General features: G+C 69.8%; 230 protein-coding genes and 3 tRNA genes (2 of these 233 cut by a window edge). 144 read left to right on the top strand and 89 right to left on the bottom strand.

Going from position 1 to position 217,991, the window contains the following annotated elements; genetic code table 11:
- From ACSQ1L_RS03575 to radA, 5 genes are all read right to left on the bottom strand, one after another.
- A protein-coding gene (locus ACSQ1L_RS03575) for an SDR family NAD(P)-dependent oxidoreductase (RefSeq protein WP_435992007.1) crosses the window boundary here: on the bottom strand, window positions 1-500 show its 5' portion. It extends 253 nt beyond the left edge of the window; 500 of the gene's 753 nt are visible here — the first part of the coding sequence; its start codon is at window positions 498-500; its stop codon lies off the left edge, out of view.
- A 37-nt stretch (window positions 501-537) separates the two neighbouring features.
- Window positions 538-882 carry a VOC family protein gene (locus ACSQ1L_RS03570; RefSeq protein WP_435992005.1) on the bottom strand — a complete coding sequence of 115 codons (345 nt, stop codon included), beginning with the start codon at window positions 880-882 and terminating at the stop codon, window positions 538-540.
- Window positions 883-943: 61 nt separating this feature from the next.
- On the bottom strand, window positions 944-2,449 hold the full coding sequence (gene purF, locus ACSQ1L_RS03565) for an amidophosphoribosyltransferase (protein WP_435992003.1): 1,506 nt from the start codon (window positions 2,447-2,449) through the stop codon (window positions 944-946).
- A gap of 31 nt (window positions 2,450-2,480) precedes the next feature.
- The gene (locus tag ACSQ1L_RS03560) at window positions 2,481-3,074 is read right to left on the bottom strand and encodes a CvpA family protein (protein WP_435992001.1); all 594 of its coding nucleotides are present in this window, start codon (window positions 3,072-3,074) and stop codon (window positions 2,481-2,483) included.
- Window positions 3,075-3,102: 28 nt separating this feature from the next.
- On the bottom strand, window positions 3,103-4,467 hold the full coding sequence (radA, locus tag ACSQ1L_RS03555) for a DNA repair protein RadA (protein ID WP_435991999.1): 1,365 nt from the start codon (window positions 4,465-4,467) through the stop codon (window positions 3,103-3,105).
- A 79-nt stretch (window positions 4,468-4,546) separates the two neighbouring features.
- Here radA and ACSQ1L_RS03550 point away from each other — a divergent pair, with 79 nt between their 5' ends.
- Complete coding sequence (locus ACSQ1L_RS03550) at window positions 4,547-4,876, top strand: hypothetical protein (protein ID WP_435991997.1); 330 nt, start codon at window positions 4,547-4,549, stop codon at window positions 4,874-4,876.
- On the opposite strand, the gene alr is transcribed toward ACSQ1L_RS03550, so the two are convergent.
- Entirely contained in the window at window positions 4,864-5,901 is a 1,038-nt protein-coding gene (gene alr, locus ACSQ1L_RS03545; protein WP_435991995.1) for an alanine racemase, read from the bottom strand. The genes ACSQ1L_RS03550 and alr overlap by 13 nt on opposite strands.
- Before the next feature lie 111 nt (window positions 5,902-6,012).
- Here alr and ACSQ1L_RS03540 point away from each other — a divergent pair, with 111 nt between their 5' ends.
- On the top strand, window positions 6,013-6,969 hold the full coding sequence (locus ACSQ1L_RS03540; protein ID WP_435991993.1) for a hypothetical protein: 957 nt from the start codon (window positions 6,013-6,015) through the stop codon (window positions 6,967-6,969).
- 4 nt (window positions 6,970-6,973) lie between these two features.
- Here the strand turns inward: ACSQ1L_RS03540 and ACSQ1L_RS03535 are convergent, their stop codons facing one another.
- Both ACSQ1L_RS03535 and ACSQ1L_RS03530 read right to left on the bottom strand, forming a co-directional pair.
- Window positions 6,974-8,056 carry an ABC transporter ATP-binding protein gene (locus ACSQ1L_RS03535; protein WP_435991991.1) on the bottom strand — a complete coding sequence of 361 codons (1,083 nt, stop codon included), beginning with the start codon at window positions 8,054-8,056 and terminating at the stop codon, window positions 6,974-6,976.
- A 91-nt stretch (window positions 8,057-8,147) separates the two neighbouring features.
- The gene (locus ACSQ1L_RS03530) at window positions 8,148-10,286 is read right to left on the bottom strand and encodes a DEAD/DEAH box helicase (RefSeq protein WP_435991989.1); all 2,139 of its coding nucleotides are present in this window, start codon (window positions 10,284-10,286) and stop codon (window positions 8,148-8,150) included.
- A 184-nt stretch (window positions 10,287-10,470) separates the two neighbouring features.
- On the opposite strand from ACSQ1L_RS03530, the gene ACSQ1L_RS03525 reads away from it, so the two are divergent.
- Window positions 10,471-12,435 carry a pre-peptidase C-terminal domain-containing protein gene (locus ACSQ1L_RS03525; protein WP_435991987.1) on the top strand — a complete coding sequence of 655 codons (1,965 nt, stop codon included), beginning with the start codon at window positions 10,471-10,473 and terminating at the stop codon, window positions 12,433-12,435.
- 15 nt (window positions 12,436-12,450) lie between these two features.
- Here the strand turns inward: ACSQ1L_RS03525 and ACSQ1L_RS03520 are convergent.
- From ACSQ1L_RS03520 to ACSQ1L_RS03510, 3 genes are all read right to left on the bottom strand, one after another.
- Window positions 12,451-12,525: transfer RNA gene (locus ACSQ1L_RS03520), tRNA-Val, on the bottom strand.
- Between the two features lie 65 nt (window positions 12,526-12,590).
- A complete protein-coding gene (locus tag ACSQ1L_RS03515) occupies window positions 12,591-13,880 on the bottom strand; it encodes a dicarboxylate/amino acid:cation symporter (RefSeq protein ID WP_435991985.1) in 1,290 nt (429 codons plus the stop codon).
- Window positions 13,881-13,961: 81 nt separating this feature from the next.
- Window positions 13,962-14,702, bottom strand: coding sequence for an SDR family oxidoreductase (locus tag ACSQ1L_RS03510; RefSeq protein WP_435991983.1), 741 nt, complete (start codon window positions 14,700-14,702; stop codon window positions 13,962-13,964).
- A gap of 104 nt (window positions 14,703-14,806) precedes the next feature.
- On the opposite strand from ACSQ1L_RS03510, the gene ACSQ1L_RS03505 reads away from it, so the two are divergent.
- The gene (locus ACSQ1L_RS03505; protein ID WP_435991980.1) at window positions 14,807-15,211 is read left to right on the top strand and encodes a winged helix-turn-helix transcriptional regulator; all 405 of its coding nucleotides are present in this window, start codon (window positions 14,807-14,809) and stop codon (window positions 15,209-15,211) included.
- Here ACSQ1L_RS03505 and ACSQ1L_RS03500 read toward each other — a convergent pair.
- Window positions 15,181-15,897: an HAD-IA family hydrolase gene (locus tag ACSQ1L_RS03500; RefSeq protein ID WP_435991978.1), complete on the bottom strand. Its 717-nt coding sequence runs from the start codon at window positions 15,895-15,897 to the stop codon at window positions 15,181-15,183. The two genes, ACSQ1L_RS03505 and ACSQ1L_RS03500, sit on opposite strands and share 31 nt — an antisense overlap.
- A gap of 65 nt (window positions 15,898-15,962) precedes the next feature.
- On the opposite strand from ACSQ1L_RS03500, the gene glmU reads away from it, so the two are divergent.
- From glmU to ACSQ1L_RS03460, 8 genes are all read left to right on the top strand, one after another.
- A complete protein-coding gene (gene glmU / locus ACSQ1L_RS03495) occupies window positions 15,963-17,315 on the top strand; it encodes a bifunctional UDP-N-acetylglucosamine diphosphorylase/glucosamine-1-phosphate N-acetyltransferase GlmU (RefSeq protein WP_435991976.1) in 1,353 nt (450 codons plus the stop codon).
- Window positions 17,312-17,728 carry a GFA family protein gene (locus tag ACSQ1L_RS03490; RefSeq protein WP_435991974.1) on the top strand — a complete coding sequence of 139 codons (417 nt, stop codon included), beginning with the start codon at window positions 17,312-17,314 and terminating at the stop codon, window positions 17,726-17,728. The genes glmU and ACSQ1L_RS03490 overlap by 4 nt, the downstream gene beginning before the upstream one ends.
- The gene (gene rpiA / locus ACSQ1L_RS03485; RefSeq protein WP_435991972.1) at window positions 17,725-18,408 is read left to right on the top strand and encodes a ribose-5-phosphate isomerase RpiA; all 684 of its coding nucleotides are present in this window, start codon (window positions 17,725-17,727) and stop codon (window positions 18,406-18,408) included. Before ACSQ1L_RS03490 ends, rpiA begins: the two co-directional genes overlap by 4 nt.
- 25 nt (window positions 18,409-18,433) lie before the next feature.
- Window positions 18,434-19,816 carry a glutathione-disulfide reductase gene (gene gor, locus ACSQ1L_RS03480; RefSeq protein WP_435991970.1) on the top strand — a complete coding sequence of 461 codons (1,383 nt, stop codon included), beginning with the start codon at window positions 18,434-18,436 and terminating at the stop codon, window positions 19,814-19,816.
- Window positions 19,817-19,929: 113 nt separating this feature from the next.
- Window positions 19,930-20,427 carry a GAF domain-containing protein gene (locus tag ACSQ1L_RS03475; RefSeq protein ID WP_435991968.1) on the top strand — a complete coding sequence of 166 codons (498 nt, stop codon included), beginning with the start codon at window positions 19,930-19,932 and terminating at the stop codon, window positions 20,425-20,427.
- Between the two features lie 102 nt (window positions 20,428-20,529).
- Complete coding sequence (locus ACSQ1L_RS03470; RefSeq protein ID WP_435991966.1) at window positions 20,530-21,900, top strand: class II 3-deoxy-7-phosphoheptulonate synthase; 1,371 nt, start codon at window positions 20,530-20,532, stop codon at window positions 21,898-21,900.
- Entirely contained in the window at window positions 21,900-22,472 is a 573-nt protein-coding gene (locus ACSQ1L_RS03465; RefSeq protein WP_435991964.1) for a prephenate dehydratase domain-containing protein, read from the top strand. Before ACSQ1L_RS03470 ends, ACSQ1L_RS03465 begins: the two co-directional genes overlap by 1 nt.
- Window positions 22,473-22,712: 240 nt before the next feature.
- Window positions 22,713-23,483 (top strand): chorismate mutase, encoded by a 771-nt coding sequence (locus ACSQ1L_RS03460; RefSeq protein ID WP_435991962.1) that lies wholly within the window; start codon window positions 22,713-22,715, stop codon window positions 23,481-23,483.
- A gap of 65 nt (window positions 23,484-23,548) precedes the next feature.
- Here the strand turns inward: ACSQ1L_RS03460 and ACSQ1L_RS03455 are convergent, their stop codons facing one another.
- Window positions 23,549-23,665: a hypothetical protein gene (locus tag ACSQ1L_RS03455; RefSeq protein ID WP_435991960.1), complete on the bottom strand. Its 117-nt coding sequence runs from the start codon at window positions 23,663-23,665 to the stop codon at window positions 23,549-23,551.
- Window positions 23,666-24,203: 538 nt separating this feature from the next.
- On the opposite strand from ACSQ1L_RS03455, the gene dnaE reads away from it, so the two are divergent.
- The 3 genes from dnaE (at window position 24,204) to ACSQ1L_RS03440 (ending at window position 28,845) form a co-directional block, all read left to right on the top strand.
- A complete protein-coding gene (gene dnaE / locus ACSQ1L_RS03450) occupies window positions 24,204-27,674 on the top strand; it encodes a DNA polymerase III subunit alpha (RefSeq protein WP_435991959.1) in 3,471 nt (1,156 codons plus the stop codon).
- Window positions 27,674-28,030, top strand: coding sequence for a GFA family protein (locus ACSQ1L_RS03445; protein ID WP_435991957.1), 357 nt, complete (start codon window positions 27,674-27,676; stop codon window positions 28,028-28,030). The genes dnaE and ACSQ1L_RS03445 overlap by 1 nt, the downstream gene beginning before the upstream one ends.
- 89 nt (window positions 28,031-28,119) lie before the next feature.
- The gene (locus ACSQ1L_RS03440; protein WP_435991955.1) at window positions 28,120-28,845 is read left to right on the top strand and encodes a sterol desaturase family protein; all 726 of its coding nucleotides are present in this window, start codon (window positions 28,120-28,122) and stop codon (window positions 28,843-28,845) included.
- Here ACSQ1L_RS03440 and ACSQ1L_RS03435 read toward each other — a convergent pair.
- The 3 genes from ACSQ1L_RS03435 to ACSQ1L_RS03425 are packed head-to-tail and all read right to left on the bottom strand — an operon-like array spanning window position 28,826 to window position 31,897.
- Window positions 28,826-29,644, bottom strand: coding sequence for a TrmH family RNA methyltransferase (locus tag ACSQ1L_RS03435; RefSeq protein WP_435991953.1), 819 nt, complete (start codon window positions 29,642-29,644; stop codon window positions 28,826-28,828). The two genes, ACSQ1L_RS03440 and ACSQ1L_RS03435, sit on opposite strands and share 20 nt — an antisense overlap.
- On the bottom strand, window positions 29,641-30,531 hold the full coding sequence (locus tag ACSQ1L_RS03430; RefSeq protein WP_435991951.1) for a class I SAM-dependent methyltransferase: 891 nt from the start codon (window positions 30,529-30,531) through the stop codon (window positions 29,641-29,643). The genes ACSQ1L_RS03435 and ACSQ1L_RS03430 overlap by 4 nt, the downstream gene beginning before the upstream one ends.
- Window positions 30,503-31,897 (bottom strand): glycosyltransferase family 2 protein, encoded by a 1,395-nt coding sequence (locus tag ACSQ1L_RS03425; protein WP_435991949.1) that lies wholly within the window; start codon window positions 31,895-31,897, stop codon window positions 30,503-30,505. Before ACSQ1L_RS03425 ends, ACSQ1L_RS03430 begins: the two co-directional genes overlap by 29 nt.
- 193 nt (window positions 31,898-32,090) lie before the next feature.
- Here ACSQ1L_RS03425 and ACSQ1L_RS03420 point away from each other — a divergent pair, with 193 nt between their 5' ends.
- Genes ACSQ1L_RS03420 through ACSQ1L_RS03405 form a run of 4 tightly spaced genes read left to right on the top strand, consistent with a single transcriptional unit; the run spans window position 32,091 to window position 35,303 of the window.
- On the top strand, window positions 32,091-32,723 hold the full coding sequence (locus ACSQ1L_RS03420; RefSeq protein WP_435991947.1) for a TetR/AcrR family transcriptional regulator: 633 nt from the start codon (window positions 32,091-32,093) through the stop codon (window positions 32,721-32,723).
- Complete coding sequence (locus ACSQ1L_RS03415; RefSeq protein ID WP_435991945.1) at window positions 32,720-33,541, top strand: ABC transporter substrate-binding protein; 822 nt, start codon at window positions 32,720-32,722, stop codon at window positions 33,539-33,541. The genes ACSQ1L_RS03420 and ACSQ1L_RS03415 overlap by 4 nt, the downstream gene beginning before the upstream one ends.
- A complete protein-coding gene (locus ACSQ1L_RS03410) occupies window positions 33,538-34,533 on the top strand; it encodes a FecCD family ABC transporter permease (protein ID WP_435991943.1) in 996 nt (331 codons plus the stop codon). Before ACSQ1L_RS03415 ends, ACSQ1L_RS03410 begins: the two co-directional genes overlap by 4 nt.
- Entirely contained in the window at window positions 34,530-35,303 is a 774-nt protein-coding gene (locus ACSQ1L_RS03405) for an ABC transporter ATP-binding protein (protein ID WP_435991941.1), read from the top strand. Before ACSQ1L_RS03410 ends, ACSQ1L_RS03405 begins: the two co-directional genes overlap by 4 nt.
- Here the strand turns inward: ACSQ1L_RS03405 and ACSQ1L_RS03400 are convergent.
- Window positions 35,294-37,333, bottom strand: a complete 2,040-nt coding sequence (locus tag ACSQ1L_RS03400; protein WP_435991939.1) for a transglycosylase SLT domain-containing protein — start codon at window positions 37,331-37,333, stop codon at window positions 35,294-35,296. The genes ACSQ1L_RS03405 and ACSQ1L_RS03400 overlap by 10 nt on opposite strands.
- A 113-nt stretch (window positions 37,334-37,446) precedes the next feature.
- Between ACSQ1L_RS03400 and dapA the strand changes: the two genes are divergently transcribed.
- Entirely contained in the window at window positions 37,447-38,334 is an 888-nt protein-coding gene (gene dapA / locus ACSQ1L_RS03395; RefSeq protein WP_435991937.1) for a 4-hydroxy-tetrahydrodipicolinate synthase, read from the top strand.
- On the top strand, window positions 38,334-38,804 hold the full coding sequence (gene smpB, locus ACSQ1L_RS03390) for an SsrA-binding protein SmpB (RefSeq protein ID WP_435991935.1): 471 nt from the start codon (window positions 38,334-38,336) through the stop codon (window positions 38,802-38,804). Before dapA ends, smpB begins: the two co-directional genes overlap by 1 nt.
- Window positions 38,805-38,811: 7 nt before the next feature.
- On the opposite strand, the gene ACSQ1L_RS03385 is transcribed toward smpB, so the two are convergent.
- From ACSQ1L_RS03385 to ACSQ1L_RS03375, 3 genes are all read right to left on the bottom strand, one after another.
- Window positions 38,812-39,018: a hypothetical protein gene (locus tag ACSQ1L_RS03385; protein ID WP_435991933.1), complete on the bottom strand. Its 207-nt coding sequence runs from the start codon at window positions 39,016-39,018 to the stop codon at window positions 38,812-38,814.
- 131 nt (window positions 39,019-39,149) lie between these two features.
- Window positions 39,150-39,791: a uracil-DNA glycosylase gene (locus ACSQ1L_RS03380; RefSeq protein ID WP_435991931.1), complete on the bottom strand. Its 642-nt coding sequence runs from the start codon at window positions 39,789-39,791 to the stop codon at window positions 39,150-39,152.
- Entirely contained in the window at window positions 39,788-40,357 is a 570-nt protein-coding gene (locus tag ACSQ1L_RS03375) for an NYN domain-containing protein (protein ID WP_435991929.1), read from the bottom strand. Before ACSQ1L_RS03375 ends, ACSQ1L_RS03380 begins: the two co-directional genes overlap by 4 nt.
- Between ACSQ1L_RS03375 and folK the strand changes: the two genes are divergently transcribed.
- The 12 genes from folK to ACSQ1L_RS03315 all read left to right on the top strand — a co-directional run bounded on the left by folK (window position 40,356) and on the right by ACSQ1L_RS03315 (window position 50,837).
- On the top strand, window positions 40,356-40,916 hold the full coding sequence (folK, locus tag ACSQ1L_RS03370; RefSeq protein WP_435991928.1) for a 2-amino-4-hydroxy-6-hydroxymethyldihydropteridine diphosphokinase: 561 nt from the start codon (window positions 40,356-40,358) through the stop codon (window positions 40,914-40,916). The two genes, ACSQ1L_RS03375 and folK, sit on opposite strands and share 2 nt — an antisense overlap.
- A gap of 102 nt (window positions 40,917-41,018) precedes the next feature.
- On the top strand, window positions 41,019-41,423 hold the full coding sequence (locus tag ACSQ1L_RS03365; RefSeq protein WP_435991926.1) for a hypothetical protein: 405 nt from the start codon (window positions 41,019-41,021) through the stop codon (window positions 41,421-41,423).
- A 113-nt stretch (window positions 41,424-41,536) separates the two neighbouring features.
- The gene (gene rpoZ / locus ACSQ1L_RS03360) at window positions 41,537-41,896 is read left to right on the top strand and encodes a DNA-directed RNA polymerase subunit omega (protein ID WP_435991924.1); all 360 of its coding nucleotides are present in this window, start codon (window positions 41,537-41,539) and stop codon (window positions 41,894-41,896) included.
- A gap of 137 nt (window positions 41,897-42,033) precedes the next feature.
- Entirely contained in the window at window positions 42,034-44,190 is a 2,157-nt protein-coding gene (locus ACSQ1L_RS03355; protein ID WP_435991922.1) for a RelA/SpoT family protein, read from the top strand.
- Window positions 44,191-44,292: 102 nt separating this feature from the next.
- The gene (locus ACSQ1L_RS03350; RefSeq protein WP_435991920.1) at window positions 44,293-45,117 is read left to right on the top strand and encodes a TIGR00730 family Rossman fold protein; all 825 of its coding nucleotides are present in this window, start codon (window positions 44,293-44,295) and stop codon (window positions 45,115-45,117) included.
- Window positions 45,114-45,698 carry an orotate phosphoribosyltransferase gene (gene pyrE, locus ACSQ1L_RS03345; protein ID WP_435991918.1) on the top strand — a complete coding sequence of 195 codons (585 nt, stop codon included), beginning with the start codon at window positions 45,114-45,116 and terminating at the stop codon, window positions 45,696-45,698. Before ACSQ1L_RS03350 ends, pyrE begins: the two co-directional genes overlap by 4 nt.
- A 10-nt stretch (window positions 45,699-45,708) precedes the next feature.
- Window positions 45,709-46,446, top strand: coding sequence for a pyridoxine 5'-phosphate synthase (locus ACSQ1L_RS03340; protein WP_435991916.1), 738 nt, complete (start codon window positions 45,709-45,711; stop codon window positions 46,444-46,446).
- Window positions 46,443-46,844 (top strand): holo-ACP synthase, encoded by a 402-nt coding sequence (acpS, locus tag ACSQ1L_RS03335; protein ID WP_435991914.1) that lies wholly within the window; start codon window positions 46,443-46,445, stop codon window positions 46,842-46,844. The genes ACSQ1L_RS03340 and acpS overlap by 4 nt, the downstream gene beginning before the upstream one ends.
- A gap of 136 nt (window positions 46,845-46,980) precedes the next feature.
- Complete coding sequence (gene lepB, locus ACSQ1L_RS03330; RefSeq protein ID WP_435992509.1) at window positions 46,981-47,934, top strand: signal peptidase I; 954 nt, start codon at window positions 46,981-46,983, stop codon at window positions 47,932-47,934.
- The gene (rnc, locus tag ACSQ1L_RS03325) at window positions 47,934-48,650 is read left to right on the top strand and encodes a ribonuclease III (protein WP_435991912.1); all 717 of its coding nucleotides are present in this window, start codon (window positions 47,934-47,936) and stop codon (window positions 48,648-48,650) included. Before lepB ends, rnc begins: the two co-directional genes overlap by 1 nt.
- A 20-nt stretch (window positions 48,651-48,670) precedes the next feature.
- Window positions 48,671-49,606 carry a GTPase Era gene (era, locus tag ACSQ1L_RS03320; protein WP_435991910.1) on the top strand — a complete coding sequence of 312 codons (936 nt, stop codon included), beginning with the start codon at window positions 48,671-48,673 and terminating at the stop codon, window positions 49,604-49,606.
- Between the two features lie 4 nt (window positions 49,607-49,610).
- Complete coding sequence (locus ACSQ1L_RS03315; protein ID WP_435991908.1) at window positions 49,611-50,837, top strand: serine hydrolase domain-containing protein; 1,227 nt, start codon at window positions 49,611-49,613, stop codon at window positions 50,835-50,837.
- Between the two features lie 40 nt (window positions 50,838-50,877).
- On the opposite strand, the gene ACSQ1L_RS03310 is transcribed toward ACSQ1L_RS03315, so the two are convergent.
- The 11 genes from ACSQ1L_RS03310 to ACSQ1L_RS03260 form a co-directional block, all read right to left on the bottom strand.
- The gene (locus tag ACSQ1L_RS03310; protein WP_435991906.1) at window positions 50,878-51,525 is read right to left on the bottom strand and encodes a glutathione S-transferase family protein; all 648 of its coding nucleotides are present in this window, start codon (window positions 51,523-51,525) and stop codon (window positions 50,878-50,880) included.
- On the bottom strand, window positions 51,522-52,199 hold the full coding sequence (locus ACSQ1L_RS03305; protein ID WP_435991904.1) for a dihydrofolate reductase family protein: 678 nt from the start codon (window positions 52,197-52,199) through the stop codon (window positions 51,522-51,524). Before ACSQ1L_RS03305 ends, ACSQ1L_RS03310 begins: the two co-directional genes overlap by 4 nt.
- Before the next feature lie 9 nt (window positions 52,200-52,208).
- The gene (locus ACSQ1L_RS03300; protein WP_435991902.1) at window positions 52,209-53,162 is read right to left on the bottom strand and encodes an alpha/beta fold hydrolase; all 954 of its coding nucleotides are present in this window, start codon (window positions 53,160-53,162) and stop codon (window positions 52,209-52,211) included.
- An 11-nt stretch (window positions 53,163-53,173) separates the two neighbouring features.
- Entirely contained in the window at window positions 53,174-53,662 is a 489-nt protein-coding gene (locus tag ACSQ1L_RS03295) for an SRPBCC family protein (protein ID WP_435991900.1), read from the bottom strand.
- Window positions 53,659-54,066 carry a DoxX family protein gene (locus tag ACSQ1L_RS03290; protein WP_435991898.1) on the bottom strand — a complete coding sequence of 136 codons (408 nt, stop codon included), beginning with the start codon at window positions 54,064-54,066 and terminating at the stop codon, window positions 53,659-53,661. Before ACSQ1L_RS03290 ends, ACSQ1L_RS03295 begins: the two co-directional genes overlap by 4 nt.
- Window positions 54,063-54,491, bottom strand: coding sequence for a VOC family protein (locus ACSQ1L_RS03285; RefSeq protein WP_435991897.1), 429 nt, complete (start codon window positions 54,489-54,491; stop codon window positions 54,063-54,065). The genes ACSQ1L_RS03290 and ACSQ1L_RS03285 overlap by 4 nt, the downstream gene beginning before the upstream one ends.
- Window positions 54,492-54,517: 26 nt before the next feature.
- The gene (locus ACSQ1L_RS03280) at window positions 54,518-54,880 is read right to left on the bottom strand and encodes a DoxX family protein (RefSeq protein ID WP_435991895.1); all 363 of its coding nucleotides are present in this window, start codon (window positions 54,878-54,880) and stop codon (window positions 54,518-54,520) included.
- Window positions 54,877-55,356 (bottom strand): SRPBCC family protein, encoded by a 480-nt coding sequence (locus tag ACSQ1L_RS03275; RefSeq protein WP_435991893.1) that lies wholly within the window; start codon window positions 55,354-55,356, stop codon window positions 54,877-54,879. Before ACSQ1L_RS03275 ends, ACSQ1L_RS03280 begins: the two co-directional genes overlap by 4 nt.
- A gap of 41 nt (window positions 55,357-55,397) precedes the next feature.
- Entirely contained in the window at window positions 55,398-55,904 is a 507-nt protein-coding gene (locus tag ACSQ1L_RS03270) for an SRPBCC family protein (protein WP_435991891.1), read from the bottom strand.
- Window positions 55,888-56,235 (bottom strand): ArsR/SmtB family transcription factor, encoded by a 348-nt coding sequence (locus ACSQ1L_RS03265; RefSeq protein ID WP_435991888.1) that lies wholly within the window; start codon window positions 56,233-56,235, stop codon window positions 55,888-55,890. The genes ACSQ1L_RS03270 and ACSQ1L_RS03265 overlap by 17 nt, the downstream gene beginning before the upstream one ends.
- Before the next feature lie 110 nt (window positions 56,236-56,345).
- On the bottom strand, window positions 56,346-56,741 hold the full coding sequence (locus tag ACSQ1L_RS03260) for a VOC family protein (RefSeq protein ID WP_435991886.1): 396 nt from the start codon (window positions 56,739-56,741) through the stop codon (window positions 56,346-56,348).
- 47 nt (window positions 56,742-56,788) lie between these two features.
- Between ACSQ1L_RS03260 and ACSQ1L_RS03255 the strand changes: the two genes are divergently transcribed.
- Window positions 56,789-57,265 carry a nuclear transport factor 2 family protein gene (locus ACSQ1L_RS03255; RefSeq protein ID WP_435991884.1) on the top strand — a complete coding sequence of 159 codons (477 nt, stop codon included), beginning with the start codon at window positions 56,789-56,791 and terminating at the stop codon, window positions 57,263-57,265.
- A 1-nt stretch (window position 57,266) separates the two neighbouring features.
- Here ACSQ1L_RS03255 and ACSQ1L_RS03250 read toward each other — a convergent pair whose 3' ends face one another.
- Window positions 57,267-58,166 (bottom strand): hypothetical protein, encoded by a 900-nt coding sequence (locus ACSQ1L_RS03250; protein ID WP_435991882.1) that lies wholly within the window; start codon window positions 58,164-58,166, stop codon window positions 57,267-57,269.
- A 141-nt stretch (window positions 58,167-58,307) separates the two neighbouring features.
- Between ACSQ1L_RS03250 and recO the strand changes: the two genes are divergently transcribed.
- The 3 genes from recO to parC are packed head-to-tail and all read left to right on the top strand — an operon-like array spanning window position 58,308 to window position 61,628.
- Window positions 58,308-59,039: a DNA repair protein RecO gene (gene recO, locus ACSQ1L_RS03245; protein ID WP_435991881.1), complete on the top strand. Its 732-nt coding sequence runs from the start codon at window positions 58,308-58,310 to the stop codon at window positions 59,037-59,039.
- 31 nt (window positions 59,040-59,070) lie between these two features.
- Window positions 59,071-59,379, top strand: coding sequence for a hypothetical protein (locus ACSQ1L_RS03240; protein WP_435991879.1), 309 nt, complete (start codon window positions 59,071-59,073; stop codon window positions 59,377-59,379).
- Window positions 59,380-59,426: 47 nt separating this feature from the next.
- On the top strand, window positions 59,427-61,628 hold the full coding sequence (gene parC, locus ACSQ1L_RS03235) for a DNA topoisomerase IV subunit A (RefSeq protein WP_435991877.1): 2,202 nt from the start codon (window positions 59,427-59,429) through the stop codon (window positions 61,626-61,628).
- A 116-nt stretch (window positions 61,629-61,744) separates the two neighbouring features.
- On the opposite strand, the gene panC is transcribed toward parC, so the two are convergent.
- Complete coding sequence (panC, locus tag ACSQ1L_RS03230) at window positions 61,745-62,593, bottom strand: pantoate--beta-alanine ligase (RefSeq protein ID WP_435991875.1); 849 nt, start codon at window positions 62,591-62,593, stop codon at window positions 61,745-61,747.
- 94 nt (window positions 62,594-62,687) lie between these two features.
- Between panC and ACSQ1L_RS03225 the strand changes: the two genes are divergently transcribed.
- The 3 genes from ACSQ1L_RS03225 (at window position 62,688) to ACSQ1L_RS03215 (ending at window position 64,719) form a co-directional block, all read left to right on the top strand.
- Window positions 62,688-63,329, top strand: coding sequence for an SPOR domain-containing protein (locus ACSQ1L_RS03225; RefSeq protein WP_435991873.1), 642 nt, complete (start codon window positions 62,688-62,690; stop codon window positions 63,327-63,329).
- A 123-nt stretch (window positions 63,330-63,452) separates the two neighbouring features.
- On the top strand, window positions 63,453-64,292 hold the full coding sequence (locus ACSQ1L_RS03220) for a division plane positioning ATPase MipZ (RefSeq protein ID WP_435991871.1): 840 nt from the start codon (window positions 63,453-63,455) through the stop codon (window positions 64,290-64,292).
- Between the two features lie 4 nt (window positions 64,293-64,296).
- Complete coding sequence (locus tag ACSQ1L_RS03215) at window positions 64,297-64,719, top strand: molecular chaperone DnaJ (protein ID WP_435991869.1); 423 nt, start codon at window positions 64,297-64,299, stop codon at window positions 64,717-64,719.
- Here ACSQ1L_RS03215 and topA read toward each other — a convergent pair whose 3' ends face one another.
- The 7 genes from topA to ruvX all read right to left on the bottom strand — a co-directional run bounded on the left by topA (window position 64,720) and on the right by ruvX (window position 72,854).
- The gene (gene topA / locus ACSQ1L_RS03210; protein ID WP_435991867.1) at window positions 64,720-67,329 is read right to left on the bottom strand and encodes a type I DNA topoisomerase; all 2,610 of its coding nucleotides are present in this window, start codon (window positions 67,327-67,329) and stop codon (window positions 64,720-64,722) included.
- Window positions 67,330-67,422: 93 nt separating this feature from the next.
- Complete coding sequence (gene dprA, locus ACSQ1L_RS03205; protein WP_435991865.1) at window positions 67,423-68,517, bottom strand: DNA-processing protein DprA; 1,095 nt, start codon at window positions 68,515-68,517, stop codon at window positions 67,423-67,425.
- Complete coding sequence (gene plsY, locus ACSQ1L_RS03200) at window positions 68,514-69,155, bottom strand: glycerol-3-phosphate 1-O-acyltransferase PlsY (RefSeq protein ID WP_435991863.1); 642 nt, start codon at window positions 69,153-69,155, stop codon at window positions 68,514-68,516. The genes dprA and plsY overlap by 4 nt, the downstream gene beginning before the upstream one ends.
- Before the next feature lie 15 nt (window positions 69,156-69,170).
- Window positions 69,171-70,457 (bottom strand): dihydroorotase, encoded by a 1,287-nt coding sequence (gene pyrC / locus ACSQ1L_RS03195; protein ID WP_435991861.1) that lies wholly within the window; start codon window positions 70,455-70,457, stop codon window positions 69,171-69,173.
- Window positions 70,454-71,437 (bottom strand): aspartate carbamoyltransferase catalytic subunit, encoded by a 984-nt coding sequence (locus tag ACSQ1L_RS03190; protein WP_435991859.1) that lies wholly within the window; start codon window positions 71,435-71,437, stop codon window positions 70,454-70,456. The genes pyrC and ACSQ1L_RS03190 overlap by 4 nt, the downstream gene beginning before the upstream one ends.
- A gap of 23 nt (window positions 71,438-71,460) precedes the next feature.
- Window positions 71,461-72,381, bottom strand: coding sequence for an AEC family transporter (locus ACSQ1L_RS03185; RefSeq protein WP_435991857.1), 921 nt, complete (start codon window positions 72,379-72,381; stop codon window positions 71,461-71,463).
- Window positions 72,378-72,854, bottom strand: coding sequence for a Holliday junction resolvase RuvX (ruvX, locus tag ACSQ1L_RS03180; RefSeq protein ID WP_435992507.1), 477 nt, complete (start codon window positions 72,852-72,854; stop codon window positions 72,378-72,380). Before ruvX ends, ACSQ1L_RS03185 begins: the two co-directional genes overlap by 4 nt.
- 76 nt (window positions 72,855-72,930) lie before the next feature.
- On the opposite strand from ruvX, the gene ACSQ1L_RS03175 reads away from it, so the two are divergent.
- The 5 genes from ACSQ1L_RS03175 to gatB all read left to right on the top strand — a co-directional run bounded on the left by ACSQ1L_RS03175 (window position 72,931) and on the right by gatB (window position 77,188).
- Window positions 72,931-73,455, top strand: a complete 525-nt coding sequence (locus ACSQ1L_RS03175) for a hypothetical protein (RefSeq protein ID WP_435991855.1) — start codon at window positions 72,931-72,933, stop codon at window positions 73,453-73,455.
- 83 nt (window positions 73,456-73,538) lie between these two features.
- Window positions 73,539-73,826 carry an Asp-tRNA(Asn)/Glu-tRNA(Gln) amidotransferase subunit GatC gene (gene gatC / locus ACSQ1L_RS03170; RefSeq protein ID WP_435991853.1) on the top strand — a complete coding sequence of 96 codons (288 nt, stop codon included), beginning with the start codon at window positions 73,539-73,541 and terminating at the stop codon, window positions 73,824-73,826.
- Window positions 73,827-73,829: 3 nt separating this feature from the next.
- Window positions 73,830-75,308, top strand: coding sequence for an Asp-tRNA(Asn)/Glu-tRNA(Gln) amidotransferase subunit GatA (gene gatA, locus ACSQ1L_RS03165; protein WP_435991851.1), 1,479 nt, complete (start codon window positions 73,830-73,832; stop codon window positions 75,306-75,308).
- Between the two features lie 3 nt (window positions 75,309-75,311).
- On the top strand, window positions 75,312-75,701 hold the full coding sequence (locus ACSQ1L_RS03160) for an SMI1/KNR4 family protein (RefSeq protein ID WP_435991849.1): 390 nt from the start codon (window positions 75,312-75,314) through the stop codon (window positions 75,699-75,701).
- A complete protein-coding gene (gene gatB / locus ACSQ1L_RS03155) occupies window positions 75,698-77,188 on the top strand; it encodes an Asp-tRNA(Asn)/Glu-tRNA(Gln) amidotransferase subunit GatB (protein ID WP_435991847.1) in 1,491 nt (496 codons plus the stop codon). The genes ACSQ1L_RS03160 and gatB overlap by 4 nt, the downstream gene beginning before the upstream one ends.
- Window positions 77,189-77,357: 169 nt before the next feature.
- Here the strand turns inward: gatB and ACSQ1L_RS03150 are convergent, their stop codons facing one another.
- Window positions 77,358-77,798 carry an RcnB family protein gene (locus tag ACSQ1L_RS03150; protein WP_435991845.1) on the bottom strand — a complete coding sequence of 147 codons (441 nt, stop codon included), beginning with the start codon at window positions 77,796-77,798 and terminating at the stop codon, window positions 77,358-77,360.
- A 115-nt stretch (window positions 77,799-77,913) separates the two neighbouring features.
- Window positions 77,914-78,618, bottom strand: coding sequence for a chromosomal replication initiator DnaA (locus tag ACSQ1L_RS03145; RefSeq protein WP_435991843.1), 705 nt, complete (start codon window positions 78,616-78,618; stop codon window positions 77,914-77,916).
- A 477-nt stretch (window positions 78,619-79,095) separates the two neighbouring features.
- Between ACSQ1L_RS03145 and aspS the strand changes: the two genes are divergently transcribed.
- Window positions 79,096-80,877, top strand: a complete 1,782-nt coding sequence (gene aspS / locus ACSQ1L_RS03140; RefSeq protein ID WP_435991841.1) for an aspartate--tRNA ligase — start codon at window positions 79,096-79,098, stop codon at window positions 80,875-80,877.
- Between the two features lie 35 nt (window positions 80,878-80,912).
- Here aspS and ACSQ1L_RS03135 read toward each other — a convergent pair whose 3' ends face one another.
- The 3 genes from ACSQ1L_RS03135 to ACSQ1L_RS03125 all read right to left on the bottom strand — a co-directional run bounded on the left by ACSQ1L_RS03135 (window position 80,913) and on the right by ACSQ1L_RS03125 (window position 84,856).
- Window positions 80,913-81,821 carry a pentapeptide repeat-containing protein gene (locus ACSQ1L_RS03135; RefSeq protein WP_435991839.1) on the bottom strand — a complete coding sequence of 303 codons (909 nt, stop codon included), beginning with the start codon at window positions 81,819-81,821 and terminating at the stop codon, window positions 80,913-80,915.
- Window positions 81,822-81,896: 75 nt separating this feature from the next.
- Complete coding sequence (locus ACSQ1L_RS03130) at window positions 81,897-82,388, bottom strand: pentapeptide repeat-containing protein (RefSeq protein WP_435991837.1); 492 nt, start codon at window positions 82,386-82,388, stop codon at window positions 81,897-81,899.
- 65 nt (window positions 82,389-82,453) lie between these two features.
- Window positions 82,454-84,856: a TSCPD domain-containing protein gene (locus ACSQ1L_RS03125; protein WP_435991835.1), complete on the bottom strand. Its 2,403-nt coding sequence runs from the start codon at window positions 84,854-84,856 to the stop codon at window positions 82,454-82,456.
- Window positions 84,857-85,057: 201 nt separating this feature from the next.
- Between ACSQ1L_RS03125 and ACSQ1L_RS03120 the strand changes: the two genes are divergently transcribed.
- Window positions 85,058-85,450, top strand: a complete 393-nt coding sequence (locus ACSQ1L_RS03120; protein WP_435992505.1) for an NADH:ubiquinone oxidoreductase subunit NDUFA12 — start codon at window positions 85,058-85,060, stop codon at window positions 85,448-85,450.
- Complete coding sequence (locus tag ACSQ1L_RS03115; protein WP_435991833.1) at window positions 85,447-86,127, top strand: DUF2155 domain-containing protein; 681 nt, start codon at window positions 85,447-85,449, stop codon at window positions 86,125-86,127. The genes ACSQ1L_RS03120 and ACSQ1L_RS03115 overlap by 4 nt, the downstream gene beginning before the upstream one ends.
- Here ACSQ1L_RS03115 and aat read toward each other — a convergent pair.
- From aat to aroQ, 4 genes are all read right to left on the bottom strand, one after another.
- The gene (aat, locus tag ACSQ1L_RS03110) at window positions 86,094-86,699 is read right to left on the bottom strand and encodes a leucyl/phenylalanyl-tRNA--protein transferase (RefSeq protein WP_435992503.1); all 606 of its coding nucleotides are present in this window, start codon (window positions 86,697-86,699) and stop codon (window positions 86,094-86,096) included. The genes ACSQ1L_RS03115 and aat overlap by 34 nt on opposite strands.
- A 94-nt stretch (window positions 86,700-86,793) precedes the next feature.
- Entirely contained in the window at window positions 86,794-88,146 is a 1,353-nt protein-coding gene (accC, locus tag ACSQ1L_RS03105; protein WP_435991831.1) for an acetyl-CoA carboxylase biotin carboxylase subunit, read from the bottom strand.
- A 4-nt stretch (window positions 88,147-88,150) separates the two neighbouring features.
- A complete protein-coding gene (gene accB / locus ACSQ1L_RS03100) occupies window positions 88,151-88,657 on the bottom strand; it encodes an acetyl-CoA carboxylase biotin carboxyl carrier protein (RefSeq protein WP_435991829.1) in 507 nt (168 codons plus the stop codon).
- Window positions 88,658-88,676: 19 nt separating this feature from the next.
- A complete protein-coding gene (gene aroQ, locus ACSQ1L_RS03095; protein WP_435991828.1) occupies window positions 88,677-89,144 on the bottom strand; it encodes a type II 3-dehydroquinate dehydratase in 468 nt (155 codons plus the stop codon).
- Between the two features lie 101 nt (window positions 89,145-89,245).
- Here aroQ and thiS point away from each other — a divergent pair, with 101 nt between their 5' ends.
- Window positions 89,246-89,443 (top strand): sulfur carrier protein ThiS, encoded by a 198-nt coding sequence (gene thiS / locus ACSQ1L_RS03090; RefSeq protein WP_435991826.1) that lies wholly within the window; start codon window positions 89,246-89,248, stop codon window positions 89,441-89,443.
- A gap of 7 nt (window positions 89,444-89,450) precedes the next feature.
- Here thiS and ACSQ1L_RS03085 read toward each other — a convergent pair whose 3' ends face one another.
- The 3 genes from ACSQ1L_RS03085 to ACSQ1L_RS03075 all read right to left on the bottom strand — a co-directional run bounded on the left by ACSQ1L_RS03085 (window position 89,451) and on the right by ACSQ1L_RS03075 (window position 94,238).
- A complete protein-coding gene (locus tag ACSQ1L_RS03085) occupies window positions 89,451-91,004 on the bottom strand; it encodes an MFS transporter (protein ID WP_435991825.1) in 1,554 nt (517 codons plus the stop codon).
- Between the two features lie 70 nt (window positions 91,005-91,074).
- On the bottom strand, window positions 91,075-92,628 hold the full coding sequence (locus ACSQ1L_RS03080; protein ID WP_435991823.1) for a sulfatase family protein: 1,554 nt from the start codon (window positions 92,626-92,628) through the stop codon (window positions 91,075-91,077).
- 86 nt (window positions 92,629-92,714) lie between these two features.
- A complete protein-coding gene (locus ACSQ1L_RS03075) occupies window positions 92,715-94,238 on the bottom strand; it encodes an FAD-dependent oxidoreductase (RefSeq protein WP_435991821.1) in 1,524 nt (507 codons plus the stop codon).
- 144 nt (window positions 94,239-94,382) lie between these two features.
- On the opposite strand from ACSQ1L_RS03075, the gene folE reads away from it, so the two are divergent.
- The 16 genes from folE to ACSQ1L_RS02995 all read left to right on the top strand — a co-directional run bounded on the left by folE (window position 94,383) and on the right by ACSQ1L_RS02995 (window position 107,543).
- Complete coding sequence (gene folE, locus ACSQ1L_RS03070; RefSeq protein ID WP_435991819.1) at window positions 94,383-95,015, top strand: GTP cyclohydrolase I FolE; 633 nt, start codon at window positions 94,383-94,385, stop codon at window positions 95,013-95,015.
- Between the two features lie 56 nt (window positions 95,016-95,071).
- On the top strand, window positions 95,072-95,797 hold the full coding sequence (locus ACSQ1L_RS03065) for an RNA polymerase sigma factor (RefSeq protein WP_435991817.1): 726 nt from the start codon (window positions 95,072-95,074) through the stop codon (window positions 95,795-95,797).
- A 54-nt stretch (window positions 95,798-95,851) separates the two neighbouring features.
- Window positions 95,852-96,373, top strand: coding sequence for a DUF4142 domain-containing protein (locus ACSQ1L_RS03060; protein WP_435991815.1), 522 nt, complete (start codon window positions 95,852-95,854; stop codon window positions 96,371-96,373).
- Window positions 96,374-96,380: 7 nt separating this feature from the next.
- The gene (locus ACSQ1L_RS03055) at window positions 96,381-96,716 is read left to right on the top strand and encodes a cupredoxin domain-containing protein (RefSeq protein ID WP_435991813.1); all 336 of its coding nucleotides are present in this window, start codon (window positions 96,381-96,383) and stop codon (window positions 96,714-96,716) included.
- 73 nt (window positions 96,717-96,789) lie between these two features.
- Window positions 96,790-97,581 (top strand): HisA/HisF-related TIM barrel protein, encoded by a 792-nt coding sequence (locus ACSQ1L_RS03050; protein WP_435991811.1) that lies wholly within the window; start codon window positions 96,790-96,792, stop codon window positions 97,579-97,581.
- A 416-nt stretch (window positions 97,582-97,997) separates the two neighbouring features.
- Complete coding sequence (locus tag ACSQ1L_RS03045) at window positions 97,998-98,465, top strand: DUF411 domain-containing protein (protein ID WP_435991810.1); 468 nt, start codon at window positions 97,998-98,000, stop codon at window positions 98,463-98,465.
- Between the two features lie 101 nt (window positions 98,466-98,566).
- Complete coding sequence (gene serS, locus ACSQ1L_RS03040) at window positions 98,567-99,853, top strand: serine--tRNA ligase (protein WP_435991808.1); 1,287 nt, start codon at window positions 98,567-98,569, stop codon at window positions 99,851-99,853.
- Window positions 99,854-99,857: 4 nt separating this feature from the next.
- Window positions 99,858-100,232, top strand: coding sequence for a hypothetical protein (locus ACSQ1L_RS03035; RefSeq protein WP_435991807.1), 375 nt, complete (start codon window positions 99,858-99,860; stop codon window positions 100,230-100,232).
- Window positions 100,233-100,239: 7 nt separating this feature from the next.
- Window positions 100,240-101,031 carry a 5'/3'-nucleotidase SurE gene (gene surE / locus ACSQ1L_RS03030; RefSeq protein WP_435991805.1) on the top strand — a complete coding sequence of 264 codons (792 nt, stop codon included), beginning with the start codon at window positions 100,240-100,242 and terminating at the stop codon, window positions 101,029-101,031.
- On the top strand, window positions 101,028-101,672 hold the full coding sequence (locus ACSQ1L_RS03025) for a protein-L-isoaspartate(D-aspartate) O-methyltransferase (RefSeq protein ID WP_435991803.1): 645 nt from the start codon (window positions 101,028-101,030) through the stop codon (window positions 101,670-101,672). The genes surE and ACSQ1L_RS03025 overlap by 4 nt, the downstream gene beginning before the upstream one ends.
- 227 nt (window positions 101,673-101,899) lie before the next feature.
- On the top strand, window positions 101,900-102,988 hold the full coding sequence (locus tag ACSQ1L_RS03020) for a peptidoglycan DD-metalloendopeptidase family protein (RefSeq protein ID WP_435991801.1): 1,089 nt from the start codon (window positions 101,900-101,902) through the stop codon (window positions 102,986-102,988).
- Window positions 102,989-103,099: 111 nt separating this feature from the next.
- A complete protein-coding gene (yajC, locus tag ACSQ1L_RS03015; protein ID WP_435991799.1) occupies window positions 103,100-103,426 on the top strand; it encodes a preprotein translocase subunit YajC in 327 nt (108 codons plus the stop codon).
- Window positions 103,427-103,458: 32 nt separating this feature from the next.
- Window positions 103,459-105,054: a protein translocase subunit SecD gene (secD, locus tag ACSQ1L_RS03010; RefSeq protein WP_435991797.1), complete on the top strand. Its 1,596-nt coding sequence runs from the start codon at window positions 103,459-103,461 to the stop codon at window positions 105,052-105,054.
- Window positions 105,054-106,043 carry a protein translocase subunit SecF gene (secF, locus tag ACSQ1L_RS03005; protein WP_435991796.1) on the top strand — a complete coding sequence of 330 codons (990 nt, stop codon included), beginning with the start codon at window positions 105,054-105,056 and terminating at the stop codon, window positions 106,041-106,043. The genes secD and secF overlap by 1 nt, the downstream gene beginning before the upstream one ends.
- 127 nt (window positions 106,044-106,170) lie before the next feature.
- Entirely contained in the window at window positions 106,171-106,791 is a 621-nt protein-coding gene (locus tag ACSQ1L_RS03000) for a hypothetical protein (protein ID WP_435991794.1), read from the top strand.
- Window positions 106,792-106,910: 119 nt separating this feature from the next.
- The gene (locus tag ACSQ1L_RS02995) at window positions 106,911-107,543 is read left to right on the top strand and encodes a squalene/phytoene synthase family protein (RefSeq protein WP_435991792.1); all 633 of its coding nucleotides are present in this window, start codon (window positions 106,911-106,913) and stop codon (window positions 107,541-107,543) included.
- Here the strand turns inward: ACSQ1L_RS02995 and ACSQ1L_RS02990 are convergent.
- Window positions 107,514-108,155, bottom strand: coding sequence for a DUF1353 domain-containing protein (locus ACSQ1L_RS02990; protein WP_435991790.1), 642 nt, complete (start codon window positions 108,153-108,155; stop codon window positions 107,514-107,516). The two genes, ACSQ1L_RS02995 and ACSQ1L_RS02990, sit on opposite strands and share 30 nt — an antisense overlap.
- A gap of 48 nt (window positions 108,156-108,203) precedes the next feature.
- Here ACSQ1L_RS02990 and ACSQ1L_RS02985 point away from each other — a divergent pair, with 48 nt between their 5' ends.
- Complete coding sequence (locus ACSQ1L_RS02985) at window positions 108,204-110,096, top strand: ABCB family ABC transporter ATP-binding protein/permease (RefSeq protein WP_435991788.1); 1,893 nt, start codon at window positions 108,204-108,206, stop codon at window positions 110,094-110,096.
- Here ACSQ1L_RS02985 and ACSQ1L_RS02980 read toward each other — a convergent pair.
- The 4 genes from ACSQ1L_RS02980 to ACSQ1L_RS02965 all read right to left on the bottom strand — a co-directional run bounded on the left by ACSQ1L_RS02980 (window position 110,084) and on the right by ACSQ1L_RS02965 (window position 113,147).
- Window positions 110,084-110,560, bottom strand: coding sequence for a chemotaxis protein CheE (locus ACSQ1L_RS02980; protein WP_435991786.1), 477 nt, complete (start codon window positions 110,558-110,560; stop codon window positions 110,084-110,086). The genes ACSQ1L_RS02985 and ACSQ1L_RS02980 overlap by 13 nt on opposite strands.
- Window positions 110,557-111,126, bottom strand: coding sequence for a response regulator (locus tag ACSQ1L_RS02975; RefSeq protein ID WP_435991784.1), 570 nt, complete (start codon window positions 111,124-111,126; stop codon window positions 110,557-110,559). The genes ACSQ1L_RS02980 and ACSQ1L_RS02975 overlap by 4 nt, the downstream gene beginning before the upstream one ends.
- A gap of 86 nt (window positions 111,127-111,212) precedes the next feature.
- Entirely contained in the window at window positions 111,213-112,163 is a 951-nt protein-coding gene (locus ACSQ1L_RS02970) for an acetyl-CoA carboxylase carboxyltransferase subunit alpha (RefSeq protein ID WP_435991782.1), read from the bottom strand.
- A gap of 84 nt (window positions 112,164-112,247) precedes the next feature.
- Entirely contained in the window at window positions 112,248-113,147 is a 900-nt protein-coding gene (locus ACSQ1L_RS02965) for a site-specific tyrosine recombinase XerD (protein ID WP_435991781.1), read from the bottom strand.
- A gap of 113 nt (window positions 113,148-113,260) precedes the next feature.
- On the opposite strand from ACSQ1L_RS02965, the gene ACSQ1L_RS02960 reads away from it, so the two are divergent.
- Genes ACSQ1L_RS02960 through ACSQ1L_RS02950 form a run of 3 tightly spaced genes read left to right on the top strand, consistent with a single transcriptional unit; the run spans window position 113,261 to window position 115,526 of the window.
- Window positions 113,261-113,839, top strand: a complete 579-nt coding sequence (locus ACSQ1L_RS02960) for a shikimate kinase (RefSeq protein ID WP_331030519.1) — start codon at window positions 113,261-113,263, stop codon at window positions 113,837-113,839.
- Window positions 113,836-114,945: a 3-dehydroquinate synthase gene (gene aroB / locus ACSQ1L_RS02955; RefSeq protein ID WP_435991779.1), complete on the top strand. Its 1,110-nt coding sequence runs from the start codon at window positions 113,836-113,838 to the stop codon at window positions 114,943-114,945. The genes ACSQ1L_RS02960 and aroB overlap by 4 nt, the downstream gene beginning before the upstream one ends.
- Window positions 114,942-115,526 carry a GNAT family N-acetyltransferase gene (locus ACSQ1L_RS02950; protein WP_435991777.1) on the top strand — a complete coding sequence of 195 codons (585 nt, stop codon included), beginning with the start codon at window positions 114,942-114,944 and terminating at the stop codon, window positions 115,524-115,526. Before aroB ends, ACSQ1L_RS02950 begins: the two co-directional genes overlap by 4 nt.
- Here ACSQ1L_RS02950 and ACSQ1L_RS02945 read toward each other — a convergent pair.
- Both ACSQ1L_RS02945 and tadA read right to left on the bottom strand, forming a co-directional pair.
- Window positions 115,523-115,927 (bottom strand): MliC family protein, encoded by a 405-nt coding sequence (locus tag ACSQ1L_RS02945; RefSeq protein ID WP_435991775.1) that lies wholly within the window; start codon window positions 115,925-115,927, stop codon window positions 115,523-115,525. The two genes, ACSQ1L_RS02950 and ACSQ1L_RS02945, sit on opposite strands and share 4 nt — an antisense overlap.
- A 44-nt stretch (window positions 115,928-115,971) precedes the next feature.
- Window positions 115,972-116,445 (bottom strand): tRNA adenosine(34) deaminase TadA, encoded by a 474-nt coding sequence (tadA, locus tag ACSQ1L_RS02940; RefSeq protein ID WP_435991773.1) that lies wholly within the window; start codon window positions 116,443-116,445, stop codon window positions 115,972-115,974.
- On the opposite strand from tadA, the gene ACSQ1L_RS02935 reads away from it, so the two are divergent.
- The 3 genes from ACSQ1L_RS02935 to ACSQ1L_RS02925 are packed head-to-tail and all read left to right on the top strand — an operon-like array spanning window position 116,434 to window position 119,626.
- Window positions 116,434-117,960 (top strand): pseudouridine synthase, encoded by a 1,527-nt coding sequence (locus tag ACSQ1L_RS02935; RefSeq protein WP_435991771.1) that lies wholly within the window; start codon window positions 116,434-116,436, stop codon window positions 117,958-117,960. The genes tadA and ACSQ1L_RS02935 overlap by 12 nt on opposite strands.
- A 3-nt stretch (window positions 117,961-117,963) precedes the next feature.
- A complete protein-coding gene (gene rsmD / locus ACSQ1L_RS02930) occupies window positions 117,964-118,536 on the top strand; it encodes a 16S rRNA (guanine(966)-N(2))-methyltransferase RsmD (RefSeq protein ID WP_435991769.1) in 573 nt (190 codons plus the stop codon).
- A 43-nt stretch (window positions 118,537-118,579) separates the two neighbouring features.
- Window positions 118,580-119,626, top strand: coding sequence for a Kelch repeat-containing protein (locus ACSQ1L_RS02925; protein WP_435991767.1), 1,047 nt, complete (start codon window positions 118,580-118,582; stop codon window positions 119,624-119,626).
- On the opposite strand, the gene ACSQ1L_RS02920 is transcribed toward ACSQ1L_RS02925, so the two are convergent.
- The 6 genes from ACSQ1L_RS02920 to ACSQ1L_RS02895 form a co-directional block, all read right to left on the bottom strand.
- Window positions 119,623-120,093: a low molecular weight protein-tyrosine-phosphatase gene (locus tag ACSQ1L_RS02920; protein ID WP_435991765.1), complete on the bottom strand. Its 471-nt coding sequence runs from the start codon at window positions 120,091-120,093 to the stop codon at window positions 119,623-119,625. The genes ACSQ1L_RS02925 and ACSQ1L_RS02920 overlap by 4 nt on opposite strands.
- A complete protein-coding gene (mutL, locus tag ACSQ1L_RS02915; RefSeq protein WP_435991763.1) occupies window positions 120,090-121,949 on the bottom strand; it encodes a DNA mismatch repair endonuclease MutL in 1,860 nt (619 codons plus the stop codon). Before mutL ends, ACSQ1L_RS02920 begins: the two co-directional genes overlap by 4 nt.
- Window positions 121,950-122,164: 215 nt before the next feature.
- Window positions 122,165-122,695 carry a GFA family protein gene (locus ACSQ1L_RS02910; protein ID WP_435991761.1) on the bottom strand — a complete coding sequence of 177 codons (531 nt, stop codon included), beginning with the start codon at window positions 122,693-122,695 and terminating at the stop codon, window positions 122,165-122,167.
- A gap of 48 nt (window positions 122,696-122,743) precedes the next feature.
- Complete coding sequence (locus tag ACSQ1L_RS02905; protein ID WP_435991759.1) at window positions 122,744-123,550, bottom strand: thioredoxin domain-containing protein; 807 nt, start codon at window positions 123,548-123,550, stop codon at window positions 122,744-122,746.
- Between the two features lie 18 nt (window positions 123,551-123,568).
- The gene (locus ACSQ1L_RS02900; RefSeq protein WP_435991757.1) at window positions 123,569-124,978 is read right to left on the bottom strand and encodes a M48 family metalloprotease; all 1,410 of its coding nucleotides are present in this window, start codon (window positions 124,976-124,978) and stop codon (window positions 123,569-123,571) included.
- Window positions 124,979-125,039: 61 nt separating this feature from the next.
- Window positions 125,040-127,682, bottom strand: coding sequence for an Rne/Rng family ribonuclease (locus ACSQ1L_RS02895; protein WP_435991755.1), 2,643 nt, complete (start codon window positions 127,680-127,682; stop codon window positions 125,040-125,042).
- A 470-nt stretch (window positions 127,683-128,152) separates the two neighbouring features.
- On the opposite strand from ACSQ1L_RS02895, the gene ACSQ1L_RS02890 reads away from it, so the two are divergent.
- From ACSQ1L_RS02890 to prfB, 5 genes are all read left to right on the top strand, one after another.
- Window positions 128,153-129,337 (top strand): N-acetylmuramoyl-L-alanine amidase family protein, encoded by a 1,185-nt coding sequence (locus ACSQ1L_RS02890; RefSeq protein WP_435991753.1) that lies wholly within the window; start codon window positions 128,153-128,155, stop codon window positions 129,335-129,337.
- A gap of 104 nt (window positions 129,338-129,441) precedes the next feature.
- Window positions 129,442-130,395 (top strand): DUF5996 family protein, encoded by a 954-nt coding sequence (locus tag ACSQ1L_RS02885; protein WP_435991751.1) that lies wholly within the window; start codon window positions 129,442-129,444, stop codon window positions 130,393-130,395.
- A gap of 34 nt (window positions 130,396-130,429) precedes the next feature.
- Window positions 130,430-131,167: a putative quorum-sensing-regulated virulence factor gene (locus ACSQ1L_RS02880; RefSeq protein WP_435991749.1), complete on the top strand. Its 738-nt coding sequence runs from the start codon at window positions 130,430-130,432 to the stop codon at window positions 131,165-131,167.
- A 34-nt stretch (window positions 131,168-131,201) separates the two neighbouring features.
- The gene (locus ACSQ1L_RS02875; RefSeq protein WP_435991747.1) at window positions 131,202-133,622 is read left to right on the top strand and encodes a penicillin-binding protein 1A; all 2,421 of its coding nucleotides are present in this window, start codon (window positions 131,202-131,204) and stop codon (window positions 133,620-133,622) included.
- Window positions 133,623-133,740: 118 nt separating this feature from the next.
- Window positions 133,741-134,863 (top strand): peptide chain release factor 2 gene (gene prfB, locus ACSQ1L_RS02870; RefSeq protein WP_435991745.1). Its coding sequence is split into 2 segments (ribosomal slippage): window positions 133,741-133,809 and window positions 133,811-134,863, totalling 1,122 coding nucleotides; the frame shifts between segments, so codons are not numbered across the junction.
- Between the two features lie 45 nt (window positions 134,864-134,908).
- Here the strand turns inward: prfB and ACSQ1L_RS02865 are convergent.
- From ACSQ1L_RS02865 to tyrS, 4 genes are all read right to left on the bottom strand, one after another.
- Entirely contained in the window at window positions 134,909-135,472 is a 564-nt protein-coding gene (locus ACSQ1L_RS02865; protein ID WP_435991743.1) for a bactofilin family protein, read from the bottom strand.
- Window positions 135,456-136,574 (bottom strand): peptidoglycan DD-metalloendopeptidase family protein, encoded by a 1,119-nt coding sequence (locus ACSQ1L_RS02860; protein ID WP_435991741.1) that lies wholly within the window; start codon window positions 136,572-136,574, stop codon window positions 135,456-135,458. Before ACSQ1L_RS02860 ends, ACSQ1L_RS02865 begins: the two co-directional genes overlap by 17 nt.
- Before the next feature lie 232 nt (window positions 136,575-136,806).
- Entirely contained in the window at window positions 136,807-137,274 is a 468-nt protein-coding gene (locus tag ACSQ1L_RS02855; RefSeq protein WP_435991739.1) for a peroxiredoxin, read from the bottom strand.
- Window positions 137,275-137,282: 8 nt separating this feature from the next.
- Window positions 137,283-138,542: a tyrosine--tRNA ligase gene (gene tyrS, locus ACSQ1L_RS02850; RefSeq protein ID WP_435991737.1), complete on the bottom strand. Its 1,260-nt coding sequence runs from the start codon at window positions 138,540-138,542 to the stop codon at window positions 137,283-137,285.
- Window positions 138,543-138,619: 77 nt separating this feature from the next.
- Here tyrS and ACSQ1L_RS02845 point away from each other — a divergent pair, with 77 nt between their 5' ends.
- Together ACSQ1L_RS02845 and ACSQ1L_RS02840 are read left to right on the top strand one after the other, a co-directional pair.
- Window positions 138,620-139,261 carry a DOMON-like domain-containing protein gene (locus ACSQ1L_RS02845; protein ID WP_435991735.1) on the top strand — a complete coding sequence of 214 codons (642 nt, stop codon included), beginning with the start codon at window positions 138,620-138,622 and terminating at the stop codon, window positions 139,259-139,261.
- Entirely contained in the window at window positions 139,258-140,460 is a 1,203-nt protein-coding gene (locus tag ACSQ1L_RS02840) for an exo-beta-N-acetylmuramidase NamZ family protein (RefSeq protein WP_435991733.1), read from the top strand. The genes ACSQ1L_RS02845 and ACSQ1L_RS02840 overlap by 4 nt, the downstream gene beginning before the upstream one ends.
- On the opposite strand, the gene ACSQ1L_RS02835 is transcribed toward ACSQ1L_RS02840, so the two are convergent.
- Both ACSQ1L_RS02835 and ACSQ1L_RS02830 read right to left on the bottom strand, forming a co-directional pair.
- On the bottom strand, window positions 140,457-141,731 hold the full coding sequence (locus ACSQ1L_RS02835; protein WP_435991731.1) for an NAD(P)/FAD-dependent oxidoreductase: 1,275 nt from the start codon (window positions 141,729-141,731) through the stop codon (window positions 140,457-140,459). The two genes, ACSQ1L_RS02840 and ACSQ1L_RS02835, sit on opposite strands and share 4 nt — an antisense overlap.
- Window positions 141,732-141,763: 32 nt before the next feature.
- Complete coding sequence (locus tag ACSQ1L_RS02830) at window positions 141,764-142,414, bottom strand: alpha/beta hydrolase (RefSeq protein ID WP_435991729.1); 651 nt, start codon at window positions 142,412-142,414, stop codon at window positions 141,764-141,766.
- Window positions 142,415-142,575: 161 nt separating this feature from the next.
- On the opposite strand from ACSQ1L_RS02830, the gene ACSQ1L_RS02825 reads away from it, so the two are divergent.
- Genes ACSQ1L_RS02825 through ACSQ1L_RS02765 form a run of 13 tightly spaced genes read left to right on the top strand, consistent with a single transcriptional unit; the run spans window position 142,576 to window position 152,559 of the window.
- Window positions 142,576-143,049 (top strand): Rrf2 family transcriptional regulator, encoded by a 474-nt coding sequence (locus tag ACSQ1L_RS02825; RefSeq protein ID WP_435991727.1) that lies wholly within the window; start codon window positions 142,576-142,578, stop codon window positions 143,047-143,049.
- On the top strand, window positions 143,046-144,185 hold the full coding sequence (locus ACSQ1L_RS02820; protein WP_435991725.1) for a cysteine desulfurase family protein: 1,140 nt from the start codon (window positions 143,046-143,048) through the stop codon (window positions 144,183-144,185). The genes ACSQ1L_RS02825 and ACSQ1L_RS02820 overlap by 4 nt, the downstream gene beginning before the upstream one ends.
- 3 nt (window positions 144,186-144,188) lie before the next feature.
- A complete protein-coding gene (gene sufB / locus ACSQ1L_RS02815; protein WP_435991723.1) occupies window positions 144,189-145,658 on the top strand; it encodes a Fe-S cluster assembly protein SufB in 1,470 nt (489 codons plus the stop codon).
- Entirely contained in the window at window positions 145,655-145,894 is a 240-nt protein-coding gene (locus tag ACSQ1L_RS02810; protein ID WP_435991721.1) for a hypothetical protein, read from the top strand. Before sufB ends, ACSQ1L_RS02810 begins: the two co-directional genes overlap by 4 nt.
- The gene (sufC, locus tag ACSQ1L_RS02805; RefSeq protein ID WP_435991719.1) at window positions 145,894-146,643 is read left to right on the top strand and encodes a Fe-S cluster assembly ATPase SufC; all 750 of its coding nucleotides are present in this window, start codon (window positions 145,894-145,896) and stop codon (window positions 146,641-146,643) included. Before ACSQ1L_RS02810 ends, sufC begins: the two co-directional genes overlap by 1 nt.
- A complete protein-coding gene (sufD, locus tag ACSQ1L_RS02800) occupies window positions 146,640-147,668 on the top strand; it encodes a Fe-S cluster assembly protein SufD (protein WP_435991718.1) in 1,029 nt (342 codons plus the stop codon). Before sufC ends, sufD begins: the two co-directional genes overlap by 4 nt.
- Window positions 147,647-148,885, top strand: coding sequence for an aminotransferase class V-fold PLP-dependent enzyme (locus ACSQ1L_RS02795; RefSeq protein WP_435991716.1), 1,239 nt, complete (start codon window positions 147,647-147,649; stop codon window positions 148,883-148,885). The genes sufD and ACSQ1L_RS02795 overlap by 22 nt, the downstream gene beginning before the upstream one ends.
- Entirely contained in the window at window positions 148,882-149,277 is a 396-nt protein-coding gene (locus tag ACSQ1L_RS02790; RefSeq protein WP_435991714.1) for an SUF system Fe-S cluster assembly protein, read from the top strand. The genes ACSQ1L_RS02795 and ACSQ1L_RS02790 overlap by 4 nt, the downstream gene beginning before the upstream one ends.
- Window positions 149,278-149,284: 7 nt before the next feature.
- Window positions 149,285-149,683 (top strand): HesB/IscA family protein, encoded by a 399-nt coding sequence (locus ACSQ1L_RS02785; protein ID WP_435991712.1) that lies wholly within the window; start codon window positions 149,285-149,287, stop codon window positions 149,681-149,683.
- Window positions 149,683-150,684, top strand: coding sequence for a methionine ABC transporter ATP-binding protein (locus ACSQ1L_RS02780; protein ID WP_435991710.1), 1,002 nt, complete (start codon window positions 149,683-149,685; stop codon window positions 150,682-150,684). The genes ACSQ1L_RS02785 and ACSQ1L_RS02780 overlap by 1 nt, the downstream gene beginning before the upstream one ends.
- Window positions 150,684-151,349, top strand: a complete 666-nt coding sequence (locus tag ACSQ1L_RS02775) for a methionine ABC transporter permease (RefSeq protein ID WP_435991708.1) — start codon at window positions 150,684-150,686, stop codon at window positions 151,347-151,349. The genes ACSQ1L_RS02780 and ACSQ1L_RS02775 overlap by 1 nt, the downstream gene beginning before the upstream one ends.
- A gap of 22 nt (window positions 151,350-151,371) precedes the next feature.
- Window positions 151,372-152,187: a MetQ/NlpA family ABC transporter substrate-binding protein gene (locus ACSQ1L_RS02770; RefSeq protein WP_435991706.1), complete on the top strand. Its 816-nt coding sequence runs from the start codon at window positions 151,372-151,374 to the stop codon at window positions 152,185-152,187.
- Between the two features lie 3 nt (window positions 152,188-152,190).
- Window positions 152,191-152,559, top strand: a complete 369-nt coding sequence (locus tag ACSQ1L_RS02765; protein WP_435991705.1) for a TfoX/Sxy family protein — start codon at window positions 152,191-152,193, stop codon at window positions 152,557-152,559.
- Here the strand turns inward: ACSQ1L_RS02765 and ACSQ1L_RS02760 are convergent.
- The 3 genes from ACSQ1L_RS02760 to ACSQ1L_RS02750 form a co-directional block, all read right to left on the bottom strand.
- Complete coding sequence (locus ACSQ1L_RS02760) at window positions 152,549-153,334, bottom strand: lysophospholipid acyltransferase family protein (RefSeq protein ID WP_435991703.1); 786 nt, start codon at window positions 153,332-153,334, stop codon at window positions 152,549-152,551. The two genes, ACSQ1L_RS02765 and ACSQ1L_RS02760, sit on opposite strands and share 11 nt — an antisense overlap.
- A 31-nt stretch (window positions 153,335-153,365) precedes the next feature.
- Entirely contained in the window at window positions 153,366-154,421 is a 1,056-nt protein-coding gene (locus ACSQ1L_RS02755) for a diguanylate cyclase (protein WP_435991700.1), read from the bottom strand.
- 110 nt (window positions 154,422-154,531) lie between these two features.
- Window positions 154,532-156,118 (bottom strand): DEAD/DEAH box helicase, encoded by a 1,587-nt coding sequence (locus ACSQ1L_RS02750; protein ID WP_435991698.1) that lies wholly within the window; start codon window positions 156,116-156,118, stop codon window positions 154,532-154,534.
- A gap of 240 nt (window positions 156,119-156,358) precedes the next feature.
- Between ACSQ1L_RS02750 and ACSQ1L_RS02745 the strand changes: the two genes are divergently transcribed.
- Window positions 156,359-156,718 (top strand): hypothetical protein, encoded by a 360-nt coding sequence (locus tag ACSQ1L_RS02745; protein ID WP_435991696.1) that lies wholly within the window; start codon window positions 156,359-156,361, stop codon window positions 156,716-156,718.
- Window positions 156,719-156,796: 78 nt separating this feature from the next.
- On the opposite strand, the gene ACSQ1L_RS02740 is transcribed toward ACSQ1L_RS02745, so the two are convergent.
- Window positions 156,797-156,873, bottom strand: a tRNA-Asp gene (locus ACSQ1L_RS02740).
- Between the two features lie 261 nt (window positions 156,874-157,134).
- Between ACSQ1L_RS02740 and ACSQ1L_RS02735 the strand changes: the two genes are divergently transcribed.
- From ACSQ1L_RS02735 to ACSQ1L_RS02560, 36 genes are all read left to right on the top strand, one after another.
- Window positions 157,135-157,512, top strand: coding sequence for an NADH-quinone oxidoreductase subunit A (locus tag ACSQ1L_RS02735; RefSeq protein WP_331031484.1), 378 nt, complete (start codon window positions 157,135-157,137; stop codon window positions 157,510-157,512).
- Entirely contained in the window at window positions 157,482-158,126 is a 645-nt protein-coding gene (locus ACSQ1L_RS02730) for a NuoB/complex I 20 kDa subunit family protein (protein WP_435991694.1), read from the top strand. The genes ACSQ1L_RS02735 and ACSQ1L_RS02730 overlap by 31 nt, the downstream gene beginning before the upstream one ends.
- Window positions 158,127-158,149: 23 nt before the next feature.
- Window positions 158,150-158,746, top strand: a complete 597-nt coding sequence (locus ACSQ1L_RS02725; protein ID WP_435992501.1) for an NADH-quinone oxidoreductase subunit C — start codon at window positions 158,150-158,152, stop codon at window positions 158,744-158,746.
- Window positions 158,746-160,011: an NADH-quinone oxidoreductase subunit D gene (locus ACSQ1L_RS02720; RefSeq protein ID WP_435991692.1), complete on the top strand. Its 1,266-nt coding sequence runs from the start codon at window positions 158,746-158,748 to the stop codon at window positions 160,009-160,011. Before ACSQ1L_RS02725 ends, ACSQ1L_RS02720 begins: the two co-directional genes overlap by 1 nt.
- On the top strand, window positions 160,008-160,196 hold the full coding sequence (locus tag ACSQ1L_RS02715) for a hypothetical protein (protein ID WP_435991690.1): 189 nt from the start codon (window positions 160,008-160,010) through the stop codon (window positions 160,194-160,196). The genes ACSQ1L_RS02720 and ACSQ1L_RS02715 overlap by 4 nt, the downstream gene beginning before the upstream one ends.
- Window positions 160,196-160,858, top strand: a complete 663-nt coding sequence (gene nuoE, locus ACSQ1L_RS02710) for an NADH-quinone oxidoreductase subunit NuoE (protein WP_435991688.1) — start codon at window positions 160,196-160,198, stop codon at window positions 160,856-160,858. Before ACSQ1L_RS02715 ends, nuoE begins: the two co-directional genes overlap by 1 nt.
- The gene (locus ACSQ1L_RS02705; protein WP_435991686.1) at window positions 160,855-161,127 is read left to right on the top strand and encodes a hypothetical protein; all 273 of its coding nucleotides are present in this window, start codon (window positions 160,855-160,857) and stop codon (window positions 161,125-161,127) included. The genes nuoE and ACSQ1L_RS02705 overlap by 4 nt, the downstream gene beginning before the upstream one ends.
- Entirely contained in the window at window positions 161,120-161,350 is a 231-nt protein-coding gene (locus tag ACSQ1L_RS02700; RefSeq protein WP_435991684.1) for a hypothetical protein, read from the top strand. Before ACSQ1L_RS02705 ends, ACSQ1L_RS02700 begins: the two co-directional genes overlap by 8 nt.
- Window positions 161,350-162,663 (top strand): NADH-quinone oxidoreductase subunit NuoF, encoded by a 1,314-nt coding sequence (nuoF, locus tag ACSQ1L_RS02695; protein ID WP_435991682.1) that lies wholly within the window; start codon window positions 161,350-161,352, stop codon window positions 162,661-162,663. The genes ACSQ1L_RS02700 and nuoF overlap by 1 nt, the downstream gene beginning before the upstream one ends.
- A gap of 2 nt (window positions 162,664-162,665) precedes the next feature.
- A complete protein-coding gene (locus tag ACSQ1L_RS02690; RefSeq protein ID WP_435991681.1) occupies window positions 162,666-163,166 on the top strand; it encodes a hypothetical protein in 501 nt (166 codons plus the stop codon).
- Window positions 163,166-165,211 (top strand): NADH-quinone oxidoreductase subunit NuoG, encoded by a 2,046-nt coding sequence (gene nuoG, locus ACSQ1L_RS02685; protein ID WP_435991679.1) that lies wholly within the window; start codon window positions 163,166-163,168, stop codon window positions 165,209-165,211. Before ACSQ1L_RS02690 ends, nuoG begins: the two co-directional genes overlap by 1 nt.
- Before the next feature lie 6 nt (window positions 165,212-165,217).
- On the top strand, window positions 165,218-166,282 hold the full coding sequence (gene nuoH / locus ACSQ1L_RS02680; RefSeq protein WP_435991677.1) for an NADH-quinone oxidoreductase subunit NuoH: 1,065 nt from the start codon (window positions 165,218-165,220) through the stop codon (window positions 166,280-166,282).
- A complete protein-coding gene (locus tag ACSQ1L_RS02675) occupies window positions 166,279-166,503 on the top strand; it encodes a hypothetical protein (RefSeq protein ID WP_435991675.1) in 225 nt (74 codons plus the stop codon). Before nuoH ends, ACSQ1L_RS02675 begins: the two co-directional genes overlap by 4 nt.
- The gene (gene nuoI / locus ACSQ1L_RS02670) at window positions 166,503-166,994 is read left to right on the top strand and encodes an NADH-quinone oxidoreductase subunit NuoI (protein WP_435991673.1); all 492 of its coding nucleotides are present in this window, start codon (window positions 166,503-166,505) and stop codon (window positions 166,992-166,994) included. Before ACSQ1L_RS02675 ends, nuoI begins: the two co-directional genes overlap by 1 nt.
- 74 nt (window positions 166,995-167,068) lie before the next feature.
- Window positions 167,069-167,695, top strand: a complete 627-nt coding sequence (locus ACSQ1L_RS02665; RefSeq protein WP_435991671.1) for an NADH-quinone oxidoreductase subunit J — start codon at window positions 167,069-167,071, stop codon at window positions 167,693-167,695.
- Window positions 167,695-168,003, top strand: coding sequence for an NADH-quinone oxidoreductase subunit NuoK (gene nuoK, locus ACSQ1L_RS02660; RefSeq protein WP_435991669.1), 309 nt, complete (start codon window positions 167,695-167,697; stop codon window positions 168,001-168,003). Before ACSQ1L_RS02665 ends, nuoK begins: the two co-directional genes overlap by 1 nt.
- Window positions 168,004-168,005: 2 nt before the next feature.
- Complete coding sequence (nuoL, locus tag ACSQ1L_RS02655; protein ID WP_435991667.1) at window positions 168,006-170,069, top strand: NADH-quinone oxidoreductase subunit L; 2,064 nt, start codon at window positions 168,006-168,008, stop codon at window positions 170,067-170,069.
- Window positions 170,070-170,080: 11 nt separating this feature from the next.
- Entirely contained in the window at window positions 170,081-171,559 is a 1,479-nt protein-coding gene (locus tag ACSQ1L_RS02650; RefSeq protein ID WP_435992499.1) for an NADH-quinone oxidoreductase subunit M, read from the top strand.
- 7 nt (window positions 171,560-171,566) lie between these two features.
- Window positions 171,567-173,012: an NADH-quinone oxidoreductase subunit NuoN gene (nuoN, locus tag ACSQ1L_RS02645; protein ID WP_435991665.1), complete on the top strand. Its 1,446-nt coding sequence runs from the start codon at window positions 171,567-171,569 to the stop codon at window positions 173,010-173,012.
- A 7-nt stretch (window positions 173,013-173,019) separates the two neighbouring features.
- A complete protein-coding gene (locus ACSQ1L_RS02640; RefSeq protein WP_435991663.1) occupies window positions 173,020-173,769 on the top strand; it encodes a biotin--[acetyl-CoA-carboxylase] ligase in 750 nt (249 codons plus the stop codon).
- On the top strand, window positions 173,766-174,548 hold the full coding sequence (locus ACSQ1L_RS02635; RefSeq protein ID WP_435991661.1) for a type III pantothenate kinase: 783 nt from the start codon (window positions 173,766-173,768) through the stop codon (window positions 174,546-174,548). The genes ACSQ1L_RS02640 and ACSQ1L_RS02635 overlap by 4 nt, the downstream gene beginning before the upstream one ends.
- Entirely contained in the window at window positions 174,545-176,218 is a 1,674-nt protein-coding gene (locus ACSQ1L_RS02630) for a ribonuclease J (protein ID WP_435991659.1), read from the top strand. Before ACSQ1L_RS02635 ends, ACSQ1L_RS02630 begins: the two co-directional genes overlap by 4 nt.
- A 74-nt stretch (window positions 176,219-176,292) precedes the next feature.
- On the top strand, window positions 176,293-177,036 hold the full coding sequence (gene pyrH, locus ACSQ1L_RS02625; RefSeq protein ID WP_435991657.1) for a UMP kinase: 744 nt from the start codon (window positions 176,293-176,295) through the stop codon (window positions 177,034-177,036).
- Window positions 177,037-177,065: 29 nt separating this feature from the next.
- Entirely contained in the window at window positions 177,066-177,623 is a 558-nt protein-coding gene (gene frr / locus ACSQ1L_RS02620) for a ribosome recycling factor (protein ID WP_435991655.1), read from the top strand.
- Between the two features lie 32 nt (window positions 177,624-177,655).
- Window positions 177,656-178,411, top strand: coding sequence for a polyprenyl diphosphate synthase (gene uppS / locus ACSQ1L_RS02615; RefSeq protein WP_435991653.1), 756 nt, complete (start codon window positions 177,656-177,658; stop codon window positions 178,409-178,411).
- Complete coding sequence (locus ACSQ1L_RS02610) at window positions 178,411-179,226, top strand: phosphatidate cytidylyltransferase (RefSeq protein ID WP_435991651.1); 816 nt, start codon at window positions 178,411-178,413, stop codon at window positions 179,224-179,226. Before uppS ends, ACSQ1L_RS02610 begins: the two co-directional genes overlap by 1 nt.
- Complete coding sequence (gene dxr / locus ACSQ1L_RS02605) at window positions 179,223-180,419, top strand: 1-deoxy-D-xylulose-5-phosphate reductoisomerase (protein WP_435991649.1); 1,197 nt, start codon at window positions 179,223-179,225, stop codon at window positions 180,417-180,419. The genes ACSQ1L_RS02610 and dxr overlap by 4 nt, the downstream gene beginning before the upstream one ends.
- A 23-nt stretch (window positions 180,420-180,442) precedes the next feature.
- A complete protein-coding gene (locus tag ACSQ1L_RS02600) occupies window positions 180,443-181,660 on the top strand; it encodes a M50 family metallopeptidase (protein WP_435991647.1) in 1,218 nt (405 codons plus the stop codon).
- 32 nt (window positions 181,661-181,692) lie between these two features.
- Window positions 181,693-184,110 (top strand): outer membrane protein assembly factor BamA, encoded by a 2,418-nt coding sequence (bamA, locus tag ACSQ1L_RS02595; protein WP_435991646.1) that lies wholly within the window; start codon window positions 181,693-181,695, stop codon window positions 184,108-184,110.
- Between the two features lie 34 nt (window positions 184,111-184,144).
- Window positions 184,145-184,723 (top strand): OmpH family outer membrane protein, encoded by a 579-nt coding sequence (locus tag ACSQ1L_RS02590; RefSeq protein ID WP_435991644.1) that lies wholly within the window; start codon window positions 184,145-184,147, stop codon window positions 184,721-184,723.
- 1 nt (window position 184,724) lies between these two features.
- Window positions 184,725-185,756: a UDP-3-O-(3-hydroxymyristoyl)glucosamine N-acyltransferase gene (gene lpxD, locus ACSQ1L_RS02585; RefSeq protein WP_435991642.1), complete on the top strand. Its 1,032-nt coding sequence runs from the start codon at window positions 184,725-184,727 to the stop codon at window positions 185,754-185,756.
- On the top strand, window positions 185,749-186,228 hold the full coding sequence (gene fabZ / locus ACSQ1L_RS02580; protein WP_435991640.1) for a 3-hydroxyacyl-ACP dehydratase FabZ: 480 nt from the start codon (window positions 185,749-185,751) through the stop codon (window positions 186,226-186,228). Before lpxD ends, fabZ begins: the two co-directional genes overlap by 8 nt.
- Complete coding sequence (gene lpxA, locus ACSQ1L_RS02575; RefSeq protein ID WP_435991638.1) at window positions 186,225-187,010, top strand: acyl-ACP--UDP-N-acetylglucosamine O-acyltransferase; 786 nt, start codon at window positions 186,225-186,227, stop codon at window positions 187,008-187,010. The genes fabZ and lpxA overlap by 4 nt, the downstream gene beginning before the upstream one ends.
- Window positions 187,007-187,837: a UDP-2,3-diacylglucosamine diphosphatase gene (lpxI, locus tag ACSQ1L_RS02570; RefSeq protein ID WP_435991635.1), complete on the top strand. Its 831-nt coding sequence runs from the start codon at window positions 187,007-187,009 to the stop codon at window positions 187,835-187,837. The genes lpxA and lpxI overlap by 4 nt, the downstream gene beginning before the upstream one ends.
- Window positions 187,834-189,018, top strand: a complete 1,185-nt coding sequence (gene lpxB, locus ACSQ1L_RS02565; RefSeq protein ID WP_435991633.1) for a lipid-A-disaccharide synthase — start codon at window positions 187,834-187,836, stop codon at window positions 189,016-189,018. Before lpxI ends, lpxB begins: the two co-directional genes overlap by 4 nt.
- A 49-nt stretch (window positions 189,019-189,067) precedes the next feature.
- Window positions 189,068-190,576: a tryptophan halogenase family protein gene (locus ACSQ1L_RS02560; protein WP_435991631.1), complete on the top strand. Its 1,509-nt coding sequence runs from the start codon at window positions 189,068-189,070 to the stop codon at window positions 190,574-190,576.
- Window positions 190,577-190,628: 52 nt separating this feature from the next.
- Here the strand turns inward: ACSQ1L_RS02560 and gltA are convergent, their stop codons facing one another.
- Both gltA and gltX read right to left on the bottom strand, forming a co-directional pair.
- Window positions 190,629-191,930 carry a citrate synthase gene (gene gltA / locus ACSQ1L_RS02555; protein ID WP_435991629.1) on the bottom strand — a complete coding sequence of 434 codons (1,302 nt, stop codon included), beginning with the start codon at window positions 191,928-191,930 and terminating at the stop codon, window positions 190,629-190,631.
- 65 nt (window positions 191,931-191,995) lie between these two features.
- Window positions 191,996-193,420 (bottom strand): glutamate--tRNA ligase, encoded by a 1,425-nt coding sequence (gltX, locus tag ACSQ1L_RS02550; RefSeq protein WP_435991627.1) that lies wholly within the window; start codon window positions 193,418-193,420, stop codon window positions 191,996-191,998.
- Here gltX and ACSQ1L_RS02545 point away from each other — a divergent pair.
- Complete coding sequence (locus ACSQ1L_RS02545) at window positions 193,419-195,587, top strand: ComEC/Rec2 family competence protein (protein WP_435991625.1); 2,169 nt, start codon at window positions 193,419-193,421, stop codon at window positions 195,585-195,587. The genes gltX and ACSQ1L_RS02545 overlap by 2 nt on opposite strands.
- Here the strand turns inward: ACSQ1L_RS02545 and lexA are convergent.
- From lexA to ACSQ1L_RS02520, 5 genes are all read right to left on the bottom strand, one after another.
- Entirely contained in the window at window positions 195,568-196,257 is a 690-nt protein-coding gene (lexA, locus tag ACSQ1L_RS02540; RefSeq protein ID WP_435991623.1) for a transcriptional repressor LexA, read from the bottom strand. The two genes, ACSQ1L_RS02545 and lexA, sit on opposite strands and share 20 nt — an antisense overlap.
- 84 nt (window positions 196,258-196,341) lie before the next feature.
- On the bottom strand, window positions 196,342-196,836 hold the full coding sequence (locus ACSQ1L_RS02535; protein ID WP_435991621.1) for a hypothetical protein: 495 nt from the start codon (window positions 196,834-196,836) through the stop codon (window positions 196,342-196,344).
- Window positions 196,833-197,627, bottom strand: a complete 795-nt coding sequence (trpC, locus tag ACSQ1L_RS02530; protein ID WP_435991619.1) for an indole-3-glycerol phosphate synthase TrpC — start codon at window positions 197,625-197,627, stop codon at window positions 196,833-196,835. Before trpC ends, ACSQ1L_RS02535 begins: the two co-directional genes overlap by 4 nt.
- On the bottom strand, window positions 197,624-198,658 hold the full coding sequence (gene trpD, locus ACSQ1L_RS02525; protein ID WP_435991617.1) for an anthranilate phosphoribosyltransferase: 1,035 nt from the start codon (window positions 198,656-198,658) through the stop codon (window positions 197,624-197,626). The genes trpC and trpD overlap by 4 nt, the downstream gene beginning before the upstream one ends.
- Window position 198,659: 1 nt before the next feature.
- Window positions 198,660-199,250: an anthranilate synthase component II gene (locus ACSQ1L_RS02520; protein WP_435991615.1), complete on the bottom strand. Its 591-nt coding sequence runs from the start codon at window positions 199,248-199,250 to the stop codon at window positions 198,660-198,662.
- 104 nt (window positions 199,251-199,354) lie between these two features.
- Between ACSQ1L_RS02520 and ACSQ1L_RS02515 the strand changes: the two genes are divergently transcribed.
- Window positions 199,355-199,552 carry a peptidoglycan-binding protein gene (locus ACSQ1L_RS02515; RefSeq protein WP_435991613.1) on the top strand — a complete coding sequence of 66 codons (198 nt, stop codon included), beginning with the start codon at window positions 199,355-199,357 and terminating at the stop codon, window positions 199,550-199,552.
- Here ACSQ1L_RS02515 and trpE read toward each other — a convergent pair.
- Together trpE and ACSQ1L_RS02505 are read right to left on the bottom strand one after the other, a co-directional pair.
- On the bottom strand, window positions 199,528-201,045 hold the full coding sequence (trpE, locus tag ACSQ1L_RS02510; RefSeq protein ID WP_435991611.1) for an anthranilate synthase component I: 1,518 nt from the start codon (window positions 201,043-201,045) through the stop codon (window positions 199,528-199,530). The two genes, ACSQ1L_RS02515 and trpE, sit on opposite strands and share 25 nt — an antisense overlap.
- Complete coding sequence (locus ACSQ1L_RS02505) at window positions 201,042-202,946, bottom strand: peptidyl-prolyl cis-trans isomerase (RefSeq protein WP_435991609.1); 1,905 nt, start codon at window positions 202,944-202,946, stop codon at window positions 201,042-201,044. The genes trpE and ACSQ1L_RS02505 overlap by 4 nt, the downstream gene beginning before the upstream one ends.
- A 142-nt stretch (window positions 202,947-203,088) precedes the next feature.
- On the opposite strand from ACSQ1L_RS02505, the gene tpiA reads away from it, so the two are divergent.
- From tpiA to ACSQ1L_RS02490, 3 genes are all read left to right on the top strand, one after another.
- Window positions 203,089-203,841, top strand: coding sequence for a triose-phosphate isomerase (gene tpiA / locus ACSQ1L_RS02500; RefSeq protein ID WP_435991607.1), 753 nt, complete (start codon window positions 203,089-203,091; stop codon window positions 203,839-203,841).
- A gap of 90 nt (window positions 203,842-203,931) precedes the next feature.
- Window positions 203,932-204,351 (top strand): preprotein translocase subunit SecG, encoded by a 420-nt coding sequence (gene secG / locus ACSQ1L_RS02495; protein ID WP_435991605.1) that lies wholly within the window; start codon window positions 203,932-203,934, stop codon window positions 204,349-204,351.
- An 89-nt stretch (window positions 204,352-204,440) separates the two neighbouring features.
- Window positions 204,441-206,093, top strand: a complete 1,653-nt coding sequence (locus ACSQ1L_RS02490) for a CTP synthase (protein WP_435991604.1) — start codon at window positions 204,441-204,443, stop codon at window positions 206,091-206,093.
- Between the two features lie 9 nt (window positions 206,094-206,102).
- Here ACSQ1L_RS02490 and ACSQ1L_RS02485 read toward each other — a convergent pair whose 3' ends face one another.
- The 4 genes from ACSQ1L_RS02485 to ACSQ1L_RS02470 form a co-directional block, all read right to left on the bottom strand.
- The gene (locus tag ACSQ1L_RS02485) at window positions 206,103-206,681 is read right to left on the bottom strand and encodes a fasciclin domain-containing protein (RefSeq protein ID WP_435991602.1); all 579 of its coding nucleotides are present in this window, start codon (window positions 206,679-206,681) and stop codon (window positions 206,103-206,105) included.
- Window positions 206,682-206,704: 23 nt separating this feature from the next.
- Window positions 206,705-207,634, bottom strand: coding sequence for a hypothetical protein (locus tag ACSQ1L_RS02480; protein WP_435991600.1), 930 nt, complete (start codon window positions 207,632-207,634; stop codon window positions 206,705-206,707).
- A gap of 128 nt (window positions 207,635-207,762) precedes the next feature.
- Window positions 207,763-207,915, bottom strand: coding sequence for a hypothetical protein (locus ACSQ1L_RS02475; protein ID WP_435991598.1), 153 nt, complete (start codon window positions 207,913-207,915; stop codon window positions 207,763-207,765).
- A 113-nt stretch (window positions 207,916-208,028) separates the two neighbouring features.
- A tRNA-Ser gene (locus ACSQ1L_RS02470) sits at window positions 208,029-208,118 on the bottom strand.
- 69 nt (window positions 208,119-208,187) lie between these two features.
- Between ACSQ1L_RS02470 and ACSQ1L_RS02465 the strand changes: the two genes are divergently transcribed.
- The 5 genes from ACSQ1L_RS02465 to ACSQ1L_RS02445 are packed head-to-tail and all read left to right on the top strand — an operon-like array spanning window position 208,188 to window position 212,324.
- Window positions 208,188-209,087, top strand: a complete 900-nt coding sequence (locus tag ACSQ1L_RS02465; RefSeq protein ID WP_435991596.1) for a septal ring lytic transglycosylase RlpA family protein — start codon at window positions 208,188-208,190, stop codon at window positions 209,085-209,087.
- Window positions 209,088-209,126: 39 nt separating this feature from the next.
- Window positions 209,127-209,753, top strand: a complete 627-nt coding sequence (gene tmk / locus ACSQ1L_RS02460) for a dTMP kinase (RefSeq protein ID WP_435991594.1) — start codon at window positions 209,127-209,129, stop codon at window positions 209,751-209,753.
- Entirely contained in the window at window positions 209,750-210,727 is a 978-nt protein-coding gene (locus tag ACSQ1L_RS02455) for a DNA polymerase III subunit delta' (RefSeq protein WP_435991592.1), read from the top strand. The genes tmk and ACSQ1L_RS02455 overlap by 4 nt, the downstream gene beginning before the upstream one ends.
- On the top strand, window positions 210,727-211,527 hold the full coding sequence (locus ACSQ1L_RS02450; RefSeq protein ID WP_435991590.1) for a TatD family hydrolase: 801 nt from the start codon (window positions 210,727-210,729) through the stop codon (window positions 211,525-211,527). The genes ACSQ1L_RS02455 and ACSQ1L_RS02450 overlap by 1 nt, the downstream gene beginning before the upstream one ends.
- A complete protein-coding gene (locus ACSQ1L_RS02445) occupies window positions 211,524-212,324 on the top strand; it encodes an MBL fold metallo-hydrolase (protein ID WP_435991588.1) in 801 nt (266 codons plus the stop codon). The genes ACSQ1L_RS02450 and ACSQ1L_RS02445 overlap by 4 nt, the downstream gene beginning before the upstream one ends.
- Here ACSQ1L_RS02445 and hemB read toward each other — a convergent pair.
- Window positions 212,313-213,317, bottom strand: a complete 1,005-nt coding sequence (gene hemB, locus ACSQ1L_RS02440) for a porphobilinogen synthase (RefSeq protein WP_435991586.1) — start codon at window positions 213,315-213,317, stop codon at window positions 212,313-212,315. The two genes, ACSQ1L_RS02445 and hemB, sit on opposite strands and share 12 nt — an antisense overlap.
- A gap of 94 nt (window positions 213,318-213,411) precedes the next feature.
- On the opposite strand from hemB, the gene ACSQ1L_RS02435 reads away from it, so the two are divergent.
- The 5 genes from ACSQ1L_RS02435 to mmsB form a co-directional block, all read left to right on the top strand.
- The gene (locus ACSQ1L_RS02435) at window positions 213,412-214,551 is read left to right on the top strand and encodes an isobutyryl-CoA dehydrogenase (RefSeq protein ID WP_435991584.1); all 1,140 of its coding nucleotides are present in this window, start codon (window positions 213,412-213,414) and stop codon (window positions 214,549-214,551) included.
- Window positions 214,552-214,616: 65 nt separating this feature from the next.
- Complete coding sequence (locus tag ACSQ1L_RS02430; protein ID WP_435992497.1) at window positions 214,617-215,612, top strand: enoyl-CoA hydratase/isomerase family protein; 996 nt, start codon at window positions 214,617-214,619, stop codon at window positions 215,610-215,612.
- A 106-nt stretch (window positions 215,613-215,718) separates the two neighbouring features.
- Window positions 215,719-216,468 carry a class I SAM-dependent methyltransferase gene (locus tag ACSQ1L_RS02425; protein WP_435991582.1) on the top strand — a complete coding sequence of 250 codons (750 nt, stop codon included), beginning with the start codon at window positions 215,719-215,721 and terminating at the stop codon, window positions 216,466-216,468.
- A gap of 28 nt (window positions 216,469-216,496) precedes the next feature.
- The gene (locus ACSQ1L_RS02420) at window positions 216,497-217,258 is read left to right on the top strand and encodes a class I SAM-dependent methyltransferase (protein WP_435991580.1); all 762 of its coding nucleotides are present in this window, start codon (window positions 216,497-216,499) and stop codon (window positions 217,256-217,258) included.
- Between the two features lie 101 nt (window positions 217,259-217,359).
- Window positions 217,360-217,991: the 5' portion of a 3-hydroxyisobutyrate dehydrogenase gene (gene mmsB / locus ACSQ1L_RS02415; RefSeq protein ID WP_435992495.1), read on the top strand. The gene runs 292 nt beyond the window's last position; 632 of the gene's 924 nt are visible here — the first part of the coding sequence; the start codon lies at window positions 217,360-217,362; the stop codon falls past the right edge of the window.

The raw sequence follows: 217,991 nt of genomic DNA, 5'->3' as shown, positions 1-217,991 counted from the left end.
CCCGCCTTGGTCGCCGCATAGGCGCCCCAGAAGGCCTTCGGTGCGTGGGCGACGCTGGTGGTGACGTAGATCGCCCGTCCCGCTTCCGAGGCCCTCAGCAACGGCTCCAGCGAGCGGATCAGACGATAGACGGCGGTGAAATTGGTCTTCTCGACCTTGGCGAAGCCGCGCGGGTCGGCGTGGCTGACCGGCGTCAGGCCCTCGGCCCCCATGGTCGCCGCCGCCTGCACCCAGATGTCCAGGCGCCCGAAGCGCTCATGGATGGCCCCGCCCAGCCGGTCGATCGCCCCGCCGTCGACCAGATCGAACGGGATCAGGGTGGCGTGCCTGCCCGTGGCCGCAAAGACGGCGTCGTCCAGTTCCTCCAGCCCCCCCTGGGTGCGGGCCGTGGCGATGACGTGCGCGCCGGCTCTGGCCAGCGCCAGCGCCGTCTCGTAGCCGATGCCGCGCGAGGCGCCGACGACGAGGGCGATGCGATCTTTAAGGGGGAGGTCGGTCATGGCGGGCCTGATAGCGCGCCCGCCGGTCCGGCGGAAGCTAGAAGCCCGGCGCCGGGCGCCACAGGCTGAAGCTGACGCCCTGGTCGTCCTCGACCACGGCAGTCAGTCCGGATTTAGTTTCCGACGGCACGGCCGCCTTGCCGCCATGGGCCACGATCCGCTCGCACAGGGCGTCCACGTCGTCGACGCGGAAATACAGGTGGGGGAAGTCCTTGGCCCGCTCCACCTTGGTGAAGCCGAAGGGCGGATCGCTGTCGGCCACATGGGCGTAGGTCGGGTGCGACTGCGCCTCGTCGAAGGTCCAGCCGAACACGGCGCTATAGAAGGCGCGCGCCTTGTCGATATCGGTCGTGTCGATCGTGAAGTAGCCGAGCTGGATCATGGCTTCCTGCGTGAGCGAAGATCTGGGCCGGATGCTGCGCATCCGACCGATTTCGCTGACCTTAAGCGCTGACCAGCAGGGAAAGTTGCCGCGCCGCCACCTCGCGTCCGCCTTCCTCGATCTCGCGGTCGAGCAGGCGGGTCGGGTATTCGCCGGTGAAATAGTGGTCCGTGAACTGCGGGTGGCGCGGATCGCGCGGCCCGGCCTCCATGGCGTCGTACAGGCCATCCACCGACAGGAAGCCCAAAGAGTCGACCTCGAGGTGGGCCTTCATCTCCTCCAGCGTCTTGTTGGCGGCGATCAGCTGGTCCCGTTCGGGCATGTCGATGCCGTAGAAGTCCGGCCACAGGATCGGCGGCGACGCCGACCGCAGGTGGACCTCGGTCGCCCCGGCCGCCCGCACCGCACGGACCAGCTTCACGGAGGTCGTGCCGCGCACGATGGAGTCGTCGATCAGCACGACCCGCTTGCCCTCGATCACCGAGCGGTTGGGGCTGTGCTTCATGCGCACGCCCTTCTGCCGGGCGCCCTGGCTGGGCTGGATGAAGGTGCGGCCCAGGTAGTGGCTGCGGATAATGCCCATCTCGTAGGGGATGCCGCTCTCCTGGGCATAGCCCAGCGCCGCCGGCACGCCGGAGTCGGGCACCGGCACGATCACGTCGGCCTCGACCGCATGCTCGCGCGCCAGCCTCTGGCCCATGCGCTTGCGCACCTCATAGACCGACTTGCCGTTCACGACGCTGTCGGGGCGCGAGAAATAGACGTACTCGAACAGGCAGGGCCGCGCCGCGCGGGTCGGGAAGGGCTTCAGCGATTGCAGGCCGCCCTTGTCGATGACCACGACCTCGCCGTGCTCGACATCGCGCTCGAACGTCGCGCCGATGGTGTCGAGGGCGCAGGTCTCGGACGCCAGCACCCAGGCGTCGCCCAGGCGGCCGAGCACCAGCGGGCGGATGCCCAGCGGGTCGCGTGCGCCGATCATCTTGGAGCGGGTCTGGCAGACCAGCGCATAGCCGCCCTCGATCCGGCCGATGGCGTCGATGAAACGGTCGACGATCTTGGCCTTCCGGCTGCGCGCGATCAGGTGGAGGATGACTTCCGAGTCCGAGGTCGACTGGAAGATCGCCCCTTCGCCGACCAACTGGTTCCGCAGGTACAGGAAGTTGGTCAGGTTGCCGTTGTGGGCGATGGCGATGCCGCCCGAGTCGAGATCCGCGAACATCGGCTGGATGTTGCGCAGGAACGACCCGCCCGAAGTCGAATAGCGCGTGTGGCCGATGGCCGCCGATCCGGGCATCCGCTCCGACAGGTCCGCGCCGCCGAAGGCTTCGCCGACCAGGCCCATGTGCCGCTCGGTATGGAAGCGCGCCTCGTGGACGCTGGCGATGCCGCAGGCTTCCTGTCCGCGGTGCTGCAGGGCGTGAAGGCCGAGGGCGACCACCGACGAGGCGGCGTTCGGCTCCGCGCCCCAGACGCCGCACACGCCGCACTCAAGGCGCAGCTGATCGTCATCGGCGTCGCGCCAATGCTCGCGGTGAACGACGGGTTCGGCGATCGAATGGGGCATCGTCGGGGCTCCGATGACCGGGAATTTGTGACTAGGGCGCGGTGCGCGGGGAGGTAGGCCTGGATTGCGTCGGGGGCAAGGCTTCATCGTCCTTAAAGCCTCTGCTCACGGACGAACTGACCACCGGCGTCAGGGCGTCGGCGCCGCGGCCGATGCCCGGCAGCACAGTCTGGATGGCCCGGGCGGCGCCGGCGGTGACGGGATGCAGGGCGGCGTCCGTCAGCCATCGTGGCGTCTCCTCGCCCGGCATCGCGGCGACGATGACCAGATGGACCGCCCCCAGCAGCACCAGCGCCCGGCCGGCTCCGACGAAGACGCCGATGAACCGGTCGACGCCCCCGAGGTGCGGATGGGCCTGCGCCCGCCTGGACAGGGCCGAACCGAAGATGCGCACCCCAAAATAGATCAGCAGGAAGGATGCGGCGGCCGCCGCGATGGTTCCGGCCCAGTCCGGGTCGATCAGGCCGCGTCCGATCGGCGCCGTGACCGGCAGGGCCACCAGCGCGAGAAACGCCGCCAGCGCGAAACTGAACAGGGTGATGATCTCGCGCGTCCCGCCCCGCACCCACCCGGCGGCTGCGGAACCCAGGATGACCAGTGTGGCGATGACGTCGAAACCGGTCATGGGCGCTCGGGAAAGGGACGATCCATCTTCAGTAGCGGTTTTGCGAGATTCGTTCGACCGCCTCGGTCAACCGGTTCACGGAGGTCACCTTCACCCCCTTGTCCTTGACCGTGAGCGGCGGCGACAGGGCCTGGTCGAAGCCCAGCTTCTGAGCCTCCCTCAACCGCGCCTCGGCCCGGCCGACGGCGCGGATCTCGCCCGACAGGCTGATCTCGCCGAACACCACGCAGCCTTGAGGCAGAGGCGTGTCGGTGGCGGAACTGACCAGCGCCGCCGCCGCCGCCAGATCGGCCGCGGGCTCGTTGATGCGCAGGCCGCCCGCCACGTTCAGATAGACGTCCTGATCGCCGAACCCGAACCCGCAGCGAGCCTCCAGCACCGCCAGCACCATGGCCAGCCGCCCCGTGTCCCAACCCACCACCGCCCGGCGCGGCGTGCCGTAGGCCGATTTCGAGACCAGCGCCTGCACCTCGACCAGCACCGGCCGCGAGCCCTCTATGCCGGCGAACACCGCCGCCCCCGGAGCCCGGTCCTTGCCTTCGCCGAGGAACAGGGCGGACGGATTGGCCACCTCGCGCAGTCCCGCGTCGCCCATCTCGAACACGCCGATCTCGTCGGTGGCCCCGAAGCGGTTCTTGCCGGCGCGGAGGATGCGGAACGGGTATCCCCGCTCGCCCTCGAAGCTCAGCACCGCGTCGACCATGTGCTCGACCACGCGTGGGCCGGCGACCTGGCCGTCCTTGGTGACGTGCCCGACCAGCACCACCGCCACGCCCTGCGACTTGGCCAGCCGCACCATCTCGCCGGCGCAGGCCCGCACCTGGGTCACCGAGCCCGGTCCGGCCTCGTGGGCGTCCGACCACAGGGTCTGGATCGAGTCGACGATGACGATGTCGAACTTCTCACGCTTCAGCGTGCCGAGGATTTCCCTCAGCGCCGTGGCCGAGGCCAACTCGACCGGGGCCTTCTCCAGCCCCATCCGCTTCGCCCGCGCGCGGATCTGCTCGACCGCCTCCTCGCCCGAGATATAGGCCACTCGCCGCCCCGACAGCGCCGCCCGCCCGGCCACATCGAGCAGCAGGGTCGACTTGCCGACCCCCGGATCGCCGCTCAGCAGGATGGCCGAGCCTGGCACCACGCCGCCGCCGCAGACCCGGTCGAACTCGGTGACCCCGGTGACGATGCGCGGCGGTTCGGGCGTGTCGGACTGCAGCGTCTCGAACTGGACGCCGCGCGAGCGGCTGCTCGAGGCCGGCTTCAGGGCGCCGGGCGGCGCGGAGCGGCTCTCCTCGACGATCGAGTTCCACTGGCCACACGCCCCGCACTGGCCCGACCACTTGCCGTGCACCGCCCCGCAGGACTGACAAACATAGATTGCACCATCACGAGCCATGCTGTTGGCTTACAGGAGTCGGTGCGGGCGGGGCAGGGGGCCTCGAAGTCCCTACGACCGCAAATGACGTAGGGGCCGAATGTCCGAGAAAACCTTCTTCGTCCTGTTCGGCGTGACCTGGGTCGTGGCCATGGCCTACGGGCTCAGCGCATGGCGGCTGCTGGCCCGGGTCCAGCGACTGAAGGCCGAGGGAAAGGCCGGCGAGGCGCCCGATCCGCTGTCGAACCCGCTGGAAGTGTTCGGCTATTTGGGCTGGCTGGTTGGTGGCCGCTACGGCGAGCTGGACGACGAGGTCGCCGCCCGCTGGGCCGGAATCGCCCGACCGCTGTTCATCGTCGCGGCGCCGCTGGTGATCGCCGTGTTCGCCGTGGCCCTGACCCAGTCCGGCGGCTGGTCTCAGCCGAGGTAGCGTCTCAGCACCCGGGGGCCGACCGAGGTCAGCAGCTCCCAGGCCACCGTGCCGGCGGTCGCCGCCGCGTCGTCCAGCATCCGGTTCGCCCCGAACAGCTCGGCGGTGTCGCCGACGGCGACCTCCAGTCCGGTCACGTCGACGGCGCAGACGTCCATCGAGACCCGCCCGACGATCGGCTGGAGCGACCCGCCAACCCAGACAAGGCCGCGCGGGCTATAGCTGCGCAGCACCCCGTCGGCATAACCCGCCGCGACCGTCGCGATCCGGCGCGGCGCTTCGGCGATGAAGCCGCGCGAATAGCCCACGCTGTCGCCCGCGGGCACCTCGCGCACCTGCAGCACCTCGGCCGCCAGGGTCGCGACCGGCCTGATCCGCGCGTCCGGCCGCCCCTCGGGCCCGCCGCCGTACAGGCAGATGCCCGGCCGCGAGGCGTCGAAGCCGTAGTCCCGCCCGAGGAAGATTCCTCCCGAATTGGCGAACGACCGCACCGTCCCCGGATACCGCTCCGCCGCCGCCGCGAAGGCGTCCCGCTGGCGGGCGTTCATCGGCTCGGCCGGGTCGTCTGCGCAGGCGAGGTGGCTCAGCACCAGATCGAGGCCGGGAAATGGTCCGGGTGCGTCCCCGGGGCGGAAGCCGAGCCGGTTCATGCCGGTGTCGATCTGCACGCCGCAGGCGCCGCCGCCGGCCGCCGTCCACTCCGCCAGCTGTTCGCCGGTGTTGAGGACGGGCCGCAGGGCCGCGTCGCGCACGCGCCCGGCCCGGCCGGCCAGGCAGCCGTCCAGCACGTAGATCGCGGGGCCGGCCCCCAGGGCGGCGCGCAGGCGTTCGCCCTCGCGGGTCCGGGCCACGAAGAAGGTCCGCGCCCCCTCCGCCGCCAGACGCCGGGCGCAGGCCTCGGCGCCCAGGCCGTAGGCGTCGGCCTTGACCACCGGATGAACCGGGACGCCGCCGACCGCTTCCAGCGTCCGGTAGTTGGCGGCGAGCGCATTCAGATCGACGGTGAGCGTGGCCGGCGCGGTCATGCCCCATCTAGGGCCACCGTGTTGTGCGATGCAACAAGAGCCCGCCTTGTTTGACCCGCCGGGCCGTCGGGTGTCTGATGACCGCGGTTATCCGGATCGGGAGGAGAGACGATGCGGCGTTTGGCCTGGATCGGCGCGGTCACGGCGGCGATCGCCGCGAGTCTCGCCCCGCACGGCGCAGCGCTGGCGCAGGACGAGCCGGGCGGCAACGCCATGGGCGGCCCGGAAATCTCGTCCGGCCATCACCAGGGCGACCACCAGGGACCGATCGGCCCCTATCTGAGCGCCGCCGAGTTGCGCAACTGGCCGCAGGGCAGCCGCCGGCCGACCCCCGAACGGCTGGTGCGGCAGCGCACGGCCGAGATCTTCGCCGCCGCCGGCGTGCCCTGCGAGATCATCGCCGCCCACAATCCGGGCGAAACGCGCCGGCGCAAGGACATCTACGAAGTCGCCTGCCGCGAGGGGCCGGGCTATATGGTCGTCGCCGAAGAGGATCCCGCCATCCTGAACTGCCTGCACCTCGCGGCGACCGAGGAGGCGCTTCGGGCGGTCGACGCATCGCGGCCGGTGACCTCCCTGTGCCTGCTCGACCAGAACAAGGACGCCGCGGCGTCGCTGCGGCCGCTGGCGGCGAGCATAAATCCCGCCTGCGCGGTCGACCAGGCGGCCTGGATCGGCCGGGTCGGCGAGGACCAGGACCGCTACGAGATCGGTTGCGCCGGCGGGGACGGCCTGTGGCTGCAGACGCCGATCAACCGGACCGACGTGACCCGGTCGTTCTCCTGTCTCGACCTGATCGCCCTGGGCGAGGCCTGCAAATTCACCACCGGCGCCGAACAGGCGGCGACCGTGGCGTCCTGGCTGCCGGAAGGCGGGGCGGCGTGCGCCGCCGATGGGGCCCGGGTCGTCGGCGTGGCCGACGGGGCCCGCTACTACGAACTCAGCTGCGGCGCCGGTCCGGGCATGATGCTGAGGCTGACGCCGGAGGGCCGGTTCGATCAGGCCTGGCCGTGCGCCCAGGCGACCGGCATCGCCGGCGGCTGCAAACTGGCCAGGGCCGAGCCCTGACGGCCTAGCGTCGGGCGAAGGCCTCGCCGGCGGCGTCGAACAGATGGGCCTGGCCGGCCGGCACGCGCAGCTTCAGCGCCTCTCCCGCGGCGGGTCGGGCCTCGCCCGGCAGCAGCACCGTCACAGCCGCGTCGCCGGCGGTCAGATAGGCGTAGGTGGCGTGGCCCAGAGTCTCGACGAAGGTCACGGTCGCGGCGATGGAGTCGCCCCGGCCGGACACCGAGAGATGCTCCGGCCGCACGCCCAGGGTCACCGCGTCGCCGGGCGCGGCGCGGGACGCGTCGACGTCGATCCCGACACTCTCGCCCGCAGCCGTGCGCACCGTCGCGCCGCGGGCCGAGGCGGCGACGATCTCCGCCGGCAGCAGGTTCATCTTCGGGCTGCCGATGAACTCGGCCACGAACAGGTTGCGCGGCCGCTCGTACAACTCCATCGGCTTGCCGACCTGTTCGATGACGCCCGCGTTCAGCACCACGATCCGGTCGGCCAGGGTCATGGCCTCGACCTGGTCATGGGTGACGTAGACCATGGTCGTCTTCAGCCGCTCGTGCAGGCTGGCGAACTCGTAGCGCATGCGCACCCGCAGGGCGGCGTCGAGGTTGGACAGGGGCTCGTCGAACAGAAAGACCTGCGGCTCGCGTACGATAGCCCGGCCGATCGCCACGCGCTGCCGCTGTCCGCCGGACAGGGCCCTGGGCTTGCGGTCCAGGTAGTCGGTGATGTTCAGCGTCCCGGCCGCGCCGCGCACGCGGCGGTCGATCTCGGCCTTGTCCAGTTTGGCAAGTTTCAGCCCGAACGCCATGTTTTCATAGACATTCATGTGCGGGTACAGGGCGTAGGACTGGAACACCATGGCGATGCCCCGGTCCGACGGCGACAGGTCGTTGACCGGCCGTCCGCCGATGGCGATCTCGCCGCCGTCGGCCTCTTCCAGCCCGGCGATGGTGCGCAACAGGGTGGACTTGCCGCAGCCGGACGGGCCGACGAAGACCACGAACTCGCCGTCCGCGATCTCCAGGTCGATGCCCTTCAGGACCTCGGTCGCGCCGAAGCGTTTGGTCACCCCGGTCAGCCGGACGTCCGCCATGTTTCCTGCCCGCAGCTTCTTGCTTTGCGGTTACCGTAAACGGTTACAGGTCGCGATCAATCCTCAGCGGCGCAGGACCGTCGCCCCGGGGCTAGCGCGGAGCCTTGCCCTTGTAGGGCTTCGCCGGCGGCTTGCCGCGCGCGTCCTTCGGGGCCCACGGGCGGTCGCCGCCCTTGGGCTTGCCTTTCCACGGCTTGTCGCCGGCGGCGGCCGGGGCCGCCTCGGCGTCAGAGCGCGGGGTCCACGGCGTCCTGCCCTCGGCGGCGGGCTTCTTGACCCACGGCTTCTTGCCGGCCGGCGTGGGCGTGTCGGGCGTGCGCTTGACCCAGGGCTTCTTGCCCTCGGCGGCGACGGGAGCCGCGTCGTCGCGCTTCACCCACGGCTTCTTCTCACCCTGCGGACGGTCCTCGCGAGCCTTCCAGGCCGGCTTGTCGCCGTCCTCGCGTTTCACCCATGGCTTCTTCGCACCCTCGGGGCGATCTTCGCGCGGCTTCCAGGCCGGCTTGTCGCCGCCGTCTTCGCGCTTGGCCCACGGCTTCTTCTCGGGGCGGTCGCCGCCCGCGCCGGGCTTCTTGTCCCAGCGGCTGACCGGCTTCTCGGACGGGCCCGGCTTGACGGCGGGATCGATCTTGACGCCGTCTTCCAGGCCCTGGGCGATGGCGGCCTCGAATTTCGCCTTCATCTCCTGGGTGATCTCGAACTTGGTCTCGCGCTCGAAGATCTTGATCGAGCCGATGTCGCGTTTGGTCACATGACCCAGACGGCAGATCGTCGGCATCAGCCATTTCGGATCGGCGTTCTTGTCGCGGCCGATGTTGATGCGGAACCACGCCATGTCTCCGCCGCGGGCGAAGTCCGTATACGGCACGTCCGGCTGGCCCTTGTCGTTCCTGCCGGTCGCCTGCTGGCGCTTCATCCGCTCGTCGTCATAGACCTCTTCCGGCGCCGGCAGCTTCTGCTGGTACAGGCGGATCAGGGCGGCCGCGACCTGCTCGGGCGAGCTCTTCTCGAGCAGTTGCCGGCCCAGGGCGAGCGCCTCCTCATCCTCGACCGGCGCGGTCAGGACCGGATCGGCCAGCATGCGCTTGCGGTCGTTCTCGAGGATCATCTCGGCGCTCGGAGGCCCCGACCATTCCGCCGTGATCGAGGCCGACTGCAGCATCAGCTCGACCTTGCGGCGGCGCGTGTAGCTGACCAGCAGGACCGAGACGCCTTTCCTGCCCGCGCGGCCCGTGCGGCCCGAACGGTGCAGCAGGCCGGCCTTGTTGACCGGGATCTCGGCGTGGATGACCAGACCCAGATCGGGCAGGTCCAGTCCGCGCGCGGCCACGTCGGTGGCCACGCACACCCGCGCATGGCCGTCCCGCAGCGCCTGCAGCGCTTCGGATCGCTGGCTCTGGGTCAGTTCGCCGGACAGGCCGACGACCGAGAAGCCGCGTTCGCGCAGGCTCGAGGTCAGGTGCTTCACCCGCTCGCGGGTATTGGCGAACACCAGCGCACCGGGCGCCTCGAAGTAGCGCAGCACATTGACGACGGCGAGCTCGACCTCGTTCGGCGCGACGCGGATGGCCTTGTATTCGATGTCGGCGTGCGAGGCGTTGCCCGCCACCGTGTCGATGCGCAGCGCGTCCTTCTGGTAGGTCTTGGCCAGCTGCACGATGTCGCGCGCCAGCGTCGCCGAGAACAGCAGCGTCCGGCGCTCGGCCGGGGCGGCGTCGAGGATGAAGGTCAGGTCTTCCTGGAAGCCCATGTCCAGCATCTCGTCCGCTTCATCCAGCACGACGGCCTGAAGCGTCGACAGGTCCAGCGCCCCGCGCTCAACGTGGTCGCGCAGGCGGCCCGGCGTGCCGACGACGATGTGGCAGCCGCGTTCCAGCGCCCGGCGCTCGACCTTGGGATCCATGCCGCCGACGCAGGACACGATCCGGGCGCCCGTCTGGGCGTAGAGCCACTGCAGCTCGTTGGAGACCTGCAGCGCCAACTCCCGGGTCGGGGCGATGACCAGAGCCACCGGCGCGCCGAACTCGGCGAATTTCTCGGCCTCGCCCAGCAGGGTGGGGGCCAGGGCCAGCCCGAAGGCCACCGTCTTGCCGGATCCGGTCTGGGCCGAGACCAGCAGGTCGCGCCCCTGTTCGGCGTCCAGCACGGCGGCCTGTACGGGCGTGGGCTCGGCGTAGCCACGGGCGGAAAGCGCGCGGTCGAGCGCGGGATGACTGGCGGGGAAGGGCATGGAGCGGTCCGTAAGGCGCCACGGCGGCGCGCGCCAGCCCCGGGCGGGGCGGCGAAGGGGCGGGCGTATGCCTGCCGATCAAGGCGGAAGCGCGACGATCCCTTCCATTTCTGACGGCGCCGCCGACAGACGGTGACAAGCGACCATTGTTCGGTAAAGCTGCGATGCAAGAGGGGAATTCGCCATGTTCAGATCATTGCTCGCCGCCACGACGGCCCTGACCGTGCTGGCCCAGCCCGCCGCCGCCCTTCCCGCGGGGCCGACCCAGGACGGTTCGCAGGGGATTCGCCCCGGCCAGACCGTGCAGGGCGAGCTGCGGCGCGGCGACGACACCCTCGACAGCGGTGAATACAATGACACCTGGACCTTCCCGGTCCGCGCCGGGGAGACCTATGAGGTCGCCCTGTCGGCCTCGGCCTTCGATCCCTACCTGCTGGTGCGCGGCCCCGGCGGCCTCAGCGAGGACAATGACGACGATCCGGCGGCCCGCGGCTCGCGCGACAGCCGCCTGAGCTTCACCGCCCCCGCCGACGGCGAGGTCGAGATCGGAGCCACCAGTTACGAGCCCGGCGAGACCGGCGCCTACCGGCTGACGCTCGAGGCGGCCGGCGCCGGGCAGGCGCGACCGGACGCGGGCGAAACGTCCAGCGTCATCGCCGTAGGCCGAACCGTCGGCGGCAGCCTGGCGGGCGGAGACGAGCAGCTCGACTCTGGCGAGTTCATCGATTCCTGGACCCTGCGGGGCCGGCGCGGCCAGCAGCTCGATATCCGCCTGACCTCGACCGCCTTCGACCCGTATCTCATGGTCAGGGGCCCCGACGATTTTTCCAGCGACAATGACGACGACGCCGGCGTGGACGACTCGCGCGACAGCCGGCTGCTGGTCACCTTGCCCGCCGACGGCGAATACCAGATTTCCGCCACCAGCTACGAGGCCGGCGAGACCGGCGCCTACCGTCTCGCCGTCCTCGACGGCGCCGGCGTCTCGGCCCCCCGGCCGGCGTCCGAGGCGCCGTCGGCGCGCCCGGCGCGGGGCGGCGAAGTGACCCTCGGCGAGGCGGTCTCGGGCTCCTTGGCCGGCGGCGACGACACCCTGAACTCGGGCGAATACGTGGATCGCTATCGCTTCAGCGGCCAGCGTGGCCAGCGCGTCGCCGTCGACCTGACCTCCTCGGCGTTCGACGCCTACACCATGGTGATCACCCCCTCCGGCGAACAGTTCGACAACGACGACGGCGAGGACGGCACCAACAGCCGGCAGGACCTGGTTCTGCCCGAGGACGGCGACTACGAGGTGCAGGTCACCTCCTACCGTCCAGGCGAGACCGGCTCCTACCGCTTCAGCCTCGAGGCCGGCCGCGAGCCGCCCCGTCAGGCGACGGTCCCGGGCGGGCCCCGGGTGTTCGCCGTGATGGTCGGGGTCTCCGACTACAACGGAACCGCCAACAACCTGGCCTTCACCGACGAGGACGCCCGCAAACTGTCCGAGACGCTCGGCCGCGAGGGTTCCCTGAACGAGGCCAGCGTGGTCCTGACCAACGCCGAGGCCACCGTCGAGGGGGTTCGCGACGCCTTCCGGCGCGTGGCCGAGGCGGCCGGGCCGGACGACATGTTCCTGTTCTTCTTCTCGGGCCACGGCAGCCAGGAGCCGACCCCGGTCACCGGCCTCGAGCCCGACGGCAAGGCCGAAACCCTGGTGCTGGTCGACGGCGAGATTCTCGACACCGAACTGGCCGGCCTGTTCGACACCCTCGACACCCGTCTGGCGTTGCTGGTGGTCGATTCCTGCTTCTCCGGCGGCTTCGCCCGCAACGTCGTGGATCGTCCGGGGGTGATGGGGGTGTTCAGCTCCGAGGAGGACCTGACCAGCGCCGTGGCCGGCAAGTTCCAGGCCGGCGGCTACCTGTCCCACTTCGTGCGCGCCGGCATGTCGGGCGCGGCCGATGGCGACGGCGACCGCCTGGTCACCGCCGGCGAGCTGGCCACCTACCTGCGCCGCCAGTTCCGCGTGGAGGTCGAGGACGTCCAGGCCACCACCCAGGACGGCCAGCGCAACTACCAGAACCTCGTCATCGATCGCGGCGGCGTCCAGGTCGACGACGTCATCGTCCGCCTGCCGGTGACCACGATGGCTTCGGCGGGGCAGTGACTGAGGGGAGAGAAATGGTGGATGCGACAGGGATTGAACCTGTGACCCCCTCGGTGTGAACGAGGTGCTCTCCCGCTGAGCTACGCATCCATCAATCGGGGAGGCGGGGACATAGCCCGGTCGCCCCACCCTTGCAAGACGTCACGGGCACGACGTCAGATGCCCGCCGCCTGCACAGCCTCCGGCGTCTCCGCGTCCGGGTCGCCGGGCAGCCAGGCGACGTGGCCGTTGTAGATGTCCTCGTCGAGGATGCCCTCTTCCCTGGCCACCAGCACAGGGACCAGCATCTGGCCTGTCACATTGGTCGCGGTGCGCATCATGTCGATGATCCGGTCGATGGCGATGATGTAGCCGATGCCTTCCAGCGGCAGGCCGGCGGTCGACAGGGTCAGGGTCAGCATGACGATCGAGGTGCCGGGCACGCCGGCGGTGCCCAGCGATCCCAGCACCGCCGTCAGCCCGATCAGCACATACTGGGTCAGGGTCAGGTCGATGCCGAAATACTGGGCGATGAAGATGGCCGCGATGGCCGGATAGATGGCCCCGCAGCCGTCCATCTTGACGTTGGCGCCCAGCGGCACCGCGAAGGCGGCGTAGGCCTGGGGCACGCCCAGCCGCTCGACCGTCTGGCGCAGGGTGACCGGCAGCGTCCCCAGCGACGACGAGGTCGCGAAGGCCGTCTGCTGGGCGGCGAAGGCCCCGCGGAAGAAGCTGCGCACCTTCAGCCCGTGCAGCTTCAGCAGGCCCGAATAGACGATCAGGATGTGGAACAGGCAGGCGGCGTAAATGGCGAAGATGAACTTGCCCAGCGGCAGCAGCGCCTCCCAGCCATAGCCGCCGACCACCGAACCGATCAGGCCGAACACCCCGAACGGAGTCAGCTGGATGACCCAGCGGGTGATGCGGAAGATCACCGACGCGCCTTCGTCGACCAGCCGCCGCACCCCCTGCGCCCGGTCCCCCAGCGCCACCAGCGCGCCGCCGACCAGGGCCGAGAAGAAGAGGATCTGCAGCACCTTGCCCTCGCTCAGGGCGGCGAAGGGATTGGTCGGGACGATGCCGATCAGCACGTCCAGCGGCGTCGGGATCTCGCGCTCGCGCACCTCGCCCAGCGGCAGGTTCTCGAGGCCGAGGCCGGGATTGATCAGGTGGCCGAAGGCGAAGCCGACCAGCACCGCCAGCAGGGAGGTGACGGCGAACCAGACCAGCGTCCGCACCCCCAGCCGCACGGCCCCGACGCCTTCGCCCAGTTTGGCGATCGAGGAGGCGATGGTGAACAGCACCAGCGGCGCCACCACCATGCGGATCAGGTTCAGATAGACGTCGCCGATCGGCTGCAGCCAGACCTCGGCCTGCTCGCGCAGGATCAGCCCGGCGAGGATGCCGAGCGCGAAGCCCGCGGCGGTGCGCTGCCACAGCGGTATCGCGAAGAAGCGTCGGAACATGGACAGGGCTCTCGGCGGCAGGCTGCGGTATGTGTTGGCTCGTTCCCCGAACCGCAACCGCGCCGCCGACAGATTATGCGGTCAGTGCGCCCCGTTCAGCGTCCGGAACACCGCGTCATAGTCGCCCCGCGCCTCCGCTCCGCTCAGGAACTTCACCCGTTCGACGAGGATCTCGTCCGCCCCGCCGGCCTCGAACAGGGCCAGGCTTTCCGCGGTGAAGTCGGCCAGCGGCATGGAGTTCGGGTTTTCGGCGTGGCCCGGCACAAGGTCCGTCGCCACCGCCGGCGGAGCCCATTCGATGACCTCGATCGAGGTGTCCCTCAGCTGGTGGCGCAGCGACTGGCTCCATGAATGGATCGCCGCCTTGGTGGCCGAATAGGTCGGCGTCGTCGTCAACGGCACGAAGGCCAGGCCCGAGGACACCGTCACCACCGTCGCCGCCGCCGCCTTGCGCTTCAGATGCGGCAGCAGCGCCGCCGTCAGCCGGATCGGCCCCAGCAGGTTGATGGCGATGGTCTGCTCGGCGATGGCCAGGTCGATCTTGTCCTCGGCCACCATGATCCCGGCGTTGTTGATGACGACGTTCAGGTCAGGGTGCGTCTCGACCACGCGCGCGGCGAACGCCTCGATGGCGGCGGGGTCCGCCACGTCCAGCGTCTCGAAGGCCATGCCGGGATTGGCGGCGGCGACCGCTTCCAGCGGCTCGCGGCGCCGGCCGGCGATGATCACCTTCGCCCCGCGGGCGTGCAGGGCCTCGGCCATGGCCTTGCCGATGCCGGTGCCGCCGCCGGTGATCAGGATGGTGTCGTTGCGGGTGTCCATGGGGTGTCTCCTTGGCTGGAAATCCGATGGGCGATCATCTATACCCGACACTTACGATCAGAAAGTAGGCACCGAAACGTGCTGTAGTTACCGGAAAGAGAGCTATGGCTGACGCAGGCGTTCACGCCCATCCCCACCCCGACGCCCCGCCCCTCGACCCGCGTGTCGAGGCGCTGGTCAACGAGGTCATCGGCCGGGTGGCCGACAAATGGACCATGATCGTGCTCGAGGTGCTGACCGAGCACGGCGAGCTCCGCTTCACCCGCATTGGTCAGCTCGCAGGCGGCGTCAGCCAGAAGATGCTGACCCAGACCCTGCGCCAGATGGAGCGCGACGGCCTCGTCGTCCGCACCGTCCACCCCGTCATCCCGCCGAAGGTCGAATACCGCCTCACCGACATGGGCCACAGCCTCAGCGAGGCCTTCTGCGGCGTCTGGACCTGGGCCGAGGCCCACCTCGACCGCATCGAGGCGGCCCGTCAGGCGTTCGACGCGCGCCGCAACGCCTGACCACCCCCGACCAGCCGCTCGATGGCCGCCGGTAGCGCGTCGAAATGCTCGATCAGGGCGTCGGCGCCGAGCTCGGCCGCCGGCGTCAGGGTGTAGCCGAAGGTGGTCAGGATGCAGGCCACGCCCGTGGCCCGCGCCGCGTCCAGGTCGGTGATGCTGTCGCCGACCATGATCGCCCGGGCCGGATCGCCGCCGGCCTGCAGCACCGCCTCGCGGATATGGGCCGCGTCCGGCTTTCGCGCCGATACCGACTTCGGCCCGCAGATCGCGGCGAAGCGGTCCTCCAGCCCGATCGCGCGGAACAGGGCCACGGCGAGATCGGTCGGCTTGTTGGTCGCCACGCACAGGATCGCGCCCCGGGCCGCCAGCCCGTCCAGCGCCTCGATCGCGCCCGGGTAGGCGGTGCTCTCGTCGGCGATATGGGCCATGTAATCGACGAGGAAGGCCTCCAGCAGGGCCGGGGAGGCGGCCTCGTCCCATGCCATGCCTGCCGCCGTGAAGCCCTGTTTGAGCAGCGCCACCGCGCCATGGCCGATGTAATTGCGCGCGATCTCCAGCGGCAGCGCCGGCAGGTCGTGCTGGACCAGCAGCCGGTTCAGAGTACCGACGATGTCCGGCGCCGTCTCGACCAGCGTCCCGTCGAGGTCGAAGGCGATGGTCCAGCCTTCCAGATCGCGTTCCGCCATCGTTCACTCCCGCCGGCCGCCCCGATGGGCTAGACCCGGGCAACGCCTAGCCGCCGGACCGATTCATGACCAGCTCTCCGCATCCTCGCGCCGCCATCATCCTCGCCGCCGGCCAGGGCACGCGGATGAAGTCGCCCCTGCCCAAGGTGCTGCACCCGGTCGGCGGCCGCGCCATGCTGGACCACGCCATCGACGCCGCCGAGGCGCTGGGTTGCGAGCGCATCGTGGTGGTGGTCGGCGCCCACTCGCCGGAGGTCCGCGCCCATGTCGAGAAGCGCCTCGGCGAGGACGCCATCGCCGTGCAGGACCCGCCGCTCGGCACCGGCCACGCCGTCCGCGCCGCCGAGGCCGTGCTCGGCGACTTCGTCGGCCAGGTGGTCATCACCTACGGCGACGTGCCCCTGCTCACCGCCGCCGACATCGAGCCGGTCTTCGCCGCCCACGACGGCGTCACCGTCATCGGCTTCGAGGCCCGCGACCCCGCCGCCTATGGTCGCCTTGTCATGGACGGCGATCAGCTGGCCGCCATCACCGAGGCCAAGGAGGCCTCGCCCGAAGTCCTCGCCCTGACCGCCTGCAACTCCGGCGTCATGGCCGCCCCGGTCGGCCTGCTGTTCGATCTGCTGCGCGAGGTGCGCAACGACAACGCCAAGGGCGAATACTATCTGACCGACGTGGTCGAGCTGGCCCGCCGGCGCGGCGCCCCGACCCGAGCCGTCTTCGCCGCCGAGGACGCCGTCATGGGCGTCAACGCCCAGGCTGAACTGGCCCAGGCCGAGGCCCTGTTCCAGAAGGTCCAGCGCGAGACCTTCCTCGCCGCCGGCGTCACCATGCCGGCCCCCGAGACCGTCCATTTCTCGTACGACACCGAGGTCGGCGGCGGCACGACCATCGAGCCCTATGTCGTCTTCGGTCCGGGCGCGAAGATCGCCGCCGGCGCCCGCATCCGCGCTTTCAGCCACGTGGAGGGCGCGACGGTCGCGGCCGGCGCCGAGGTCGGCCCCTACGCCCGCCTGCGCCCTGGCGCCGATCTGGGCGAGGGGGCCAAGGTCGGCAACTTCGTCGAGGTGAAGAACGTCCGCATGGGCAAGGGCGCCAAGGCCAACCACCTGGCCTACCTTGGCGACGGCGAGGTGGGGGCGAGGGCGAACATCGGCGCGGGCGTGATCTTCTGCAATTACGACGGCTTCTTCAAACATCATACGACAGTGGGTGAGGCGGCCTTCGTCGGGTCCAACAGCTCGCTGGTCGCCCCGGTGGCCATCGGTGCGGGCGCCATGGTCGGCTCGGGCTCGGTGATCACCAGGGACGTCGAACCCGGCGACCTCGCGCTCGGCCGCGGCCAGCAGACGGCGAAAACCGGCTGGGCCGCGCGGTTTATGGAGACCATGCGGGCGAAGAAGGCGGGCCGATCATGACCGAACAGACCGCGACCGGCGGCTGCCTGTGCGGCACCGTGCGCTACCGCGCCTCCGGCCCGCCCAGCGCCCTGTCGCTGTGCCATTGCGCCTCGTGCCGCCGGGCCGCCGGCGCGCCGTCGCTGGCCTGGGTCATCTTCCCGGAGGACAAGGTCGAGATCACCTCGGGCGCGATCGCGGAATTCGAATCCTCGCCCGGCGTCACGCGCGGCTTCTGCGCCCGCTGCGGAACCTCCCTGACCTATGCCCGCGCCAACCGACCGGGCCTGTTCGATGTCACCACCGCCTCACTCGACAATCCCGACGCCTTCAGCCCGACAAAGGAAATCTGGACCGAAGAGCGCCTGTCCTGGGTGACTCCGCACCCGACCCTTCCCCAGTTCGATCAATTCAGCACCCGGCCGACCTCATGAGCGATCACCAGAAACGTCTCGCCGGCGAAGCCGCCGCCCTCCGCGTCGAGGCGGGCATGACCGTTGGCCTCGGCACCGGCTCGACCGCCGCCTGGTTCGTCAAGGCGCTGGCCGCCCGCAACCTGTCCGGTCTGCGCTGCGTCCCCACCTCCGAGGCCACTGCCGAACTGGCCCGCGAGCTCGGCCTGCCGCTCTCCACCCTGGAGGATTCGCCCCGCATCGACCTGACCGTCGACGGCGCCGACGAAGTCGGACCCGGCCTGGCCCTGATCAAGGGCGGCGGCGCGGCCCTGCTGCGCGAGAAGTTGGTCTGGGAGGCCTCGGCCCGCTGCCTGGTCATCGCCGACACCGCCAAGGTGGTGAAGACCCTCGGGGCCTTCGCCCTGCCGATCGAGGTCGTCGCCTTCGGCCACAAGACCACCGCCAACCGCATCGCCGACGTGCTCGCCGACCACGACATCGCCCTGCCGGCCCGGGTGCGAAACGCCGAGCGCGGCCTCGTCCGCACCGACGGCGGCAACCTGATCTATGACGCCAAATGCGGCGCCATCCACGACCCGGTCCGGCTGGCCGACGATCTGAAGCTGATCACCGGCGTGGTCGAGCACGGCCTGTTCCTCGATCTGGCGGACGAGGCGATCATCGGCTTGGATTCCGGGGTGGACGTCCTAACTCCGTAACCTCCGCGGTTTCCGAAAGCAGATCATGCCCGACTACGACTACGACCTCTTCGTCATCGGCGCCGGCTCCGGCGGCGTCCGGGCGGCCCGGCTGACCGCCCTGGGCGGCAAGAAGGTCGCCATCGCCGAGGAGTACCGGGTCGGCGGCACCTGCGTCGTCCGCGGCTGCGTGCCCAAGAAATTCATGGTCATGGCCTCCGAGGTCAGCCACGCGATCGAGATCGCCGAGGGCTACGGCTGGTCGTTCGAGGGCACGAAATTCGACTGGCCGACCTTCCTTGAGGCCAAGGACGTCGAGATCGCCCGCCTGTCCGGCATCTACGCCGCCAACCTCGGCAAGGCCGGCGTCGACCTGATCCATGGCCGCGCCGTGCTCAGGGACGCCCACACGGTCGAGATCATCGGCAAGGGCCAGACCGTCACGGCGGAGAAGATCCTCGTCGCCACCGGCGGCCGCCCCTGGAGGCCGGAGAGCCTGCCGGGCATCGAACACGCCATCACCTCGGAAGAGGCCTTCCACCTGCCGGAACTGCCGAAGCGCATCCTGATCGCCGGCGGCGGCTATATCGCGGTCGAGTTCGCCGGCATCTTCGCCGGCCTCGGCGTCGAGACGACCCTGATCTACCGCGGCCCCAACATCCTGCGCGGCTTCGACGATGACGTCCGGGCGCACCTCGCCGGCGAGATCGAGAAGCGCGGCATCAAGGTCATCCTCGGCGCCCAGCACCAGGCCATCGAGAAGACGGACACTGGTCTGGTCAACGTGCTGGAGAACGGCATGCGGATCGAGACCGACGTGGTCATGTTCGCCACCGGCCGCGTCCCGCACGTCAAGGACCTGGGCCTCGACGCCGCCGGCGTGAAGATCGACGCTGACGGCGCCATCTGCGTCGACGCCTTCTCGAAGACCTCGGCCGAAAACATCTGGGCCATCGGCGACGTCACCGACCGGATGAATCTGACCCCCGTCGCCATCCGCGAGGCGGTGGCTTTCCACGAGACCGTCTATCGCAACAATCCGACCCATTTCGACTATGAGGCGGTCGCTACGGCGGTGTTCAGCCAGCCGTCGGTCGGCGTGGTCGGCCTGTCCGAGAGTGAGGCGCGCCATTCCTGCCCCGGCGAGGTCGATGTCTACGTGACCCGCTTCCGGCCGATGAAATACGCCTTCACCGGCTCGGACGAGCGGATGCTTATGAAGCTGGTGGTCGATGCGACCAGCCAGAAGGTCGTGGGCGTCCACATCGTCGGTCCCGAAGCGCCCGAGATGATCCAGCTGGCCGCCATCGCCGTGAAGGCCGGCCTGACCAAGGCCCAGTGGGACGCTACCTGCGCCGTCCACCCGACCATGGCCGAGGAGCTGGTCACCCTGAAGGAGAAGCAGTCCTCCGACACGAACGCCGGATAGAGCCGGGAGCAGGGGGCATGGCCGCGACGACGGCGCCCCCACAGCCTCGCGCGGCGGCCGGACCCGGCGCGCCCCGCCTTGGGCTCTGGCCCCGTCTGTGCGTATGTAGGGTCATGACGCCGACGAAGGTCACCTTCGATCCCAGAGTTCGCGAGTCCCTGAATCTCTTCGTTCGCGCGCTCGAGGTCGCCGCGGGCGACGCCTTCATCGTGTCCATTCTGCTCCTCAGCGACGACGGCCGCCGCCTCGGCTGCTTTGTGGCCCCCAGCCTGCCCCCGGCGTTCTGCGACGCCATCGAGGGCGAGGCGATCGGGCCGGCGGCGGGCTCGTGCGGCACGGCCGCCTGGCTCGGCCATGAGGTCTACACCCACGACATCGAGAGCGATCCGCTGTGGGTCCGCTATCGGGAGCTTGCCCTGAGGCATGACCTGAAGTCCTGCTGGTCGACGCCCATTCTGAACGAGGCGAACGAGGTCGTGGCGACCTTCGCGATCTACCACCGGACGCCCAGCAGCCCCTCGTCGGCCGAGGTCGACGCCATCCGGTTGGCGGCCAGGGCTCTCCTCCCCCTGATCGAGGCCAGGTCGAGCGCGAGACGCCCCGGCCCCTGACCGGGCGCCTTTCCCAAGCGGCGATGTCTCCCGCGCGCAGGAAAACGCCATGCGGCGCGACGGTTCATTGTTCACAAGCCGCGCCCGGCCTATCTTGCTGGAATGACCCGCTGGACGCCCGAGAGCTGGAGATCGAAACCCGTCGTGCAGATGCCGACGGACTATCCGGACATGGCCGCCCTGCATCGCGTCGAGGACGAACTGCGCGCCATGCCGCCGCTGGTCTTCGCCGGCGAGGCGCGTCACCTGACCGCCAAACTGGCCCAGGTCGAGGCGGGCGAGGCCTTCCTGCTCCAGGGCGGGGACTGCGCCGAGAGCTTCAAGGAGTTCTCGACCGACAACATCCGCGACACCTTCCGCCTGATCCTGCAGATGGCCGTGGTCCTGACCTTCGCGGGCCGCAAGCCGGTGGTGAAGGTCGGCCGCATCGCCGGCCAGTTCGCCAAGCCGCGCTCGTCCTCGCTCGAGACCATCGGCGACGAGACCCTGCCCAGCTACCGGGGCGACATCATCAACGGCATGGCCTTCACGCCGGAGGAGCGTCTGCCCGACCCGCAGCGCCTGATCCGCGCCTACAACCAGTCGGCCTCGACCCTGAACCTGCTGCGCGCCTTCGCCGGCGGCGGCTACGCCGACCTGTACAATATCCATCGCTGGACCATGGGGTTCGCGGCCGACACCGCCTACGGCGCCAAATACCGCGAGCTGGCCGACAAGATCACCGAGGCCCTGGCCTTCATGGAGGCGGTCGGCGTCACCCCGGAGAGCCATCCGGACCTCAGCCGGGTCGAGGTGTTCACCAGCCACGAAGCCCTGCTGCTCAACCTCGAGAGCGCCCTGACCCGGCTCGACGGCGCCACCGGCGAATGGTTCGACACCTCGGCCCACATGGTCTGGATCGGCGAGCGCACCCGCCAGCTGGACGGCGCCCACGTCGAATTCGTGCGCGGGATACGCAATCCCGTCGGCCTGAAGTGCGGCCCGACCATGGAACCGGACGACCTGCTCGCGCTGATCGACGTGCTCAACCCGGACAACATCCCCGGCCGCCTGACCCTCATCGGCCGCTTCGGCGCCGACAAGGTCGGCGACCGCCTGCCGCGCCTGATGAAGGCGGTGAAGGCCGAAGGCCGCCGCGTGGTCTGGTCGATCGATCCGATGCACGGCAATACGCTCAAGGCCGGCAACGGCTACAAGACCCGTCCCTTCGAGCGGATCCTGTCCGAGGTGCGCGGCTTCATCGATGTGGCCGAGGCCGAGGGCGTCCACCCCGGCGGCGTGCACCTCGAGATGACCGGCCAGAACGTCACCGAATGCCTCGGCGGGGCCCAGGCCCTGACCGAGGACGACCTGTCCAGCCGCTATCACACCCACTGCGACCCGCGCCTCAACGCCGACCAGGCGCTGGAGCTGGCGTTCCTCGTCGCCGAGCGGCTCAAGGCCGGGCGGGTCAGCCGCTCGCAGGCGGCCTAGTGGAGGGCGTCGGCCGCCCCGCTGACGACGACGTCCCGGGCCGCTGCGCCTACCAGGGAGCGCCCGGCGCGTTCAGCCACGAAGCCTGCATCGACCTGCGTCCCTGGGACCAGCCCGTCGCCTACGACAGCTTCGAGGCGGCGATCGACGCCCTGAAGGCGGGGGAGGTGGGGTGCGCCCTGATCCCGGTCGAGAACACCACCATCGGCCGCGTCGAGCCGGCCGCGTCGCTGGTCGAGAAGGCCGGGCTGACCGTGGTCTCCGAGGTCTGGCGGCCGATCCGGCTGGCTCTGATGGCTCCGTCCGGCGCGCGGCTGGGCGACATCAGGACGGCCGAGAGCCATCCCGCCGCCCTGGGTCAGTGCAGCGGCACGCTGGGCAGCCTCGGCATCGAGTCTGTCGAGGCTTATGACACCGCCGGGGCGGCCCGCGCCGTCGCGGAGGCGAAGGATCGCACCCGCGCCGCGGTCGCCCCCATGCGCGCCGCCGAAGTCTACGAGCTGTCGATTTTGCGCAACGACATTCAGGATTCGGCCGACAACCGGACGCGATTTGTCCTGCTTAGCGCCTGAACGGCTTGACGCCGCACGATCCGTGCGCCCAATGACGCCCATGGTCCGTTCGCAAGCCATCGCTGCGACTGCATTCGCCCGCCTTCCGGCGGCCGCGGACCTGTATTTCTACGGCTTTCGATACGCCGGCTGAGGCGTCGGGCATCGCGTCCTGACCGCCTCGCCGGCGACCGCTCCGCGATGGAGCGGCGGCTCGCAAACGCCCCCGAACGCCTCCGTAGAAATCGAAAGTTCCTCCCCGTGCCCCATTCCAGCGCCCTGCCCGCCCTCCAGCAAGTCTGGCCCGCGCCGCTCGACCTCTCTCCCGAACAGATGGCCCTGGCCGCCCTGCGCCACGAGATCGACGTTCTGGACGACCAGCTGCTGGCCCTGTTTGAACGCCGCCTCGCCATCGCCGCCCGCGTCGGACGCGCCAAGGACGCCCCATCCGGCCCCCATGTGAAGCTGCGGCCCGACCGCGAGCAGGCCGTTCTCGACCGCGTTCTCGCCCAGGCCGGACCCGACAACCGGGAGGCCGTGGAATCCCTCTGGCGCCAGATCGTCGGCTGGGGGCTGGCCCGTCAGGGTCGGATGAAGGTCCAGGTCTGGTCTCCCGTCGAACCGACCCGCGCCTTCGACGGCGCCCGTCTCCGCTTCGGCGCGGCGGCCGACATGCGGGCCGTGCGCGATCCCCAGGCCGCGCTGGCCTGGGCCGCCGAGGGTCACGGCGTGGCGGTGCTCGCCGTCAACGCCGGCGATCCGTGGTGGACCGGCCTGCGCCGCGAGTGGGCCGCGCTCAGCGTCTTCGACGGCTTCGGCGGCGAGACGCCGACGGCGCTGGCGGTCGGCAAGATCGATCCGGCCGCCCTGCCCAGCGGCCGCCGCGTGCTGGTCACCGCCGGCGGCGACGCCGGCGACGGCTCCGGCATCCGCCGCCGCGGCCTCGACACTCACCACGGCTGGACCCTGTCCCTCACCGACGCGGTCCTGCTTGTCGGCGGCGACGAAGGCTGCGTCGGCGCGATCGGCTAGGGCGCGGCGTCACCGGCCCCGTCGGTCCGTTGAACGGGTCGGGCGCCTCGCCCTGACCGGGATCTCTACTTCTTGCCCGGAACCTGGGTGAACGGCGAGGTTCCCACCGACACCGCCGGCTTGGCCTTCTCCGCCTTCGGCTTGCGGATTTCCTTGTTGCTGCGTGCTTGACCCTTGGCCATGGCCGCTACTCCCGCGACGCCGGCCGCCGGAGGGGCGGATGACTGGTGGCGTGCTGCGCACACCATAGCAGGGCCTTTTCGCAAGCGGGTGAGTTTGAGCTTCACCGGCAGGGATGACCGGGTATGGCCACTTGACTGGAACCAAACGGGAACATAGAACATTACCGGAACACGCAAGGGAGGCCGTCATGGCGCGTTGGGTTCGGGATATGCTGTCGCTGGCGTCGTGCGGCGGTTTCGTCTGGGTGATGTGGCAAGCTGCGCTGATGACCTCGGCGGCCTGAAGGATCGATCGGTCTGCTGACCGATGCGGGCGAACAGCCCTGGAGCGGAAAGCCGGAGGCTTCGTAGTCTTCGGGCTCCTGTTTGCCGTTTTACCCGGGTCTTATCGGCGCGGAGGCGGAGGGCCCGGCGGGCCTATCCACAGCCGGCCCCCGACCACGGCGTCGGTCGCGCCGCTTTCCGGTGTCCCGGTCGCCCGTGATGTGAGACTCGGTCCAGAACAGACGCACGCATCGGCGAAGGAGCAGAACCCGGTTTGACCGACACGCTGAACAGCCAGGGCTTCATCCACCTGCGGGTCCGCTCGGCCTATTCCCTGCTGGAAGGTGCGATCAAGGCCAGCAAGGTTCCCCGGCTGGCCGCGGACGCGGGCATGCCGGCGGTGGGCGTGGCGGACCGGGCCAACCTGTTCGGGGCGCTCGAATTCAGCCAGGCCGCGAAGGACGCAGGGGTCCAGCCGATCATCGCCTGCGCCCTGCCGGTCACCGGTATCGGCGGCAAGGTCGCCGAGCGCTGGGCCAGGGTCCCCACCGTCGTCCTGCTGGTCCAGAACGAGGCCGGCTGGCTCAACCTGTCGGCCCTGTCGTCGTCGGCCTTCCTCGACGCGGGGGCCATGGACGAGCCCAGCGTGCCGTGGGCCATGGTGGCCGAACGCTCCGAGGGCCTGATCCTCCTGTCCGGCGGCCCCGACGGCCCGGTCGATCCGCTGTTCGTGCAGGGCAAGCCGGCCGAGGCCGCCGCCGCGCTCGCCGACATGCAGGCGGCCTTCGGCGACCGCTTCTACGTCGAGCTCCAGCGCCACGGTCTCGCCTCCGAACAACAGGCCGAGCGCGGCCTCGTCGAATGGGCCTACGCCCACGACGCGCCGCTGGTCGCCACCAACGACGTCCATTACGCCAGGGCCGCCCAGGCCAGATCCCACGACGCCCTGCTGTGCATCGCCGACGGCGCCTTCACCGGCCAGGAGGATCGCCGCCGCATCACTGGCGAGCACTGGTTCAAGACCGCCGCCGCCATGCGCGAACTGTTCGCCGACCTGCCCGAGGCCTGCGACGCGACCCTCGACATCGCTCGCCGCTGCGCCTTCATGGCCCCGACCCGCGCCCCCATCCTGCCGCGCTTCGACGCCGGCGCCGGCCGGTCCGAGCCCGACGAACTGATGCATCAGGCCCGCGAGGGGCTGAAGGAGCGGCTGAAACAGGTCACGCCCGCCGCCCCCGAGGAAGAGTACTGGACCCGCCTCGAATGGGAGGTCGGCATCATCCAGCAGATGGGCTTCCCCGGCTATTTCCTGATCGTGTCGGACTTCATCAAATGGGCCAAGAACCACGGCATCCCCGTGGGCCCGGGGCGCGGCTCCGGGGCTGGCTCGCTGGTCGCCTGGTCGCTGACCATCACCGATCTCGATCCGTTGCGCTTCGGCCTGCTGTTCGAGCGCTTCCTCAATCCCGAGCGGGTCTCAATGCCCGACTTCGACATCGACTTCTGCCAGGAGCGGCGGGAAGAGGTGATCGACTATGTCCAGGACCGCTACGGCAAGGACCGCGTCGCCCAGATCATCACCTTCGGCACCCTGCAGGCGCGCGCCGTGCTGCGCGACGTCGGCCGGGTGCTGCAGATGCCGCTCGGCCAGGTCGATCGCCTCGCCAAGATGGTGCCGGCCAACCCCGCCAACCCGGTGACCCTCGCCCAGGCCATCGATCTGGAGCCGCGGCTCAGGGAGGCGCGCGACTCCGACAAGGCGGTTGCGACCCTGCTGGAGACGGCACTGGAGCTGGAGGGCCTCTACCGCAACGCCTCGACCCACGCCGCCGGCATCGTCATCGGCGACCGCCCGCTGATCGAGCTCGCGCCGCTGTACCAGGACCCGCGGTCGACCATCCCGGCCAGCCAGTTCAACATGAAATGGGTGGAGGCCGCCGGTCTGGTGAAGTTCGACTTCCTCGGCCTCAAGACCCTGACGGTGCTCGACCGCGCCCGCCAGTATCTCGAGCGGCGCGGCGCCGCCCCCGACTGGAACGGCCTGCCGCTCGACGACCCGCGCACCTATGAACTGATGGCCTCAGGCCAGACCGTCGGCGTGTTCCAGCTGGAATCGCAGGGCATGCGCGACACCCTGCGCAAGATGCGTTGCGGCTCGATCGAGGAGATCACCGCCCTGATCTCCCTCTACCGGCCCGGGCCGATGGAGATGATCGACACCTACATCGACCGCAAATTCGGGCGGCAGGAGGTCGACTACCTCCACCCCTCGCTGACGGAGGTGCTGACCGAGACCTACGGCGTCATCATCTACCAGGAGCAGGTGATGAAGATCGCCCAGATCCTGGCGGGCTACAGCCTCGGCGAGGCCGACCTCCTGCGCCGCGCCATGGGCAAGAAGAAGAAAGAGGAGATGGACTTCCAGCGGGCGCGCTTCATCAAGGGCGCTTCCGAAAAGGGCGTGCCGGAAGAGCAGTCCGGCGGCATCTTCGACCTGGTGGCCAAATTCGCCGGCTACGGCTTCAACAAGTCGCACGCCGCCGCCTACGCCCTGATCAGCTTCCAGACCGGCTGGCTGAAGGCGACGCACCCGGTCGAATTCATGGCCGCGTCCATGAGTCTCGATCTCAGCAATACCGACAAACTGGCTGTCTTCTATCAAGATTGTCGGCGCTTCGAGGTGCCGGTGAAGGCCCCGGACGTCAACCGTTCCTCCGCCGACTTCGACGTGGCGTGGGAGGAGGGGCCGGACGGCGAAAAGACCGGCTCGGTGCTCTACGCCCTCGGCGCCATCCGCAACGTGGGGCTGGAGGCGATGAAGCATCTGGTCGAGGTGCGCGAGACCGGCGGCCGCTTCACCGACATCTTCGACTTCCTCGAGCGGGTCGATCCGAAATTCGTCAACAAGCGCGCGCTCGAGAACCTCGCCCGCGCCGGCGCCTTCGACAGCTTCCACACCAACCGCCGCCAGCTGGTCGAGCAGGCCGACACCCTGATGGCCTATTGCCAGAGCGTCGCCGCCGAGCGCGCCTCGTCGCAGGTCAGCCTGTTCGGCGGCGACCAGGCCGGCGCCGGACGCCCGCGCCTGCGCCCGGTCGAGCCGTGGGTGGGGCCAGAGAAGCTGGATCAGGAGCTGGCCGCCGTCGGCTTCTACCTGTCCGGCCACCCGCTGGAGGACATGGCCCCGGCCCTGAAGCGCAAGCGCGTCACCTTCGTCGCCGAGGCCACCGCCCTGGCCGAGAGCGGCCACGAGGCCTTCCTGATGGCCGGCGTCGTGCGCCGTCGCCAGGAGCGGGCCAGCGCCCGCACTGGCGAGAAATTCGCCTTCGTCACCTTCTCCGATCCGACCGGCGAGTTCGAATGCCTGTTCCCGCCCGAACAGCTGCGCAAATGCCGCGAGGTGCTGGAGGTCGGGGCCTCGATCATGGTCCGCGTGCGGGCCAAGTCAGCGGACGGCGAGGTGCGCTTCTTCGGCGACGACGCCAGCAAGCTCGACACGCTGATCGACGACGGCGCCATGGGCCTGCGCATCCACGTCTCGTCGAAGGCCGCCGACCCGGCCGCCCTCAAGGCCCGCCTCGACCGCGCGAAGGCGGACGGAAAGGGCGGCGAGGTCTCCCTCGTCGCCTCCCTCGACGGCCGCCGCGAGGTCGAACTGAAGCTGCCGGGCCGCTACCGGCTGGACGGCGCCCTGCGCGGCGCGCTCAAATCCGCCCCCGGGGTGGTGCTGCTGGAGGATGCGTGATGGCGGAGGTGAAGACCCACACGGGAAGCTGCGCCTGCGGGGCCGTGGCCTATGAGGTCGACACCGATCTCGAGGGGCTGATGGAGTGCAACTGCTCGCACTGCTACCGCAAGGGCTTCGTCCTCGCCTTCGTGTCGCCCGACGCCTTCCGCGTGACGCGGGAGGGGCCGCAGACCGAGTTCACCTTCAACACCCACAAGATCCGCCACCGGTTCTGCGACACCTGCGGCGTCCAGTCCTTCGCACGCGGCGAGAAGCGGGACGGCTCGCCCATGGTCGCCGTCAACATCCGCACCCTGACCGACATCGAGCCCTGGAGCTGGACCGCCCAGCGGGTGGACGGCAGGAGCTTCTGATGCCGATGGCGGCGCCAGCGAAGCGAAGTTTCCGAGGCGCCCTGCATGGCACACGGCCGGTCGTCAGGACGGTGTGAGGAGGGCCGCGTATGCTTTTCGCCGCCTACTTTGTGACGCTGGCCGTCTTCTCTCTGATCTTCACGCGCGAGGTGATCGCGCCCGCGTCGGGCGCGACCTGCGACAGGCGCTGGCGTCTTTACGCGGGCGCGCTGAATACGGTGAATCTGGTCGCCGTGGTGGCGGCCGGCTTCGTGTTCCAGCGCTGGATCTCGAGTCACGCCCTGTTCGCCGTCGGCGCCGATCTCGACGTCGGACCGGCCAGTCTGCTCACCTTCTTGGTCGCCAGTTTCGTCGCCTATTGGTGGCACCGGGCGCTGCACGCGTCGGACCGCCTTTGGCGATGGGTCCACCAGTTGCATCACAGCCCGGCGCGCATCGAGGCTCTGACGGCTTTCTATGTGCATCCATTCGATGCCCTGCTCGCGAGCCTGCTGAACGCCTTTGTCGCCTATGTCCTGTTGGGAGTGAGCGGTCCGGCGGCCGGGCTGGCGTTGCTGTACGTCACCCTGTTCAACCTGGCCGCTCATGCCGATCAGAGAACGCCCCGGTGGCTGGGCTTCATCCTGCAGAGACCCGAAATGCATCGGCTCCATCACGAACGCGGCGTCCACGCCGGAAACTATGGCCTGCCCTTGTGGGACCTCTTGTTTGGAACCTGGCGGAACCCGTCAGTCGGGCAGGTGGAATGCGGCTTCTCGCCCGAGAAGGAGCGCCTGATCGGTCAGATGCTGATGCTCAAGGACGTCGATGGCTAACCTGGGCGGCGTCCGTCACCGCATAGACCATGATCCCGGTGGCGATCGCCAGGTTCAGGCTGTCGGCCCGGCCGCGCATCGGAATCTTGACGTTGACGTCGCAGGCGGCGGCGAGGGCGTCGGTCAGGCCGGCCTGCTCATTGCCCATCAGGATCAGGGCCGGGCGCTGGATGGCGGCCTCGCGATAGCCGACCGAGGCGTCCAGCCGGGTGCCGATGACGCTGCCCGGCCACGTCTGCCGCCACGCCAGGAACTCCGCCGCCGTCGCCCGGGCGATGGCCACCGCGAACACCGACCCCATGGTCGCCCGCACCGCCTCGACCGAATAGGGATCGACACAGTCCCCGATCAGCACCACCCCGCCGCAGCCCGCTGCGTCCGCCGTCCGGATGATGGTGCCCAGATTGCCCGGGTCCCGCACCTGCTCCAGCGCCACCCAGCAGGGCGCCGACTCCGGCACGATCGCCGACAGCGGCGCATAGACCTGGTCGAACACCCCCAGCACCGTCTGCGGATTGTCGCGTCGGCTGATCTTCTCGAGGATCGCGTGGGTGACGATCACCACCTCGCCCCCCGCCGTCCGGGTCGCCTCGCGCGCGCGGTCGAGGATCGGATGCGGCCGCGCGTCCTCGCCGACCATCAGCAGGCGCGGCGCGCGCCCCTGATCCAGCGCCTCGCCGATGAATTTCAGCCCCTCGGCCAGGAACCGCCCGGTCGCCTCGCGCTCCTTGCGCATGTGCAGGGCGCGGACGGCCTTGACCGTCTCATTGGTCAGGGACGTGATCAGCCGGTCGCTCACGCCGACCACCGGGCAAAGAAGCTGAGCCCGATGGCCCGCCCGTCCGTCCCGTCCTCGGCCAGCGCCAGTTCGCCCCAGTCGATGACGCCGCCCCGGTCGTGGGTCGCTTCGGCCATGAGATGCGCCAGCGACAGCCCCGAGATCCGCGCCGCATAGGCGTTCAGCAGCAGGAAGGACGCGTCGTCCGATAGCAGGGCCGCGCAATCCTTCAGCAGTCCGGGCAGGTCCTCGAACAGCCGCCACACCTCGCCCGTCGGCCCGCGCCCGTACTTCGGCGGATCGAGGACGATGCCGTCGTATTTCGAGCCCCGCCGCACCTCCCGCGCCGCATATTTGCGCGCGTCCTCGACGATCCAGCGCACCGGCTTGTCGGCCATGCCCGACAGCTCGGCGTTCTCGCGGGCCCAGGCCACCGACTTCTTGGAGGCGTCGACATGGGTCACCTCGGCCCCCGCCGCCGCACAGGCCAGGCTGGCCACGCCGGTGTAGCCGAACAGATTCAGGACTCTCGGCTTGCGCAGCCGCCGGATGCGCCCGTCCAGCCAGTCCCAGTTCGCCGCCTGCTCCGGGAAGAAGGCCAGATGCCGGAACGGCGTGAACCGGCTGGTGAAGCGCACGTCGCGCCACGCCAGCGGAAAGGTGTCGACCGGCTTGCCCGCGAAGCGCCAGCGCCCGCTCTCGTCCTCGTCGGTGGGATCGAACACCGCGTCGGCGGCGTCGAACGCGGCCGGATCGCGCGGCGACCAGAAGCACTGCGGCTCCGGTCGCACGACCGTGTAGGGCCCGTAACGCTCCAGCTTCCGGCCATCGCCGCTGTCCAGCAGGGCGTAGTCGGCCCAGGCGCGGGTGACGAGGGTTTCAGGCGACGGGTTGAGGCGCGGCGGCATGGGCCGCTGATAGGCGGTTCGGCGCCGTCTCGTCCAGTCGGGCGTGGGCCGGCGCCCGCGCGGGCCTGGCCGCCCGCGGCGGGTCAGGGCGATGCGCCGTCTTGTCCCAGGCGAAGGGCTCGCGGATCAGCCGCCAGGCCGCGTGCATCCACGCGAGGCTGAGCAGGGCCCAGTAGGCGGGGGCGGCGAGCATGTCGGCGAGGCCGTATGGAATGCCGGCGCGCCGGCCTCCGATCCAGCAGCACAGCCAGGCCGAGGCGGCTCCGACGATCAGCACGCCGGCCGCCAGGGGCGGGACCAGCGGCGTCACGCCGGCCATCGCCGATACGACAACGGCCGTCGCCAGCCACGCCAGCGACAGCCCATGGATCGCCGCCGACGCCAGCCCCGCGCCGACGGTGACCAGCAGGGAGAACAGCCCGCGCGGACCCAACTCCCAGGGCCGGCGGGAATGTACGCCGAAGGTCTGCATATAGCCTTTGAGCCAGCGCGTGCGCTGCGGCAGCCAATGCTGGAACGCGCCCGGCGGCGTCTCCCAGGTCGGGCGGGTGATCACGCCCAGACGCCAGCCGCGACGCCACAGCCGAAAGCCGAGGTCCGCGTCCTCGGTCACGTTCCAGACGTCCCAGCCGCCGACGGCGCGAAGCACGTCCGTGCGGAAATGGTTGCTGGTCCCGCCCAGCGGGAAGGGGAGGCCGAGCCGGCACATCCCCGGCAGCATGGTCTCGAACAGGGCGGCGTACTCCGCCGCGAACTGACGCTCGAGGAAGGTCGTCGCCGCCGTCGACCGGGGGCGGATGCGTAGCGGCGCCTGCAGGCAGGCAAGGCGGCCCATGCGATCCGCGGCGAACCGGGCGGCCGCTTCCCGCAGCTGCTGCGGGTCCGGTTCGTCCTCGGCGTCATAGACGGTCAACAGGTCGCCGGTGGCGTGGCCGAGAGCACAGTTCAGCGCCCGCGGCTTGGTCAGGGGTCGGCCGGGCGGGGCGACGAACACCTCCAGCCAGGCCGGCCGCGGCGCGGCGAGCGCGGCGGCGATAGTGGCGTGGTCGTGCGCCTCGAGCACCAGCAGCCCCTGAAGCCGGTGCGGCGGGTAGTCGATGCGCGACAGCCGCTCGATCAACTGCCCGACCACCTCCGCCTCGTCGTGCAGCGCGGCGAGAATGGTGTAGCGGGGCAGGACCAGGGGCGGCGCGTGCGCGACGGCCGGTTTCGCGCTGACGACAACCAGCGTGATCCGCCACGCCGCGAGGGCGAGAAAGGCGACGGCGGTCGTCGTCACCAGCGCTCCGCCCAGGCCCTGCGGGTCAACCCACCCCCCGACGGCGACGGCGCCGCCCGCCAGTCCGAGCAGGATGACCTGATCCACGGAGAGGGACCGTTGCGCCGCGCTCTGCCGCACCGGGACGCCGTACCGGCTCGCATCCCGACGGCGTTCCGATAGAACGTTGATCCACGATCCGTCCATTCAAAATGGTTAACGGAGCGTTGCGCAACCTGCAAGCGATTGGCGCTGGCCCGGGAATGCCGCTATTCAGGTGGGGACGACGGGAGAACCCTTCTTGACCACGGCGGCCAGCCTGACTCCGCGATCGCAGCGCAAGCCCAAGGGCGAGGGTCATGCCCGCCGCGCCGAGATACTAAACGCCGCCGAACGCATCTTCGTCGAGCACGGCTATGAGGGCGCCACCATCCGCAAGATCGCCGACGAGGTCGGCCTGTCGTCCACGGCGCTCTACATGCATTTCGCCGAGAAGGGCGAGATCCTGCACGAAATCTGCCGTCAGGCGTTCGCGGAGCTGATGGCCAGGGACGAGGCCATCCTTGCGGCGACGGCGGATCCGGAGGTCCGGCTGCGCGAGATGATGAGGGCCTACATCGCCTTCGGCTTCGCCAATCCGAACGCCTACCGCCTCGCCTACATGACCCGCCCGGTCGAACTGCGCGAGGGCGCCCAGTCGGCGGCGCGGGAACTCGGCCATGAGTTGTTCCGCACCTTCGAACAGGTGGTCGAGGCCGCGGCCGCGGCGGGTCGGCTCAGGGGCGAGGCCGCGCCGACGGCCCAGGCCCTTTGGGCCGGCGCCCATGGCGTCGTGTCGCTGATGATCACCAAGCCCTATTTCGATTGGGTGGCCCAGGAGGCGCTGGTCGACACCCTGCTGGATGGCCTGTTCGCGGGCCTGCTGAAGCCGTGAGGATCGCCGCGGGGGGCCTCGCCGGCGCCGGTCTGGCGCTGGCCCTGGCGACGTCCGGCGCGCCGGCGGGCGCCGTGGAGACACGGCCGCTCCGGGTGATGTCGCTGGACCAGTGCGGCGATCAGTACGCCCTCGCCCTGGCGCCGGACGCCGATCTGGCCCTGTCGCCCCGCGCCGATGATCCGGACTCCTGGAAGCGCGAGGCGGCGCAAGGGCGGCGGCGGGTTCGCCCGACGCTGGAGGCGGCCATCGCCTTCCAGCCGGACGTCGTTGTGCGCTACTGGGGCGGCGACGCCCGGCTGCTGGCGCGGCTGGAGGCCCGGGGCGTGCGGATCATCACCATCGACGACGCCACCCACTTCGAGGGTATCCGCGGAAATATCCGGGCGGCTTCGCAGGCGCTGGGCGCTCCGTCGCGTGGCGAGGTCCTGATCGCCCGCATGGACGCCCGGCTGGCCGAGGCGACGCCGGCCCCGAAAGCGCCGCGCCAGTCGGCCCTCTACCTGACGGCGGGCGGCTTCACGGCCGGGCGCGGAACCTTGGTGGACGCCATCCTCGGCTCGGCCGGGCTGGTGAACGCCGCCACGACACCGGGTTTCGCGCCGGTCAGCGTGGAGCGGATCGCCCTGTCGCCGCCGGCCCGTTTCGTGCTCGGCTTCTTTGACCGGTCGCGCGCCGACTGGCGTGGCCCGGGACGCCATCCCGTCGTGCGCGCGGCGGCCAGGAAGCGGATCGTGGCCCGACTGCCGGCGGCCAGCCTGACCTGCCCGGCGTGGTTCGCGGCGGACGCGGCGGCGATGCTGAAGGCGGGCGGATGAGCCGCGGCGGGCCGGGCCGGCTGGCGGCCATTCTCGCGGTGTTGATCGCGCTTGCCGCGCTGCTCGCCGTGCTGTTCGGCGAAAGCGCCTTCGACGCCGCGCAGTTGGCGCAGGCCTTCACGGAGCCCGCCTCGGGTCCGGCTGAGGTGCTGTGGGCGGTGCGGGCCCCGCGCGCGGCCACGGCGCTGATGGTCGGAGCGGCGCTGGGCCTGTCCGGGGCGGTGATGCAGGGCCTGCTGCGCAATCCGCTGGCCGATCCCGGCGTTCTGGGCGTCTCGGCCCTGGCGGCGTTGGGCGCGGCGGGGGCGATCGTGCTGGGCTGGGCGGCGCTGCCCGGCGCGGTCGAGGTCTCCGCTCTGGTCGGGGCCGGACTGGCGGGCGGTCTGCTGATTCTGTTCTCGGCGCGGGTGCGCTCGCCCGAGGCGCTGATCCTGTTCGGCGTGGCGGTGTCCAGTTTCGCCGGCGCGGCCACGGCGCTGATCTTCAACCTGTCGCCCTCGCCGATCGCGACCGCCGAGGTGATGAACTGGCTGCTGGGCTCGGTCGAGAACCGCAGTTGGGTGGATGTGGCCTGGGTCACCCCGGCGGTGCTGGCGTCGGCGATTCTGGCGGCGCTCGCGGCGCCGGGCCTGCGCATGCTCAGCCTCGGCGAGGAGACGGCGCGCACCTCGGGCCTGCCGATGGCGCGGTTGCGGCTGCTGGCCCTGCTGGCGGCGGCGCTGGCCACCGGGGCGGCGGTGGCGGTGGCCGGGGTGATCGGCTTCGTCGGCCTCGCTGCGCCGCATCTCGTGCGAACCGCGGTGAGGGGCGACCCGGCCCGGCTGCTGCTGCCCTCGGCGCTGGCGGGCGGGCTGATGCTGGTGCTGGCCGATCTGCTGGCGCGGATGACGCCGACGGATCAGGAGCTGAAGCTGGGCGTGTTCACCGCCCTGGTCGGCGCGCCCCTGTTCGCGTTGATCGCCTGGCGGGCGGCGCGGGAGTGGCGGCTGTGACGCCGCCTCTGCTGATGCGGGACGGCAGCGCCCGGTTGGGCGGACGCGCTGTGCTGGACGGGGCGAACCTGCAGGTGGACGCCGGCCAGCTCGTCGCGCTCGTCGGCCCGAACGGGGCGGGGAAGTCCAGCCTGATCCGGGCCTTCGCCGGGTTGCTTCCACTGACCGGCGGCGTCGCCCGGCTCGGCGGAGATGACGTCACGACCATGTCGCCGCGAGAGCGGGCGGCGCAGGCCGCCTATCTGCCCCAGGAGCGCCGCATCGCCTGGAACCTCCCGGCGATCGAGGTGGCGGCGCTGGGGGCGCCGTTCCTGGCGGCGGACGAGGCGCTGGAGCGGGCGCGGCGGGCGCTGGTCGAGGTCGAGGCGGACCATCTGGCCGACCGGGGCGTGGCCGAGATGTCCGGCGGCGAGCGGGCCCGGGTGCTGCTGGCGCGGGCGCTGGCCACGGACGCGGCGGCGCTGCTCGTGGACGAGCCGATCGCCGGTCTCGATCCGGAAGCCCAGCTGATGGTGCTGGAGCGGCTCAGGATGCGGGCCGACGCGGGGCAGGCGGTGCTGGCCAGCCTGCACGACCTGCCGCTGGCGGCGCGGTTCGCGGACCGGGTGGTGGTGCTGGACCATGGGGCCGTGGCGGCGGACGCGACCCCGCTCGAGGCGCTCACCCCGGAGATCCTCCGGCGGGTGTTCGGTCTCAACGCCCGGTGGGTCGACGGGCCGGACGGGCCGTTGCTCTCAGCCGCTCGCAGCCCGGCGCCGGTTTACTCGTAGGGGCGCGGCCCCGCCGCCACGCTGGTCCCACGACGCAGGTCGTTCGACAGCGTCAACGGGGCCGACCCGTTGTTCAGCCGGGCCTTGTAGATCGACATGTTCTCCATCACCCGCATCATGTAGTTACGGGTCTCGGTGAACGGCGCGCACTCGATGAAGTCGACGGGATCGACCTGGCCCCCGCGCGGGTCGCCGCAGCGATCCACCCATTGCGGCGGCCGGGCCGGGCCGGCGTTGTAGCCGACCGTGGTCAGCAGCATCGAGCCGCCGAAGCGCCGCATCAGGTCGCCGAGGTGATAGCTGCCCAGCGTCATGTTGTAGTCGGGGTCCCACAACCGGTCGTCAGAGAAGGACATGCCGAGCTGGCGCGCGACCATGGCCCCGGTCGACGGCAGGAACTGCATCATGCCGCGGGCGTCGGCGCCGGATCGGGCCCGGGGGTCGAAGCTCGACTCCTGACGGGTGATGGCGAGGGTGAACTCCAACGGCGCGGCGCCGCCGACCTGCGGCGGGATGCGGATCGGATACTGGCGCTCGGGCATCAGGAAGCCGCGCTGGCTGGCGGCGCGCCCGACCATCATGGCGGTGAAGCCTTCGCCATAGGCGCGCGACAGGTCCATCAGCAGGGCGAGGTCGGAGGCGGTCGGCAGATCGTCGTCGAGCTGGTAGGCGAACACCCGGAACAGGCTGGTCTCGCCGGTCTCGCCGAGAATGCGCAGGGCGCGGACGACCTCGTTGGCTTCGAACGCGGCGCGTTCGCCCTGGGTGGGCGTCGGGTCGCTGGGCAGGGTGAGGGTGGTCATCCCGGCCTTCTCGGCGGCGAGCTGACCGTAGAAGCTCTGGATGTGCCGGGCGCCGTCCCGGTAGAATTGAACCGCCGACGGCGTATTGCCCTGGGCCTCGGCCGCGCGGCCCAGCCAGTACATGGCCCGGCCCTGGGTGATCGGGGTCGACGACGACTGGCGCAGGATCTCGAAATGGTTGGCCGCGCGGGCCGGGTCGTTCAGCTTGGTCAGCGCCACCCAGCCGGCGAAGAACTCGGCGTCCACCTTGCGCTCGCCCGAGGGGAAGCCGTGGCCGGCCATGGCGTCGTAGGCGGCCCGCCAGTTGCGGCGCTCGAGGGCGTCGAGGAAATAGTTGCGGCGCTCGCTCCACAGGGTGTTCTGACCCTCGGTGTGCGAGGGGGCGGCGGGGAGGGCGGCCAGCAGGGCGAAGCCTTCGGACTGGCGACTCTGCGAGCGCAGGACGCGAACGCGTTCCAGCACGACCGCCGGGTCCATCGCCTGGGTCGAGGTGAGCCCGGCCACCACGGCGTCGGGGCTGTAGGCGGTCCGCAGCGCCATCGCCGCCTCGGCCACCGCCCGGCGTTCCGGCGAGACCATCTGGGCCATGGCCCGCGTCGCCGGTCCATGCGGGCCGAGCAGCAGCATGTTGAGCCGCGCCTCGTGGTCGGCCTGGGTCAGCCAGCCGCCCCAGCGGGTCAGGATACGGGTCTGCACCGGCTCGTCGAATGAGCGGGTCCGCCACCAGTCGGTGATCAGGCGGCGGGCCTCGTCGCCGCGGCCGCGCTGCTCAAGCGCGCCGGCGAGGGCGATGGCGCCTTCGGCTGTCGTCGGCGGCGTCTGGGCGAACAGGGTCAGGGCGGCGTCCGGACCGGCGTAGGCGAGGTCGAGCGCCCGCTCGGCGGCTTCGCGGCGGCTCTCGGCCCGCGGCCAGCCGGCGAAGGCGGTCTGGGCGACGGCGAGATCGCTATAGGGAAGTTGCGGGGCGGAGGTGTCCAGCAGCGCCCATTCGACCAGCTTGCGAGCGGCGGGATCGCGGATCTGCGCGGCGGTCGACCGCGCGCCGACAACGTCGCGGGCGCGGGCCTGGGCCAGGCCTTGGCGGAAGAGGGCGGTGTCCTGATCGTTGAGCGTCCGGGCCTGCGTCCCCTGCGGGGCGACGGCCGCGTACGGCGTTTCCTGCGGAACCAGAGATTCGGGCGCGGGGGCGAGCAGAGCCAAGGCGGCCGCGAGACTGGTTGCGATCATACCGTGTCCGATCCCCATTCCATGATGGTTGCGGCGACGTCGCCGGCAACCTAACCTCCCACGCTTCGCTTCGGGGCGTCGTCGCCCCTTTCCCACGCAGGACCATCGTTTCAATGACCGCCCCTTTGTTCAAGGGCGTGATCACCGCCCTGATCACACCACTTCGTGACGGAAAGGTGGACGAAGCCGCCTTCAGGACGCTGCTGGAACGCCAGATCGCGGCCGGGGTTCACGGCGTCGTCCCGATGGGCACCACGGGCGAGAGCGCTTCCCTGCATCCCGAAGAGCACAAGCGGGTGGTCGAGCTGTGCGTCGAGGTCGCGGCGGGACGGGTCCGGGTGATCGCCGGGGCGGGTTCGTCCGCCACCGACAAGGCCATCGAACTGGTCCGCCACGCCAAGACCGTCGGCGCCGACGGGGCGCTGGTCGTGACGCCCTATTACAACCGGCCGTCGCAGGCCGGGATGGCGGCGCATTTCGAAGCCATCGCCGAGGCCGTCCAGTTGCCGGTGCTGCTCTACAACGTGCCGGGCCGCACCGGAGTCGACCTGGCCAACGAGACGGTGGCGCGCCTGGCGTCGCATCCGAACATCGTCGGCATCAAGGACGCCACGGGCGACCTGGCCCGGGTCAGCTGGATGAGGGCCAATATCCTCGACCGGCAGTTCGACCTGATCTCGGGCGACGATCCAAGCTACCTCGGCTACCACGCCCACGGCGGCGTCGGGGTGATCTCGGTGACCTCCAACGTCGCGCCGGAAGCCATGGTGGCGCTGCACGAAGCCGCGGCCCGCGGCGACTACGCCGCGGCGCGCGACTGGCAGGACCGGCTGATCGGTCTGCACAAGGGCCTGTTCCTCGACAACTCGCCGTCGCCGGCGAAATACGCCCTGTCGCGCCTCGGCCTGTGCACCGAGGAGGTGCGCCTGCCGCTGGCCCCGACCGCCGACGCCGTCAAGCCGGCGATCGACCGGGCCATGGCCGAGGCCGGGCTCGGCTGATGGCCAGCGAAAAGCCGAAGACCAAAATCATCGCCGAGAACCGACGGGCGAAGTTCGACTACTTCCTCGAGGACTACACCGAGGCCGGGATCCAGCTGCTGGGCACCGAGATCAAGGCGCTGCGCGACGGTCGGGCCAACATCGCCGAGAGCTATGCGGCGGTGGAGGGGCGCGAGATCGTGCTGATCAACGCCGACATCCCGCCCTACAAACAGGCCAACCGCTTCAACCACGAGCCGCGCCGGCCACGGAAGCTGCTGCTGCACCGCAAGCAGATCGACAAGATGATCGGCGCCGTCCAGCGCGACGGTCAGACCATCATCCCGGTCAAGCTGTACCTGAACGAGGCGGGCAAGGCGAAGCTCGAGATCGCCCTGGCCAAGGGGAAGAAGCTGCACGACAAGCGCGAGGCCACGGCTCAGCGCGACTGGCAGCGCGACAAGGCCCGGTTGATGAAGGAGCGGGGCTGACGCCGTTCTAGAAGGCTGAGGCCGCCACCGGCTGGGCGTCGAGAACGTCCGGCATCGAGGCCGCCGCCTGGTCCGCGCTCCATGGCCCCAGCGACGGTCCGATCGATTGCTGGACCATCGTGGCGAGCAGCGCGATCCCGATCGCGATCAGCAGCGCCAGAACCGCGGCCTTCCGTTCCTCCGGGGTGAACGGCCCCCGTTCGCTCGTACGCATGACAACCTCCCAATCCCGCTCGATCAACGCGGGCCCGACGACGCTGTTCCTGAGGATGGAGGCTACACCCGAAGATCGTCGATTCGCGTGTCGGGGGAACCACAGTCGCCTCCCGGGCGACCGATGTTCGATCACGTTTCGAGGAGCGTCCGCGCGCGCTGGAAGACGGCTTCGAACATCTCCGCCGTCAGGCGGCCGGTGTTCGTGTTGAGGCGGGAGCAGTGATAGCTGTTGAGCAGCACATAGGGTCCGACCTCGGCCTGCGCCCCATGACCCGCCGGCATGGCGCTCGCCGGCTTGCCCAGCGCCCTCAGCACGTTACGGCGCGACACGTCGCCGAGTGTGAGGATCACCTTGAGCCGGGGCAGGGCGGCCAGTCGCGATTGCAGGAACGGCCGGCAGGTGGCCTCCTCGAGCGGCAGGGGTTTGTTGCCGGGCGGGGCGCAGCGAACCGCATTGGTGATCATGCAGTCGATGAGCTCGAGGTCGTCGTCGCCGTTGGGGTCGTAGCGACCGCGCGCGAAGCCGGCCTTCTGCAACGTCTCGTAGAGCAGCCAGCCGGCGTGGTCTCCGGTGAAGGGACGGCCGGTGCGGTTGGCCCCGGTTCGGCCCGGCGCGAGACCCGCGATCAGCAGCCGGGCCTCCGGATCGCCGAAGGACCGGACGGCGCCGTTGTGCCAGTCGGGGTTCCGCCGGACGTTCTCGAGGCGGTACTCGACCAGCCGGGGACAGAGCGGGCAGTCGCGGGGCGCCTCGGGCGGCCAGCCGCTCATTGCTCGAACACCCGGCTGTTCGGCGCGGCGGTCGTCGCGCGCGGCCGGCCTATTTCGGGCAAGAGGGCTTCCAGCTCGACGAAGGCGTCGGCCTGCCGCCTCAGTTCGTCGGCGATCTGGGGCGGCTGGCTCTTCATCGTCGAGACGACGGTGACCCTCACGCCGCGCGCCTGCACCGCCTCGACCAGTCGGCGGAAGTCGCCGTCGCCGCTGAACAGCACCATGTGATCGACGCGCGGGGCGAGCTCCAGCATGTCGACCGCGATCTCGATATCCATGTTGCCCTTGATCCGGGACTGGCCCTGCGCGTCGGTGAAGCGCCTGGCTGGCTTGGTCACCACGGTGAAGCCGTTGTAGTCGAGCCAGTCGATCAGCGGCTTGATCGGCGAGAATTCCTCACCCTCGATCACGGCGGTGTAATAATAGGCGCGAACCAGAACGCCTTTCGCGCGATACATCTCCAGCAGCCGGCTGAAATCGAGGTCGGCGTTCAGCGCCTTGGCGGCGGAATACAGGTTGGCCCCGTCGATAAACAGGGCGATGCGCTCGGTTGGACAAGGCGTCATGGAAAGCGGCTCCGAGAATATGGACGTCCCGGTCGCCGTCGAAATAGACGGCGCCGTCGATCTGGACGACGCCGTCATCGTCGCGCTGGGTTGCAATGACAAGGGGGCGTGGCGGGATTGCCGCGAGGCGCTGGAGGCGGCCCTGGCGCGGTTCCGGGCCGAAGGCGTCGATGTGGTGGCCCGTTCGTCGTGGTGGCGCTCGGCCGCCTGGCCCGATCCCGGCGATCCGCCGTTCCTGAACGGGGTGGTCATCGTCCGCACCGCCCTTGGGCCGCATGAGTTGATGGCCGCGCTCGGGCGCATCGAGGAGGCGTTCGGCCGTCGGCGGGGCGCGGCGAACGCGCCGCGCACCCTGGATCTGGATCTGATCGCCTACGGCCGGCTCAGTGGCGACCTCGACGGCCTGATCCTGCCGCATCCGAGGGCGGCCGGGCGGAAGTTTGTGATGGGGCCGCTGGCCGAGATCGCACCGGGCTGGACGGACCCGACCGGTGGCGGCGCCGCGGCGGACCTCGCGCGCCGGGCCCTGATCGGCGCGGACGCGCATCCGCAAGCCTGACCCGCCTCGTTCGCCTGTCAGGTTCGGTGAGTTGCCATCAGATCGGACGCAGGTATTTCTGAGCTCAGGGAGCGTCACAGAGACGCTTGTGGGGGATATCCAATGATCATCTGGTCCGGCTGGGGCTTTCTCGTCGCCATCTTCTTTCTCGTCGGCTGTCTGATCGGTCTTCCGGTCGCAGGCCTTGTCTCCACGGATCCCGATGTGAACATCGCGGTGACGATCCTCGTCGGCGGCCTGGTGGCCGGCCTCAGCTCCTTCCTGTTCGCCCGAAAGGTCGAGGGCGGCGAGGGGCGGGCCTTTATCGACGAGGCCACCGGCCAGCGGGTCGTGGTGCGGCGCACGGCGGGCTCGCTGTTTTTCATTCCGACCCGCTACTGGGCCTATGTCGCCCCGGTGTTGGCCATCGCCCTGGCTGTCGTTATGATGATGCCCACGGCGACCGATACCGCCGCGGCGGCTGCCGTGGAGACGGCCCCGGCCGACGCTTCGGCGCCGGCGAACTGACAGCACGGGCTTCGGCCCGCGCCGTTCTGCGCCTCATTCCCGCCCATGCGGCGTTGCACAATCGCGTCCAACCCTATATTTTGTGCGGTTCTCCCCCGCGCTCGAGGAATTTCATGGCCCGCGTCACTGTCGAAGACTGCATCGAGAAGGTGCCGAACCGTTTCGGTCTGGTTCTGCTGGCTGGCCACCGCGCCCGCTCCATCGCCAACGGCGCGGCGCTGACGATCGATCGCGACAACGACAAGAACCCGGTCGTGGCCCTGCGCGAACTGGCGGACGACACCGTCAGCCCCGACGAGCTGCAGGAGAACATCATCGTCACCCTGCAACGGGTCGATGAGCGCACCGAAGCCGAGGACGAGGCCGAGGTCGTCGCCCTGCTGGCCGAACCGCAGCACATGAACATGGCGGAAGCCGAGCTGATCCGCGCGCTGCAGAGCGACCGCGACGGTGGACAGGAGGAACGATACTGACGGCTGAACCAGCCAACGGTATCACCATCCTGCCGGCGCGGACCTCGCAGCCCGCGCCGCCTCTGAAAGCTGCCAATCTCAATGACCCGGAGGGCGATCGTCCTCCGGTCGAAGCCCCCGAGCCCGTCAAGGCCCGGGTGCTGCGGCAATTCGAGTTGGTCGAGGCGGTCAAGGCGTATGACCCGACCGCCGACGAGGCCCTGCTCAATCGCGCCTATGTCTATGCGATGAAGATGCACGGCTCGCAGCTGCGGGCCTCGGGCGATCCCTATTTCGCCCATCCGATCCAGGTCGCCGGCATCCTGACCGACTACCGGCTCGACACGGCCACCATCGTCACCGCCCTGCTGCACGACGTGGTCGAGGACACCTCGGCCACCCGCGACGACATCGCCGGCATGTTCGGCGAGGAGATCGCCTCGCTCGTCGAAGGGGTCACCAAGCTGTCCCGGCTGGAGCTGCAGGCCGAGCACACCCGCCAGGCCGAGAACCTGCGCAAATTCATCCTCGCCATCTCCAAGGACGTGCGCGTCCTGCTGGTCAAGCTGGCGGACCGTCTGCACAACATGCGGACGCTCAAATACGTCAAGCCGGAGAAACGCGAACGGATCAGCCGCGAGACGCTGGAGGTCTACGCGCCGCTGGGCCGCTCGATCGGCATCCACTCGATCGCCTCCGAGCTGGAAGAGCTGGCCTTCGAGCACCTGAACCCGACCGCCCGCACCGCCATCGAGCGCCGTCTCGAGGCGCTGAAGTTGGAGCACGGCCGGGCCATCGACGGCGTTTCGCGCGAGGTCGAGCGGGTGCTCGAGGAGGCGGGGGTGCACGCCCGCGTCTTCGGCCGGCAGAAGACGCCCTATTCGATCTGGCGCAAGCTGCAGCGCAAGTCGGTCGGCTTCTCGTCGCTGTCGGACATCTACGGCTTCCGGGTCATCGTCGAGGCCGAGGACGACTGCTACCGGGCGCTGGGCGTGATCCACCGCGCCTGGCCGATGGTGCCGGAGCGGTTCAAGGACTTCATCTCGACGCCCAAGTCGAACAATTACCGTTCGCTGCACACGACCGTGGTCGGCCCGTCCGGCCTGCGCATCGAGATGCAGATCCGCACCGACGCCATGGATCGCGTGGCCGAGGACGGGGTGGCGGCGCACTGGGCCTACAAGAATCAGTCCTACGGCTTCGACAAGGAGGCCATGGAGAAGGACGGCGGCCGCGACCCGCTGCAAAACCTGCGTCATCTCGTACAGGTCATCGAGCACGGCGAGGGCGGCGAGGACTGGGTCGAGCACGCCAAGCTCGAAATGTATCTCGACCAGGTTTTCGTGTTCACGCCCAAGGGGGCGCTGATCACCCTGCCGCGCGGCGGGATGCCGCTGGACTTCGCCTACGCGGTCCACACCGAGGTCGGCGATACGGCGGTCGGGGCCAAGATCAACGGCGAGCTCAAGCCGATGCGGACCCAGCTCCAGAACGGCGACGTGGTCGAGATCATCCGCGGGGCCAAGCGCGAGATTCCGGTCGACTGGCGCTCGCTGACGGTGACCGGCCGGGCCCGCTCGGCCATCCGACGCCACATCCGCACCTCCGAGCGCGGCGAGTTCCAGAAGCTGGGCCGGGCGACGCTGGAGCAGACCTTGTCGCGGGCCGGCAAGGCCGAGGCCGAGGTCACGCTGCGCCCGGCGCTGGAGCAACTGGGCTTCCCGAACGACGACGAGCTGTACGAGGCCGTCGGGCGCGGCCGGCAGTCGGCGGCGAAGATCGCCGAAATCCTGTTCCCCGCCCTGAAGGGGCGGCTCAAGGCCGGTCCGGACCGAAAGCGCATCGGCGGCGACCAGGGCCGGCTGTTCGTGCGCGGCGGCGGGCTGACGCCGGGGGTCAGCGTCCATTTCGGCCGCTGCTGCTCGCCGGTGCCGGGCGACCGCATCGTCGGCATTCTCGAGCCTGAGGCCGGGCTGACGGTGCACACCATCGACTGCCAGCGGCTGGAGGAGTTCGCCGACGACGACTCGGTCTGGCAGGACCTGCAGTGGACGCCGCAGGCCGAGCAGGGGGCGGTCGCCTCGGCCCGCATCCGCGCCACCATCAAGAACGCGCCGGGCGTGCTCGGCCAGGTGGCGACGATCATCGGCGAGGCCGGCGGCAACATCCTCAACCTGGTCATGAGCCACCGGCAGCAGGACTTCTTCGACGTCGACATCGACATGGAGGTCGAGGACGCCAAGCACGCCACCGCCATCATGGCGGCGCTGCGCACCAATCCGTCGGTCGACACGGTCGAGCGGGCGCGGGGCTGAGCGCCGGCGCGGTTTCAGGCTGACGCCCGGGGCCGGTTCGCGCGTTCGGATGCAAGGTTCAACATCACCCGCGGCTGATCTCGCGGCGCTTCAAGGTTCGAGATGACTCCGGAAGAACAGGAACGGGCCAATGCGGCGCAGCTGGCGTCGCCCTCCTATCGCATCGCCGCCATGGATCAGGACTTCCTGCTCAGCGACCAGATGCGGGGCGTCCGCTTCCTGCTGGAGTATGAGAAGACCGAGAGCGGACTGCGGGCCTGGGGCGTGCGCTCGACCCTGGTGGTGTTCGGCAGCGCGCGGGTCGGTGCGGACGGGGCCGGCCGGCATTCGTACTGGTACGAGGAGGCGCGCAAATTCGGCAAGCTGGCGTCCGAGCGGGGCGGGGCGATTCGCGGAGAGGTCGGCCAGCCGCGCGACAACGTCATCGCCACCGGCGGCGGCCCCGGCATCATGCAGGCCGCCAACCAGGGGGCCTTCGAGGCCGGCGCGCCCTCGATCGGCTTCAACGTCACCCTGCCGCACGAGCAGTTTCCCAATCCGTGGTCGACGCCGGAGCTGACCTTCCAGTTCCACTATTTCGCCATGCGCAAGATGCACCTCGCCATGCGCGCCAACGCCCTGGTGGTCTTCCCGGGCGGGTTCGGGACATTGGACGAACTGTTTGAAATCCTGACCCTTCGCCAAACCGGCAAGGCGCCGGCGATCCCTATCGTCCTGTTCGACGAGGCGTATTGGCGCTCGGTCCTCCATTTCGAGGCGTTGATCGAGCACGGCATGGTCAAGGCGTCGGACATGGAGCTGTTCGCCTTCGCCGACGACGCCGAGGGCGTGTGGGCTGCGCTGCTCGCCGGCGGGCTCAAGCCGGGCGAGAGCATCGAGAAGCCGGCATTGTCCCACACCAAGCTGGCGGCTAAGCGGGACCTATGACCTCAGAAGATGTTCTCGACGAATTCCGCGACGCCGGCGCCCTGCGCGAAGGCCATTTCGTATTGTCCTCCGGCCTGCACAGCCCGGTCTTCCTGCAGAAGAACCTGGTGTTCATGGACGCGGGGCGGTGCGCCCGGCTGTGCAAGGCGCTGGCGGACAAGATCACCGCCGCCGTCGGCCCGGTCGACGTGGCCATCTCGCCCGCTGTCGGCGGCATCATTCCCGGCTACGAGACTGCCCGATGGCTGGGCGTGCCCTCGATGTACGTCGAGCGCGAGGGCGGCGCGTTCAAACTGCGTCGCGGCTTCCATGTCGAACCCGGCCAGAAGGTGGTCATGGTCGAGGACATCGTCACCACGGGCCTGAGTTCGCGCGAATGCATCGCGGCCATCCAGGCGGCCGGGGGCGAGGTGGTGGCGGCGGCCTGCATCGTCGACCGTTCGGGGGGCCGTGCCGACGTCGGCGTGCCGCTGGTGGCGCTGGCGACGCTGGACGTGCCCGCATACACCGCCGACGCCCTGCCGCCCGAACTGGCCGCCCTGCCGGTCGAGGATCCGGGCAGCCGGCGGCTGGCGAAATAGGAGAACGGTCATGGTCTCGCCGGTGCGTCTGGGGGTCAACATCGACCATGTGGCGACGGTGCGGAACGCCCGCGGCGGCTCGCATCCCGACCCCGTCCGGGCCGCCCGCGAGGCGCTGGCCGCCGGCGCCGACGGCATCACCGCCCACCTGCGCGAGGACCGGCGCCACATCACCGACACCGACATCGAGGCGCTGAGCGAACTCTGCGCCGTCGCCGGACGACCGCTCAACCTCGAGATGGCGGTCACCGACGAGATGCTGACCATCGCCCTGCGCCACCGCCCGCACGCGGCCTGCCTGGTGCCCGAGCGGCGCGACGAGGTGACGACCGAGGGCGGCCTCGCCGTCGCCGGCCATGAAGCGCGCATCGCCCCGGTGGCGAAGGCGCTGTCCGACGCCGGCGTACGCGTGTCCCTGTTCATCGAGCCGGCGCTGCAGCAGGTCGAGGCCGCCCACGCGGTCGGCGCCCAGGTCGTGGAGTTCCACACCGGCCGCTACTGCCATCTGTCCGGGGATGCGCGGGCGGTCGAGTTCGCCCGGCTGCAGACCGCCGCCGGCCGCGCCGCCGACCTCGGCCTCGAGGTTCACGCCGGCCACGGACTGGACTACGGCACGGCGGCCGACATGCTGGCCATCCCCGAGGTGCGCGAGCTCAACATCGGCCACTTCCTGATCGGCGAGGCGGTGTTCGTCGGCCTGACCATGGCCATTCACCGGATGCGGGCCGCCATGGATGCCGCGTCGTGATCATCGGCGTCGGCGCGGATCTGTGCGACATCCGGCGGATCCAGACGTCGCTGGACCGCTTCGGCGACCGGTTCAGGGCGCGGTGCTTCACCGACCTCGAGCGCGCGCGATCGGACCGCAAGCCCGACCCGGCGTGGAGCTACGCCAAGCGGTTCGCGGCCAAGGAGGCCTGCGCCAAGGCGCTGGGCACCGGCATGCGCAGGGACGTCTACTGGCGCGACATGGGAGTGACGAACCTGCCGTCTGGCCAGCCGACCCTGCACCTGACCGGCCATGCCGCCGACCACCTGGCCCGGCTGACGCCGCCCGGCTGCACGCCCCGGATACACCTGACGCTGAGCGACGAGCATCCGTACGCACTCGCCTTCGTGGTGATCGAAGCCTTGCCGATGGCTTAATCACGTTATACCGGTTCTGCCGCTGAAAGACCGCGGACAGCGGCTGGGGGATAGGGTCACCATGAGCGACGAGAACAAGCCGCACGACGACCACGCGCACGACGCCAGCCATGGCCACGATGAGCCGGCGCACCCGGTGGACGCGCATGAGCCTGACGATCATGGCCATGACGTCGATCCGGTTGTCGAGGCCGACGACGGCCCTTCCGCCCACGACGCCCATGCCGACGATCAGGTGACGACCGCCGCCGCGTCGTCGAAGCAGCCGGTCTGGAGCGACTCTGGCGACGCCCCGTTCGAGGACGTCGAACCCACGCCCGTCTACGCCCCGAACAAGAAGGGCAAGAAGACCAGGTCCGGCGGCGGCAACGAGACCGTCGAGATCATCAAGACGGTCTTCTTCGCCCTGCTGATCGCCTTCGTTCTGCGCGTCCTGCTGTTCCAGCCCTTCACCATCCCGTCGGCGTCGATGGAGCCCAATCTCTACGAGGGCGACTACATCGTCGTGTCGAAGTGGAGCTACGGCTATTCCAAGCACGCCATCCCGTTCAGCCCCCCGCTGTTCGAGGGCCGCATCTTCGCCCAAGAGCCGGAACGCGGCGACATCGTGGTGTTCAAGCTGCCGCGCGACGACAAGACGGACTACGTCAAGCGCCTGATCGGCCTGCCCGGCGACCGGGTGCAGATGATCAACAACGTCCTGCACATCAACGGCCAGCCGGTGCGCGACGTGGTCCTGAGCGAGCAGGACGCGACCAACATGTACGGCATGAACGTCATCAAGGCGCGCGAGACGCTGCCCGAGGGCCGCACCTTCACCGTCCAGGACTTCGGGCCCGGCTATGACGCCGACGACACCCAGGTCTTCGAGGTGCCGGAGGGGCACTACTTCATGATGGGCGACAACCGCGACAACTCGGTCGACAGCCGGTTCGACGAGATGAACGGCGTCGGCCTGGTGCCGGCCGAGAACCTGATCGGCAAGGCCGAGATCATCCTGTTCTCGTGGTCGCCCGGCGCCTCGCTGTGGAATCCGGTCAGCTGGTTCTCGAAGGTTCGTCCGAGCCGGTTCTTCACCGTCCTGAACTGATGGCGGACCGGCGGGCCGAGGCGGTCGCGGCGCTGGCGAGCAAACTCGGCCACGATTTTCGCGACCCGTCCCTGCTCGATCAGGCCCTGACCCACGCCAGCGTGGGGGAGGGGGCCGAACGCGACGCCCGCGGCCGTCCGTTCCTCGACAACCAGCGGATGGAGTTCCTAGGCGACCGGGTGCTGGGCCTGCTGGTCGCCGAGCGGCTGATGCGCGACCTGCCGACGGCCGACGAGGGCGAGATGTCGTCCCGCCTGCACGCCCTGGTCGACAAGGCCACCTGCGCCCGCGCCGCCGAAGCCCTGGGCGTCGGCGACGCCATGCGGCTGTCGCCGGGCGAGGCCAAGCAGGGCGGCCGCCGCCGCGAAGGCGCGCTCGGCGACGCCATGGAGGCCATCCTCGCCGCGGTCTGGCTGGACGGCGGCATGGACGCCGCCCGCGCCGTGTTCGAACGCATCTGGGCGGCGGAGCTGGCGGCGCCGCCGCGCAAGTCGCTGACCAATCCAAAATCGGCGCTGCAGGAATGGGCGCTGGGGCAGGGCAAGCCGCTGCCGACCTATCGCATCGTCGAGCGAACCGGCTCCGACCACGCCCCGACATTCACCGTTGAGGCAAGCGTAGCGGGATATGCGCCCTTGACCGCGCAGGGCCGTTCGCGTCAGGACGCGGAGAAAGCGGCCGCGATCGGCCTGCTGCAGCGTGAAGGCGTGATTTGACCGATCCCCAAGAGTCCGGCGTGAACCAGCGAGCCGGCTTCGCCGCCATCATCGGCGCCCCCAACGCCGGCAAGTCGACGCTGGTCAACCGCCTGACCGGAACCAAGGTCTCGATCGTCACCCAGAAGGTCCAGACCACCCGCTTTCCCGTGCGCGGCATCGCCATGGAGGGCGACGCCCAGATCATTCTGGTCGACACCCCCGGCATCTTCACGCCGCGCCGCCGACTGGACCGGGCCATGGTCGCCTCGGCCTGGGGCGGAGCGGATGACGCCGACGTAGTGGTGCACCTGATCGACGCGGCCTCTCACATCGCGGCTGAGGGCAAGGAGGGCCAGGCCGCCGACCGGCGCTCGGCCGAGGACACCGAGACCATCATCGCCGCGCTCAAGGCCGCCGGCAAACAGGTCATCCTGGCCCTGAACAAGATCGACGGCATGCGCCGCGACACCCTTCTGGCCCTGTCCCAGCGGCTGTTCGAGACCGGCGTCTATTCCGAGGTCTACATGATCTCGGCGCTCAGCGGCGACGGCGTCGACGACCTGAAGGCGCGTCTCGCCCGGGCCATGCCCGAGGGGCCGTGGCTGTATCCGGAAGACCAGTCCGCAGACGTGCCGATGCGGGTGCTGGCCGCCGAGATCACCCGCGAGAAGGTCTATCTGCGCGTTCACGAGGAGCTGCCCTATTCGGCCGCGGTCGAAACCACCTCGTTCGAGGACAAGGCCGACGGCTCGGCTCGCATCGAGCAGACCATCTATGTCGAGCGCGAAAGCCAGCGGCCCATCGTGCTGGGCAAGGGCGGCCAGACCCTGAAATGGATCGGCCAGAAGTCGCGCGAGGAGCTCACCGAACTGCTCGACCGCCCGGTGCACCTGTTCCTGACGGTCAAGGTCGACCCGAAGTGGCAGGACAGCCGCGCCCTCTACGCCCAGTTCGGGCTGGATTACGACGTCTAGGCCGGTGTTTCACGTCCCCCGACATGCCGGCGGCCATCCCCGACTGGCGACGGCGTTCCTCAGCCTGCTGTTCATCCTCGCCGCGGCCCTGATCGCCTGGATGACGGTGCGGCCGGCGCCGGCCGTCTCGGCGCCCGAACCCCGGCCGCTCCGGCCGCCGCTCGTGGTGGTCCAGGACCTGCCGCAACTGACCGCACGGCTCGAGCGCTGGGGCGAGACCGGCGGCTTCACCGGCGGGGTGCTGGTGGCCAAAGGCGACCAGGTGCTGTTCCGCCAGGTCTACGGCTACGCCGATCGCAGCCTGGGGACGCCGCTGGCGCTGGATTCCCGGTTCCGCCTCGCCTCGGTCAGCAAGCAGTTCACCGCCGCGGCCATCCTTCGGCTGCAGGACGAGGGCGTGCTGTCGGTCGACGACCCGCTGTGCCGCTGGATCGATCCGTGCCCGGCCGCCTGGGCGCCGGTGCGGCTGCACCACCTGCTGTCGCATACCTCGGGGGTTCCGGACCTGATGGCCCGGCCGGGCTGGGGCGTCCGCCGCGTGACCCCCGCGACGCCAGAGGAACTGACCGCGGACTCAGCGAAGTACGGCCTGCAGTTCCCGCCGGGCACGAAGGTCCGCTACGACAACGCCGGCTACAACCTGCTCGGCTACGTGGTCCAGAAGGCCACGGGCCTGCCGCTGCAGGACTATCTGCGCGACGCCTTCTTCGTGCCGTTAGGCATGGCCGACACGGGCTTCGAGGACGATATGTCGGGCGTGGTCATGGGTTACGCCAATCTGGGCGGGCCGCCCACACCGCAGCCGGATCACAACGTCAGCATCATCTTCGGCGCCGGGGCGCTGTACTCGACCCTGGACGATCTGCTGGTCTGGCAGCAGGCGCTGCACGGCGGCAAGCTGCTGAGCCCGGAAAGCTATGCCCGAATGGTCGCCGATCACGCGCCGGCCGACACGCCCGACGAACGCGGTCGGCCGCGCCGCGACTGGGGCTACGGCCTGTATTCCAACAGCCTCGGGACCCGGGTCCGCCCGGCCTTTCCGGACCGCCAGATCTACCACACGGGCAGCTGGTCCGGCTTCCGCAACCTGGTCACCCACCAGCCCGACGAGGACGTGACGGTGATCGTGCTGTCCAACAATTTTCACCAGCGGGAGGCCGTCTTCCTGCTGTCCCAGCAAGGCATGGCCGAGGCGCTGGGCCGGCCCTTCCCGGTCGCGATGGCGCGCTGATCCCGAACCGGTTGTCCCCCCGGTTTGATGGGCTGAGGCTTCAGTCGGTCGATGGCGCGTTGATCGCGAACTGGGCGGCGAAAGCGCGGACATAGGCGGGCCGGGCCTCCCCCCGTGCGACGTAGGCGGCCAGGTTTTCATATTCGTCCAGAATGCCTGACATCCTCAGTCGCAGCAGCACCGACACCATCAATAGATCGCCCGCGCTGAACGCCCCGTCGAGCCAGTCGGCGGCGCCCAGGCGAGCCGAGAGTCTGTCCAGCCGGGCGCGAACACGGTCCATCACCAACGGCAGGCGCTCCTCGCTCCAGGGCTTGCCGCCCTCGAATATTTTCGCCGTCACCAATTCGAGGATTGGCGGCTCGACGGTATTGAGCGCCGCGAACATCCAGGTGATGGCGCGGGCGCGGGCATCGCGATCCTCCGGCAGCAGGCCCCCATGCTGCTCGGCAAGATGAAGGACGATCGAGCCGGTCTCGAACAGCGAGAGAGACCCGTCCTCGTAGGTAGGGATCTGGCCGAAGGGATGGATCGCCAGATGGTCGGGCGCCTTCATCCCTGCGAAGGACACAAGACGAACCTGGTAAGGCTGACCCACTTCTTCGAGCGCCCAGCGAACGCGCGTGTCTCGCGCGAGTCCCTTGCCGCCGTCGGGCGATCGTTCAAACGCCGTGATCGTGATCGTCATCTACCGGCCTGCGTCCCGGTTGTCGCGGCCCAGCGCGCCCGCCGCTCGAGCTCGGCCGCACTGGGGTTGTCATCGCCGAACGAGCCGGTGGGGACCTCGCCGGCGCGGCGGTATGTTCCGACGATGACGCCGGTGTTGGTTGTCTCGCTGCTCACCGGCGTCCAGGCGTGCGGGCGCGACTTCTCGTCGAACAGCCGCTTGCCGCGGCCCAGTACGATGGGGAAGGTCAGGAGGGTCAACTGGTCGATCAGGTCGGCGGCCAGCAGGGCGTGGATCACCTCGCTGGATCCCTGGATCAGCAGATCGCGCCCCTCGGTCCCTTTCAGCGCCCGCACGGCCTCGGCCAGGTCGCCTTCCAGCCGATGGCTGTGGGCCCAGTCCAGCGGCGTGTCCGGTCCGGCGGCGACATATTTGTTCACGGCGTTGAAGGTGCGACCTATCTCATCGTCCTGGTAAGGCCAGTAGGCGGCGAAGATCTCGTAGGTGCAGCGGCCCAGCAGCAGGTCGTAGTCCTCGCCCATGGCGCGGTCCATCAGGCTGCCGAGCTTCTCGTCAAAGAACGGGAAGACCCAGCCGCCGAACTTGAACCCGCCGCGCGGATCCTCCGTGGGCCCGCCGGGCGCCTGCATGACGCCGTCCAGCGAGACGAAGGTTGCGGTTCTGATCTTGCGCATGGCTTGCCCTCACTCGCCCGGGACGTCTTCGAAGAGACCCGGCGGCCGGGGGCGGGTCCGGTCGTCGACGAACGGCAGGATCATCGCCGCCAGCAGGGCCGGGTCGCCGAAGACGTCGATGTGCGAAGCGCCCGGCAGGATGGCCAGCCGCGCCGGCGGGGCCTCGGTCAGGAACGGCTGCGACGCCCGCGCCGTGTCCCCGCCGCCGCGCAGCCGGTACAGCTCGACGGCGTGCTCGGGCCGGACGATGTCGTGGTCGCCGACGATGATGAAGGTCGGCGAGGTCAGGGCGCGGATGTCCTCCGCCGGCCAGTCCTGGCCCTGGTCCATGACCTTGATCTTCTCGACCACGGAGGCGAAGGCCTCGGGGTTGGGCGCCAGCCGTTTGAACTCCGCCTCCATCGGCGTGCCGGCGAAGATCTCGGGCGTGATGCTGTCCATCATCTGGATGAAGCCCGGCAGGTTGCCGGCCTCGTTGAAGGCGACCGAGGCGATGACCAGGTGATCGACGGTCTCCGGGTGGCGCAGCGCCAGCTGCAGGGCCGCGCCGGCCCCCATCGAATAGCCGACCACATCGGCCTTCGACACGCCCGCGTCGGCCAGCACCGCGGCGGCGTCGTCGGCCAGCGCTTCATAGCTGATCGGTCCGGGCAGGTCGCCGGTGCGGCCGTGGCCGCGCTGGTCGAGGACGATTAACGGCCGATCCGTGATCAGGTCGGTGAAGGGCTTCATCGCGTCCGACGACATGAAGGCGCCGTGCAGCACCAGCAGCGGTCTCTTGCCGGAGGTCAGGTCGCCGTGGACGAAGTAGCGGACCTCGCCGCCCTCGACGGCGGCTGAGTCCGCGCGCGGCTGGACGGTCTGCGCGCTCGCGGACGCGGTGACCGCGGGCGTCTGGGCCGAGGCGGGCAGGGCGGTCGCCAGCGCCAGGGCGGCGGCGGCGGTCAACAGGGACAGTTTCATCACTCGCTCCTTCAGGCTTGCGCGGTCGACGCCGCGACGTGGCGTTCCAGCTTGTCGAGACTTCCGGTCCAACCGGCCTTCATGCCGCTGAGCGGGCCCAGCGCGTCCTCGCCCGCCTCGATCACCACCGCGTCGAGAGAGAGCCGGGTCCGGCCGTCGATCTCTTCGAAGCGGAAACTCTGCTCGACCTCGAACCAGGTCGACCCGTCCTCGCGACGGACCCAGGTGCGCATCACCAGACGGTCCGGCTCCTCCACCGCCACGAAGCGGCCGTCGAAGGGGAAGTCGGCCCCGTCCGGGCCGCGCATGACCATGTGGATCGCCCCGTCGGGACGGACGTCCATCCGCACCACCGGCGTGGTGAAATGCTCCGGACCCCACCAGGCCGCGACATGGGCCGGATCGGTCCACATTTTCCAGACCAGGGCGCGCGGGGCGTCGAAGGTGCGGACGATGCTGAGCCGCCTCAGCTGCTCCGGAATGGCGGCGGCCACGGTCACGAGACCGCCTCCGCCGGACCGCGCCGGAACGGGAAGACGGCGCGCAGGGCCGGGTCGCGCAGCCACAGTCCGCCCCACATGAACAGGCCGAGGTAGATGGAGAACAGCTGGTGGCTGAGCAGCGGGCTGCCGGCGCGGATCTGGGTGGCCATGGCCCCGCCGAACAGGCCCATGAGCAGCACCGCCCCCAGCACGCTGGTCCGCGGGATCAGGTACAGGACCACCAGGGTCAGCTCGACGACGCCGATGGCGAAGGCGTAGCCGGCCGGCCAGCCCAACTGGGCCATGATCTCTTCGGCCACCGGCATCCCGGCGAGCTTCGGCAGCGCCGAGGCGCCCAGCATGAAGAGGGCGAACAGGCCGGTCAGAACCCGGCCTGTCCACACGGTCGGAGGGGCCTTCATTTCGGCAGGTCCGGATTGACGTTGACCATCCAGGGCACGCCGAACTTGTCGGTCAGGGAGCCGAAGCCCGGCGACCAGAAGGTCTCGGCGAAGGCCATGCCGACCTTGCCGCCCTCGGCCAGGGCGTCGAACCAGCGCTTGCCCTCGGCGGCGTCGCTGGTGTGCAGGGTGACGTCGAAGCCGTTCTTCGGCTTGTCGATGTTCGGGGCCCACTCGACGTCCATGTCGGAGCCCATGATCGCCTGGTCGCCGACCTGCAGCCAGCAGTGCATCAGCCAGTCCTTGTACTGCTCGCCGACCGGCATGTCGGGCGGGCCCTCGCTGTAGGGCATGGCGGCGGTGATCTCGCCGCCGAGGACCTTGGCGTAGAATTCGAAGGCCTCGCGGCACTGGCCGCGGAAGCTGAGGCTGGTCACGATCTTCATGGTCGTCGCTCCTCTTCTTGAACGGGTTATCGGATGACGCGCAGGACCGGCTGTCCCAGTCCCGGCTTGCGCAGGAAAAGCCCCGCCCACAGCAACAGCGCCACATAGGCTCCGAACAGCAGGCGGGACGGATCGGTCTGGCCCGCGCTCGACAGGGCAAGGGCCGCCGTCAGCAGCACCGCGCCCAGCAGGGCCGTGCGGGGCACGGCGTAAAGGATGGCCGCGATCAGCAGGGCGGCGCCCAGCAGAGCCGGCGGCGCGGCGACCTCGATCCCGGCCCGCAGCAGGTCGGGACGACCCGTCAGCTTGAGCAGGGCATCGGCCGCCACGAAGCTCACGACCAGGCCGCTCAGCAGGCGCCCGGACCACACGAAGGGCGAGGTTTTCATGGCTCCCGATCCTTGGCGAGGAAGGCCTCCAGCCGTTCGAAGGTGCTGGTCCAGCCATACCTGTGGCCGACCAGGCTCTGCTCCGACTTCAGGCCTTCGTGGGTGAAGTCCATCAGGGTGCCGCCGTCGGGGGCATCGCCGAGCTGAACCGTGACGACGGTTTCGACGGGAGGGCCGTCCTCGTGCGACTCGTCCCATTTGAAGGTGAAGACCAGCCGCTCGTTCGGAACGATTTCGCGGTAGATCCCGCCCTGCCACAGGTCCTGGCCGGTGTCGGGCGAGCGCAGGCAGGCCCGCCATTCGCCCCCGACCCTCAGGTCCTGGCTGGCGCTGACCGCCGGCCACTCGACCGGACCCAGCCACAGCACCATGACCTCGGGGTTCGTCCACGCCCGCCACACCAGCGCCCGCGGCGCATCGAAATGGCGCTGCATCTGCAGGGTGGGGCGGGTCGCGATGGCTTCGACGAGGGTCATGGGGCGAGCTCTTCAGGGGTCCGGTCGACGGCCGGGGAGGGTCAGTTGGGCTTCTTCAGCAGTTCGGCCAGCTGGTCGGCGCATTGGCCCCAGCCTTCATGGAAGCCCATGGCCTCGTGCTGCTTCATCGTCTCGGCGTTCCAGTGGCGCGCCGTGGCGACGTAGTCGGTCTTGCCGTCCTCGCGCGGGGTCAGCTCGACCGTGGCCACCATGAACGGCTGGCCGGCCGGCTCCCAGTCGGGGGTGAGGGCGTCGGTCGTGATCCAGCGGCGGTTCGGCTCGACGGCCAGGAAGACGCCGCTGTTGGGGAAGCGCTCGCCGTCCGGCCCGTGCATGACGAAGTTGAACACCCCGCCGGGCCGCGGATCGACCTGCACGTCCGAGATGGTCCAGGGCTTCGGCGCAAACCACTGCTGCAGCAGTTCCGGCGTCATCCAGGCCTTCCAGATCTGCTCGGGCGTGGCGTCGATGACGCGGCGCAGGACCAGGGCGTGCTGGTGGGCCACGCCGTCGGTTTCGCAGGGGTTGGTCTCAGTTTCTTGGGCCACGGTCGTCTCCTTTTTGAATCTTCTTCAGGTAGGCATCCAGCCGATCGAAGCTGGCGTCCCAGTAGCGGCGGTAGTGCTCCAGCCAGTCGGCGACGCCCTTCAGGGCCATCGGCTCGAGCCGGGCGGGGCGCCATTGGGCCTCGCGGCCCCGGCTGATCAGCCCGGCCTTCTCCAGCACCTTCAGGTGTTTCGACACGGCCGGCAGGCTCATGTCGAAGGGCTCGGCCAGATCGTTGACGCTGGCCTCGCCCTCGGTCAGCCGCGCCAGGATGGCCCGACGGGTCGGGTCGGCGAGGGCGGCGAACTTGGCGGAGAGGGGGTCGGTCTGCATGGGGCACGCTTTGTGTGTAACTGACAGGTTAAATGCGCCAGACCCGCGCGGTTGTCAACCGTCCGGTTAAATAAAAACGCCGGGCCTGCGCCGCGAGCCGTCGCCGCCGTTCAGCCGCGCAGTTCCAGCCCGTTTCCGTCCGGGTCGCGCAGATAGATCGACGCCGCCTCGCCGCCGGCCCCGTAGCGGTTCGCCGGCGCCTCGAAGACCACCCCGTGCGTCGCCAGGTGCGCCATGACAGTCTCGGGATCGTAATCCTTGAGCCGCAGGCAGACGTGGTCGACATTGCGCCCCTCGACGCCCGGACCGGCGCCGCCGGCGGCGCCCAGCCTGCCATCAAGCGGCAAGAGATCGATCAGACTGTCGCCCGCGCGCAGATGGATCAGGCCGATGGCGTCGTTCCGCCGCTCGACCGGGCAGCCCAGCACGCCGCTGTAGAAGGCGATCGCGGCCTCCGCATCCCGGACCCTCAGCACCACATGGTCGATGCCCGCGATGGTCAGCATGGTCGTTTCTCCTTGGCGATCAGACGCCAGAGGATAGGGTGACGGCCATGATCGCGCCACTCGCCGCCCTCGTCCTGCTCATTCAGCCGGTCCGGATTCCGCCGCCGGACCCCGCCGTCGCCGAGGTCGCCGCCGTACTAGACCGGCTCAACGCCGCCTCCGCGGCCGCCGATGGCGAGGCCTATTTCGCGCTCTTCGCTCCCGACGCCCGCTTCGTCGGCACCGACGCCTCGGAACACTGGACGCTCGAACAGTTCCGCGCCTACGCCGGGCCCCATTTCGCGCGCGGGAACGGCTGGTCCTATCCAGCCGTCGCGCGGACCATCACCCTCGCCCCGATCGACTGCCGCTGCATCGCCTGGTTCGAGGAGAAGCTGGTCAACGACAGCTACGGCGAGACCCGCGGCTCGGGCGTCCTGCGCCTGACCGATGACGGCTGGAAGATCGAGCAGTACGTCCTCAGCTTCGCCGTCCCCAACGACAAGGCGCGGGCCGTCGTGGAGGTCATCCGGGGAGCGGAGTAGGTCACGGCCGCTTCGTCTCCGTCGGCTCCGATCTGGTCCGCAGGGACTCCATTTCCGTTCCGATGGCCGTCAGCTCTTCAGCAAGAACGTTGAAGTCCTCGAGGTCCTGTTGGCGGGCGAACGCGATGGAGTCACCTTGGGGTTGCCAAGCGCGCGGCTGTCTGGCCAGCACCTCAATCTGCAGCCCCTGAAGCTCGACAGCCCGCCGGGAGAGGATCCGCGTGCGTCCCGCTCTCGCCTGTTCATCTGCCAATTCGCGCTGCATCGTGTCACGCTGGCGATCGGTGAGCCGCAGGGCCAGCAGCTTCGCCTCGGTGTCGTCCATGACGACCTTCAGTTCCTCTTGGGCGGTGTTCTCAAGAGTCTTCAGTTCGGCCACCGCTCGTCGAGCGCCTTCCACGCCGCCCGGGGCCGCCACGGCCTCGGGAGTCAGTTTCGCCTGCGCCTCAGCAACACGCCTGTACAGGTCGAGACGGTCCGGAATGGCGGCAGAGCGGGCCTCGTGTTCCGCCATGATCGCGGCATCCTGGCCGCGGCTTGGGTTCGCCGCCTGTGCGGCCAAGCCCAGCAAAATCGGCAGCAAGCCGATTGCTGAGGCCGTCCCCCACAGGATCAGGAAATGCTTCGCTCCCCGCTCGGGCGCCCGATGCTGCACATAGGTGAAGTACAGGACCAGAGAGACGACCCCGCCGATCATCAGACCCACGCCGATCGCACCGCCGATGTCCTGGCCGATCAGAAAGGAGAGGTTTTCGACCTCACGCTCCGGGGGCTTCATCATCCGCTGGATCGTGGCGACGGCCGCCCAGATGACGACAGCGATGACGGCGACTGTCAGCCCCGCCCACGTTGGTCGAACCGCCCGGCGGGGACGCGTGCTGGAGATGGGAAAATCGGACACTGGACGCCCCCCGGCGCTAAAAGTGAAGCTTGACCGACGCTAGCGTGCGGGTTGAAGGCGGCGCAAGCGTCCACGGAGCTGGGCGAGGACCGATCCGCCGGAACGTATGGCCAACTTCCGCCGCCCGGGCTAACGGAGACGATGGATTTCACCGACGACGCCTTCGTCCTCTCCGCCCGCGCCCATGGCGACACGGGCGTGGTGGTCGAGTTGCTGACGGCGGAGCACGGCCGCCGCGCCGCCTATGTCGCCGGCGGAGCCTCTCGCAAGATGAAGCCCTTCCTGCAGCCGGGGGCGCGGGTCGTCGCCGACTACCGCGCCCGCACCTCGGACCATCTGGGTTCGGCGAGGCTGGAGCCGGTGGGGGAGGGGCCCAGCGCCCTGTTCGACGACCTGCTGGCCCTGACCGGCCTCGCCGCCGCCGCTTCGGTGGCGCAGGGGGCGCTGCCCGAGCGGGAGCCGCACCCGGGCGCCTTCCTCGCCTTCGAGGCCCTGATGAGCGCCTTCGCCCTGCCGGAGGTCTGGCCGGCCATCTTCGTGCGCTTCGAGGCGGGCCTGCTGGAGGATCTCGGCTTCGGCCTCGATCTGTCGCGCTGCGCCGTCACCGGGACCATGGACGACCTGATCTGGGTCAGTCCCCGCACGGGCCGCGCCGTCAGCCGCGAAGCGGGCGCGCCCTATGCCGACAAGCTCCTGAACCTGCCGGCCTTCATGCTCGGCGCCCAGGCGGGGCTGGGGCAGGGGGACGTCGGCGCGGGGCTGGTCCTGACCGGCCATTTCCTCGAACAGTTCGTCTTCCACCCCCAGAACCGGCCGATCCCGCCCGCGCGGGTGTGGATGATCGACAAGCTGGCCGAGGCGGGGCGGCTTTGATGGCGACGCTGGTCTGTGCGAGGTCCCGCGAATGATCTTCTCGTTCATCCCGGCGGGTCTCCTTGGTATGTGCGGCGTCCTGGCCCTGTTCAGGTCCACGCGCGTCATCGCGGCGTATCTGGCGAGCCTGGTGACCTGCTCGATCGCCTTGGCCGTCGTCTTCGGAGCGGCCGGACTGGTCGGAGCGTGGCTCCTCTATCCGTATCCCGACGGCGGGGACGGTCAGGGCCTCACGGCGGGTCTTTGGGCGTTGGCCGCGGCCGCGGTCGGCGGCATTGCCGGCCTTGTGGTCGGCGCCGCGGTTGCCCACAGATTGACGCGCGGCCGGCCCCTGTTCTGAAGAGACGGGGCTAGACTGACCGGCTCAGACCGCCGATTCGGATACCCATGACCGTTCACACCCCGCCGCCGGAAGGCGGACGCATCGTAGACGAGCCGATGAGCGAGGCGCTGTCGCGCCGCTATCTCGCCTACGCCCTGTCGACCATCACCAACCGGGCCCTGCCGGACGTGCGCGACGGCTTCAAGCCGGTGCACCGGCGCATCATGTACGCCATGCACCAGATGCGGCTGAACCCGCAGGCGGCGGCGCGCAAATGCGCCAAGGTCGTCGGCGAGGTCATGGGCGGCTACCACCCGCACGGCGACGCCTCGATCTATGACGCCCTCGTGCGGCTGGCGCAGGACTTTTCGCAGCGCTATCCGCTGGTCGACGGCCAGGGCAATTTCGGCAACATCGACGGCGATAGCGCGGCGGCCATGCGCTACACCGAGTGCAAGCTGACGCCCGCCGCCGTCCTGTTGATGGACGGCATCGACCAGCACGCCGTCGACTTCCGCCCCACCTACGACGATCAGGACGAGGAGCCGGTCGTCCTGCCCGCCGGCTTCCCCAACCTGCTGGCCAACGGCTCGTCCGGCATCGCCGTCGGCATGGCCACCTCGATCCCGCCGCACAACGTCGGCGAGCTGATTGACGCCTGCCACCTGCTGCTCGAGCGGCCCGAGGCGACGACGGAGGAGCTGGCCCAGATCGTTCCGGGGCCGGACTTCCCGACCGGCGGCGTCGCCGTCGAGGGCCACGCCTCCATCCTCGATGCCTATGAGACCGGCCGGGGAGGGGTGCGCCTGCGCGCGCGCTGGGAGACCGAGGACCTCGGCCGCGGCGTCTGGCGTATCGTCGTCACCGAGATGCCGTATCAGGTGCAGAAGTCGAAGCTGATCGCCGACCTCGCCGACCTGATCGAGAACAAGAAGGCCCCGCTGCTGGCCGACGTGCGCGACGAGTCCGCCGAGGACATCCGGCTGGTGCTCGAGCCGAAGTCGCGCACCGTCGAGCCCGAGGTGTTGATGGAGAGCCTGTTCAAGCTCTCCGACCTCGAGGTTCGCTTCCCGATCAACATGAATGTGCTGGACGCCAGCGGCACCCCCCGGGTCATGGGGCTGAAGGCCTGCCTGCAGGCCTTCCTCGACCATCGTCGCGAGGTGCTGGTCCGGCGCGCCCAATGGCGCATCGAACGGGTCGAGAAGCGGCTGCACCTGCTCGAAGGCCTGCGGATCGTCTTCCTCAACCTCGACGAGGTCATCCGCATCGTCCGCGAAGAGGAGCAGCCCAAGGCTGTCCTGATCGCCCGCTTCGGCCTGTCCGAACTCCAGGCCGACTTCATCCTCGACACCCGCCTGCGCCAGCTGGCGCGGATCGAGGAGATGACGATCGAGAACGAATACAAGGCGCTGTCCGACGAACTCGCGGCGCTGCAGGCGTTGTCATCGTCGCCGGCCCGGCAGTGGAAGCAGATCGGCAAGGACCTCGAGGCCGTCCGAAAGGCGCTGGTGTCGCCGCGTCGCACCACCATTTCCGAGGCCGTCGACACCTCGGCGATCGCCTCGATCGAAGCCTTCATCCCGCGCGAGGCGATCACCGTCATCCTGTCCGAGCGCGGCTGGATCCGGGCGGCCAGGGGCAAGGTCGAGGACCCGTCCGAGCTGAAGTTCAAGGAGGGCGACAGCCTGGCCTTCCTCGTGCCCGGTTATACGACCGACAAGTTGCTGGTGGCCGCCTCGGACGGTCGCATCTTCACCGTCGGGGCCGACAAGCTGGCCTCCGGCCGCGGCCACGGCGAGCCGTTGCGGCTGATGATCGATCTCGACGAGAAGGCCGACATCGTCAACCTGCTGGCCCACCAGCCGGGGGCCAGGCTGCTGGTGGCCTCGAAGGCCGGCTACGGCTTCATCGCTCCCGAAGACGATCTGCTGGCCCAGAAGCGCGGCGGCAAACAGGTGCTGAACGGCGAGATGACGGCGGCCCTGCGCGTCACCGGCGATTACGTCGCCACCGTGGGCGAAAACATCAAGGCGTTGATCTTCCCGATCGCCGAACTGCCCGAGATGAGCCGCGGCAAGGGCGTCAAGCTGCAGTCTTACAAGCAAGGCGGCCTGGCCGATGTGACGACCTTCGACAGCGCCCACGGCCCGGAATGGACCGACGGCGGCGGCCGACGCCGCAACTGGCCCGACTGGAAGGACTGGCTCGGCAAACGCGCCGGGGCGGGGCGGCAGGGGCCGCGGGGGCTGAGGAAGTTCCGCTGATCGCGTCACCGGCGCTTTCGGGGCCGGCGGCGCGCCGGGCCAAACGGCCGTAGGTCCGGCGGTTCACCCCGGCGGGACTGTCGTCTCCGACCGGTTGTCCCGAACGGGAGCGGCCCTCACGGCTGGATCGCCATATTGTCGATCAGCCGGGTCTTGCCCAGCCAGGCGGCGGCGAGGATGCGGGCCGGTCCATCGACGGCGCCGGCCTCGAACGCGCCGAGGTCCTCCGCCCGGCGGACGGCGACGTAGTCGACATGGCTGAAGCCCGCCCGCAGCAGCGCCTCGTGGGCTGCGGCCTCGATCCCGGGGAGGGAGCCGCCCGCCGCGGCTTCCACGCCGGCTCCGGCGAGCACGCCGTTCAGCCGCCGGGCGACCTCCAGCTGGTCCTCTGACAGGTAGGCGTTGCGCGACGACAGGGCGAGGCCGTGGTCGTCGCGGATGGTCGGCGAACCGACGATCTCGGTCGGAATGTCCAGATCGCGCACCATTCGTCGAACGACGATCAACTGTTGATAATCCTTCTCGCCGAACACGGCCACCTCCGGCTGAACCTGGTTCAGCAGCTTGGCGACGACGAGAGCGACCCCGCCGAACATCTGCGGCCGGAACGCTCCCTCCAGTCCCTCGGCCGGGGCGCCGACGGATATCGTGGTCGTGGCGCCGTCGGGATACATCTCCTCGACCGCGGGCGCATACATCAGCGCGCAGCCCGCGCCGGCCAGCAGTTCCGCGTCGCGCGCCTCGTTCCGGGGGTAGGAGCCCAGGTCCTCATGGGCCGCGAACTGGGCCGGGTTGACGAAGACGCTGGCGACCACGCGGTCGGCCCGCCGGGCGGCCTCGCGCACCAGGGCCAGGTGACCGTCGTGCAACGCTCCCATGGTCGGAACGAAGCCGATAGTGAACCCCTGACGCTTCCATGCGCTTATTACGGTGCGCAAGGCAGGGACGGCGCGAACAGTGGCCATGAGTGGAGTATCGGCCATGGTGAACGAAACGGCCTTTCGCCTTAAGCATGCTTGTGAACCGCGCTTCAAAGCCCGGCGCGTCAGTATGCCGCTTATGACGCCGAGCCTCATCCTTCGTCCAGTGCTGGCCTGTGTGGCCGCCGCGACCCTGTCCGCCTGCGGCATGGTCGACAGCGATCCGCATCGCTTCGAGTCCATGGCCGAGGCCGTGGCCGCCGTCCCGATCGAGCGCGATCCCACGGCCGCGCCGGTCGAGGCGTCCGCCCGGGGCACGGCGGCCGAGGACGACATGCGCCCTGCCTTGCAGGTGCAGGTGATGGACCCGCACGCCCTCTGGGACGCCCGTGACGGCGGCCTGCGCGCCATGGCCGGGGATCAGGCGCCGCGCCTCGTCGCCGCCGCAGCGCCGGCCGCGGCCGAGGCCGTGGTTCAGAACGTGTCCGCCCGTCTCGACGCCGCCGCCGCGAAAACCGGCCTCCGGCCCGCCCAGCCGCCGCGCCCGAAGGCCTCGTCCAGTGCGAACGCCGTGGTCCAGATCGGCGCCTATTCCAGCGAGGCCGCCGCCCGGGCCGCTTGGGCGCGCCTCGACCTCAAGGACCTGACGCCGGTTTACGAGGCTGTCGAGGTCGATGGACGTCGCCTGACCCGCCTCAAGGTGCGCGCGCCCGCCTCCGGCGCCGCCGCCGTCTGCGCCGCGGCCGGGATCGACGATCCCTGGTGCCACCGCACCGCCTGAGGCGCCGGCGCCTCACATCCACAGTCACGGACCGGCGCTCCGTTGACGGCGGGCCCCGGCCCGGCGATTCTGGCGTCTCAAGGCCGCGCTTCGAGTCGGCGGCCGTCAGAGGCATCGAGAGTCATGGCTGACCCCACGGTCATCGTCGTCGGCAACGAGAAGGGCGGGGCGGGCAAGTCCACCCTCGCCATCCACATCGCCTGCGGCCTGCTCCACGCCGGCAAGACCGTCGCGATCATCGATCTCGATCTGCGCCAGCGCTCCATGGCCAAGTTCTTCGCCAACCGCGCCGCCTGGACGGCCGGCAACGGCCAGCTCCTGCCCATGCCCCTCGAGCCCGACATGGGCGACGGCAAGGCGCTGGCGAGGGCCGACGAGACGGTGCAGATGGCCCGCTTCGACGCCGCCTTCGCCGAGGCGCGCGCCATGGCCGAGGTCATCCTGATCGACACGCCCGGCGGCGACACCCTGCTGTCGCGGACCGCCCACGGCCTCGCCGACCAGATCGTCACCCCGATGAACGACAGCTTCGTCGACTTCGACCTGCTCGGTCAGGTCGATCCGGTCACCCTCGACCTGCTCAAGCCGTCGATCTACTCCGAGAGCGTCTGGGAGGCGCGCAAGCACCGCGCCGTCACCGAAGGCCGCGCCGCCGCCATCGACTGGATCGTGGTGGTCAACCGCATGGCCGTGGCCGCCGCCCGCAACCGCCAGCGCCTCGAGGAGCGGATGGAGAAGCTGGCCCGCCGCGTCGGCTTCCGCATCGGCCCCGGCCTGCGCGACCGGGTCATCTACCGCGAACTGTTCCCGTTCGGCCTGACGGTCGCGGACCTCTCCAACGAGGTGCGCCCTGTGGCCGTGTCTCTGGCCCACGTCGCCGCCCGCCAGGAGCTGCGCAACCTGATGCTGGCGCTCGGCCTCGACGGCGGCCAGCTGGACGCGCCGCTGGACGCGGCGGCGTGAGGTCTTGAGCCTCGTCTGGCTGGCGCTGGCGGCCATCGCCGTCTGGGCGCTGGTCCGGCTGGGGCGCCAGACCGAGCGCCGCGGCCAAGCGGCTGGCTGGCGCGTCGCCGCCACCCTGTTCAGCGCCGTGATGATCGCCGCGGGAGTCCTGCTGGCCGCGCGCGGTTCGTGGCTGCCGGCCGTCGCCTTGGCCGGCGCCGGCCTGTGGCTGACGATCGCCTCGCGTCAAACCGCAGCCGCGCCCCGCACCGAGGCCATGACCCCGGCCGAGGCGCGCTCGCTTCTCGGCGTCTCCGCCGACGCCACGCCGCGGGAAATCAACGCCGCCTGGAAGCGGCTGATGGCCCGCGCCCACCCCGACCAGGGCGGCACCGAAGGCCTTGCCTCCCGCCTGAATGCGGCGAGAGACCGGCTTCTCAAGTCCTGATCAGGCCTTGGCCTTCTTCGCGGCCGGCTTCTTCGGCGCGGCCTTCTTCGCCGCCGGCTTCTTGGGGGCCGCCTTCTTCGCCGGCGCCTTCTTGGCCTTCGGCGCCGCCGCGGCCCGCGCCGCCAGCAGCGGCAGGGCGTCCTCCAGCGTCAGGTCCTCCGGCGCCGTACCCTTGGGCAGGGTGGCGTTGATCTTGCCCGACTTCACATAGGGGCCGAAGCGGCCCGCCATGACGTGGATCGGCTCGCCCGTCTCCGGGTGCGCCCCGAGGTCCTTCAGCGGCGCCGTCGCCGCCCCGCGTCCGGCGAACTTGCCGGCCCGCTTCTCGGCCAGCAGCACCACGGCCCGGTTCAGCCCGATCTCGAACACCTCGTCGATGTCGGCGACGTTGGCGTAGGTCCCGGCGTGCTGCACGAACGGTCCATAGCGGCCCAGGCCCGCCGTGATCGGCTTGCCGTCCTCCGGGTGCGTCCCGACCTCTCGCGGCAGGGCCAGCAGCCGCAGCGCCTGCTCCAGCGACAGCGACGCCGGCGACCAGCCCTTGGGCAAGGACGACCGTTTCGGCTTCTCCTCGCCCGGCGGCGTGGTCTCCACATAGGGACCGAAGCGTCCGATCTTCAGGTTGACCGGCTGGCCGGTCACCGGATCGACACCCAGCTCCCGGTCGCCGCCGTCCGCTCCGCCCTCGGCCGCGTCAGGCGACGCCACCGGTCGGGTGTATTTGCAGTCCGGATAGCGCGAGCAGCCGATGAAGGCGCCGAACCGGCTGGTCTTCAGGCTCAGTTGCCCCTGATGGCAAAGCGGGCATTCGCGCGGGTCCGAGCCGTCTTCCTTCTGCGGGAAGATGTGCGGGCCCAGCGACTCGTTCAGGGCGTCGAGAATGGCCGTGGTGCGCAGTTCGCCGGCGGCCGTCGTGGCCGCGTGGAAGTCGCTCCAGAACTCGCGCAGCAGCACCTTCCAGTTCAGATCGCCCGCCGACACCTCGTCCAGCCGCGTCTCCAGCGCCGCCGTGAAGTCGTACTCGACCCATTTGCGGAAGAACTGTTCGAGGAAGGCCGTGACCAGCCGCCCCTTGTCCTCGGGATAGAAGCGGTTCTTGTCGGTGCGGACGTATTCGCGGTCGCGCAACGTGGTCAGGATCGAGGCGTAGGTCGAAGGCCGTCCGATGCCCAGCTCTTCCAGCTTCTTGACCAGGGTCGCTTCCGAATAGCGCGGCGGCGGCTCGGTGAAATGCTGGTCGGTGCGGATGGCCTCGACCTTCGCGGTCGCGCCTTCCTTCAGCGTGGGCAGGCGGGTGGTGTCGTCCTCGTCGTCGGCGCCGTCTTTCGGCTTGTCGTCGCGGCCCTCTTCATAGACGGCCATGAAGCCGTCGAAGGCGACCACCTGGCCGGTGGCGCGCAGGCCGGTCTGGCCGTCAGGCGTCTCGACCTCGACCGTGGTCCGGTCCAGCCGCGCCGACTCCATCTGGCTCGCGACCATCCGCTTCCAGATCAGTTCGTACAGCCGCGCCAGATCGCTCTCCAGCCGCAGCGTTTCCGGAGCCCGGGTCATGTTGGTCGGCCGGATGGCCTCGTGCGCCTCCTGGGCGTTCTTGACCTTGGTCTTGTAGTAGCGCGGTTGCTCGGGGACGTAGGCGGGGCCGAACCGGTCGCCGATGACCTCGCGCGCCTGGGCGATGCCCTCCGGGCTGACAGACAGGCCGTCGGTCCGCATATAGGTGATCAGGCCGCCCGTATCGTCGACGCCTTCATACAGCTTCTGCGCCGCCTGCATGGTGCGCTGGGCCGTGAAGCCGAGTTTGCGGGACGCTTCCTGCTGCAGCGTCGAGGTGGTGAAGGGCGGGGCGGGCGAGCGCTTGACCGGCTTCTTCTCGATCGCCTTGATCGTGAAAGACCCGGCGTTGATCGCCTCGCGCGCGGCCGTGGCCATGGCTTCCGAGACGATGTCCAGCCGCTGCACCCGCTTGCCGGCGTGCTTGACCAGACGGGTCGTGAACGGCGGGCTGTCGGCGGTCAGGTCAGCCTCGACCGACCAGTACTCCTGCGGCTTGAACCGCTCGATCTCCATCTCGCGATCGACGACGATGCGCAGCGCGACGGACTGCACCCGCCCGGCCGAGCGCGCGCCCGGAAGCTTGCGCCACAGCACCGGCGACAGGGTGAAGCCGACCAGATAGTCCAGCGCCCGGCGGGCCAGGTAGGCCTCGACCAGCTCCATGTCGAGCTGGCGCGGCGCGGCCATGGCCTCGAGCACCGCGCTCTTGGTGATGGCGTTGAAGGTGACCCGTTCGACGTGGGTGTCCTTGAGCGCCTTCTTCTTCGTCAGGATCTCCAGCACGTGCCAGCTGATCGCCTCGCCCTCGCGGTCGGGGTCGGTCGCCAGGATGACGCGGTCGGCCTTTTTGGCCGCTTCGGCGATCTCCGACATCCGCTTGGAGGCGCGGGCGTCGACCTCCCAGCTCATGGCGAAATCGTCGTCAGGCAGCACCGAGCCGTCCTTCGACGGCAGGTCGCGGACGTGACCGTAGGACGCCAGGACGGTGAAGTCCGGGCCCAGGTATTTGTTGATGGTCTTGGCCTTTGCGGGGCTCTCGACGACGACGAGGTTCATGCGGGGAGGGGGCCTTGAAGGGGGCTCGAAAGGGGGCGGAACGTGGTTGGCGCGGGCGTCGCTGTCAATCGGCGTCGGAATTCGGGGCCGGGATCAGAGGGAAACCAGCCCTCCCGGCAGCAGGGTGGCGCGGCCGGCGAGGCTCAGTTCCAGCAGGGCGGCGGCCACTATCCCGACCGGCGCCGACAGAGCCCGGGCCAGTTCGTCACGCGGCGTCGGCGTCGGCGACAGCAGGGCGGCGACCCGTTCGAGGAAGGCGTCGTCCACCTCGTCCGGCGCGTCGGCGAACGGATTGTCGGCGGGCGGCTCGCGCAGGGTGCGCAGGGTGGAGAAGGCGCGCTCCACGTCCTCCACGCCCTCGCACAGGATCGCCCCCTGCCTCAGCAGTTCGTTCGGGCCGCGCGACCTCGGGTCCAGCGGCGAGCCCGGCACGGCGAAGACGTCGCGACCTTGGTCGCCCGCCAGCCGGGCGGTGATCAGCGAGCCGGAGCGTAGTTCGGCCTCGACCACGATGACGCCGCGCGACAGGCCCGAGATGATCCGGTTGCGGCGCGGGAAGTCCTTGGCCTGGGCCCGCGCCCCGACCGGGCTCTCCGAGACGATGCAGCCCTGTTCGGCGATCTGGCGGTACAGGTCGGCGTTGTCGGGCGGATAGACGTCGTCGACGCCGCCGCCCAGCACGGCCACCGTCCCGGTCGGCAGCGCGCCGAGATGGGCCGCGGCGTCGATCCCGCGCGCCAGCCCGGACACCACCACATGCCCGGCCTCGCCCAGCTGCTGCGACAGGCCCCGGGCGATCCGTTGCCCGCCCGCCGAGGCGATCCGCGCCCCGACGACGGCGATGCAAGGCCGTGCCATCAGAGTCGCGTCTCCGAGTGTCCACAGCAGCGGCGGCGGTGGATCCACGGCGGCCAGCAACTCCGGATAGTCGGGATCGCCCAGCACGATCAGTCGCGCTCCGAGCCGGGTCCCCGCCTCGATCTCAGCCTCGATGTCGGTGACGGACGGCAGGTCGTGTCCATGGCCGCCGCCGCGCCGGAGCAGGTCGGGCAGCGCCTCGATGGCGCGGTCGGCGCCGCCGAAACGATCCAGCAGCTGTTTGAAGGTGACCGGACCGATCCGGTCGGTGCGCGCCAGTCGCAGTCGGGCGAACCGCTCCGTCTCCGGTAGCGGCGCCCGGGGCGTCACGCCTTCCCGGCGCCGATACGGGGTTCGGTCCCCTTCAGCAGGCGGGCGATGTTCTGATGGTGTCGCACCCAGATCAGCACGCCCGTGAAGATCGCCAGCGCGAAGATCGGCGCCGGGGCGGGCAGGCCCAGCGCCGCCAGCGGCAGCAGGGCGTAGAGCGGAGCGGCGGCCGAGGAGACCAGCGCCGCCAGCGAGGAAATGCGGAACAGGGCCGCGACGATCAGCCAGGTCGCTCCGGCCAGCAGACCCAGCGGCCACGCCGCGGCGATCAGCAGGCCGAAGAAGGTCGCCACCCCCTTGCCGCCCTTGAACCCCAGCCAGACCGGGAACAGATGGCCCAGGAAGGCCGCGCCCCCCGCAACGGCCGCTATGGCCGGCACGCCGGGAAAAAGGTAGCGCGCCAGCAGCAGCGCCGCCGCCCCTTTGCCGGCGTCGAGCAGCAGGGTGGCGATGGCCAGGTCCTTGCGGCCGGTGCGCAGCACATTGGTCGCGCCGATATTGCCCGAGCCGATGTTGCGCACGTCGCCGGCCCCGGCGGCGCGGGTCAGGATCACCCCGAACGGGATGGAGCCCAGCAGGTATCCACCCGCAGCGGCCAGCGCGAGCGTCCCCAGAGTCGGGCCGACCAGATCCTGCAACTGATTCGCTCCCCTTTAGCGTGCGTCGTGAACGATGCGTCCGCCGACGACGGTGAGCAAGACCTTGCCTTGCAGACGGCGTCCGTCGAACGGCGAGTTCTTCGACTTGGACTTCAGGGCGTCGGCGTCGATCACCACCGGCGCGCCCGGGTCGAACAGCATCAGGTCGGCCGGCGCGCCTTGCGCCAGCACCCCGGCCTCGAGCCCCAGAAGGGTCGCCGGGCCGTGGGTCAGCGGGCGCAACACGTCCAGCAGGTCCAGCCCGTCCTCATGGTGCAGCGACAGCGCCGCGGGCAGCAGGGTCTCGAGACCCACGGCCCCCGGGGTCGCCTCGGCGAACGGGCGGCGCTTGTCCTCCGCCGGGGCCGGCGCGTGGGCCGAGGTGATGGCGTCGATCAGGCCATCGCGCACAGCCTCGATCAGCGCCTGCCGGTCGCTCTCGGGCCGCAGCGGCGGGTCCATCCGGTAGAAGGTCCGGTAGTCGCCGATGTCGATCTCGTTGAAGCACAGGTGGTTGATCGACACCGAGGCTGCGACCTCCAGCCCCTTGGCCCGGGCTCGCGCCAGCGTCTCCAGCGCCCCCTCGGTCGAAATCTGGTCGACCAGGAAGCGCGCCCCGGTCTGTTCGACCAGGGCCAGGTCGCGCTCCAGTTGGATGCGTTCGGCGATGGCGGGGGCCGACGACAGACCCAGCCGCGTGGCCAGTTCGCCCGAGGTCGCCACCGCCCCCTCGTTCAGCCACGGCTCGGCCGGGCGGCAGGAGATCAGGGCGTTGAACGTGGCCGCATAGCTCATCACCCGCTGCAACATTCGGGTGTTGGCGATGACCCGGTCCACGTCGGTGAAATACAGCGCCCCGGCCTCGTCCATCAGGCCGATCTCGGCCATCTTGGCGCCGTCGCGACCCATGGTCGCCGCGCCCGCCGCCCGCACATTGATCAGTCCCAGGGCCGCCCCGCGCCGCTGGATGAATTCGATCATGGCCGGATCGTCGATGGCCGGATCGGTGTCCGGCTGGATGACGATGGTCGTCACCCCGCCCGCCGCCGCCGAAAGCGAGGCCGACTTCAGCGTCTCCTTGGGCTCCGCGCCCGGCTCGCCGGTCTTGACCCGGATGTCGATCAGGCCGGGCGACAGGCACAGGCCCTGTGCGTCGACGGTATCGATCCCCGCCGGCGCTGCGGCTCCGCCGCCATGGATGACCTCGACGATGCGCCCGTCCTCGACCAGCACCGCGCCGGGGCCGTCATAGTCGCTCGCGGGGTCGAGCAGCCGCGCGTTGAGGATCACGATCGCGCTCATGCCCCGGCTCCCTCGCGCCGCGCCGACAGGGCCGCGAGCACCGCCATCCGCGCCGCCACGCCCATCTCGACCTGATCCTGGATCAGCGAGACGGTCAGGTCGTCGGCCACGTCCGAATCGATCTCCACGCCGCGGTTCATCGGCCCCGGGTGCATCACCTTGGCTCCCGGCTTCGCCCAGGCCAGCTTCTCGCGGTCCAGACCCCAGAAGCGGAAATACTCGCGGGTCGAGGGGACCAGCGCCCCTTCCATCCGCTCCAACTGCAGCCGAAGCATCATCACCACGTCGCAGCCGCGCAGTCCCTCGCGCATGTCGTGGAACACCTCGCAGCCCCAGCGGTCGGCGTCGCCGGGCACCAGCGTCGGCGGCCCGATCAGACGCACCCGCGCCCCCATCATCGACAAGAGCGCCACGTTCGACCGCGCCACCCGGCTGTGGGCGATGTCGCCGCAGATCGCCACGCTCAGTCCCCCGACGTCCCCGAAGGCCCGGCGCAGGCTCAGCAGGTCCAGCAGCGCCTGGGTCGGATGCTCGTGGCGTCCGTCGCCGGCGTTGACCACCGCGCAGCCGACCTTCTGCGACAGCAGGGCCGCCGCGCCCGAGGCCGAGTGGCGCACCACCAGCACATCTGGCTTCATGGCGTTCAGCGTCGCCGCCGTGTCGATCAGGGTCTCGCCCTTGGTCACCGACGAGGTGCGGGGCGACAGCGCCGTTACATCGGCGCCCAGCCGCTTGGCCGCGATCTCGAAGGAGGCGCTGGTCCGCGTCGAGCTCTCGAAGAACAGGTTCATGACCGTGCGCCCGCGCATCAGGTCGAGCGACTTCGAGGATTGCCGGTTGAAGTCGACGAAGGCGTCGGCGAGGTCCAGCAGCGGCGGGACCGTCGCGGCGTTCAGATCGCCTGCGGACAGGAAATGGTCGCGGGGGAACGGCGCCAGCCGCTCGTGGATCAGGTCGGTGACGGCGGCGGGCTGGGTCATCGAGGCCCGGCTATAGGGCGGACTCACAGGAAACGGAAGGCCGCGAGCAACAACGGGATGGTGGCGGCGCTGGCGACCGTGGTGAAGGCGACCACGCCGGCCATCAGCGGCGCGTCCCCGCCCATCTGCCGGGCCAGCACATAGGAGGCCGCCGCGCCCGGAGCCGCGCCCGCCAGCAAGGCGATCCCCTGCGCCGTCCGGTCTCCGCCCAGCCAGCCGCAGACGTAGTACATGGCCACCGGCAGCAGCAGCAGTTTGATCGCCGAGATCGCCGCGATCATCACCGGCCGCCCGGCGGCGTAGCGGAAGCTCAGCCCCGCCCCGGCCGTGATCAGCCCGAGCGCGATGGCGCCCGGCCCCATCATGCCGAACACGCCCTCCAGGATCGGATGCGGTTCCAGTCCGCTCAGGTTCAGCAGCGCCCCGACGCCGCAGGCCCAGATGATCGGATTGCGTCCCAGCGAGCGCAGCGCCAGCCGCCATCCGCCGCCCTGGCCCGCGCCCCACTTCGCCAGGGCCAGCACGCAGATGACGTTCAGCGCCGGCGCCAGCACCCCGAACGCCACCGCCGCCGTGCCCAGCCCCGCCTCTCCGAACACCGATCCCGCCACCGGCAGGAAGACGAAGCCGTTCCAGCGGATGACTCCCTGGAACACGCTGGTGAAGCCCGGATCGCTGATCCGGATCACCGGCTTGGCCGCCAGCGTCGCCAGGGCCACCGCGAACGACACGCCGATGGTGCTGAGCGCCACCGGCCCGGCCGTGCCCGCGCTGAAGTCCGCGCCCCACACCGCCGGGATGAGGAAGGCCGGATAGAAGATGAAATAGGTCAGCCGCTCGACCGCCCGCCAGCCGTCATCGGTCAACATGCCCCTCACCTTCAGGCCCCAGCCGAGGGCGATCATGGCGAAGACCGGCACGATGCCGGCGAGCAGTCCGTTCATCGGGCGGCGGCGCCCCTCAGCCGGTCCAGCGCCCCCTGCAGGATCCAGGCGGCGGCGGTCCGGTCGATGACATTGGCGCGGCGCTTGCGGTTGAGGTCCAGGTCTTCGATCAGGAATCGCTCGACCGCGCTGGTCGACAGCCGCTCGTCCTGGAAGGTCACGGGCGTCTCGCGGATGCGCTGCAGGTTGCGCGCGAAGGCCCGGCACGACTGGGCCCGCGGCCCCTCGGTGCCGTCCATGTTCAGCGGCAGCCCGATGACCAGTGCCGACGCCTTGCGTCCATCCATCAGCTTCAGGACGGCGTTGGCGTCGTCGGTGAACTTCGTCTTGCGGATCAGCACCAGCGGACTGGCGATCATCCGGGTGGCGTCCGAGGCCGCCACACCGATGGTCTTTTCGCCGAGGTCCAGTCCCAGCCACGGCGTGCCGGGCGGGGTCGAGGCGGCGAGCTCTTCGAGGGTCATGACGGTCACCGCCTGCCGGTAGGACTGGCGCGTCGCCGTGTCAAAGTGCAAAGCTTCGCCCGCGTTTGACGAGGAGGGTCGTCCGATGAAGCCGCTATTGTTCCTCACCGCCCTGATAGGGCTCGCCGCCTGCGACACCGGGGTCGAAAGCCGCAAGGAGGCCGTGCCGCCCGCCGAGCAGCCCGCGCCGGCCGCCGCCGTGGCGCCGCTGGCCGCCTCCGGTCCCGCCGCCGTGCTCACGCCCGAGACCGACGCCGCCGTGCAGGAGGCCGCCGCCGTGGTCCGGCTCGACGAACTGGCGGGGCAGGGGCCCGTCGCCGCCAAACTGTTCGCCACCGCCGGCGGCGACCCGGCGATGAACGGCCTCTACACCCACATCGCCTTCTTCCAGGACCCGGCCGAGGGCTGGCGCGTGTTCCGCATCGGCGACGTCCTCGACTACCGCATCCTGTCCGAGCGCGCCGGCCGGGTCGATCTCGAGCTCCGCGAGAGCGTCATGGACGAGGCGACGACGACCATCGGCGATCGCACCCGCCGCGTCATCGTCGGCTGGCCCATCGCCGCCGACGGCTCCGCCCCGACCGAAGTGACGGTCACCCCCGCGCAATAGCCGCCCCGCGACGTCTGAATCCTTGTGAAACCGGGGCCGGGCCGCTAATCCCGCCGGTTCTGGTTTGGCAATTGGAGGGCCGCATGGCCATCGACGCCGCGACCGTGCGCCGCGTGGCGCACCTCGCCCGCATCAAGACCCCCGAGGACCGGCTCGAACCGCTCGCGGCCGAGCTGAACGGCATCCTCGCCTGGATCGAGCAGCTCAACGAGGTCGACGTCGACGGCGTCGAGCCGATGACCTCCAATGTCCACCAGCCGATGCGCCTGCGCGACGACGTGGTCACCGACGGCGGCAAGGTCGGCGACGTGCTGTCCAACGCCCCGAAATCCGCCGACGGCTTCTTCGTGGTCCCGAAGGTGGTCGAGTAAGCCATGTCCGACCTGACCAGACTCACCCTCAAGGCCGCCCTCGATGGCCTCAAGGCGAAATCCTTCTCTTCCGAAGAGATCACCCGCGCCTTCGTCGCCAACATCGACGCCGCCAATCCGCGCCTGAACGCCTACGTCGTCCAGACCACGGACAAGGCGCTGGACATGGCCCGCGCCGCCGACGCCCGCATCGCGAAAGGCGAGGGCGGCCCGCTGGAAGGCGCGCCGCTGGGCATCAAGGACCTGTTCTGCACCGACGGCGTCCAGACCACCGCCGGCTCCAACATGCTGAAGGGCTTCGTCCCGCCCTATGAGTCCACCGTCACCGCCAATCTGTGGCGCGACGGCGCGGTCATGCTCGGCAAGCTGAACATGGACGAGTTCGCCATGGGCTCGTCCAACGAGACCAGCGCCTTCGGCCCCGTGGTCAACCCGTGGAAGTCCAGCGCCTCCAACGCCGACCTGACCCCGGGCGGCAGTTCGGGCGGTTCGGCCTCGGCCGTCGCCGGCGACCTCTGCCTCGCCGCCACCGCCTCGGACACCGGCGGCTCGATCCGCCAGCCCGCCGCCTTCACCGGCACGGTCGGGGTCAAGCCGACCTACGGCCGCGCCAGCCGCTTCGGCATGGTCGCCTTCGCCAGCTCGCTGGACCAGGCCGGCCCGATCACCAAGACCGTCGAGGACGCCGCCATCCTGCTGCGTTCGATGTGCTCCTTCGATCCCAAGGACTCGACCAGCCTCGACGTCGAGACGCCGGACTGGACGCAATCGCTCGGCAAAGGCGTCAAGGGCCTGCGCATCGGCGTGCCGAAGGAATACGTCGTCGACGGCATGCCCGCCGAAATCCAGGCGCTGTGGGATCAGGGCGTCCAGTGGCTCAAGGCCGCCGGGGCCGAGATCGTCGAGATCAGCCTGCCGCACACCAAATACGCCCTGCCGGCCTATTACATCATCGCCCCGGCCGAGGCCTCGTCCAACTTGGCCCGCTACGACGGCATGCGCTTCGGCCATCGCGCGACGGATGCGAAATCGCTGACCGACCTCTACGAGACCAGCCGGGCCGAGGGCTTCGGCAAGGAGGTCCAGCGCCGCCTGACCATCGGCGCCTACGTCCTGTCGGCCGGATTCTACGACGCCTATTACGTCCGCGCGCTCAAGGTCCGCCGCCGCATCGCCATGGATTTCGACGCCGTCTGGGACAAGGTCGACGCCATCCTGACGCCGTCGACGCCGTCGGCCGCCTTCGCCCTCGGCGACAAGCAGATCGACCCGCTGCAGATGTACCTGAACGACATCTTCACCGTCACCGCCAACCTCGCCGGCCTGCCGGGCATCTCGGTGCCCGCCGGCGTCGACAGCGGTGGCCTGCCGCTGGGCCTTCAAGTCATCGGCAAGGCGCTGGACGAGGCGACCGTGTTCCAGGTCGCCAGCGCGCTGGAAGACGCAGCGGGCTTCACGGCCAAGCCTGAGAAGTGGTGGTGAGCCATGCCTTTTCCGGTCGACCCTGGGCGTATTGCCGCCGCCGAACACGCGCTGGATTTCGTATTCCCCGCCGCGTGGCGATGCGCGCTGGAGCGCCTGAACGGCGGGGAGTTTGAACTGGGCGGCGAAGATTGGCAGGTCTACCCGGTGTGGGACGATTCAGATCGCAAACGGGCTGGCCGGACGGCGAACGACGTTAGGTACGAGACCGGGGAAGCCCGCAAATGGCATGGTTTCCCGCCCAACGCCGTCGCCTTGGCTGGCAATGGTCATGGCGACCTGTTGGTCGCCGTACCGGGTTCGGCGTCAGTTTGCCGGTGGGACCACGAAGAAGAACTGATCGAGGACTTGGGCGATCTTGACCCCTTGGCGCTCATGGACGACGCAGAATGACTGAAACCAAACTCATCCAGGGCCGCACCGGCGCCTGGGAAATCGTCATGGGGCTGGAGATCCACGCCCAGGTGGCGTCGAAGGCCAAGCTGTTCTCCGGCGCCGCCGTTGGCTTCGGCGCGGGGCCGAACGAGCAGGTGTCGCTGGTCGACGCCGGCTTCCCCGGCATGCTGCCGGTGCTGAACAAATTCTGCGTCGAACAGGCCGTCCGCACCGGCCTCGGCCTCAACGCGCAAATCAACAAACGCAGCCAGTTCGACCGCAAGAACTATTTCTACCCCGACCTGCCGACCGGCTATCAGATCAGCCAGCTCTACCACCCGATCGTCGGCGAGGGCGTCGTCGAGGTCGAGGCCGAGGACGGCTCCTTCTTCAACGTCGGCATCGAGCGCCTGCATCTGGAGCAGGACGCCGGCAAGCTGATCCACGACCTGTCGCCTACCGAATCCTACGTCGACCTCAACCGCGCGGGCACGGCCCTGATGGAGATCGTCTCCCGGCCGGACATCCGCTCGCCGGAAGAGGCGGTGGCCTACGTCAAGAAGATCAGGACCATCCTGATCTATCTCGGCACCTGCGACGGCGACATGGAGAAGGGCAACCTGCGCGCCGACGTCAACGTCTCGGTCTGCCGCGAGGGCCAGTACGAGAAGTTCAAGGCGACCGGCGATTTCAGCCACCTCGGCACGCGCTGCGAGATCAAGAACGTCAACTCGTTCCGCTTCATCAGCCAGGCCATCAACTACGAAGCCCGGCGCCAGATCGAAATCCTCGAGGACGGGGGCAAGATCGACCAGGAGACCCGGCTGTACGATCCGACCGCCGGCGAAACCCGCTCGATGCGCTCCAAGGAAGAGGCGATGGACTATCGCTACTTCCCCGATCCCGACCTGCTGCCCCTCGAATTGGAACAGGCGTGGATCGACGAGATCAAGGCGTCTCTGCCGGAACTGCCCGACGAGAAGCGCCGCCGCCTGATGAGTCAGTACGGCCTGTCGCAATACGACGCCGTGGTGCTGATCTCCGAGCAGGCCAAGGCCGACTATTTCGAAGCCGCCGCCAAGGGCAGGGACGCCAAGCTGGTCGCCAACTGGGTGACGAATGAGCTGTCGGCCCGCCTGACCGCGGACGGCAAGGACTTCTCCGAATGCCCGCTGCCGGCCGCTCATGTGGCCCAGCTGGTCGAGCTGATCGAGACCGGCGTCATCTCCTCGAAGATCGCCAAGGAGGTCTTCGACTACGTCTGGAACGGCGAGGGCGGCCCGGCCGAGGTCGTCGAGAAGCACGGCCTCAAACAGGTCACCGACACCGGCGCCATCGAGAAGGCCGTGGACGAGATCATCGCCGCCAATCCCGACAAGGCGGCGGCGGTGGCCGAAAAGCCCCAGGCCATCGGCTGGTTCGTCGGCCAGGTCATGAAGGCCACCGGCGGCAAGGCCAACCCGGCGGCGGTGAACGACATCCTGAAGGCGAAGCTGGGGCTTTAGATATCGTCTCCTCCCTGTTCGCGTAGCGAATGGGGAGGGGGACCGCGAAGCGGTGGAGGGGCGCCGACCGGAGCACCGGCGCACCTGAACGCCCCTCCGTCACGGCGCGTATTCGCGCCGCGCCACCTCCCCATCGCTTCGCGACAGGGAGGAGACGACGCGCGCTACCTCAATCCAGCAGCGACAGGATCACCCCGGTCGCGATCGCGGCCACCACCACGTCGCCGGTGTCCGTCCGGTAGTAGCCGTAGCCGCGCGGCGGGGGAGCCCAGCCGTAGCGGCGGTAGTCGCGGACGTACCAGCTGCGGCGATAGTCGTAGGGAATCACGGCGCCGCGATACCATCGGCGGTGGCCCCAGGCGTTGCCGTAGGGCGGCCCATAGCGGCGGCTGTCGCGCCACTGGTCGCGCTGGCCGCGTCGCCAGTCGCGATAGCGTTCGCGGTCGGTATAGCGGCGGCCGTCCCAGCGATTCTGGTCGGCGCGGCGCTCCCAGCGCTCATAACGTCCGTCCCGGTCGCGGTCGCCGCGGCGCCAGTCCTGAGCCGAGGCGGCCATCGGCGCGGCCAGGGTGGCCAGCGACAGGGCGCCGATCATCAGGGGCTTCAGCATCTGAACGTCTCCTTCGTCTGGAGCCGCGGGTCGTCTTTCATCGGAGCCCGCGACGTGAGACCCGACAAGACCGGAATTCTGCTCGCGCCGCCCTGAACCGACGCTGAACGGGTCGTTAAGGAGCGTCTTCGGAGCGCCGGCCGAACAACTCCCCGCTCTCGTCCGCTCCTTCCACCACCGCCCGCGCCAGCGCCCGCGTCACAGGCCGGTGCATCGCATCCAGCCGCTCCGCCATCGCTTCGGCAGCCGCCGCCGACCGGTCGATCCGCCGCAGCAGGTAAGGGATCACGTCCCTGGCCGGGCGAATGCCCCGTTCGGCGAAGCGCGCCTCCAGCATGGCGGCCAGCACCACGTCGTCGGGCGCCTCGACCGGAACGGTCCGGATCGCGTCCAGCCGCGAGCGCAGGTCGGGCAGGGCGGCCGTCCACCCTGACGGCGGTTCGCACGAAATCAGCAGCAGGGCCCCGCCGGGCGCCTGGGCCAGGTTGATCAGGTGGAACAGGGTCTCGTCGTCGACCCCCATGGCGTCGTCGAGCAGGACGGGCCGGCCCTCCAGCTCCAGTGGGTCGATCAGCGCCGCCTCGGCTCCATGCAGCGCCACGGCGCCGACCCGCTCGGCCCAGATCTGCCCCAGCCGGCTCTTGCCGCAGCCTTCCGGCCCGCAGATCGCCATCACCCCGCCGATCAGGTTCGGCCAATCGGCCAGCGCCGCATGGGCCAAGCGGTTGCAATCCGAGACCACGAACCCTTCGGCCCCCTCGGGCAGGTCGCGCTGCAGCGGCAGGCGCATCTGGTCGGGAGGCGAGGGGCGGGCGGTCATTGCGTCCACCATAGCAGACCCGCGTCCGGGTTCCGCTCCCCGCGGTGGACAAGCCGCCGGGCCTGTGGACGCCGGAACACGACGTTCCCGGGCTGCCAAACCCTGCCATCCCGTACCCCTGAACCCTGTCATCCCGTACCCCTGGTCCGCGCCGGGCGAAGGTCGGTCCAACCGATCGCTTGTATCAGGCGTGTCCCGCCTTGAGGTCCCGCTCGCCGGAAAGTCCATGGAAAGCAATGGACGACCGCCCCGCCGCCGCGCCTGCGACCGAAACTGACGCATCCGTCGGCCACACTTCCTGAAATCGGGTCGCGGCGGTCTTTGACAACTTCATATGAGCGGATTGCATTTTTCGGGCGCCACCCTGCCATCTCGACCATCCCGGCCCGGTGAACCTTGACTTTCGGGGGGGATAATGCGCCCTTCCGGCCTCCCGATTTGAGGCCTCCCCGGCCCGTATTCCAAGACGAACCGACCATGCACGCCTACCGCTCCCACACCTGCGGCGCCCTCCGTTTGGCCGACGCGGGCTCCAATGTCCGCCTGTCCGGCTGGGTGCACCGCAAGCGCGACCACGGCGGCCTGCTGTTCGTGGACCTGCGCGACCACTACGGCCTGACCCAGCTGGTGCTGCACCCGGAGACGCCCGGTTTCGAGGCGGTCGAGCGCATCCGCGCCGAAAGCGTCATCCGCATCGACGGCGAGGTCGTCGCCCGCGAAGCCTCGGTGGTGAACCCGAACCTGCCGACCGGCGAGATCGAGATACGGGTCCTGTCGGTCGAGGTGCTGTCCGAGGCCGCCGAACTGCCGCTGCCGGTCTTCGGCGAGCCGGAATACCCCGAGGACATTCGCCTCAAGCACCGCTACCTCGACCTGCGCCGCGAGACCCTGCACCGGAACATCGTGCTGCGCTCGAAGGTCATCTCCTCGATCCGCCAGCGCATGGTCGGGCAGGGGTTCCTCGAGTACCAGACCCCGATCCTGACTGCGTCGTCGCCGGAAGGCGCGCGCGACTTCCTGGTCCCGTCTCGCCTGCATCCGGGCAAGTTCTACGCCCTGCCGCAGGCCCCGCAACAGTTCAAGCAGCTGCTGATGGTCTCGGGCTTCGACCGCTATTTCCAGATCGCTCCCTGCTTCCGCGACGAGGACCTGCGCGCCGACCGCTCGCTGGAGTTCTACCAGCTCGACGTCGAGATGAGCTTCGTCACGCAAGAGGATGTTTTCGCTGCCATCGAGCCCGTCATGCACGGCGTGTTCGAGGAGTTCGCCGATGGCAAGAAGGTCGACCCCTATCCCTTCGTGCGCATCCCCTATCGGGACAGCATGGCGAAGTACGGCACCGACAAGCCGGACCTGCGCAATCCGATAGAGATGCAGGACGTCTCGGTGCATTTCCGCGACGGCGGCTTCGGACTGTTCAGCAAGATCCTCGCGGCCGACACGAAGAACGCGGTGTGGGGCATCCCCGCGCCCAAGGGCGGCAGCCGCGCCTTCTGCGATCGCATGAACTCCTGGGCCCAGGGCGAGGGCCAGCCGGGCCTCGGCTACATCTTCTGGTCCGAGGACCAGGGCGCCTGGGGTGGTCCGATCGCCAAAAACCTCGGCGCCGAGGCGACCGACGGCCTGATGAAGGCGCTGGGCATGGGGCAGGGCGACGCCGCCTTCTTCGCCGCCGGCGACCCGGGCGTGTTCCACAAGTTCGCCGCCAACGCCCGCATCAAGCTGGGCCAGGACCTCAACCTGATTTCCGACGACGAATTCCGCTTCTGCTGGATCGTCGACTTCCCGATGTTCGAATGGTCGGAGGAAGAGAAGAAGGTCGACTTCTCGCACAACCCCTTCTCGATGCCGCAGGGCGAGCTGGAGGCGCTGGAGACCAAGGACCCGCTCGATATCCTCGCCTACCAGTACGACATCGTCTGCAATGGCTATGAGCTGTGCTCGGGCGCGATCCGGAACCATAAGGCCGAGATCATGCTCAAGGCCTTCGAGATCGCCGGCTACGACGCTTCGGTGGTCGAGGACCAGTTCGGCGGCATGCTCAACGCCTTCCGCTACGGCGCGCCCCCGCACGGCGGCTTGGCCCCCGGCATCGACCGCATCGTCATGCTGCTGGCCGGCGAAACCGCCATCCGCGAGGTCATCGCCTTCCCGCTGAATCAGCAGGGCCAGGATCTGCTGATGAGCGCGCCGTCGGATGCGGCCGAGCGCCAGTACAAGGAACTGCACATCCGTCCGGCCCTGCCGCTGAAGGGCTGAACGAAAAAGGCCCCGCCGGAGCGGGGCCTGGATTTCTAGTCGCTGCTGGCGACCACGAGGTTGCGGCGGCGGGGCGGAGTCGGCGGGGCGGGCGGCCGGGGCGGCGTGATCCGCAGGCTCGAGACCCGGCACGCCCGGGCGCTCAGATTGCGGGGCAGGCGGGTGCCGGCGTCGCCACAGGCCCGCCCGACCTGCTCCTGGGTCAGCCCGTGCGTGCGCGAGAGGTCCGTGCCGCGGATGTCGGCCCGATTCATCTCGGCGTCCTCGAAGTCCGCGCCGACGAAGGAGCCGCCGGTCAGCCGCGCCCCGTTCAGCGTCGCGCCCGAGAAGTCAGCCCCGCGGAAGTCGCCGTTGGACAGGTTCGACATGCTGATGTCGGACCCTGAAAAGTCCGTGCCGCGCGCGCTGACATTGGCCAGGGTCACCGCCACCATCTCGGCGCCGCTGACATCGGATCCGCTCAGGATTGCGCCGTTCAGGTTGACGCTGACCAGCTGCGCGCCCGACAGGTCGGCGTTGGCGAACCGGGTGCGAACCATCGTCGCCCCCGAAGCATCGACGCCGGACAGGCTGGCGCGGCTGAAGTCCGAGTCGGTGAAATTCGCGCCCACCAGCGTCGCGCCGTCCAGGTCGGCGCGGCTGAAGTCGCTGCCGGAGAAGTTGGAGCCCATCAGTTCGGCCCCGCGCAGGTCGGACCCGACCAGGGTGGCGTTGGTGAAGGTCGCGCCATGGAAGGCGGCTCCGGTCAGGTCCCGGCCGGACAGTTCGCATCGGTTGCAGGAGCCGCCCAGCGAGACCATCCGCGCCACGTCGCGATCCTGGAGCCCGTACTGCAGCCGAATCTCGGCCGCGGCCGGCGTGGCCATCAGGGCGGCCATGGCGGCGCCCGCGGCCAGACTGGCGGTTGTGAGGCGGCGGATCAGGGGCGAAGCGATCTGGGTCACGTTGCTGTTCTGCCTTCAAACCCCGGCAAACCCTACTTAAATCGCGGTAAGGTGCAGGGCGGCGTCGGGACCGGATCAGCAGTGTGGGATGGTCAGGCCGGCCGGCAGCTGGGTGGCCTCGTCGCCGCACGCCTGATTGAGGCGGCTCTGGCTCAAGCCCGTGGCCCGCTCGAGCGAAGCGCCCGCGAAATTCGTCCCGCTGAGGGTCGCGCCGCTGAAATTCGCGCCGTCCAGATAGGCCCCGACGAAGCTGGCGTTGGTCAGGTTCGCGCCGGCGAAACTGGAGCCGGAGAAGACGCCGCCATAGGCGTCCACGTCGCGCAGGTCGGCGTTGGAGAAGCGCGTGCGGTTCATGACGGCGAGGCTCAGGTTGGCCTGCCTCAGTCGCGCCCCGTTCAGGTTCAATCCCCGGGCCTGGAGGCCCGATAAATCGCCCTGGAACAGGTTGCAGCCGGCGCAGCTGGCGCCGCCGCGCACCCGGGCGATCTGACCCGCGTTCTGGGCCACGGCGGGTAGGGCCGCTGTGGCGGTGGCGAGAATGACGACGGCGGTCAGGATCGGCTTCATGGGCGGGCTCCGTGTCTCGCACCCTGCGGTGCAAGTCCCACGCCACACTGGCGGATAATCGTTGATTATCCCTGCATGGACGGGGCGGCGCCGCAGGTGTCGCAGATCCAGCCCGCGCCACGATGCTGGAGCGAGAAGTCGCCGCATTCCGGGCAGGCGGTGGCTTCGCTGGCCGAGGTCGCGGCCAGTTGGGGCTCCCGCTTCTGTCCGAACGGCAGCACGACCAGATTGTCCGGCGCCGCGCCCCGCGCAAAGCCCTTGGAGATGAACCGCGCCGCCGGCACCGCCTCGGGCGGGCCGTCATCGCCTGCGCCGCCGCCGAGACCGTCCGCGTTCAGCCCCTCGGGATCGGCGTTGGCGAGTTCGTGACGGTCCAGATAGGACACGCCCAGCTCGCGGAAGATGTAGTCGAGGATCGAGGTCGCCGACTTGATGGAATCGTTGCCGGTGACCCGTCCCGCCGGCTCGAACCGGGTGAAGACGAAGGCGTCCACGAACTCGTCCAGCGGCACGCCGTACTGCAGGCCGATCGAGATCGCGATGGCGAAATTGTTCATCAAGGACCGGAAGGCGGCGCCTTCCTTGTGCATGTCGATGAAGATCTCGCCGAGCTCGCCGTCGTCGTACTCGCCGGTGTGGATGTAGACCTTGTGGCCGCCCACCGCGGCCTTCTGGATGTAGCCCTTGCGGCGGTCCGGGAGCTTGCGGCGCGTGCGGTCGCGCTCGACGACCTTTTCGACCACCCGTTCCACGGCCCGGGTCTCAGGCTCCCGCCGGCGCTCGCGGGGCGCCTCGGCTTCCGGCAAGTCCAGCAACGGGCCGGAAGGGGCGGGGCCGCGCCGCAGACGTATGGCGCGGCGTCCTGCGCGGGCCGCGTCGCCGAGAAGGCGGACAGCCTGGGCGGGGGTGGCGCGCCAGTCGAGCGGCGTCGCCGCCGTGTCCGGCGCGGCGCTGGCGGCCTCAAGCATGCCGCGGAGCCGGACCTCGAGGGCGGCGGGGTCCGCCAGCACCGGCCGGAGAATCTCCGGCGCGTCGGCCCAGGTGGACAGGTCGCCGTGCCCGAAGGCCCAGGCCTGGGCCTCCGCCACGGCGTCCGGCGTGAAGCCGAGGCGGATCAGGAGCTCGCCGTCGCCGCCATCCTCGACGCCCAGCACGTCCCGGACAAAGCCCGCGTCCAGGACCGGGGCGCGGAAAGCGTCTTCCAGCCGCTGCACCTGGGCCAGCGCGGTCTCGATCGCTTCCAGCTCCAGGTCGGTGAGGCCGCGGGCGCGAAGGGCCATGTGGTCGACGCCGGGCGCCCCGGCCAGCGTCCTTCGCCCCAGCAGATGGCGCTCGGCGGATTCGATCTCGCCGCCCGCCGCCATGATCGCCTGCGCCAGCGAGGGCCGCAGGCGCCGCGCCATCTCGCCGTCGCGGGTTTCGAACACCTCCGCCGCGGCCAGGGGCGTCAGGCCCAGCCGCAGGCTCGCCTCCGCGTCATCGACGAACAGTCCCGACGACGCCCCATGCTCCGCCGCCAGTTCCGCCAGATCGGCGGCCAGGGCCTCGGCCTCTTCGAAATCGCCGCACAGCGCCAGGTCGGCGAGGCCTCCCAGGCCGAGGGAGAACGGAACATCCGCGTAGGCCTGCGACCACAGCCCCACCATGGCGGAGAACGCCGCGCCGAACTGCTCGCCCGCGAGCGCATGCAGCATGGGCAGGGACAGCAACACGGCGGGTGCGGCCGAGATCTCCGTCAGGGCCTCGGCGGCCTCGGCCTCGAAGGTCACGATCAGATCCCCGTCCATCGCCGCCCCGGCGGCCTGAACCGCGACAGGCGCCCCGGCGGCGATCAGGTCACGGTCCGCCAGAGCCACCATCGGCGGGAGGATCGGTGCGGCGAGGGGGCTAACCTCGAACGGCTCGCCGGCGATGGCGCGGAGGATGTCGGCGTCGGTCGCGCCGGTCCGGCGCGCCGCCAGGGCCGCGCGCGCCAGGGCCGGATTGCGTGAGGGGTCGGCGCAGTCTCCCGGCGGCCCTTCGCAGCGGCTGACTGCGTCGGCGACGGCGTGGAGCGAGGCGGCGACAGCCTCGACGGCGTTCGCGGCGAGCCTGGCGGCGCGGCGAACGGCCATTTCGTCGCTCAGCCGCTTGCCCGCGGCGGGATCGGACAGATCCAGACGGCCCGGCGCGGTGGCGACAGGCGCGGCGGGTGTTGCGAGGCCCAGCAGCAGCGTCGCCCTGACTTCGTCCGCCGCCGCGCCTTCTAGTCCCAGCTGCCCGGCGAAGCGGCCGGCGGCCTCGGCCAACGGGTCGTCCCCGCCCAGATCGAAGCCCTCCGCCTCGGCCCAGTCCAGCCATGCCTCGACCTGGGCGTCGGGCCAGTTTTCCGGAGCGCGGACCGTGGTGAGCCGGTCCGCGCGTTCGATCTCGCGCCGGGAACGACGGGCAAGGGCGGCAAGCAGGGCGAAGCGGAACGGCGGGCGCATGCGACGGTCTCGACGAGGCTGGAGCCGATGCTAGCCCTCCTTGCGGCTTTCGCAATAAATCTGGCGTCTCGAGGTGAGGTTACCCCCAAGATGTTGAGTTGCGATGACGCCGCGCCACGCTGGACGGGTCGCCCGGAGCTTTCTATGATCGCGTCGACGTCGCCAGCCTCCCTGCGCGACCTGAATGAGTGGATTTCCGACGTGCTAGGCAAGATCTTCGGCTGGACCAGCGGCGCGACCCTCGGCACGCTGTTCACGATCGCCAAGCGCGGCGAGCCGGTCGGCACCGACGAGTTCGGAAACCGGTATTATCAGTCGCGCGACACCACCAGCTATGACGGCCGCCGCCGCCGTTGGGTGGTCTACAACGGCTACGCCGACGCCTCGAAGGTGCCGCCCGACTGGCACGGCTGGCTGCACTACACCTACGACGAACCGCCCACCGAGCATCCGCTGCCGCGACGGTCGTGGGAGAAGGATCACCTGCCGAACCTGACCGGCACCCCCATGGCCTGGCGGCCGCAGGGGTCGCTCGCCGCCGAGGGCCGGCGTCCCGCCGCCACCGGCGACTACGAAGCGTGGCGGCCGGAATGACCCGCAAGGGGGCGATCGTGGCCGGCTTCACCGCCGTGGCGCTGCTCGCGTCGGGCGCGGTGGTCGCCTCGGCGCTGAATGACCTGCCGCAGGACGCCCAGCCGGTGCAGAACCCGACCGCCGAGCTGAACCGCCAGCCGACACCGCCGGCGCCGCCTGCGCAACCCGTGCCGCAGGAGCCGGCTCCCGAGGCGGAGCCCGCGCCGGCCCGGCCCGTCGCCATAACGCCGCCGGCTCCGGTGATCGTCATCGCAGAAGAGCCGTCGAACGAAGAGGATGAGGTCGAGGACGCGGAGGAGGAGACGGAGGAGCGCGTCGAGGTCCCGACCGAACCGGCGGCCCCTCCCGGACGCCGTCAGCGGCGACGCGTCGCCATTGTCGAGGCCGTGGACAAGATCACCGCCGAAACGATGCGGTTCGAGGTCGAGGTCGGCGGTCGCCCGGTTCGCTTCCAGAAGACCCTGATCTTCACAGCCCGGGCCTGCGAGGTCTCCGCGTCAGATGAACTGGTCGAGGACTCGATCGCCTATCTGGAGGTCAGCCTTCAGCCGCGGGGGGTCCTGCAGGCATCGGAGCCCCGCCAGATATTCCGCGGCTGGATGTTCGCTTCAGCGCCCGCCGTCAGCGGGCTGCAGCACCCGATCTATGACGCCTGGGTGGTCGGCTGCAGGGCGTAGAACACGGCCTCCGGGCCGGTCATCGGCTCGAACAGCGACCGTGTGTCGGGGCGGACCTCCCGTGCCGTCGTCAATAGCTCAAGGTAGGTGGCCTGCGGCGTCTCCACGGCCCCGAACTGGGTGAGGTGCGCGGTCAGGAACTGCGCGTCCAGCAGCCGCCATCCGCCGCGCTTGAGCCGCGCCACCAGATGCACCAGGGCCACCTTCGAGGCGTCGCGCTCGCGGCTGAACATGCTCTCGCCGAAGAACGCCCCGCCGAGGGTGACGCCGTAGAGGCCTCCGACGAGGCGCTCACCAGTCCAGCACTCGACTGAATGGGCGTGGCCCCGAGCGTTCAACTCGGCGTAGAGGCGCCGTATCGGCCCGTTGATCCAACTGTCTTCCCGCCCCGGAGCGGGCGCGGCGCAGGCGTCCAGCACGGCGGCGAAGGCGGTGTCGACCCGGACCTCGAACGCCTCGCTCCGAACGGTCCGCCTGAGCCGGCTGGGTATCTGGAACCCGTCCAGCGGAATGATCCCCCGCTGTTCCGGCTCGACGAGGAAGATGCGGGGGTCGTCCCGCGCCTCGCCCATGGGGAAGACGCCGGTTGCGTAGCAATTCAGGAGTTGATCGGGACCGAAGCCGCCGAAAGGACCGCTGGCGCTGAAGCCGGGCTCATCCACCAGGTCAGGCGTCGCCCTTCTGGCGCTTGGCCCAGTGTTCCAGCCAGTGGATGTCGTAGTCGCCGGACAGGATGTCGGGCTCCTGCAGCAGCTTCTGGAACAGGGGGATGGTGGTGTCGATGCCGCCGACGACCATCTCGCCCAGCGAACGCTTCAGGCGCGCGATGCACTCCTCGCGGTCGCGACCGTGGACGATCAGCTTGCCGATCAGGCTGTCGTAATAGGGTGGGATCGAATAGCCGGCGTAGATGGCGCTATCCAGCCGCACGCCCAGGCCGCCGGGGGCGTGGAAGTCGGTGATCGTGCCGGGCGAGGGGGTGAAGGTCTCGGCGTTCTCGGCGTTGATGCGACACTCGATGGCGTGGCCCTCGAAATGCACATCCTCCTGCTTGAACGACAGCGGCAGGCCGGCGGCGATGCGGATCTGCTCGCGCACCAGATCGACGCCGGTGATCATTTCCGTAACCGGATGCTCGACTTGCAGCCGGGTGTTCATCTCGATGAAGAAGAACTCGCCGTCCTCCCAGAGGAATTCGATAGTGCCGACGCCGAGGTAGCCGATCTTGCCGATGGCCTCGTTGACGGTGCGGCCGATCTGGGCGCGCTCGACGGCCGACAGGGCGGGCGAGGGGGCCTCTTCCATCACCTTCTGGTGGCGGCGCTGCAATGAACAGTCGCGTTCCCCGAGATGGACGACGTTGCCGTGGCTGTCGGCGATGACCTGAAGCTCGATGTGGCGGGGCTTCTGGAGGTAACGCTCCATGTAGACGGCGCCGTTGCCGAAGGCGGCCTGCGCTTCCGATTGCGCCGTTTGCACGGCCTCGACCAGGTCGTCCGCGGTCAGCGCGACCTTCATGCCGCGCCCGCCGCCGCCGGCCGCCGCCTTGACGATCAGCGGGAAGCCGATGGTCTTGGACGCCTTGACCGCCGCCTCGACCGTCTCGACCTCGCCGGCCGAGCCGGGCACGCAGGGGATGCCGGCTTCGAGCACCGTCTGCTTGGCGGTGATCTTGTCGCCCATGATGCGGATGTGCTCGGGCTTGGGCCCGATGAAGGTCATGCCATGGGCTTCGACGATCTCGGCGAAGCGCGCGTTTTCGGAGAGGAAGCCGTAGCCGGGATGGATCGCCTGGGCGCCGGTGATCTCGGCCGCCGCGATAATCGAGGGGATGTTCAGATACGACTTGGCCGCGGGGGCCGGACCAATGCAGACGCTCTCGTCGGCCAGCCGGACCCACATGGCGCCGCGGTCGGCTTCCGAGTGCACGGCGACGGTGGAGATGCCCATCTCCTTGCACGCGCGGTGAATCCGCAGGGCGATTTCGCCGCGGTTGGCGATCAGGACCTTGGTGAACATGGGCTTACGCCTCGAGCAGGACGAGGGGCTCGCCGAACTCGACCGGCTGGGCGTCACCGACGAGGACTTCCTTGACGACGCCGTCGCGCGGGGCCTGGATCGGGTTCATCGTCTTCATGGCCTCGACGATCAGCAGGGTCTGGCCCTTCTTGACCTTGTCGCCCGGCGCGATGAAGGGCGGCGCCTCGGGCGAAGCCTGCAGGTAGGCGGTGCCGACCATCGGCGACTTCACCTCTTCACCCGAGCGGGCGACGATGGTGGCCGGATCGGAGGGCATCGCGGCCTGAGGCGCGGCCGGGGCGGCTGCCATGGGCGCGGGCGCGGCGGCCGGGGCGTATTGCACCGGCGCGGCCATGGTCACCTCGCGGGCGACGCGGATCTTCAGATCGCCGCGCTCGACCTCGATCTCGGTCAGGTCGGTGTCGTTCAGGATGTCGGCGAGCGACCGCACCAGGGCGGTGTCGATCTCGTCGTTCTTGAGCTTGGGCGCGGACGTCTTGGGATCGGCCATGGGAGCCTCTTGTTACCTTCTAAACCGAACGGCCGGCGGCGGCGCGGTGTTCCTGCGCCAGCCGGAGAGCGGCCTTGACCGCCAGTTCGTAGCTGAACGGGCCGAAGCCCGAAACCACACCGGCCGCGACCGGCGAAACATAGGAGCGGTGGCGGAAGCGCTCGCGCGCCGCCGGATTGGACAGGTGGCATTCGACGATCGGAACGCTCAGGGTCTTCAGGGCGTCCAGCAGGGCCACGGAGGTGTGCCCATAGCCGGCCGGGTTGATGACCAGGGCCGAGGCCTTCTCGCGCGCCTCGTGGACCCAGTCGATCAGTTCGCCTTCGTGGTTGGTCTGGCGGAAGACCACGGCGGCTCCGTCGGCGGCCCGTTCGCACAGGGCCCGCACGTCCTCGAGGGTCTCGCGCCCATAGATGTCCGGCTCGCGCACCCCAAGCAGGTTGAGGTTCGGACCGTTCAGGACGTAGAGGACGGGGGTGTCGGGCATTCGCTCGAGGTTATGACATCCGGCCGCGCGGATTCGGAGCGGCCTTTTAGCTGAGGCGTGGCGGTAATCAAACCACCCGCCGGAGAGATTGACGTAGCGTCATGCGTATTCAGGTCAATGGAGAACCGCGGGAGGTCGTGGCGGCGACGGTTCTGGCGCTGGTGGAGGAACTCGGGCTGGACGTCCGGAAGGTGGCGGTCGAGCGAAATCTGGAGATCGTGCCGAGGTCGCTGCACGGCGCCACGCCGGTGGCCGACGGGGACCGGTTCGAGGTGGTCCAGTTCGTGGGCGGCGGCTGAACCTTTCCTAGCCCGGTTCCTCCAGGTCACGCAGGTCGCGGCCGCGGGTTTCGCGGCCGAGGAGGGCGATGAGGCTGAGCGCCAGCACGGCGAGGGCGCCGACCACGGCGGCGGCGGCGGCCAACGGCGGCGCGGCGGCCAGCACGCTCAAGCCTTGCGCCAGCAGGCCGCCGAGCTTGCTGCAGCCGGCGATCCAACCCGTAGCGCGGCCGCGGATGCGGAGCGGATAGTTCTCCGCCGTATAGGGCAGGATGATCGCGATCACGCCGCTGGAGCCGACGATCAACAGGGCGAGGGGCCCGACCGGATTGGCGAGGAACTCCACGCCCATGCCGCGCAGCAGCAGGCCGAACAGGCCCGTAGCCGTGATCCCCAGCATCAGGGCCAGCGCGCCGCGGGTGCTCCAGGCGCTGTAGAGCCAGACCGACAGCAGGATGGTAGGGGCCGCGATCAGGGTGGATTTGGCGATTAGGGCCGAGGCGGCCTCGACGCTGCGTCCCTCGGCCACAAGGGCGCTTGGCAGCCAGAGCAGGATGCCGAAATTGACCAAGCCCCAGGCCAGGGCGGCGAGGGTCAGCGCGATGGTGATGGCCATGTGACGGCGGTCGACCGGCGGCAGGTGGGAGTGGCTTTCGCGGACCGGCTCGGCGACCGCAGTGCGGACGCGGGTTCCGAAGCGGGCCAGCATGGCGCGGGCCTCTTCGCCACGCCCGACATGCTGGAGGAAGCGAGCCGATTCCGGCAGCAGCGGACTGAGGGCGATCAGGATAAGGCCGGTGGGCAGGTTGAGGAACCACATGACCCGCCAGCTCCAGAACGGCTGCAGCCAGGCGGACAGGGCGCTGGCGGCGAAATAGCCGCCGATGGCGCCGATGCCGCCCACCAGCACCAGCGCCCAGCCGCGGTGTCGGGTCGGCATGATCTCGGCCAGCAGGGCGTAAGCGACGGGCAACAGGCCGCCAGCCGCCGCGCCCATCAGGAAGCACATGCCGACGTTCCACCAGAAATCCGGCATGGCCCCGCAGATCGAGGTGCCGACGAACATCACCGAGGACAGGAGGATCGAGGCGCGGCGGCCGTAGATGTCGGCCAGCCAACCCCAGACGAAGGAGCCGACGACGGTGCCGGCGAGGGCGGCGAAGGGCAGGATAGCGACCATGGCCGTCGTCAGCCCGTATTCCTCGAGCATGCCCGGGGTGACGAAGCCGAGGCTGGCCGGCTTCATGATGTCGACGATCAGGGCGACGGAGAGCAGGGCGCACATGCCCCAGTGGGCGGCCGTCAGGGGGGCGTCCTCGGGCGGGGCCAGCACCTCGAGCGGCGTGTCGTCGCCCTTGTGCGCCGGGAGCAGGCCGAAGGCGGTGAGGGCGATGCCGACGAGGATCAGGGCCATCCCCCACCACATGCCCGCGTCCATCGGCATGCCGACGAGCCGGAAGCCCATGTGGCGGCCCATCCAGTACATGGGCAGATGCAGGGCCACGCCGGCGGTCACGATCAGGCAGCCGAGCCAGAAGGCCCAGGCGTGGCGGCGGTCGCCGAAAACTCTGGCGATGGTCAAGACAGGTCCCCCGTTCCGGCGCGTCCGGCAATCCCGACCTAGCGTCGGGCCGCCGGTCCGTCGAGAGCGTTCACTCGGGGGGCAGCGCCCGGCAGGTCGGGGCCTCCTCGTTGGGCAGGCCATAGCCGCCGAAACGCATGTCGTCCGGATCGGCCGGAGCATAGCCGGGCAGGTCGCCGTCGCCGACCTCCTGCCTGAGGGCGGCGAGCCGGTCCTTGAGGCGGGCCTCCTCGGCGGTGTGTTCGGGCTTGCCGGCGAGGTTGGTCTGCTCGTTGGGGTCGGACTGCAGATCGTACAGCTCCCACTCGTCCGGCAGCTCCCAGTGGATCAGCTTCCAGCGACGGTCGCGCACGCCGCGATGCGGGCGAACGCAGTGGGCGGCCGGGAATTCGAAATACTGGTAGAGAAAGTCCTGGCGCCAATCGGCGGGCGCCGCACCGGCGACGACGTTCTTCCAGCTGCGGCCGTGCATGTGCGGATCGCGTTCGAGGCCCGCGTAGTCGAGGAAGGTCGGGGCGACGTCGACGTTGAGGACCATCTGCTCGCTGTTGACTTGGCCCGGGGCGATCGAGGCGGGGTGGCGCACCAGCATCGGAACCTTGATCGATTGTTCGTACATCAGCCGCTTGTCGAACATGCCGTGGTCGCCGAGGAACATGCCGTTGTCGGTGGTGTAGACGATGACGGTGTTCTCGCTCAGGCCTTCGCGGTCGAGCATGTCCAGCATCTTGCCGACGTTCTCGTCCACCCCCAGCAGGACCCGATAATAGTCCTTGATGAAGTACTGGTAGTTCAGGCGCGCCCGCTCCTCCTGGGGCATGTCGGCCCGCACGCCGCGGTTGCGATAATCGGGCATGTCCGCGATCAGCAGGTCGGCCGCCCGGATGGCCCGGGGCCGGCTGGCGATGTCCTCCATGAAGGTCGGCGGCGGCGGGATGTCGATGTCGGCGAAGGCTGATTTGAAGCGTTCGGCCGGTTCCCAGCCGCGGTGCGGGGCCTTGAACTGGAACAGCAGGGCGAAGGGCGAGTCCTTCGGCCGGTCGCGCACGAAGCCCATCGCCAGTTCGCCGATGACGTCATCGGTATGACCCTGGCCGCGGGTGCGAACGCCCTGCACGTCGAGCGGCGGGTTGAAGTACTGGCCTTGGCCCGGGAGCACGGCGGAGTAGTCGTAGCCCTGCGGAGGCGTGTTGACGTGCCACTTGCCGACGACGCCGGTGTGATAGCCGGCCTTGCGCAGCATGATCGGCCAGGTGGCCTCGTGGTTCAGCAGCGGCTCGTTGTTGAAGTTCGACTCCGCCCCGTTGGTGACCATCCCATGGGCGTGGGAGTAGAGGCCGGTCAGATAGGTGGCGCGGCTTGGCAGGCACAGGGAATTGGTGACGAAGGCGTTCTCGAAGCGGACGCCCCCGGCCCCGATGCGGTCGAGGTTCGGAGTCTTGAGGATCTGGTTGCCATAGGCCGACATCGCCGACTGGGCGTGGTCGTCGGTCATGATGAAGATGATGTTCGGGCGGTCGCCACGCGGCCGGGCGCGCGTGGTGGTGGCGCAGCCGGCGGCGGTCAGGGCGGCCAGGCCGGTCATGCCCTGAAGCACGTGGCGTCGGTGTGTGAACAGGCTCAAGCGTTCCTCCCTGGCGGTCTCGACGCCGCGTTTGAGGGCAGGATTGCAGGACCTGTAACCGATTACAACTGCGGGCCCCGCCGCAATCAGCCTGCGCCGGGGCGAAGTGCGGCTCCGATCTCCAGGTTCTCCCGATCGCGTCCGACCGATGCGGCGGCCACCAGCCGCCCCGCCTTGAGATATCGCACTGTGGCGTCGTGGCCCTCCAGCGAACCGTCGAGGCGGGCTTCGTCCCAATCCGTCGCATGGCCGACGTAGCGGATGGTCACGTCGTAGTGCTGGCTCCAGAAGAAGGGCGGGTCGGTCAGTTCGCTCTCTTCGCCGAGCATGGCGAGAGCGGCCACCTGTCCTTGGCGCTCTGCCGCGACCCAGTGCTCGATCCGCACCAGGGCTCCGTCCGCGCCGGGGTAGCGGGCGATGTCTCCGGCGGCGAAGATTCCCGGGACGCTGGTCCGCAGGGCGCGGTCGACCACAACACCCCTGTCGATCGTCAGGTCCGCCGCCTCGGCCAGCGCCGTCCGCGGGCGCACGCCGACGCCCAGCACAACAAGATCGGCCTCGATCGGCGGCCCGCCCGACGCGGTCAATCGCGCGCCGTCCCAAGTCTCGACGGATCGGCCGAGGTGAAAGCGGACGCCTCTCGCCTCGTGCAGGCCTTGGATAAAGCGGCCGATGTCCGGGCCCATGACCCGTTCCAGCGGCAGGGTGTCGGGGGCCACGACGTCAACCTCCAGCCCCCGTTCGCGCAGGGAGGCGGCGACCTCCAGGCCGATGAAGCTGGCCCCGACCACCGCCACGGTTCGGACTCCCTCGACGGCGGCGATGATCGCCCGGGCGTCGGCCAGCGAGCGCAGCAGGTGGACCTCTGGCCGGTCGAATCCCGGGCCGGCCAGCCGGATCGGTTCGGCCCCGGTGGCCAGCAACAGGGCGTCCCAGGCGAATCGTTCGCCGGCGGTCGAGACCACGGCGCGGCCAGAGACGTCGATCCGCGCCGCCTCGACGCCGAGCCTGAGGTCGATGGCGTGGTCGGCGTAGAAGGCGTCGGGCTTCAGAGGGATCCAGTCCTCGGGCGCGGTTCCGGCCAGATAGTCCTTGGACAGGTTGGGCCGGTCGCAGGGCGGAGCAGCGTCGGCGCTGAGCAGGGTCAGGGCGCCGGCGTAGCCGCGCCGGCGCAGCATCTCGGCGGCGGAGAACCCGGCCGCGCCACCGCCGACGATGACGATGCGGGCGGGGTGGGCCGAGGCGTCGGCGGCCCGGGCCGGGGCGGGCGCCATGCGGGCGTGGACGAAGACCTGGTCGCCAACGGTCTCCACGGCCCAGCGGTCGAGGGCGTCGAAGGCGGGCGCGGCGAGGGCCTCGCCGCTGCGCAGGTCGAAACAGGCGTGGTGCCAGGGGCAGCGGACCGTGTCGCCGACCACGAGGCCCTCGCCCAACGGCCCGCCGTAGTGGGTGCAGGCGCCGGAGACCGCGAACAGGCCGTCGGCGCGGCGCATCAGCAGCACCGGCTCGCCGCCGACATGGCCGGAGAGGGCGCCGGTCGCGGGGACGTCGGCCAGCGGCAGGCCCAGCGAGAAGTCGGGGCCCGAGAGTTGGGCCTGTGTCGCGCCCATGGCGTGGTGCTCCGGTTACCGGGCGAGGGCCGCCCTGTCCCTTGGATGAAGCAAGCGCCCGGATGTTCCCGGCTGCAAGTCCGGGAACCCTGGCGGGGGCGGCTGCATCGAACGGTTGACACAGCCGCCATGAGGAACCGCCCGATGCTCGCACTCAGCCCGACCGCCGCCGAGGTACAGGAGGCTTCCGCCGAACCGACCTGCCTGCCCTACAGGCGGCCGACCCGGGCCGAGGCCGAGGCGGCGGTGCGGACCCTGATCGGCTGGGCCGGGGACGATCCGCGCCGGGAGGGACTTCAGGCCACGCCGGCCCGGGTGGTGCGCGCCTATGAGGAATGGTTCGCCGGTTATGGCCAGGATCCGGCGGAGATGCTCGAGCGGACCTTCGGGGAGGTGGCGGGCTACGACGAAATGGTGCTGTTGCGCGACATCCCGGTCGAGTCGGTGTGCGAGCATCACATGGCCGCGATCCGGGGCGTGGCCCATGTCGCCTACCTGCCGCGCGAGCGGGTGGTTGGCATCTCCAAGCTGGCCCGGCTGGTCGACGTCTATGCCCGGCGGCTGCAGATCCAGGAGCGGCTGACCGCCGAGATCGCCGACGAACTTGAGCGGACGCTCAGGCCGCGGGGCGTAGCGGTGATCGTCGAGGCGACCCATGAGTGCATGTCGTCGCGCGGGGTGCGCAAGCACGGCGCCTCGCTGGTGACCCGGCGCTTCACCGGGGTGTTCGAGACCGGCGAGGGGCGGCGCGAGGTGCTGGCGGCGCTGGCGGGCTGACCGGGAACCTTGCGCGAGGCGGCGCATCCAACCCATAGACAAGACCGGAGCACGTCATGCGGAAGCTGAGACAAGCCGATCACGAGGGGCTGGGCGAGGCGGAACTGGTGCGTCTGGCCCAGGCCGGCGACGGCGAGGCCTTCCGCGTCATCATGCAGCGGGGGAACCAGCGGCTTTTCCGGGTGGCGCGCGGCGTCGTCCGCGACGACGGCGAGGCCGAGGACGTGCTGCAGGAGGCCTATGCCCGGGCCTTCGCGGCCATCGGCGGTTTCCGCGGAGAGGCTGGGTTGATGACCTGGCTGACCCGCATCGTCCTTAACGAGGCCCGCGGGCGGCTGCGGCGGCGGCGGCCGATGGTCCAGCTGGACCAGATCGAGGCCGCGCAGATGGATGGGGCGCAGGTCATTCCGTTCCCGAACGCCTTCGGCAGCGCCAGTCCCGAGGCCGACGCCGCGCGGGCCCAGATCCGGGGCCTGATCGAGCACGCCGTCGACGACCTGCCGGAGGCCTTCCGGATCGTCTTCATCATGCGCGACATCGACGAGTGCAGCATCGAGGAGACGGCGGCCAATCTCGACCTGAAGCCGGAGACGGTGAAGACCCGGCTGCACCGGGCCCGGCGGCTGCTGCGCGAGGCGCTGGACGCCCGGCTGGCCACCACCATGGTGGAAGCCTTCCCGTTCCTCGGGGCCCGGTGCAGCCGGATCACCGAGGCGGTGCTGGCGCGGCTGGCGGCCGAGGGGCGGCTGGTCGAGGCTCCAGGAACCTCTGCCGCGGTGTGACATCCAATCGGCAGGCGGCCGTATCTCCGGTCGCCGGACCCAAGGAGTCCCGCGATGTACAGAACCCTCATTCTCGCCGGCGTGCTGGCGCTGGCCCCGATCACCGCGGCCGCGGCGCAGGACGCCGGCCCGACCGACGCCCAGATCGCCCACATCGCCTACACCGCCGGCCAGCTGGACGTCGCCGCGGCGCAGCAGGCGCTCGAAAAGTCGACCAATGCGGAGGTCCGGGCCTTCGCCGAGCTGATGGCGCGGGACCATGCGGCCGTGAACGAGCAGGCCGTGGCGCTGGTCACCAGGCTGCAGGTGACGCCGGAGGCCAATCCGACCAGCGCCGCCCTGACCGAGGCCGCCAAGGCGACCCATGACCGGCTGCAGGCGCTGGACGGCGCGGCCTTCGACGCCGCCTATGTCGCCAGCGAGGTCGCCTACCACCAGACCGTCAACACGGCGCTGAGCGGGACCTTGATTCCGCAGGCCGACAACGCCGAGCTCAAGTCGCTGCTGGAGACCGGCCTGACCCTGTTCCAGTCGCACCAGGCCCATGCCGAACACCTGGCCCAGTCGGTCCGGTAGGCCGGTCATGGCCAAAGCCGGACAAACCCGCCGCGCGGTCCTGCTGACCGCTGCGGCCTCGGCCGCCGCCGCCGCCCTGCCGGCGGCGGCCCGGGCCCGGACCCACACCATCGTCATGGAGAAGATGAGGTTCGGGGCGTCGCCGGCCGGCCTTCGGGTCGGCGACACCGTCGTCTGGGTCAACCGCGACCTGTTCCGCCACACGGCCACGGCGCGGAACCAGTTCGACGTCGACTTGGCCCCGGGCGCCAGCGGCAGGACCGTGCTGCGGGCGGCGGGGACCATTCCGTACATCTGCCGCTTCCATCCCGGCATGACGGGGGTGCTGACGGTCGCCCGCTGACGACCGCGTCGGTCGGAGCGCCTGAGACGATCGGGCGCTTCTCCCGGCGCGGGAGAAGGTCTATCTGGCCGGCATGACCGCCTCACAAGACACCGCTTCCGACACTTGGACCGTCGCCGGCCGGACTTTCAGCAGCCGGCTGATCGTCGGCACAGGCAAATACGCCGACTACGCCCAGAACGCCGCCGCCGCCGAGGCCGCGGGGGCCGAGATCGTCACCGTGGCCCTGCGCCGGGTGAACCTGAGCGATCCGTCGCAGCCGATGCTGGTCGACCACGTCAAGCCGGACCGCTTCACCTTCCTGCCGAACACGGCCGGCTGTTTCACCGGCGAGGATGCGGTCAGGACGCTGCGGCTGGCGCGCGAGGCCGGGGGCTGGAGCCTGGTCAAGCTGGAGGTGCTGTCGGACAGCGCCCACCTGTATCCGGACATGGTCGAGACGCTGCGGGCGCTGGAGCTGCTGGTCAAGGACGGCTTCGACGTCATGGTCTACTGCACCGACGACGTGGTCATGGCCAAGCGGCTGGAGGACGCCGGCGCGGCGGCCATCATGCCGGCGGCGTCGCCGATCGGCTCGGGCCTCGGCATCCAGAACCGGGTCAACATCCGGCTGATCGTGGAGCAGGCGACCGTTCCGGTGCTGGTCGATGCGGGGGTCGGCACCGCGTCGGATGCAACGATCGCCATGGAGCTGGGCTGCGACGCGGTTATCGCCAACACCGCCATCGCGGCGGCGAAGGACCCGATCCTGATGGCGTCGGCGATGAAGCATGCGGTGATCGCGGGCCGGGAAGCCTATCTGGCGGGGCGGATGCCGAAGCGGATGTACGCCAGCGCCAGTTCGCCGATGGCGGGGCTGATCTAGGAACACGACCGACAAGGATGACGGCGGGCGTGTTGGCCGCCGGAAGGTCCGGGATGGCAGGGTGTGCATTCAAAAATGCAGGTAAGCGATTCTGTTTGAACAGAGGCGCGCGCCGATGGGGGAGAGCCGGGGCCTGGAGGCGGCGCCGGTGTAGGGTTTGTGCTGTCAAAGACCAGTCCCTGCGGGGGTTCGAGCATGAGAGCACGGCCGTGCGTCAGAAGCGGACGCGGGCGACGGGATGGGCCTTTTCGAACCGGGCCGAGGCGGTGCGGGAGTGTCGGAATGACCCGCGAAGTGTCGGGATGGCAGGGTATGGGATGGCAGGGTTCTGGCCAGGCAGACGGTCGCAGGCGGACGGGATAGCCCGCTGGCTGCATCGTCCGTAGGATGACCGGCCGTTCGCAGCGAGAATGACCATGCCGCAGATCAGTCGTCGCCTCCTCCTCGTCTCGTGCGCCGCCCTTGGCCTCGGCGGAGCGGCCCGGGCGCAGACGCGGGGAAGCCGGGCCCTGGCGGTCTACAAATCGCCGACCTGCGCCTGTTGCGACGGCTGGATCGCGCATATGCGAGCGGCCGGCTTCACGGTCGCGGTGCACATCACCTCCGACCTGCAGACCTTCCGGCGCGGGCGGGGCCTGCCCGACGCCCTGGCCTCCTGCCACACCGGGGTGATCGACGGCTATCTGGTCGAGGGTCATGTGCCCGCCGCCGACGTCGTCCGCCTGCTGGCGGAGCGCCCGGAGGCGCTGGGGCTGACCGCGCCGGGGATGCCGCTGGGGTCGCCGGGGATGGAGACGCCCGATGGCCGCAAGCAGCCGTTCGACACCCTGCTGGTGCTGCGGTCGGGGCAGACGCGGGTGTTCGCACGGCACGGGCGGACGTGAGGTGATGTCCTTCTCCCCCGGAGGGGAGAAGGATCGGTGGGGCGGGTTGGCGGAATCCGCGGCGGGGGTTAGAGCAGGCGCTCCCCGAACCGAGACCGACCATGCACGACATCCGCGCCATCCGTGACAATCCCGCCGCCTTCGTCGCGGGCTGGTCGTCGCGCGGGGTGACGGAGGCGGACGGACTGGTGGCGCGCATTCTCGAACTGGATCGCGAACTGCGCACCGCACAGACGACCGGGCAGGAGGCGCTGGCGAAGCGCAATGCGGCGTCGAAGCTGATCGGCGCGGCGATGACGAAGAAGGACATGGCCGAGGCCGACCGGCTGAAGGCCGAGGTCGAGAGCCTGAAGGGCGACATCGCGGCGGCGGAGACGGTCGAGGCGGAGGTCGGCAAGGACCTGCGCGACCTGCTGGCGGCGCAGAAGAACCTGGCGGCGGACGATGTGCCGGACGGCGAGGACGAGGCGGGAAACGTCGAGGTCTCGCGCTGGGGCGCGCCGCGCGAGGGCGGACCGGCCAAGGATCACGCCGATCTGGGCGAGGCGCTGGGGCTGCTGGACTTCGAGGCGGCGGCGCGGATGAGCGGGGCGCGGTTCGCGGTGCTGAAGGGCGGGCTGGCGCGGCTGGAACGGGCCGTGGGGCAGTTCATGCTGGACGTGCAGACGGCCGAGCACGGTTATCTGGAGGTCAATCCGCCGTATCTGGTCCGCGACGAGGCGATGTTCGGGACGGGGCAGCTTCCGAAGTTCGAGGAAGATCTATTCCGGGTTGGTGAGCACCTTCTCATCCCCACCGCCGAAGTCTCCCTGACCAATCTGGTCCGCGAGCAGATCCTGCCCGAGGAGCAACTCGCCGAGCCGATGCGGCTCACCGCCCTGACGCCGTGCTTCCGGGCCGAGGCGGGGGCGGCGGGGCGGGATACGCGCGGGCTGATCCGGCAGCACCAGTTCCACAAGGTCGAGCTGGTCTCGATCACCCGGCCGGAGGACTCCGAGGCCGAGCACGAGCGGATGGTGCGCTGCGCCGAGGTGGTGCTGGAGAAGCTGGGGCTGCCCTACCGGCGGATGCTGCTGTGCAAGGGCGACATGGGCTTCTCGGCGCGCAAGACCTTCGACCTGGAGGTGTGGCTGCCGTCGCAGGGGACCTATCGCGAGATCAGCTCGTGCTCGAACTGCGGGGACTTCCAGGCCCGGCGGATGGACGCGCGCTTCAAGCGGGCCGGGGAGAAGAAGACCGAGTTCGTGCACACGCTGAACGGCAGCGGGTTGGCGGTCGGCCGCACGCTGGTCGCGATCATGGAGAACTATCAGGACGAGGACGGCCGGATCGCCGTACCGCCCGCCCTGCTGCCCTACATGGGCGGCGTCACCCATGTCGGAGCATGAGGCCATGAAGACCGCCGCCTTCGCCGTCCTGTCGGTTCTGACCCTGGGCGCCTGCGCCTCGAGCCCGCCGGCGGCGATCGATCCGGCGGCGACGACCTTCACCGGCTATGTCCGCTTCGCCGACGGCGAGTTCCAGCTGTATGAACGCCTGGCCCAGGTGCGGATGCCGTTCGCGCGGCCCTGCGTGTCCGGAGTGCTGCCGCGCAATGCGCAGGAAGCGGCCGAGGGCGACCTGTCGGGGCAGAAGGTGACCCTGACGGGCCGGGCCGTGGCCTGGCCGGCGGACGAGGTCGGGCTCAAGCACGAGGGCTCGACCGTCCGCAACCTGTGTGGCGGAGATCACGTGATCCTCGCCCGGACCGTTTCCGTGATCCGCTAGGAGCCGAATGCGCATTCTCCTGACCAACGACGACGGCATCGAGGCCGAGGGGCTGGAATGCCTGGAGCGGATCGCGCGGACGCTGTCGGACGACATCTGGGTGTGCGCGCCCGCGGTCGAGCAGTCGGGCAAGGGGCGGGGGATCACCCTGACCGAGCCGCTGCGGGTCAATTCGTTCGGCGAGAAGCGGTTCGCGGTGACGGGCACGCCGACCGACTGCGTGGTGCTGGCGGTCAACGACCTGATGCCGGAACGGCCCGACCTGGTGCTGTCCGGGGTCAACCGGGGGCATAACGTCGGCGAGGACTGTTCCTATTCGGGGACGGTGGCGGGGGCGCTGCAGGGCATGGCGTTCGGCATCCGCTCGATCGCCCTGAGCCAGTCGCTGGAGCGGTTCCACGACGAGGTGACGGCGCACTGGGAGACGGCCGAGGCGTTCGCGCCGGCGATCATCAGCCGGCTTCTGGCCCAGCCGTGGCAGGCGGGGGTGGTGATGAACCTGAACTTCCCCAACCGCGCGCCGGACGAGGTGGCCGAGATCGAGGTGACGCGGCAGGGCTTCCGCGACATCGGCGAGATGCATGCGGTGAAGCGCACGGACCTGCGGGGGCGGGACTACTACTGGATGAGCTTCCGCGGGGCCAAGCAGGAGCACCCGGCGGGGACGGACCTGCGGGCCATGGACGAGGGCAAGATCTCGGTCACGCCGCTGCACATCGACCTGACCCACATGCCGAGCGTGCACGACCTCAAGGGCGTGCTGGGCGGGGCGCCGCCGAAGACGGTGGCGGCGGAATGAGACTCCACGACGACCGCGCCGGACGTTTGATCCTCGGCCTTCGCCAGCAGGGGGTGACGGACCCCAAGGTGCTGGAGGCGATGGAGTCGATCGACCGCGCCGTCTTCGTGCACGAGAAATTCCTCGATCAGGCGTGGGAGGACCAGGCCCTGCCGATCGACTGCGCCCAGACCATCTCGCAGCCCTATATCGTCGGCCTGATGACCCAGGCGCTGGACGTGCAGCCGCGCCACCGGGTGCTCGAGATCGGCACCGGGTCGGGCTACCAGGCCGCGGTGCTGAGCCGGCTGGCGCGCTATGTCTATTCGGTGGAGCGGTATCGCAGCCTGCTGAGCGAGGCGGAGCGGCGGCTGAAGGTGCTGCAGATCGACAACGTCATCACCCGGCACGGCGACGGCGGGCTCGGCTGGCCCGAACAGGCGCCGTTCGACCGGATCATGGTCACGGCGGCGTCGCCGGGCGAACCGACCGAACTGCTGCATCAGCTGAAGCCGGGCGGCATACTGGTGTGCCCGGTGGGGCGCAGTTCGGTGCAGCGGCTGCACCGCTATGTCAGTCTCGAGGACGGTTCGTTCCGACGCGAGAGCCTGGCCGAGGTGCGGTTCGTGCCGCTGGTCGAGGGGACGGCGAAGGAGGGGTGAGGGCAGGGCCAGGGATTAGGGATTAGGGATTAGGGATTAGGGATCAGGGATGAGTGGCCGGTGATGGCTTGCCGACAAGCAGCCCCGGGAGTCGGGTGGACCTGCTGTTCTGAACCTAATCCCTAATCCCTAATCCCTGTTCGCCTCCCATTAACCTTCCCGCCCAACTTTGGCGCGGTTTTATGGGTCTGGTCCGGCGGGGCAGAGTCGAGTCGAGGAGCGGGCGCATGAATCGGATCAGGGCGGGGCTGAAGGCGCTGGCGGTGCTGGGGGCGATGAGCCTGACGGCGGCGTGCGCGAGCTATCCGGCCGAGCCGCGCTATCCGATCTTCGCCGAGCCGGCCCCGGCCCGGCAGCCGGCCTATCCGGTCACACCCGCCGCCCCGGCGCCGAGCGGCGAGGGCGTCCTGGGACCGACCGATCCGGCCACTGAAGCGCCGCCGCCCGCAACCGCGCCGGTCGCCGAGATCGACGGCGGGGCGCTGGACGCGCCCGTCGGAACGACGCCGCGTTACAATACCGGTCCGACCCCCGCGGCGGGACCGGCCTCGGAGGGCTTCACCAGTCCGCCGCCGCCCGCGTCGGGCGCGCCGGTGACGGCCGGGGCGGCTTACGTGATCCAGCCGGGCGACACCATCTCGGGCATCGGGCGGCGCTTCCAGACGCCGGTGCAGACGCTGATCGACCTGAACGCCCTCGGGCCGAGGGCGGACGTGTCGCCGGGACAGCGCATCATCCTGCCGGCCAACGCCGTCGACATGGGCGGCGATCCCTACGCCACCGGGCCGTCGCCGAGCGGCGTCTATGTGCCCGACGCCGGCGTGCCGCCGCCGCCCCCGCCGCCGACGGTGACCGTGGCCGTGCCGCCGCCGCCGCGCGAGCCGGCGGCGACCGCCGGACCGGTGGGCGAGCCGCCCGCCGCGACGACGGTGACGCTGGACTGGCCGGTGCGGGGCGAGATCCTGCGGCGCTTCGGCCCCGTCGGCATGGGCGAGCGCAACAACGGGGTGAACATCGGCGCCGCGGCCGGGACCGAGGTGCGCGCCGCCGCGGCGGGCCGGGTCGGCTATGTCGGCGACGACCTGGCGGGGCAGGGGCTGACGGTGCTGGTCGTGCACCGCGACGGCTGGCGCTCGGTCTATGGCCACCTGGGTTCGGCGCTGGTCCGCGACGGCGACGACGTGCAGGCGGGGCAGGCCGTCGGCACGGTCGGCACGACCGCCGGCGACGGCCAGCCGTCGATCCATTTCGAGACCTGGCGCATGCGCGGCGACGAGCCGACGGCGATCGATCCGCTGACGGTGTTGCCGCGCTGACGCGCCCTGTGTCCTGAAGCCAAGCGGCGCGTTGCAATGTGAAGCGACGCGCCCTAGGTTCCGCGCCTCATTTTCAGGGCGCCGCGGGGCCCGGTATCCAGAGAACGATCGATGACTCCCACCGACGGCGGCCTGATGGCCATGTTGATCAACTTCGCGCCCATCATCATCATCGGCGTGATGGGATACCTGCTGCTGGTCCGGCCGCAGATGAAGCAGGCCAAGGCCCACCGCGAGATGATCTCGGGCCTGAAGCGCAACGACACGGTGGTGCTGTCGAACGGCATGGTCGGCAAGGTGACCCGCGTCGAGAACGACGAGGCCATGGTCGAGATCGCCCAGGGCGTGAACGTCCGCGTCATCAAAGCCATGATCACCCAGGTGCGCGACCGCACCGGCGTCGCGGCCAACGACACCAAGACCATCTCCAAGGCCTGATCACGGCGCTCTGAAAGGTCGGGGAACCTCGCATGATCCATCTGTCGCGCTGGAAGGTCATCCTTCTCGCCTTGTCGTTCGTGTTCGGTCTGGTGTTCGCCCTGCCGAACATGCTGACCGCCGAGCAGCGCGCCGCGCTGCCGGGCTGGGTCCCGAGCCAGGTTCTGAACCTCGGGCTGGACCTGCGGGGCGGTTCGTACCTGCTGCTGGAAGTCGACCTTCCGGCGATGCGCGAGAAGCGGCTGACCAACCTGGGCGAGGACGCCCGGTCGGTGCTGGGCGAGGCGGGTATCGAGCTCACCAACATCGCCCGCGAGGGCAACGGCGTGGTGGTCACCCTGGCCGACCCGACGCGATTGGATCGGGCCAACGAGCTGATGCGCGAGTTGATCCGGCCCGGCGCCGGCGGGCTCGCGGACCGCACCGTCCGCCGTGTCGGCGACGATCGCCTGCGTTACGAGTTCACGCAGGGGGCGCTGGATTCCATGGCGTCCGAGGCGGTCAGCCAGTCGATCGAGGTGGTGCGCCGCCGGGTCGACGAGACCGGCACCAAGGAGATCTCGATCACCCGCCAGGGCCCGGACCGCATCGTCGTGGTCGCGCCCGGCGAAAACGATCCGACCGAACTGGAGCGGCTGGTCGGGCAGACGGCCCAGCTGACCTTCCAGATGGTCGAGAGCGACCCGCTGATGATCAACGACGCGATGGCCGGCAATGTGGCGCCGCACCTGGAGCTGACCGCCGATCAGGACGGGGTGACCCCGCTGTTGATCGAGAAGCGCATCATCCTGACCGGCGAGAATCTGGCCAGCGCCTCCGTCGGCCAGGACCAGAACCGGCAGAACGCCATCGACTTCCGCTTCGACAGCGCGGGCGGCCGCCGGTTCGCGGACGTCACCAGCAACAACATCGGCAAACGCTTCGCCATCCTGCTGGACGGCAGGGTGATTTCCGCCCCGACCATCCAGACGGCGATCACCACCAACAACGGACAGATCACGGGCGGCTTCAGCATCGCGGAAGCGTCCGAGCTGGTGAAGCTGCTCAACGGCGGGGCCCTGCCGGCGCCGCTGAAGGTCGAGGAGCGCCGCACCGTCACCGCCGAACTGGGCGCCGACGCCGTGGCCGCGGGCGCGCTGTCGACGGCGGTCGGCTTCATCATCATCCTGGCCTTCATGCTGGGCGCCTACGGCCTGCTGTTCGGCGGCATCTCGGTCATCGGCCTGTTGCTGAACGGCCTGTTGATCATCGCCGCCATGTCGATGACCGGGGCGACCCTGACCCTGCCCGGCATCGCCGGTCTGGTGCTGACCTTCGCCGTGGCCGTGGACGCCAACGTGCTGATCTATGAGCGGATGCGCGACGAGGCGCGGGCCGGACGGTCGGTCATCGCCTCGCTCGACGCCGGCTTCAACAAGGCCATGGGCACCATCGTCGACGCCAACCTGACGACCCTGGTGGCGGCGTTGATCATGTTCATGTTCGGCGCCGGGCCGGTGCGCGGCTTCGCCTGGACGCTGACCATCGGCGTCTTCACCTCGATGCTGTCGGCCGTTCTGGTCGCACAGGTCGGACTGGCCTGGTGGCTGAAGGCCACCAAGCCCAAAAAACTGCCGATCGCGGAGTGATGTCGATGCGTGGATGGCCCCTCATCAGACTGCTGCCGGTCAAGACGAACCTGCATTTCGTCAAGTACGCCAAGGGCTTCGGCGTGCTGTCCGCGATCTTGTGCATCGCCTCGATCGCGGCCTGCTTCTATCCCGGCCTCAACATGGGCATCGACTTCCGCGGCGGCGCCGCGATGGAGGTGGCCAAGCCGGCGGGTCAGGAGCTGCCGCTGGATCAATTGCGCGGCGCGGTGGGTGAACTCGGGCTCGGCGACGTACAGGTGCAGGGCATCGCGCGGCTTGGATCGAATGTGAACGACGGCTCGACCGCGTTGCTTCGCTTCCAGATCCCCGAAGGCCGCGACCAGACCCAGGTGGTCCAGCAAGTCGAGACCGCCGTCTCGAACGCCGTCGGCGAGGTGACCTATTCCGGCGTCAGCGTGGTCGGATCCAAGGTGTCGGGCGAGCTGTTCCAGTCGGGTCTGATGGCGCTCGGTCTCGCGGTCCTGCTGATGTTCGCCTACATCTGGTTCCGGTTCGAGCCCCAGTTCGGCTTCGGCGCGGTGATCGGCCTGCTCCACGACGTGATCCTGACGTTCGGACTGATCGTGCTGTTCAGGCTCGAGTTCAGCCTCAACATGGTGGCGGCGATCCTGACGGTCATCGGCTATTCGATGAACGACACCGTCGTCGTGTTCGACCGTCTTCGCGAGAACCTGCGCAAGTACAAGACGATGCCGCTGCGCGAGGTGATCGACCTGTCGATCAACGAGACCCTGTCGCGGACCATCATCACCGGGGTCACCGCCATCATGGTGCTGGCCGCGCTGGCCTTCCTCGGCGGGCCGACCCTGTTCGGCTTCTCGATCGCGCTGATGTTCGGGATCATCGTCGGCACCTATTCGTCGATCTACGTCGGCGCGCCGGTCATCCTGATGTGGGGCGTCAAGCGCGGCGGATCGTCCGACGACGCCAAGCCGATCAAGCTGGGCATGGCGAGCCAGCCGTAGGGCCGCGGGGAAAGCCCCCACAGTCTTTCGGTGTTTGTCGGGCGCGAGCGGCGCTATGGTGCCGTTTCAACGAATCGCACGGCGAGAGTCGGACGGTTCCTCCAAAACGCTCTGGGAGGGGTGGACCATGGGCAAGCTGCTCGCGAATTTCCGCACGACGGTGCTGCTGAGCCTCGTGCTGGCAGGGGTGATGATCTACGCCTTCGGCAGCGTCGCGCCGGGCGGTTTCGACCTGATCTTCTGGCAGGCGGTGTTCCGCTGGACCCACGTCTTCGCCGGCATCCTGTGGATCGGCCTGCTGTGGTACTTCAACTTCGTCCAGATCCGGGTCATGCCGTCGATCCCGGCTGAGCTGAAGCCGGCCATCGGCAAGCATATCGCCCCGGAGGCGCTGTTCTGGTTCCGCTGGTCGGCCTTGGCCACGGTGCTGGCCGGTCTCGCCCTGGCGTTCAGCCGCGGCCACGCCTACGCCGTCGAGGTGTTGAGCTTCGGCCTCGTGCAAGGTCTGACCGACGACCAGAAGGGCTACACCCTGATGGGCATCGGCGTGTGGCTGGCCATCGTCATGTTCCTCAACGTCTGGGGCGTGATCTGGCCGAACCAGAAGCGGGCGCTGGGCATCGTCGTCGTGGAGGACGACGCCAAGGCGAAGGCGGCGCGCGTCGCCATGTTGGCGAGCCGCATCAACATGCTGCTGTCGCTGCCGATGCTGACCTCGATGGCGATGTATCAGACCCTGTTCGGCTGAATCCGATCGTCGGCGGGTCACGACTCGCTACGAAATGGCATAAGGAAACGTCGCGTCCGTCCGGACGCGGCGTTTTCGCATCTGGGCCCCGGCGTTCGCCGGGGTGAGCGGAATAGAAATTGAGCGCCTTCCCTTCCCTCGACGAACAGGTCCGGGCGGCCGACCCCGACCGCTGGCTGTCCAGCCGGTTCGCGGCCGATGCGCAGGCGCGCGCCGATCTGGTCGCCCTGTATGCGTTCGAGGCGGAACTGCTGGCCATTCCGACCCGGGTCACCCAGCCGTTGCTGGCCGAGATGCGCTACGCCTGGTGGCGGGAACAGCTGGACGGGGTGTTCGCCGGCGTGGCGCGCAAGGGCCATCCGGTGCTGGAGGCCCTGACCGACATGGTCGCCCGGCGCGGGCTGGAGCGGGCGCCGTTCGAGGCCCTGATCGAGGCCCACATCGGCCGGGTGCACGGCGAGGCCCACGATCTCGACGCCTTCTACGTCGGCCCGATGCAGTTGGCGGCCCGGATCCTGGCGGCCGCCGAGCCGGAAGTCGCGGCCCCGGCGGGGCGGGTCTGGGGCCTGGTCCAGACGGGGCGTTTCGACGAGGCGCGCGGGGCCCTGGCGGAGGCGGCCCGCGCCGCGCGCGCCCTGCCGGTCCAGGCCTTTCCCGCCGTCCTGCCGGCCACGTTGGCGCGACGGCCCGGCGCCGGGCCGCTGGAGAAGCGGATGCGTCTGCTATGGGCCGCAGTTCGCGGGCGGCTGTGACTTGATGCCCTCGATCACCGCCGGATCGCCGTCGCCGAAGAAGGCTTCGCGCGCGGCGGGCGGCGGCAGCGGATCGCCGGTGCGCCAGTCCATGAATTGGGTCGCCCAGGTCGCCGCGGCGCGGTCGTAGCCGCCGGCGCCGAAGGCGGTGACCGCGCCGTGCATGATGTTGCGGCGAGCAACGCCGACGCCGAGTTCCTGCAGCGCGTCGCGGAAGATGTCGTCGGCCTCGCCTCGTCGCCCGGGTTCGCCGATCGAGTACAGCCAGTCATGGACGACGGCCGCGATGGCGTGGCGGCCGAAAGGGGGGATCAGCCAGCGGCCGACTCTCGGGATCGAGGCGAAGTCGGTGACGTAGCCGGCCGGAACCCAGATGGCGCGGCCGGTGCGCTCGTTGATGTAGCCGAAGGGCTGGATGACCACGACGGTCGTGCGGCCGTCGCGTTCGCGGTCCTGCTGGTGGTTGATGGCGCAGACGAGCGGGCGATCGACGGCCGTCGGCGGAGCCACGGCGGGAGGCAGGGCGGTGGCCGCGACGGCGGCTTCGGCGGGGGCGGCGCAGAATGACATGGCCGCCCGACTATGCCCGATGCAGGCGACGGATTCATCCACGGACGATGCCGCTTTGCGAACGCGGGCGGCGCGGGCCATATGGGCGCCATGGCGAGACTGGGCGAGCGGACAGGACGACGGGGCGATTCGGTGGCCAAGGCCGCCCAGGGCGCGCCGCCGGTCGAGGCTCCAAAGGGCCCGCCGACCGGCCAGGCGCTGCTGGACCTGATGCGGCTGGTGCGGCGGTCGAACGCGCCGCAGCTGCCCCTTCGCCTGCTGGCGGCGATCAGCATGACGCTGGGAGGCAAGGCGCTGGGCGTTCTGGCCCCGCTGGTGCTGGGTGCGGCGGTGAACCGGCTGGCGGCGGGGCAGGGGGCGGCGGTCGGCATGGCCTGGGGCTTCGGCGCGTTCGCCATCGGCTGGGCCTTCGTACGCCTGCTGTCGGCGATCGCGCCCAACGCCTCGGACGTGGTGTTCGCCCCGGTGCGCTCGGCGGCGCAGCGGACGGCGGCGACCGAGACCTTCGCCCACGCGCTGAGCCTGTCGCTCGATTTCCACCAGACCAAGCGGTCCGGTTCGCTGTCGCGGACCATGGATCGCGGCGCGCGGGCGGTCGACTTCCTGATGCGCATCCTCGCCTTCAACCTGATCCCCACCGGGGTCGAGCTGGTGCTGGCGGCGGGGGTTCTGGCCGGGAAATACGACTGGCGGTTCGGGGCCGTGGCGGTGGCCGTGGTGGCGATCTACGCCGTGACCACCTTCGCCCTGTCGAACTGGCGGATCGAGCACCGGCGCGAGATGAACGCCGCCGACACCCAGGCGGCCGGGGTCTCGGTCGACGCCCTGCTCAACTACGAGACGGTCAAGTCGTTCGGGGCCGAGGCGCGGGCGGCGCGGGTCTATGACGAGGCGCTGGGCGACTACACGCGGGCGGCGCTGAAGGCCAACAGTTCGCTGGCCCTGCTGAACATCATCCAGGCGACGATCATGAACCTCGGCCTCGCCGTGATGGCGGTCATGGCCGGGTTCGAGGCGGCGGCGGGACGGATGGGGCCGGGCGACGTGATGGCGGCGGTGCTGATCATGATCTCCCTGTATGCGCCGCTGAACATCCTGGGCTTCGCCTATCGGGAAATCCGCCAATCCTTCATAGACATGGAGGAGATGCTGAAGGTGACGCGTCAGACGCCGCAGGTCGCGGACGCGCCCGACGCCACGCCCCTGCCGCGGCCGGCGGACGCGCGCGGCGCGGCGCTGGCCTTCGAGCAGGTCGGCTTCCGCCACGACGCCCGGGCCAATGGACTGGAGAATGTCAGCTTCGTGGCGCCGCCGGGGACGACGACGGCGCTGGTCGGGCCCTCGGGGGCGGGCAAGTCGACGGTCGTCAAGCTGGCCCTGCGCCTGCTCGACCCGCAGGAGGGGCGGGTGCTGATCGACGGTCTCGACGCCCGGCAGGCGACGCAGGAATCCCTACGCGCGGCGGTGGCGCTGGTCCCCCAGGATGTTGCGCTGTTCAACGACACGATCCGCGCCAACATCGGCTTCGCCCGGCCTGACGCGGACGAGGCGGCGATCTGGGCGGCGGCGGACGCGGCCGAGCTGGACGAGTTCATCCGGGCCCTGCCGCAGGGCATGGACACCATGGTCGGCGAGCGGGGGCTGAAGCTGTCGGGCGGCGAGCGCCAGCGCGTCGGCATCGCCCGGGCGCTGCTGGCCGATCCGTGCATCCTGATCCTCGACGAGGCGACCAGCGCCCTGGACAGCCGCACCGAGGCGGCGATCCAGAAGACCCTGCGCCGGGCCCGCAGCGGGCGCACCACCCTGGTGGTCGCGCACCGGCTGTCGACCATCGCCGACGCCGACCAGATCCTGGTGCTGAAGGGCGGCCGGATCGTCGAGCGCGGCGCGCACCACGAACTGGTGGCGCGGCAGGGCGGGGAGTACGCGGCGCTGTGGCGCAAGCAGACGCGCGGCGCGAAGGCCGATCGTCAGCCCGCCTGACCGAATTTGCGCGCCACCATTTCGGCGAGGTGGGCGGTGACCTGTTCGCGTTCCTTGACGGCGTCCGCGGGCAGGGTGTTCAGCAGCCGCAGCGACTGGATGTGAACCGCCATGATCCGCCAGTCGAACGTCGCGCCGTTCGCCGAGGCGCGGTCGACCATGTCGCACAGGCTGAGGGCCACGGCGCAGATCTCGTCGAGCTCGAACGGGTGGGCGGCGTCGATGACGTGGTTGGCGGAAACATAGATGTGCTGGAGGCTGCGGACCGTGGCTTCGGGATCGGTCGGGGCCTCGAGCCCGGCGAGGGCGTCGATATGGCGGGTGACTTCCTCCAGACCCTTTTCGCGCAGGGCCGCGATGTTCTGCCGGGCCCGGGTCAGGGCGACGCCGACGGTGACGCCGCCGGCGCTGTCGATCAGTTTGGCGAGGCGGGACTTGCGCCGGGCGTGGGTGATGACGGTCATTGGGCCGCCTCCGCCGCCGCCTTCTTTTCAGCTTCGAACCGGGCGCGGCGGATGACGTCGTCGCGGCGTTCCTTGCCGGGCGGGTCGGTGTCGCGGAAGCGCCGGTCGGGGCCGAAATATTCGCCGACCTCGAGGAAGGGACGGCCGTCGCGCGCCACCCAGACGATCCGCTCCAGCAGGCTGGCGGCGCTGAACGGCTTGGTGATGATGAAGTTGGCTCCGCAGTCCCGGGCCTTGGCGACCATGGCGCGGGGGATGTGGGCGGCGATCATGATGACCGGGACGAAGGCGTTCGGCGGGCCCGAGCGGCGCAGCCAGTGGACAAGATCAAAGCCGTCCATCCCGGGCATGTCGCAATCGACGACGAGCAGATCGATCTCGATCTCGCGCAGGACCTCGATCGCTTCGGCCGCGCTGCGCATCGAATAGCGGGTCTTGATGCCGAAGCCGAGCAGGGCGCTCGAGGTGATCTCCGCCGCGAAGGGCGAGTCGTCCACGATCATGGTGACCGCGCCGGTGAGATTGATGATCGCGGTCTCCCGCAAGGTCTCGCCGACGACGCTCATGCTACCGGTCCCACCCGAGTCGCCCACCGCAACTCAGCATGGAGACAGAGTGGCTGGACAACCCTCGCTGAACGGTTAACGAAACCTCAGCCCATGCGGCCGATCGCGTAGTAGCGGTCAGCCCGGGCCTTGCGGATCTGCTCGGGCGAGAGGGCCGACAGGACGGCCAGTTCCTCGGCCAGCGCGTCGCCGACGGCGGCGATGGCCGCGGCCGGATCGGCATGGGCGCCGCCGACCGGCTCGGGGATGATCCGGTCGACGATCTTCAGTTCGAGCAGGTCGGGACCGGTGATCTTCATGGCCATGGCGGCGTCGCGGGCGCGGGCTCCGTCGCGCCACAGGATGCCGGCCGCGCCCTCGGGCGAGATCACCGAATAGATCGAATGCTCGAGCATCAGCACCCGGCCGGCGGCGGCGATGGCGATGGCTCCCCCGGAGCCGCCTTCGCCGGTGACGGTGGCGATGGAGGGCACGCCGAGGGTCAGGCAGCGCTCGGTCGAGCGGGCGATGGCCTCGGCCTGGCCGCGCTCCTCGGCGCCGAGGCCGGGATAGGCGCCGGCGGTGTCGACGAAGGTCAGGACCGGCAGGCCGTATTGCTCGGCCAGGTCCATCAGCCGCACCGCCTTGCGGTAGCCCTCGGGCCGGGCCATGCCGAAATTGTGGGTCAGGCGCGTCTGGGTGTCGTGGCCCTTTTCATGGCCCATGACCACGACCGGTTCGCCCCGGAAGCGGGCCAGACCGCCGAGGATGGCCTGGTCGTCGCCGAACTGGCGGTCGCCCTTGAGCTCGACGAAATCGGTGAACAGGCCCTCGCAGAAGTCGACGAAATGCGGCCGTTGGGGATGGCGCGCGACCTGGGTCTTCATCCACGGGTCGAGGGCGGCGTAGGTCTTCCTGCGCAGATGTTCGGCCTTCTTGCGCAGGCCCTCGACCTCGGCGTCGAACGAACCGGAGGTCGAGGAGAGCAGATTCAGCTCCTCGATCTTCGCCTCCAGCTCGGCGATCGGCTTTTCGAATTCGAGGTAGTGCACGGCCATCAAGGGGTCCGGAACAGGCGCGCCACGCGGCGCATCGGGAGGCGGCGGAACCTAGTGGGGTCAACGCCGGGGGGCAAGCGGGGTTCAGTCGTCACGGGCGAGCGGATGTTTGTCGCGCACCACCTGGGACAGGCGGTCGACGGCGACGTGGGTGTAGATCTGGGTGGTGGCGATGTCGGCGTGGCCGAGCAGGGTCTGGACCACGCGCAGGTCGGCTCCGCCCTCGAGCAGGTGGGTGGCGAAGGCATGGCGCAGGACGTGCGGGCTGACCCGGGCGGGATCGACGCCGGCGTCGACGGCGGACTGGTCCAGAAGCTGGGCGAAGCGGCGGGGGGTGAGGTGGCCCTTCGAGGACGACGAGGGGAACAGCCAGGGGCTGTCGGGCGCCTTCTCCGGCCGGGCTGCGTCGCGGGCGATGAGCCACGCCTTCACGGCCTCGCGGGCCGAGGTGTTGAGCGGGGCGAGCCGTTCCTTGCCGCCCTTGCCGCGGACGATCAGGAAGGCCGGGTCCCGGCGCACCGCCTCGACGCGCAGGCCGAGCAGCTCGGAAACGCGCAGGCCGGAGGCGTAGGCCAGCTCGACCAGGGCGACGAGGCGCAGGCCGGCGGCGCCGTCGCGGGCCGAGGCGGCGGCGAGCAGGCGTTCGATCTCGTCGCGGCTGAGGGTCTTCGGCAGGCTGCGGCCCTGCTTCGGGGCATCGAGGCGGCGCGAGGGGTCGTCGGCCCGCCAACCCTCGCCGAGCGCGAAGCGGTAGAACTGGCGCACGGCCGAGCGGCGGCGGGCCTGGGTGGCGGCGGACAGGCCGCGCGCGCCGAGGCCGGCGTACCAGGCCTCGACGGCGGCTTCGTCGGCCTGCATCAGGCCGCCGGACAGGGCGGTTTCGGCGTCGGCGAGATCGCGCCCGTAGGCCGACAGGGTGTGGGGCGAGGCGTCGCGCTCGACCGACATCATTTCCAGAAAGGCCTCGACCTGGGGCGTGCTCATGCGCGGGACCGCTTTGCGTCGGCGGCGCCTGGTGTAAAGGGTGGTCGGGTCATGACGCCTTGCCTGCCGCCGCCCGTTCCGCCGCCATCCTCCCGCCTCCCGCGAGGCCGGTCATGAGCGAGGTCGTTACGGGGGCAGGCCTGATTCCGGTTCATCGCCGCACCATAGCGCTGGTCGGGCTGATGGGGGTGGGGAAATCGACGGTGGGGCGGCGGCTGGCCAAGCGGCTCAACCTGCCCTTCGCGGACGGCGACATCGAGATCGAGGCGGCGGCGGCCATGACCGTGTCGGACATCTTCGCCCGGCTGGGCGAGTCGGAATTCCGCGCCGGAGAGGCGCGGGTGATGAAGCGGCTGCTGGAGGGTCCCCGCATGGTCCTGGCCACCGGCGGCGGTGCGATCCTGAACCCGGACACCCACGCCCTGCTGAAGGAGCGGGCGGTGACGGTGTGGATGCGGGCCGATCTGGAAACGGTGGCGCAGCGGGTGCAGCGGCGCGACACCCGGCCGCTGCTGCGCGGACGCGATCCGCTGACCGCGCTGAAGGCCATGGCCGAGGTGCGCTACCCGATCTACGAGACGGCGGACCTGACCGTCGACGTGGCGGGCGGGGCCCACGCGCAGGCGGTGGAGGCGATATACGAGGCCCTGCAGGCCCATTTCACCGCCCATGAGCCGGAGATGAAGGCGTGACGACGACCGTGCCGGTCTCGGGCGGCGGCTTTCGCCCCTATGAAGTGGTCGTCGGCCACGGGCTGTTGGCGGAGCTGGGCGCGCGCGTGGCCCCGCTGGCGCAGGGGCGGACCGTGGTCATCACCGACGAGACCGTCGGCCGGCTGCATGGCAAGGCGGCGTTGGCGTCGCTGAAGGCGGCGGGCGTTCATGGACGCCTGCTGACCGTGCCGGCGGGCGAGGCGTCCAAGTCGTTCAGCGAACTGGAGCGGGTGATCGACCGGATGTTGGCCTTCCAGCTGGACCGCAAGGACGTGGTGGTCGCGCTGGGCGGGGGCGTGGTCGGCGATCTGGCCGGGCTGGCGGCGGCCCTGTTCATGCGCGGCATCGACTTCGTGCAGGTTCCCACGACCCTGCTGGCGCAGGTCGACTCGTCGGTGGGCGGCAAGACGGCGATCGACACGCCGCGCGGCAAAAATCTGGTGGGAGCCTTCCATCAGCCCCGTCTGGTGGTGGCCGACATCGAGGTGCTGGCGACCCTGCCGGAGCGGCAGCTGCGCTCGGGCTGGGCCGAGGTGCTGAAGCACGGCCTGATCTGCGACTCTGGCTTCTTCGACTGGCTGGCCGGGGACGGGGCGGCCGGGGCGAAAGGCGATCCGGGGGCGCTGGAGCGGGCCGTGGTGCGCTCGGTCGAGATCAAGAGCGCCATCGTCGGCGAGGACGAGAAGGAGGCCGGGCGGCGAGCCCTGCTCAACCTCGGCCACACCTTCGGTCATGCGATCGAGGCCGAGCTGGGCTTCGACGAGGCGAAGCTGACGCATGGCGAGGCGGTGGCGCTGGGCTGCGCCCTGGCCTTCCGGTTCTCCGCCGGGCAGGGGCTGTGCCCCCCAGGCGAGGCGGAGCGGGCCGAAGGCGTCATCGCGGCGGCCGGCCTGCCGACGCGGCTGGCGCAGGCGGGGACGTTCCGCAGCGCGGCGCTGGTCAAGCGGATGGCGGGGGACAAGAAGGCCGAGGGCGGGCGGATGACCCTGATCCTCGCGAGGCGCATCGGCGAGGCCTTCGTCGCGAAGGAGGTCGACGCGGCGGCGGTGACCGCGTTCCTCGAGCGGGAGATCGCCGCCGCATGAGGATCGAGCCGCTTGTGCTGGAGAATCGCTGGGTGCGGCTGGAGCCGTTCGCACCTGGGCTCAGGGAGGCGGTTCGGGCGGCCCTGAACGTCGACGAGGCGGCGTGGTCGATCATGGTGTCGACGGCCTACGGCGAGCATTTCGACGGGTGGTGGGACGGGTTCGTCGAGCGCTTCGAGGCCGGACGCGACACGCCCTATGCGGTGCGCCGGCTGGAGGACGGCCGGATCGTCGGGGCCAGCAGCCTGCATGACCTGTTTCCCCAGCACCGCCGGGTGGAGCTGGGCTCGACCTTCTTCCATCCGGACGCGCGCGGCGGCGCCGTCAATCCGGCCAGCAAGCGGCTGTTGCTGCAGCACGCCTTCGACAGCGGCGTCGTGCGGGTCGAGATCATCACCGACGGGATCAACGCCCGCAGCCAGGCCGCCATCGCCAAGCTGGGCGCGGTCCGCGAGGGCGTGCTGCGCCGGCACAAGATCACCCACACAGGCCGGGTGCGCGACACGGTGATGTTCGCCATCACCGATCAGGACTGGCCGGACGTGCGGGCGCGGCTGGATGCGCGGCTGGCGGAATTCTAGTCCACCGCCCGGCAGTCGGTGGGCTCACGGCCGTCGGCGGTCCAGCGGGCCATGATTCCCTCGCCGCGAAGCTCGTAGCCCGAGGCGCGGTACCACAGGCCCGAGGCCGCTCGCTCCTGGAACAGGTCGACGGCCTCACCATTCGAGTTTCGCACGGTGGCCATCTCGCGCGGGTTGTCGAAGTCGACCGACAGGCGCTCGCCGTTGTTGCAGAGATAGACGGTGCGGATGACGCGGTTGAGCCCGCGTTGCTGGACCTCGGCCCCGGTGCGGCGACGGGCCGTCTGCGCCGTCTGGGCGCGTTCGCGCACCGCTTCTCCGTCGGTCGGCGCCTCGGTGGGTTTGGGCCCGCAGGCCGTGAGGAGGACGGCGACGGCGACGGCGACGGGCATCAAACGCATGGAAACAAGCCTTGCCGTGGGGGACGGGCGGTTGAACGCGCCGCTCAAGCGGCCGTTCCTTTGCGCCGGGCCCGGAAAAAGGCGCGCAGGAGCTCGGCGCCTTCGTCGGCCAGCACGCCGCCGGTCGTGTCGGGCCGCCAGTGGCAGGTCGGCTGATCGAAGAAGCGCGGACCATGGGCCACCGCGCCGCCCTTGGGGTCGTCGGCGCCCCAGACCACGCGGCCGATCCGGGCGTGGCTGATGGCCCCGGCGCACATGGCGCAGGGCTCGAGCGTGACATAGAGGGTGAGGCCGGTGAGGCGGTAGTTCTCCAGCTTCGCTGCGGCCGCGCGCAAGGCGACGATCTCGGCGTGGGCGGTCGGATCGTGGGCGCTGATGGGGCCGTTGCGGCCCTCGGCGACGACCTCGCCGGAGCTTTCGTCGACGATCACGCAGCCCACGGGAGTCTCTCCCGCGTCCGCCGCCGCTTGCGCACAGGCCAAGGCCATGTGCATGAACCGCTCATCATGGCCAGCCATCCCCGAGACAACGACAAGAAGCCGCGCCCGCGTCAAGACGGCGACCGCGACGGCCCCCGCAAACCCTATGTCAAACGCGTCGAGGGCGCGGACGACCGGGGCCCGCCCAAGGGCGGCAAACCCTTCAACAAGGCGGGCGGGAAGCCGGGCGTCAAAGGGGGAGGCAAGCCCTTCTCGAAGGACGGCAAGCCCGCGGCCAAGGCCGAGGAGGGCCCCAAGCGCAGCGAACGCATCGCCAAGGCCATGGCGCGGGCCGGCATTGCCTCGCGCCGCGAGGTCGAGCGGCTGATCGGTCTCGGCAAGGTGGCGGTCAACGGCAAGATCCTCGACACGCCGGCGACCCTCGTCACGCGCGACGACGTCATCACCGTCGACGGCAAGCCGATCGGTTCGGCCCAGGCGACGCGGGTGTGGCGCTATCACAAGCCGGCCGGCCTGCTGACCTCCCACACCGACCCGGCCGGACGGCCGACGGTGTTCGACGCCCTGCCCAGCGGCCTGCCGCGGGTCATTTCGGTCGGGCGGCTCGACCTCAACACCGAGGGCCTGCTGCTGCTGACCAACGACGGCGAGCTGAGCCGGGCGTTGGAACTGCCCCAGACCGAGCTGGTGCGCCAGTACCGGGCCCGGGCGCGCGGCCGCGTCAGCCAGCTGCAGCTCGACACGCTGAAGGACGGCGTCACCGTCGACGGCGTGCGCTACGGCCCGATCGAGGCGACGCTGGACAAGGCGAAGGAAAGCGAGGGCAACAGCCCCGCCAATCTGTGGATCAGCGTCTCGATCACCGAGGGCAAGAACCGCGAAGTCCGCAAGGTGCTGGAGCACCTCGGCCTGACCGTGAACCGGCTGATCCGCCTGGCCTACGGGCCGTTCCAGCTCGGCACCCTGCCGGTCGGATCGGTCGAGGAGGTCGGGCCGCGGGTGATCCGCGAGCTGCTGGCGGAGCATATCCGGCCGGAGAACCTGCCCACCGGCAACACGGTGGCGACGCCGGCGCCGATCCCCGGACGGCGCATCTCGACGCCGATCGTCAAGGGCGCGTCGGGCTCGGCCATCTCCGATCCCTCGCGCAAGCCGAGCCGGGTGCGCGCGGCCGGAGCCGCCGCCGACGCCGCCGCCGAACGGGCCGCCCGCCCGCAGAAGAAGGCCGGCTGGGCCAAGGCCGCGCCGAAGTTCGAGCATCCGAAGAAGAATTTCACGCCGCGGGCCCGGCCGGAAGGCGAGGCGGCCGGCGGCGACCGGCCGAAGCGCGTCTTCAAGCCGCGCGAGGACCAGTTCATCGACAAGCCCCGCGGGGAGCGGTCGTTCTCCAAACCCGCGGCCGACGGGGATCGTCCGAAGCGCCCGTTCAAGCCGCGCGAGGGCGGCGCGCCCCACGGCGAGGGGCCGTCGGGCGGGTTCAAGCGCGGCGGCGGCACACGCAGCAACCCGCCCGGCGGCTCGCGCCCGCCGCGTCCGGGCGCCGGTCCCGCCGGGGGACGCGGTAGCCCGCGCGGACCCCGCTCCAAGGGTTGAGTCATGCGGATCGTCGCGGGATCGTTGAAGGGCCGGGCCATCGTCGCGCCGGAGGGACAGGGCACGCGCCCGACCTCGGACCGGGCGCGGCAGGCGGTGTTCAACGTGCTGGAGCACGCGGCGTGGGCCGAGTCGCTGCAGGACGCGCGGGTGATGGACGTCTACGCCGGGTCAGGCGCGCTGGGCTTCGAGGCGATCAGCCGGGGCGCGGCCTTCGCCCTGTTCGTCGAGACGGATGAGGATGCGCGCGGCGCGATCCGCGAGAACGCCGACGCCTACGGGGTGATGGGGCGGACGCGTGTGCATCGGCGCAGCGCCACGGACCTGGGGGTGCGGCCGGGATCGGACGGAGAGGCGTTTGACCTGGCCTTCCTCGATCCGCCGTACCGCAAGGGGCTGGGCGAGCAGACGCTGGTGCGGCTGCTGGAGGGGAACTGGCTCAGGCCCGGCGCGGTGGTGGTGTTCGAGCGGGGCTCGGACGAGCCCGAGATCGACACGCCCGGCTATGAGCGGCTGGACGCGCGCGACTATGGGGCCGCGCGGGTGCTGTTCCTGAGGGCTGCGCGGGCGGACTGAGCCGGGCTGGCGCGAACGGCGTTTTCGGGTCAGGCTGGGCCGTATGAGCCAGATCGACCGCCGCGTCTTCCTCGCCGCCGCCGGAGTTGCGGCCTCCATTCCCTCCGCCGCCTGCGCCCAGCCGGATGCACCGGTCGCACCGGACGGGTCCGCGTGGACGTCGAAAGCTTCGCTGCCGTGGCCGGTCCAGGAGATCTACGCCGCCGTTCAGGGCGGCAGCATCATCACGGGCGGCGGACTGGTCTCGCGTCGCGGGGAGCCGTTGCATATCGAGGACCGGGTGGCGGCCTACAACCCGGCGGCGGACGCCTGGGATGTCCTGCCGTCCCTGCCGGCGCCGCGCCACCATCCGATGTTCATGGCGACGGACCATGACCTGTACGCCGTCGGCGGCTACGCCCGGTCCGACGCGGGCGAGTGGACCAACACCACCACGGCATGGACGCTGGACGGCGGGACCTGGAAGGGGATGACGCCGCTGCCGTCGCCCCAGGCCGAGGCGGTCGGCGTGGCCACCGGGCCGGTGCTGCGGCTGATCGGCGGGCGCACGCCGGGCGGGGCGGCGAACGGGAACTGGAACGACCAGGCCGACACCGACCGGCATCTGGTGCTGGTTCCGGGGGCGCCCGGCTGGGAAACGGCGCGGCCCCTGCCGATGGCGCGCAACAGCGCCGCGGCGGCGGTGATGGACGGGGCCGTCTGGGTGGCCGGCGGACGCACTGTCAGCGGCGGCGGCACGGGGCGGCTGGATCGCTATGACCCGGGCGAGGACCGCTGGGACACGCTGGCGCCGATCCCGCCGTCGCCGGCGACGGGACAGCAGGTCGGGGGCGGACTGGCCGTGGCGGCGGCGGGCGGCAAGCTGGTGGCCTTCGGCGGCGAATGGTTCCAGCGCCCGGACGGCGGGGTGTTCGCCGAGACCTGGATCTACGACCCCGCAGCGGACCGCTGGGAGGCCGGGCCGGCGATGCGGACGCCGCGGCACGGGCTGGCCGCGGCCTCGTTGGACGGCGTGGTCTACGCCATCGCCGGCGGCGAAGTGGTGTCGGGCGGCCGGGCCGGGAGCGTGGTCGAGGCGCTGCGCCTCTAGCCGCGACCCTGTCGGAGGCTCGCCGCCATGGCCCGGGCGGCGGCGGAGACGTCGGCCCAGGTGGCGTCGAAGCCGGCCTCGTCCCCGAACCATGGATCGGCGACGGCCTGACCTTCGCGGCCGGGGACATGGTCCAGCAGAAGACTGAGCCCGGCGGTCGTGTCGGGCGGGGCAAGTTTGCGCAGGTTGGCGAGGTTGTCGTGGTCGAGGGCGACCAAGTGGGTGAAGCGGCGGAAGTCCTCGCGCCGCACCTGACGCGCCCGCAGGCCGGAGATGTCGACGCCGTTCCGCAGCGCGGTCCTTTGCGCCCGCTCATCCGGCGGCTCGCCGGCGTGCCAGTCGCCGGTCCCGGCCGAGTCGACGACAAGCTCCAGCCCCAGTCGGGCGGCCTCGGCCCGCAGGGCGCCCTCGGCCAGGGGCGAGCGACAGATGTTGCCGAGGCAGACGAACAGGACGCTCGGGATCATCGCCGCCCGAACAGCTTCTCGAGGTCGTTGAGCTTGAGCTCGACGTAGGTCGGGCGGCCATGGTTGCACTGGCCGGAATGGGGGGTGGCCTCCATCTGGCGGAGCAGGGCGTTCATCTCGGGGGCGGACAGGACGCGGCCGGCGCGGACGCTGCCGTGGCAGGCCATGGTGCCGCAGACCTCGCCGAGACGCTCCGATAGGGCGAGGGCGGCGCCGTGCTCGGACAGGTCGTCGGCGATGTCGCGGATCAGGCCCTGGACGTCGGTGTCGCCAAGCAGGGCGGGAGTTTCGCGGACCAGCACGGCGCCGGCGCCGAACGGCTCGACGATGAGGCCGAGCTGGGCCAGTTCGTCGGCGCGGGCAGAGACGCGCTCGGCCTCGGCGGGATCGAGCTCGACCACCTCGGGGGTGAGCAGGGCCTGACGGGTGACCGAACCGGCGGCCATCTGGACCTTCATCCGCTCATACACGAGGCGCTCGTGGGCGGCGTGCTGGTCGACGACGACGAGACCGTCGCGGGTCTGGGCGACGATATAGGTGCCGTGAAGTTGGGCCCGGGCGGCGCCGAGCGGGAAGTCGAGCGGGTCGATGACCTCGGCCTGTCGAGCTTCTGTCAACTGTTGATCGGCGAACGCGGTTTCAGATTCGACCCGGGCTGAACGCTCGTTGAGGCCGGGCAGGACCTGGGCGGTGGCGGTCGCGGAACCGGCCCAGCCCTGCCAGCCGCTGAAGCCCTGGGCCGAGGGCGAGGACGGACTGAAGGCGGCGCCGGCGCCCACACCCGAGTGCGGGCGGAAGCCGGCCAGGGCGTCTGCGGCGACCGTGGTCGAGGCGCGGTGGCCGGCGCCGGCGAGGGCGTGGCGCAGCGCGCCGACGATCAGGCCGCGCACCAGCGCCGGATCGCGGAAGCGGACCTCGGCCTTGGCCGGGTGGACGTTCACATCGACGTAGAGCCGGTCGATGTCGAGGAACAGCACCGCCGCCGGATGCCGGTCGCGGGCGAGGAAGTCGGCATAGGCCCCGCGCAGCGCGCCCTGCAGCAGGCGGTCGCGGACGGGTCGGCCGTTGACGAACAGATACTGGTGGCCGGCGTTGCCCCGGCTGTAGGTCGGCAGGCCCGCGTAGCCGGTCAGGCGGACGTTGTCGCGCTCCTGGTCGATCAGCAGGGCGTTGGCCTCGAAGTCGCGGCCGAGCAGGGCGGCGAGCCGCTTCAGCCGACCGCCGTCGCCCGGGTGTTCGGCCGGCAGGCGCAGGGTGGTGCGGCCGTCGAGGTCGAGGGTGAAGGCCACCGTCTCATGCGCCATGGCCTGGCGCTTGATCTCCTCGGAGATGGCCATCGCCTCCGAGCGCTCGGACTTCATGAACTTCAGCCGGGCGGGGGTGGCGTAGAACAGGTCGCGGACCTCGACCCGGGTCCCGTGCGGGCCGGGGAAGCCGGCGGGGGCGACCGGGCGCTGGTCCCCGCCCTCGACGGTGATCTGGTGGGCATCGGCGCTGTCGCGGGACCGGCTGGTGATGGTCAGGCGGGCCACCGAGCCGATCGAGGGCAGGGCCTCGCCTCGAAAGCCGAGGGTGGAGATGCGCAGCAGGTCGACGTCCCCGGCGTCGTCGGGCTCGAGCTTGGAGGTGGCGTGGCGCTCGACGGCCAGGGCCAGCTGGTCGGCGGCCATGCCGTGCCCGTCGTCGGCGATCAGGATGCGGCTGAGGCCGCCGCCGTCGGCCTGTATCTCGATCCGGGTCGCGCCGGCGTCGAGGGCGTTCTCGACCAGTTCCTTGATGGCGCTGGCCGGACGCTCGACCACCTCTCCGGCGGCGATGCGGTTGACGGTCTCGGGCGGGAGGCGGCGGATGGGCATGGAGTCGGAACTATGGGCTGATCCGCCCAGCGGGAGAAGCGCCGCCCGGCTTCGCCATGGGGTTAGGTCAGTATGATCTGGGGACAGGGGGAGGTTTCCGCCATGCGCCGCCCGCCACCCATCCAATGCCGCGGATCAGCCGACGCCAGACCTCCGGGCGAGGCGGCGGCGAGGTCGGGCGACGGGGCGCCATCATGGCCGAGGCGCGTCGGCTGTCACAGGTCGAAGGGGTCGGTGGCGAGACGAGCCCCTGATTGGCTGCCGGCACGCGGCTTGGGTTTCCTTCCCGGCCGCTCCTGCATGACCCCCGGATAGCCCTTCAGCGGCGACAGCGGACCGCCGGCCCAGGTCCAGTCGGCCTGTTGGTCGAGCTGGATGTGATAGCGCGCCTCGCGACCGGTTCTGGTGGCGAACAGGCCGCGGGGGACATCGATGAACTTCGGCGAGGTCAGGCGTTCCAGAAATAGCGGCGTGCCGCAGCGGGCGCAAAAGCTGCGCGTGGCGGCAGCCTCTTCATCCTCCCAACGACTTATGGCGTCGTCGCCTTCGAGTATGCGAAGGCGCCGTCGCCACGTCCCAACCCAGGTCATGTAGGCGGATCCGGCAGCGCGGCGAGTGGCCCTTGAATGGTCGTGCCAGACCCAGAAGGCGGGAACATCGATCTCGAAGCGTACGGTCCCGCAGGCGCAACGGCCCTCTGCCTGTGCGGCGGACCGCTTCTCCGGCTCGGCGGCGGACTTTCTCATCCGGTGAGGCTGAACCAAATTCCGCCGGCTGGAAACCGGCCGGACCGGCTAGCCGGCCTTCGCCTCGCGGATCGCCCGGTCGAGCGCGGCCGGCTGGATCGACTCGCTGGCCTTGCCGTTGACGAAGAAGGTCGGGGTTCCGACCAGGCCCAGGGCGGTGGCCGAGGTCTGCATGTCGGCCATGTGGCGCGCGATCTCCGGACCCGACATCGCCGCTTCGGCCTGCGACATCGACACGCCGTTGGCGGCGAGGATGGCGTCCACGGCCGCCTCCGACAGGGCGGGCGCCGCCATCAGATCGCGGAAGACGGGCAGGTATTTACCCTGCCGGTGCGCGGCTTGGGCTGCGCGGGCCGCATAGTGGGACACGCCGTCGCTCGGGCCGTCGAGAATCGGCCACTCCTTGAACACGAAGCGCACGTCGGGGTGCGCCTGCATCATGCGCAGCACCTCGGGGGCGGTGGCCTTGCAGCCGGGGCAGCGGAAGTCGAAGAACTCGATCACCGTCACCCTGGCGTCGGCGGGTCCGAAGGCGGCGTCCCGGCCGTCCACGGCGAGCAGGCCCGGATTGGCCGCCGCCGTGGCGTTGATCGCGGCGGTCTTCTGGCGATTCTCGACGATCTGCTGCTGCTGCGCCTTGAGATCGAGGGCGGTGCTGACCTCCTGCAACACCTCGGGATTCTGGATCAGATAGCTCCGCACGCGCGATCCGAAGTCGGTCCCGGAGGCATAGGGGGAAACCGCGATGATCAGGGCGACCACCGAAACGGCCAGCGCCGCGGCGCCGGCCAGGTCCCCCGACAGCAGACGACGGACCAGGGACGGCGTGGGCTTCGAATCAGGCGTTTCGGTCATTCAGGCTCTCGAAAGGAGTCAGCCGCCGGCCGGAATGACGCCCGGGCGCTGGCGTTCGTTACGGCGGTCAAGGTCGTCTACGTCATCCTGCGTCGCGCCAGAAGCGAAGACGATGTCCATGGCGCGGGTCCATTCGGCCGAGCCGGGCTCCAGCATATCGCGGGCGCGCAGGGCGAACTGGGTGGCCTGCTGCCCGGCCCCGACCGCGAAATACATCTCCGCCGATGCGAGCCGCGCCTCGCCTTCCTTGCCTTGGCTGGCGTAGGCCTGACCCAGCAGGCGCCAAGCCATGCTGTTGTCCTTCTCCAGGGCGGTGGCGCGCTTCAGGTGGTCGACGGCCGCGTCCAGTCGGGCTGGATCGCGTGTCTCGATCAGGGCGTGGGCCAGGTTGATGCGCAGCAAGGGCGCGTCCGGCTTGATCTCGACCGAGCGCTGATGGGCGCCGATAGCCTCTTCAGGCCGGCCCTCCTCGAACAGGATCTGGCCCTTCAGCTCCCAGAAATAGGGATTCTCGGGCTGCTCCGTCAGCAGCGCATCGACGGCCGAGAGCGCCCGGTCGGTCTGACCGTCCCGATACCAGGCGATGGCCCGGGCGTAGCGGCCGGGCAGGGAGACGTCGGTTTCGGGATAGGCGCGGTAGGTGTCGCGCGGGTGATCCATGAAGGCGTGGATCTTGGCCACGATCAGCGCGTGCTGGGCCATCCGCTCCGGACTGTCGCGATGGCCGTAGTGCGGTTGTTCGGCCACGAAGCGGCGCAGGTTCTCGATGCGGTCGGACGACAGCGGGTGGCTGCGGAAATAGGGATAGCGGCGGGCGTCCGAGAACACCTCCTGGGAGCGGAAATTCTCAAAGAAGCTGACCAGGCCGCGACCGGACTCCCCGGCCGCCTCGAGCGCGCGGGCTCCCGTGTTGTCGGCCTCGCCCTCCTGGTGGGTCATGTAGCGCAGGGCGCTGAGGGTGCCGAAATACTGGCTGTTGCCCAGCAGAACGGCGCCGGCGTCGGGCGCGCCGGCGGCGATCGCCAGGGCGCCCAGCGCCATGGTCATCAGCATGGGCTGCATGCCGGCGCCCTGCGCGCCGTCGCGCAGGGTGTGGCGGTTGCGGATGTGGCCGGCCTCGTGGGCGATGACGCCCAGCAGTTCGTTCGGGCTGTTGGTCTTCAGGATCAGGCCGGTGTTCAGGCCCATGATCCGCCCGCGCGTGGCGAAGGCGTTCAGATCCTCGTCGTTGATCAGCAGGATCTCGACCTCGGACGGCTCCAGACCCATGCCGGTGAAGACCGGATCAGCCCAGTCGTGAATGATGGTCTCGATCTCGGTGTCGCGGATGGCGCTCTGGGCCGAGGCGGGCGCCGCCGCCGTCAGCATCAAGCCGGCGGCGGCGGCGGCTCCGACGAAGCGGGCGGCGTGTCTGGTCAGCCAATCCATGGCGTACTCCGGATACCGTCGATCGCCCCCGCGCCGATCCTCACTATCTAATCGCGGCCTTTCAACGGCGCCACCATCCCCGTTTGGGCTTCTCGGGCGGCGCGACGATCTGGTTGGGGTCCTCGGCGATGAGCGTGGCCACGTCGACTTCAGGCTGGGGCGCGGCGACCGGCTCGGCCACAGCCGCGGGAACGGGCTCGGCCTTCGGCTCGGCGGCCTCGACGACGGCGGTTTCGGTCGCGGGGACCTCAATCACCGCGGGCTCCGCCAGGGTATCGGCCTCGTTGGGTTCGATGGCGGTTTCGATGGCGGAGTCGGCGGTGGCGCTGGCCGAGGTCTTGCGCCGGACGCGGCGACGCTTCGGTTCCTCGACGGCGGCCGGGACGGGAGCTTCGGCTTCGTCGTCGATGATCACGGCCATCGGCGTGTCGGGCGAGCCGTCGGGCGGCATGCCTTCGTTGGTGGCGCGGGTCTCGACCTTGACCTCGTGGGTCAGGCCGGCTTCCGAACCCCGATCCCGGCCGCGGCCCCGTCCGCGACGGCGGCGTGAACGCCCGCCGCGCTCGCCGCCGGCCTCGCCCGCGGGCCGCTCGCTGACGACCTCATCCACGTCCGAAGCGGCCGTTTCCGACGTTTCGGCGCGGGCGGCCTGGGGCCGCTCGGGATTGATCGGGTCGAACCAGACATAGGGGTCGTCCAGCGATGGCGTGCGGCCGCGCACCCAGAAGAAGGCGTCGCGCTCGCCGCCCTCTTCACGGACTCGACGCCCGCCACGGCGGCCGCGCCGACGCCGGCGGCCGGCCTCGCTGTCATCGTCGTCCTCGGCGCCGGGGACTGCGGCGACGGCTTCGTCGGCCGGCGCCTCGCCGTCCTCCCGACGTCCGCCCCGGCGGCGACGGCCGCGGCCGCGGCCGCGCTCGCCTTCGACCCGTTCGGTCCGTTCGCGAGATTCGTCGTCGTCGGTGTCCTCGCGCTCGAGGGCTTCTTCGTCCTCGTCGTCGATGAACTCCTCGTCGTCGGCCTCGTCGTCCGCATAGGCGCTGTCGTCGAAGTCGTCATCGAGGTCGACGAAGGCCTCGACGCCCTCGGGCGGGGTGAAGTCCTCGTTGGTCTCGGTGCGCTCGATGGTGTGCTCGCCCTGGGCCAGGCTGTCGTCGATCTGGATGACGACGTTGAGGCCGCGCTGGGTCAGCAGGCGCTGCAGGTAGTCGCGCTTGTGGTTCAGGATGTAGAGGGCGACCGCCGTGCAGACGCGCAGGTTGACCGAACCGGCGCCGTTGCGGCCCGCCTCGATGTCGACGCCGCGCAGGGTCATCAGGGCGGCGCTCTCGGCCGAACGGATGCGGCCGGCGCCCTGGCAGTGCGGGCAGACCTCGGTCGCGCCCTCGATGACACCGAGGCGACGGCGCTGGCGGCTGATCTCCATCAGGCCGAAGCCCGAGATGCGGCCCATCTGGATGCGGGCGCGATCCTTGGACAGGGCGTCCTTCAGGGCCTTCTCGACCGACCGGTTGTTCTTCGACTCGTCCATGTCGATGAAGTCGATGACGATCAGGCCGGCGAGGTCGCGCAGACGCAGCTGGCGGGCCGCCTCGACGGCCGCTTCCATGTTGGTCTTGAAGGCGGTGGCCTCGACGTTGCGTTCCTTGGTGGCGCGGCCCGAGTTGACGTCGATGGCGACCAGCGCCTCGGTCTGGTTGATGACCAGATAGCCGCCCGACTTCAGCGGCACGGTCGGCTGGTGGATCTGGGTCAGCATCTCCTCGATGCCGTTGGAGGCGAACAGCGGCCGCGCGCCCTGGTACAGGTGCACCTTCTTCGACTGCGAGGGCATCAGCACCCGCATGAAGTCGCGCGCTTCCTTGAAGCCTTCGACGCCCTCGACCTGGATGCCGTCGAAATCCTTGTCGAACATGTCGCGCACGGCGCGGCGGACGAGGTTTTCCTCCTCATAGATCAGGGAAGGCGCGTTGGAGGCGAGGGTGGTTTCGCGAATCGTCTCCCACAGGCGCAGCAGATATTCGTAATCGCGCTTGATCTCGGCCTTGGTGCGCTTGGCGCCGGCGGTGCGGATGATCAGGCCCATGCCGTGCGGCACGTCCAGCGACGCCGCGGCGGCCTTCAGGCGCTTGCGGTCGGAGGCCTGGGTGATCTTGCGCGAGATGCCGCCGCCCTTGCCGGTGTTGGGCATCAGCACGCAGTAGCGGCCGGCCAGCGACAGCCAGGTGGTCAGGGCCGCGCCCTTGCCGCCGCGCTCGTCCTTGACGACCTGGACCAGCATGACCTGGCGGCGCTTGATGACGTCCTGGATCTTGTAGCGGCGCATCAGGCGGCGCTTGAGCCGCTCTTCCTCGGCCATGCCGCCTTCGTGCTCGTCGTCAGCGCTCTCGCGGCCGAGATCGTCGTGCTCGTCCTCGTCCGTGGCCGCCTCGGCCATGATGGCTTCGCGGTCGGCGACGGGGATCTGATAATAATCCGGGTGGATTTCGTTGAAGGCGAGGAAGCCGTGGCGGTTGCCGCCGTATTCGACGAAGGCCGCCTGCAGGCTGGGCTCTACGCGGGTGACCTTGGCGAGATAGATGTTGCCCCGAAGCTGGCGCTTCGAGCGGGATTCAAAGTCGAATTCCTCGATCTGACGGCCCTCGACGATCGCGACGCGGGTTTCCTCCGCGTGGGCGGCGTCGATCAACATGGTCTTTGACATGAAAGATTTCTTTCTGGCGCGCTCGGCCGTCCCCGCTGGGGGGTGACAAGGCGGCTCGCCGAATGGGATTGCGGGCAGGCGCGAGCGCGATCCCGTCGCCGCGGCGCAGGCCGGTGGCGAGGTCGGTCAGATCAGACCGGAAGGGAGCGCAGGCGGGATAGCCCATGAAGGTTCAGTACGGTCCTGGGACCGGACGCGCCGTCGATAGGGGCGTCCCGGACCCGGTCGTCGAATCGGCGGGCGGGCCCGGCCGGCTCTCGGATCAGTGAAAGTCATGCCGCGAAGAGGGCGCATCCGGCCTGACGGGTCAGGGGACGCGATCGTTCGCGAGCGGCACAAGCATAGGCGCCCATGACGCGAATTAAAAGCGCCACGGGCTTTAACCCGTTGTCGACGCCCGCGCGTTAAGCTCCCGCCAACCAAACAAGGTGGGTCTCCGTCGAATGCACGGGCTGTCGCGTATCAACAGGATGACCGTCCGCGAGCGGGTCGTGGCCGCCGTGGGCGTGGTCGTGGTCTGCGCGGCGCTGCTGGTCGCGGGCCGCGGGCTGGCGTCCGGGGCCGTGGGCGAGATCCTGCGCGTCCGCTTCGGCGGCGACGCCGAGCGCACCCGGGTGGTCATCGACCTGGACCGCACCACGCGCGGCCAGGTGATCCAGTCCGGCGACGACGGCCATGTGGTGATCAGCCTGTCCGGCGTTTCGCCCCCCGACCAACAGACCGGAGCAGGGCGGGGGCTGGTCCGCGATTTCCGTGTCGCCGGGGCCGGCGCCGCGTCGCGGATCGAACTGGACCTGGCCGTCAGCGCCGAGATCGAGCGCCGCTTCCTGCTGCCGCCGGGCGACGGCGTCGACCACTTCCGCTACGTCATCGACCTGAAGGCCACCGGCCGGGCCCCGATGCGGCCGGCCCTGCGCGCCGAGCGGCCGCCCAGCCCGGCCGAGCGCCCGGTGATCTACATCGACCCCGGCCACGGCGGTCGCGACCCCGGCGCCGCCGGCGCGACCTCGCGCGAGAGCGCAGTGACCCTGGCCGCGGCCCAGGCCCTGAAGGCGGAGCTGGAGCGCCACGGCCGCTACCGGGTGCGCCTGACCCGCGACAGCGACGCCTATGTCGGCCTCGACCGCCGGGTGGCCATCGCCCGCCAGGCGGGCGCCGACCTGTTCATCAGCCTGCACGCCGACGCCGGGGCCGACCCGGCCACGCGCGGGGCCAGCGTCTACACCCTGTCCGAGCAGGGCGCGGGCCGGGCGGTGCGCGAGTTCACTCGCGGCGACAACTGGCAGCGCAGCCTGAACCTGCCCGGGCGCGACGCGTCGGTCGATCGCATCCTGCTGGACATGACCCAGCGCGCCACCCAGAACCGCTCGGCCCAGCTGGCCCGCACCCTGCTGGGCGAGCTGGAGACCGCCGATCATCCGCTGCTGCGCCGCAGCCACCGCGACGCCGGCCTGGCCGTGCTGCTGGCCCCGGACGTGCCGGCCGTGCTGCTGGAGATGGGCTTCATCACCAATCCCGAGGACGAGCGGCTGCTCAACGACAGCCGCGCCCGCCGCCGCCTGATGCGCGCCGTGGCCGAGGGCATCGACCGTTATTTCCGCGAGCCGTCCGGCGATGCGCAGATGGCCTCGGCCGAAGCGGCGGGACAGAACTGAGGGCCGACGGCTCAGTAGGTGGCGGGTAGCCACGGCCGCACCGCGACTGGCTGCGAGCGGCCCCCTCATCTATGGTCGAAGCTCCTCGCGAGCAGGGAGCCACTATGACGCCGGGCGCGACCTCCCAGATCTGGCCTGACCTGTCGTCCCCACGGCTCGGGCCGACGGCGGAGACGCTCCAGCTGTGGACGCAGATCGCCGGCAAGGTGCGCCTCGCCCGGACCCCCTGGATCAACCACTCCTGGCACGTGACCTTTCATGTGTCGGCGAGGGGGCTGGCGACGCCTCTCATCCCCCACGGCGCGGTCGCTCTAGAGCTCGAGTTCGACCTTGTCGCCGGCGATCTGGTCATCCGGGTCAGCGACGGCGGTGAGCGGCGGATCAGGCTTGAGCCGGGAAGCCTGGCCGGGTTCCATGCCGCGGTGATGGACGGCCTGACGGCTCTCGGGGTGGCGACCACCATCGTGCCGACGCCCAACGAGATGGCCGACGCGACGCCCTTTCCGCTGGACACGCGCCGGCGCAGCTATGACGCCGATGTCGCCAGGGATTACTGGCGCGCCCTGGTCCAGATCGACCGGGTGCTGAATCGCTTCCGTTCGCGGTTCCTCGGCAAATCCAGTCCGGTGCATCTGTTCTGGGGCGGTTTCGACATGGCGGTGACCCGCTTCTCCGGACGCCGGGCTCCGCTGCATCCGGGCGGCGTCCCCCATCTGCCGGACGACGTCACCCGCGAAGCCTATTCGCACGAGGTTTCGAGCGCGGGGTTCTGGCCGGGCGGGGCGGGCGGGGAAGGGCCTAGCTTCTATGCATATGCGTATCCCACGCCCGAGGGATTCGCGTCGGCGGCCGTATCGCCGCCGCAGGCGCGGTTCGATCCGGAGCTGGGCGAATTCCTGCTGCCCTACGACGCCGTCCGGACCGCCCCCGACCCGGACGCCGCCCTGCTGTCGTTCCTGCAAAGCACCTATGAAGCGGCGGCTGATCTCGCCGGGTGGGATCGTGCGGCGCTGGAATGCGAAGAGGGCCTGCCGGGGCGGCCGCGCCGGGTGAAATGATGCGCTTCGGCCCAGGACCGCCTATCTCCGCCCCATGCGTCTGAGAGTCGTCGATCTGGAAACCACCGGCGGAGACCGGGCCTCGGAGATCATCGAGGTCGGGGTGGTCGACGTCGTGCGCGACGGCGACGGATGGCGGGCCTCGCCGCCGGTGGCGAAGCTGTTCCGGCCCCGCGGGCCGATCTCGTTTCACGCCATGGCGGTGCATCATCTGACGCCGGACGACTTTTGCGACGACGATCCGCACTGCGACGAATACCGGTTGCGAGAGATGCTGATGGCCGAGCCCGCCGACGTGATGGTGGCCCACAGCGCGCGGTTCGAGCGTGGCTTCATCGCCGACACCGCCACGGGCGGGCTGCCGTGGATCTGCACCGTGCGCTCGGCCAAGGCCGTGTGGCCCCACGCGCCGGGGCATTCGAACCAGGTGCTGCGCTACTGGCGCGGGCTCAGGCTGGACCCGGCGCTGGCCAATCCGGCGCACCGGGCCGGGCCGGACGCCTGGGTGACGGCGCATATCCTGATCGATCTGCTGAAGGAGGCGAGCGTCGAGCAGATGCTGGAATGGACCCGCGAGCCGCGCCGGCTGGAGCGGATTCCGTTCGGTAAGCACCGGGGACGACCGTGGGCGGAGCCGCCGGAGGACTACCTGCGCTGGATGGCGGGGCAGGGGGATATGGACGCCGATGTCGTGGCGGCGGCGCGACAGGAACTGGCGCGTCGCGCGGAGGGTACGGCAGGGGCTCTAGCCGGGGCCTCCGGCGCGGGCTAAACCAGCCAACCGGGCGCGTCATGCGGAGTACCAAGTGAAGATTGCCGAACGCTGGTTCGTCTTGGCGGGCGTCGGCCTGCTGGCCGGGATCGCCCTGGTCGGGATGGTGGTGGCCATATACGCCGCCTGGCTTTTCCACGCCCTGCCCGACGCCTCGGAACTGGCCGACTACCGGCCGGCGACGGCGACGCGGGTCTACGCCAGCGACGGCACCCTGATCGGCGAATTCTCGGACGAGAGGCGCATCTATGTGTCGTACGAGCAGATTCCGGAGCAGGTGGTCGAGGCCTTCCTCGCCGCCGAGGACCGCAATTTCTTCAGCCACGGGGGGGTCGACGTCTCGGGGCTGGGCCGGGCGATGCTCAAGAACGTCTTCAACGCGGCCACGGGCCGGCGGCTGGAGGGCGGCTCGACGATCACCCAGCAGGTCGCCAAGAACGTGCTGCTGACCAGCGAGTCCAGCATCAACCGCAAGGTCAAGGAAGCCATCCTCGCCAACCGGCTGGAAGCGACCCTGACCAAGCCGCAGATCCTCGAGCTCTACCTGAACGAAATCTACCTCGGGTACCGGTCGTTCGGCGTGGCGGCGGCGGCCTACAACTATTTCGGCAAGTCGCTGGACCAGCTGACGCCGGACGAGGCGGCCTTCCTGGCGGCCCTGCCCAAGGGGCCGAACAACTATCATCCCAAGCGCCATCCGGCGGCGGCCAAGGGCCGGCGCGACTGGGTGCTGGGCGAGATGGAGCAGAGCGGCTTCATCACCGAGCAGGAGCTGGTTGCGGCGCGAGCCCGCCCGCTGGTGACGCAGGACGCCCCCCGGCGGGCCCAGTACGCCGACGCCGACTACTTCGTCGAGGAAGCGCGCCGGCGGGCGCATGCGCGGTTCGGCCCCGAGGAGGTCAACCGCGGCGGCTATTACATGCGCACCACGCTGGACCCCGAGCTGCAGTCGGCCGCGCGCAACGCCCTGATGCGCGGGCTGGAGAATTACGATCGCCGCCACGGCTGGCGCGGGCCCTGGGGCACGACCGACTTCGCCGAGGGCTGGCAGGAGAAGGCCCTGGAAGGGGTGCGCCCGCCCGAACGCCGGGCCTGGCGCGCCGCCGCCGTCGAAAGCGTGTCCGGCAACACCGTGCGGGTGCGCCGCGCCGACGACGGCTCGACCGGAACCCTGCTGGCCGCGGACGCCGCCTGGGCCAACGCCAACCGCCAGCTGCGCCGCGGCGACCTGATCTTCGTCGAGCCGAGCGGCGGGCAGCTCGCCCTGAAACAGGTGCCCGCGGTCAACGGGGCGCTGGTGGCGATCGAACCCCAATCCGGCCGGGTGCTGGCCATGGTCGGCGGCTATTCCTACGCCCTGTCCAGCTTCAACCGCGCCACCCAGGCCGAGCGCCAGCCTGGGTCGGCCTTCAAGCCGTTCGTCTATGCGACGGCGCTGGAGGGCGACTACACCCCGGCCTCCATCGTGCTCGACGCGCCGATCAGTTTCGCGGGCGGAGCCAACGGCGAGCGCTGGACCCCCGAGAACTACAGCCGGGAATACTACGGGCCGCAGACGCTGCGCCGCGGCCTCGAGTTGTCGCGCAACGTCATGACCGTGCGCCTGGCCCAGGCGGTGGGCATGAACAACATCGTCGACCTGTCGAAGAAGATGGGGGTGTCGGACAACCTGCAACCCAATCTGTCGGTGTCGCTGGGCGCGGGAGAGACCACGCCCTACCGGCTGACCGCCGCCTACGCCGCCTTCATCAACGGCGGGCGGCGGGTGGAGCCCTATCTGATCGAACTGGTGCAGAACCGCGACGGCGAGACCATCTTCCGCGCCGACGATCGCCGCTGCCGCGACTGCGGCCGGCCGTTCAGCGGTCAGGAGTCGCCCCGGCTCGAGCCCCGCGGAACCCAGGTGATCGATCCGATCACGGCCTATCAGATGAGTTCGATTCTGGAGGGCGTGGTCCAGCGCGGCACCGGCGCCAGCGCCCGCGGCCTCGGCCGCTGGGTCGGCGGCAAGACCGGCACGACGAATGAATACCGCTCGGCCTGGTTCGTCGGCTTCTCGTCGGACATCGTGGTCGGCGTCTTCATCGGTTTCGACGACAACCGGCCCCTGGGCTCGGGCGAAACCGGGGCGACCGGCCCGGTGCCGGTGTTCACCGAATTCATGCAGACGGCCCTAAAGAAGCGCCCGGCGCGGCCGTTCGTGCGGCCGAAGAACGCCGTCTTCCGCACCGTCAACGGCATCGAGGAAGCCTTCCGCCCCGGCACCGAACGCCGGCGCGAGGAGGAGGCGCCGCGGCCGGAGGTCCCGACAGGGCCGCAGAACTACAACGACATCATCCGCCGCGAGCGCGAGGAGGCCGCCGGCCTGCCGCCGTCCGCCACGCCGACCCCGCCGCCGGCCACGACGCCGCCGGCCAAGAAGGAGCCGGCCGAGGATCTGAGCGGGCTGTACTGAAGGGAGGCGGTAGGCGTCAGGCGCCGAGCCTGGATCGAACTCCTGCTGCCTGGTCCCTTTCCCTTTCCCCCGGCGCGCTCTATGTCCGCGCCTCACTTTCGTATCGCCGGAGAATGCGATGAGACCGGATGTCGAGGCCATGAAGGCCGACATCGAGCAGAGCATCGCTCTGCTCAGGAGGCGTCTTTGACTGGGATGTCGCGCTTCGAAAACTGGATGAGCTGAACGCCCGGGTCGAGGACCCGACGCTGTGGAACGATCCCGATCAGGCCCAGGCCGTGTCGCGCGAGCGCGCGCAGCTGGCCGGGCGGATCGACACCGTCCGCGAAATGGAGACCGGTCTGGAGGAGGGCGTCATGCTCGCCGACATGGCCGACGAGGAGGGCGACGAAGCCACCCTCGAGGAAGCCCGCGCCCAGCTGAAGGCCATCAAGGACCGGGCCGCCCGCGCCGAGCTGGAGGCCCTGCTGTCCGGCGAGGCCGACGGCAACGACGCCTATCTGGAGGTCAACTCCGGGGCCGGCGGCACCGAGTCGAACGACTGGGCCGGCATGCTGCTGCGCATGTACAGCCGCTGGGCCCGCGCCCACGGCTACGAGGTCGAGCTCGAGGCGGAAGAGGGCGGCGAACAGGCCGGCATCAAGTCGGCGACCATCCTGGTCAAGGGCCCGAACGCCTATGGCTGGCTGAAGTCGGAATCGGGCGTGCACCGGCTGGTGCGCATCAGCCCCTATGACGCCGCCGCCAAGCGGCACACCTCGTTCGCTTCGATCGGGGTCTCGCCCGTGGTCGACGACACGATCGAGATCGACATCAACCCCGCCGACGTGCGCACCGACACCTACCGGGCCTCGGGCTCAGGCGGCCAGCACATCAACAAGACCGACTCGGCGGTGCGGCTGACGCACATCCCGACCAATACGGTGGTGGCCTGCCAGGCCGGCCGGTCGCAGCACCAGAACCGCGAACAGGCGTGGAAGATGCTGCGCGCGCGACTCTACGAGCTGGAGCTGCAGAAGCGCGAGGCGGCGGCGCAGGCCCTGGCGGACGCCAAGACCGACATCGGATGGGGCCACCAGATCCGCAGCTACGTCCTGCAGCCCTATCAGATGGTCAAGGACCTGCGCACCAACGTCGAGACCTCGGACACCCAGGGGGTGCTGGACGGCGACCTCGACCTGTTCATGGGCGCGGCGCTGGCGGCCCGGGTCGGCGAGACGCGCGGGAGCACGGTGGAGTAGCGCCACGTGTCCTTCCCATCGCGGCGCGACGGGGAGGGAGCGTGATCAGGCGCTGGTCTTCATGTCGATGACCTGCGGGCGGTCGTCGCCGTGCGGCGGCGTGGCGCTGGCCGCGGCGGCCGAAGGCTTGGCGGCGGGGGCGTCGCGGCGGCCCTGCAGGACGCGGCCCTGGAAATAGGCGCCGATATCGATCGACAGTTGTTCGGCGGTGATGTCGCCGTCGACGTAGGCGGTGGCGATCAGCTTGACCTGCTTGCCCGAGACGTTGCCGACGATGCGGCCGCGGACCTCGACATAGTCGGCCGAAACATTGCCCTCGACGGCGCCGGTCTCGCCGACGATCAGGCGGCCGACGCGGACGTCGCCCTTGATCGCGCCGTCGATCTGCAGGTCGCCGCCGCCCGAGATCGCGCCGTCGAACTGCAGGTCCGCCGACAGGGTCGAGAGGCCGCGCTGGGACACGGGCGAGGGGGCGCCGCGCGCGGCGGGCGCCGCCGCGGAGGCCGGGCCGCCCGGGCTGGGCAGGTCCGGCAGCGGCGGGATGGCGGAACCGGTGTCGGCGCGGGTCTGCGGCGACGACGGGGCGGGGGATTTAGTCTTGTTGAACAAGTTGATCTCCGGCTCTCATGAAGCGGGCGGGGTTTTGCGGGCGGCCGTTCATCCACACTTCGTAGTGCAGGTGAACGCCGGTGGAGCGTCCGGTCGTGCCCATGGCGCCGATCCGCTGACCCAGCGCGATGCGCTGGCCGGGCCGCACGGCCATGGAGTTCAGGTGGGCATAGCGAGTCTTGAAACCGCGCCCATGATCTATCTCGACGGTGTTGCCATACCCTGAACGAACGCCGACGAAAGACACGATTCCGGGAGCCGGAGACAGGATCGGCGAGTTGAGCGGCGCGGCGAAGTCCTGGCCCTGATGCAGGGCGGGGCGGCTGTTGAACGGGTCGAACCGGACCCCGAACCCCGAGGTGGTCCGCGCCGTCGTCGGGCGGTGGAAGGGCATGCCCTCGGCGGCGTCGGCAAGGCCCCGCATGTCGGACAGGTTGTCGGCGGCGCTGCGGATGCGCACGGCGAAGGCCTCGTCGACATCCAGCACGGCGGCGAGGGCGCGGGGGTCACGAGCCTCGACCAGCGGCCCGCCAAGCCCGGCGCCGCTGCCGGGCGCATAGGCCGAGGGGTTCAGGCCCGCCAGACGGAAGGCGAGGCGCAGGCGCTCGGCCCGGGTCTGCGCCACGCTCTCGGCGCGGGCGATCAGCCGCTCCTGGTCGAGGCGCACGGCCAGCATGCGCTGGACGGGCGTGTGCTCGGCGGGATCGAGGGAGGGCGCGGGGGCCAGGGCCGCCTCGGCGCCTTCGACGCCGCGGAACATGCCCATCACCTGGGTCAGGGCGGCGTGGCGGCGTTCGACCATCTGGGCCATCTCGTCGAGCGAGCCGGTGGTGGCGGTCATCCGAACCACGGCGCTGTCGAGCCGGGCCTGCAGGTCGGCGTTGAGCCGTTCGGAGGCGGCGCGGGCGCGGGCCACGGTGCGGTCGGCCTGGCTTTGCATGACGAGATCGAGCGCGAAGCCGCCCGAGGCGACCAGGCACCAGCCGCCGACGAGGACCGCGGCCAACGCTCCGAGCGCCTGGCGGCCGGGGGTCAGGGCCCAGGCCCGGACCTCATCGCCCTCCCTCAGATACACATAGCGGGTCGGAAACCACCGACCCATCAGAGACCGTCTTTCAGTCGTCTGGCTGGTCATTACGCAACGCCCCCACGCACGGCGACGGGTTATGCGCCACCTAAACCGCTGGGGACAAGTCTGTTTACGGGTTGTTAACCATCTTGGAACGCGTTCAGGCGAAGAAAGACGGTATTCGCGGCAAATCTTCGCCTTACAGGCGTGCGCGCGAATCTGTGAAACAGCTGTTTCATCTATGGTTGTACAGAGTCGTCCGTGATCAGAGTGACTGGACGGCGGCGAGGACTTCCGCGGCGTGACCCTTGACCCTGACCTTGCGCCAGACGCGCCGGACAACGCCGGCGCCGTCGATCAGGAAGGTGGCGCGCTCGACGCCCATATAGGTGCGGCCGTACAGGGTTTTCTCGACCCAGACGCCGAAGGCTTCGGTGACGTCGCCGGCTTCGTCGGAGGCGAGCGTGACCTTCAGGTCGTATTTGGCCTTGAAGCGGTCGAGCTTCTTCACCGGGTCGCGCGAGACGCCGACCACCGTCGCGCCGGCGGCGGCGAACTCACCGGCGAGCGCGGAGAAATCCTGGCCTTCCGTGGTGCAGCCGGGCGTGTCGGCCTTGGGATAGAAATAGAGCACGACGGTCCGGCCGTTCAGGGCGTCGGAGGAGAGGCGGCCGCCGCCGTCGGTGGCCATGTCGAAGGTGGGGGCCTTCATGCCTTCGGTGATCTCGGTCATGCGGACTCTCAGATGGGGCGGACGAGGACGATCTTCTTCTTGCCGGCCGCCAGCTTGAACACGCCGTCGGCGTTGACGTCGCCGGCTTCGATCAGGCGGGCTCCGTCGGCGATGACTTCGTCATTGAGGCGCAGGCCGCCGCCCTGGGCCAGGCGCCGGGCCTCGCCGTTGGAGGTGCTCAGGCCGGCGCGCGTGGCGACAGCGGCGATCATGGCCCCGATGACCTCGCCCTGCGGGATCTCGACCGTCGGAAGGTCGGCGGAGAGTTTGCCCTGTTCGAAGGCAGCCTCGGCGGCGCCGCGGGCGTGGGCGGCGGCGTCGGCGCCGTGCAGCATGGTGGTGGCGGCGTCGGCCAGCGCCTTCTTGGCGTCGTTGATGCCGGCGCCGGGCAGGGCCTCGAGCCGGGCGATCTCGTCCAGCGGCAGGTCGGTGAACAGGCGCAGGAACTTGCCCACGTCGGCGTCGTCGACGTTGCGCCAGAACTGCCAGTAGTCGTACGGCGACAGCTGTTCCGCGTTGAGCCAGACCGCGCCCTGGGCCGTCTTGCCCATCTTGCCGCCCGAGGCGGTGGTGAGCAGGGGGGTGGTCAGGCCGAAGGCGGCCTTCTGGTCGACCCGGCGCACCAGATCGACGCCCGAGACGATGTTGCCCCACTGGTCCGAGCCGCCCATCTGCAGGGTGCAGTTCCGCGCCCGATTCAGCTCGAGGAAGTCCACCGACTGCATCAGCATGTAGTTGAACTCGAGGAAGGTCATCGGCTGCTCGCGTTCCAGCCGCAGCTTGACCGAGTCGAACGCGAGCATCCGGTTGACGGTGAAATGCGTGCCGAAGTCGCGCAGGAACTGGATGTAGCCGTAGGTCGACAGCCACTGGTCGTTGTCGAGCATGACCGCGTCGGTCGGGCCGTCGCCGAAGGTGAGGAATTTCTCGAACACGGTGCGGATCGAGGCGATGTTCGACTGGATGGTCTCGTCGGTCAGCTGCGGCCGCGAGGCGTCCTTGCCGGTCGGGTCGCCGACCTTGGTCGTGCCGCCGCCCATCAGCACGATCGGCTTGTGGCCGGCCTGCTGGAGGCGGCGCAGCATCATGATCTGGATCAGGCTGCCGACGTGCAGCGACGGGGCGGTGGCGTCGAAGCCGATGTAGCCGGTGACCACGCCGCCGGCGGCCGCGGCGTCGAGCTCGGCCGGGTGGGTGATCTGGTGGATGTAACCGCGGTCCCGGAGCGTGCGCAGGAAGTCGGACTTGAAGGCGGTGTCGGCGGTCATGGGCGGGGATCAGGCTTGGCTTGGGAGGGAAGGGGCGTGTAGCACGGACCCGACAACAGGCGAACCAAGCGATAGCCATGATCCTGAGCGCAGAGCTGCGGCCGTTCGAGCCGCCAGACGAAGCCCGCGATGTAGCTCTGCACGCGACCATCGACATTGAGGGACGCAGTTATGTCCTCCTCACGTTTCGCCTGGTCGGATTCGGCGATCGCCTGGTGTTTCCGCCTCCCGAACCGGCGTTGACTGAAGCGCGGGCGCGGAAGGAGGCCGATTTCGTCAGGAGCACGCTGCTGAAAACCATGGGGCTGGAGCCCGGGGACGACCAGCTGGTTCCGGCCAAGCCCGGAAGAACCGACGGCCTTTGGCGCAGCACCTGTCTGGAAATCTTCGGGCTGCTGCCTGACGGGAGCTATACCGAGTTCAACGTCGCCCCCTCCGGCCATTGGGCGGCCTATCAGTTCGACGGCTATCGCAGCGGCATGACCGAACTCGACGGGTCAGTCGAGATCGTGGACGTCAGACGTGATGGTGACGATTTTGAGCTGAAGGCTTGGGTCAATTGGCGCGGTTGGCCTCATGTTCGGGCGATCGGTGTCTCTGCGGTGTTGGAGACCATCGACGGCGGGAAAGCCTATTGGGCGCTGGCGCATCCGGCTGAAAAGCCCGACTTTCACCATCCCGACTCATTCACCCTCTCTGTCCGCCCGGAACCCGCATGAAAACCGGCCTCGACCGCCTGCTGTCCGACCCCGAACTGCGCGCGCCGCTGAAGTGGAGGCGGGTGGCCGTGCTGGGGCATCCGGCGTCGGTGACCGCGGACCTGACGCATTCGCTCGACGCCCTGGCGGCCTGTCCCGATATCCAGCTGACCGCCGCCTTCGGACCGCAGCACGGCATGCGCGGCGACCTGCAGGACAACATGATGGAGTCGCCGGACTTCACCGATCCCCGGCACGGCATTCCGGTGTTCAGCCTGTATGGCGAGGTGCGCCGGCCAACCGGCCAGGCCATGGGCACGTTCGACGTGCTGCTCGTCGACATGCAGGACCTCGGCTGCCGCATCTACACCTTCATCACCACCCTGCTCTATGTGCTCGAGGCGGCGGCGGAGCACGGCAAGACGGTCTGGGTGCTGGATCGACCCAATCCGGCCGGTCGGCCAGTCGAGGGCCTGACCCTGCGGCCGGGCTGGGAGAGTTTCGTCGGGGCGGGGCCGATGCCGATGCGGCACGGGATGACGCTGGGCGAGCTGGGGCTGTGGTTCATCGACCGGTACAAGCTGGACGTGGACTACCGCGTCATCGAGATGGAGGGCTGGAGGCCGGACGAGGGGCCGGGCCATGGCTGGCCGCTGCTGGAGCGCGAGTGGATCAACCCCAGCCCCAACGCCCCCAATGTGTCGATGGCGCGGGCCTACGCCGGGACGGTGATGCTGGAGGGGACGACCCTGTCCGAGGGGCGGGGCACCACCCGGCCGCTGGAGTTGTTCGGGGCGCCCGACATCGAGGCCCGGCGGGTGATCGCCGAAATGCAGGCGCTGGCGCCCGAATGGCTGAAGGGTTGCGTCCTGCGCGACTGCTGGTTCGAGCCGACCTTCCACAAGCATGCCGGAACGCTGTGCAACGGCGTGCAGATGCATGTCGCGGGCCCGGCCTACGACCACGCGGCGTTCAAGCCGTGGCGGGTGCAGGCGCTGGCGTTCAAGGCGATCCGCCGGCTGTATCCCGACTACGACCTGTGGCGGGATTTCCCGTACGAGTACGAGTTCGGCAAGCTGGCCATCGATGTGATCAACGGCGGGCCGGGGTTGCGGGAGTGGGTCGACGATCCGGCGGCCACGCCGGCCGACCTGGACGCGCTGACGGTCCCCGACGAAGCCGCCTGGCGCGAAGAGCGAAAGCCCTGGCTGCTCTACTAGTGCAGCTTCAGCCGTCCGGACACGCGGCGGTGCAGCAGGCGGGAGAGGGCGAGGAGCAGGGTGCGCGGCGCGCCGATGATCGCGCGATGGTGGTCGAGGTGAAGCCCCATATAGACCCAGCGGGCGATCAGCCCCTCGACGAGGAAGTTCGGACCGCCGAGACCGCCCATCAGGGAGCCGACGCCGCCCTCGCCGCCCAGCGAGACGAGGGAGCCGCGGTCGCGATAGACGAAGGGGCCGGGATCGCGCGACGGATCGACCAAGGTGCGGCTCAGATACGCCGCCTGCTGCGCCGCCGCCTGGGCCCGGGCCGGGACGGGGCGGCCGCCCGGTCCGGGAGCTTCCGCGCAGTCGCCCATGGCGTAGACGCCGGGCGCAGAGGTCCGCAGATGGTCGTCGACGATGAACTGGTTCAGACGGCCGGTCTCGAGCGCGAAGGCCCGGTTGCGCTCCGGCGACTTCACGCCCGCGGCCCAGACGGTCAGGTCGGCCGGCACGTCGCCGGCGGTGGTGTCGAGGCCGTCGGCGCGGACTCGCTCGACCTTCGCGCCGGTCAGCAGGCGGACCCCCTTCGCCTCGAGCGCGCGCACCGCCTTGTCGGCGACCCGTTCGGGCAGGCCGCCGAGGATGCGCGGCGCCGCCTCGACGAGGGTCACGGTCAACCCGAAGCGCTGGTCCTCGGCCAATCCCGACGACAGTTCGTCATGACCCTCGATCAGTTCGGTGGACAGCTCCACGCCGGTCGCCCCGGCCCCGACGATGGCGATGTTCAGGGTCCGGTGGCTCGAATAGGCGGCGGCGAGGAAGGCGGCGACCAGATGCCGGTTGAAAGCCTCCGCGTCGGCGACGTTCTCGAGGAAATGGGCGTGCTCGGCCGCGCCGGGGGTGTCGAACAGGTTGGACCCGCTGCCGATGGCCAGAACCAGCGTGCCGTAGGGCAGCGTCCGGGGCGGGATCAGCCGGTCGCCGGCCTCGTCCTTGACCGCCGCCAACTCGATCGTCCGCGCGACGGGGTCCACGCCCGTTAGCTCGCCGAACGCGAAGCTGAAATTATTCCGGCGGGCGAGGAAGGGGTAGGACAGCCCCTCCTGATGCGAATCCAACGATCCGGCGGCGACCTCGTGCAGGGTCGGCTTCCAGAGGTGGAAGATCGAGCGGTCGATCAGCAGGACGCGCCGTCGGCCCTCGCGCCGCCCCAGCCGTCGGCCGAGACGCGCGGCGAGCTCGAGCCCGCCGGCCCCGCCTCCGACGATGACGATGTCCTGGTCCATCCGGTCTCACCGCGTGAGACCCGGATGTAGGATCAGGCCGGCTTCTCTTCCAGCCGCTTGTCCAGATAAGCCCCGACGCGGCGGTCGACGGCGTCGATGTGGTCCTGCCAGAAGTGGCTCGCGCCTTCCTCCAGCTCGTAGTCGATGATGATGCCCTTCTGGGTGCGCAGCTTGTTGACCACGCGCTCGACCTCGACCGGCGGCACCACGGTGTCGGCGGTGCCGTGCAGGAACAGGCCCGAGGCGGGGCAGGGGGCCAGGAAGCTGAAGTCGTACATGTTCGACGGCGGCGAGACCGAGATGAAGCCGTCGGTCTCGGGCCGGCGCATCAACAGCTGCATGCCGATATAGGCCCCGAACTGATAGCCGGCGACCCAGGTCTGGGTGGCGCCGGGGTTGTTGGCCTGCAGCCAGTCCAGCGCCGTGGCCGCATCGGCCAGCTCGCCGATGCCCGAATCGAACTCGCCCTGCGACTTGCCCACGCCGCGGCTGTTGTAGCGCAGGGTCGCGAAGCCGCGCTTCACGAACAGCTGGTACAGGGTCACGGTGACCGGGTTGTTCATATGCCCGCCCGCCTTGGGGTGCGGGTGCAGGATCAGGGCGATCGGGGCGTTCGGGCGCTTGCCCGGCGAATAGCGGCCTTCGATGCGGCCCGAGGCCCCGGGCAGAATGACTTCAGGCATGGGCGGCGCGAATTCCCGTGTTCAACTGTCGTTTCGCAGGTGCGTAATACTTGACCGCAGCGGTAGGACTTTCTAAGTCCGCGATGCGTGCCGACGCGTTTGCGAAGGCGCGGGTTCTAGCACAGGACCCCCGAAAAGCGCGCGAATTTTGAAGGTGTGCGATGCGACTGTCGACCAAGGGACGATACGCCGTGATGGCGATGGCCGATCTGGCCAAGAACGGCCGCGCCGACGGCGTGCAGCGGGCCGTGTCGCTGGCCGAGATCGCGGCGCGCCAGGAAATCTCGCTGAGCTATCTCGAACAGCTGTTCGCTCGCCTGCGCAAAAGCGGCCTGGTGCAGAGCGTGCGCGGGCCCGGCGGCGGCTACCGGCTGGCCAAGGGCGCGCACGAGACGGTGGTGGCCGAGATCGTTCTGGCGGTCGACGAGCCGATCCGGGCCACCCGCTGCATCGGCCATTCGTCGCCCAAGGGCTGCATGATGGCCGGCGAGCGCTGCATCACCCACAATCTGTGGGAGGACCTCGGCGACGAGATCCACCGCTATCTGGCAGGCGTGTCGCTGGAGGACGTGGTGATGAACCGCACCGGGCGGCGGCGTAAGGCGCTTGCGGCCGACGTGGGAGTGGCGGCGTGAGCCCGGTTTATCTCGATTACAACGCCTCGGGTCTGGTCCGTCCGGAAGTGCAGGACGTGATGGCGAAGGCGCTGGCCGACAACGGCAATCCCTCGGCGGTGCACGCCGCCGGGCGGCGGGCCCGGGCGCGGGTCGAGACGGCGCGGGCGCAGGTCGCCGACCTCGTCGGGGCCGATCCGACGGCGGTGGTGTTCTCCAGCGGCGGCACGGAGTCGAACGCCCAGGCCATCCTGAGCGCTCTGGCGGCGGGCTGCGAGCGGCTGATCGTCGGGGCGACCGAGCATCCGTGCGTGGCCGAGGCCGCGGCGGTGAGCGGCAAGCCGGTCGAGGTGCTGCCGGTCGACCGCAACGGCGTGGTCGACCTGGGCTGGCTGGCGGAGGCGCTGCAGCGGCCGGGCCGGGCCGTCGTGGCCATCCACCATGCGAACAACGAGAGCGGCGTCATCCAGCCGATCGCCGAGGCGGCGGCGCTGGTGCGGGCGGCGGGCGGCTGGTTGCACGTCGACGCCATCCAGTCGGCGGGCAAGATCGCGGTCGACATGCGCGCGCTGGACGCGGACACCCTGACCCTGTCGGCGCACAAGCTGGGCGGGCCGCAGGGCGTCGGCGCGCTGGTGTCGAAGGACGGCGTTCCGATCATCCGAACCCTGCACGGGGCGGGGCAGGAGCGGGGCCTGCGCGCCGGCACCGAGAACGTGCCGGGCATCGCCGGCTTCGGCGTGGCGGCGGACTGCGCGGCGCGCGACCTGCCGCAGGCCACGGCCCACCAGGCGTGGCGCGACGCGGCCGAGGAAGAAGTGGCCCCCGCCGGCGCAACCATTATCGGCGGGGCGGTGAAGCGCCTGCCCAACACCCTGTTCATGGCCGTCGAGGGCTGGGACAGCCCGCAGCAGCTGATCACCCTGGACCTGATGGGCGTCATGGTTTCGGCCGGCAGCGCCTGTTCGTCGGGCAAGACCAAACCGTCCAAGGCGATCTCGGCCATGGGTCTGGATCATCTGGCCACCGGCGGGGTGCGGGTGTCCGGCGGCTGGGGCACGACCGAGGCCGACTGGATCCGGTTCGCCAACGCCTGGGTCGGGGCCTGGGAAAAGCATCGCGCGCGGACCGCCCAGCGCGTGAAGGAAGTCGCGTAAGTCATGGCCGCTGTTAAGGAAACCATCGAAGCGGTCGCCGCGCTGGAGAAGTATGAGCACGGCTTCAGCTCGGACATCGAACAGGAGTTCGCGCCCAAGGGGCTGAACGCCGACATCGTCCGCTTCATCTCCGAGAAGAAGGGCGAGCCCGAGTGGATGCTGGAGTGGCGTCTGGCCGCCTATGAGCGCTGGCTGGCCATGGAGGAGCCGACCTGGGCTTCGGTGAAGTACGAGCCGGTCGACTACCAGGACCTGTTCTACTACGCCGCGCCGAAGCAGAAGGAGGGGCCGAAGAGCCTCGACGAGGTCGATCCCGAACTGCTCGAGGTCTACGCCAAGCTGGGCATTCCGCTGAAGGAGCAGGAGGTGCTGGCCGGCGTCGAGGGCGCGCTGCGCTACGCCGTGGACGCGGTGTTCGACAGCGTCTCGGTGGTCACCACCTTCAAGGCCGAGCTGGCCAAGGTCGGGGTGATCTTCATGCCGATCAGCGAGGCCCTGCGCGAGCATCCGGAGCTGGTGCGCAAATACCTGGGCTCGGTGGTGCCGGTCTCGGACAACTATTTCGCGGCCCTGAACAGCGCGGTCTTTTCGGACGGATCGTTCGTCTACATCCCGCCGGGCGTGCGCTGCCCGATGGAGCTGTCGACCTATTTCCGCATCAATGCGAGCCAGACCGGCCAGTTCGAGCGGACCCTGATCATCGCCGACAAGGGCAGCTACGTCTCGTATCTGGAGGGCTGCACGGCCCCGATGCGTGACGAGAACCAGCTGCACGCGGCGGTGGTCGAGATCGTCGCGCTCGACGACGCCGAGGTGAAATATTCGACGGTGCAGAACTGGTATCCGGGCGATCCGGCGACCGGCAAGGGCGGCATCTACAACTTCGTCACCAAGCGCGCCGACTGCCGCGGCGACCGCTCGAAGGTGTCGTGGACGCAGGTGGAGACCGGCTCGGCCATCACCTGGAAATATCCGTCCTGCCTGCTCAAGGGCGAGGACAGCTCGGGCGAATTCTATTCGATCGCGATCACCAACGGGCGCCAGCAAGCCGACACCGGCACCAAGATGGTGCATCTGGGCAAGAACTCGAAGAGCCGGATCATCGCCAAGGCGGTGTCGGCGGGGAAGTCGGATTCGACCTATCGCGGTCTGGTCTCGGTGCATCCCAAGGCGACGGGGGTGCGCAACTTCACCCAGTGCGACAGCCTGCTGATCGGCAAGGAGTGCGGCTCGCACACCGTACCCTACATCGAGGCCCGCAACGGCTCGGCCCACCTGGAGCACGAGGCGACGACGACGCGCCTGTCCGACGACCAGCTGTTCTACGCCCAACAGCGCGGCCTGTCGCAGGAGGAGGCGGTGGCCCTGCTGGTCAACGGCTTCGTCCGCGACGTGCTGCAGGAACTGCCGATGGAGTTCGCGGTGGAAGCGCAGAAGCTGGTGGCGATCTCACTGGAAGGGAGCGTGGGGTGAGCAGAGCAATCGAAGTGCTCGTCGCGTCTCCTCCAGAGCGTGATTTCTTGACCTGCGAGCTTCTCCACAACGACGAGGTGTTCGCCGAGGTTCGCATCGAGTCCTCCGGACTGGCTGTTGAACTTCGCCCGCGACACGGCGGAGCCGCGTGGGACCTCGACTGCAATGAACTCATCAAGGCGCTGACCGAGGCGAAATCCGTCCTGTCTGACGTCGATACAAGCGTGATTGTCTGATGCTCTCCATTTCCAACCTCCACGTCTCCGTCGGCGACAAGCCGATCCTCAAGGGCCTGACGCTCGACGTGCCCGCCGGCGAGGTCCACGCCGTCATGGGGCCGAACGGGGCCGGCAAGTCGACGCTGGGCTACGCCCTGTCGGGACGGCCCGGCTATGAGGCGACAGAGGGCTCCGTCGCCTGGAAGGGGGAGGACCTGCTGGCGCTGGAGCCCGCCGAGCGGGCGGCCAAGGGCGTCTTCCTGTCGTTCCAGTATCCGATCGAGATTCCCGGCGTCCCGGCCCTGACCTTCGTGCGCACGGCGCTGAACGCCCAGAAACGGGCGCGCGGCGAGGACGAGGTCTCGGCTCCGAACTTCCTCAAGATGGTCAAGGCGGCGTCGGCGGCGTTGCGCATGGACTTCGACATGCTCAAGCGGCCGCTCAACGTCGGCTTCTCGGGTGGCGAGAAGAAGCGGATGGAGATCCTGCAGATGGCCCTGCTGGAGCCGTCGCTGCTGATCCTCGACGAAACCGATTCCGGGCTGGACATCGACGCCCTGCGCATCGTGGCGGACGGGGTCAATGCGATGCGCAGCCCGGACCGGGCCATGCTGGTCATCACCCACTATCAGCGCCTGCTCGACTACATCAAACCAGACCGGGTCCATGTGCTGGTCGCCGGGCGGATCGTCGCCTCGGGCGGCCCGGAGCTGGCGCATCAGCTGGAGGCGGAAGGATACGACCAGTATCTGCCGGCGGCGGCGTGAGCGCGCTCCCCGTCATCGATCTGAAGGACGCGTCCAGCTTCCCGTCGCGACGGGTCGAGGCGTGGAAATACAGCGACCTGCGGAAATATCTTCGCGAGGCGCCACAGCTGTCGCCGTCTGCGGCGGTGCCACTGGCCGGGGGCGGGCCGTTCGAGGCGCTGGGCGGCGAGGCTATGGCTTTCGTCAACGGGCGGCCGATCGGCGTCGACACCCTGATGGCCTGCGGGACGCAGACCGTACGGCTGCGGCTGATCTCCAAGGCCGAGGCGACCGGCCACGCCCCGACTGCGCGCATCTCGGCGCGGGCCGGGGCCAGGCTGCTGATCCTCGAGACCCATGAGGGCGAGGGCTCGGCCTATGTGGCGCACAACCGGCTGGAGCTGGACGTGGCCCATGACGCCGAGGTGATCCGAATCGTGCTGGCCGATGAGCCCGAGGACGCCATCTCGATTTCCCAGGCGCGGGTGCGGGTCGCGCCGGGTGGCCGCTATCGCCAGACCATCGTCACCACCGGGGCCAAGCTGCAGCGGCTCGAGACCGAGGTGACGCATCTGGGGCAGGGCGCGGACGTGCGGATGGACGGCCTCTACCTGCTCGACGGCGCCCGCCATGCCGACCTGACCAGCGTGGTCGATCACCTCGGCCCGGACGGCACGACCTCGCAACTAGCCAAGGGCGTGGTGCGCGACACCGCTCGCGGCGTCTTCCAGGGCAAGATCGTGGTCGAGCGCGGGGCCGACGGCACCGACGCGCGCATGGGTCACCACGCCCTGATCCTCGGCGAGCGAGCCGAGGTCGACGCCAAGCCGGAGCTGGTCATCTACGCTGACGACGTGCAGTGCGCCCACGGCAATACGGTCGGCAATCTGGACCAGGCGGCGCTGTTCTATCTGCAGCAGCGCGGCCTGCCGCTGGACGAGGCGCGGGCCCTGCTGACCGAGGCGTTCCTGGTCGAGGTGGTCGACCGCATCGAACACGACGGCGCGAGAGAGGTGGTGAGGGCATGGCTGACGGCTCGCCTGTGAACCGCTTCGACGCCCACGCCGCGCGGGCCCAGTTCCCGATCCTGTCGCGGACGGTGAACGGCAAGCCGCTGGTCTATCTGGACTCGGCCGCCTCGGCGCAGAAGCCGCGGGCGGTGATCGACGCCATGGTGCGGACGATGGAGGGCAGCTACGCCAACGTCCATCGCGGCCTGCACACCCTGGCCAACGAGACCACCGAGGCCTTCGAGGCGGCGCGCGAGAGCGTGGCGCGGTTCCTCAACGCCGAGGCCGCGACCAATATCGTCTGGACCAAGGGCGGCACCGAGGCGATCAACCTGGTCGCCTCCAGCTTCGGCCAGTCCATTCACCCCGGCGACGAGATCATCGTCTCGGAGATGGAGCATCACTCCAACATCGTGCCGTGGCACCTGCTGCGCGAACGGCGCGGGGCGGTGCTGAAGTGGATTCCGGTGCGGGACGACGGGTCGCTGGACATGGCGGCCTATGCCGACCTGCTGGGTCCGAAGACCCGGATGGTGGCGGTGACCCACATGTCGAACGTGCTGGGCACCATCAACCCGGTGCAGGCGATCACCGAGATGGCCCACGCCGTCGGGGCGCGGGTGATGATCGACGGCTGTCAGGGCGCGGTGCATGCGCAGCCGGACGTCCGGGCCATCGGCTGCGACTACTACGTCTTCACCGGCCACAAGCTGTACGGGCCGACCGGGATCGGCGCGCTGTACGGCACGGCCGAGGCGCTGGAGGCGCTGCCGCCGTATCAGGGCGGCGGCGAGATGATCGAGACCGTCGAATGCGAGCGGGTCACCTATGCACAGCCGCCGCACCGCTTCGAGGCGGGGACGCCGCCGATCCTCGAGGCCATCGGCCTCGGCGCCTCGATCGAATGGCTGAGCCAGTTCGACAAGGCGGCGATCACCGCCCACGAGCACGCCCTGTACGACCACGCCCGGGCGCGGCTGGCCGGGGTCAACTGGCTGCGCGTCGTCGGCGAGGCGGAAGGGAAGGGGGCGATCCTGACCTTCACCGTCGACGGGGCCCACGCCCACGACATCGCCCAGGTGATGGACCGCTACGGGGTCGCCGTGCGCGCCGGCCTGCACTGCGCCGAGCCGCTGGCGAAAAGGTTCGGCCTGACGTCGAGCGCCCGCGCCTCCTTCGCCCTATATAACACCACAGAGGACGCCGACGCCTTCGCCGACGCCCTGATCAAGGCCCGTGAGTTCTTCGCATGACGACCGAAACCGCCCGGATCACCGACAGCCCCGACTTCGCCGAAGCCTGGGACGCGCCGCAGAAGGCCGCCCTGGAGCAGGGCGAGATCGACCGGCTGACCGACGACATCATCGAGGCGCTGAAGTCCGTCTACGACCCGGAGATCCCGGTCGACATCTACGAGCTGGGGCTGATCTACAAGGTCGATCTGTCGGACGACCGCGACGTGGCCATCGAGATGACGCTGACCGCGCCGGGCTGCCCTGTGGCCGGCGAGATGCCGGGCTGGGTCGAGGACGCGGTGCGCAAGGTCGAGGGTGTGAAGTCGGCCCGGGCGCAACTGGTGTTCGACCCGCCGTGGGATCCGTCGAAGATGAGCGACGAGGCCAAGCTGGCCCTGAACATGTTCTGAGGACGCCATGACCGAGCTTCAGACCACGATCCGTCCGCGCCGCCCGCGCCCCAAGGCCGTCAGCCTGACCGCCGCCGCCGCCGAACGGGTGCGCGAGATCATGGCCAATGCGGAAAAGCCCTATGTCGCCCTTCGCGTCGGCGTGAAGAACGGCGGCTGCGCCGGGCAGGAGTACACCTTCGCCTACGCCGAGACGATCGAGCCGCTGGACGAGGTGGTCGAGGACAAGGGCGTCACCATCCTGATCGACCCCAAGGCGATCCTGTTCCTGATCGGCTCGGAGATCGACTACGAGACCACGAAGCTGGCGTCGAAATTCGTGTTCCGGAACCCGAACCAGACCGACGCCTGCGGCTGCGGCGAGAGCGTCACCATCATCCCCGCCCAGGCGCTGGACGCCGACTGATGATCCGCCTGGAACGGGTGACGAAGCGCTTCCGCAGCGCGGCGGGCGAGCGCGTGGCGCTGGACGGCGTCGATCTGACGGTCGCGGCCGGGCAGGTGTTCGGCGTGGTCGGACGGTCGGGGGCGGGCAAGTCGACCCTGATCCGCACCATCAACCTGCTGGAGCGGCCGGACGAAGGGCGCGTGACGGTCGATGGGCAGGAGATCACCGCCCTGACGCCGGCTCAGCTGCGCGCGGCGCGGCGGCGGATCGGGATGATCTTCCAGCATTTCAACCTGCTGAACGCCAAGACCATCGCCGAGAACGTGGCTTTTCCGCTGCGGCTCGAGGGGCGGTCGGGGGCGGAGGTGGACCGCCGCGTGGCCGAGCTGCTGGAGCGGCTGGGCCTGTCGGAGCATGCGCGCAAGCACCCGGCCCAGCTGTCGGGCGGTCAGAAACAGCGGGTCGGCATCGCCCGGGCGCTGGCGACGGGGCCCAAGGTGCTGCTGTGCGACGAGGCGACCAGCGCGCTGGATCCGGAAACCACGGACGACATCCTCAGCCTGCTCGATCAGCTGAACCGGGAACTGGGCCTGACCATCGTGCTGATCACCCACCAGATGGAGGTGGTCCGGCGGGTCTGCGACCGCGTCGCCGTGCTCAAGGACGGGCGGGTGGTGGAGGAGGGGGCGACGGCCGACGTCTTCCTGCATCCGAAGCATCCTGCGACCCAGGCCATGCTGGCCGAGGGCGAGGAGGCGTTCGACGCCTCGCTGGCGCCGGTCGGGGGGCGGCTGGCGAAACTGACCTTCCGCGGCGGCTCGACCTATGAACCGGAACTGAGCCGCGTCGCCCGCTCGGTCGGCGTCGACTATTCGATCCTGTCGGGCCGCATCAGCCGCATCCGGGGCGAGCCTTACGGCCAGCTGGTGGTCGCCTTCACCGGCGGTGACGCCGAGGCGGCGGTGGCCCAGCTCAGCGCGCGCGGCGTGGTCGTCGAGGGCGTGGGGGAGGCGGTCTGATGGACGCGCTGTTCGCCAATGTCGACTGGCCCGAGATCGGGCGGGCGACGTGGGACACCCTGCTGATGCTCGGCGGCTCCATGGTGCTGACCGTGCTGTTCGGCGTGCCGTTGGGCGTGCTGCTCTACCTGTCGGGCAAGGGCCGGCTGGCGGCCAATCCGGTGCTCAACGCGGTGCTGTCGCTGATCGTCAACATCCTGCGCTCGGTGCCCTTCATCATCCTGCTGATCGTCATGCTGCCGGTGACGGTGCTAATGGTGGGGACGTCGCTGGGCGTGGCCGGGGCCATTCCACCGCTGGTGGTCGGGGCGGCGCCCTTCTACGCCCGGCTGGTTGAAACCGCCCTGCGCGAGGTCGACAAGGGCGTGGTCGAGGCCAGCCAGGCGATGGGCGCCTCGACCTTCCAGATCGTCACCCGCGCCCTGCTGCCCGAGGCCCTGCCGGGGATCATCGCCGGGGCCACGGTCACGGCGATCGCCTTGGTCAGCTACACCGCCATGGCCGGCGTGGTCGGGGCGGGCGGCCTCGGCGACCTGGCCATCCGTTTCGGCTACCAGCGCTTCCAGACCGATGTCATGGTGGTCACCGTCGTCCTGCTGCTGGTGCTGGTGCAGGCCCTCCAGATGCTCGGCGACCGGATGGTCGCCGCCGTTTCCCACCGCTGATCGCTCCCCGCAAAGGCTTCCCATGATCCGCCGCACCCTCCTGACCCTCGCCGCCGCCATCGCCGCAGCCGGGGCGCTCGCCGCCTGCGGACAAGGGGCCGACAAGGCCGCGGACGCCGGCGGACCGCTGATCGTCGGCGCCACCGCCGTGCCGCACGCCGAGATCCTCGAGCACATCAAGCCGCTGCTCGCCGCCGAGGGCGTCGAGATCGAGATCAAGGTGTTCAACGACTACGTCCAGCCCAACACCCAGCTGGCCGAACGGCGGCTGGACGCCAACTATTTCCAGACCAAGCCCTATCTGGACGAGTTCAACGCCTCGCGGGGGTCCGGCCTGGTGACGGTGGCCGGGGTGCACGTCGAGCCGCTGGGGGCCTATTCGCGACGCTTCACGTCGCTGGCCGAGCTGCCGCAGGGCGCGGACGTGGCGGTGCCCAACGACGCCTCCTCGATCGGGCGCTCGCTGATCCTGCTGCAGAAGGCCGGGCTGATCCGGCTGAAGGATCCGGCCAACCCGCTGCAGAGCCTGCGCGACATCGTCGACAATCCGAAGGACCTGCGCTTCCGCGAGCTTGAGTCGGCGACCCTGCCGCGGGTGCTGGACCAGGTCGACATGGCGGTGATCAACACCAATTACGCGCTCGACGCCGGGCTGAAACCCAGAACCGACGCCCTGACGCTGGAAGGCGCCGACAGCCCCTATGTGAACTATCTGGTGGCGCGGCCGGACAATCGCGCCGACCCCCGCATCGTCGCGCTGGCGGCGATGCTGCGCAGCCAGGCGGTGAAGGAATTCATCGCGCAGAAATACGACGGCGCCGTGATTCCGGCGGCCTGACGCATGGCCTACGACCCCGATTTCGGCGAATGGGTGCGCGAACATCTCGCGGCCCTGGGTCCGCTCGAGATCAAGCGGATGTTCGGCGGGGCGGCCGTGTATGCGAACGGGCTGATCTTCGCCCTGCTGGACGACGGGGTGGTCTGGCTGAAGGCCGACGAGGTCAACGCGCCCCTGCTGGCGGAGGCGGGCGCGCGCCAGTTCACCTATCCGACCAAAGGCGGGGCGATGATGGCCATGGCCTACTGGTCGCTGCCGGAGAGCGCGCTGGACGATCCGGACGAAGCCGTGGACTGGGCGCGGAAATCGATCGACGCCGCCCTGCGCAAGGCGGCCGCCCGCAAGCCCCGTAAGCCGAAGTCTAGGCCGTAGCGGCGACGCGGGCCGCCCGGGCCGCCTCGTCCGGCGTCGGCACCTGAACCGCCGGTGTGACCGCACGGCCCGTCGCCTCGGCCACGAGTTCGGCCGTCTTGCCCTCCACGGCCGCTTCCAGCCGGGCGAGGAACGCGTCCTTGGGCAGGCCGGGCGGGATGGGGTCGAGGAATTCCAGCGTCGCCACGCCGGGGTGTTTTTCGAAGGCCTCCTGCGGCCAGAACAGGCCGAGGTTGGTGGCCAGCGGCACGACCGGCATGTCGAAGTCGCGGTACATGTGCCAGACGCCGGAGCGGTAGCGGAATTTCTCGCCGACCTTGGCCAGGTTGCCCTCGGGGTAGATCAGGATCTTGCGGCCGGCGGCGTGGGCGTCGGCGGCGCGCTGCTGCAGCGCCTCGCGGGCTTCGCGGCCGCCGCAGTTGTTGACCACGATCGCGCCGAGCTTGCGCAGCACCGCGCCCAGAAGCGGAAACTTCTCCAGATGGTCGCCGGTGACGAAGGCGAGGTCGTCGAACTGGTCGTAGGTGGCGAAGCCGTCGCCCCAGCTCTGGTGTTTGGAGGCGATGATGAAGGCGCCCTTCGGCAGGCGCTCCTTGCCGCGCGCCTCGATACGGATGCCGGCGAAGAGGCGCAGGGCCTGCACCATCCGCTTCACGTAGCGTCGGATGATCCAGCTGGTCGCGCCGCGGCCGGGCGCCAGGGCCGCGAACGCCGCCGCCGAGGCGTAGGTGATCGACAGAACCCAGTAGGCGATGTTGAAGGCCAAGCTTCGCATCGGGCGACTATGCCGCGAATCGACGTGGGGTCTAGGCCGCGTCGTCGAGCCATTCGGCGCAGGTCACGCGGTTCCGGCCCGACCGCTTCGAGGCGTAGAGGGCGGCGTCGGCGCGGCCCAGCAGGCTGGCGGCGGACTCCCCGCCGCGGCGGTGGGCGAAGCCGATCGAGACGGTCACAGCGCCGAGGTCGTCGTTGGTCGAGCGGCGGCGCAGCGCCCGCGAACCGATCTCCTTGCGGATGCTCTCCAGCGCCGCCTCGACCTCGGGCAGGCTCTCGAGCGGGAAGATCATGGCGAACTCCTCGCCGCCGTAGCGAGCGGCGATGCGGGGCGCCTTCGCGGCCTTGGCGAGCACGCTGGCGACGTAGCGCAGCACCTGGTCCCCAGTCTGGTGACCCCAGGTGTCGTTGAAACGCTTGAAATGGTCGATGTCGAGCACGGCCAGCGACAGGCGCGCGCCCTTGGCCAGAGCGGCTTCGCAGGCGTTGTCCAATTCTTCGTCGAACGCCTTGCGGTTGGCCAGATTGGTCAGGGCGTCCGTCATGGAGTCGCGACGCACCTGCTCCAGATGCTCGCTGAGCCGGGCGATTTCACGCGTCGACAACTCCAGCTTTTTCTCGAGGGCGTCGTTGTCCTGCTTGATCTTGTGGGTGGCGTCCGACAGGCCGGAGACGATGGCCTGAAGCTGGGGCGCGCCGTCCGCGGCCTCCAGGCTGCCGGCTGCGCCCTCGAGGGTGCGGCCGTAGTCGGACTGGGCCTGGTGTGCGCGGGAGATGGCTTCGGAGACGCTGGACAGTTCGCGGTCCAGCACCCGACCGGCGTCACGGATTTCCTCGGTCAGCCGTGCGCGGGGCAGATACTCGGCGGCCAGCATCTCGGCCGTGGCCTCGGTGAAGGGTTCGCCCGCCGCCATCATCCGTTCGATCTCGCGGCCCAGCGCGCCTTCCGGGTCGCCGAGATACTGCAGCCACAGCTCGAAATTCAGCGGGGTCGGCCAGACCGACGCGGCTTCCATCGCCTGGACGGCGCGCCGCGCCAGGGAATAGGCTTCCGGTCCGCGTAGCGTGGCTTCGACCGCTTCCGACATCGAGGTCCTCTGACGGATCGCCCGGGCGGCGACCTCATAGCCGGAGGCTAGTCGAGGTTCCGTAACGCCGGGTTAAATCCGACGGCGAGGGCCCGACCTGCGGGGCGCTCTCAGGTCTTGATGGACACCGCGCGGCGCAGGAAGGCCGGGACCTCCGCCTCGCCGAACGGGCGGCCGTTGGTGCGCTGGGGCTCGGCCTCGGCGCGGGCGCCGCGACGGTCCGACTGGCGCAGGTGCGCCTCCTGGGCGGGTCGTTCCTGGGACGCCGCCGCAGGGACCGGAGTCTCGGCCGGCGTTTCGACCGGCGCGTCGGTCGCGGGTTTGGAGGACCTGCCGCCACGCCGGCTGCGGGTCCGGCGGGCGGGCGCTTCCGCGTCGTCGGCCGGCGCTTCCGTGCGGGGCGGGGTCGGCGATGCTTCGGCGGCAGCCGGAGCGGCCTCGGGGAGGGTGGTCGGGGATTCGTCGGCGGCGGCCGGGGCCCGACGTGAGCGGGACGGGCGTTCGCCGCGCTCGCGCGCGGGCTCGGCGGCCTTCTCCGGGCGACGGCTGGAACCGCCGCCGAGATCGGCGGGGTCGAGGGTAAGCTCTTCCGGCGTCATCTTGATGAGCTTCAGGACCTTGTCGAGCGCCCGGTCGTCGCCCGGGGTGACGATCATGAAGGTCTGGCCGGTCTTGCCCGCGCGGCCGGTGCGGCCGATGCGGTGCACATAGTCGTCGGCGTGGTGCGAGACGTCGTAGTTGAACACGTGGCTGACGTCCGGAATGTCCAGCCCGCGCGCCGCGACGTCGGAGGCCACCAGCAGCTTGAGCTCGCCCGAGCGGAAGGCCGCCAGGGTCTTCATGCGCAGCGACTGGTCCAGGTCGCCGTGGATTGGCGCGGCGTCGAAGCCGTGCTGCTTCAGCGACTTGGCGACCGTGTCGACCTCGGACTTGCGATTGCAGAAGACGATGCCGTTCTTGACGTCGGCGCGGCCGATCAGGGCGCGCAGGGCGGCGCGCTTCATCTTCGGCTCGCTGCTCGGGATGCGCACCAGATACTGGGTGATGGTGTCCGCCGTCGCGGCCGGGCGCGAGGCCTCGATCCGGGTCGGGTCCTTGAGGAACTGGGTCGTCAGCCGCGTGATCTCGGGGGGCATGGTGGCCGAGAAGAACAGCGTCTGGCGCTTGGGCGGCGTCAGCTTGAAGATGCGCTCGATGTCCGGGATGAAGCCCATGTCGAGCATGCGGTCGGCCTCGTCGATGACCATCATCTCGACGCCGGTCAGCAGAATCTTGCCGCGCTCGAACAGGTCCAGCAGACGGCCGGGCGTGGCGATCAGCACGTCGACGCCCTTGTTCAGGGCGGCGACCTGGTCGCCCATCGAGACGCCGCCGATCAGCAGGGCCCAACTCAGCTTGGTGCCCTTGGCGTAGCGTTCGAAGGACGAGGCCACCTGGTCGGCCAGTTCGCGGGTCGGCTCGATGACCAGGGCGCGCGGCATGCGGGCCCGGGCCCGGCCTGACGACAGCCGGTCGATCATCGGCAGGGTGAAGGCGGCGGTCTTGCCGGTCCCGGTCTGGGCGATGCCCAGAACGTCGCGGCCCGAGAGGGCGACGGGGATGGCCTGGGCCTGAATGGGGGTGGCGGTCGTGTAGCCGGTGTCGGCGACCGCTTGCAGGGTCGTGGGCGAGAGGCCCAGTTGGGAAAATTCGGTCATGGGTCCTTGGGACTGGGTACTGAAGGACGTCCCGCGCCTCGGGCCGTCGTGCGATGTGCGGAACCGCCCTGTCTCTGGGCGAGCGGGCGGCGCGGTATCGCCAGTCCTGTCCCGAACGTGGGCCGCATATAGAAGCCCCCACGCGAGAGTCAACTATTCGCGGAACCGGGGCGAGGGGTTGGCATTCCCTAAACGTTTGTTAATAATCCCGCCCGGGGAAGGGCTTAGTAGGGGTCCCATATGTTGCGAACGCTTGCCGTGGCGGCCGTTTGGGCCGCCTGCCTGCTGGCGAGCCCGGCTCGGGCCGACATCAACGCCGCCTTCGGCAATACGGTGGTGTCCCGCTATCCGGACGGCGGCTGGGTCAAGCACTGGTTCAACCCCGACGGCAGCTACGCCGCGCAGTTCTCGGACGGCCGTCGCCTGTCGGCGCGCTGGAGCGTGCGGGGCGAGCGCGTCTGCCTCAGCAACATCCGCCCCAGCGTGATGATCCCTCGCGTCTGCACCACCATGATCGACGCCGATGTCGGCGAGACCTGGCAGTCGCGCGACCCGATGGGCCGTCGCGTTCAGAACGTGCTGGTGGCCGGGCGCGACTGACGCCCTCAACCTGACTGGATGGATCTGGCCGCTCGCGGAGCGGAAAGCGCCATTCCCTGATTGAAACATCAAAGGGAATGGCGCGAGTGACGGGACTCGAACCCGCGACCTCCGGCGTGACAGGCCGGCACTCTAACCAACTGAGCTACACCCGCGTTTCCCGCCGCGAAGCAGTGCGTCGCGGCGAGGGGCGTCGTTTAGGCGGGGGCGCCTCGCGCTGTCAAGCGAGGATAGCGTGCCTGACAACAGTTTTTCCGCGCCTTTTACGGAGCCTGGCGACGCCCTGATCCGGCTCTCCAGGCCTGCGAACCATTCTCAAGAAAAACCTTTCGCCGCATGGGTTTGAATGGGCGGGGTTCCAAGGCTAGAAAGCGCCGAATCCGCCCCTCCCTTCACGGCGGACGAGGTCCTTCCGGATGAATGCATTCCTTCTCGAATATCTGCCGATCGTGGTCTTTCTCGGGATCGCGGCGGCGCTCGGGCTCGGCTTCATGCTGGCCGCCTGGGTGCTGGCCCCCAAGAACCCGGACTCGGAGAAGCTGTCGGCCTATGAGTGCGGCTTCAACGCCTTTGACGACGCCCGCATGAAGTTCGACGTGCGCTTCTATCTGGTCTCGATCCTGTTCATCATCTTCGATCTGGAAGTGGCCTTCCTGTTCCCGTGGGCGGTGTCGATGTTCGACCTGTCGCGCGCCGGGATGGTCTTCGCCTTCTGGTCGATGATGGTCTTCCTGGGCGTGCTGACCGTCGGCTTCATCTACGAATGGAAGAAGGGCGCCCTCGAATGGGAGTGACCGACAACACCTATCCGCTGATCGGCGCGGGCAACCAGGGCGCGTCGCCGTCCCCGTCGTCGCCGGTCGCGTTCGGCCAGGCCGGGCGGACGCTGGTGCAGGGCTATGACCCGGCCGTGCACGACAAATTCTTCGAGGCCGTGAACGCCGAGCTCGGCGAGCGCGGCTTCATCACCACGTCGCTGGACGACGTCATCAACTGGGCCCGCACCGGCTCGCTGATGTGGATGACTTTCGGTCTGGCGTGCTGCGCCGTCGAGATGATGCAGGCGTCGATGCCGCGCTTCGACATGGAGCGGTTCGGCATGGCCCCGCGCGCCAGCCCGCGCCAGTCGGACCTGATGATCGTGGCCGGCACCCTGACCAACAAGATGGCTCCGGCCCTGCGCAAGGTCTACGACCAGATGCCGGACCCCCGCTACGTGCTGTCGATGGGCTCGTGCGCCAACGGCGGCGGCTATTATCACTACAGTTATAGTGTGGTTCGGGGCTGCGACCGGGTGGTGCCGGTGGACGCCTATGTGCCGGGGTGCCCGCCGACGGCGGAGGCGCTGCTGTACGGGTTGCTGCAGCTGCAGAAGAAGATCCGCCGGACGGGGACGATCGACCGATGAACGCCGTCGCCCGTATCGAAGAGATGGAGTCGGCCCTGACGCCGCTGGGCGCCGAGATGGTCGGCGCGCTGGGCGTGCAGGCCCAGGTGGCGTTCGGCGAGCTGACGCTGATCGCCGAGCGCGAGAGCATCCCCGCGGTGCTGACGGCGCTGCGCGACCGCTTCGGCTTCCAGCAGCTGCTCGACATCTGCGGCGTCGACTTCCCGGACCGCGAGGAGCGGTTCGAGGTGGTCTACCACCTGCTGTCGCTGACCCGGAACGCCCGGGTCCGGGTCAAGGTGACGACGGACGAGCGTCAGCCGGTGCCCAGCGTGGTTTCGGTCTTCCCCTGCGCCGACTGGTTCGAGCGCGAGGCGTTCGACATGTACGGCATGCTGTTCTCGGGCCACCCGGACCTGCGCCGGCTGCTGACCGACTACGGCTTCCAGGGATATCCGCTGCGCAAGGACTTCCCGATGACCGGCTATGTCGAGGTCCGTTACGACGAGGAGCAGAAGCGGGTGGTCTATGAGCCCGTCAAACTGACCCAGGAGTTCCGGAATTTCGACTTCCAGTCGCCGTGGGAAGGCGCGGAATACCCGGTCCCGGTTCTGCCGGGCGACGAGAAGGGGAACGGCTGATGGCGCAGGGTTCCCACATTCCGGCGCCGCTGGGCGCGTCCGTGGACGTGTTCGAGGACGATCCGCGCACCGAGCACGCCCGCGCGCTCGACGACCGCAAATTCACGATCAACTTCGGTCCGCAGCACCCGGCCGCGCACGGCGTGCTGCGCCTGGTGCTGGAGCTGGACGGCGAGCTGGTCACGCGCGTCGATCCGCATATCGGCCTGCTGCACCGCGGCACCGAGAAGCTGATGGAGGCGCGCACCTACCTTCAGAACATCCCCTACCTGGACCGCCTCGACTACGTCGCGCCGATGAACCAGGAGCACGCCTTCTGCCTGGCCATCGAGAAGCTGCTGGGTCTGGACGTGCCATACCGGGGCCAGCTGATCCGGGTGCTGTATTCCGAGATCGGCCGCATCCTGTCGCACCTGCTGAACGTGACCACCCAGGCGATGGACGTCGGCGCCCTGACGCCCCCGCTGTGGGGCTTCGAGGAACGCGAGAAGCTGATGGTGTTCTACGAGCGCGCCTCGGGCGCCCGTCTGCACGCCAACTATTTCCGGCCCGGCGGGGTCCACCAGGACCTGTCGCCCGACCTGATCGACGATATCGGCCGCTGGTGCGCCGAGTTCCCGGCGGCGCTGAAGGACATCGAGTCCCTGATCACCGAGAACCGCATCTTCAAGCAGCGCAACGTCGACATCGGCGTGGTCACCAAGCAGCAGGCGCTGGACTGGGGCTTCACCGGCGTGATGCTGCGGGGTTCGGACGTGCCGTGGGACCTGCGCAAGGCGCAACCGTACGAATGCTACGCCGAGCTGGAGTTCGACATCGCTGTCGGCAAGAACGGCGACTGCTGGGACCGCTACCTCTGCCGCATCGAGGAGATGAAGCAGTCGGTGCGGATCATGGAGCAGTGCATCCACAAGCTGCGCAACTGCCCCGGCGAGCCGGTCATCACCGAAGACAACAAGATCGTTCCGCCCCGGCGTGGCGAGATGAAGCGGTCGATGGAATCGCTGATCCACCACTTCAAGCTCTTCACCGAGGGCTTCCGCACCCCCGAGGGCGAGGTCTACGCCTCGGTCGAGGCGCCCAAGGGCGAGTTCGGCGTCTATCTGGTCTCCGACGGCACCAACAAGCCGTACCGGGTCAAGATCTCGGCCCCGGGCTTCCGCCATCTGCAGGCCATGGACTGGATGAACCGCGGCCACATGCTGGCCGACGTGAGCGCCATCCTGGGATCGCTGGACATCGTGTTCGGGGAGGTCGACCGATGAGCGACAAGCCCCTGAGCGATCTGATCAAACAGGGCTGGGACGTGGTCGGCTATTCGGTCACTGACAGCAGCGGCGAAACCTGGAAGCACAATTTCCTCCTGCGCCGCCAAGGCCAGCACAAGGTGCTGTCCGTGCGCAAGAAGATGATCGGAGAGGGCGTCGTGTCCTCGGAGATGGAAGTCTGATGAGCGTTCGTCGTCTCGCCAAGGAACAGCCGGCGTCGTTCGCCTTCTCGAAGGCGACCAAGGCCAAGGCCGATTGGTGGATCGCCAAATACCCCGCCGAGCGCCGCGCGTCCGCGGTGATCCCGATCCTGTGGCTGGTCCAGAAGCAGGAGGGCTGGGTCTCCGAGCCCGCCATCCGCGCCATCGGCGAACTGCTGGGCATGCCCACCATCCGGGTGCTGGAGGTTGCGACCTTCTACACCATGTTCATGCTCGAACCCGTTGGTTCCGCTGCGCTTATCCAGGTGTGCGGCACCACGCCCTGCATGCTGCGCGGGGCCGGGGAACTGATGAAGGTCTGCAAGAGCAAGATCGGCCCCAAGGACGTGCTCAGCGCCGACGGCCGCTTCACCTGGCAGGAGGTCGAGTGCCTGGGCGCCTGCGCCAACGCGCCGATGGCCCAGATCAACGACTACTATTTCGAGGATCTGACGCCCGAGACTATGGCGCAGGTCATTGACGACTTCGCCGCCGGCAAGAAGCCGAAGCCCGGCAGCCGCGTCGGTCGCCACAGCTCGGAGCCGGAAGGCGGGGCGCTGACCCTGACCGATCCGAAACTCTACGACGGCTCGGCGGCGCAGAAGATCAAGAAGCTGCCCAACAGCGATCCGGTGACCGCGTGACCCGCCCGGACCTGTCAGACGACGCGGCCGTCGCCCGGTATCGCGCCGAGCTGCGTCTGGTCGGCCGCAACCAGCGGCTGGCCGGCTTCGCCCTGGTCGTCCTAGGCGCGGTCGCCGTATGGACGGCCGGCTATGCCGGGGCCGCCGGGCCCGCGGTGCAGTGGGTCGGTTATGCCGCGCTGGCCTTCGGTTGGGTGCTGATGCTGTCCGCCATCTTCCTGCGCACCCGCTATCACCGCCGGCGCATGCGGGAGATGAACCATGGCTAGGGAAACGACAGGACCGAACTACCGCCTGTTCATGGGCGTCGGTATCTCCGACGTGGCTGTGGGGGTGGGTCTGGCGGTCGCCGGCCTGGCCGGACTGCTGGGCGAGAACGGATCGGTGATCGCGCTGGTCGGCGGGGTCGTCGCCGTATTCGGCGTCGCCATGGTCGTCTGGGCGCGCAACAAGTTGAGCCAGGCCTCCGGGTCCGGCGGAGATCGGAACTGATGGTCGGAATCCTCGAAGACAAGGATCGCATCTTCACCAACCTGTACGGCTTCCACGACTGGACGCTGGACGGGGCGAAGAGCCGTGGCGCGTGGAACGCCACCAGGGACATGCTCGACCTCGGGCGCGACTGGATCATCACCAACGTCAAGAACTCGGGCCTGCGCGGACGCGGCGGCGCCGGCTTCTCGACGGGCCTGAAGTGGTCCTTCATGCCCAAGGAACTCAAGGACCGGCCGCACTATCTGGTCGTCAACGCCGACGAGTCCGAGCCCGGGACCTGCAAGGACCGGGAGATCATGCGCCACGATCCGCACCTGCTGATCGAGGGCTGCCTGATCGCCTCCTTCGCGATGCAGGCGCACGCCTGCTACATCTACCTGCGCGGCGAATACGTGCTCGAGCGCGAGCGCATGGAGGCGGCGGTCAAGCAGGCCTATGAGGCGAAGCTGATCGGCAAGAACAACGTCCACGGCTGGGACTTCGACGTCTACATCCACCACGGGGCCGGGGCCTACATCTGCGGCGAGGAAACCGCGCTGCTGGAGAGCCTGGAAGGCAAGAAGGGCCAGCCGCGCCTGAAGCCGCCGTTCCCGGCCGGCGCCGGCCTGTACGGCTGCCCGACCACGGTCAACAACGTCGAGTCGATCGCCGTCGTCGGCACCATCCTGCGCCGCGGGGCGGACTGGTTCGCCGGCTTCGGCCGGCCCAACAACACCGGCACCAAGATCATGTCGATCTCGGGCCACGTGAACCGGCCGTGCAACGTCGAAGAGGTGATGTCGATCCCGTTGCGCCAGCTGCTGGAAGAGCACTGCGGCGGCGTGCGCGGCGGCTGGGACAATCTGAAGGCCGTGATCCCCGGCGGGTCGTCGGTGCCGCTGATCACCAGGGAGATGTCCGAAACCGCCCTGATGGACTTCGACTCCCTGCGCGAGATGCGCTCGGGCCTCGGCACCGCGGCGGTGATCGTCATGGACCAGTCGACCGACCTGGTCCGCGCCATCGCCCGCATCAGCTATTTCTACAAGCACGAGAGCTGCGGTCAGTGCACGCCGTGCCGCGAGGGCACCGGCTGGATGTGGCGGGTGCTGGAGCGGATGGCCATCGGCGAGGCCGACCCGACCGAGATCGACCTGCTGCTGGAGGTCTCGACCCAGATCGAGGGCCACACCATCTGCGCCCTCGGCGACGCCGCGGCGTGGCCGGTGCAGGGCCTGATCCGGCATTTCCGGCATGAGATCGAGGAGCGCATCTCCTCCTACCGCAGCCGCCGCGCGAACTTCGCCGGCCACGCGATCGCGGCGGAGTGACGATGGGCCGGATCGCCGTCCTGATGCTCGCCTCCCTCTCCCTCGCCGCCTGCGGCGACCGGCCGGACGAGCCCGCGCCGACGCCGGCCGAGGCCGTGTCGGCCACGCCTCCGGAGGCGACAGACGCCGCCCCGGCCGCGCCGACGGTGCTCGACGCCGCCGATCTGCGCCGCGTCTGCCGCGCCGGCCTGGCCGGGATCCATGGCCAGGCGCTGACGGATATCTCGATCGACGGGCTGGAAGGCGACGTGGTCAGCGCCTCGTGGCGCGCCCCGGTCGACGGCGGACGCCGCCGGGCCCAGTGCCGGGTCGAGGGCGACCTGATCACCTGGAAGCCGCTGGAGGCCTCGGGCCCCAACCAGAACCGCTGGATGAACCAGTCCGGCGATCCGGTGACGCGCTTCGTCCTTGACGGCGAGGCCATCACCATCAACACGACGCTCCCGGATGGGACGACCGCCACGGAAACCTATTCCGCGGCGTCTGAGCAAGAGGCCCGCTGATGCCCGTCGCCAAGGTCAACGGCGTAGAAACCGAGTTCGAGCCCGGCATGACCGTGCTGCAGGTCGCCGAGCGCGCCGGGCACGAGATTCCGCGCTTCTGCTATCACGAGCGGCTGTCGATCGCCGGCAACTGCCGCATGTGCCTGGTCGAGGTGAAGCCCGGACCGCCGAAGCCGCAGGCCTCGTGCGCCCTGCCGGCCGCCGAGGGCCAGGAGATCTTCACCGACACGCCGATGGTCAAGAAGGCGCGGGAAGGGGTGATGGAGTTCCTGCTCATCAACCACCCGCTGGACTGCCCGATCTGCGACCAGGGCGGCGAATGCGACCTGCAGGATCAGGCCATGGGCTATGGCCGTGACGGCTCGCGCTATGCGGAGAACAAGCGCGCGGTCGAAGAAAAGAACATGGGGCCGACCATCAAGACCTTCATGACGCGGTGCATTCAGTGCACCCGTTGCGTGAGGTTCGTGACGGAAGTCGCTGGAGTTCCTGACATCGGCATGATCTCGCGCGGCGAGGACGCCGAGATCACGACCTATCTGGAGAAGGCGGTCGACAGCGAACTGTCGGGCAACGTCAACGACCTGTGCCCGGTCGGCGCCCTGACCCACCGGCCGTGGCAGTACCACTACCGCCCGTGGGAGCTGAAGAAGACCGAATCGATCGACGTCATGGACGCGCTCGGCTCGAACATCCGCGTCGACGCGCGCGGGCCGGAGGTCATGCGCGTGCTGCCGCGGGTCAACGAGGGCGTCAACGAGGAGTGGCTGTCGGACATCAGCCGCTATGCCGTCGACGGCCTGCAGCGCCAGCGCCTCGATCGGCCGTACGTGCGCGAGAACGGCAAGCTGCGCGCGGCGTCGTGGGAAGAGGCGCTCGCCGTCGTGGCGGGGAAGATCAAGGCCGCGAAGCCGGAGAAGATCGGCGTGATCGCCGGCGACCTGCAGGACGCGGAGTCGATGAAGGCGGCGCTGGACCTGTTCCGCGCGCTGGGATCGGCCAACACCGACTGCCGCCAGGACGGGGCCGCCCTCGGGCAGGGCCCGCGCGAGGGGTGGCTGTTCAACTCCGGCCTGCAAGGCATTGAAAACGCGGACGCCATCCTGATCGTCGGGGCCAACCCCCGCACCGAGGCACCGTTGCTCAACGCCCGCCTGCGCAAGGCCTGGCTGACCGGCAAGACCCAGGTCGGCGTGATCGGCGAACAGGCCAACCTGACCTTCGATTACAACTGGCTCGGCGCCGGCTCGAAGACGCTGGCCAAGCTGCCCAAGGCGGCGATGGACTTCCTCACCAAGGCCGAACGGCCGGCGATCATTGTCGGCTCCGGCGCGCTGACGGGCGAGACCGGGCCCGCCGTGCTGAACGCGCTCGGCGCGCTGGCGAAGAAGGTCGGCGTGGTGACCGAGGGCTGGAACGGCTTCAACGTGCTGCACACCGCGGCGTCGCGCGTCGCCGGCCTCGACATGGGCTTCGTTCCGGGCGAGGGCGGTCTGACCGCCGCCCAGATGGTCGCCAAGGGCGCGCTGGACGTGCTGTTCCTGCTCGGCGCCGACGAGATCGATCCGTCGAAGTCGAAGGCCTTCCGCGTCTATCTGGGCAGCCACGGCGACCGCGGCGCGCACGGCGCCGACGTCATCCTGCCGGGGGCCGCCTACACCGAAAAGCCGGGTCTCTACGTCAACACCGAGGGCCGCGTGCAGATCGCCGAACGCGCCGTCTTCCCGAAGGGCCAGGCCAAGGACGACTGGGCCATCCTGCGCGCCCTGTCGGCGCTGGTCGGCCAGACCCTGCCGTACGACACCCTGGACGCCCTGCGTTCGAAGCTGATGGCGGACCACCCGACCTTCGGCCGCATCGACTACTTGCCGGCCCCGGCGGCGTTTGACGTCGGTTCGCTGGGCCGCAAGGGCGATCTCGGCGACGTCGCCTTCCACACGGCGGTCCGCGACCCCTACCTCAACAACCCGATCGCGCGCGCCAGCGTGACCATGGCCGAGCTGTCCGCCCTGCGGGTGGCCCCGGTCGCGATGGCGGCGGAGTAAGGCCCGATGGATTTCTGGACCACGCCTCTGGGATGGACCCTCGCCACCGCCGGCGGCATCCTGCTCGTCACCGTCGGCATCCTGATCTCGCTGGCCTTCCTGCTGCTGGCCGACCGCAAGATCTGGGCGGGCGTGCAGATGCGCAAAGGCCCCAACGTGGTGGGGCCGTTCGGTCTGCTGCAGTCGTTCGCCGACTTCTTCAAATTCGTCCTGAAGGAGATCGTCGTTCCGGCCGGGGCCGACAAGGTGATCTTCCTGCTGGCCCCGCTGCTGACCTTCATCCTGGCCTTCATCGCCTGGGCGGCCATCCCGTTCGCGCCGGGCTGGGTCGTCTCCGACCTCAACGTCGGCATCCTCTACATCTTCGCGATCAGCTCGCTGGGCGTCTACGGCATCATCATGGGCGGCTGGGCCTCGAACTCGAAATACCCGTTCCTGGGGTCGCTGCGATCGGCGGCGCAGATGGTGTCCTACGAGGTTTCGATCGGCCTGGTGATCGTCAACGTCATCGTGCTGTCCGGGACGATGAACCTGACCCGGATCGTCACCCAGCAGGGCGACTGGATCTGGAACTGGTTCGCCTTCGGCGGCGGCGCCGACACCTGGCCGACCATCGTGGTGATGTTCCCGATGGCGATCATCTTCTTCGTCTCGGCCCTGGCGGAAACCAACCGGCCGCCGTTCGACCTGCCCGAGGCGGAGTCCGAGCTCGTGGCCGGCTATCAGGTCGAATACAGCTCGACGCCGTACCTGCTGTTCATGATCGGCGAATACGCCAACATCGTCTTCATGTGCGCCATGATCAGCCTGCTGTTCTTCGGCGGCTGGAATCCGGGCTTCCCGACCGACTTCCTCAACGACTGGCCCGAATTCCTGGCCAACCTGTTCTACTTCCTGGTCTTCTTCAGCAAGATCGTCTTCTGGTTCGCCGTGATCGCCATGGTGAAGGCCTTCGTGCCCCGCTATCGCTACGACCAGCTGATGCGGCTGGGCTGGAAGATCTTCCTGCCGACCTCGCTGGTCGCCGTGGTGGTCGTCGCCGCCTGGCGGGTGTTCGGAGTGGGCGCATGAGCCGGCTGCTGACCCTGACCGTCCTGCTCGCCGCCGTCGCGACGGGCGCCTGCACCGTCCCGGTCTACGAGCCCGAGCCGGTCTCGGTCTACCAATGGGAGCGGCGCCAGCAGGCGATCGAGCGCGAACAGGCCGAACGCGAACGCCTGTGCCGCATCACCAAGGATGAGGACCCGCGCAAGGACGAGCTGTGCCGCGGCGTCCGGGGAGTAGAAAGCTGATGTTCACCCGTCTCGTCCAGGCCGCGAAGGGGGCGATGCAACTCGACACCCTCGGCGCCATCGGCCTGTCGCTGAAGTACATGGCGCGGCCCAAGGCCACCGTGAACTATCCGTTCGAGCGCAACCCGCAGTCGCCGCGCTTCCGCGGCGAGCACGCCCTGCGTCGCTATCCCAACGGTGAAGAGCGCTGCATCGCCTGCAAGCTGTGCGAAGCCATCTGCCCGGCCCAGGCCATCACCATCGAGTCCGAGCCGCGCGCCGACGGCAGCCGCCGCACGACCCGCTACGACATCGACATGGTCAAATGCATCTACTGCGGCCTGTGCCAGGAGGCCTGCCCGGTGGACGCCATCGTCGAGGGCCCGAACTCGGAATTCACCGTCGAGACCCGGGAAGAGCTGCTCTACGACAAGGAACGCCTGCTCTCGAACGGCGATCGCTGGGAACGGCTGATCGCGAAGAATCTGGAACTCGACGCGCCTTACCGCTAAGGCGCAACCGCTGAACGGGCAGGGCGATTCCGGAAGGGGTCGCCGCCCATAACCGAAAGGGGCGCAGGCCTCAGATGTTGCAAGGAATCGCCTTCTACCTGCTGGCGGCGGTGGCCGTGGTGGGCGGCCTGATGGTCGTCACCGCGAAGAACCCCGTGCACAGCGTGCTGTGGCTGATCCTGACCTTCTTCTCGTCGGCGGGACTGTTCGTGCTGCTCGGCGCGGAGTTCCTGGCGATGCTGCTGGTCGTGGTCTACGTCGGCGCCGTCGCGGTGCTGTTCCTGTTCGTGGTCATGATGCTGGACGTCGACTTCGTGCGGCTGCGCGAGGGCTATGCCCGCTACCTGCCGCTGGCGGCGATCGTCGCCGGCGTGCTGCTGGCCGAGATGATCATGATTTCGCTGGTCGTCGTAAATGGCGGCGCCGCCTCCGATGCGACCGGCCCGGCCGTCGCCACCGCCGGCGTGACCAACGCCGAGGCCATCGGGCGGGTGCTCTACACCGACTACGTCTACATCTTCCAGGCGGCGGGGATCGTGCTGCTGATCGCGATGATCGGCGCCATTGTCCTGACCCTGCGCCACAAGCCCAACGTCAAGCGCCAGAACGCCCACGACCAGATCAACCGCGACCGGAAGACGGCCGTCGAGGTCAAGGGCGCGGTCAGCGGCGCCGGCGTCTCCGCAGAGGATCTGGTCTGATGGAAATCACGCTCGCCCACTACCTGGCGGTCGGCGCCATCCTGTTCACCATCGGCGTCTTCGGCATCTTCGTGAACCGCAAGAACGTCATCATCATCCTGATGTCGATCGAGATGATCCTGCTGGCGGTGAACATCAATTTCGTCGCCTTCTCGGCCTACCTGAACGACATATCCGGTCAGGTCATGGCCATGTTCGTGCTGACCGTCGCCGCGGCCGAAGCCGCCGTCGGCCTGGCCATTCTGGTGACCTTCTTCCGTAATCGCGGCGACATCGCCGTCGACGACGCCTCGGTCATGAAGGGCTGATCGTGAACCTCGAGCTTCTCGTCACTCTCGGCGTCTTCGCCCCGCTGCTCGGCGCCCTCGTCGTCGGCCTGTCCGGCCGCCGGCTGGGCGACCTGCTGTCCAAGTCCATCACCACCGGCCTGCTGTTCGTCTCATGCGCCATCGCCTGGATGGTCTTCAGCCAGTGGACCTGGGGTCATCTGGAGCCGTTCACGGTCCACATCGCGCCCTTCATCCACGTCGGCGAGTTCCAGTCGAACTGGTCGATCCGCGTCGACGCCCTGTCGGCGGTGATGCTGGTCGTGGTCACCAGCGTGTCGTCGCTGGTCCACCTCTACAGCTGGGGCTACATGGCCGAGGACCCGGACAAGCCGCGGTTCTTCGCCTATCTGTCGCTGTTCACCTTCGCCATGCTGGCGCTGGTCACCGCCGCCGACTTCATGCAGCTGTTCTTCGGCTGGGAAGGGGTCGGGCTGGCGTCCTATCTGCTGATCGGTTTCTGGTACAAGAAATCCACCGCCAGCGCCGCCGCCATCAAGGCCTTCGTGGTCAACCGGGTGGGCGACTTCGGCTTCGCCCTCGGCATCTTCACCGTCTTCTGGATGTTCGGCACCATCGAGTTCGCCGAGCTGTTCCCGATGATCGCCGCGCGCGAAGGGACGGGCTGGGAGTTCATCGGCCACACCTGGTCCGCGCTCGACCTCGCCGGGGTGCTGCTGTTCATCGGCGCCATGGGCAAGTCGGCCCAGTTCTTCCTGCACACCTGGCTGCCCGACGCCATGGAGGGCCCGACCCCGGTGTCGGCCCTGATCCACGCCGCGACCATGGTCACGGCCGGCGTCTACATGGTCTGCCTGCTGTCGCCGATCTTCGAGTCTGCGCCGCTGGCCTCGTCGGTGATCGCCCTCACGGGCGCGGTGACGGCCCTGTTCGCGGCCACCGTCGGCCTGGCCCAGAACGACATCAAGCGGGTCATCGCCTATTCGACCTGTTCGCAACTCGGCTACATGTTCTTCGCCGCCGGCGTGGGCGCCTACGAGGCGGCCATGTTCCACCTGTTCACCCACGCCTTCTTCAAGGCGCTGCTGTTCCTGGGCGCCGGTTCGGTGATCCACGGCATGCACCACGAACAGGACATGCGGCAGATGGGCGGGCTTTGGAAGCTGCTGCCGATCACCTATGGCGTGATGACCATCGGCACCATCGCCATCACCGGTCTCGGCATTCCCGGGATCGGCGGCTTCGCCGGCTTCTACTCCAAGGACATCGTCATCGAGAGCGCCTGGGCGGCGGCGGCTTCGGGCCACTCGGCCATGGGCCTGTTCGCCTTCCTCGTCGGCATCTTCGCCGCCGGTCTGACCGCCTACTATTCGTGGCGGCTGATCTTCATGACCTTCCACAACAAGCCTGTGTGGAAGGAGGAGGGGACGCACCACGCGGATGACCACGCCTCGCACGCCCAGCTCGAGACCCACTCCGAGCCCTTGGCCGACGATGACCACGCGCACCACGGCCCGCTGAAGCCGCACGAGAGCCCATGGGTGATGATCGTGCCGCTGCTGGTGCTGTCGGTCGGCGCGATCGCCGCCGGCTTCCTGTTCGAGCCGTTCTTCACCGGCCATCACGAGGGCGAGTTCTGGCGCGGCGCCATCTTCAACGGTCCGCACAATCACGTCCTGCACGACGCCCACGGCGTGCCGACCTGGGTGGTCTGGTCGCCGCTGGTGCTGACGCTGATCGGGACGTTCGCGGCCTTCTGGCTCTATGTCCTGAAGGAAGGCATGGCGCGCCGCATGGCCGAGCGCGGCGGGCTGATCTACCGCTTCCTCTACAACAAGTGGTATTTCGACGAGCTGTACGACTTCGTCTTCGTGCGCGGCGCCAAGGCGGTCGGCGACCTGTTCTGGAAGATCGGCGACGTCAAGCTGATCGACGGCCTCGGCCCGAACGGCGCGGCCTGGGCCTCGCTGAAATCCGCCGCCCGACTGGGCAAGATCCAGTCCGGCTATGTCTATCACTATGCGTTCGTGATGCTGCTCGGCGTGGCCGGTTTCCTCGCCTTCGCCATCTATGCGTGGGGAGCCTGATCTTGCCCCAGATCCCCTTCATCCTCAGCGTCGTCACCTTCCTGCCGCTGGTCGGCGCGGGCCTGATCCTGCTCGCCCGCCTGCTCGGCAAGGGCGAGGCCGCCGGCGCCGCGCGCTGGATCGCGCTGGCGACCACCGTGGTCACGCTCGCCGTCTCGGCGGTGCTGGTCGCGGGCGTCGACACCTCGAGCGCGGCCTATCAGTTCGTCGAGCGCTACGTCTGGTTCGCCGGCGCGGAATATCACCTCGGCGTCGACGGGGTTTCGGTCCTGTTCGTGCTGCTGACCGCCTTCCTGATGCCGCTGTGCATCCTGGCCAGCTGGAGCACGATCAAGGAACGGGTGGTCGACTACATGATCGCCTTCCTGGTGCTGGAGACGCTGTGCATCGGGGTGTTCACGGCGCTGGACCTGTTCCTGTTCTACATCTTCTTCGAAGGCACCCTGGTGCCGATGTTCATCATCATCGGGGTGTGGGGCGGGGCGAACCGCATCTACGCGGCCTACAAATTCTTCCTCTACACCCTGCTAGGGTCCGTCCTGATGCTGCTGGCCATGCTGTGGATGTCCCACGTCGCCGGCACCACCAGCATCCCCGAGCTGAAGACCTTCGCCTTCGCGCCGGAGGCTCAGCCATTGCTCTGGCTGGCCTTCTTCGCCTCGTTCGCGGTCAAGATGCCGATGTGGCCGGTCCACACCTGGCTTCCGGACGCCCACGTGCAGGCGCCCACGGCGGGCTCGGTCATCCTGGCCGGCATCCTGCTGAAGCTGGGCGGCTACGGCTTCATCCTGTTCAACCTGCCGATGTTCCCGCAGGCGTCGCAGATGTTCGCGCCGCTGGTCTTCGCCCTGTCGGCGATCGCCATCGTCTACACCTCGCTGGTCGCCTTCCGGCAGACCGACATGAAGAAGCTGATCGCCTATTCGTCGGTGGCGCACATGGGCTTCGTGACCATGGGCATCTTCGCGGGCAACGATCAGGGCGTGCAGGGCGCGGTGTTCCAGATGCTGAGCCACGGCCTGATCTCGGGCGCGCTCTTCCTCTGCGTCGGCGTGGTCTACGACCGCATGCACACCCGCGAGATCGCCCTCTACGGCGGACTGACGGCGCGGATGCCGTGGTTCGCGGCCATCTTCATGCTGTTCACCATGGCCAACGTCGGCCTGCCCGGCACCTCGGGCTTCATCGGCGAGATCCTGACCATGACCGGCGTCTACCAGGTCTCGACCTGGACGGCCCTGTTCGCGGCCTCGGGCGTGATCTTCTCGGCGGTCTACGCCCTGACCCTGTACCGCAACGTCATGTTCGGCGAGATCACCAACCCGGCGATGAAGGCCATTACCGACGTCGACAGGCGCGAGCTGCTGATCTTCGTCCCGCTGATCCTCGGCACGATCTGGCTGGGCGTCCAGCCGGGCCTGGTGCTGGACTACACCAACGCCTCGGTCGAGGCCCTGACCTCCGCCTATCAACTTGCGATTGGCGGGTGAGACCATGATGCCTGATCTGATCTCCGCCCTTCACCTCTCGGCTTCGGAAGCCGCCCTCGCGGTCGGCGGCCTCGTGCTGCTGATGATCGGCGCCTTCATCGGCGAGAAGAGCGCGCGGCTGGTTTCGGCGCTGTCGGTCCTGCTGCTGCTCGGCGCCACGGCGCTGGCGGTGACCGGCCCGCTCGGCCAGGCCTTCAACGGCGCCTATGTGGCCGACCCGCTGGCCGTCTACGGCAAGGCGCTGATCTTCCTGTCCAGCGCCGTGGCCATCGTGCTCGGCGACGGCTGGATGCGGCGCATGCGCATCGCCCGCTTCGAATATCCGATCCTGATCGTGCTGGCCTCGGCGGGCATGGGCATGATGGCCTCGTCGGGCGACCTGATCTCGCTCTACGTCGGCATCGAGCTGCATTCGTTGGCCCTCTATGTGCTGGCCGCCTTCCACCGCGACGATCTCAAGGCGTCCGAGGCGGGGCTGAAGTATTTCGTGCTCGGCGCCCTGTCGTCGGGCCTGCTGCTGTACGGCGCCAGCCTGATCTACGGCTTCGCCGGCTCGATGCGCTTCGACGAGATCGCCGCCTACGCCGCGGCCAACCCGTCGACCGGCCTGATCTTCGGCCTGGTGTTCCTGATCTGCGGCCTGGCCTTCAAGGTCTCGGCCGCGCCGTTCCACATGTGGACGCCGGACGTTTACGAGGGCGCGCCGACGCCGGTCGTGGCCCTGTTCTCGACCGCCCCCAAGGTGGCGGCCATGGTGCTGATCGCCCGCACGCTGGAAGGCGCCTTCGCCGGGTCGCACGACCAGTGGTCCCAGGTGCTGATCCTGATCTCGCTGATCTCGTTCGCGGTCGGCGCCTTCGGCGGCCTGGTGCAGCGTGATTTCCAGCGCCTGCTGGCCTATTCGTCGATCGCCAACATCGGCTACGCCCTGCTCGGCATCGCCGCCGGCACGACGCTGGGCGTGCAGTCGATGCTGCTGTTCATGACCCTGTACGTCATCGACCAGTTCGGCTTCTTCGCCATCCTGCTGTCGCTCGGCCGCAACGGCCGTCCGATCCGCACGATCGCGGACTTCGCAGGGCTGCGGAAGGAGCGGCCGGTGACCACCCTGGCGCTGACCGTGCTCTGCCTTTCGGTGCTGGGCATGCCGCCGTTGTCGGGCTTCTGGGGCAAGTGGGCCGTGTTCGGCGCCGCCGCCGACGCGGGCTACTGGATGGTCGGCGCCGCCGGTCTGGTGGCCTCGGTCGTGGCCGGCTTCTACTATCTGCGCATCATCAAGCTGATGTGGTTCGATCCGGCCCCCGAGGGCCAGCCGGCCACCGACAGGGCGCCGGTGGAAGCGAAGACCATCGCCTGGGCCTGCGCCGCCTTCGCCTTCCCGCTGGTCATCGTCGGCCTGACCTGGCTGCAGCCGCTCACCTCGGCCGCCGCCGTCGGTTTCGGAGCCGGGTAGGGCGTTCATGCCCGCCGCGCCCCTCCTGCTGCTCGACCAGATCGACTCCACCAATGCGGAGGCCCGCCGTCGGGCCGAGGCGGGCGAAACCGGCCCGCTGTGGATCGCCGCCCGCCGCCAGACCGGCGGCCGGGGGCGGAGGGGCCGGGCGTGGGAGAGCGACACCGGCAATCTGTTCGCCACCCTGCTGATGACCACGCGCAAAGCGCCGGCCGAGGCCGCGCAGGTCACCTTCGTCGCGGCGCTGGCCGTGGCCGACCTGCTGGACGCCTTCGCGCCGCCGTCGCTGGTGACGATCAAATGGCCCAATGACGTGATGCTGGCGGGCGACAAGGCCTCCGGCGTGCTGGTCGAGTCCGGAGCCCATCCGTCCGGCGGCCTGTGGCTGGCGGTGGGGATCGGGGTCAACCTGGCCCACGCCCCGGCCGGGACCGAGCGACCGGCGACGGCGCTGGCCCACCATCTGCGCGGCGACGTCAACGCCCCGCCCTCCGTCGAGATCGCCGCCGGCCGGCTGGCCGGGGCCTTCGCCATCTGGCTGGAGCGCTGGGAAAGCCTTGGCTTCGAGCCGGTTCTGGATGCGTGGCGCGCCCGGACGCCCGGTCTGGACGGTCCCGCCGTCGCGCGTCTGGGTCACGAAACCGTCGAGGGCCGGGCCGAGGGCGTGGCCGCCGACGGCGCGCTCAGGCTCCGGCTGGCGGACGGCACGCTACGGCTGATCTCGGCCGGCGACGTATTCTTCGGGGAGGCCGCGTGATGCTTCTGGCGATCGAGCAAGGCAACACCAACACCCTGTTCGCGGTGCATGACGGCGCGGACTGGATCGCCCAGTGGCGCACCGCCACCGAGAGCAGCCGCACCGCCGACGAATACGCCGTCTGGCTGAGCCAGCTGCTGTCGATGCACGACCTGAAGCTGGGGGCGCTGGACGGCTGCATCATCTCCAGCGTGGTGCCGCAGTCGATCTTCAACCTGCGCAACCTGTCGCGGCGCTATCTGAACGTCGAGCCGCTGGTCATCGGCGACAATGTCGAACTCGGCATGCCGGTGCGGATCCTCAAGCCGAGCGAGGCGGGGGCGGACCGGCTGGTCAACGCCATCGGGGCGCATCTGGTCTACCCCGGCGACCTGATCGTCATCGACAGCGGCACCGCCACGACCTTCGACGTGGTCGCCGCCGACGGGGCCTTCGAGGGCGGGGTCATCGCGCCCGGCATCAACCTGTCGCTGCAGGCCCTGCACGAGGCCGCCGCAATGTTGCCCCGCATCGCCATCCAGAAGCCGGAACGGGTGATCGGCAAGGACACCGTCTCCAACATGCAATCGGGCGTCTTCTGGGGCTATGTCGCCCTGATCGAGGGCCTGGTCGCGCGCATCAAGGCGGAGTGGGGCAAGCCCATGACCGTCATCGGCACCGGCGGCGTCGCTTCGCTGTTCGAAGGGGCCACCACATCCATCGACCGGTTCGATCCGGACCTGACCATCCGCGGCCTTCTCGAAATCTGGCGGCGGAACACCCATCTCAAGGACGTATGAAAAAGCAATCCAACGACGAGTTCGTCTTCCTGCCGCTGGGCGGGTCGGGCGAAATCGGTATGAACCTGAATCTGTACGGCTACGGCCCCGAGGCGAACCGCGAGTGGATCGTGGTCGATGTCGGCGTGACCTTCGGCGACCTGTCGACGCCGGGCGTGGACGTCATCGTGCCCGACCCGGCCTTCCTCGAGGGCGAGACCATCCGCGGCATCGTGCTGACCCACGCCCATGAGGACCATATCGGCGCCCTCGGCTGGCTGTGGTCGCGCATGAAGGCGCCGCTGTACGCCACGCCCTTCACCGCCTACCTGATCCGCGAAAAGCTGCGCGAGGCGGGCATCCTCGACCAGGTCAAGCTGATCGAGGTGCCGCTGGGCGGGACCATCGACCTGGGCCCGTTCCAGGTGACCATGGTCACCATGACCCATTCGATCGCCGAGCCGAACGGCCTGGCCATCCGGACCCCGCTGGGCACGGTCCTGCACACCGGCGACTGGAAGATCGACGACGACCCGATCATCGGCGGCGTCACCGACGCCAAGGCCATCTCGCGCCTCGGCGACGAGGGCATTCTGGCCATGGTCTGCGACTCGACGAACGTCTTCGTCGAGGGCTCGGCGGGCTCGGAGGGCATGGTGCGCGACGCCCTGACCGAGTTGATCGGCGGGCTGAAAGGCCGGATCGCGGTCGGCTGTTTCGCCTCCAACGTCGCCCGCATGGACAGCGTGATCCGCGCCGCGGAGGCCGCCGGGCGGCGCGTCTCGCTGGCCGGCCGGTCGATGCACCGCATCACCGCGGCGGCCAAGCACGTCGGCATGCTCAACGACATCAAGCCCTTCCTGTCCGAACAGGAGGCCCGGGTCTGGCCCGCCGACGAGATACTGTACCTGTGCACCGGCAGCCAGGGCGAGGCGAGGGCGGCCCTGTCGCGCGTCGCCGAGGGGACCCACCCCTACATCAAGCTGAGCAACGGCGATCACTGCATCTTCTCGTCGCGGGTCATCCCCGGCAACGAGCTGGCTGTCGGCCGGCTGCAGGACAAGCTCGCCGACCGCGGCGTGCGTATGTACACCGAGAAGGATCACCGCGGCATCCACGTCTCGGGCCACCCCTGCCGCGACGAACTGCGCCAGATGTACGCCTGGGCGCGGCCGAAAATCTCCGTCCCCACCCATGGCATGCGCCGGCACCTGGCCGAGCACGCCAATCTGGCGAAGGACATGGGCGTCCCCGAACAGGTCACGCCCCGCAACGGCGACATGGTCCGCCTGGCCCCGGGGCCCGCCGCGATCATCGACGAGGTTCCGAGCGGGCGGCTGTACGTCGACGGCGGCCGTCTGGTCACCGAACAGGGCGAGGCCCTGCACGAGCGCCGTCACGCCTCGACCAACGGCGTTCTGATCGTCAGCTTCGCCATGGACCGGCGCGGCAAGATCGTCAGCGACATCGACGTGCGCGCCATCGGCCTGCCGGGCGACGCGGAATCGCCGCTGGGCGACGCCCTCGACGACCTGGCCGAACGGGCCGAAGCGGCGGTGATGAAGCTGAAGGGCGAGGCGCTGCAGGACGAGATGGTCATCGAACAGGCCGTGTCGCGGGCGCTCAAGAAGGCCAGCCAGCAGATCTGGGACCGCCGCCCCATCGTCGAGACGGTCATCCTGAGGCTGTAATCGGGGCAGTGAGGCCTTTGAACCCACGGCGGGGCTTCCTATAAGGAGCCGATTCCTCCGCCCAAGGACGTCCCATGCCCGCCGCCCCGCCCGAGTTCCGCTACAAGCGCGTCCTGCTGAAGGTCTCCGGCGAGGTGCTGATGGGTGATCAGCCCTACGGCATCGACATGAAGACCGTCGCCACCGTGGCCGGGGCCGTGGCCCAGGTGGCGCGCGAGGGCGTCGAGATCTGCCTCGTCATCGGCGGCGGCAACATCTTCCGCGGCCTGTCCAAGGCCGCCGGCGACATGGAACGCGCCACCGCCGACTACATGGGCATGCTGGCCACGGTCATGAACGCCCTGGCCATGCAGGCGGCGCTGGAGAAGATCGGCGTCCAGACGCGGGTGCAGAGCGCCCTGACCATGAACGCCGTGGCCGAGCCCTATGTGCGCCGCCGGGCCCTGCGCCACCTCGAGAAGGGAAGGGTGGTGATCTTCGCCGCCGGCGTCGGCGCACCCTTCTTCACCACGGATTCCGGGGCCGCCTTGCGGGCCGCGGAAATGGGCTGCGACGCCCTGCTCAAGGGCACCAGCGTGGACGGCGTCTACACCGCCGATCCCAAGAAGGATCCGTCGGCGACCCGCTACGACACCCTGACCTATCACGACGTGCTGGCGAAGGATCTCAAGGTCATGGACGCCTCGGCCATCGCCCTGATGCGTGACTCGGGCATTCCGATCGTGGTGTTCTCGATCCGCGAGGACAATTCCCTGCGCAAGACCCTGACCGGCGAGGGGACCTTCACGGTCATCACGTCGAAAGCCAAATCAGCCTGACAAGCCATTAAAGAACGAGAGAAAAGACCATGGCCAAGCCTGATCTCAAAACCTACCGCGATCGGATGGACAGGGCGGTCACCGCGCTGAAGGAGGAGTTCTCCGGCCTGCGCACCGGCCGGGCCAACGCCGGCCTGCTGGAGCCGGTCCAGGTCGAGGCCTACGGTTCGATGTCGCCGCTTCACTCGGTCGCCGCGATCAGCGTGCCCGAGCCGCGCATGATCTCGGTCAGCGTCTGGGACAAGAGCATGGTCACGCCGGTCGAGAAGGCCATCCGCGCCGCCGGCCTGGGCCTCAACCCGATCGTCGACGGCCAGACGCTGCGCATCCCGGTCCCGCCGCTGACCGAGGAGCGCCGCAAGGATCTGGCCAAGCTGGCCGGGAAATACGCCGAGCAGCAGAAGATCGCCGTCCGCAACGTCCGCCGCGACGCCAACGACGATCTCAAGAAGGCCGAGAAGGCCTCGGAGATCAGCCAGGACGAGCAGAAGAAGATGGAAGCCGAGGTCCAGAAGGACACCGACGCCGCCATCAAGCGGATCGACGAGACCTTGAAGGCCAAGGAAGTTGAGATCATGCAGGTTTGACGGCGCGTTTTGCCGTAGGATACGCGCCGGTCATGCCCGTCGAACCCCCCGAGTCCCCGCCCGCGTCTGAAGGGCCCCGCCACGTCGCCCTGATCATGGACGGCAATGGGCGCTGGGCGCAGGCGCGCGGCCTGCCGCGGACCATCGGCCATCGCGAGGGCGTCCAGGCCCTGAAGCGCACGGTGCAGGCCGCGCCGGCCCTCGGCATCCGCTGCCTGACCGTGTTCGGCTTCTCGACCGAGAACTGGCGCCGGCCGGCCGAGGAAGTCTCCGATCTGATGGGACTGGTCCGCTCCTATGTCGCCAGCGACCTGAAGCGGCTGGAGCGCGAGGGCGTCCGGGTTCGCGTGCTGGGCAGCCGGGCCGGTCTGCCCGCCGACATCGTCTCCATCATCGAGCGGGCCGAGGAGACGACCGCCCACAACGACAAATTCCTGCTGCAGGTGGCCTTCAACTACGGCGGCCGCGCCGACATCGTCGAGGCGGCCCAGCGCCACGCCGACCGGGTGCTGGCGGGCCAGGCGACGGGTCCGCTGGACGAGGAGACGCTGGGGCAGGGGCTGTCGACCGCCGGCGGCCCGCCGGTCGACGTCATCGTCCGCACCTCCGGCGAGCAGCGGCTGTCCAACTTCCTGCTGTGGGAAGCCGCCTACGCCGAACTCGTCTTCCAGAACGTGCTGTGGCCGGATTACGGCCCGAAAGCGCTCGCCGACGTCGTCGAACAATACCGCAACCGTGACCGGCGCTTCGGGGGCTTGTCGGCCGCCCCGGCGCTCGCGGCCTGCTGATGGCGGTTCGGGCCGGGGACATAGGCCTCAGGGCCGCGTCGGCCGTGGTGCTGGCTCCGGCGGCGGTCATCGCCATCTGGGCCGGCGGCCTGTGGTTCCTCGCCCTGATGTTGCTGGCCTGCGCGCTGCTGGCGATCGAGTGGGCGATGATGAGCGCCGCCCCGGCCTGGCGGGTCATGGCGGGGGCCGTCGCCTTCGGCCTGTTCGCGGCGGTGATCTCGGCCCATGTCGAGCAGTTGTCGCTGGCCCTGGTGATGCTGGTCTTCTGCGCCGCCGCCGCCGGCCTGTTCGCGCGCAGCCGCGGCCAGGAGGCGCTGGATGCGGCCTATGGCGTCCTCTATCTCGGCTGGCCGGCGGTGCTGCTGATCTGGCTCCGCGACGGAACCGAAGCCAGCGGTCTGGCGTGGACCGTCTCGGCCTTCATTATCGCCTGGGCCTCGGACATCATGGCCTATCTGGTCGGCAGCCTGATCGGCGGCCGCAAGCTGTGGCCGCGCTTCTCGCCCAACAAGACCTGGTCCGGCTTCATCGGCGGACTGGCGGCCGGGACCGCGGCCGGCGTGCTGTTGGCGACCTTCCTCGACATGGGCATCGGACCGGTCTGGGGCGGGGTGCTGGGTCTCGGGGCGGCGCTGGCCACCATGGCCGGCGATCTCTGGGAATCGGCCCTGAAGCGGCGCTATGGCGTCAAGGACGCGGGCAAGCTCATCCCGGGCCACGGCGGCCTGCTGGACCGGGTCGACGGGCTGATGTTCGCCGTCGTCGTGGTGGCGTGCGGCCGGCTGCTGTTCGTGCTGTTCGGGGCGGGGTCATGATCCGGCGCCGCGTCACCGTCCTGGGCTCCACCGGATCGGTCGGCTCCTCGACGCTGGATCTGATGGACCAGGCCGAGGCGGCCGGGACCGGAGCGTTCGAGGTCGAGGCCCTGACCGGCGGCGCCAATATCGCGCGGCTAGCCGAACAGGCCCGGCGCTGGAAGCCGAAACTGGCGGTCACGGCCGATCCGGCCCGTCTCGACGAATTGCGGCAGGCGCTGGCCGGGACCGGGGTCGAGGCCGCGGCGGGGGAGGGCGCCGTGATCGAGGCCGCCGCCCGGCCCGTGGACTGGGTCATGGCCGCCATCGTCGGCGCGGCGGGCCTGCGCTCCGCCTGGGCGGCGGCGGACACCGGCGCGACCCTGGCGCTGGCCAACAAGGAGAGTCTGGTCTGCTGCGGTCCGGCCCTGCTCGAGCGCGTGCGCCGGGCCGGCGGCAGCGTGATCCCGGTCGATTCCGAGCATTCGGCCATCTTCCAGGTGTTCCCGCATCACGCCCCGCACCAGGTCCGGAAGCTGGTCCTGACCGCGTCCGGCGGACCGTTCCGGGGCATGCCGCGCGAGTCGCTGGCCGACATCACCCCTGAACAGGCGGTGGCCCACCCCAACTGGAGCATGGGCGCCAAGATCTCGGTCGACAGCGCCACCATGGCCAACAAGGGGCTGGAGGCGATCGAGGCGGCCTATCTGTTCGACATGCCGGCCGACCGCATCGACGTGGTGGTCCACCCCGAGTCGATCATTCACAGCCTCGTCGAATACGTCGACGGTTCGACCCTGGCGCAGTTGGGCCCGCCGGACATGAAGACGCCGATCGCCTGCGCCCTGGCTTGGCCGGAACGGATCGCCTGGCCGGCGCCCAGGCTGGACCTCCCGGCGTTGGGGCGGCTGACCTTCGAGGCGCCGGACGAGGCGCAGTTTCCCGCCCTCGGACTGGCCCGGCAGGCGCTCCGGGCGGGCGGTTCGGCGCCCATCGTGTTCAACGCGGCCAACGAGGTCGCGGCCCTGGCGTTTCTTGACCGCCGGCTGGGCTTTCTCAATATTGCCGCAGTCGTCGCCGACACCTTGTCGCGCGTAACGGCGTCGGGGGTGGATTCCGGTTCCCGCAACGCCTGCGATGCGGCTCTGGCCGTGGATGCGCAGGCGCGGCGAGAGGCGGAGTCGATCGTCCGGGGTCTGGCCGCGGCGGCCTGAACGGCGGAGGATATCATATCGGCATGACGGGCTTCCTGGGCCAGGCGCTGCTCTACACCGTGCCGTTCCTGCTGGTGCTGACGTTCATCGTCACCATCCATGAGCTGGGCCACTTCCTTGTCGCGCGCGCCTTCGGCGTGAAGATCGACCGGTTCTCGGTCGGCTTCGGCAAGACCATCTTCGGCCGGACCGACCGCCACGGCACGGAATGGCGGATGGCCTGGCTGCCGCTGGGCGGCTACGTCAAATTCTCGGGCGACCTCGACGCCTCCAGCGTGCCGGATCAGGCGGGGCTGGACGAACTGCGCCAGCGCGTCATCGCCGAGAACGGCCCCGGCGCCGAGCGCGACTATTTCCATTTCAAGCCGATCTGGCAGCGCGCCCTGATCGTGGCGGCCGGACCGGCGGCCAACTTCGTCCTGGCCATGGTGTTGTTCACCGTCCTGTTCAGCGTGATCGGCGAGCGGATCGTCGCGCCCCGGGTGGCCACCGTCAGCGAAGGCACGCCCGCGGCGGCCGCGGGCTTCCGCCCCGGCGACCTGATCGTGGCCGTCAACGGCCGGCCGGTCGAGGAGGGCGCCGAGGTCACTCGCCTCGTGATGATGAGCGCCGGCGATCCCCTGACCTTCAACGTCCAGCGGGCGGACGGGCCGGTGACCCTGACCGCGACCCCGGTGCGCCGCCTCGAGAACGACGAACTCGCCGGCCGCGTGCGTATCGCCCGCATCGGCCTTGGACTGGGCGCGCTCGTCAGCGCGGACTACCGGTTCCGCCGGCTGAACCCTGTCGAGGCTGCCGGCAAGGGCGTTGAAATGATTGGCGCCACCGTCGGCACGACGGCGACCTACATCGGCCGCATCTTCGTCGGCAAGGAATCGGGCGATCTGCTCAACGGCCCGATCGGCATCGCCAAGGCGGCGGGCGGCGTGACCCGTCTGGCGGTCGAGGCCAATCCCGATCCCGGTCTGATGGCCGCCAACCTGGCCCTGACCTTCCTCAGTTTCGCCGCCCTGGTGTCGATCGGCATCGGCATCGTGAACCTGTTGCCGATACCCGTTCTCGACGGCGGCCACCTTCTGTTCTACGGCTATGAAGCTGTGGCGCGCAGACCAGTCCCCGCGCATGTTCAGGAAGTCGGCTACCGCGTCGGTCTTGCTTTGCTGGCGGGATTGATGTTGTTCGCCACCTGGAACGACCTGCAGAAGCTGAGCCTGTTCAAATTCCTCGGCGGGCTCGCTTGATGAGCCGACGCCAGCCCCCGATGGTTTCCCGCATGATTCAACAAGACGCGTCCGCCCTTCGTTTCGCTCGTGGCCTGAGCCCGAGCCTGCTGGCCCTCGTGGTCGCCGCCGGTCTGACCGGACCGGCCCTGGCCCAGACGGCGCCAGCGGCCGAGCCGACCATCGTGATCCAGCCGCAGGAGGCGCCGCCTCCGGCCGAGGTGCAGCGCGTGCAGGTCAACCGCATCCTGGTGCGTGGCAACCAGCGCATCGACCAGACCACGATCCTGTCCTATCTGCCCATCCAGCCCGGCGACACGGTCGACCCGGCCGTTCTGGACGTGGCCGTCCGCACCCTCGACCGCACCCGCCTGTTCGCCGACATCCAGCTGGGCATCCAGCCGAACGGCGACCTGATCGTCGAGATCGTCGAGAATCCGATCATCAACCAGGTGGTGTTCGAGGGGAACGGCGCGATCAGCGAGGACAAGCTGCGCGAGGAGGTCACCTTGGCGCCCCGCGGCATCTACACTCGCGCCCGGGTCCAGGAGGATGTCGGCAAGATCGTCGAGCTGTATCGCCTGTCGGGCCGCATCTCGGCCACCGTCACGCCCAAGCTGGTCCAGCTCGACCAGAACCGCGTCGATGTCATCTTCGAGATCGACGAAGGCCCCGAGACGGGCGTCCGGGCGATCACCTTCCTCGGCAACACCGCCTTCTCGGACGGCGATCTGCAGGAGGTCATGGTCACCAAGCGATCGGAGTGGTGGCGCCTGTTCGGCTCGAACGACAACTACGACCCCAACCGCCTCGATTACGATCGCGAACAGCTGCGGAAATTCTACACCAACCGCGGCTACTATGATTTCCGGGTGCTCTCGGCCATCGCCGAACTGGCCCCCGACGACAGCGCCTTCGGCATCACCATCACCTTGGACGAGGGCGACCGCTACAACTTCGGCACGGTCAAGGTGGTCACCGAGAACGACCGCCTGAACCCGGACTTCCTCCAGCGCCTGCTGCCGGTCCGGTCGGGCCAGCTGTACGAGAGCGACAAGATCGAATCGGCCGTCGACGCCCTGACCTTCGCGGCGGGGTCGGCCGGCTACGCCTTCGTCGAGATCGATCCGACCTACCAGGCCAATCCCGAGACCGACACCGTCGACGTCACCTTCAACGTCCGCGAGGGCCAGCGCGTCTACGTCGACCGCATCAACGTCATCGGCAACACCCGCACCCTGGACAATGTCATCCGCCGCGAGATGATGCTGACCGAGGGCGACGCCTTCAACCGCACCCTGCTGGAGCGCTCGCGCAACAATCTGCGCAGCCTGGGCTTCTTCAAGGACGTGACGGTGGAGGAGGCCCGGGGGTCCGCGCCGGACCGTTCGGTCGTCAACGTCACGGTCACCGAGCAGCCGACCGGCGAACTGTCCGTCGGGGCCGGCTTCAGCTCCGTCGACTCCTTCGTCGTCAACCTGGGCATCACCGAGCGGAACTTCCGCGGCCGCGGCCAGAACGTCGTCGCCCGCGTCGAGTGGGGCTCGCTGCGCCAGCAGATCGACTTCCGCTTCACCGAGCCGAGATTCCTCGGCCGCGACCTGCGGGCCGGTTTCGACGCTTTCCACTCGCGCTACGACCTGAGCGAATATTCGTCGTACGACTACCGCTCGACGGGCGGCGGCGTGCGCCTGTCCTATCCGCTGAACGCCTACACCCTGCTCAGCACCCGCTACTTCCTGAAGTCCGACGAGATCATCGTCCCGTTTAACTTCTGCAACTCTGGCGGCACGGGTTCGAACGCGCTCTGCGACCAGGTCGGTTCTTTCCTGAACTCGTCGGCCGGATACACGTTGTTCGTCGATCGCAGGAACGATCCGGTTCGGCCGACCCGTGGCTGGACCGGACGTCTCATCCAGGACTTCGCCGGCCTCGGCGGCGATGTGAACTACGTGAAGACCGAAGCCGAAATCTCGGCCTATTGGGGCATCACGCCGAACTGGGTCGTCTCCACCTCGGCGTCGACCGGCTATGTGGCCGGCTGGGGCGGCGATCCGATCCGGATCAACGACCGCTTCTTCAAGGGCGGCAACAGCTTCCGCGGCTTCGAGACGGCGGGCATCGGTCCGCGCGACCTGAACACGACGGACGCCCTCGGCGGTAATTTCTACGTCGTCGGCACCATCGACCTCACCGTCCCGAACGGCTTGCCGGAGGAGTACGGCATCCGCACCTCGCTGTTCACCGACGTGGGCACCGTGGGGGCGCTGGATGAACGCTACACCGTCAATCCGGACGGCACGCCCAGTTCCCGTATCGTCGACGATCTGGAGCTGCGCGCCTCCGCGGGCCTCAGCATCCACTGGCGCTCGCCCATGGGGCCGATCCGCTTCGATCTCAGCAAAATTCTCGGCAAGGAAGACTACGACAAGACCGAGACCTTCCGCTTCTCGACTTCAACCCAGTTCTAACCGACGGGCCTTCGGCCCGCTCAAAGGCATCATGATGAAAACCCTCGCTTTCGGCGCCTTCGCCCTCGCCATGCTGGCCGGATCGGCCGCGGCCGCCCAGGACCAGAATTTCGGACCCGCCATTCCCGGCGTCTGCGTCTACCACCACGACCGCCTGCTGGCCCAATCGACCGCCGGCCAGTCCGTCCAGACGGGCATGCAGCGCCTGCAGCAGGAAGTGCAGACCGAGCTGGGCCCCTACGAACAGTACATCCAGACAGAAAGCCAGCGGCTGCAGCAGGGCCGCGGCACCATCCCGCAGGCCGAGTTCGCCACCGCCGAACAGGCGCTGGCGACCCGCTACCAGGAAGCCCGCAACCTGGCCCAGACCCGCGAAGGCGAACTGCGCTACACCCAGGCGATGCAGCTTCAGCAGATCTCCCAGGCGGCCGATCCGATCATCCTGGCGCTCTACACCGAGCGCGGCTGCGGCATCCTGATCTCGCGGGACACGGTCCTTCGGGTGAACCCCTCGATGGATCTCACCGAGGCGGCGATCCAGCGCGTCAACGCGGCCCTGCCGTCGCTGTCGTTCAGCCGCATGCCGGTCCCGGCCCAGCAACCGGCCCAGTAATATGGGCCGAGGCCCCGATGCGCGCTTCTTCGAGCAGCTGCCGGCCCTGACGGTCGGCGAGCTTGCGGGACGGATCGGGGGCGAACTTTCGCGTGGCGGGGACCGAAAGGTCTCCGCCGTCGCGCCTCTGGCGACCGCCGGCGCGGCCGACGTCGCCTTTCTCGGCGACCGCAAATTCCTTCCGGCGCTGGCCGGCACCGCCGCCGGCTGCGTCATCGTCCCGGCCTCCGCCGTCGAGGCGGCTCCCGCCGGCGCCGCCGTCATCGTCTCGAGTGAGAGCCAGGCCGCCTGGGCCCGCGCCTCGCTGCTGTTCCACCGTCCGGTTCCATTGGTCAGCGCCGCCGCCGCCGCTGACGTCATCGAGGACGACACGGTCGTGCTCGCGCCGGGCGTGGTGCTGGGGCAGGGCGCCCGCATCGGCCGCGGCACCCGCGTCGGCGCCAACACCGTCGTCGGTCCCGGCGTTCAGATCGGCCGGGACTGCGTCATAGGCTCGAATGTCAGTCTCGGCTTCGCTCTGATTGGCGACCGCGTCCGCCTGCTGTCGGGCGCGCGGATCGGCGAGCCGGGCTTCGGCGCCGCCGGATCGCGCTCGGGTCCCGTCGACGTGCCCCAGCTGGGCCGGGTCATCCTGCAGGACGGCGTCAGCGTCGGGGCGAACTCCTGCATCGACCGCGGGGCCTATGACGACACGGTCGTCGGCGAGAACACCAAGATCGATAACCTGGTCATGATCGGCCACAACTGCGTGATCGGCCGCAACTGCCTGATGGCGGCCAACACCGGCATTTCCGGCTCTGTCACCGTCGGAGACGGCGTCATTTTCGGCGGCAAGGCCGGCGTCGGCGACCACCTGGCCATCGGGGAGGGCGCGCGCGTGGCCGCGGGCGCCGGCGTGCTGCAGGACATCCCCGCGGGCGAAACATGGTCCGGTTATCCCGCCAAACCGCTTCGACAGTTCTTGCGTGAAACGATCTGGCTCGCCAAACAGGCGAGCGGAAAGGCACGCGCAGGGAAGGCCGGGAATGAGTGACCAAACGGGAGCCGGGGGGACGATCGACTACGCCGAGGTGATGCGGCGCCTGCCGCACCGCTATCCGTTCCTGCTCGTCGACAGGGCCGAGGACTTCGTGTCCGGGACCTCGATCACCGGCATCAAGAACGTCACCCACAACGAGCCCTATTTCCCCGGCCACTTCCCGATCGATCCGGTCATGCCGGGCGTGATGATCGTCGAGGCCATGGCCCAGACCGGCGCGCTGATGATGTCCAAGACCATGGACGTCGAGGTCGACGGCAAGATCATCATGTTCATGTCGATCGACGGCGTCCGCTTCCGCAAGCCGGCCCGGCCCGGCGACCAGCTGCGCATGAAGGTGGTGGTGACGAAGCAGCGCGGCGATATCTTCAAGTTCCGGGGCGAGACCTTCATCGACGGCAAATTGGCCGCCGAGGCCGACTTCGCCGCCATGGTGGTCACCGTCGATCAACCGGTCACGCCGTGAGCATTCATCCGACCGCCCTCGTCGACGCCGGGGCGCAGCTCGCGGACGGCGTCGAGATCGGCCCGTCGTGCGTTGTCGGCCCTGGCGTGGTCCTGCACGAGGACGTGCGGCTGGTCAGCCATGTGGTGGTCCAGCAGGATACGACCGTCGGCGCCCGCACCGTCATCCATCCCTTCTCGGTGATCGGCGGCGATCCGCAGCATGGCGGCTACAAGGGCGAATCGGTCCGGCTGGAGATCGGCGAGGACTGCCTGATCCGCGAGCATTCCACCTTCAACCGCGGCACGCCGCAGGGTGGGGGCGTGACCCGCGTCGGCTCCCACAATCTGTTCATGACGGGCGCCCACGTCGGCCATGACGCCGTGGTGGGAAACAATGTCACCTTCGCCAACCAGGCCACCCTGGGCGGGCATGCCCGGATCGGCGACCGGGTCTTCCTGGGCGGGCTTTGCGCGGTGCACCAGTTCGGACGGGTCGGGCAGGGGGCCATCGTCGGCGGGCTGGCGGCGGTGACCCGCGACGTGATTCCCTATGGCTCGGCCTGGGGCAATCACGCGCGACTGCACGGACTCAATCTGGTCGGGCTGAAGCGCAAGGGATACGGGAAAGACGCCATCCGTCGGATGCTCGCGGCCTATCGCGACCTGTTCGAGGGGCAAGGGACCTTCGCCGGCCGCGTCGACGCCGTGGCGACCGACTACGCGGACCTCCCCGAAATCATGGAGATCGTCGCGTTCATCCGTGAGGACGGCAAACGTCCGCTGTGCCTGCCCGGCGAATGAGCAAACTGGGCCTGATCGCGGGCGGAGGGGCCCTGCCGCTGTCCGTCGCCGCCCGTTGCGAGGCCGAAGGGCGGCCGGTGTTCGTGGTCCGGCTGGCGGGTTTCGCCGACCCGCATCTGGCCCGCTACCCGGGCGTGGACGCGGGCATGGCCGAAATCGGCCGGGTGCTCTCGGCGCTGAAGAAGGCGGGCTGCGACGCCGTCTGCTTCGCCGGCACGGTCAGCCGCCCGGACTTCAAGAGCCTGAAACCCGACTTCAGGGGCGCCACCCTGCTGCCCGGCATCGTCGCGGCGGCGACCAAGGGTGACGACGCCCTGCTGCGCAAGATTCTCTCGGTGTTCGAGGCCGAGGGCTACGCCATCCAGGGCGCCGACGACATCCTCGGCGGCGAGACACTGCCCGCGGGCGCGCTCGGCGCGATCACGCCGACGCCGGAACAGCTGCAGGACCTGAAGAAAGCCCTTCACGTCGCGGAAAAAGCCGGAGAACTTGACATCGGTCAGGGCGCGGTCGTCTGCGATGGCCTGGTGCTGGCGGTCGAGGCCCAGGAGGGCACCGACGCCATGCTGGCCCGGGTCGCCGGCCTGCCCGCCGACCTGCGCGGCTCGGCGGCCGGTCGCAAAGGCGCGCTCGGCAAGGCGCCCAAGCCGATCCAGGACCTGCGGGTCGACATGCCGGTGATGGGCTCCCGGACCATCGAACTCGCCGCCGCCGCCGGACTGGCCGGGGTCGGTGGCGTGGCGGGGCAGCTGATCCTCATTGACCACCCGGCCATCGTCGAGGCCGCCGACAGGCTGGGCCTGTTCGTCTGGGGAGAGTCCCGGTGAGCCGCGCCCTGAAGGTCATGCTGGTCGCCGCCGAGGCCTCGGGCGACGCGCTCGGGGCGGGGCTGGCGCGCGCGCTCAAGGCCCGGCTAGGCAAGGACGTGGTCTTCGTCGGCGTTGGCGGTCCGAAGATGGCCGAGGAGGGCGTGGCCAGCCCGTTCGACATCGCCGACCTGTCGGTCCTCGGCTGGCTCGAGGGCCTCAAGGCCTATGGCGTGGTCAAGCGGCGGGTGGCGGACACCGTGGCGCTGGCTCGCGCCGAACGGCCCGACGTCGTGGTCCTGATCGACAGTTGGGGCTTCACCATCCGGGTCGCCAAGGCGCTTCGCGCCGAACTGCCGGGCGTGCCGCTGATCAAGTATGTGGGCCCCCAGGTCTGGGCGTCGCGGCCGGGTCGGGCGAAGACGCTCGCCGCCTCCGTCGACCACCTGCTGGCCCTCTACGCTTTCGACGCGCCCTGGTTCGAGAAGGAGGGCTTGCCCACGACGGTCGTGGGCTCGCAGGCCCTGCACGTCGACATGAGCGGGGCGGATGCCGCCGCCTTCCGGGCCTCGCGCGGCATCGCCCCGGAGACACCGCTGCTGCTGGTGCTGCCGGGCAGCCGTCCCTCCGAAATCCGGCTGATGACTCCGGTCTACGAGGCCGCCGCGGCCCGCCTGAAACGCCACGACCCGTCGCTGGAGATCGCCGTCGTCGCCGCCGGCACGGTCGCCGACGACGTCACCGCCCGGGTGGCCGCCTGGCCCTTCCGCGCGCACATGGTTCCGGAGTCGGAGAAGTACGCCGCCATGAAGGCCGCCACCGTGGCCCTGGCGACCAGCGGCACGGTTTCCACCGAACTCACGCTGGCCGGCGCACCCATGGTCATCGCCTACCGCTTCCAGCCGCTCAGCTACGCGATCATGAAGCCATTCTTCACCGGCAAGTACGCGACCCTGTTCAACCACGCCGCCGGCGAGGAGATCGCGCCCGAACTGATCCAGGCGGACGCCACGCCCGTCAGGCTGGCCGACGCCGTGGGCCATCTGCTCGCCGATCCCGGGGCCCGGGCCGAGCAGGCGGCGCGCCAGACGGCGGCGTTGGACCTGATGGGGCGGGAGGGGCGCGATCCGTCCGAGATCGCCGCAGACGCCGTACTGCGGACCATCGTCGAGCGACGGAACGGGGCGGCGATCCCGGGCTGAACGCCGGGCTCCGCCTTGTCATCGGGGGTCGAGTCGCTAGGCTCGGTCGATGACCCAACAACCCATAGAGACCATCGCCGTCATCGGCGGCGGCACGGCGGGCTGGATGGCCGCCGCGGCGCTGGCCCGAAAACTCCGCGATACGGTCCGGATCACCCTCGTGGAGTCGGCCGAGATCGGCACGGTGGGCGTGGGCGAGGCGACGATTCCTCCCATCGTCGACTTCAACAACTTTCTCGGCCTCGACGAGGACGCCTTCGTCCGCGCGACGCAGGCCAGCTTCAAGCTCGGCATCGAGCTGCGCGACTGGGGCGCGCTGGGGGACCGCTATCTGCACCCGTTCGGCCGCTATGGCCTCGATTTCGACGACACGCCGTTTCACCAGCACTGGCTGCGTCAGCGGACCCTCGGCGACCCCGGGCCGCTGGACCAGTACTGCCTGCCGGCGGTCGCGGCGCGGGCCGGGAAATTTTTCCGGCCGGTGAAGGATCCCCGGAACATCCTGTCGATGCTGGCCCATGCCTTCCACTTCGACGCCGCGCTCTACGCCGCCTTCCTGCGCGCCTATGCGGAGGAGCGGGGCGTGGTCCGGCGCGAAGGCCGGATCATCGAGGTCGTGCAGCGCCCGCTTGACGGCTTCATCGAAGGCGTGCGCCTGGAATCGGGGGAGGTCATCGAGGCGGAGCTGTTCATCGACTGCACCGGCTTCCGCGGACTGCTGATCGAACAGACGCTGGAGGCGGGGTTCGAGGACTGGACCCACTGGCTGCCCTGCGACCGGGCCGTAGCCGTCGCCAGCGAGAATGTCGGCGAGCCCGAGCCCTACACCCGCTCGACGGCGCGCACCGCCGGATGGCAGTGGCGCATCCCCCTGCAGCACCGCACCGGCAACGGCTATGTCCACTGCAGCCAGTTCATCAGCGAGGACGAAGCCACCGCCGATCTCCTGGCGGCCCTGGACGGCGACGCCGTGGCGGAGCCCAGGACCCTGCGGTTCACGACCGGCCGCCGCCGCCGGTCGTGGATCAAGAACTGCGTCGCCCTCGGCCTGGCTTCCGGTTTTCTCGAGCCGCTGGAGTCGACCAGCATCCACATGATCCAGAGCGGGCTCTTCCGGCTCCTGGCGCTGTTCCCCGACCGCGCCTTCGATCCAGCCCTGACCGACGAATACAATCGCCGGACCGCGACCGAGTACGCCCGGCTGCGCGACTTCGTGATCCTGCACTACCACGCCACCACGCGGTCCGATTCGCCGCTCTGGGATCACGTGCGGACCATGGAGGTTCCCGAGACCCTGCAGCGCAAACTGGCCCTGTTCAGGGGGCAGGGCCGCTTCCTGCGCGAGGACGAGGAGCTCTTTTCGGAAACCAGCTGGGTCGCGGTCATGCTCGGGCAGGGCGTCGAGCCGCGCGGCTTCGATCCGGTGGCGGCGGCGCACGATCCCGGCGCCATCCGCCGGCGCATGGAGCGATTCCGGGACGTGGTGGCCCACGCCGCGGCCGAGATGCCGACCCACCAGGCCTTCATCGACCGCTACTGCAAGGCGCCGCCGGTCTGATCAACCGACGCCGGGGCGGAACCCCGGCGCCGTCATCGATGGTGTCGCGCTCCTAGCCGCGCGACTGGATCGGCACGTAGTCGCGTTCGGTCGGACCCGTGTAGAGTTGGCGCGGGCGGCCGATCTTCTGGGTCGGATCGCCGATCATCTCCTGCCACTGGGCGATCCAGCCGACCGTGCGGGCCAGCGAGAACAGCACCGTGAACATCGAGGTCGGGAAGCCCATCGCGGACAGAGTTATGCCTGAATAGAAGTCGACGTTCGGGAACAGCTTGCGCTCGATGAAATACTCGTCGTTGAGCGCGATCCGCTCCAGTTCCTTGGCCACCTGGAACAGCGGGTCGTTCTTGTCGCCGACCGCCTCGAGCACCTCGTCGGCGCTCTCCTTCATCACCTTGGCGCGCGGATCGTAGTTCTTGTAGACGCGATGGCCGAAGCCCATCAGCTTGTATTTCTTGGCCTTCACGCCCTCGATGAACTCCGGGATCCTGTCCGGCGTGCCGATCTCCTTGAGCATGTTCAGCGCCTCCTCGTTGGCGCCCCCATGGCTCGGGCCCCACAGGCAGGCGATGCCGGCGGCGATGCAGGCGAAGGGATTGGCGCCCGACGAACCGGCCAGGCGGACGGTCGAGGTCGAGGCGTTCTGCTCGTGGTCGGCGTGCAGGATGAAGATGCGGTCCATGGCCCTGGCCAGCACCGGATTGACCACATAGTCCTCGGCCGGAACGGCGAAGCACATGCGCAGGAAATTCTCGGCGTAGCTCAGGTCGTTGCGCGGCGAGATGAACGGCTGGCCGACGTGGTACTTGTACGCCCGCGCCGCGATCGTCGGCATCTTGGCGATCAGCCGGATCGCCGAGATGTTCCGCTGCACCGGATCATGAATGTCCAGGCTGTCGTGATAGAACGCCGACAGCGCCCCGACCGTCCCGACCATGATCGCCATCGGGTGGGCGTCGCGGCGGAAGCCCTCGAAGAAGCGTTCGAACTGCGAGTGCAGCATCGTATGCATGGTGATGTTGCGTTCGAACGCCTCGTATTCGGACGCGGTCGGCAGTTCGCCGTGCAGCAGCAGGTGGCAGACCTCGACGAAGTTGGACCTCGAGGCCAGCTGGTCAATCGGATAGCCGCGGTGCAGCAGGGTGCCCGCGTCGCCGTCGATGAAGGTCAGGGCGCTCTCGCAAGCCGCCGTCGAGGTGAAGCCGGGATCGTAGGTGAAGGCCTCGGTCGCGCCGTACAGCTTGCGGATGTCGATCACATCGGGACCGGTCGAACCCGACAGCACCGGCAATTCCACGGACTTGTCGCCGTAGGTGAGGGTGGCCGAGCCGGCGGGTTTGGCGAGTTCAGTCATATAAGCCCCTTGGTCAGACGGCGGCCTCGCGCGGGGAGGCGGCGGGTCGTGTTTCGGTACGCAGTTCAGATAGTCTGTTGCAGCGCATCATTCAAACGGCCGAGGCTTTCTTCCCGGCCGAGCGCCGCCAACGTTTTCGCGATGTCGGGTGATGTGGAGCCGCCGGTCAGGGCCGCGCGGGCGGCCGGGCCGATCTTGCCGAAGCCGACCGCCTCTTCCTCGGCGAAGACCCTGAGTTCGGCCTCGAGCGCGAAGACATCCCAGCTTTCGAACAGGGCCAGCCGGTCGCGCAACCGCCCGATCCGCTCGCCGGCCTCCCCGGCGAGCAGGTCACGGCCCTTCGGTTCAATGGCGATCGGCCGCGGCTTGAGCACGAAGGCGGTCTGGTCGGCCAACTCGAGCGTGGTCTTCGCCCGGTCCTTGATGAAGGGCAGGGCCCGGGTCAGCCGGACCTCGTCGTCCGGTCCGAGCGCATGGCCCCGGGCCAGATGCACGTCGAGCGTCAGCTTGGCCAGCCGGTCGTCGTCGGCCAGCCGGATCCAGTGGGCGTTGACGTGCGCCAGCTTGTCGAAGTCCAGCCGGGCCGGGGCCTTGCCGACGCCGGCCAGATCGAACCATTCGGCCGCCTGGGCGTCCGAGAACAATTCATCGTCGCCGTGCGACCAGCCCAGCCGGGCCAGATAGTTGCGCATGGCTTCGGGCAGGTAGCCCATCTCGGCGTATTCGTGCACCGCCTGCGCCCCGTGCCGCTTTGACAGCTTGGCCCCGTCCGGGCCGTGGATCAGCGGGATGTGGGCGAAGGTCGGCCGGGTCCAGCCGAGGGCGTCGTAGATCAGGCTCTGGCGCGCGGCGTTGTTCAGGTGGTCGTCGCCGCGGATGACATGGGTCACGCCCATGTCATGGTCGTCGACCACCACGGCGAGGTTGTAGGTCGGCGCGCCGTCCGAGCGCAGCAGGACCAGGTCGTCGAGGTCCTCATTGGCCCAACTGACCGTGCCCTGGACCTCGTCCTCGACGACCACCTGGCCGGGCAGGGGGCGACGGAAGCGGACAACATGGGCCTGGGTCAGGTCGTCGACGGTCGGCGCGCGGTCGCGCCATGGCGACTCGAAGGTGCGCCGCTCGGCCTTGGCCAGGTCGCGCAGGCGTCCCGTCTCTTCGGCCGAGGTGAAATCACGGTAGGCCGCGCCCCGCTCCAGCAACTCGTTGACGACCTCGCGATGCCGGTCGGCGCGGGCATGCTGGAACACGGGCTCGTCGTCGGCGAAGAGGCCGAGCCAGCTCAGGCCGTCGAAAATCGCCTGCACGGCCGCCTCGGTCGAGCGCTCCCGATCGGTGTCCTCGACCCGCACCAGGAACTTCCCGTTGTGGCGCTGGGCATACAAATAGTTGAAAAGCGCCGTGCGAGCGCCGCCTATGTGCAGGAAGCCGGTCGGCGAGGGGGCGAAGCGGGTGACGACTTCGGGCATGGAGGCGGACGGGGAGGTCATGGCGGGCGTTATACCGTCCGCTCCGGCGATGCACAGTCTCCGCTCGCGCTTCGGCGGATTTCTGGGAGCCCAGGTCGTCGCCCAGACCCTGCGCTGGCGGCTGTGGGCCCCCGTGGCGATGGGCGGCGGCTGCGCGGTCTACTTCTTCCTGAAGTCCGAGCCGGCGGCCGCGCCGCTGCTGCTGTTCGCGGTCGCGACGGCCGCGGCCTGGCTGGGCGCGCGGCGGCTCAGGGCGAGCCGCGTCTGGACCCTGCCGCTGATGCTCCTGGCGTGTTTCACCTTCGGACTGGCCGTCGCCAAACTGCGCACCGATGCGGTCACGGCTCCGATCGCTCCGGCGATGAGCGAGCCGACCGTGGTCGAGGGCTGGGTCGTCGACGTCGACAGCCCCGGCGCCGCCGGTCCGCGCGTGGTGATCGCGCCCGTCCGCATCCGCGGCCTCGCGCCGGAGGACACGCCGGTTCGCCTGCGCGCTACGGTGCGCGGCGTCGCGCCCGAACCCGGAGAGGCGATCCGCCTGTTCGCCATCCTCAATCCGCCGCCCGCCCCGGCCAGCCCCGGCGCCTACGATTTCGGCCGCAACGCCTTTTTCCAAGGGCTTGGCGGGGTGGCCTTCGGTCTGGGCGAGGTCCGGCCGGCGTACCTGCCGGAGCCGCCGTGGCGACTGCGCGCGGCGATGGCGGTCAACGGGCTGCGCTATGACCTGGCCCGCCGAATCGTGGCGCGGCAGGGCGAGCGGGCCGGCGGCATTGCGGCCGCCATGACCACGGGCCACGAGGCCTGGCTCGACCCTGACGATGTCGACGTGATGCGCGACTCGGGGCTGGCCCACATCCTGTCGATCTCGGGCCTGCACATGGCGGTCGTCGGGGGCTTCGCCTTCTTCCTGGTGCGTCTGCTGGTCGCCGCCTGGCCGTGGCTGGCGTTGCGCGTGCCGGGCAAGAAGGTTGCGGCCTGGGGCGGCCTGCTGGCGGTGGGGACCTATCTGGTCGTGTCCGGCGCGCCGCCGCCGGCCGAGCGGGCGGCGATCACCGCCTCGATCGCCTTCCTCGCTGTCCTGCTGGACCGGCAGGCCATCACCATGCACGCCCTGGCCGTCGCGGCCTTCGTGGTCCTGCTGCTCCAGCCCGAAGCCATCGTCACGCCCGGCTTCCAGATGTCGTTCGCGGCCACGGCGGCGCTGGTGGCGCTGGTCGAGGCCTGGCCGGTCCGCCCACGCGAGATTTCCGCGCCCCTGCCCATCCTGATCGTCCAGAGGAGCGCAGCCTGGGTCGGGGCGGCGGTCCTCGCCAGCCTGGTCGCGGGCGCGGCCACCGGGCCGTTCGCCATGCAGCATTTCAACCGCACCGCCATGTACGGCCTGGCCGCCAACCTGGCCACCGCGCCGGTGTCCGACTTCCTGATCATGCCGGCGCTGGCCCTCGGGGCCCTGCTGGAGCCGCTCGGCCTGGGCGCGCCCTTCCTGTGGCTGGCGGCGCGGGGGATCGAGCTGATGCTGGCCATCGGCGCCTGGACGGCGGCGCTGCCTGGCGCGGTGCGGACTGTGGCCAGCGCGCCCGACTATGTGCTGCCGATCGCCTTCCTCGGCGTGCTGTTCTGCTGCCTGTGGCGCGGGCCGCTGCGCTGGCTGGGCCTGCCGTTCGCGGCGGCGGTGATGCTGTGGCCGCGCGCGCCCACGCCCGACCTGTGGATCGGCGACGGCGGGACCAACGCGGCCTGGATCGAGGCGGGGGAGGCGGTCGTGGCCCGCCCCGGCGTGCGCCAGTTCGCGGTCGACGTCTGGTCCCGCCGACGCGGCGTCACGCCGGTCGGGCGGCCGGACGAGGGCTGGACCTGCACCCGCTTCTCCTGCGCCCCGTCGCCGCCGTCGGCCGGCCCGCTGGCCCTGTGGTGGGGCAAGCGCGCGCCGTCGGTGGAACAGATGGACGCCCTGTGCGCCGCCGCGCCGGTCGTCAGCGTCCGTGCGCCCGTCCATGTCCTTCCCGCCTCATGCGAAGGCCGGTTGATGCTGGACGGGATCGACTACGCCCGCGGCGGCGCGGTCGAACTGTGGCGCGAGGGGCCGCCGTCGGCCAACCGCTGGCGCGCCGTCTGGTCCTCACAGGTGCGCGGTGACCGGCCGTGGAGCCCGCGCGGCGTTCCCGCAGTCAGTGATAGCGGCGGATGAGGCCGACCAGCTTGCCCTGCACCTCGACCTGGTCCGGGCCGAAGATGCGGGTCTCATAGTTGCGGTTGGCCGGCTCCAGGGCGATCGAGCCGCCCTTCTTGCGCAGCCGCTTCAGCGTCGCTTCCTCGCCCTCGACCAGGGCCACGACGATCTCGCCCGACGAGGCGGTGTCGACGGATTTGATGATCACCAGGTCGCCGTTGAGGATGCCGGCCTCGATCATCGAATCGCCCTCGATCTCGAGCATGTAGTGCTCGCCGGCCCCCAACATGGTCTCGGGCACCGGATAGCGGGCCTGCTCGTGCTCGATGGCGGCGATCGGCGTGCCGGCGGCGATCTTGCCCATGACCGACAGTTCGCGGGTGTCGTTGGCGGGCTCGGCGGCGAAGGGCCGTCCGCCGCCCTCGATGACGTCCGGGCGGAACGGTTGCCGGCTGCGCGTCTGCGCCGTGGCCTGCTCCGGCAGCTTGACCACCTCCAGCGCCCGGGCGCGGTGCGCCAGGCGGCGGATAAAGCCGCGCTCCTCCAGCGCCGTGATCAGCCGGTGGATGCCCGACTTGGACGCCAGATCCAGCGCCTCCTTCATCTCATCGAACGAGGGGGAGACGCCCGTCTCCTTGATCCGTTCGTGGATGAACATCAGCAGTTCGTGCTGTTTGCGCGTGAGCATGGCGACCTCGGCGGCGAATCCCGTTGCGAGAACGCTAACGGAACAAACCGCAAACGTCCACAAGGTGTTCCTGAGGTGTTCCGGTTAAGGTGTGGTTACCGTGGCGCTGGCCGGAGCGGGCAGTCCAACGGCCTCGGCGATCCTGCGGCCGATCTCGGCGGTATCAGGCGTGAGGTTGAGCGTCTGAATCCGTCGGACGGAGCCATCGAGGGTCGTCAACGTCACCATCGGCTGGCTGCGCGACAGAATTCCGAAGCGGGATATCGCCAACGCCCTGATATCCGACAGCGCCACAGGTGCGCGCCACTCCGCGCAATACAGCGCGCCGTCGCGGATGAAGACTGCAGGCCCTCGATGGCGCAGCGTCCGGAAGAGCGCACGCACCATCATCGGCAAGAGCACAAGGGCGGCGATCGCTGGGATCGGCCACCAGCCGCGTCCGCCATCGTCGCCGGCCATGAGCGCGCGCAGCCCACCCGGATGCCAAAGCGGCTGCATCAGGATGTAGAGAGCCGAGCCTCCGAGGAAGATGAAACCGGAATAGGTCCTCGCCTTTGACAGATGCGCAATGACGGTCACGCCAGCAGCGTCCGCGTCGCCGCCTCGACGTCCGCCTGCCGCATCAGGCTCTCGCCGACCAGCACCGCCTGCGCATGCGCGGCCGACACCCGCGCCACGTCGTCCGGCGTGAAGATGCCGCTCTCCGCCACCAGCAGCGCCCGCACCGGGCTCAGCATGGCCAGCCGCTCGGTCGTCTCGAGATTGACCTCGAACGTCCGCAGCGAGCGGTTGTTGATCCCGACCAGATCGCCGCCCAGCTTGCAGGCGCGGGCCATCTCGGCCTCGTCGTGGGTCTCGACCAGAGCGTCCATGCCGAACCGCTCCGCCTCGGAGAGCAGTTCGGCCGCAAGCCCGTCATCAATCATGGCGAGGATAATCAGGATGCAGTCGGCCCCCAGCGCCCGGCTCTCGGCCACCTGCCACGGGTCGACGATAAAGTCCTTGCGCAGGCAGGGCAGGGCGACGGCGTCCCGCGCCTGTCCGAGAAAGGCGTCGTCCCCCTGGAAGCTCGGTCCGTCGGTCAGCACCGACAGGCACGAGGCTCCGCCGCGCTCATAGGCCCGGGCCAGCGCCGGCGGGTCGAAGTCCTCGCGGATGAGTCCCTTCGACGGACTGGCCTTCTTGATCTCGGCGATCAGCGCCGGCCTGCCGGTCGCCTCGACATGCCGCTCCAGCGCGGCCCGGAAGCCTCGCGGGGCCGACGCCTGCCGCGCCCGCGCCTCGACGGTGTCCTGCGGCAGGGCGGCCTTGCGCGCCGCCACGTCCTCGCGCTTGTAGGCGGCGATCCGTTCCAGCACGTCAACGGTCACGTCGGCTCTTCCTCGATGTCCGTGTTGGTGGCCTCGACCAGATCGGCCAGGGCCTTGGCCGCCCGGCCGTCGTCGATCACCGCCGCCGCCAGCGCCGCGCCCTCCGCCAGATCGGCCGCCTTGTCGCCCACGACCAGCGCCGCCGCCGCATTCAGCAGCACGATGTCGCGATAGGCCCCCTTCGCCCCGTCCAGCAGCGCCCGCAGGGCGGCCGCATTCTCCTCGGCGTCGCCGCCGCGCAGGTCGGCGAGGTCGGCCCGCGCCAGCCCCGCGTCCTCGGGTGTGACGGCGAAGCGGCGCACCGCCCCGTCCTTCCACTCCGCGACCTCGGTCGCGCCCGTGGTGGTCAGTTCGTCCAGCCCCTGCCCGTGCACGGTCCAGGCCCGCACGGCGCCGAGTCGTCCCAGCACCTCGGCCAGCGGCTCCAGCAGGCGCGGATCATAGACCCCCATCACCTGCCGCTTCGCATTGGCCGGATTGGAAAGTGGTCCCAGCAGGTTGAACACCGTGCGGAAACCGATCTCGGCCCGCACCGGCCCGACGTGCCGCATGGCTCCGTGGTAGGTCGGGGCGAACAGGAAGGCGATGCCGGCCCGGTCCAGCGCCCGCAGCTGCTGCGCCGGCGTGGCGGCGAGGTTGACCCCCAGCACCGACAGCACGTCCGACGAGCCGGATTTCGAGCTCATCGCCCGGTTGCCGTGCTTGGCCACCTTCAGTCCCGCGCCGGCCAGCACCAGCGCCGCCGCCGTCGAGATGTTGAAGGTGTGCTGGCCGTCGCCGCCGGTGCCGCAGGTGTCGATGACCTCGTACGGATGATCCAGCGTCAGCGCCGCCTCGCGCATGGCCGTGGCGAAGGCGGCGATCTCCTCGACCGTCTCGCCGCGGATGCGCAGGGCGGTGACGGCGGCGGCGACCTGGGCGGGCGTCGGCTCCCCCCTCAGGCAGGCGGCGAAGAAGGCGTGCGCCTCGTCCGCCGACAGCACGCGGCCATCGACCAGCTTGGCCAGCAGGGGCTTGAATCCGTCGGCCACGTCAGACCATCGCCCGGCGTTTGATGTTGGCGAGGTCGAGGAAGTTGGCCAGCAGGTCGTGGCCGTGCTCGGTGGCGATCGATTCGGGATGGAACTGCACGCCGTGGATCGGGCGCGTCCGGTGCGCCAGCCCCATGATCTCGCCATCGGCGGTCCAGGCGGTGACTTCCAGCACGTCCGGCAGGGTTTCCCGCTTCACCGCCAGGCTGTGATAGCGGGTCGCCGTGAACGGCGAGGGCAGGCCGGCGAACACGCTCTTGCCCTCGTGTTCGATCGGTGAGGTCTTGCCGTGCATCAGGCTCTTGGCGCGGATCACGTCGCCGCCGAAGGCCTGGCCCATGGCCTGATGGCCGAGACAGACCCCGAAGATCGGCATCTCCAGCGGCGCGCTGTCCAGCAGCGCCAGGCAGATGCCCGCCTCGTTCGGCGTGCAGGGCCCCGGCGACAGCAGCACCGCTTCCGGCTTCAGCGCCCAGGCCTCGCCCGCGGTCAGGTCGTCGTTGCGCACCACGCGCGTCTCCGCGCCCAGTTCCGCGAGGTAGTGGACCAGGTTCCAGGTGAAGCTGTCGTAGTTGTCGACGACGAGGATCATGCTTGGGCTTCTAGGGGGTGCGTGCCCCCGCGCCAAGCAGGCACAAGGGTAAGTGTTCATTAACCACGTTCGGTCGAACTGGGGCCTCCAGCGGAGGGGCTCGCATGGCCGACATCAGGATCGACAAGGCGCGCAGCCTGCTGACGCCTCCGGAGGCGCGGGGCGCCAGTCCGTGGGCGGCGCTGGGCGCGGCGGCGCTGGCCGCGACGGGCGCCATGCTGATGGCCGGCGTCATGGTTCTGGGCCCGGGCGTCCGCTTCGAGGAGCCGGCGGTGGCTCAGCCCCTGTTCCCGAACGGATAGCGCCAGGCTTCCTCCGCCGCCTGCATCGGGGCCCGCGCCTTGGCCTTCGTCTCGGCGTATTCGGCGGCCGGATCACTGTCGGCGACGACCCCGGCGCCGGCCTGCACGTGGATCTTGCCGTCGGCGAACAGGGCGGTTCTCAGCACGATGCAGATGTCGGCCTCGCCGCCAGCCGAGATGTAGCCGACGCCGCCGCCATAGCCGACGCCGCGCTTGTCGCTCTCCAGCTCGTCGATGATCTCCATCGCCCGCACCTTGGGCGCGCCCGACAGGGTGCCGGCGGGCAGGGCGGCCAGCAAGGTATCGACCGCGTCCAGCTGCGGATTGGCCTGACCCTGCACGTCGGAAACGATATGCATGACAGAGCTGTAGCGCTCGACCTTGAAGCTTTCCGTGACCTCGACCGTGCCCGGCGCGGCGACGCGGCCGACGTCGTTGCGGCCCAGGTCCAGCAGCATCAGGTGCTCGGCGCGCTCCTTCGGATCGGCCAGCAGTTCGGCCTCCAGCGCCCGGTCGGCTTCCGGGGTCTGGCCGCGCGGCCGCGTCCCGGCCAGGGGGCGGATGGTCACCCGCCCGTCCTTGAGCCGCACGAGGATTTCCGGGCTCGACCCAGCCAGCTGGAAATCGCCGAAATCGAGGAAGAACAGATAGGGCGACGGGTTCTGGCGCCGCAGGGCCCGGTAGAAGGCGAACGGATCGCCGGCCCACGGCGCGGCGAAACGGTGGCTCAGCACCACCTGGAAGATGTCCCCGGCGGCGATGTAGTCCTTGGCCCTCGCCACCATGGCCCCGAAGGCCGGCTCGTCCACCGGCGAGCGGAACGGCGGGACCGGGGCCTCGACCGGCGCGGGAATCGCGGGCAGGGGCGCGCGCAGCTCGGCCTCGAACGCGTCGAGCCGGGCTACGGCGGCGTCGAAGGCCGCGTCGGCGGCCAGCCCGCTGTCCGGCCAGGCGGCCGAGACCAGCACGATCTCGTGCTTCACCGAATCGAAGATGGCCACGAGCGCCGGGCGGGTCAGGACCGCGTCGGGCAGGTCCAGCGGATCGGGATTGGGGGCCCCCAGCGGCTCGAGCAGCCGCACCATGTCATAGCCGAACACCCCGAACAGTCCCGCTGCCATCGGCGGCAGGTCGACCGGCAGGTCGAGACGCGAGGCGGCGATGAGACGACGCAGCGACGCCAGCGGATCGCCCGCCTCGGCTTCATAGGCCCCGGCCGCCACGTCCGCGCCCCGCGCCAGTTCGGCCCGGCCGTCCCGGCAGCGCCAGACCACATCCGGCTCGCGGGTGATGATCGAATAGCGCCCGTTGACCGCGCCCCCCTCGACCGACTCCAGCAGGAAGGCGTGGGTGCGGCCATGGCCGACCTTCAGGAAGGCCGAGACCGGCGTCTCGAGGTCATCGACGAGGCGGCGGACGACGACCTGCGGCCGGCCCTCCGACCAGCCGCGTTCGAAGCCGGCCGGGGGCGACGCGCCGCCCGCTGCGCTCATTGCGCCGGCGGGGTCGGCGTGGCTTCCAGCCCCAGCGCCTGGCGGCCCAGTTCCTCGTCGTAGGTCGCCTTCATCCGCTCGGCGGCGGCGGCCACGGCGCGCGCGAACAGCGGATCGGTCGTGGCCTGGCCGAGACGGGCCCGCCATTGCTGGGCCTCACCGGCGGCGAGGGCGGCCGTGGGCGGGGTGACCCGGTTGACGCGGCCGATGGCGATGCTGTCCCGCGACTGCGGTTGGGCGAAGGGTTGGCCCCGCCCGGTGCTGAACAGGCCGGTCATCACGCCCTGGCCGAGTTGCGCCATCGTCTCCTGATCCTGCTTCACGCCGGTCCGGCTGGTCACCGTGGCGCCGACCGAGGCGGCGACGGCCGCGATATCCTCGCCGCCGCGCAGGCGCGCCATCAGGGCGTCCGAGCGGGCCGACAGCAGCCGGACGTTCTCGCGCGCCGTCCAGGCCTGGGTCAGTTCGTCGCGAACGTCGTCGAGCTTGGGCATGGCGGCCGGAATGACGTCGTCGACGCGAACCACGAAATAGCGGCCTTCCCCGGCGCTGACGACCTCGCCGGTCCGGCCCTTGGACAGCTTCCACATCTGCTCCAGGACCTCGGCCGGGACGCCGAGTTGCTGACCGTCGCGGGTGCGGCCCTCACGGCTGACGGCGGGGATCGGAACGATCACGGCCCCGACCTCGCGCACGGCGTCGTCCAGGCTCTTGCCTCCGCGGCGCGCCGCTTCGAAGGCCTCGACCCGGCGGGCGATGGCCGCGCGGCTTTCCTGGCCCCGCAGTTCCTCGACGATCTGCTCGCGCACGTCGTCCAGCGTCACCTCCCGCCCGGGAGTGATTCCGCTCACCTTGGCGACGACGAAGCCGACGCGGGCCTGCACCGGGGCCGACACGCCGTCGACATGCAGGCCGAACACGGCGCCGGCGACGGCCGGGTCGCTGATCGCGCTGCGCGGGGTGTCGGTGAACTGCGCCGCCTGCAGGTCATTGGCCTGGCCGACGGCGGCCGGGGTCTGGCCGGCGCGCAGGGCGGCGGCGATCCGTTCCGCGGCCGCCTGGGTCGGCGCCGTCAGGGTGGTGAAGGTCCGGCGCTCCGGCAGGGACAGGGCGTCCTTGCGGAATTCGAACCGCTCCTGGATCTTCGCGTCCGTGATGGCGAGGTTCTGGTCCGCCGGGCTGCTGAAGCCGACCAGCGCGCCGCTCCGCAGCTCGGGCAGGCGAAGCTGGGCGGCGTTCTGGCTCATGAACGAGGCCAGTTGGGCGTCCGTCGGGCGCGGCGCGGTTCCGGCCATGCTCTGGGTCAGGAGGAACCACTGGCCGTCGCGGGCCTGTTGGGTGTGGTTGGCGATCGCGGCGCCGTAGATGCGCGGCAGGCGAAGGCCGGCCACCAACGCTGAGCCATAGTGAGCGCGGCTGTATTGGTCGCGGGCCTCCTGCTCCAGAAGCGCGGGGGTCATCTTGGCCTCGGCCAGGCGCGCCCGGTAGAGGTCCTCGTTGAACTGGCTGGTGACCGGATCGAAGAAGGCCGGAATGGCCCGGATCTGGCGCAGGATCAGTTCGTTGCCCGGGCGGATGCCGGTCTTCCAGGCCCAGGCGTAGAAGCCCAGTTCCTCGGCGCGGCTTTTCAGCACGGCTGTCAGGCTGGCCTGGGCGAACAGCTCGTCATAGGTGACCGCCCGGCGCTGTTCGGCCTGGATCTGCTCGAGGCGGCGATCCATCTCGGCCCGGAACTCCACCGGGCTGAGGCCGCGATCGCCGGCCGACACCACCTTGGGCGCGCGCAGGCTGCCCAGCACGTCGGTCTGCGCGCCGCCGGTGATCAGCAGGCCCAGGGCCGTGAGGATCAGCAGGCCCATCGCGAACTTGGACCTCGCGAAATTGCGGAAGATGGCGATCATGGGCGAGCGGTCCTGGCGGAGGGCGACGAACGATAGTCGCTTCGGCCTATAGGGGGTGACGGGCCAGCACGGCAAGACAATGGCGGTGGATCGGCGCGCCTGACGGCTTGGCTTGGCGAAAAGCTCCGCCTAGACAGGCCTGATGAAACAATCCGTGAAGCTGATCGCCGGCAACTGGAAGATGAACGGCCTCGCCGCCGATCTCAGCGCCGTCGTTCATGACCTGAAACTCGCGCTCCAGGCGGAGCCCGCGTCCTGCCGGGTGGCGATTTGCCCCCCCGCGACCCTGATCAGCCGGCTGGCGGACGCCGTTCGGGACCATCCGATCGAGGTGGGCGGTCAGGACTGCCGGGCCGAGAGCCACGGGGCCTACACCGGCGGCGTCTCGGCCGCGATGCTGAAGGACGCGGGGGCCGGCCTGGTCATCGTCGGCCACTCGGAGCGTCGGCAGGAATTCGGCGAAACCGATCTGCTGGTCTCCGCCAAGGCCGAGGCGGCCGTCCGCGCCGGCCTGGCCCCGATCGTCTGCGTCGGCGAAACCCTGCAGCAGCGCGAGGCGGGCAGGGCGGTCGAGGTCGTCCGCGGCCAGATCATGAACTCGCTGCCGCAGGCCGTGACCGGGCAGGATTTCGCGGTCGCCTACGAGCCGGTCTGGGCTATCGGCACGGGCCTGACGCCGACGCTGGAGCAGATCGAGGAAGTCCACCGGGCGGTCCGCGCGGCCATGCTCGAACGGCTGGGACTGGCCAGCGCGGCGGCCCCGATCCTGTACGGCGGCTCGGTCAAGCCCGAAAACGCCCGCGACATCCTCGCCGTGCCCGAGGTCGGCGGCGCCCTGGTCGGCGGGGCCTCCCTGAAGGCGGCGGACTTCCTGCCGATCATCCGCGCCGCCTGACGCCGCCAGCCCCCGTTTGCTCCCACTCCTCATCAATGATAGACGCCGCCGCTTGATCGGCGCGGTTCGGCGCCACACATATCGGCTGCCATGCTCCAGACCATTCTCCTCGTCGCCATGATCCTCATCTCGGTCGCCCTCGCCGGGCTGATCCTGTTGCAGAAGTCCGAAGGCGGGGCGCTGGGCATGGGCGGCGGCCCGTCGGGCTTCATGACCGCCCGCGGCGCCGGCAACCTGCTGACCGTGACGACCTGGTGGCTGGCGGTCGCCTTCTTCGCCTGCGCCATCGGCCTGACCATCGCCGGCAACGTCAGCCGCTCGCAACAGTCGATTGTCGACCCGGACGCCGTCGGCGCCCTGGTCGCCCCGACCGGCGCGGACCAGGCGGCCCCGGCCGCTGATCCGGCCACGGCTCCGGCCCAGCCGACCGGTCCGTCGCTCGACGACTTCCTGAGCGGCTCGGCGCCCGCCGCCCAGCCCGCTCCGGCTCAACCCGCACCGGCGCAATAGACGTGGGCGGGGCCCTTATCCCCGCCTTCCTCTCCCGCCCTCATAGTCTCCGCAGTACGCCGCTCGAATCAGCGGTAGAGTGATCTCCCATGGCCCGTTACGTGTTCATCACCGGCGGCGTGGTTTCCTCATTGGGAAAAGGCCTCGCTTCCGCCGCTCTCGGCGCGCTTCTGCAAGCGCGCGGCTACAAGGTCCGGCTGCGCAAGCTGGACCCGTATCTCAACGTCGATCCGGGCACGATGAGCCCGTATCAGCACGGCGAGGTCTTCGTCACCGATGACGGGGCCGAGACCGATCTCGACCTGGGCCACTACGAGCGCTTCACCGGCGTCTCGGCGGCGAAGTCCGACAACATCACCACCGGCCGCATCTACTCGACCATCCTCGAGAAGGAGCGGCGCGGCGACTATCTGGGCGCGACGGTGCAGGTCATTCCGCACGTCACCGACCAGATCAAGCAGTTCTGCCTGACCCCCGCCCTGACCGACGGCGGCGAGGAGGTCGACTTCGTGCTGGTCGAGATCGGCGGCACGGTCGGCGACATCGAGGGGCTGCCGTTCTTCGAGGCCATCCGCCAGCTCGGCCAGGACTTGCCGCGCGGCCAGAGCTGCTTCGTGCATCTGACCCTGCTGCCCTTCATCAAGACCGCCGGCGAGATGAAGACCAAACCGACCCAACACTCGGTCAAGGAATTGCGCTCGATCGGCATCCAGCCCGACATCCTGCTGTGCCGCTGCGAATTCCCGATCCCGCCCGAGGAAAAGCGCAAGATCGGCCTGTTCTGCAACGTCCGTGAGAGCGGCGTCATCCAGGCCATGGACTCGGCCGACATCTACGCCGTGCCGCTCGACTATCACCAGGAAGGCCTCGACGCCGAGGTGCTGGCTCATTTCGGCATCGCCGACGCGCCCGCGCCCGACCTGTCGCGCTGGCAGGAGATCGCCCGTCGCCGCCTGCACCCCGACGGCGAGGTCACCGTGGCCGTGGTCGGCAAATACACGGTGCTCAAGGACGCCTACAAATCCCTGATCGAGGCGCTGCACCACGGCGGCGTCGCCAACAACGTCAAGGTCAACATCGACTGGGTCGAGGCCGAGACCTTCGAGGGCGACCGCGAGGCCTGCGAGGCCCGCCTGCAGGGCGCCCACGCGGTCCTGGTCCCCGGCGGCTTCGGCGAGCGCGGCTCCGAGGGCAAGATCGAGGCGGCCCGCTTCGCCCGCACCCGCAACATTCCCTATTTCGGCATCTGCTTCGGGATGCAGATGGCCGTCATCGAGGCGGCCCGGAACCTGGCCGGCTTCCCCGAGGCCTCCTCAACCGAATTCGGCCCCACGTCCGAGCCGGTCGTGGGCCTGATGACCGAATGGACCCAGGGCAACCAGCGGGTCCTGCGCCAGCAGGGCGACGACCTGGGCGGCACCATGCGCCTAGGGGCCTACGACTCGACGCTCAAGCCGGGCTCGAAGATCGCGCAGATGTACGGCTCGACCACGATCAGCGAGCGCCACCGCCACCGCTACGAGGTCAACATCAACTACCGCGAGGCGATCGAGCAGAAGGCGGGCCTGACCTTCGCCGGCCTCTCGCCCGACGGCGTCCTGCCCGAGACGGTCGAGCGTGAGGACCACCCGTGGTTCATCGGCGTGCAGTATCACCCCGAACTGAAGAGCCGTCCCTTCGCCCCGCACCCCCTGTTCGCCGGCTTCATCGAAGCCGCCGTGGTGCAGAGCCGGCTGGTCTAGGCGGACTCGTCAGGCGGGCGGCGTCTCCGGTCGCACCAGCAGGGCGTCGACGGGCTGGAAGACGCCGTTGCTGGCCAGCCGCTCTTCGCCGGTCAGCCGGCCCCGCGCGCCGTTCTCGGCGCTGACGACGATGGCCTCGCCGTCCCGCGAGAAGGTCAGCAGCGTATTGGCCATGGTGCGCATCTGGACGTCGCCGCCGCCATCACGCTCGATCGCCGCTACGATGTCTTCCCGGGTCAGGGCGCCCGGCACGATGTGGGCGCGCAACAGGGCCGCGCTCTGGGCCCGCAGGCTTTCGTCGGTGAGATCGGTGGCCGTCCCGCCCGCCGTGAAGGCCGCGTCGGCCGGGGCGAACACCGTATAGGGGCCGACCCCCTCCAGCACGCTGGTGAGTCCGGCATTCGTCGCCGTCTCCCGAAGCGTTCCGAAGCCGTCCTCGCCCTGCAGGGTGGCCGCCAGGGTCTGCGAAGAGGGCTGGGTCTGTTCGGCCGCGTCCCCGCCCGTCTTGCCGTCTTCGTCGCCGCCGCCGCAGGCCGCGAGCAAGAGGACGGCGAGGGGCGTCAACGCCCGGCGCATGATGATCCGCATAGTTCTATCTCCTGCCGGGGTGTTCAGGTGAGCAGCTGGATGACCGCCTGGACCAGCTGGGTTGTCGGATCGACCCGATAGACGTAGCCGTCGTTGTATCGATACAGGCTGTTGGGCGAGTCCATGTACTGGCCGCGGTACGCGTACGGCACGTTGTAGACGTCGTAGCCGGCCGGCATCGGCTGGCCGACGGTGATCGGCTGGCCGGTCAGCAGGGCTGCCACCTGGGTGATCGCCTGCGTCCGGGGATCCACGCCGTACAGCGCCCCGTTGGCGTAGCGATAATCGTACGGAGCGTTCAGCCGGTAATAGTCGCTGTAGTAGGCCGGAACCGGTTGGTAGGCGTACTGCGCGGGCCAGACCGCCCCCGGCGACAGCGCCCCGCCCAGCACCGGCAGCCAGCCCATCACCGAGCCGCTCCGGTCCAGCCGGTACAGATAGCCGTCGTCATAGCGATAGCGTACGTCGTCGTTCCGCGATCCCCACAGCCAGTCGTAACGGGCGCGTTCGATCTTGCGCTCCTGTCCCGGCGGCAGGCAGCCGTTATTGCGCTTGGCCAGTCCCGGCGGACAGCCGGCGATCAGGCCGCGATCCGGCTCCAGGCGGAACACAGGGCTGCTCGCAACAACCGCGCGTCGCACATCCCGCACGACAGCCCGCTCGCCGCGGTCATTGTCGCGTCCCCGGCCGCGATCCTGATCCGGTCCGCGCGCCGCCTGGCGGGCGACCTGTGGCGTCGGCCGATCCCGGTCGGCGCGATCCTGCGCGCGACCGCGGGCCTCGCCGCCCCGGCCGCGGTTTTCGCGATCAGCCCTGTCCTGGCCGCCGCCCTTGCTCTGCTGCGCGTGATCGCCGCCGTGTCCTTTGCCCTGGCCTTGATTCTGCGCGAGCGCCGCGCCGGGCAGGGTGAACGCCAAGGCGAGCGCGGCGGCTGTGGGGATGATCTTGTTCATGGAAACCTCTCGTGGAGGCTCCTGAAACGTCTGGACACAGACACCGTTCCGGCCAGGCCATGCCCGACTCGCGGACTCAGGCGGCGGGCCGCGTCCCGGAAACAGAACCGCCCGTCACCGGGCGGGCTTCACAGTCGGCCCTGGTCGTAGCAGTCCGGCGTCGGGTTCTGCTGACACATCTGGTTCGCCGTCGCGTCCAGCATCGCCGCCGTCTCCGCACAGCCGGCGAGCAGCAGGACCGAGGCGATCGCCACGACCTTGATCATCGTCCTGTTCGACATGTCTGTTCCCCGACGCCCCATTGAGTTTCACCATTGGTGGAGCGCGCCGGACGCCCGGTCAATCGCGGAAACCTGACGATGCCTGACCGGTATGGCTCGAACGGCGCCGGGATTGGCGGACAGGGTGGGATTCGAACCCACGGTAGGCTCACACCTACGGCGGTTTTCAAGACCGCTGCCTTAAACCACTCGGCCACCTGTCCGTGTCCCGCGAGCGGACCCGCCGCATACCGCCAAACACCTCGTTAACCAAAGCGGAAATGTCTTTCGCCATGCTCGCGCCGATCAAGGGCGAGGTCATGACGGCGAAACTTCTCAAGGGCGCGGGGATCGCGGGAGTGCTGTCGCTGCTCGGGGCCTGCGCCGGCGGCGCCGGCTCGGTCGGGCCAGGGATTCCCGTGGTCACCGATCCGGCTCCGATCGTCTCAGGGACCATGCGGCCCTATCAGATCCGCGGCCGCTGGTACCACCCCGCCGAACAGCCCGACTATCAGGAGACCGGCATGGCCTCGTGGTACGGCGACCAGTTCCACGGCCGCCCCACCGCGACCGGCGAGCGTTTCGACATGAACGCCCTGACGGCGGCCCACAAGACCCTGCCGCTTCCGGGCCTGGTCGAGGTCACCAACCTCGCCAACGGTCGCCGGGTCGTGGTGCGGGTCAACGACCGCGGGCCGTTCGTCGACGGGCGCATCATCGACCTTTCGCGCGGCGCCGCCGACGCGCTTGACCTGCGCCGGGCGGGCGTCGGCGAGGTGCGGGTGCGCTACCTGGGCCGCGCGCCGCGCGTCGGCGGGGGCACGACCCTGCAGTACGCCGAGGCTCGCACGCCGCCCGCGCCGGAGCCTCCGCCGATTCTGATGCCCGTCGCCCCGGCGCCCTACGTCCCGGCCGCACCGGTCGCGCCCGCGCCGCCGCCCGCGCCGGTGCTTGCGTCGGCGGCGGCGCCGTCCCGCGCCGGGCTCTGGATTCAGGCCGGGACCTGGGCCGATCCCCGGGAGGCGCGAAGAGCCGCAGCCCGCCTGGGCGGAAGCGCGACCGTCGAGGAGGCTTCGCCGGGCCAGTTCCGGGTTCTGGTCGGTCCGTGGCCGGACGCCGGCGCGGCCGAGCGCTCGCGCCGCGCCGTGATCTCCCGGGGTTATCCCGAAGCTACGATGATTTCCGGAACCTAGACCCTTCCGGAACCGGACCGGCGCCGCCATTGTGCGCCGGTGACCCAGGGCAGATTCATCACATTCGAAGGCGGCGAGGGGACCGGCAAGTCGACCCAGGTGGCGCGTCTGGTCGAGCGCCTGCGCGCCCGGGACCTCGAGGTCGTCCAGACCCGCGAGCCCGGCGGTTCGCAGGGCGCCGAGGAGATCCGCAACCTCGCCCTCAACGGCGACGCCGGCCGCTGGTCGCCGATGACCGAGACCCTGCTGATGTTCGCCGCCCGCTCGGACCATCTCGAGCGCACCATCCGCCCCGCGCTCGAGGCCGGCCGCTGGGTGGTCTGCGACCGATTCGCCGATTCCAGCCGCGCCTATCAGGGCGTCGGCGGCGGAACCCCGGCCGCCTTCATCGAGACTCTCGACGCCGCCATCGTCGGCGCGACCCAGCCCGACCTGACCCTGATCTTCGACCTGCCGGTCGAGGTCGGGCTGGGTCGCGCCTTCGGCCGGGGACTGTTCGAGACCCGGTTCGAGTCCAAGGGGCTCGAATTCCACGAGCGCCTGCGGCGCGGCTTCCTCGACATCGCCGGCGCCCATCCGGAACGTTGCGTCGTGATCGACGCCGACGGCGATCAGGATACCGTCGAGGCCCGGGTCTGGGCCGCCGTCGAGGCGCGGCTGCCATGAGCGAACACCCGCGCGACCGCTTCGACCTGATCCCCGACGCCGCCGCCGAGGCCGCGTTTCTCGACGCCTTCGACAAGGGCCGGCTGCATCACGCCTGGCTGCTGTGCGGGGTCGAGGGCTCGGGCAAGTCCACCTTCGCCTACCGCGCCGCCCGCCGCCTGCTGGGCGCGGCGCCCGATCCCTCGCGCGGCCTGCTGGGAACCCGTCCCGACGATCGGGTGGCCCAGTTGATCACCGCCCAGTCGCACCCCGACCTGCTGGTGCTCGAACGCGCCGTCGAGGGCGGCAAGACGAAGAAATCCATCTCCGTCGACCAGGCCCGCGACCTGCCCGAGTTCTTCTCCAAGAGCCCGTCTCAGGCCAGGTATCGCGTCGCCATCATCGACGCCGCGGACGACCTGAACCTCAACGCCGCCAACGCCTTGTTGAAGGTTCTTGAGGAACCGCCGGAGCGGGGCGTGCTGTTCCTCGTCACCCACGCCCCCGGCCGTCTGCTGGCCACCATCCGCTCGCGTTGCCGCCGCCTGGCCTTCCCGGTCTGGCCGCCGCACGCACTGGAGGATCTGGTCCGCAACCGCACCGGCGTGAGCTCCGCCGAGGCCGTCCGCATCGCCGGCATGGCCGCCGGCTCGCCGGGTCAGGCGCTGGCCCTGGCGTCCGGCGCCACGCTCGAGGCGGACCAGCTGGCCCAGGCCTGGGTCGCCGCGCCCTCGCTCGACCGCGCCGAGGTGATGGCGGTGGCCGACAAATTCCGCGGCGCCGAGGGGCAGGAGCGGTTCGAAATCCTGATGGACCGGCTGATCGCCGCCGTGAAGCTCCGCGCCCTGGACGAGGGCAAGTCGGGCGCGCGCTGGGCCGAGCTGTGGGAGCGGCTGTCCGAGCTCCCGGACCGCGCCGCCGCCATCAACCTCGACCGCGCCGATGTGCTGGCCGGGGCGCTGGCCGACCTGCAGCGCGTCAAGGCCCGCGCCTGATGCTGATCGACAGCCACGTCAACCTGCACGCGCCCCAGTTCGACGACGACCGCGACGCCGTCATCGCCCGCGCCCGCGAGGCCGGCGTCGGCCTGATGGTCGAGATCTCCGACAAGCTCTCGACCTTCGACGCCACCCACGCCCTCGCCATGGCTCATGACGACATCTGGGCCACCGTCGGCGTTCATCCGCACGAGGCGAAGGACTACGCCGACCTGACCGCCGACCGGCTGGTCGAACTCGCCGGTCGGCCCAAGGTCGTCGGAATCGGCGAGTGCGGCCTCGACTTCCACTACGATCTCAGCCCGCGCGACGTGCAGGCCGTCGTCTTCCGCCAGCATATCGAGGCGGCCCGCCGCACCGGCCTGCCGCTGGTCGTCCACACCCGCGAGGCCGACGCCGTCATGGCCGACATCCTGACGGAAGAGCAGGCGAGGGGGCCGTTCCGGTTCCTGATGCACTGCTACACCAGCGGCCCGGAACTGGCGGAAAAGGCGGCGGAACTGGGCGCGTGGTTCTCCGTTTCCGGCATCGCCACCTTCAAGGCCGCCACCGAGGTGCGCGAGATCATCGCCGGCATGCCCGCCGACCGCATCATCGTCGAGACCGACTGCCCCTACCTCGCGCCCGTGCCGCACCGGGGCCGCCGCAACGAGCCGGCCTGGGTCGGCCACGTCCTCGAGAAGCTGGCCGGCATCCGCGGCTGGTCCCGCGACGAGGCCGAAGCCCGCACCACCGACGCCTTCTTCGCCCTGTTCGACCGCATCCCGAGGCCGCCAGAGACCGGAGGCGCCGCATGAGCGAACTGGAGGTCGTCATCCTCGGCTGCGGCTCCTCCGGCGGCGTCCCCCGCGGCGACGGCGACTGGGGCGCTTGCGACCCGGCTGAGCCGAAGAACGCCCGCACCCGCTGCTCGCTTCTGGTCCGCCGCCACGGCCCCGACGGCGTCACCAGCGTCCTGATCGACACCTCGCCCGACCTGCGCGCCCAGATGCTTGGAGCGCAGGTCAAACACATCGACGCCGTCCTCTACACCCACGACCACGCCGACCAGACCCACGGCGTCGACGACCTGCGCGTCTTCGCCATGCGCACCCGCAAGCGCATCCCGGCCTTCATGGACGCCGCCACCGACGCCGCCATGCGCGAGCGCTTCGGCTACATCTTCGACAGCGTCGAGGGCTACCCCGCCATCCTCGACGCCCAGCCGCTGCCCCCGCACGGTGAAGCCTGGACCCTCGAAGGTCCCGGCGGCCCCGTCCCGGTCGTCACCTTCGACCAGGCCCACGGCCCGATCCGCTCGGTCGGCTACCGCATGGGCGGCATGGCCTATTCCAGTGACGTCTCCGATCTCGACGACGCGGCCATCGAGGCGGTGCGCGGGTGCGACCTGTGGATCGTCGACGCCCTGCGCTGGACCCCGCATCCGACCCACGCCCACGTCGAAAAGACCCTCGACTGGATCGCCCGCGCCGGGGTCAGGCGGGCGGTGCTCACCAACCTGCACATCGATCTGGATTACAACGCCTTGTCGGCGGCTGTTCCGGCGAACGTCGAGGTCGCCTTCGACGGCTGGAACGCTCGTTTACCGCTGTAGGAGCTTCGCCGCCTGCGGAGCAAAATACGTCAGCACCCCCGCCGCGCCCGCCCGCTTGAAGGCGTGCAGGCTCTCCAGGATGGCCCGATCCTCGTCCAGCCAGCCATTGGCCATGGCCGCCCGCATCATCGCGTACTCGCCCGACACCTGATAGGCGAAGGTCGGCACCCGAAAGGTCTCCGACACCCGCCGGACGATATCGAGGTACAGCATCCCCGGCTTGACCATGACCGCGTCGGCGCCCTCCGAAATGTCCATGGCCACCTCGCGCAGCGCCTCATCCGAGTTCGCGAAGCTCATCTGGTATGTTTGCTTGTCGCCGGTCAGCGCCTTCGCCGAGCCCACCGCGTCCCGGTACGGCCCGTAGAAGGCCGAGGCGTACTTCGCCGCATAGGACAGGATCAGCACATCCTGCAGCCCGTTGGCCTCCAGCGCCTCGCGGATGGCCTGCACCCGGCCGTCCATCATGTCCGAGGGCGCCACCACATCCGCCCCCGCATGCGCATGGATGAAGGCCTGTTCCGCCAGCCGCTCCAGCGTCGCGTCGTTGACGATCCGGCCGTCCTCCAGCACCCCGTCGTGGCCGTGGTCGGTGTAGCAGTCCAGCGCCACGTCGGTGATCACCCCGACCTCCGGCGCCGCGTCCTTGATGGCCTTGATGCAGTCGGGGATCAGCCCGTCCGGATCTGTCGCCCCGGTCCCGACGCCGTCCTTGATGGCCCCGTCGACGTTGGGGAACAGCGCCACCGCCGGAATGCCGAGGTCGCGCGCCTCGACGGCCGCCTTGGCCGCCGCCTTCGGGCTCAGCCGGAACACGCCCGGCATCGAGCTCACCGCGACCCGCTCGTCCGCCCCGTCGTGCACGATCAGCGGCCACACCAGATCCGCCGGCGTCAGGGTCGTCTCGGCGACCAGCCGGCGCACCCACGGCGCGCTGCGCAGCCGGCGGGGGCGGGCGTAGGGAAAGGCGGCGGGGGCGAACGGTTGGGTCATGGCCGCGCTTATAGACGAAGCCTCGCGGCCGGGGGGAGGGTTCAGTTTGTCGCCGGTTCGGATAGAAGCGCTTCAACGATTCAGGAAACGCCCCATGGACTTCGCCCTCACCGACGATCAGCGCGCCATCCAGGACGCCGCCCGCGCCTTCGCCGAGGCCGAACTGGCCCCGCACAGCGCCGAATGGGACGAGACCAAACACTTCCCCGTCGACGTCATGAAACACGCCGCCGAGATGGGCTTCTGCGGCATCTACACCGGCGAGGAGCACGGCGGCATGGCCCTCGGCCGGGTCGAGGCCGCCGTCATCTTCGAGGAGCTGTCGCGCGGCGACGTCTCCACCGCCGCCTTCATCTCGATCCACAACATGGCGACGTGGATGATCGACAAATTCGGCTCCGACGACCTGCGCGCCCGCTATGTGCCGCGCCTCGTCTCGATGGAGTTGATCGCCAGCTACTGCCTGACCGAGCCCGGCTCCGGCTCCGATGCCGCCGGCCTGCGCACCACGGCGAAACTGGACGGCGACCATTACGTCCTCAACGGCTCCAAGGCCTTCATCTCCGGCGCCGGAACCTCGGACGTCTACGTCGTCATGGCCCGCACCGGCGCCGACGGCCCCAAGGGCATCTCCACCTTCGTCGTCGAGAAAGACACGCCCGGCCTGTCCTTCGGCGCCCAGGAGAAGAAGATGGGCTGGAACAGCCAGCCCACCGCCATCGTCGCCTTCGACGACTGCCACATCCCCGCCGCCAACCTGCTCGGCAAGGAGGGCGACGGCTTCCGCTACGCCATGATGGGTCTGGACGGCGGCCGTCTGAACATCGCCGCCTGCTCGCTGGGCGGCGCCCGCCTCGCGCTCGAGACCACCCTCGACTACGTCGCCAGCCGCAAGCAGTTCGGCAAGCCGATCGCCGACTTCCAGAACACCCAGTTCAAACTGGCCGACATGGCCACCCAGCTCGACGCCTGCCGCCTGATGGTGATGCGCGGGGCCTGGGCGATGGACACCAACCATCCCGACAAGACCAAATGGTGCGCCATGGCCAAGCGCATGGCCACCGACGCCTGTTTCCAGATCGCCGACGAGGCGCTGCAGCTGCACGGCGGCTACGGCTATCTGAAGGACTACCCGCTGGAGCGCATCGTCCGCGACCTGCGCGTCCACCGCATCCTCGAGGGCACCAACGAGATCATGCGGGTGATCACCGCGCGGGAGATGATGCGGCAGTGAGCGACGTCGTGACCCCCGAACCCGAAGTCCTCGCCCGCGTCCAGTCCGGCGTCGGCCGCCTCACCATGAACCGCCCCAAGGCCCTGCACGCGCTCAACCGCGCCATGTGCGACGCCATGAGCGAGGCGTTGCTCGCCTGGCGCGACGACGACGCGGTCAAGTCGATCCTCATCGACCACGCCGGCGAGCGCGGCTTCTGCGCCGGCGGCGACATCCGCATGATCGCCGAGAGCGGGGCAGGGGACGCCTCCGAGGCCCGCGCCTTCTTCGATACCGAATACAAGCTCAACCACCTGCTGTTCGACTATCCGAAGCCGGTCACCGCCCTCGTCGACGGCATCGTCATGGGCGGCGGCGTCGGCATCAGCGAGCCCGCCGTGGTCCGCATCGCCACCGAGCGGACCACCTACGCCATGCCCGAGACGGGCATCGGCCTGTTCCCCGACGTCGGCGGCGGCTGGTTCCTGCCGCGCCTGCCGGGCCAGACCGGCGTCTGGCTGGCCCTGACCGGGGCCCGGCTCAAGGCGGCCGACACCGTCTTCCTTGGCATCCACACCCACTACCTGCCGTCCGATGCGCTCGACGCCTTCCGCGCCATCCTCGCTGCCGACCCGGCCCACCCGGTCGACGTCGCCGACGGCCTCGAAACCGACGCCGGCGAGCCCCCGATCGAGCCGCACCTGCCGGCCATCGAACGACTGTTCGCCTTCGACACGGTCGAGGAAATCTTCGCCGCGCTGGAGGCCGACGGCTCCGACTGGGCGACGGCCCAGCTCGCCACCCTGAAGACCAAGTCGCCCCAGTCCCTCAAGGTCACCCTGCGCCAGCTGCGCACCGGCGCGGCCCTGACCGCCTTCGCCGACAACATGGCCATGGAGTACCGCCTCGGCGGCCGTGTCGTCCGCACCCCCGATTTCCAGGAAGGCGTCCGCGCCGTCATCGTTGACAAGGACAACGCCCCGAAGTGGTCGCCGGCCGAGCTGTCGGGGGTGACAGACGCCGAACTGGACAGGCTGTTCGCCCCGCTGCCCGCCGACGAGGAGTGGACGCCGCTCGATTGACGTCTTCCTTCCCCCGCGAAGGGGGCAAGGGATTCGGACATGCAAGGGGCTTGCATCCCGTCCCCAACCGGAGCTTGGCTGTCGCCGCTGGATTCAGGAGACGATCATGCTCAAGCCGTCCGTTCTCGCCGTCGCCGCCGCCCTCGTCCTGTCCGCCTGTGGTTCCGTGACCGCCCCGTCGCCGCAACTGGCCGGCGTCTATGACGCCGTGGTGGCCGATCCGCGCCGCCCCGCCGACGAGGTCGCCCGCGACCCGTTCCGCCACCCCGCCGACATGCTGGCCTTCGCCCGGATAGAGCCGGGCGACAAGGTCGCGGACATCCGCCCCGGCGCCGGCTATTTCACCCGCCTGTTCGCCCCCGTGGTCGGCGACATGGGCAAGGTCTACGCCTTCGTGCCCAACCGCACCGCCGAACGCGAGAATCCCCGCGCCGACGCCCTCGTCGCGGTCTGGCCGAACGTGGTCCGGGTCAACGGCGACCTGAACACTCTCAGCTTCCCGGAGCCGCTCGACGTGGTCTGGATGAGCCAGGAATACCACGACTTCCACATCCCGGCCTTCAACACCGACGTGGCCCTGATGAACCGGGCCATCTTTAACGCCCTGAAGCCCGGCGGCCTTTTCGTCGTCGTCGACCACTCCGGCCGCCCCGGCACGGGCCACACCGAGGTCCAGACCCTGCACCGCATCGAAGGCGCCTCGCTGCGGGCCGAGGTCGAGGCGGCCGGCTTCGTCTTCGACGGAGAAACAACGGTGCTGGCGAATCCCGCCGACGACCGCACCGTCAACGTCTTCGACGAGGCCATCCGCGGCCGCACCGACCAGTTCGTCTACCGTTTCCGCAAGCCGGGCTGATCCCCGCGCTCCACGACAGGAGGATATGATGCGTCGTTCCCTGCTTCTCGCCGCCTCGGCCCTGGTCGCCGTCTCGACGGCCGCCTTCGCCTCCGCTCCGCCGCTGCTTCAGGAGCCGTCGTCCTACGCGGCCGCCCTGGCCGACCCGATCCGCCCCGCCGAGGACCGCGCCCGCGACGCGGCCCGCCACACGGCGGAGACGCTCGCCTTCGCGCAGGTGGCGCCGGGGCAGAAGATCACCGACATGATCATCGGGGGCGGCTATTTCACCCGCGCCTTCTCTGCCGCCATCGGCCCGGAAGGCCGCGTCACGGCATGGCAGCCGGCCGAGTTCATCGGCTTTCAGGCCAGCTACGGAGAAGCCCTGACCGCCGCCGACGCCCTGCCCAATGTCGACGCCGTCAGCGTGTCTCTCGCCGACCCCGAACTGCCGACCGGCCAGGATCTGGTGTTCACCGCCCAGAACTATCACGACCTCCACCTCGGCATGGCGGCCGCCGACACGGCCTCGAAGGTCAACGCCGCCGTGTTCGACGCCCTGAGGCCGGGCGGCCTCTACGTCATCGTCGACCACCACGCGGCCGCCGGCTCCGACCTCGCCGCCGCCGACACCCTGCACCGCATCGACATCGAGGCGGTCAAGCGTGAGGTGACCGCCGCCGGCTTCGTTCTCGAGGCGGAAAGCGACCTGCTCGCCGACCCCGCCGACCCCCTGACCGCCAGCGTCTTCGACCCGTCGATCCGCGGCAAGACCAGCCAGTTCATGCTGCGGTTCCGCAAACCGGCCTGATCGTCTCCTCCCCGTTCGCGCCGCGCCACTGCCCATTCGTCGGAGGACGATGACGGCCGTCTGGCGCCTGCGCCCGCGAGCCGCTAATCCCGGCGCAACGAATTCAGGGAGACCTCGCCATGACCCACACCATCGCCTTCATCGGCCTCGGCAACATGGGCGGGGGCATGGCCGCCAACCAGGCCAAGGCCGGGCACAAGGTTCTCGCCTTCGACCTGTCGCAAGCCGCGCTCGACCGCGCCGCGGAACACGGCTGCACCCCGGTCGGCTCGGTCGCCGAGGCGGTCAAGGAGGCCGACGTCGTCATCACCATGCTTCCGGCCGGGCCGCATGTGCTCAAGGTCTATTCGGAGCAGATCCTCGGCGCGGCCCCGACCAGCGCCCTGCTGCTCGACTGCTCGACCATCGACGTCGACACCGCCCGCAAGGTGGCCGGCCTGGCGAAGGACGCCGGCTACGCCTTCGCCGACGCTCCCGTCTCCGGCGGCACCATGGCCGCAGACGCCGGGACCCTGGCCTTCATGGTGGGCTGCGACGAGCCGGAATTCGGACGCATCGAGGCGGCGCTGGAGCCGATGAGCCGCGCGACCTTCCGCGCCGGCGACCACGGAGCGGGGCAGGCGGCCAAGATCTGCAACAACATGATCCTCGGCATCACCATGCTCGGCACCTGCGAGGCCATCGGCTTGGCCGAGAAGCTGGGCCTCGATCCGGTGAAGATGTTCGACATCGT

Origin of the sequence: Brevundimonas sp. LjRoot202, assembly GCF_964253355.1 — a bacterium.
Lineage (GTDB): Bacteria > Pseudomonadota > Alphaproteobacteria > Caulobacterales > Caulobacteraceae > Brevundimonas.
Note: the sequence above shows the minus strand (reverse complement) of the source record. Positions and strands in the feature narration are given on the sequence as shown.

Coding starts and splice junctions, on each gene's coding strand:
- ACSQ1L_RS03570 (WP_435992005.1), bottom strand. CDS start 882: ATGATCCAGCTCGGCTACTTCACGATCGACACGACCGATATCGACAAG.
- purF (WP_435992003.1), bottom strand. CDS start 2,449: ATGCCCCATTCGATCGCCGAACCCGTCGTTCACCGCGAGCATTGGCGC.
- ACSQ1L_RS03560 (WP_435992001.1), bottom strand. CDS start 3,074: ATGACCGGTTTCGACGTCATCGCCACACTGGTCATCCTGGGTTCCGCA.
- radA (WP_435991999.1), bottom strand. CDS start 4,467: ATGGCTCGTGATGGTGCAATCTATGTTTGTCAGTCCTGCGGGGCGGTG.
- ACSQ1L_RS03550 (WP_435991997.1), top strand. CDS start 4,547: ATGTCCGAGAAAACCTTCTTCGTCCTGTTCGGCGTGACCTGGGTCGTG.
- alr (WP_435991995.1), bottom strand. CDS start 5,901: ATGACCGCGCCGGCCACGCTCACCGTCGATCTGAATGCGCTCGCCGCC.
- ACSQ1L_RS03540 (WP_435991993.1), top strand. CDS start 6,013: ATGCGGCGTTTGGCCTGGATCGGCGCGGTCACGGCGGCGATCGCCGCG.
- ACSQ1L_RS03535 (WP_435991991.1), bottom strand. CDS start 8,056: ATGGCGGACGTCCGGCTGACCGGGGTGACCAAACGCTTCGGCGCGACC.
- ACSQ1L_RS03530 (WP_435991989.1), bottom strand. CDS start 10,286: ATGCCCTTCCCCGCCAGTCATCCCGCGCTCGACCGCGCGCTTTCCGCC.
- ACSQ1L_RS03525 (WP_435991987.1), top strand. CDS start 10,471: ATGTTCAGATCATTGCTCGCCGCCACGACGGCCCTGACCGTGCTGGCC.
- ACSQ1L_RS03515 (WP_435991985.1), bottom strand. CDS start 13,880: ATGTTCCGACGCTTCTTCGCGATACCGCTGTGGCAGCGCACCGCCGCG.
- ACSQ1L_RS03510 (WP_435991983.1), bottom strand. CDS start 14,702: ATGGACACCCGCAACGACACCATCCTGATCACCGGCGGCGGCACCGGC.
- ACSQ1L_RS03505 (WP_435991980.1), top strand. CDS start 14,807: ATGGCTGACGCAGGCGTTCACGCCCATCCCCACCCCGACGCCCCGCCC.
- ACSQ1L_RS03500 (WP_435991978.1), bottom strand. CDS start 15,897: ATGGCGGAACGCGATCTGGAAGGCTGGACCATCGCCTTCGACCTCGAC.
- glmU (WP_435991976.1), top strand. CDS start 15,963: ATGACCAGCTCTCCGCATCCTCGCGCCGCCATCATCCTCGCCGCCGGC.
- ACSQ1L_RS03490 (WP_435991974.1), top strand. CDS start 17,312: ATGACCGAACAGACCGCGACCGGCGGCTGCCTGTGCGGCACCGTGCGC.
- rpiA (WP_435991972.1), top strand. CDS start 17,725: ATGAGCGATCACCAGAAACGTCTCGCCGGCGAAGCCGCCGCCCTCCGC.
- gor (WP_435991970.1), top strand. CDS start 18,434: ATGCCCGACTACGACTACGACCTCTTCGTCATCGGCGCCGGCTCCGGC.
- ACSQ1L_RS03475 (WP_435991968.1), top strand. CDS start 19,930: ATGACGCCGACGAAGGTCACCTTCGATCCCAGAGTTCGCGAGTCCCTG.
- ACSQ1L_RS03470 (WP_435991966.1), top strand. CDS start 20,530: ATGACCCGCTGGACGCCCGAGAGCTGGAGATCGAAACCCGTCGTGCAG.
- ACSQ1L_RS03455 (WP_435991960.1), bottom strand. CDS start 23,665: ATGGCCAAGGGTCAAGCACGCAGCAACAAGGAAATCCGCAAGCCGAAG.
- ACSQ1L_RS03445 (WP_435991957.1), top strand. CDS start 27,674: ATGGCGGAGGTGAAGACCCACACGGGAAGCTGCGCCTGCGGGGCCGTG.
- ACSQ1L_RS03440 (WP_435991955.1), top strand. CDS start 28,120: ATGCTTTTCGCCGCCTACTTTGTGACGCTGGCCGTCTTCTCTCTGATC.
- ACSQ1L_RS03430 (WP_435991951.1), bottom strand. CDS start 30,531: ATGCCGCCGCGCCTCAACCCGTCGCCTGAAACCCTCGTCACCCGCGCC.
- ACSQ1L_RS03410 (WP_435991943.1), top strand. CDS start 33,538: ATGAGCCGCGGCGGGCCGGGCCGGCTGGCGGCCATTCTCGCGGTGTTG.
- ACSQ1L_RS03400 (WP_435991939.1), bottom strand. CDS start 37,333: ATGATCGCAACCAGTCTCGCGGCCGCCTTGGCTCTGCTCGCCCCCGCG.
- dapA (WP_435991937.1), top strand. CDS start 37,447: ATGACCGCCCCTTTGTTCAAGGGCGTGATCACCGCCCTGATCACACCA.
- smpB (WP_435991935.1), top strand. CDS start 38,334: ATGGCCAGCGAAAAGCCGAAGACCAAAATCATCGCCGAGAACCGACGG.
- ACSQ1L_RS03385 (WP_435991933.1), bottom strand. CDS start 39,018: ATGCGTACGAGCGAACGGGGGCCGTTCACCCCGGAGGAACGGAAGGCC.
- ACSQ1L_RS03380 (WP_435991931.1), bottom strand. CDS start 39,791: ATGAGCGGCTGGCCGCCCGAGGCGCCCCGCGACTGCCCGCTCTGTCCC.
- folK (WP_435991928.1), top strand. CDS start 40,356: ATGGAAAGCGGCTCCGAGAATATGGACGTCCCGGTCGCCGTCGAAATA.
- ACSQ1L_RS03375 (WP_435991929.1), bottom strand. CDS start 40,357: ATGACGCCTTGTCCAACCGAGCGCATCGCCCTGTTTATCGACGGGGCC.
- ACSQ1L_RS03365 (WP_435991926.1), top strand. CDS start 41,019: ATGATCATCTGGTCCGGCTGGGGCTTTCTCGTCGCCATCTTCTTTCTC.
- rpoZ (WP_435991924.1), top strand. CDS start 41,537: ATGGCCCGCGTCACTGTCGAAGACTGCATCGAGAAGGTGCCGAACCGT.
- ACSQ1L_RS03350 (WP_435991920.1), top strand. CDS start 44,293: ATGACTCCGGAAGAACAGGAACGGGCCAATGCGGCGCAGCTGGCGTCG.
- pyrE (WP_435991918.1), top strand. CDS start 45,114: ATGACCTCAGAAGATGTTCTCGACGAATTCCGCGACGCCGGCGCCCTG.
- ACSQ1L_RS03340 (WP_435991916.1), top strand. CDS start 45,709: ATGGTCTCGCCGGTGCGTCTGGGGGTCAACATCGACCATGTGGCGACG.
- rnc (WP_435991912.1), top strand. CDS start 47,934: ATGGCGGACCGGCGGGCCGAGGCGGTCGCGGCGCTGGCGAGCAAACTC.
- ACSQ1L_RS03310 (WP_435991906.1), bottom strand. CDS start 51,525: ATGACGATCACGATCACGGCGTTTGAACGATCGCCCGACGGCGGCAAG.
- ACSQ1L_RS03305 (WP_435991904.1), bottom strand. CDS start 52,199: ATGCGCAAGATCAGAACCGCAACCTTCGTCTCGCTGGACGGCGTCATG.
- ACSQ1L_RS03300 (WP_435991902.1), bottom strand. CDS start 53,162: ATGAAACTGTCCCTGTTGACCGCCGCCGCCGCCCTGGCGCTGGCGACC.
- ACSQ1L_RS03290 (WP_435991898.1), bottom strand. CDS start 54,066: ATGAAGGCCCCTCCGACCGTGTGGACAGGCCGGGTTCTGACCGGCCTG.
- ACSQ1L_RS03285 (WP_435991897.1), bottom strand. CDS start 54,491: ATGAAGATCGTGACCAGCCTCAGCTTCCGCGGCCAGTGCCGCGAGGCC.
- ACSQ1L_RS03280 (WP_435991895.1), bottom strand. CDS start 54,880: ATGAAAACCTCGCCCTTCGTGTGGTCCGGGCGCCTGCTGAGCGGCCTG.
- ACSQ1L_RS03275 (WP_435991893.1), bottom strand. CDS start 55,356: ATGACCCTCGTCGAAGCCATCGCGACCCGCCCCACCCTGCAGATGCAG.
- ACSQ1L_RS03265 (WP_435991888.1), bottom strand. CDS start 56,235: ATGCAGACCGACCCCCTCTCCGCCAAGTTCGCCGCCCTCGCCGACCCG.
- ACSQ1L_RS03260 (WP_435991886.1), bottom strand. CDS start 56,741: ATGCTGACCATCGCGGGCATCGACCATGTGGTGCTGAGGGTCCGGGAT.
- ACSQ1L_RS03255 (WP_435991884.1), top strand. CDS start 56,789: ATGATCGCGCCACTCGCCGCCCTCGTCCTGCTCATTCAGCCGGTCCGG.
- recO (WP_435991881.1), top strand. CDS start 58,308: ATGGATTTCACCGACGACGCCTTCGTCCTCTCCGCCCGCGCCCATGGC.
- ACSQ1L_RS03240 (WP_435991879.1), top strand. CDS start 59,071: ATGATCTTCTCGTTCATCCCGGCGGGTCTCCTTGGTATGTGCGGCGTC.
- parC (WP_435991877.1), top strand. CDS start 59,427: ATGACCGTTCACACCCCGCCGCCGGAAGGCGGACGCATCGTAGACGAG.
- panC (WP_435991875.1), bottom strand. CDS start 62,593: ATGGCCACTGTTCGCGCCGTCCCTGCCTTGCGCACCGTAATAAGCGCA.
- ACSQ1L_RS03225 (WP_435991873.1), top strand. CDS start 62,688: ATGACGCCGAGCCTCATCCTTCGTCCAGTGCTGGCCTGTGTGGCCGCC.
- ACSQ1L_RS03220 (WP_435991871.1), top strand. CDS start 63,453: ATGGCTGACCCCACGGTCATCGTCGTCGGCAACGAGAAGGGCGGGGCG.
- topA (WP_435991867.1), bottom strand. CDS start 67,329: ATGAACCTCGTCGTCGTCGAGAGCCCCGCAAAGGCCAAGACCATCAAC.
- pyrC (WP_435991861.1), bottom strand. CDS start 70,457: ATGAGCGCGATCGTGATCCTCAACGCGCGGCTGCTCGACCCCGCGAGC.
- ACSQ1L_RS03190 (WP_435991859.1), bottom strand. CDS start 71,437: ATGACCCAGCCCGCCGCCGTCACCGACCTGATCCACGAGCGGCTGGCG.
- ACSQ1L_RS03185 (WP_435991857.1), bottom strand. CDS start 72,381: ATGAACGGACTGCTCGCCGGCATCGTGCCGGTCTTCGCCATGATCGCC.
- ACSQ1L_RS03175 (WP_435991855.1), top strand. CDS start 72,931: ATGAAGCCGCTATTGTTCCTCACCGCCCTGATAGGGCTCGCCGCCTGC.
- gatC (WP_435991853.1), top strand. CDS start 73,539: ATGGCCATCGACGCCGCGACCGTGCGCCGCGTGGCGCACCTCGCCCGC.
- gatA (WP_435991851.1), top strand. CDS start 73,830: ATGTCCGACCTGACCAGACTCACCCTCAAGGCCGCCCTCGATGGCCTC.
- ACSQ1L_RS03160 (WP_435991849.1), top strand. CDS start 75,312: ATGCCTTTTCCGGTCGACCCTGGGCGTATTGCCGCCGCCGAACACGCG.
- gatB (WP_435991847.1), top strand. CDS start 75,698: ATGACTGAAACCAAACTCATCCAGGGCCGCACCGGCGCCTGGGAAATC.
- ACSQ1L_RS03150 (WP_435991845.1), bottom strand. CDS start 77,798: ATGCTGAAGCCCCTGATGATCGGCGCCCTGTCGCTGGCCACCCTGGCC.
- ACSQ1L_RS03145 (WP_435991843.1), bottom strand. CDS start 78,618: ATGACCGCCCGCCCCTCGCCTCCCGACCAGATGCGCCTGCCGCTGCAG.
- aspS (WP_435991841.1), top strand. CDS start 79,096: ATGCACGCCTACCGCTCCCACACCTGCGGCGCCCTCCGTTTGGCCGAC.
- ACSQ1L_RS03130 (WP_435991837.1), bottom strand. CDS start 82,388: ATGAAGCCGATCCTGACCGCCGTCGTCATTCTCGCCACCGCCACAGCG.
- ACSQ1L_RS03125 (WP_435991835.1), bottom strand. CDS start 84,856: ATGCGCCCGCCGTTCCGCTTCGCCCTGCTTGCCGCCCTTGCCCGTCGT.
- ACSQ1L_RS03115 (WP_435991833.1), top strand. CDS start 85,447: ATGACCCGCAAGGGGGCGATCGTGGCCGGCTTCACCGCCGTGGCGCTG.
- aat (WP_435992503.1), bottom strand. CDS start 86,699: ATGGGCGAGGCGCGGGACGACCCCCGCATCTTCCTCGTCGAGCCGGAA.
- accC (WP_435991831.1), bottom strand. CDS start 88,146: ATGTTCACCAAGGTCCTGATCGCCAACCGCGGCGAAATCGCCCTGCGG.
- accB (WP_435991829.1), bottom strand. CDS start 88,657: ATGGCCGATCCCAAGACGTCCGCGCCCAAGCTCAAGAACGACGAGATC.
- aroQ (WP_435991828.1), bottom strand. CDS start 89,144: ATGCCCGACACCCCCGTCCTCTACGTCCTGAACGGTCCGAACCTCAAC.
- thiS (WP_435991826.1), top strand. CDS start 89,246: ATGCGTATTCAGGTCAATGGAGAACCGCGGGAGGTCGTGGCGGCGACG.
- ACSQ1L_RS03075 (WP_435991821.1), bottom strand. CDS start 94,238: ATGGGCGCGACACAGGCCCAACTCTCGGGCCCCGACTTCTCGCTGGGC.
- folE (WP_435991819.1), top strand. CDS start 94,383: ATGCTCGCACTCAGCCCGACCGCCGCCGAGGTACAGGAGGCTTCCGCC.
- ACSQ1L_RS03065 (WP_435991817.1), top strand. CDS start 95,072: ATGCGGAAGCTGAGACAAGCCGATCACGAGGGGCTGGGCGAGGCGGAA.
- ACSQ1L_RS03060 (WP_435991815.1), top strand. CDS start 95,852: ATGTACAGAACCCTCATTCTCGCCGGCGTGCTGGCGCTGGCCCCGATC.
- ACSQ1L_RS03055 (WP_435991813.1), top strand. CDS start 96,381: ATGGCCAAAGCCGGACAAACCCGCCGCGCGGTCCTGCTGACCGCTGCG.
- ACSQ1L_RS03050 (WP_435991811.1), top strand. CDS start 96,790: ATGACCGCCTCACAAGACACCGCTTCCGACACTTGGACCGTCGCCGGC.
- ACSQ1L_RS03045 (WP_435991810.1), top strand. CDS start 97,998: ATGCCGCAGATCAGTCGTCGCCTCCTCCTCGTCTCGTGCGCCGCCCTT.
- serS (WP_435991808.1), top strand. CDS start 98,567: ATGCACGACATCCGCGCCATCCGTGACAATCCCGCCGCCTTCGTCGCG.
- ACSQ1L_RS03035 (WP_435991807.1), top strand. CDS start 99,858: ATGAAGACCGCCGCCTTCGCCGTCCTGTCGGTTCTGACCCTGGGCGCC.
- surE (WP_435991805.1), top strand. CDS start 100,240: ATGCGCATTCTCCTGACCAACGACGACGGCATCGAGGCCGAGGGGCTG.
- ACSQ1L_RS03025 (WP_435991803.1), top strand. CDS start 101,028: ATGAGACTCCACGACGACCGCGCCGGACGTTTGATCCTCGGCCTTCGC.
- ACSQ1L_RS03020 (WP_435991801.1), top strand. CDS start 101,900: ATGAATCGGATCAGGGCGGGGCTGAAGGCGCTGGCGGTGCTGGGGGCG.
- yajC (WP_435991799.1), top strand. CDS start 103,100: ATGACTCCCACCGACGGCGGCCTGATGGCCATGTTGATCAACTTCGCG.
- secD (WP_435991797.1), top strand. CDS start 103,459: ATGATCCATCTGTCGCGCTGGAAGGTCATCCTTCTCGCCTTGTCGTTC.
- secF (WP_435991796.1), top strand. CDS start 105,054: ATGTCGATGCGTGGATGGCCCCTCATCAGACTGCTGCCGGTCAAGACG.
- ACSQ1L_RS03000 (WP_435991794.1), top strand. CDS start 106,171: ATGGGCAAGCTGCTCGCGAATTTCCGCACGACGGTGCTGCTGAGCCTC.
- ACSQ1L_RS02985 (WP_435991788.1), top strand. CDS start 108,204: ATGGCGAGACTGGGCGAGCGGACAGGACGACGGGGCGATTCGGTGGCC.
- ACSQ1L_RS02980 (WP_435991786.1), bottom strand. CDS start 110,560: ATGACCGTCATCACCCACGCCCGGCGCAAGTCCCGCCTCGCCAAACTG.
- ACSQ1L_RS02975 (WP_435991784.1), bottom strand. CDS start 111,126: ATGAGCGTCGTCGGCGAGACCTTGCGGGAGACCGCGATCATCAATCTC.
- ACSQ1L_RS02970 (WP_435991782.1), bottom strand. CDS start 112,163: ATGGCCGTGCACTACCTCGAATTCGAAAAGCCGATCGCCGAGCTGGAG.
- ACSQ1L_RS02965 (WP_435991781.1), bottom strand. CDS start 113,147: ATGAGCACGCCCCAGGTCGAGGCCTTTCTGGAAATGATGTCGGTCGAG.
- ACSQ1L_RS02960 (WP_331030519.1), top strand. CDS start 113,261: ATGAGCGAGGTCGTTACGGGGGCAGGCCTGATTCCGGTTCATCGCCGC.
- ACSQ1L_RS02950 (WP_435991777.1), top strand. CDS start 114,942: ATGAGGATCGAGCCGCTTGTGCTGGAGAATCGCTGGGTGCGGCTGGAG.
- ACSQ1L_RS02945 (WP_435991775.1), bottom strand. CDS start 115,927: ATGCGTTTGATGCCCGTCGCCGTCGCCGTCGCCGTCCTCCTCACGGCC.
- ACSQ1L_RS02935 (WP_435991771.1), top strand. CDS start 116,434: ATGGCCAGCCATCCCCGAGACAACGACAAGAAGCCGCGCCCGCGTCAA.
- tadA (WP_435991773.1), bottom strand. CDS start 116,445: ATGGCTGGCCATGATGAGCGGTTCATGCACATGGCCTTGGCCTGTGCG.
- rsmD (WP_435991769.1), top strand. CDS start 117,964: ATGCGGATCGTCGCGGGATCGTTGAAGGGCCGGGCCATCGTCGCGCCG.
- ACSQ1L_RS02925 (WP_435991767.1), top strand. CDS start 118,580: ATGAGCCAGATCGACCGCCGCGTCTTCCTCGCCGCCGCCGGAGTTGCG.
- ACSQ1L_RS02920 (WP_435991765.1), bottom strand. CDS start 120,093: ATGATCCCGAGCGTCCTGTTCGTCTGCCTCGGCAACATCTGTCGCTCG.
- mutL (WP_435991763.1), bottom strand. CDS start 121,949: ATGCCCATCCGCCGCCTCCCGCCCGAGACCGTCAACCGCATCGCCGCC.
- ACSQ1L_RS02910 (WP_435991761.1), bottom strand. CDS start 122,695: ATGAGAAAGTCCGCCGCCGAGCCGGAGAAGCGGTCCGCCGCACAGGCA.
- ACSQ1L_RS02905 (WP_435991759.1), bottom strand. CDS start 123,550: ATGACCGAAACGCCTGATTCGAAGCCCACGCCGTCCCTGGTCCGTCGT.
- ACSQ1L_RS02900 (WP_435991757.1), bottom strand. CDS start 124,978: ATGGATTGGCTGACCAGACACGCCGCCCGCTTCGTCGGAGCCGCCGCC.
- ACSQ1L_RS02895 (WP_435991755.1), bottom strand. CDS start 127,682: ATGTCAAAGACCATGTTGATCGACGCCGCCCACGCGGAGGAAACCCGC.
- ACSQ1L_RS02890 (WP_435991753.1), top strand. CDS start 128,153: ATGACCGTCCGCGAGCGGGTCGTGGCCGCCGTGGGCGTGGTCGTGGTC.
- ACSQ1L_RS02885 (WP_435991751.1), top strand. CDS start 129,442: ATGACGCCGGGCGCGACCTCCCAGATCTGGCCTGACCTGTCGTCCCCA.
- ACSQ1L_RS02880 (WP_435991749.1), top strand. CDS start 130,430: ATGCGTCTGAGAGTCGTCGATCTGGAAACCACCGGCGGAGACCGGGCC.
- ACSQ1L_RS02860 (WP_435991741.1), bottom strand. CDS start 136,574: ATGGGTCGGTGGTTTCCGACCCGCTATGTGTATCTGAGGGAGGGCGAT.
- ACSQ1L_RS02855 (WP_435991739.1), bottom strand. CDS start 137,274: ATGACCGAGATCACCGAAGGCATGAAGGCCCCCACCTTCGACATGGCC.
- tyrS (WP_435991737.1), bottom strand. CDS start 138,542: ATGACCGCCGACACCGCCTTCAAGTCCGACTTCCTGCGCACGCTCCGG.
- ACSQ1L_RS02845 (WP_435991735.1), top strand. CDS start 138,620: ATGATCCTGAGCGCAGAGCTGCGGCCGTTCGAGCCGCCAGACGAAGCC.
- ACSQ1L_RS02840 (WP_435991733.1), top strand. CDS start 139,258: ATGAAAACCGGCCTCGACCGCCTGCTGTCCGACCCCGAACTGCGCGCG.
- ACSQ1L_RS02835 (WP_435991731.1), bottom strand. CDS start 141,731: ATGGACCAGGACATCGTCATCGTCGGAGGCGGGGCCGGCGGGCTCGAG.
- ACSQ1L_RS02830 (WP_435991729.1), bottom strand. CDS start 142,414: ATGCCTGAAGTCATTCTGCCCGGGGCCTCGGGCCGCATCGAAGGCCGC.
- ACSQ1L_RS02825 (WP_435991727.1), top strand. CDS start 142,576: ATGCGACTGTCGACCAAGGGACGATACGCCGTGATGGCGATGGCCGAT.
- sufB (WP_435991723.1), top strand. CDS start 144,189: ATGGCCGCTGTTAAGGAAACCATCGAAGCGGTCGCCGCGCTGGAGAAG.
- sufC (WP_435991719.1), top strand. CDS start 145,894: ATGCTCTCCATTTCCAACCTCCACGTCTCCGTCGGCGACAAGCCGATC.
- ACSQ1L_RS02795 (WP_435991716.1), top strand. CDS start 147,647: ATGGCTGACGGCTCGCCTGTGAACCGCTTCGACGCCCACGCCGCGCGG.
- ACSQ1L_RS02790 (WP_435991714.1), top strand. CDS start 148,882: ATGACGACCGAAACCGCCCGGATCACCGACAGCCCCGACTTCGCCGAA.
- ACSQ1L_RS02785 (WP_435991712.1), top strand. CDS start 149,285: ATGACCGAGCTTCAGACCACGATCCGTCCGCGCCGCCCGCGCCCCAAG.
- ACSQ1L_RS02780 (WP_435991710.1), top strand. CDS start 149,683: ATGATCCGCCTGGAACGGGTGACGAAGCGCTTCCGCAGCGCGGCGGGC.
- ACSQ1L_RS02775 (WP_435991708.1), top strand. CDS start 150,684: ATGGACGCGCTGTTCGCCAATGTCGACTGGCCCGAGATCGGGCGGGCG.
- ACSQ1L_RS02770 (WP_435991706.1), top strand. CDS start 151,372: ATGATCCGCCGCACCCTCCTGACCCTCGCCGCCGCCATCGCCGCAGCC.
- ACSQ1L_RS02765 (WP_435991705.1), top strand. CDS start 152,191: ATGGCCTACGACCCCGATTTCGGCGAATGGGTGCGCGAACATCTCGCG.
- ACSQ1L_RS02760 (WP_435991703.1), bottom strand. CDS start 153,334: ATGCGAAGCTTGGCCTTCAACATCGCCTACTGGGTTCTGTCGATCACC.
- ACSQ1L_RS02755 (WP_435991700.1), bottom strand. CDS start 154,421: ATGTCGGAAGCGGTCGAAGCCACGCTACGCGGACCGGAAGCCTATTCC.
- ACSQ1L_RS02750 (WP_435991698.1), bottom strand. CDS start 156,118: ATGACCGAATTTTCCCAACTGGGCCTCTCGCCCACGACCCTGCAAGCG.
- ACSQ1L_RS02745 (WP_435991696.1), top strand. CDS start 156,359: ATGTTGCGAACGCTTGCCGTGGCGGCCGTTTGGGCCGCCTGCCTGCTG.
- ACSQ1L_RS02735 (WP_331031484.1), top strand. CDS start 157,135: ATGAATGCATTCCTTCTCGAATATCTGCCGATCGTGGTCTTTCTCGGG.
- ACSQ1L_RS02730 (WP_435991694.1), top strand. CDS start 157,482: ATGGAAGAAGGGCGCCCTCGAATGGGAGTGACCGACAACACCTATCCG.
- ACSQ1L_RS02725 (WP_435992501.1), top strand. CDS start 158,150: ATGGAGTCGGCCCTGACGCCGCTGGGCGCCGAGATGGTCGGCGCGCTG.
- ACSQ1L_RS02720 (WP_435991692.1), top strand. CDS start 158,746: ATGGCGCAGGGTTCCCACATTCCGGCGCCGCTGGGCGCGTCCGTGGAC.
- ACSQ1L_RS02715 (WP_435991690.1), top strand. CDS start 160,008: ATGAGCGACAAGCCCCTGAGCGATCTGATCAAACAGGGCTGGGACGTG.
- nuoE (WP_435991688.1), top strand. CDS start 160,196: ATGAGCGTTCGTCGTCTCGCCAAGGAACAGCCGGCGTCGTTCGCCTTC.
- ACSQ1L_RS02700 (WP_435991684.1), top strand. CDS start 161,120: ATGGCTAGGGAAACGACAGGACCGAACTACCGCCTGTTCATGGGCGTC.
- nuoF (WP_435991682.1), top strand. CDS start 161,350: ATGGTCGGAATCCTCGAAGACAAGGATCGCATCTTCACCAACCTGTAC.
- ACSQ1L_RS02690 (WP_435991681.1), top strand. CDS start 162,666: ATGGGCCGGATCGCCGTCCTGATGCTCGCCTCCCTCTCCCTCGCCGCC.
- nuoG (WP_435991679.1), top strand. CDS start 163,166: ATGCCCGTCGCCAAGGTCAACGGCGTAGAAACCGAGTTCGAGCCCGGC.
- nuoH (WP_435991677.1), top strand. CDS start 165,218: ATGGATTTCTGGACCACGCCTCTGGGATGGACCCTCGCCACCGCCGGC.
- ACSQ1L_RS02675 (WP_435991675.1), top strand. CDS start 166,279: ATGAGCCGGCTGCTGACCCTGACCGTCCTGCTCGCCGCCGTCGCGACG.
- nuoI (WP_435991673.1), top strand. CDS start 166,503: ATGTTCACCCGTCTCGTCCAGGCCGCGAAGGGGGCGATGCAACTCGAC.
- ACSQ1L_RS02665 (WP_435991671.1), top strand. CDS start 167,069: ATGTTGCAAGGAATCGCCTTCTACCTGCTGGCGGCGGTGGCCGTGGTG.
- nuoK (WP_435991669.1), top strand. CDS start 167,695: ATGGAAATCACGCTCGCCCACTACCTGGCGGTCGGCGCCATCCTGTTC.
- nuoN (WP_435991665.1), top strand. CDS start 171,567: ATGCCTGATCTGATCTCCGCCCTTCACCTCTCGGCTTCGGAAGCCGCC.
- ACSQ1L_RS02640 (WP_435991663.1), top strand. CDS start 173,020: ATGCCCGCCGCGCCCCTCCTGCTGCTCGACCAGATCGACTCCACCAAT.
- ACSQ1L_RS02630 (WP_435991659.1), top strand. CDS start 174,545: ATGAAAAAGCAATCCAACGACGAGTTCGTCTTCCTGCCGCTGGGCGGG.
- pyrH (WP_435991657.1), top strand. CDS start 176,293: ATGCCCGCCGCCCCGCCCGAGTTCCGCTACAAGCGCGTCCTGCTGAAG.
- frr (WP_435991655.1), top strand. CDS start 177,066: ATGGCCAAGCCTGATCTCAAAACCTACCGCGATCGGATGGACAGGGCG.
- uppS (WP_435991653.1), top strand. CDS start 177,656: ATGCCCGTCGAACCCCCCGAGTCCCCGCCCGCGTCTGAAGGGCCCCGC.
- ACSQ1L_RS02610 (WP_435991651.1), top strand. CDS start 178,411: ATGGCGGTTCGGGCCGGGGACATAGGCCTCAGGGCCGCGTCGGCCGTG.
- dxr (WP_435991649.1), top strand. CDS start 179,223: ATGATCCGGCGCCGCGTCACCGTCCTGGGCTCCACCGGATCGGTCGGC.
- ACSQ1L_RS02600 (WP_435991647.1), top strand. CDS start 180,443: ATGACGGGCTTCCTGGGCCAGGCGCTGCTCTACACCGTGCCGTTCCTG.
- bamA (WP_435991646.1), top strand. CDS start 181,693: ATGATTCAACAAGACGCGTCCGCCCTTCGTTTCGCTCGTGGCCTGAGC.
- ACSQ1L_RS02590 (WP_435991644.1), top strand. CDS start 184,145: ATGAAAACCCTCGCTTTCGGCGCCTTCGCCCTCGCCATGCTGGCCGGA.
- lpxD (WP_435991642.1), top strand. CDS start 184,725: ATGGGCCGAGGCCCCGATGCGCGCTTCTTCGAGCAGCTGCCGGCCCTG.
- fabZ (WP_435991640.1), top strand. CDS start 185,749: ATGAGTGACCAAACGGGAGCCGGGGGGACGATCGACTACGCCGAGGTG.
- lpxI (WP_435991635.1), top strand. CDS start 187,007: ATGAGCAAACTGGGCCTGATCGCGGGCGGAGGGGCCCTGCCGCTGTCC.
- ACSQ1L_RS02560 (WP_435991631.1), top strand. CDS start 189,068: ATGACCCAACAACCCATAGAGACCATCGCCGTCATCGGCGGCGGCACG.
- gltA (WP_435991629.1), bottom strand. CDS start 191,930: ATGACTGAACTCGCCAAACCCGCCGGCTCGGCCACCCTCACCTACGGC.
- ACSQ1L_RS02545 (WP_435991625.1), top strand. CDS start 193,419: ATGGCGGGCGTTATACCGTCCGCTCCGGCGATGCACAGTCTCCGCTCG.
- gltX (WP_435991627.1), bottom strand. CDS start 193,420: ATGACCTCCCCGTCCGCCTCCATGCCCGAAGTCGTCACCCGCTTCGCC.
- lexA (WP_435991623.1), bottom strand. CDS start 196,257: ATGCTCACGCGCAAACAGCACGAACTGCTGATGTTCATCCACGAACGG.
- ACSQ1L_RS02520 (WP_435991615.1), bottom strand. CDS start 199,250: ATGATCCTCGTCGTCGACAACTACGACAGCTTCACCTGGAACCTGGTC.
- ACSQ1L_RS02515 (WP_435991613.1), top strand. CDS start 199,355: ATGGCCGACATCAGGATCGACAAGGCGCGCAGCCTGCTGACGCCTCCG.
- trpE (WP_435991611.1), bottom strand. CDS start 201,045: ATGAGCGCAGCGGGCGGCGCGTCGCCCCCGGCCGGCTTCGAACGCGGC.
- ACSQ1L_RS02505 (WP_435991609.1), bottom strand. CDS start 202,946: ATGATCGCCATCTTCCGCAATTTCGCGAGGTCCAAGTTCGCGATGGGC.
- tpiA (WP_435991607.1), top strand. CDS start 203,089: ATGAAACAATCCGTGAAGCTGATCGCCGGCAACTGGAAGATGAACGGC.
- secG (WP_435991605.1), top strand. CDS start 203,932: ATGCTCCAGACCATTCTCCTCGTCGCCATGATCCTCATCTCGGTCGCC.
- ACSQ1L_RS02490 (WP_435991604.1), top strand. CDS start 204,441: ATGGCCCGTTACGTGTTCATCACCGGCGGCGTGGTTTCCTCATTGGGA.
- ACSQ1L_RS02485 (WP_435991602.1), bottom strand. CDS start 206,681: ATGCGGATCATCATGCGCCGGGCGTTGACGCCCCTCGCCGTCCTCTTG.
- ACSQ1L_RS02480 (WP_435991600.1), bottom strand. CDS start 207,634: ATGAACAAGATCATCCCCACAGCCGCCGCGCTCGCCTTGGCGTTCACC.
- ACSQ1L_RS02475 (WP_435991598.1), bottom strand. CDS start 207,915: ATGTCGAACAGGACGATGATCAAGGTCGTGGCGATCGCCTCGGTCCTG.
- ACSQ1L_RS02465 (WP_435991596.1), top strand. CDS start 208,188: ATGCTCGCGCCGATCAAGGGCGAGGTCATGACGGCGAAACTTCTCAAG.
- ACSQ1L_RS02455 (WP_435991592.1), top strand. CDS start 209,750: ATGAGCGAACACCCGCGCGACCGCTTCGACCTGATCCCCGACGCCGCC.
- ACSQ1L_RS02450 (WP_435991590.1), top strand. CDS start 210,727: ATGCTGATCGACAGCCACGTCAACCTGCACGCGCCCCAGTTCGACGAC.
- ACSQ1L_RS02445 (WP_435991588.1), top strand. CDS start 211,524: ATGAGCGAACTGGAGGTCGTCATCCTCGGCTGCGGCTCCTCCGGCGGC.
- hemB (WP_435991586.1), bottom strand. CDS start 213,317: ATGACCCAACCGTTCGCCCCCGCCGCCTTTCCCTACGCCCGCCCCCGC.
- ACSQ1L_RS02435 (WP_435991584.1), top strand. CDS start 213,412: ATGGACTTCGCCCTCACCGACGATCAGCGCGCCATCCAGGACGCCGCC.
- ACSQ1L_RS02430 (WP_435992497.1), top strand. CDS start 214,617: ATGAACCGCCCCAAGGCCCTGCACGCGCTCAACCGCGCCATGTGCGAC.
- ACSQ1L_RS02425 (WP_435991582.1), top strand. CDS start 215,719: ATGCTCAAGCCGTCCGTTCTCGCCGTCGCCGCCGCCCTCGTCCTGTCC.
- ACSQ1L_RS02420 (WP_435991580.1), top strand. CDS start 216,497: ATGCGTCGTTCCCTGCTTCTCGCCGCCTCGGCCCTGGTCGCCGTCTCG.